This window comes from Chryseobacterium shigense, from assembly GCF_900156575.1.
GTDB lineage: Bacteria > Bacteroidota > Bacteroidia > Flavobacteriales > Weeksellaceae > Chryseobacterium > Chryseobacterium shigense.
The window spans coordinates 345,256-575,941 of sequence record NZ_FTNY01000003.1 but is presented as its reverse complement, the minus strand read 5'-3'; the positions used below and the strand labels follow the sequence as shown (position 1 = coordinate 575,941).

The following is a 230,686-nucleotide window of genomic DNA, read 5'->3' as shown; positions in this document are numbered from 1 at the left end:
TGTTGCAATAATGTTTGTTCTAACTCTCTTGAACCAGAATAATGCCGGAACAATCAAGTTACAAGTGATCAGTGCCCAGAATGCCCACCAGTAAGGTCCTACTGCAGCACCCGGAGAAAGGTAAGTAAAGTCTTCGAATCTTGATCCGGAATACCATCCGATGAAATATTCAGTAGCATAAGCCACAGTTACCATACCACCAGTAAGAACGATTACGATGTTCATAATTTCAATATGATACATTGTGATGTATTCTTCTAAGTGACACACTTTTCTAGCAATCAACAATAGCGTCTGTACCATCGCGAATCCTGAGAAGATCGCACCGGCTACGAAGTAAGGAGGGTAGATTGTAGAGTGCCATCCTTTAATAACCGACGTTGCGAAGTCAAATGATACCGTGGTGTGTACCGAGAATACAAGTGGAGTCGCTAAACCTGCAAGAACCAAAGAAAGTTCTTCGAATCTCTGCCAGTGTTTTGCTTTACCACCCCATCCAAATGCTAGGAATGTATAAATTTTCTTAGTCCAAGGCGTTTTAGCTCTATCTCTGATCATTGCAAAGTCAGGGATTAGTCCCATGAACCAGAATACAGTTGATACTGAGAAATACGTAGAGATCGCAAATACGTCCCAAAGTAGAGGAGAGTTAAAGTTCCCCCAAAGAGAACCGAACTGGTTAGGTAATGGGAATACCCAGTAACCTACCCAAACTCTACCCATGTGGATTACAGGGAAGATCGCTGCCTGTACTACCGCAAAGATCGTCATCGCCTCTGCAGATCTGTTTACAGACATTCTCCAACGCTGTCTAAATAATAATAATACTGCGGAGATTAGGGTCCCGGCGTGACCGATACCTACCCACCATACGAAGTTGGTAATATCCCAACCCCAGTTAATAGTTCTGTTAAGCCCCCATGCTCCAATACCTGTCCCGATAGTATAAGCGATACACCCGAATCCATAGATGAAAAGAACTAGGGCTGCATATAGTGAAATCCACCATAGTTTACCTGCTCTTTCTTCGATAGGTCGTGCGATATCTTCCGTAATATCGTGATAAGTTTTGTGACCAATAATTAGAGGTTCCCTTATCGGAGCTTCGTAATGTCCTGACATTTTTTACCTATTTATTATTTAAACTTTATTTTTCTACTCTGTTTCTTACTTTAGTGTGATAGAACACGTTTGGTTTTGTGCCGATCTCTTCAAGTAAATAATATCTTCTGTTGCTAGAATATAATTCTCTCACTTCAGAATCTTTGTCATTCATATCTCCGAACGTCATTGCTCCGGTAGAACAAGCGCCAGCACAAGCAACAGAATCCTTAAATTCATTGTCAGTTACTTTTCTGTTTTCCTTCTTAGCATTTAAGATGGTTGCCTGAGTCTTTTGGATACACAATGAACATTTCTCCATTACCCCTCTTGTTCTTACAACAACATCAGGGTTAAGTACCATTCTTCCTAAATCGTTATTTTGATTGAAATCAAATTTATCATTTAAGTTATACGTGAACCAGTTGAAACGTCTTACTTTGTACGGACAGTTGTTTGCACAATATCTGGTACCGATACATCTGTTGTAAGCCATGTGATTCTGACCTTGCTTACCGTGTGAAGTAGCCGCTACCGGACATACAGTTTCACAAGGAGCGTGGTTACAGTGCTGACACATTACCGGCTGGAAGATCACATCCGGATTGTCTGCAGGGTGGTTTAATGCCCCTCCGTCTCCGAATGCTGTACCATACAATTCCGGTACTGCCATTCCTTCTTTCAATCCTTCGTATACTTCTACTTTCTGTCTTGAAGAATAGTAACGGTCAATTCTTAACCAGTACATATCTCTTGACATTCTGATCTCTTCTTTACCTACAACAGGAACGTTGTTTTCTGCCTGACAAGCAATGATACATGCTCCACAACCAGTACAAGAGTTCAAGTCGATTGATAAATTGAAGTGAGGTCCGTCCGTATCATCGAAAGCATCCCAAAGGTCAATCTTTCTTGCAGGAAGAGCTCCACTGATCGTATGATATTCCAAAGGCTTATTCCATCCTTTATGTTCGTCATCGAAAGCTACGTTGATAAATTCTGCCAAAGGAACTTCCTTCGCGATTTCGTAACGTCCCATTAATGTATTCTGAAGCTGGATCCCTGCAAATTCGTGATCTTCTCCTGTTTTTTCGATTTTAACACCTGAAACTGTCAGGTTTGAACCGTCAAATAATGGATAAGCGTTTACTCCTGTATCAGCAGTAGCTCCGGAATCTTTTTTACCGTATCCAAGCGCAAGACCTACAGATCCTTCTGCTTGTCCCGGTTGAACGAATACAGGAACGTCTTTTATTGTTACTCCGTTTACAGTAAGGTTTACGATAGAACCATCCAGCTGCATTCTTGCATTAAGATCATTATCAATCGCGAACTTTTCTGCATCTTTAGGAGAAATTGTCAAGTAGTTATCCCAAGACATTCTTGTGATAGGATCAGGTAATTCCTGAAGCCAAGGGTTGTTGGCCTGAGTACCGTCACCCATTGAAGGCTTGGTGTACAATACTAATTCTAATTCAGAAGCTTTGAAGTTTCCTAATTCAGCAATAGCCTGAGCAGCATTTCCTCCTGAATAAGATAATGCAGTAGCATTATTGGAAGTCGTGATACCGTTGTATAAAGCTTTGTTGAATGAAGTAGCCCCTAAGATAGAAGCAGCGCTTCCTTTCAGATAGTCATAGTAATTGTTGGCAGCATTGTTTTTCCCGTTTTTCCAAACCAATAGAGATTCTTCAATCTGTCTTGATTTATAGATCTTCTGGATCGTAGGCTGCATTAATGAATAAACTCCAGTCTGAGGTTCAATATCTCCCCAAGATTCTAACCAGTTCGCTACCGGGATTACAGCTTTCGCTGCTTTGTACATTTCATTTTTCTTATCCGCTACAGCTACTACACAAGCAACTTTAGCTAAAGATTTTTTGAAATCTTCTCCTTTTGGATGAGAGTAGATAGGGTCTACGTTGTTGGCGATCAATACACCAACCTGACCTGCATTTACCCAACCAAGGAATTCCTGGTATCTTGCTTTGTCAAATTCTTTCAGGAAGTTTGCTTTACCTGTGAAAGCAACTGAACCTAATTTTTGGTTGATTAAGTGAGCTAAGACCTGTGCACCTTTAGAACCGTCCGCTAAAACAACAGCTTTGCTGCCTTTCGCTTTAAGTTCAGTTGCAATTTCAGTAGCCGTCTTATCTGAAGTACCACCCCCTACGATTGCATTGTAAACTTCAACTAGAGTTTTGTTTACTGCACTTGGCTTTAATCTGTATCTTGAGTCAGCGTTAGCACCGGTCAATGACATGTTTGATTCCACCTGAATGTGTCTCAACATGTTGGGTCCTGGCTTTCTTGCTGCTGCGAAAGAGGTTTCTAAACTTGCTCCGTTGTAATCTCCTAAGAAATCAGCCTGGAAAGAAACTACCAATTCTGAACCTTTAAGGTCATATACCGGTAATGCTCTTTGTCCGAATACTTCCTGAGCAGCGTCCAAAGTCGCAGAGTGAGGATAAGCGTCGTAAGTTACCAGTTCAGCGGTAGGATATTTAGCTTTGAATTCAGCAAACAACTTTTTGAAAGTAGGGGAAGGGAAAGAGTGTGACAAAAGCACGATCTTTTTACCTGCTGCACTTGCATCTGCCAGACCTTTAAGGATAAAACTGTCTACTTTATCGAAAGTTTCGTCTTTACCATCCAGTTTAGGCTGCTTTACTTTATCGTTATCATAAAGAGAAAGTACACTCGCCTGAGCTCTTGCATTAGTTGTTCCTAAATCTCCTGCTGCCGGGTTTGGATCTATTTTGATCGGTCTTCCTTCACGGGTCTTTACTAAAACACTGGCGAAGTCGAATCCGTCAAAATAGGTTGAAGCGTAATAATTCGGAACCCCTGGAATAATGTCATGCGGTTTTACCACATAAGGAATCGTTTTGATTACCGGTGCTTCACAGGCAGCCAATGTTACGGCTGCTGTAGAGAATCCTAATATTTTTAAGAAATCTCTTCTTGAAGTACTGGATCCGTTCTGTTCAGCATCTCCAAGGAAATCTTCTACCGGAATTTCTTCCTGAAACTCTTTCTGAGCCAGCTTATTGTTCAAAGCTGGGTCTTTAAGTTCATGAATACTTCTAAATTGTATTTTGTTTGAAGCCATTTATACTTCTAATTTTTTAGTTATTAATAATGACATTTACCACACTCAAGACCTCCAATCGCATCTACAGTGATCTTACCGCCATCCTGAGGATATTGTTTTTTCAACTTGTCATGTAGATTCTTGAAGTATTCTTTATTATAACCGTTGTTCATATCAACCTCAGTCGTTCTGTGACACTCGATACACCATCCCATGGTGAAGTCGTTAGCCATTTGAACAACATTCATTGTATCAATTTTTCCGTGACAAGCTTTACATACAACATCAATTTTGTTGTTTGGATTCTTTTTGTTGAAAGAATTGATGATCGCTTGTTCACCTGCTACTACGTGCTGAGAGTGGTTAAAGTACACGAAGTCTGGCATGTTGTGGATTCTGGTCCATTCAACCGGTTGTGTTTTTCCAGTGTACTGCTGTTTTGCAGGATCCCAGCCAGTAGCTGCATAGATCTTCTGGATCTCCCCGTCGTAGAATGCTTTATCTTTTCCTGGCTCCATGTAATGGTCTGCGTTGTATTCAGAAATCGTTCTGTGACAGTTCATACAAACGTTCATAGATGGGATTTCAGATACTTTACCATACTTGGCACTTGAGTGACATAGCTGACAGTCAATTTTTTGTTCTCCAGCGTGGATTTTGTGAGAGAAGTAGATAGGCTGTTCAGGCTTGTAACCCTTGTACACCCCGATCCACATGATCCAGTTCCAAACTCCGTAAGCGGCCAGAAGGGCAAGAATACCCAATGCTGCTTTACCTACGTAGTGGTACTTCTCATAAATCTCGCTGAAAGACTTAATTCTTGTTTCATTAAGTCCTGCCAAGTCTTCGGACTGACCTAATTTAACCAATTGTCTCAGTTTAATCAGGATCCAAACCAATAGAGCTGCAATGGCAAGAAGCGAAATAATAACTACACTTGCTGTAGTATTATTAGCTGGAGCCGCAGCACCGTCTGTTGCTGTAGCCGTCCCTGCTGCCGGCTTCTTCTCTTCCGGAGCCGGAGGATTAGTTGTGAATGCTAAAATGTCGTCTATATCCTTATCTGTAAGATTTGGAAAGACCTGCATTTCAGTCTTATTAAATTTTTCGAAAATCTCATTGGCGTATTTATCCCCAGAAGCTCTTAGAGCTTTATTGTCTTTGATCCACTTGTGAAGCCAATCCTTGTCTACACCACCCTCTGTCTTTACACGTTCTACAACACCCTTAAGAGGGGGTCCTACAACTTGTTTGTCCAGCGCGTGGCATGCAGTACAATTCGCTTTGAAAAGTTTCTCTCCGTTTTTAGGATCGCCGTCTTGCCCGTAAATTGAAGCACTTGTCGATAGCAATAAGCCTATTGCGATCAACGTTTGTTTATAATGCTTTCTCCAACTAATCATTTAAATTATCTTATGTTAGTAAAATATTGAACCAATCAATTCCGCAAAAATAATATTTTTAACAGGAATTTAACGGTATATGGAAAAGGGAAAATATCATTTACGTTTAATTTGTATTGATTCTAAATAGTGTTGTTTGGTATAATTTTTTAATTTTAATAGATTTGCAGAAACAAGTTTAAATGAGAAATTTAATCAAAATATTTTCAATACTCTCTTTATTTGGGTTTTATAGTGTTGAAGCCCAACAGGTTGTTAAAAAGGATACTCTGTCAGGAACAGAGCTAATCATGACGATGGACTCCAAAGTAAACGCTGCTTTGGGAGCTATTGAAGATAAATGTTCGAGAACTGTGGGAGGATCTTCAGCATCTTCGGTAAGAGAAAATAATACAGATAGCGGAATTGTTACCACTTCCAAGCCTCCAAAGATCTATGTTCCGAGCAGAGAACTGAGCAATGCTGAGATTTGTAGAAAAAATCCGAGAATTCTAGGGTTTAAAATTCAGATCACAACGGTAAAAAGTAACGAAGAAGCGAATGAGGTGAAATCCTATTTCAGAAAAAGATTCCCGAACCTTAAGGTAGAAACGGATGCTTCTTTAAGACCTAACTATAAAATTTTGGCAGGAAGCTACTTCACCAAACAAAGTGCAGCATCAGATCTTTCAAAAATAAGAGAATACTTTAAATCTGCAGTTGCGGTACAGTACAGGATATTCTGTTCTGAAGCCAGATAAAAATCATAAGGATATAAACAAAAAGCTGAGAATTTTCTCAGCTTTTTTTATTGGTAGTAGGTTTCTAAAAACCGGAAAAAATCTGCCATTCTGAAAGCATTATTAGCCAGTAGGAAAACAAACAATACAATCATTGTCATGGTTAAAAATGATAGAATTTTTGGGTGTGATTTATAGGCGAAAAAAAGCCATCCCAGAAGCAGCGGATAAACAAAAACGAAGTGTCCTCCATAGATGTATGAAGTGTGAAGCCCAAACCGCATAATGCAGTGAATCACAATGTCCACAAGAAATGAAACAGCAAGAATCTGAACGAGTTTATTTTTGAAATTCTTTACATAACTCCACAAAATAAGTGCTAATAATACAGCGATAAAAGCGTAGCAAAATGATGAAGAATAAGGTTCCATCAGAAGACCTTTGAAGTCAAATCCTTTCATGTTGTGTTTGTCTGTTGTCATGAAACTCGGGAATAAAACGCTGCCTCCAAAAAAGTAAGAAAGCATCATATCCCAATCCGGAATAGATTCTACGTTGGAGAACTTTTCATACTGCTGGTTGGTTTTTGAGAGAATGTTTTCATATTTAAAATCAATTCTCAACAAATAAAGAAATACAAAAGATGCGGTGGTGAGGAGTACGCGAAACGCGGCATTTCCAAATTTTTTCCAGTTTCTGAAGAGATCTTTTTCAAATAAAACAGGAATAAAAACCTTCACAAGGTTGGTAATGGTGAGGCCACCGATGGTAATTCCTGCAAGTGTAAGTGCTGATCCGGAAATTTTTCCATTTTTTTTTAGTTTTGTGGCTGCGTAATGATTGTAAATGCTGAGCAAAAGCAGCGTGTAGGTGAAGTTTTCGGGCGTAAAAGAAAGAATGATGCTTGTAGAAAAAAGACCGAAAAACAGGATCATCAATACACTGAATTGTAGAGGAAGTCCAATAATATTCTTTAGATATTTGAAAATCTGAACCATACACAGGCTTATGGCTGTATTGCTAAGCCAGGCAAGGGTAAGCCGAAAAGTTTCGTCCATTTTCCCACCTGAAATCAGTAACGAAAATTCTCGTATCCAATTAAAAAAGTAATAAGCCAGGGGATGTCTCTCAAAGCTTCCTCCGGTCATCACAATAGCTTTGTTGTCAAAACTGAAATAGGCATCCCACGGAATTCTGCTGTCAAAGATGATTCTGTAGTGAATCGCAATATAAGATCCCAGAATACCATAGCAGATTAGAAAGAATAGAAATACAGCCAGTTCGGTGTTGGTTGAGGGAAATACCTGCTTCAGGAGGTTGATGAGTTTTGTTTTAATGAAAGACACGGGGCAATTTTTTGCAAAAATAAAATAAAAAAGCTCACCATTTCCGATGAGCTTTGATGATTGTAATATTGTTATTACTGTTTGATGACTTTTTCCGTGGTGGATGTACCATCATTAAATTCTGCTTTAACAATATAGGTCCCTTTGGGTAAAGAGAAAATGTCTGCTCTTTCAGACTCTGTTGTCGTTACATTTTTCCCTGCCATATCCATAACAGAAATCATTTTTACTTTTTTATCAGTTTTGATATTGATTTCTCCAGTTGTAGGATTAGGATATAAATTTGTTGTTTTTGCCTTTGAAGATGCTTCATTGGTAGCAAGTACGCCGGTAGCCGTCACTTTTACATCGTCCAGCATAAACATGTATTGGTCAGAAGACATATACTGGAATCCTATTCTTATAGTCTGCCCTGCATAAGCATTTAAATTAATGGTGACTTGTTGCCATGCAGCAAAAGGAGCTGTTGATGTTGCTGGTGATGAAACAATCGTGAAATTAGCGGCTGAAGTTGGATTGCCACTTCCTGTATATACTCCTACTTTATAACTTTCAGTGAAAACTGGTGATAAAGCTTTTACCCAGAAAGTCAAAATGTTGGCGCTGGTCCCTAAAGTTAGAGCAGGAGTGATTAGCCAATCATTGTTGGCCGTTGCTCCTCCAGTAGTAGATGGTACCCCTGCCCATGATACAGCACATTTTTGTCCTGCATGCGGGCTGAAATTTCTGATTTCTTCATCTGCAGCGGTTGAAGTTGCATTATTGGTTGCATTGCTCGCGCTAAGATTAAAAATCTGAAAAGCCATAGGCAGTCCTCTATTGGTCCAGTTCGCAGTCCAGGATGGAGAGGTTGCTCCTCCAATTACAGGACCTCCACCTGTATACGTATTCAGGCCGTCTAAATCTAAAGTGAGCCAGTTTCCAAAGCCTGTAATAGCAAAATTAGTATAAGACTCAAAGCCTTCATCTAATAATACCGTCTGTGCATTTGATGCTGTAATCCCAAGTAATATACTTAGAGAAAAGAGAGCTTTCTTCATAATAATATTTTTTTTCTAAAAGTAGTGAAAAAATAGTATTATGATGTAAGAAATGCATTTAAATTATATATTTAATGTTTTTTATCTATTAAGAACTGCATGAAAGCGTAGAGCATCCGGTTGTGTCATCATACGCTGCTGGACGCTTTACGGAGAATTCGGGATATAATTCCAGATAAGGATTTTCTAAAGCCTTTGTGAGTTTTTCAAACATTTCTGTTTTTCCGATATTAATTTCTTCTATACACTCATAAAGAAGATAATTCCGTAAGGTAAACTTTGGATTTGCAGATCTCATCAGTTCTGATGATTCTTCCTTTGAAATGGTATTCGATAAAAGCCGGGCTTCATATTTCCTGGTGAAGTCCTCCAGTTTTTTCACTCTCTGATCGGTTAAAATCACATACGATACACGCTCAAATAGAGACTTGATGTCACTTTGCGTATTTAGTTTTTCAAGCTGATTAAAAAACAGAGTATAGTCCATCTGAAGTTCCTGCATCAGTCCCTGCCAGTTGGTGAAAAAATCTTCATCGCTTTCCCGCAGTCTGTCAAATCCGAATTTTCTGCAAAGCATTTTATCGTGAGCTTCCCAAAAATAAGTTCCGTACTGATTTAAAGTATCTTCTAAAAATTTTTCATCTTTGATTAACGGATGAAAGGCGTTTGCAAGTTGCCATAGATTCCATTGAGAGATTTGCCCCTGTTTTCCAAAAGCATACCTTCTCCCTGGGAGATCAGTCGTGTTAGGGGTGAAATTCAAATCGTATTCATCCATCATTGAATAAGGACCGTAATCTATCGTTAATCCTAAAACAGACATATTATCGGTATTCATAACACCATGTACAAATCCTACTCTGAACCATTCTGTCATCAGATTGGCGGTTCTGGTGCATATGTTTTCAAAGAACTGTTTGTATTTATCGATCCCATCTGCAGTAATCTCCGGGTAGTAATTTTTAATAGTGAAGTCAGCCAGATCCTGCAGGGTTTTATATTCTTGTTGTGCAGACATCAGTTCAAAATGTCCAAAACGCAGAAAGCTTTCGGCGGTTCTGATGACCACTGCGCCTTTTTCAAGCTGTGGATTTCCGTTGTACATCATATCTCTTACTACGTCTTCCCCGGTGAAAGCAAGGCTCAGAGCTCTTGTTGTAGGAACTCCAAGATGAAACATCGCTTCACTCATCAGGTACTCACGTACTGAAGATCTCAATACTGCTCGCCCGTCTGCATGCCTTGAGTAGGGTGTTGCACCGGAGCCTTTCCATTGAATTTCTGTTTTCTTTCCGTCTTTATTGATGATTTCTCCTGCAAGTATTGCTCTTCCGTCTCCAAGCTGTCCTGCCCAATTTCCAAACTGATGGCCAGCGTAAGCGGTAGCGTAGGTCTTTACATTTTCAGGAAGGTTATTTCCTACGAGAAAATCCAGATCTTTTTCTTCATACTGCCCAAGTCCTGTTTCTTCTGCAAGATCTGCGTTAAAAGCAATGCGTTCCGGTGCATTGAAGCCGGCTGGCTTTACTGTTGAAAATAAAACCTTTGGGGTGTTTCTCTGCATTGGATTGTCGGAAAGGTCCCCTGGAAATATATCGGTGAAAGGTTGTTTAATCTGTTCAATATTCATAGATCAAAGGTATTAATTATAAAAGAAAAGACCTTCCAAATTATTGAAAGGTCTTGTGTATTTCTAAAAGAGAATTTATTTATTGAAATCTACCTCATCGGCTGAATGAAGATTGTCATTGATATTTTCTTCTTTTTTGTCTGTATTGTTTTTAGGGGTGGGATCTGCGGCCCGTGGATTCTTGATCTCATCCATGGTCTGAAGTCCTCCGTCGTCTCCATAGCCTTCACCTAATCCTTTTAAATTGGAACATCCGTCTTTCCAGTCAGATGGTCTGGTGAATTTGTCATCAGGGGTAATTCCCAGCGATTTATCAGCCCATACTTTCTTCATGAAGATAGCCCAGATCGGTAATGCCATTTTCGCACCCTGACCTTCACCAGTTCCTAAGAAGTGGGTGGCTCTGTCTTCCCAGCCTACCCAGGCTCCTGTGGCCAGCTTTGGCGTGATTCCCATAAACCAACCGTCAGAGTTGTTCTGTGTAGTTCCTGTTTTGGCTGCAATTTCCACGCCTTTAGAGATTCCTCTTCTTCCAAGTTCTCCGGAAGCCGTACCGTATTGTGCAACACCCTTCATCAATTCAATCATGGTGTAGGCGTACATTGGGTTCATTACTTCTTTCGGTTCTACATTAACTTCTTTGATCACCCTTCCGTTGGCATCTTCAATTCTCCAGATCATTTCCGGTTTATTGTAGTTTCCATAGTTGGCGAATGTACTGTAAGCCCCTAACATTTCATAAATGGTAATGTCGGATGAACCTAAAGCAATGGTATTGTTTCTAGGAATATCTTCTGTTACGCCAAGGTCTCTTGCTGTTTGTATAACGGCATCTACACCGGTCATTTCAATAAGTCTGGCTGCAATCGGGTTTTGAGAGTGCGCTAAACCGTCTTTCAACGTAAGCATTCCTCCTCTTCCCGGAACATGCCATCCTTTGTGATCGTAGGTTGCGTTAGAAACAGTAGAACATGGGGTCATACCCAGTTTCATAATCGCTGTAGCATATACGAAAGGTTTGAATGTAGATCCTACCTGTCTTTTCCCTTGTTTGATGTGGTCATACTGGAAGTGCTGCCAGTCTATACCACCAACCCAGGCCTTGATCTCTCCACTTCCCGGAACCATTGACATTAAGCCTGCCTGTGCTATTTTCTTATGCCATCTGATAGAATCCCATGGAGACATTTCCACTTCTTCTTCTCCGTTCCATGTGAATCGTGATGTTTTGGTAGGTTTTTTAAACTCCATAATGATGGAATCTTCAGGCATGCCATCCGCTTTTAATAGCTTATAACGTCCGGTTCTCCTTACAGCCTGCATCATTACATCTTTGATCTGCTTGTCATTAAGATAGTAGAAAGGCCAGTTTTTTCTTCCTCGCTGTTCCGCATCAAATCTCTTCTGAACATCAGTAAGGTGTTCTCTGATGGCCTCCTCCGCATATTTTTGCATTTTGGAATCCAGGGTAACGTATATTTTTAATCCGTCTTTGTACAGGTTAAGCTTCTTACCGGTTTCCTTTTCATAGCCTTCAAGGTATCTGTCGATTTCTTTTCTTAGATAGAACTTATAGTAAGCAGAATATCCGTCTGTAATATTTTTAATAGGATGAAAGTCTACTGATATAGGAGTGCTGATGGCTTTTTCATACGTAGCCTGATCAATATATCCTGTTTTCTGCATCTGATCCAATACAACATTTCTTCTTTCCTTTGCTTTTTCAGGATATCTGTAAGGGTTATTTTTTCTTGGATTTTCCAGCATGGCTACAAAAGTAGCTGCTTCAGGAAGGGTAAGCTCCGAAGTTTTCTTGTTGAAATAAACTTTGGAAGCCATTTCTACGCCGTTTGCATTGAAAAGAAAATCAAACTTGTTAAAATACAGGGTGATGATCTCTTCTTTGGTATATCTTTTTTCAAGACTTACGGCAACAACCCATTCTTTCAGTTTCTGAAATGCTCTTTCAATTTTATTCTGAGAGGCAGATCCTGTGAAAAGAAGCTTCGCCAGCTGTTGAGTAATGGTAGAACCTCCACCTCGTCCACCTCCATAGACTACAGCTCTTGCAATAGACTGAAGGTCAATGCCTGAGTGTTCTTTGAATCGCTCATCTTCTTTAGCCTGAAGGGCATAGATAAGATAGGGAGGAAGATCTTTATAGACGATAGGCTGTGTTTTTTCTTTTTCAAACCTGCCTAAAGTAACACCGTCTGATGAAATAATTTCAGAAGCGACATAGATATCCGGATTTTCAAGTTCTTTCACATCCGGCATTTCTCCAAGAAAGCCTTGGGAAACAGCGAAGAAAAGTCCTGAAATACCTAAAACGACTGCAATGAGTCCAATCCAAATAAATTTAACCCATCTTTTCCAAGAGGTATCTTTCTTTTTTTTGGGAGGAAGCGGGAAGGTTTTTCCCTTGTTTCCTGCGTTTTGTCTGTTGTCTTCCATTGATGGTTACGGTTTAGCCGTTTCTAGTTTTACTCCAACGTCTTCAATTCCGGGAAGGTTATCATTTCTCATCGCCTGAATCAGGCTGATTTCATATTTCCCTTTTTCCGGAAATTTATAGTTCAGTTTATACTGAAATAATGCTTCCTTCGTGTCACCAAAACCTGTACCAAGCCATTCTCCGTTTGGTTTTGCCAGGACATAATTCAGGGTGTCTGTTTCCTTCTTTTTGTTCTGTAGGTTGGTGAAGTTTACGATAAATCTTATATTACTATAAGGATAACTGTTGTTATTTCTTACGACAAATATAATATTTTTAGGATTCTGCGGATCTGAAACTTCAAGATTAAATTTTTGCTCGCTTTTCTTACTCCACTTGTTGTTAACAGAGTTCATGATGACGTTTTCTCCCGAGGAAGAATGACAGCTAAAGAAAAGGATGAGAGGTAATAATCCTAAAATTTTACGCATTTTTATCTTTTTTTGGAGGATATTTCTTTTTAAAATTTTTCTTGTTCGGGTTTTGCTGTTTTATTTCCGGATCAGAAGGGGGGACGGTTTTTTCCGCTTGTGCTTTTGGCTGCGGTTTCGTCTGTGGTTTCTGTTGTTGTCTTGGCTGATTTCCGGAATGAGCATTCGCGTTAGGGTTTTCTGGTCTTTCGGATTTCTCAGTCCTTTCCGGTCTGCCTTTTCTTGGTCCTTGTCCCTGCTGTGCCTGTGCCTGCCCTCCGTTGTTAGGTCTGTTTTGGTTTTTATTCCTGTTGTTGTTCCCTCTGTTCTTCTTTTCAAACCTGTCCATATTGTTTTCCTGGATCAGGTCGATGGTTTGTACAGGGGTGTCAGGCTGCTTCAGATCTTCTAGCGGAAGAATTTTTTCACCTCTTTTATTCTTGGCGATGAGTTTCTTAACAAGGTCGATATCAAAATCATACCATGCCATAGAGCTATCCACATAAGCAAACCACATTTTCTTTTTGAAAACGTCGATCTTGATACAGAAGGCTCTTCCTTTTTCCGTGTCCAATGTTGTAGAAGAAGAAGGGAAGTGGCTGAGTGCGTCAAGGTAGCTGTCTAATTCATAATTAAGACAACACTTCAGTTTACCACATTGTCCTGCCAGCTTCTGCGGGTTGATGCTTAGCTGTTGGTATCTCGCTACATTGGTATTGACAGATCTGAAATCGGTAAGCCATGTGGAACAACAAAGTTCTCTTCCGCATGATCCTATACCTCCAACTTTTGCAGCTTCCTGTCTGAATCCAATCTGCTTCATGTCGATCTTAGTTCTGAAAGCACCGGCGTATTCTTTGATCAGTTGTCTGAAATCCACTCGGTTGTCAGCAGTATAATAGAACGTTATTTTTGAAGAATCTCCCTGATACTCTACATCGGTGACCTTCATTTCAAGTCCTATTCTGTGTGCTATTTTTCTTGCTTCAAGCTTTACGCCATCCTCTTTCTTTCTCGCTTCCTGCCAGACTTCAAGGTCTTTCTGGTTAGCTTGTCTGTATATTTTAAGTATCGATTCTTCAGGAAATTTTTTCTTTTTCATCTGAATCTTTACTAATTCTCCGGTAAGGCTTACAACACCTACATCGTGTCCCGGGCTTGATTCTACTGTTACTACGCTACCTATATGTAAAGGAATATTATTTACATTTTTATAAAACGATTTTCTATCATTTTTAAATCTAACTTCTACAAAATCGCACCTATTCGATGAGGGATTGTTTATGTTAGAAAGCCAATCGAAAACACTTAATTTATAACTATTACCACAGGTATTTACACTTTCACATCCATTCGCGGTTTTTTTTGGTCCGCAAGAATGGGCAGAATCGCCGGATGTTTTGCATCCACAACTCATATATAACTATTTTTTATAATCTTGCAAATTTATGTAAATTTATCTTTATGCAATTCTAAAATACTTAAATATTCAATATAGCCATTGTTTAAGATTAAACGTGAAAAATATAAGCTGTGATAAAAGTTGATAAGTTGCTACAGTAGATGGGTTTAGGTGGATATATTTTTAAAGTGTTATTTTAAACATAATTTTCTTTTCGTATATTGTTTAAAATATTAAGAAATATTAACAGGTGTATTCAAATTAATTTTATATTTGGGTTATATAATAACAGTCTATGAAAAAAATATTAGTATCAACTGCTTTATTGGCGGGTGTTTTATCTTATGCGGGAGGCTTCAGGGTATCTCTGCAGGGAGTAAAACAATTGGCAATGGCGCATACTAGTGCTCATGCCGAAGATGCAAGTGTGGCATTCTTTAACCCAGCGGGTATGTCATTCATTCCTTCTAAACTGAGTATAGTAGCAGGAGGGTTTGGTGCAAGTAATAAAGTTACTTTTCAAAACTTGAATACTTTACAGAGTACAGAAACAGATAATCCTATCGGTACTCCGTTATATGCTGCGGTTGCGTACAAACCAATAGAGAACCTGTCTGTTGGTTTCAGTTTTACAACACCTTTCGGAAGTACAATCCAGTGGCCTAGTGACTGGGAGGGAAAAGAGATGGTGCAGAAACTGGAGCTGAAGAGCTTCTATTTCCAGCCTATGGTTTCTGTGAAATTGGCGCCTTGGGTATCATTCGGGGCAAGCTATATTTACGCAAAAGGCAAAGTGAACTGGGATAAAGCAGTAACACAGTTTGGGGGTGAACTTAATATTAAAGACGAAAAAGCAAGCGGTAGCGGTTATGGATTTGGTTTCTATTTCAGACCTGATCCAAAATTGGACGTGAGTATTGCTTACCGCTCTCCTGTAGACATGAAGGCTAAGAAAGGAACGGCTACATTCCAGTTCCCGTCTGCCTCTATTTACCCTTTACTGGGACTTGATCCAAGTACGGGACAGGATAAATTTACAGCAACACTTCCATTAGTTGAAGAATATACGATTGGTTTAACCTACAAAGTGACCCCAAAATGGTTGATTTCAGCTGACTTCAACTATCACGGATGGGAAAGATACAGCAAGTTGACTTTAGACTTTGCGAATGCTCCTGTTGGAAATCAGCCAGATCCTACCGTATTGGTTGCTCCTAAAAACTTTAAAAACTCAAAAACTTTCAGATTAGGGACTCAATATGCATTCACAGATATGATTTTCGGACGTCTGGGAGCTTATTATGACGAATCTCCTTACTCTGACGACCACTTTATAGCAGAAACACCTTCTTTTAATACCTACGTGATTACCGGAGGGGTAGGCTTTAAACTAAAGCAGTTTGGAGTGGATGTCGCAGGTGGATATGCGCTTCCTCAGGCCAGAGAGGTGCGAAATGCTGCTCTTGGCTTTAACGGACAGGCGAAAGCTCAGGCATTTTACTTTGGTTTAGGTTTATCGTACAACCCATTTTAATTGAAAGACTATGAAAAAAATTATAATATCAACACTTGCCGTTTCTGCCCTTCTTTTTACAACAAGTTGTGAAAATGACTTCGATACTGATGTAAAAGATATTCAGGTGACTAAAGGAAATGCTGATTTTAGCAAATATGTCTCTTTAGGAAATTCCCTGACTTCAGGATATAGAGACGGTGCCCTTTATATGGATGGGCAAAATGAATCTTATCCTTCTATGATTGCACAACAGATGAAATTAGTGGGAGGTGGAGACTTTAAACAACCTTTAATGCCTGATAATAATGGAGGTCTTCTTTTGGCAACTCCGCTGGGTACATTGCAGATAGCAAATACTAAACTTTATATCAGTTCTTTTATAGATGGTTCACCAGATTTAAAATATGCAAACGCTAATGTTGCGACGACTTTAACGAATACGGTGTTAACAGGTCCTTTTAACAATATGGGAGTTCCAGGTGCGAAAGTAGCCCATTTATTAGCCGATAACTACGGAAATGTTCAGGGTGTAGCCGCAAAAACAGCAAACCCTTATTTCGTAAGATTTGCTTCTGAGCCAACTACGTCCGTTATAAAAGATTTTAAAAAACAAAATCCGACGTTCTTCTCTCTTTGGATAGGAAATAATGATGCCCTTTTATATGCGCTGGCTGGGGCAGACAGCTCTGTTGAGACTTTAACGCCTCCGGCTCAGTTTACACAATATTATAATGCCTTGGTGAATGAAATTGCAAGTACCAATGCCAAAGGTGTAATTGCAAATATTCCAAGTGTAACCTCTATTCCTGCATTGACAACAATCCCGATTAATCCTTTAACGGCAGCTGTACTAGGAAGTGGAAATGCAACAGCTGGAAATGCAACAATTGATGCATTGAATGCACAGATTTACGGTCCTTTAAATCAAATTTTGACTGCTTTAGGAGCGGGTGACAGAATTAAGCCCCTTTCCAAAACCGCTGCTAATCCTCTTCTTATCAAGGATGAGAGCTTAGCACCGCTGGGAGTACAGATTACTGCTGCCGCTACTGCTTCAGGAAATCCTACTTTGATGGCGTTGGCTTCTTATCTTGGTGCCACTTACGGACAGGCAAGACAGGCAAAGACAGGAGATCTTGTTCCTTTAACGACTAAAGCTGCTATAGGTACATTGCAGGCGGTTCCTGCAGGAGTTCCTGCAAGCCTTGGAGCAAGAGGAATCGCTTATCCGTTTGCAGATAATTATATATTGACAAGCACTGAAGTAACGGAAATTAATACTGCCATTGATGCTTATAACGTCACTATTAAGGCGGCAGCAACCGCTAAAGGTTATGCTTTTGTTGACGCGAATAAGAAAATGACAGAGCTTGGAACTCAGTCAGGAATTTCTTTTGATGGCGTAAAATATACCGCTAAATTTGTTACAGGGGGAGCATTCTCTTTAGATGGGGTACATCTTACAGGAAGGGGATATGCCGTTATTGCCAATGAATTTATTAAATCAATCAATGATACTTATAAATCTTCCCTGCCACAGGTAGATCCTAATAAATATTCAGGAATAAAATTCCCGTAATAATACAGGAAAATAAAAACTTAGAAACCACAAGAGTAATTCTTGTGGTTTTTTTTTAAATTTGCAAAATCTTTAAAAAGTAAAAATGGCCGATCAGTTAAGTTATCTATTTTGTACAAGAACCAGTAAGGACTTGGCAGAAAACATTGCCCAACATTATGGGAAAGAGTTAGGAAAAATCAACTTTCAGGAGTTCAGCGACGGGGAATTCGAACCCGTTTTGGATGAATCTGTAAGAGGAGGAAGAGTTTTCCTAATCGGATCTACCTTCCCGCCAGCAGACAATCTTCTAGAACTTCTATTGATGATTGATGCAGCGAAAAGAGCTTCCGCAAAGAGTATTACTGTCGTGATTCCTTATTTCGGACTTGCAAGACAGGACAGAAAGGATAAGCCTAGAGCCCCGATAGGAGCAAAACTGGTTGCTAATCTTTTGACGGCAGCAGGAGCCACAAGAATCATGACCATGGATCTTCATGCAGATCAGATCCAGGGATTCTTTGAAATTCCGGTAGATCACCTTTATGCTTCCAGTATTTTTGTGGATTATATCAGAGCTTTAAATCTGGATAATCTTACCATTGCTTCTCCGGATATGGGAGGTGCAAAAAGAGCAAAGAACTATGCTGGTCATCTGGGTGCTGAAGTGGTTATTGCTTATAAAGAAAGAAAAAAAGCAAATGTTGTAGAAGAAATGTTCCTTATTGGTGATGTGGAAGGGAAGAATGTGATCCTTATTGATGATATGATCGATACAGCGGGTACACTTTGTAAGGCAGCAGATATTTTGATGGAAAAAGGAGCAAAATCTGTTAGAGCGATGGCTACTCACGGAGTCCTTTCCGGAAAAGCTTACGATAATATTGAGAACTCCAAATTGCTGGAAGTTATTGTAACTGACTCAATACCTGTTAAAAATAATTTGTCAACTAAAATAAAAGTGCTATCTTGCGCCCCATTATTTGCGGATGTTATGACGATGGTACACGAGCATCAATCAATTAGCAGTAAGTTTATTATTTAATTGATTTTTAGCAACTTGCAAATTTAAACTGAACAATTTTTTAAATTTTTTATAAATGAAATCTATTACAATTCAAGGTACAAAAAGAGAAAGCGTGGGCAAAAAGTCTACAAAAGCTTTACGTGATGCTGAATTAGTTCCTTGTGTTGTTTATGGAGGTGAAGCTCCTTTAAACTTCTCTGCTGAAGAGAAAGCTTTTAAAGGTTTAGTATACACTCCTGAAGCACACACGGTATCTATTGAACTAAACGGAGAAACAATTCCAGCAGTTCTTCAGGATATTCAGTTCCACCCGATTACGGACAAAATTTTACACGTAGACTTCTACCAATTATCTGACGATAAGCCAGTAGTGATGGAAGTTCCGGTAAGACTTACAGGACGTTCTAAAGGTGTTGTGGCTGGTGGTGTTTTACGTCAGTCTTTCAGAAAATTGAAAGTGAAAGCAATTCCTGCGAACTTGCCAGACGAGATCGTTGTAGACGTTACTTCATTGAAAATTGGTAACAAACTTTATGTAGGAGGAATCAAAACTGAAGGATTCTCTTTCGTGCACCCGGACAATGCAGTGGTAGTAGCTGTTAAGATGTCTAGAAATGCAATGAAAGGTGGTGCAGTAGCAGAAGATGATGAGGACGAAGAAGTTGCAACTGAAGAAGGAGCAGCTCCAGCAGAAGAAACTGCAGCAGAATAATATTTTCTTATTCAACAAACAATATAAAACCTGTCAATCTATTGGCAGGTTTTTTTATTGGTACCATATGATAATATTTTTCCTTCCATCGTCTCTATCGATTCTTTCTATTCTTTCTATCACCTGATAAGTATCACCCGGCAAGCTGATACGTCCGTTCAGAAAAAAAGACGTAAATTTGAAGTGTTCTAAATAAGAGCAATCTAATTTAAAATTTTAATAAATGTTTGATATTCAGGAAATAAGAAGTCAGTTTACGATATTAAACCGGGAAGTGAATGGTAAGCCTTTGGTTTACTTGGATAATGCAGCAACATCTCAGAAACCGGATTCTGTTTTAAAGATCTGGAATGATTACTATACAGAACTTAATGCCAATGTTCACAGAGGAATTCACACCTTAAGTCAGCTGGCTACTGAAGAAATGGAACTTTCAAGAAGGAAGATTCAGAAATTCATTAATGCGGAACACGACTTTGAAGTCATTTTTACAAAAGGAACTACAGAAGGACTGAACCTTATCGCGTATATTTTAACACAGAAGCTTAAAAAAGACGATGAGATCATCATTTCCTATCTGGAACATCACTCCAATATCGTTCCATGGCAATTGCTTTGCGAAAGAACAGGAGCGAAACTCAGGGTGATCCCGATTGATGAAAATGGTATTCTTCAGCTGGATTATCTGGATGAATTTTTGAGTGAAAAAACAAAAGTAGTTTCTGTGAATCAGGTTTCCAATGCATTGGGAATTGTGAATCCTATTGAGGAAATTATCGCTAAAACAAGAAAAAATTCAAATGCCTATATCGTCATCGATGGGGCACAGTCTGCTCCTCACTTTGAGATCGATGTACAGCAGATGGACTGTGATTTCTTTGTCTTTTCAGGGCATAAGATGTATGCTCCGATGGGAACCGGAATCCTTTACGGAAAACAGGAGATCCTCGAAGAGTTGCCCCCATTCCATGGAGGAGGAGAGATGATTGCAACTTGTTCTTTTGATGGAACTACTTATGCAGGGCTTCCTTTTAAATATGAAGCGGGAACACCCAATGTGGGAGGGAATATTGCTTTAGGTGCTGCTGTCGATTTTATCGAAAAAACAGGCAGACAAAATATTCAGAATCATGAAAATGCCTTACTGGAATATGCTCAAAGACAGCTTTTGGAGCTGGAAAATATAAAGATTTACGGTGAAAAAGCCAAAAGAACGGGGGTTGTATCCTTTAATCTGGAAGGAGTAGGGATTTCTTCTGATGTAGGGATGATCCTGGATAAAATGGGTATTGCCGTAAGAACCGGACATCACTGTACACAGCCTATCATGGATTTCTTTAATATAGCTGGAACCGTAAGAGCAAGTTTTGCTGTTTACAATACATTTGAAGAAATTGACAAACTTGTAGAAGGCGTAAAGAAAGCTCAGAAAATGCTGGGATAAAAAATAAAAAAAGCAGTTAATCAACTGCTTTTTTTATCAACTATTCCTCGGGAACACAATAGCATCTCCCCTGAATAATAACTTGAACGTATCCGATGGCACATTCAAGACAGATTTCACCACCTGCGGTGATCTTTTTCATTTTTTCTTTGTCTAATTTTTTCATATTCAATGATTTAAAGTGTTGATGGTTATTGTAAAGATAATTAAAAATAACACTCCATAATAAACAAGTCTCCCAAATTATGGGAGATTTTTTTATATAGACCCAGTGGTTAGAGGAGCTGTAAGTAATAGACTTTGCCAATCTTTGAGATAGGGATTTTTATATCTGCTTATTTGGGTTCTTGAAGTAATTTTGTCTGGTCTAAATTTAACTTCATGGAATTAATAGAAAAATTGAACTGGAGATTTGCTACCAAAGCAATGAACGGTCAGAAAGTACCACAGGAAAAAGTGGATAAAATATTGGAAGCAGCAAGACTGGCGCCTACCTCCAGCGGGCTTCAACCTTTTGAAATCATCGTGATCACCAATCAGGAGGTAAAAGAGCAAATCAAACCTCACGCATGGAATCAGCCTCAAATCACAGATTGTTCGCATCTTTTAGTATTTGCTGCCTGGGATAATTATACTGAAGAAAGAATCAACAGTATGTTTGACCTTACGAACGAGATCAGAGGCTTTAAAAATGAAGGATGGGAAAACTACAGACAAATGCTGTTAGGAACATATCCTCAGAGATCTGCTGAAGAAAACTTTACCCACGCTGCCAAACAGGCTTATATTTCATTTGGTGCAGCCATTATTGCAGCTGCTTTTGAAGAAGTGGATTCTACCCCAATGGAAGGCTTTTCGCCTGATGCCGTAGATGAAGTTTTAAATTTAAAAGAAAAAGGACTGAAGAGTGTATTGCTTCTGCCTATCGGGTATAGAAATGCAGAATCAGACTGGTTGGTGAATCTTACGAAAGTGAGAAAATCTAAAGAAGATTTTATTACCGAAGTCAATTAATGACTCAATTATTTTCTTATAAAAAATCCCTTTCAATTGTTTTGAAAGGGATTTTATTTTTTGACTAATTACTTAATCATATTTCTGTCTAAACCTATGAGGTTTGAATTTGTATCTGTTTGTTTCAAAGAAATTCTCAGATTTCCAAAACTTATGTGATCTTCTTATTCACAAAGCATGTAAACTTCAAATAACTTAAGTGTTAAAAACTTTTCTGCACTTTTACGGTTAGAAAACTAGTTATTCGGTTTCCAGTCCACAACAGCTCTGATGAACGCTTCTGCATTTTCAACCGGAATATTAGGTAAAATTCCGTGTCCCAGATTAGCAATGTATCGGTCTTTTCCAAAACGGTTGATCATCTCAGTCACCATCTTCTTGATCGTTTCCGGAGTAGAATGCAGTCTCGCAGGGTCAAAATTTCCCTGAAGCGTCATCGTGTGGTTCGTTAATGTTCTGGCTAGTTCCGGCTTAATGGTCCAGTCAACACCCAAAGCAGAAACCTTAGACATTGTCATATCTTCAAGAGCAAACCAGCATCCTTTTCCAAATACCACAACGTGCGTAAGAGGACTCAATGCTTCAACGATCTGATTGATATACTGCCATGAGAATTCCTGATAATCTGCAGGAGAAAGCATTCCTCCCCAGGAATCAAATACCTGAACAGCAGAAACGCCTTTTTCAACTTTTCTTTTCAAATAGGCAATCGTCGTATCCGTGATCTTCTGTAGCAGTAAATGAGCCGCTTCAGGCTGCTGGAAACAGAATGATTTGGCGATATCAAAAGCCTTGCTCCCTTTTCCTTCCACACAGTAGCACAGAATCGTCCATGGAGAACCTGCAAAGCCAATCAATGGAATTTCGTTATCTAATTTTAGAAGAGTAAGTTCAATCGCGTCAAAAACGTATCCTAATGTGTCATTTACATCAGGAACTTCAATATTCTGAACCTGTTCCGCTGTTCTGATAGGATTGTCTAGCCATGGGCCAACGGATTCTTTCATTTTAAAATCAATTCCCATAGCCTGTGGAACTACCAAAATGTCAGAAAACAGGATCGCAGCATCCAGAGGAAATCTTTTGATGGGTTGTATTGTGATTTCAGCAGCAAGCTCAGGCGTCTGACATCTCGTAAAGAAGTCATATTTGTCCCTGAGGGCAATGAATTCAGGCAGATATCTTCCGGCCTGTCTCATCATCCATACTGGCGGTCTTTCTACAGTTTCCCCGCGGAGTGCTTTTAAATATAAGTCGTTTTTAATCATAATTTATTTAAACTAATACGGCCGTTCCCGGCACTCATTATTTTTATCAGCCAAACTTGCAGCTGCTCAAAGTTCTTTTTTTATCAGCCCAAAAATAGAGGCCAGATTATTTTCTTCCGAGGTAAAGATTTTTCCTTTCGTGTATTTTCTCAGTTCACTGGAGGTCGTTTCTCCGATGGAAAAAATCTTCATACCTTCTAAAGAATTGAGTTTTGCAAAACTACGAACTCCGCTTGGACTAAAAAAAACTGCAGCATGATATTTTTCAGGTACTGAAGGGTAGATTTCTTCCGTGTTGTAAATGATGATCTTTTTGTAACGGATATTCTGCAGAGGAAGATCCTTGTGCAGGACATCAATGGCAAGGTTGCCGCAAAAGTGAAGAAATTGTTCGTGCTGGCAGTTTCCGATGATAAATCTCGAGAGTGTATCGGCATTTTTCAGGACTTTAAATGTTCCGAAACCGTATTTTCTCAGCTCACGTTTCGTTTTTTCACCAACACAGTATATTTTATTGTAATTTTTCGCTGTAAAATCCTCGTTTGGTTTAAACTGATTTTTAAAAAATGATCGCACTCCATTGATGCTGGTAAAAATCAATGAATAGTTTTTTAAGTCAAAGGCCGCTGTTTGTACAGGCTCAGTTCTAATCACCTCAATGCATTGAGCCGAAATATCCGATCCTAATTCTTTGGATAATAATGGGGCATCTATGGTTTTGGTAAATAGAATTTTCATTAAGGTTGATCTTTTAAATGTAAATCGGTCACTAGCAATCTTACTTTTTTCATGAAATCTTTGCCCGGATCCTCTTTTGCTGTAAAATAATCAGGGTCTGTTTCCTTCCAAAGTTTTGAACCTCTAAATATACCATATTCTGAGTGACCTATAAGATATTCTATACTGTATTTTTTAGTTAAGTATCTAATTAGTTGAGCGTTTGCTGATACTTGTTTTTCTGTGAGCGGCTGACTTTTGCTTCCGATATTTTCAATTCCGATGGCGCAATAATTGAGTCCAATGGTGTGTCTCGCAAACCTGTTGGGCTCCATCAGCTGGTAAATTGTACCATCTCTGTCGACAATAAACTGTGAAGAAACATTCAGTGTGCTTTGCTTTTTTAACACATTTCTGGCAGATTCCAGGTAAGTTTTATTGAAATATTTATAGTTGGTTTCAACCGTTCCGCCCGCTGTATAATGCAGGACAATCATTTTAGGTGAAATGGTTGCCGAACTCTGAACGATATTATAATGACTCTTAAGATATTCCAGACTTAAGCGAACTCTTTCCGGAGAATAGTCAATAGGTTGATTGATGATTTTAAATTCATTCGTCTGAGCTTTCGTACAGAATGCGATCAATACAAAAAGCACATAAATAAGGTTTTTCATAAATAGGAGCTTATTTCTGGTATTGATAATGTCCTGTAATAGTGTATTTAAAAAGAACGTCTTCCATCACCTGTCCGCCACCTATGTTATGGACAATCAAAAAACGCTTTCCGTCAGTAGATTTTTTATTGACAACAATGCCAATATGGGTCAGGTTTCCAGGTAAAAGCCAGGTAACGATATCGCCCGGAATATACAATGCAGGATTGGTTTCAATGGATTTTGCTTTTCCGAATGTAGAAAAGAAAACTGCAAGATTCGGTACCCTGCGGTGATCGATGTTGGGGTCCGGTTTTTTTAATCCCCAGATTTTTGGATATTTTGAGAAATTTTTGGACATATCCTCGTGCACTTCCTTCTGGAGATCAATGCCCAGTTTTCTATATGCCCGTATAACGACGTCTGTGCAGACTCCTTTATCTGCCGGGACATCACCATTGGGGTATTTCAGTACAAAATAAGTTGGATCATAGGTGATGGAACCATCTATTAATCCCAGAGCTGAATCAGATAGCTGAAGAGCAAATTTATTCTGTGCATTTGCGGTAAACACACAGAATGTGAGTAATAATAAAAACAGAAACTTTCTCATTGTTTGTACGTAAGATATAAAAGTACAAATATGCTTAAAAGTTCTTAATAAGAATTTTTAATTTCAGCCATCAGCTCTTTTCCTCCATTTTCAAGGACGATCTTAGCGAATTTTTCTCCAAAATTCTCAGTTTCATTATATTCAAAACTTTCGTCAGTTGCAATGCAGTTTTTGCCATCCAGAGAGCAGAGAGCCGCTTTGAAACGAACCTGGTTTTCAATGATCTCTGCAAAAGCTCCGATAGGTGCAGTACATCCACCTTCCAGTGTGCTCAGGAAATTTCTTTCGATCTCTACACAGATCTGCGTTTTTTTATGGTTGATTTGTCTTAAAATCTCATTGATCTCAGTTTTGTCAGAATGTCCTGCGACAGCGATCACTCCTTGGGAAGCAGCCGGGATCATTAATGGAAGCATCTCGTAATCGATATCCATTTTCATTCTCTTGATTCCTGCCAGAGATAAAATAGTAGCATCAAAATCTCCATCCTCCAGTTTTTGAAGACGTGTCTGGATGTTTCCACGGATATCTGAAAACTCAGCGTGAGGATAATTTTTCAGCCAGAATGCTCTTCTTCTCAAGCTGCTGGTCGCCAGTTTAAGCTCGTGGAACTCTTTATTTCGTGCGGATTCTTTTCTGATCAGAACATCCTGTGGAAAATCTCTTTCCAGATACGTGATGATCTCAATATCTTGTGGAAGCTGTGTGGGTACATCTTTTAAAGAATGCACGGCGATATCAATTTCGTCATTCAAGAGGGCGACATCAAGGTCTCTTGTGAAAACCCCGGTGATTCCTAAAGAATAAAGCGGTTGATTGAGGTTCTTATCGCCCGAAGATACGATAGGAATGATTTCCGTTAAATAATTGCGGTTTTGAAGGTTCCTTGCAACCTCTCTTGCCTGCCAAAGTGCAAGTGCGGAATTTCTTGTTCCGATCCTAATGCTTTTCATTGAATTCGTTGTTTGGTTGTTCAACTAATATTTCGTGCATTAATTTACTAATTTCTTCGGCTTTTAAAGGGTTGTCGATGATAAATTTTGCAAAACGGTTGGTGATTTTCTGGATCATTTTGTCAGAAAGCTCCATGTCCGTGATGTTTATGTATTTATTTTTTCTGTAAAATTGATGCATTTCATTGCGTTCCATATTCTTCAGAACAGCTTTAAAATGGTGAATATTCGGTGCCAGCTTTCTCTTTTTCTCCCATTCCAGAAATTCTTTCATCAGTTCTTTGATGATTTTTTCAGCTTTCGGGATCTCTTTTTCCCGTTGCTGGATCGTTTCCTGAATCTGTTTGGAGAGCTCATCTACATCAATCAGCGTTACATTTTCATTTTCCGTTACATTTTTTTCAACGTTGTGCGGAATGGAAAGATCGATGACAAGTGTTTCTTTTCCATTCGGGAAATGAGACTTGTTGATGATAGGATGTTTTGCTCCCGTTGCCACAATGAGGATGTCGGTATTTCTTAACTCCTGATCAACATCAGCATAGTCAACGTGAGGGATATTGTATTTTTCGGAAATTTTCTCAGCCTTCTCCTGAGTTCTGTTGGCAATTTTGATTTTAGGCTGATAAACATGTTTAACCAGATTCTCAACAGTATTCTGTCCGATCTCACCTACGCCCAAAAGAAGAATGTTCTTTTCCGTAATTTTTTTCTGATTGTTTAAAATATAATGGACGGCTGCATATGACACAGACGCGGCGCCGGTAGAAATTCCGGTTTCATTTTTAATTCTTTTTGAGATCTGAATCGCAGCATTGATTGCTCTTTCCAGATACGGGTTGGAATTTTGTCTTTCTTTTTTAAATCGGCTGTATGCTTTCTTGATCTGCCCGATGATTTCAAAATCCCCGATGATCTGACTCTCCAGCCCGGCTGCTACTCTGAACAGATGGATAAGGGCCTCTTCTTTGGTAAGGATATTGGCAAACTGAAGAAAATCTGTCAGATGTACACCTATCGTTTTACAATATTCTTCCGCTATCAGAAGATAATTCGGTGAAGTGGTGTAGATCTCGGTCCTGTTACAGGTGGAAACCACAAAGGCATCCCCCAGATCCACATGGTGAATTCTGGTGACAAAGTTTTTGATATTCTCATCAAAGAATGCAAATTTGCCCCTCGTTTCTGCATCTGCTTTTTCGTAGCTGATGGAAAGTACTGCAAAATTGGACGTTTGATGGATGTTGGAATATTGTAACATAATCGGTGCAAATTTACGGTTTTTTTAATTAACCAGCCTCTGATAATGTATATGATAATTATCGTGAAAAACTATGGTGGAAAGACGGAAAGCAGAGAAGGTGGCGGGAACGGAAAAGTCGTGTGAAGGCTGTTTTTCTTCATGGAAATATTTTGAGGTCAGGATTTTATAGAATTTTAACATATTCGTTTGTTTAATTTGGTTTTGGAATGCTGTGGTCTGCTTTTTTTCTTCAATTGTGCCGTAAATTTTAGTTGAAATCACGCTCTATAAATGATTAAATCAAAAGTTAATAAACAATTGTGAATTTTAATAAAATTTTAACCAAATTATATGCAGGTTAAATTTCTTTAGTAGTGTTAAATTCATATCTTTGTAAACTTAAAATCAGAAGGAAAATATGAGTTTATTCGATATGTTTACGCAAGAAATTGCGATAGACCTTGGTACTGCCAACACCCTAATCATCCATAATAATAAAATTGTTATAGATCAACCTTCAATTGTTGCAATTGAACGTTCTACGGGTAGACCGATTGCGGTCGGTGAGCAGGCTAAGCATATGCAGGGTAAAACTCATGAGGATATCAAAACAATCCGTCCACTGAAAGATGGGGTGATTGCAGATTTCCATGCTTCTGAACATATGATTAAAGAATTTATCAAAAAGATTCCCGGAATCAAAGGTAGATTCATACAGCCGGCATTGAGAATTGTCATCTGTATTCCTTCTGGCATTACTGAAGTTGAGAAAAGAGCCGTTAGAGACTCTGCTCAGAAAGTGAATGCGAAAGAAGTACGATTGATCTATGAGCCAATGGCCGCAGCAATAGGAGTTGGAATTGATGTACAGAAACCTGAGGGGAATATGATCATTGATATAGGAGGTGGTACTACAGAGATTGCTGTTGTTGCTTTAGGAGGTATTGTTTGTGACAAATCTGTGAAAATTGCAGGGGATGTGTTTACCAATGATATCGCTTATTACCTTAGAACTCACCATAATCTTTACATCGGAGAGAGGACGGCTGAGAGAATCAAAATTGAAGTTGGTTCTGCAGTGGAAGATCTTGATGTAGATATTGAAGATATCCCGGTACAGGGTAGAGACCTTATTACAGGGAAGCCAAAAGAAATCATGGTAGGCTACAAAGAAATCGCGCGTGCCTTAGACAAATCCATCATCAGAATTGAAGATGCTGTCATGGAGACGCTTTCTCTTACGCCACCGGAACTGGCTGCTGATATTTATAAAACAGGTATCTATCTTGCTGGAGGAGGTGCTTTATTGAGAGGTCTTGCAGACAGATTGCACAAAAAGACTGGTCTTCCTGTATTTGTAGCAGAAGATCCGTTGAGAGCTGTTGTTCGCGGAACCGGTATTGCCCTTAAGAATATGGATAAATTCAATTTCTTAATTAAATAATTTTAACCTTTTACGACTCTATATCTGAATGGGATTTTTGCTGAGACTATTTTCGAAGAACGCCCTCTTTGTCTTCTTTATATTCCTGCAGATTGTTGCTCTGGTTCTGATATTCTCTAAAAACGCCATGCAGAAATCATGGGTAGCTGGCCAGTCGGCTGCGCTGAATTCATGGATTTCGGGGTATATTGACGAAGGAGTTTCATATCTGAAACTGAAACAGATCAACGAAGATCTTGTGGCTCAGAATAAATCGCTGATGATTCAGCTTTATGGAAAGGAAGGGGCGAAAAATCCTGTGTTCAAAAAAGTTCATGATACTTTAGGCGGTGGGCAGATCTACACTTTTGTAGATGGCGAAATCGTGTTTAACAGTATCAACAGAAGAAATAATTACTTTACAATCAACCGTGGCCGCAGAGATGGGGTTTTTCCTCAGATGGGCGTAATGGCTCCTAAAGGAATTGCGGGAATTGTAATCAACTCTACAGACAGCTATGCTTTGGTTCAGTCTGTTTTGAGTGTCAATAAAATCAGAATCAACGCTTCGTTGAAAAACTCCGGATATTTTGGAACTTTAACCTGGAACGGTGACAATTCCAGAGTGATGCACCTTGCGGACATTCCTAAATATGTGGCTTTAAAAGTAGGGGATACCGTTGTTACAGATGGTAAATCCGCTATTTTCCCTAAGGGAGTAATGATAGGAACTATCGCAGGATATTCTGTAGACAACAAGACTGGTTTCTGGGATATTTCAGTAGAACTGAGTGAAAAAATGGGTGCGCTGAGCAAGGTATTTGTAGTGAAAAACCTTAAAAAAGCAGAAGTACAGAGAATTCAGGATACATTGCAGACCGTAATAAAAAAAGAAAATGATTAGCAGGACTTTATTTACCGATATATTGATCATGATCTTCCTGGTTGCATTACAGATTTTTGTACTCAACAAGATCATTCTTTTCGGAAAGTACACACCGGTTCTTTATCCGGTTTTTGTCATGTTTTATCCTTTCTTCAGAAATAAATATCAGTTTTTAGCTTTAAGCTTTTTAATCGGACTTTCTGTAGATGCGTTCCTCTTTTCATGGGGAATCAATGCATTTGCGACTACCCTTATTGCGTATTTCAGAACATTGATTTTCAGGACTTCCACAGATACTTCCACAGACTTCTTTTCTTTTCAGTCCTTACAATGGGCGCAGTTTTTGCTCTTCCTGTTTTCAAGTATCTTCCTGCACCAGCTTTTAGTGCAGTACATCGAATTTTTTAAATTTAGCCGTTTTTTCGAAATATTACTTAATGTAGTGATCACAAGTATAATTTCCTTTATATTTATCGTTGTTTACGCATTAATATTTAAAATCAAACAAAAAGTTTGAACACACGTTATTTAAAAATCTTTTCCATACTCGTTGTCATCGCCATTATTTTTGTGGCGAGGCTTGCTTATTTACAGCTACTTACAGACCGTTATGCCTTAAATGCGGCGAATACTTCTATTAAAACTGAATACGTTATTCCGCAGAGAGGTGTGGTTTTTGACAGAAACGGAAAGATCCTCGTAGGAAATCAGCCTGCGTACGAAATTTCTTTTACGCAAGCTTTAATGAAACCGGATTTTGATACTTTAGGATTTTGTAACCTGATGCAGATCAGCAAAGGCGATTTTATCAAAAGAATCGAGATCATCAAGAAAGAGAAGTATTATTCAAAGCTTACGCCGATGACCTTTTTTAAGGACCTCAGCAGAGAAGATATTGCCAGAGTACAGGAAATTATCTTCAAATATCCGGCATTCAGTATTGTATCCAGACCTCAGCGTCAATATGAAGTGGGAACTTCCGGAAACCTTCTGGGGTATACCAGTGAAGTGAATGAAAGAGAAATAAAAAAAGATTCCGCCTACTATCTTCCGGGAGATTTTATCGGTAAAACAGGGGTAGAAAAATCATATGAAAAAGAACTTCGTGGAATCAAAGGGATCAAGTATATCCAAAAGGATATCAGGCTGCGGAATATAGGATCTTATAAAAACGGAACTTTAGATAAAGATGTTGTTACCGGAAAAGATATTACTTTAACGATTGACTACGATCTTCAGAGGATGGCAGAAGAAATGCTGGTAGGTAAACATGGGGCTATCGTTGCCATTGACCCTAATAATGGTGAAATTCTAACCATGGCAACGGGTCCGGACATCGATCCTAATTTATTCACAGGACCTTATAAATCCAAGAATCTTTATGCACTGTCTAAAGATACCTTATACGAAAACAAACCTACTTTCGACAGGTCTGTTCAGGCGGCTTATCCTCCAGGATCTACTTTCAAGTTGCTCACCGCTCTTGCAGGAATGCAGATGGGTGTTATGGATCAAAATACTGTTTTCCCATGTGGCGGCGGATTTTTCTACAGAGGTTTGAGAATTAAAGGACATGGAGGTGCGGATCCTCTTATTCCTTCCATTCAGGTGTCCAGTAACTGTTATTTTTCTCACGCATTTATTGCGATCATGAATAAATATCCAGGAGACCCTTCGAGAGGAGTGGATGAATGGAAAAAAATCATGAGTAGTTTTGGCGTAGGAGAGTACCTTAATAATGATATTGCCGTAGGCTCACCGGGTAGAATTCCTACCGGGAAATTCTATGAAAAGAGAAGTGGAAAAAAAGACTGGACAGGTGACTATACCATGAACGGTTCTATTTTCAATGGAATGGGTCAGGGAGATGTACTGGTGACGCCACTTCAGCTCGCGAATTATGTGGCAGCCATTGCCAACAAAGGCTGGTTTTACACCCCTCATATCGTTAAATCTATTGATGGGAAACCTAATCCGGACAAAAGATTTAAAACAAAACATAAAACCCTTGTAGATCCCAAGCACTTTGAGCCTGTACTGAAAGGGATGGAAGCGGTGGTATTAAGAGGTACGGCAAGAAGTTTGAAATCCAATGACTTTACCCAGCTTGCGAAAACAGGTACGGCACAGGTGCCTCAGGGAAAAGATAACTCAATCTTCGTGTTAATTGCTCCTGCAGATAAGCCAAGAATAGTGGTTGCTGCTGTAATGGAACATGCAGGATTTGGAGCAACATGGGCGGGACCTGCCTGTACGGTAATCGCTGAAAAGTACATCACCGGAGATCTGAAAAGAGAAAATCTTTATAAAAAGATGACCAGTGCCAGCTTTATGCCTGAGTACAAAAGACAGTGGGTGGCAGATCTTAAACGGAAAGGTTTATACAAAGATCCTAAGGAAGATTCTGTTAAGTTAAAAAGAAAGCAGGACAGTCTGAACTTTATCAAAGAACAGAAAATAAAACTGCAGAAAAAAATAGAAGAAGAAACAAAAAACAACACTAAAAAGGTAAAGCAATGAAGTGGGCAGAAGGGATAGATAAACTTGGTCTTGGGCTGTATTTTGCGCTTTGTATCTTTGCAATCGCCAATATTTACAGTGTGGACCAGAAATTAGGAGAAAAGCAATTGGTTTTTTTCTGTATCTCTTTATTTGTGGGCTTGGTTATTTTTGTGGGAAGAAGTAAGTTCTTTGAAAACATGGCGGGGATTATTTATATCGGTGGTGTTTTACTTTTGATCGGTCTTTTTCCTTTTGGAAAAGAGATTCTGGGTCAGAAAAACTGGTATAAATTTGGAAGTTTCACCATGCAGCCGGTTGAGTTTGCCAAGATCGGAACTGCATTAATGTTGGCCAATTATGTCTCCGGACCGGATTTTAATCTGAAAGTAAAGAAATCGCTCTGGACCGTTTTAGCGATCATCGGAATTCCGGCGGCTGTTGTTCTGGCGATTCCCGATGTAGGGTCTATGCTTGTATTTATTGCGTTTTTTATTGCATTATATAGAGAAGGACTGAGCGGACTATTGTTTGGGGTGGGATTTATCTTTGCAGGCGTTTTTCTGATTGCTCTGGCTATTCCTCCTGTTTATGTAGCCGCCGCCGTCGTTGTCATTGCCGGTGTTTTGATCGCCATGAATTATCATAGAATGTCCTGGGACGTGATTTCTATTTCAGGAATTGCAGGATCCATTATTTTATTGTGTGGTTTGGCTTTCGGTTCACCTTATATTTTAGAAAAACTTCCAAAACACCAGAGAGAAAGAATTGAGGTTCTTTATAAGGGAGAAAAAGCATTCAGAGATACCTCCGGGTACAACTTATTATATTCCAAAACAGCGATAGGGTCCGGTGGTGTTTTAGGCAAAGGATACCGTGAAGGATCAGTAACACAAGGGAAATTCGTTCCCGAACAGGAGACTGACTACATCTTCTGTACAGTAGGCGAAGAATGGGGCTTTGTAGGAAGCGCAGTTCTCGTTTTATGCTATATGGTCTATATCGGACGGATCTATTACCTCGCTGAACAACAGAAATCCACCTTTAACAGGGTATTTGGGTATTGTTTTGCTTCTATTCTAATGCTGCATTTTACCATCAATTTAGGAATGGTAATGGGGCTTTTCCCGACCGTAGGTATTCCGCTTCCGTATTTCAGTTATGGAGGAAGCTCATTGCTAGCCTTTTCTATGATGACTTTTATTTTCTTCAAACTTAATTATTCGGATAAGAACAGCTTGGTGTAAACTTTGGAAGATTAGGTTTTTTGCTTCTTCTCATACAAAAAGCTTCCGTACCATCAGAAGAGTACAATAAGTAACATAAGAATATTGGTAAATATGAAACAGGCCTACATTTCAGATCAGGATTTTCAAAACATCAGTTGTACCGATCAGCCTTTTGAAAAAGGAGAGTACGAAAACTGCACTTTCAGAAATTGCAACTTTGAATATGCAGATCTTTCCGGTTTCAGTTTTACAGACTGTGAGTTTATCGGGTGTAATCTGAGTATGGCAAAACTCATTAAAACCGCTTTTCGCGCTGTTCATTTCAAAGAATGCAAAATGCTAGGATTGCAGTTTAATGAATGCAATGGTTTCGGCCTTTCATTTACTTTTGATGAATGTGCCCTCAATAATTCTGTGTTCTACAATACATCCGTTAAAAAGACCGTATTTAAAAATTCAAGATTAATTGAAACTGATTTTGCTGAATCTGATCTCTCCCAATCAGTATTGAAGAACTGTGACCTTTCCGGAGCAATTTTCGATCGTACAAACCTTGAAAAAGCAGATCTGAGAACTTCCTTCAACTATTCCATAGATCCTTCCGTAAATCGCCTTAAAAAGGCTAAATTTTCACTTTCTGAAGTGCATGGACTGCTGGATAAGCTGGATATTGAAATTGATAGGAATTAGAAGGTGGAATTTGTAAGCCACGCTAACTTCTTTGATTATGGAAATTTTTAACTAAGTAATTCAATATACACGGTCTTTAATCTGCTATTCTGCTTCAAGGTTCCGAGATAAGGGTTTGCCCGAAACTTATTAATCCAGCCACCAAGACATCTTAACTACCACATTAGTTGTTAAGATCTCTATCACAGATTTTACGTACCCACCATTCCCCTTCTCTGAAGAGGTGGATTTTTGCAAAGCAAAAAGACGGGGTAGTAAAAACACTCTTCCTCAAAACCTCACCAGCCAAAAAATAAAAAAACCACCAGAAATCTGATGGCTTCATTATTTAAATCAATTATTTAAAATTAAAAACTTGTCGCTGCGGATGGAGTAGAAGATGCTAAATTGTTATAAGCGTCTCCGTTCTCGTTGATCACTCTTTTGGCAAACCTGAATTTTGGTCCCCAGTAAGAATCATTCAGCGAAGAGATCATTACCCCTTTAGAAGTGGCTGCGTGGATGAATTTGATTTCACCTTCTTCAGTTACACTTTCTACGATACCTACGTGAGAGATTCTTCTTCCATGAGAAAAGAAGATTAAGTCTCCTTTCTGAAGCTCTCCTTTTTCAATGCTTTCACCTTCCTGAGCCTGAGATGCTGCTACTCTTGGTAAGCTAAGCCCTGCTGCTGCTCCGAATACGGAAAGAACGAAAGCTGAACAATCAATACCTCTTCTGGTCATTCCTCCGTATCTGTATGGAGTTCCAAGGTATGTTTCAGCTTCTGTAAGGATATTATCGATCGTTTTATTGTATTTGACTGCCTTTGCAATCTCAGAATTCTTGATGGATTTTTTTGCGTTAGCTATAGATGCCGCCTTTTCAGCTAGAAAAGAATCAATAAGTCTTTGCTTATCCTGCTCCATTTTCTTGTTGTCAAGAGAAGCTAGTTTGGCATCTGTTTTGTATTCTTTAGCATAAGTTGCTGGTTGTGAAACTACATAATTTGTAGCGCATGACTGAACTGAAACTGTAGACACTAAAGCAACTAAATAAAACAAAACTCTTTTCTTCATATATATTTGATTATCCGTGTTAAAAGGAATATTTATTTTCAAAAGCATTACAAAAGTAGAGATTCCGAGCAAAAGACCCCTGATATGATTATTGTCAGGTTCTTTATTTAACACATTTTAACATATTATTTAAGTATGTTAAAGAAAAACAAACCGCAACCGCCTATTTTTGGCGAGTCTGCGGTTTTTTTTATTATGATTCTTTAACATAATAAATCGCAGCTCCTCTATTAATCGTATCTCAAGATTCAAAACTCTACTTTTCAGTGCTGTTAATAAATCAAAAAAAACTCCCCGGAAAAACCGGGGAGCTTAACTAATATGGAACTTTACAGATGTTATTTTGTAAATAACATTTCTCTATATTTAGTCATTGGCCAAAGCTCATCATCCACCATCATTTCAAGATCATCAGAAGCTTCTCTGATCACATCAAATAAAGGGATTACTTTGCTGCAGTAAGTTTCTGCCTGCTTCTGACTATTAGATACAGCTTTCGCTGCTTCTCTTGCTTTAATAAGATCTTCAACGCCAAGTTTAATCTTAGAAACGTTCTCAGAAATATTAGTGATTAAGCTCATTTGCTCTTTCGCCAATGTTTTGAATTCTTTGTCCGGGAATATTTCTTTTAGACCTTTTACGTTCTCGATCAATCGGTTTTGATAATTTAAAGCAGAAGGAATGATGTGGTTTCTTGCGATATCACTTAAAACTCTTGCTTCAATATCAATAACTGTAGAATATTTTTCTAATTTGATTTCGTTTCTGGCTTCAACCTCTCTGTGAGTAAACACTCCGATTTCTTCATAAAGAGCAACGAATTTTTTATCCATTTCCTGCTTAAGAGCTTCCGGAGTTGTTTTTAAGTTATTCAAACCTCTCTTTTTAGCTTCTTTTGCCCAGTCATCAGAATATCCGTCCCCTTCAAACATAATGCTCTTGCACTGCTTGATGTACTCTCTCAATACATTGAAGATCGCTTCGTCTTTTTTCAGTCCTGTTTCGATAAGAGCATCAACTTCTTTTTTGAAATCGATTAATTGTTTTGCAGCAATTGTGTTCATTACGGTCATAGACTCTGCACAGTTAGCAGAAGATCCTACCGCTCTGATCTCAAATTTATTTCCTGTAAATGCAAATGGAGAAGTTCTGTTTCTATCTGTATTATCTAATAGAATTTCCGGAATCTTTCCAACAACGTTAAGTTTTAAATCTGTTTTTTCGTCCGGAGAAAGTTTCCCTTCCGTTACCTTTTCCAGTTCTTCTAATACTCTGAACAACTGGCTTCCGATGAATACGGAAATAATCGCCGGTGGAGCTTCATTGGCACCTAGTCTGTGGTCGTTACTTGCAGAAGCGATACTTGCTCTTAAAAGATCAGCATATTCGTAAACTGCTTTAATGGTATTAACGAAGAATGTTAAGAACTGTAAGTTTTTCTTAGGGTTTTTTCCCGGGCTTAATAAGTTTTCGCCTGTGTCAGTCGCTAAAGACCAGTTGTTGTGCTTTCCACTTCCGTTTACTCCTGCGAATGGTTTTTCATGGAATAAAATATGAAAATGGTGTTTGTGAGCAATTCTTGCCATGATGTCCATCAACAAAGAGTTGTGGTCTACGGCAACGTTTACCTCTTCAAACATTGGGGCAAGCTCAAATTGGTTAGGCGCTACCTCGTTATGTCTTGTTGTTACAGGGATTCCCAGTTTCATACATTCGATCTCCAGCTCTTTCATGAAGTTCATTACTCTTGTAGGAATAGAACCGAAATAGTGGTCGTCCAATTGCTGTCCTTTAGCAGGAGAATGTCCTAATAAGGTCTTTCCTGTTAAAACAAGGTCCGGACGGGATTGGTATAATGCGGAATCAACTAAGAAATATTCTTGCTCCCAGCCTAAAGTAGGCGTTACTTTTGTTACATTTTTATCAAAATACTGCATTACATTAGTTGCAGCTTCGTCTACAGCATTCAAGGCTCTTAAAAGAGGGGCTTTATAATCTAAAGTTTCGCCTGTATAAGAAATGAAGATAGAAGGGATACATAAAGTAGTTCCCATGATGAAAGCAGGAGAAGTAGGATCCCATGCGGTATAACCTCTTGCTTCAAAAGTATTTCTGATTCCTCCGTTCGGGAAAGAAGAAGCATCGGGCTCCTGCTGGATCAATAAGTTTCCGCTGAATCTTTCGATTGCTCTTCCTCCTTCTATAGGAGTAAAGAAAGAGTCATGCTTTTCTGCAGTAGTTCCTGTTAAAGGTTGAAACCAGTGCGTGTAGTGAGTCGCTCCTTTGCTCATTGCCCAGTCTTTCATAGCTACTGCTACCTGGTCTGCAATGTGTCTTTGGATCTTTGTTCCTTTTTTGATAGCATCCATAATAGATTGGAATGCTTCCTTTGTCAAATATTCTCTCATGGTCTCTTCTGAGAAAACATTCTGGCAGAATAATTCTGACAGTTTTCCGGGAACTTCAACAGAGTTATCTTTTCTGAAGTCCTTAAACGGTAAAGTTTCTAACGCTTTGAATCTTAAAGTTGACATAGTAAGGTTGATTTTTACAGGGCAAATTTACAAAAAAAATGAATTGAAAACACTTTACCCCTGTTTTTTTTAGGGGGTGTTGTGAAATTTTATTAAATCAAACGATGGTTTAACTTTTTATATAGGGGTTCTGCAGGAGCGAATTGTAATATTTAGCCCTTTAGTAGCATCATAATACGTTTTATGATGCACATTTTATATTTTTTTAATATACGAATTTAAACTGCTTGTTAAAAGATACTTAAAATAGAATGCGCAAAGATTTTGTATATTTGTGTGAAATTTATTTTATGACAAATTCTAGAGCTAGAGAAACAACGGAAGCAATTGAAAGATTGTATATTTCTATGAGACACCTCTTTTATAGAGGTTTTTTTAAACCTGCCGGTGTTTCTGGGGAAAGTATCAGAAGTTTGTTAAAGACTATCAATCCAGAGATTTATGGTACCATGAATATTCCTAATAAATTGGAATTAGATGGTTTGATGTACGTTTTAGACAGACTTCCGGAAGGAATTGAAGAATGTGCTTTTATTCATCTTACATCAGATGAAGGTTTTGATAAAGGAAGTTTCGAACCTATTGTCCCTAAAAAGAGAAGAAGAAACTGTTACCGGATAGACGAGCACCAAATGAATATTGAAGTTCTTTTGGGCCGTTCTGAAATTTATGATATTCTTACCCACCTTACCTTCTTATTTATAGAAGCAGACAAAGTGAGAAATCTGGCGTTCATTCAGGATGAAAACTGGAAACCTACACGTGCCTTCAAAATTATTGAAGAAGTAGTAAAAGGGGAGAAGAAATTCAGCAGAAAAGAAAAAGAGGTGGCTCTTATTCATTTATCTTCTTTAATAGGAAGAACTTTTGAAGAGACCTTGAATGCTTATAATTCTTTTGGGGATGATCAGAATCCTGACCGCCTGTTTAAAATCATCTACAACTTAGGAAAAGTAAGTCTGGAAGATGCCAAACAGACGAGAGAAAGAGAAATCCATTTCAGTGCTATATTAAAGGAAAGAGTAGGACACCACTACTTCGGTGAAAAATGGGCCAACAAAGTGAAAGAGGTTTTATTTGAAAACAACCTTCATATGCGTCCGCTTCACATCATTTCTGCCAACATGCACTCAGTGAAAAATATGCTGTACGGAAATGATGCCTTAAAGAAAAAAGACAACAAAGAAGTAGACTACAAACTTTACGGAGAGATTTCTGATAAAAAAGAACTTCGGGACAAGGTTTCAAAATATGCTTTGGAAGAAGGACTGATCTATATTAATGATAAGAGCGGGAGTAATATCGATGTTCAGATTATTGATTTAAGCAAAACAGACCTGAAAAATACACCTTTCAACGGAATCAAATATGGCGGAGACGATGTGATCATGGTTTTTGACTATGCTTTCGGAGAACAGGCTTTTGAGGTAATGGACGAATTGCTGAGACCTTTTGAAAATAAAGGGGAGGTTTACATGATGAAAGTGAAATCTGTTTCTATCATGGGTAAAGCCGGAATTCTGGCAGGAGGAAAAGGAGATATTATGATCCCTACTTCTCATATTTTTGAAGGAACAGCCGATAACTATCCTTTTGAAAATGCTTTGAAACTTGATGATTTTAAAGATGACGAACTGAAAGCATTTGAAGGCCCGATGATTACCGTATTGGGAACATCGCTTCAGAACAGAGACATCTTATCGTACTTTATGAACACTTCATGGAAAGCCATCGGTCTTGAAATGGAAGGAGCGCATTATCAGAAGGCCATTCAGGTAGCGTCTAAGATCAGACATCATATTGCACCGGATCTGTTTGTATGTTATGCTTATTATGCTTCAGATAATCCATTGGAAACGGGAAGTACCCTGTCTTCAGGAGGTTTAGGGCTTACCGGAGTAAAACCTACCTATCTGATCACTTTAAGAATCCTTGAAAAGATCTTACAAAGCGGAAAAAAAGAAATTCCGGCTAAAAAATAATTTGATTTTAAATCATAACCTCAACCTCAGGTGTATTTTACATTTGAGGTTTTTTGTTTTCAAACACGAATGTCACGAATTGATTTGTGTTTAAATTTGTGCTTTTATTAGTGTAATTTGTGTTTAAAAAAAATCTACGCAAGTAAACTTAACCATCAGAATAAAACCTCATCTAAATCCATAACAGATCAAAAAGCCCTAAAATACCTCCATATTTGAGGGTTTTGCATAATTTACCTACCTTTAAAAAAAATAAATTTTAAATGAGAAAATCGGCTGCAATCATTTTTGCGTTTATCATTTCACAATTTCAGGCTCAGCAGGGAGCTTATTATCAGCAGGCTGCGAAGTACAAGATGGATATTGATGTTAATGCTGAAAAATTTACTTACCAGGGAAACCAGAGTTTAGAATATACCAACAACTCCCCTGATGAGCTCAATGTGGTGTATTTTCACCTGTACTGGAATGCTTTTAAGCCTAATTCAATGATGGATCAGAGGGTTGCCGGCCAGGGGAAAAACGGAGATTCCAGACTGCAGAAAGACGGAATTTCAAGATTGGCCTCTATTCCAAAAGATCAGGAAGGAGCGCAAAATATCCACTGGATCAGGCAAAACGGAAAAGATCTGAAATTTGAGATCCAGGAAACCATTATGAAGGTATATCTGGCAGAACCTATCAGGCCCAATTCCACCACTACCTTTACAATGGATTGGGATGCTGTCATCCCTGAGCAGATCAGAAGAAGCGGAAGAAATAACAGGGAAGGAGTTGATATGACCATGACCCAGTGGTATCCGAAAATTGCAGAGTACGATTATGATGGCTGGGCAACCTTTGATTATATCGGAAGAGAATTCCATGCACCGTTTTCAGATTTTGACGTTACCATCAAGATCAATAAAGATTATGTCATCGGAGCAGGAGGGGTTCTTGAAAACCCGGCAGAAGTAAAAGGATATGATGCCGCTGCAAAAATAAAAGCAGATAAAAATAAAAAAGCAATCTGGAAATGGAAAGCCAATAACATCCTGGACTTCGCATGGAGTGCAGACCGGGATTATATCATTAAGAGTTTTGATGTTCCGGAAGGACCGAAAGTATTTCTGGTGTATCAACAGAACGACAGAACTAAAGTTTGGGAAGAGGCACAGCCTTACGTCACCAAATATTTCCAGCTGATGAATGCGCACTTCGGGAAATATGGATATCCTACCTACGCATTTATCCAAGGAGGTGATGGAGGAATGGAATACGGAATGTGTACCATGATCCTGGGAGAAGCTAAAGATATGAAAGGCCTGATGGGATTAATGGCTCACGAAGGCGCACACTCCTGGTACCAACAGATGCTGGCAACCAATGAATCGGTACGCCCGTGGATGGATGAAGGATTTACAAGCTATGCAGAAGGTTATGTGATGTATCAGCTATTTCCGGAAGAACTTCCGAATCCTTTTGCCAATACGGTGAATGCCTACAGAAATTTTATTAAAAAAGGGATTGAAGAACCCGCGGTATGGCTGGGTGATCACCATGACAACGGAACAGCATATACCTACGCCTCTTACGTAAAAGGAGAATTGTACCTGGTAGAGCTTGGTTACATTATGGGTGAACAGAAACTTGCCGAAACCTTGCAACAATATTACGATCAGTGGCATATGAAGCATCCTACTGACAGAGATTTCCTTCATATTGCCCAAAAAGTATCAGGAATGGATCTGAAATGGTTTCATAACTATTGGATCAACACCACGAAAACTATTGATTACGGAATCAAGGACGTGAAGTACGATGCGAAATCGACTACGATTACTTTGGTGAATAACGGGCAGGTTCCTATGCCAATAGATTTCAGCATATTGACTGCAGATAAAAAAGTCGTTACCTACCAGATTCCTTTAAACATGACGCATACCTGGAAGGAGAAAGATATCTACGGAGACTTTAAGACCATGCCTTACTGGCCATGGACACAAAAAGAATATACGTTGACCATTCCTTATACAAAAGCTCAGCTTTCTGTTTTAGGAATAGATTTCAGCCAGAGATTGGCAGATGTTAATATGGCGGATAATATTGTGGAAATAAAACAATAGATGTTTGGCTTTGAGTGAGTTATGAGTTGTAAATTATGAGTTGTAAGTTATGTAACCCGAATATTGGAGTTGGAGATTTTCACATTTCACTTGCGAAGCAAAATTGGCCATAGACATTTATTAATTTTTAGCCTTGATCTAATAAAAAACAATCCCGCAGAATTTTTCCGCGGGATTTTTATTTATATTAAAATTTTCTACGTTTTCAGGTCTGAAATCTCATATCTTCAAAAGATTCACGATTCCCTTGCGAAGCAAAATTCACCATTGACGATCTGATATCTCCTGTCTGAAATCTGAAATCTACCACCCTTATTTTATTCCAAACTGTTGTACCATCCAATGATTAGGATGATTTTTAACAAGGTCATTTTTTAAGGCCTCATCTTTTGTGTTGAGGTAGCGGTATACTTTTAAAGGAACTGAATCCGGATATTCTTTTAATCCCTGATCCAATACTAGTTTAGCTTCGTTTTTCTTTCCGGCTGCGTCCAGTGATTCGGCTTTGTAGATATAGATGATGGCGGGTACTTTTCCATAAACCTCTCTGGTTTCATTTTCCAATATGTTCATGGTTTCGATCTGGAATTCGGTATCCGGTGCCTTTCCCGCCATTGAAGTTCTGCTGATATGCTGCTGATACATCAGAAAAAGCATGAGAATATGAAGGTTTTTTGTATTAGGATCTGAGGCCATTTTCTCAATTCGCTGAACCATCTCGGGGGTCATTTCGTCATTCTCTGCCTGAAGGTTTTTATTGTAAAACTCATCCAGCACTTCATACACTGCTCGGTCGTTCTTGTCAATCTTGGCCTGTTCTTTTATTTTCTGGAATAGGTCTTTTACCTGGGCACCACTTTGCGCAAAAGTACTAAGACTAATACAAAAGAAAAATGCTAAGATCAGTTTTTTCATAGAAAATCAGTTTTAAATATTTTCAGTTTTAAAGGTAATTAATTGTTTCCAATTTTCTAAATCTTCGGTCCGGTTTTTACTGAGTGGGGGTAGAGAAATAGTATAATCATTGAAAAACAAACAATAAGTAATCTTAATAATATCAGCATAATCATTTTTTTGTGGTTTTAAACTGGTGACGTAATGATGAAATTATTTTATAAAGCGGCCTATGCTTCATTTAAATAATTTTTTTTGGGGGGAATGGCTGGGATTTAATTGATAAGTCTTATTATCAATGCTTTACTAAATTTTATCAAAACAAAGACCCAGGTAGCGCCATGAATTGGGCTAAATAATAGGGATATTGCTTATTTTTGAGGATAAAGCCTTATTTTTACACCTGTTTTTTAACCCAGAATAGCTTAAAAAATCAAATGAATTCAATTGTAATCAACGTAGGGAACAGCAATATCAGATTCGGACTTTTCAATGGAGACAACTGTGATATTTCATGGGTGATCAATACCAAGCCATACAGGACGGTAGACGAACTGTATGTACAGATGCTGATGCTGTATCAGACCTATAAAATAGAACCGGAAGAGATTACCAGAGTGATTATCGGATCGGTAGTCCCTCAGCTCACTAAAGTGATCAGTTCAGCCATCAAAAAGATCCATAAAATTTCACCGGTGATTGTCGATAGGTCTACACCTTCGGGAGTTCAGGCGAAATCTAAGCAGATGGGAACCGATATCTATGCCAACCTTGTAGCTGCCCACAATCTGTATCCCAATCAGAAAAAAATCGTTATTGATTTTGGGACCGCCCTTACAGCAAGCTGTGTTACGGAAACCGGAGAAACATTAGGGGTGATCATAGCACCAGGAATTGTAACCTCCCTGAATTCACTCATCAGCCAGACGGCACAACTTCCAGACATTGAACTGAAAAAACCTAAAACAGTCCTTGGATTAGATACCGTTACCTGTATGCAAAGCGGTATGGTCTATGGATTTCTGGGAATGGTAGAAGGTTTTATAGACCGAATCAACGATGAGGTGAATGATGACTGTTTTGTAGTTGCTACCGGTGGCGTTTCCCATGTGTATAAGCCGTTGACTGAAAAAATTCATGTGATGGACAGGCTGCATACGCTGAAAGGACTTTACTTCTTGGGAAAAGATTTACAGCCCTAATGATAAGTCTCAGACTGAACCTGAATTTCAGGTAATCAGGTTTGTTAATACATTTATATTGTATAAAAAACAGGTTATGAAAAAATTAGAAGAATTTCCGAGCATAGAAACAGAGAGGCTGATTCTTTCCCAGTTGAAGGAAGAGGATGTTCCTATGATAAAAGTATACCTGCAGGAAAAAATTTTTTCAGACCTTACTTCCAATATACCTTATCCATATATGCTGGAACATGCAGAATTCTGGGTGAAAATCTCAAAAGAAGCCTTTGAAAGCAATACAGGATATACTTTTGCAGTCCGAAACAAAGAAAAACAAATTATAGGAGCTATCGGGCTTCACGACAGAGATGATGACAAAGCTGAACTGGGCTACTGGATAGGAAAACCTTTCTGGAACAAAGGATACATCACAGAAGCGGCCAATGCTCTGATCGATTTTGGATTCCGCGAACTGGAGATCAATAAAATCTACGCGACCTATTTTCTTCACAATCCTGCATCCGGAAGAATCATGGAAAAAGCCGGAATGAAAGAAGAGGCATTGCTGAAACAGCACCTAAAAAAGGATGATGAATACTTTGATGTGATGATGTATTCCGTGTTTAAAAATAAATAATGATTTAACCTTTCGTGGAATGCGCTATCAAATCTGCAAATACTTCCATGAAAACAATCTACATTCTCTTTGCTCTAAGCATAAGCAATTTTCTTTTTTCGCAAACCAAACTGATCGCTTTCAAAAGCCACAGCGGGAATTCTGCAGATTTCAATACCGCCGTTTCTGAAGATCTTTTCGACGCCAATGCGTCAAATCTTGGTATCGTTCCAAAACGATACGTAAGAGATGCCAGACTGGACTCTGTGATCATTGTTAATGATAACGAAAGTGTTTTGGTGACCAGCTCTGCACAAAAAAGGGTGCCGGACGGAGTCAAAAGAGTGTGGGAACCGGGAAGAGAGATTGTCCGGAATCATGCGCTTTTCTCAAAGAAAAATATTGATAGCGTAAAACAAGTACTAAAGAGGGATTATTACTTCGTTAATGATATGGACAGTGTGGTATTCGTAGAATATGACAAAGAAAATAAATCCTACAGACAAATTAAACCTGCTGTATCAAAACCACAAAAAGAGAAATCAGAAAAAACACCGAGAGGTCTTCTATTGGGCATATTAATGCTTTCCGGTGCGTCAGGATTTTATAGCTGGAAAAAAAATAAGAAGAATAATGAGAAGTAGCTTTCTGCTGTGTGCAGGCATTTTCTTTTTGCTTTTTATGTTTTTTTTTCCATTGGAGTTTCTAGGAGAGTTTCAGTACAAAACGTCCTTGTTCTTGTGGGGAGATTTTACGGCATGGATTACAGAAAATCTTTTTAAAACAAAGCATTCAAGAACAGATTTCTCTTCCGATAGCATCTCTATGGTTGTTTTGAGCATTATTTTACTGCTTATATCGATCATAGCTGCTCTGATAATAAAACAAAAATACCATAAAAAAATCCTTTATTATTCCAGGGAAATCACCATTTTATATCTGGCTGTGGTTCTGATGAAATACGGGTTTGATAAAATTTTTAAAGCCCAATTCTATCTTCCCGAGCCTAATATTCTGTACTCGCGCTTTGGAAATCTGGATAAAGATATTCTGTTTTGGAGTACGATGGGAACTTCCAGGTTGTATTCTGTATCTGCCGGAATTTTAGAGCTTCTGGCTGCACTCCTGATTCTTTTCCATAAAACCCGTACAGCCGGGCTGTTAGTCTCGATCGGTATCCTGATTAATATTTTTCTCATTAATATCGGATTTGATATTTCGGTTAAACTCTTTTCTCTGATCCTGTTTTTTATGGCCGTTTTTGCATTAAAAGATGACTGGAAGCCGGTCTTCCGTTTTTTGATTTTAAAAAAGGAACCCAAGTTTGAAGACAGAAGAGAAGCTGAATCAAAGTTTCACCCTGTCTGGATCTTTTTCAAGACTGCTTTTGTAGGACTTTCAATGGCAGTGATCCTTTTTCCATTGATGAATTCAGGGAATTTTAATGATGATAAAGCAGACCGGCCCTTCCTGCATGGTGCTTTTAAAAATTTAGATACAGATTCGGATATTCAATATATTTTCTTTCACCGCAACAGCTATATTATTCTGATGGACAAGAGTGAAAAGATGGTGGATTTTCATTATACACAGAGTTCAAAGAATCAGCTTATTCTTGAAGATTATGCAAACAAAAAGACGGAGGTAGATTATGTTTATCAAAAAAAAGACAGCCTTCTTACACTCAATTTTGGAAAGTATATGGTCAGGACGAAAGAATTGAACTGGCGAAAGATGAATGCTTTAAAACCCCTTTTCCATGTGACTATAGAAGATATGGAATAGATTTCAGACATCAGATTTAAGATTGTCAATGGTGAATTTTGCTACGCAAGTGAAATGTGAAAATCTTCAACTCCAATACCCGGGTTACATAACTCATAACTCATAACTTCCCATACCCCGTAACTAAGCCCCAATTATCTTTTGCTTTTAAAGAATTCCTTAACGATGGTTGAACACTCATGTTCCATTACTCCGCTTACAATTTCTGTTTTTGGGTGTAGAGAAAGATGCTTGTTGATAAACCCCCTCTGCTCATCTCTGGCGCCAATCACTACTTTGGAGATTTGTGACCACGAAAGCGCTCCTGAGCACATCACACATGGCTCCATTGTGACATAAAGCGTACAATTGATCAGATATTTGCCTCCAAGAAAATTGGCGGCTGAGGTGATGGCTTGCATTTCTGCATGGGCCGTCACATCGTTCAGGGTTTCGGTAAGGTTGTGAGCTCTTGCAATGACGCGATTATTGGAAACAACCACACATCCGATGGGAACCTCATCTTTTTCCAATGCAGTTTCTGCTTCCTGCAGCGCCATTTTCATATAGTATTCGTCAGTAAACATTTAGTCTTCGATAGTTAAGGTTAAAGGAAGTGTCAGCTGGTGTCTTACCGTTTCTCCTTTGATAATGGCGGGTAAAAATTTCTCCGAAATGGAATACAAGGCGATTTCAGCCTGCCTGTTAAAGGTGAAATTATTTCCCTGGGCATGTACATTGCTGATACTGCCGTCTTTCTCCACAATAAAATCGACATCCGTTTTTACCGTTTTTACTTCACTGTAGACGCCGTCTGTATAAAAAAGATTGGCAATTTCCTGTCTCAGCGTATTAAATCCACCGGGATAATCCGCTGATTTTTCAAAAACAACAGGCTTGTTAGTTTTGATTTCTGATAGGGCTTTTGGACTTTTCAGCGATTGCAGGTCTTCCATGTTTCTTACTTTTAACAAAGCTGCTATCATGGATACGTTTTCAATGCTGTCCATCTTTTTCATAAAAAGAGTAAAATCAACCTTTATACCGGCCTTTCTGAAAGAGTCTGATTCCAGATCGAATTTCTTTTTAAATTCTGTGCTCAACATGCTCCGATGCTGGTTGTAATAGTTTTTTACAAGCCTGAATTCTTCCTTCTGCTGGGATAAGCAAAAGCAAGAAATGAGACAGAACAGGGATAAAAATAAAGCTTTCAAAAGAGTATATTTATGTAAATATAATCAAAAAAAATGAGCTTTTACATGTAAAATCAGCTTTCCAGATAGCGGTTCAGAGACTCCTGGAGATGAGTGCGGATATCATCAACTAAACATTTAGGTTCCAGAACAGTGACTTCTTTTCCGTAAGAGAGAATCTCCTGCATAAAGTCATAGGTAGGGTGTAAGAAGAACTCAAAATAGATCTCTTCAGGAGTTTCTTTCGTTTCTTTCTGAGACTGGTGCAGCGGAAAACTTCGGATGTATTCGCCCTGATGTCTGCTGCATTTCATGACAATATTCTGTGGTTTCTGCTCCGCCAGATTCATAACGCCGAAAGCATTTTTGAAATGTTCCCTGAAATTGTAATTATACTTTTCACGGAATTTGTTGTCGCTCACATCCAGATAATTGACTCTGTCCAAACCAAATGATTTCAGCACCTTGTCTTTGGTGTCAATCGCGATGAGGTACCATCGGTCTTTGGATTCCTTTAATGCCAGAGGATGCACTTTTCGCGAAGTCATTATTTTGTTTTTGTAGTTGTAGTGCTCAAAGCTTACGACTCTCTTGTTACGGATCGCGAAGAAAAGATCATAGAAGTGCTCGATCCCAGTGGGTTTTCTGCTTTCAAAAAAGATAAAATCTGAAAAATCCGGATGAAGATTTAATGCGTTGCTTACCTGAAAAGATTCCAGTAATTTCTGATTGTATTCATCTACTTCCATGATGGGGCGGCTTTCAATATAATAACGGTTGTCACCCTTCTTTTTGTTGTGAATGGAAAGATTAAAAAGATCGGAAATCTCCCGAATATCCCTCTGCAGCGTACGGATCGAATAGCTCTTGATCCCGGCATCCTGAAATTCGAAAGAGTTAAGAAGATAGTCCTCCAGCTGGGAATAGGTAGCCGGAGAACTTTCTAATCTTTTGATAATTAAGGCATATCTTGTCAGATAAAAATCTTTTTTCATTCGTCTATAATTTATGCGGCAGCAAAGCTGCGTTTCATGGTAAAATTTTATAAGACAAATATATAGGCTTAATGCGACAAAACGTGTCGTGTTTTATTTTTTATATTTTTTTAAAAGAAAAAATAAGCCACAGTTTTCTGTGGCTTACTAATTACTGGTCAAAATATTCTTTTCCTTTTCTGTCTACCCAACCTTTTTTACCATCCGGTGTTTCAAATCTGGCGAAATTTCCAATGTAGGGCTCTAATTTTTTGTACTTTGGTTCCATACCAATGTTTGGATAATAGGTATACAAACCGTTTTTTTCTAAATTAAGGTAATTTTGATATGAAATAATTTTTTTATATTCAAAAGGGAGTATCATTTTTCTTTCTTTAAAATCCCAAACTCCATACTTGCTCCCTTGTTTTGAAATTATATATTGTATTTTTAAAGGATTAAATAAAATCTCTTCACTATATCCATAATCAATAATTTTGTCATTAGAGTGACCTTTTCTCTTCTGAGTATATTCGATTTCTAATTTTTTGGCATTGTTTAAAAAAACAGCATCTTTTCCATTAATGCTATATTTTATATGTATAAGTTCATCTTCAGGATTACTTAAGATATTATTGAATTCTTCTTTAATTGCCCCTTTTTCAATTATATAAGTTTTGCTACCATGATCATCTCTGCTTTCTTTGTATGATTCGGTTGATTCTTTTTTTGGGATCAATTTAGAATAATCATTAAGTATGCCATTCCATGTGTAACTCTTCATGCTTCCATCTTTTAGAATAATCTGTAAAATGTCAAACTCTTCGGAATAAGAAGTAGCTACAAAGTCTGTATTTTTATACAGTAAAGACAAGTTCTGATCATAAATGTTTTTTTCATTTGCCTTACTTGTTACAATTAAAATATTAGTTAAAATCATATCATATACGGGAGGCAATACGATTTTATTTTGATGTTTTAAACCAATTTTTCCATCTTGTTCAAACTTCTCCAAAAGTTCTTGAGCACAAAACAAATTGAGTGCGAATAGACTTAATAAAAAAATAACATTTTTCATTCTTTATTTATTATTTGACTAATATAATTATTATTTGTTGACTCTTCTAGCATTTTTTTCCACTGCCATTGATAAAACGATTTGTATTTAAAATTTCTATTAAAGTTTGGCTTCCCATCTTCTGGAGTACTGGTGTCTTGGGGCGTAGCATATTGTCTATAATCCATTATATTTTCTAAAGTTTCACTCTGTTCTTTTGTTATATCAATATAAGGTATTTTTTTTGCAATTTGATTTGCGTAATCTCTTATATCTTTTTGCACCTTTTTTTTTGTGTTTTCTACATCGAAATCAGGTAAAGATATACTTTCAAGCTCGATTACTGACGTTTTTTTGTCCGTTATCAATTCTGATTTTTCATTTAGATAAGAACTTTCTCCGATAATATTCACTAGAAATCTTTTTTCAAAAAATTCAATTCCAACAAGAGATTTTTCGGATGATTCAATAATAGATTGTATAACACGATATTTGCTATCCAGTGGGAAGTATTTTCTTAATTCAGCTTTTACATTATTTAATTCATCTAATTCAGCTTTTTTCCGATCAGTTAATGTATTTAAATTGTTGATATCCTTTTTTATATCGTCTTCGAAAGTATGAGGTAAGCCAAGAGAATGCCCTATTTCATGCACAACCAATGCAAGTCCATCTTGATCTTTTATTGCGCTATTAAATATATGTGTAACTCCCGAGCTCCGATAAGAATATGCCTGAGTTTTAGCATCTTCGTTTTTGCCACCTTCAATGGATGTATTAATGAATACATAAATGATGTTATTTTGATCAAGATGTACAATTTTATTTTGTAAATACTCAGATTTATATTCTAAATATTCTTTATATAAATTATCTTTTACTTTATTCCAGGCAATGGTTGCAGTATGATCCTCATGAAATTTCTTTGCTTTTCTTAAATTAGATTCTTTATCATACTTAAAATCTTTCTTGAATGCAATAAGTATTTTTTTTATACAATCATGCATTTTTTCAATATTTTCCCTAATCTTAATTGAATTATAAAATAAAGCAGAGTACTTATTTTCAATTAGATCATTATATAGTATTGCATTTCTTTGGCTAGCTTCAGTATAATTAATGAACAATTTTTTCCCTTTCATTTTCACTACATCATCTTTCGTAAAATCACTTTCTACGAATTGTACTACATGGGTATTTTTTGCAAGCTTTCCTCTAATATAGGCTTGATTAAATGCTTGATTATTAAAAAATTCAATTAATTTCGGAATAAAATCAAAATCTTTGTGCTCTTTCTCTTCAACTTTGGTAGATGCTTGTGAGCCAAAAGTAACAAGAACAGGTTGTATCGTTGTCTCATATACTTTTGAATTAGCTTTTGCAATTAATCTACCTACAGTTTTACCATCGTATTTTGCCTCAATACTTATATCCTTTTCGAAAGGCTTTAGACATTCTATTCTTATTTTATAATATTTTTTATCATTAATAGTTTGAGTATTTTCTTTTATTACTTTTAATTTGTCAGTTTCCCGTGTAAAAGATTTACTATCTTCATTCCATTCTTTACAATGATATTCTAATAGTTCAGGAACATCGTTATTATTTAGGGTTTTGACATATAGAAGGAAAGTGCTTTTTTGTTTATTTATTGTAGGAGGCCAAATGCTTAGATATGCGCAGGTATAACCTGTATGTTGTTTACTTTCAATTGGTTTTCCTTCTTTGTCTTTATAATAAATTATACTTCCAGTGGGGCAATGATCTGCATTATATTTATCAAAACCAAATTGTCCAGTATACGCAGAATCTTCTAAACCTAATTTATCATCAACATTCGTTGTTGAACGACAAAAATATACATCGCCTTCAAGTTTAAAATTAGAATTTTTTCGCCTATCAGTCTTATAAACATCCACATCAGCCACTCCAATGCTTGCCAGATTTCTAATATCTATATTTTTCATTTTGAGTTTTTTAAGATTAAATTTAAAAAAAACAGCGGTGATATTTCACACCGCTATTAAGGTTATCTATTATCCCACGATTGTTGTAGGTAACGTTGTAGGATCAGTACTATGTGATAACTGTGCATCCTTGTCCAACCTGAAACTCGTCTTAGTCTCCAGTTCCGAAGGATTCTCACAATTGTTCGGATCGGTTTCCGGGAAGATTGGAAGAGGTTCCTCAACCGGTAATCCTGTAGACTTATCCTGAAGAATAGTAAGCGTAGTTGGCACTTTGGTAATCCAGTATTTGCCCTGTGCTACTCCTGTAGGCTGTCTCATTTCATCCACGATACTCATGTACATTGGGTCTCCGATGACCGGAACAGCACCGCCATTCCAGATAATTCCTGTTTCCATGAAGAACTGTACAGCATTTTCAAAGCCTGGTTTTACGGTAACGATAATTCTTGCCATACCTGCCTGTAAGAAGCTTCTGAACAATGGGTCCATGCTCTCACTCAGGTAAAATTCCTGCCAGCTCTTACGGTTGGCCCAGTAGTAAGGATAGAAGGTATAATCCATAATTTCCCATTCGAAGGCCTGTTCCATAAACTTGGCAAGGGCGGTATATCTATCCAGATTGTCACTCAGATATACCTGGAAGTTATCCATTGTTGTTTTTTCCGCAGCTCCGTTTGTTGTTTCGAGTCCTAATGTATTGGTATTAAGATAATCCTGTAGCAGGTAGGCAATACAGTTGTGCTTTAAGACATCATGCTCCATAAAACGGTAGAACTTATCCTGTCTTTCTTTAAGCTGTGCCTCTTTTTCTTTCTGCTCTGCATCTAATCTTGTCTGCTCTTCCTGGAATTTTGTATAAGCATCTTCATACGCTTTGATGATCGCATTGAAGCTCTCTGTTTTCCATTTGCTGATGAATTCATCACTCAGTTCGCAGTTGATTGTTGCTTTAACGGTATAATGTCTGATATTATGTCCTTTCACCTGGAAACTTACATTACCGGTTATATTGAAACCGGAAGAGGCTCTGTCAAAAATAATATCCCCACGATCATTATGCCCCACGAAATCACCATTAAAATTGGAACAGTATACTTCCGCATAACGGGATCCCTGTAATCCACCGCCTCTGTTTCGGCCTGCCTCACAATGGAAGCTTGCATTTTTCCCGGCATAGTTATCAGGAATTGTAAACTGGGTATAATCTACTCCAAAATCGTCATTGGTTTGAGGAACACTTGCTGCAGTATGGATCACCTGTTTAGTGGGTGCCGGGAAAGCATCCAGCTGTACTCCGTAAATCTGTGCCCAATGCTGTATCTGCTCAATATTTGCAGATTTAGGATCCGGCATATACCATGGTTCAGGAGCTTTTCTTGGGTCTACAGGAGCGGTAAGCACTTGGGCTTTGGCAACGGTAAGCGCCAGACGGTGTAATCTTGAAGGCTCAGGAACCATAAATTCAAACATCGTACGTTTACCATAGTTATAGATCTGATTCTTCATTTTCTTATCGATCCATCTGTAAACTCCTGTGATGTGCTGTGGTGGTTGATTGGTTGTAAGAGCTTTTCCTCTGTTGTCAAATTCATGCACATTGGTTTCCGTATATTCTTTGATGATTTTCTGTACCCTTTCTTCTGAAATTTTAGTAAGAACTCTTTCCATAGCTCTTTCCGTAATTTCCTGAGACTTCATCACGGCCTGTCTTGTACTGTCATGCTGTGCTGTATTATTGGCATAGTCTGCACCGATTTCAAATTTCATAGCATTGTCATTCCCATAGCTGAATCTTGTATAGGCAGAAATACTTTGCTGCTTTTCCACTTCTTTGGCTACTTCCGTCTGCATATCTGTTCTGGATGTTTTTGAAGTATCGGAAATTTTCTCGGTTTCCTGAGATTTGGAAGTTGTATCCGTAATTTCAGAATAATCTCTTGAAACAGAAGATTTATGTCTTAGTTCGCTGGCCATAACGTTCTCAATATTGGAAACTTCTCCAGGAACATAGGCGTGAACACTTTGTACAACTTTCAGATAATCTGCCACTCCAAGTCTTTTGATTCCGAAATTTTTACGTTTCTGGATCGTTACCGGTTCAGGTTCACCCGGATTTTCAATGGCGGCACGTTTCAGGGTAAGCATTCCTGTAAGACTTAGATCCTCCTTGATGTATTGCTCGCTAATATCTCCATAGGCAAAGCTTCCGTTATCAAAAATGATTTCAATTCTGAAGGTAAAAGTGTTTCGTAGCTTATTCACTAAACATGTCGGTAAAGTGATTTTATTATCTACGACCTGGATATTGCTGTAGTTTTCTTCAAAAGATCCGGCAAGGTCTGTAGTGGCAATGACCTTGGCATTGGCAACACTCCATGAAATATCTTCAACCTCAAAAGAAAAATTAACGAAGCCTCCTGTACCTGACATTCTGAAAGAATTGTGCGCATAGAGACTATAGGCCATTGGGTTTCTGGCTGTACTCTGATTCACCGGAATAGAAGCTCCTCCCACGTTCACATACTGCTGCTGCTGAAGAGGGCTGTTCAGTAATGCGGTCTCCATGGATGACGAAATATTGTTTTGTACCACGATCAAGGCATCGGAATAGCTTTGTATTTCATCATCAATGATAATTGTCTGATTTCCGATTTTCATGGTATCTGCTGAAAGAATCTGAAGACTTTCGGTATCTGCCATTTTAGATACTTCTCCCGCATTGAATTCTCCAAAAAGATCAACAAAAAGGTCAAAGGATTCAGGAGACAGTTTTGCTTTTAGATCTTCCAGATCGATTTCATTTCTGAAAGAAAATTCAAAAGAGGGAACTTCATATTCCTTTAAGCTGTCATATAGACGTTTTTTCTCTTCTTCTGGAGTTTCCGGAGTGATTTTGCTTTCCACTTCAGCCAGTTTTCTATCATAGATTTCCATACGTTCTCTATTTTCATCCACATACCTTGAATAAGCTTCCTGGTATGATTGATGACGGGACTTATGATATTTTTTCTGAATTTTTTCCAGTTCGGTATTCAGTTTAGTCAAAGCGTCTCTTCTGTGAATTGCTTTGTTTACAACCAGTGAGGCTCTTGCTTCGGCTTCTAATCTTTGGATGGTTTTTGCGCCCAGAACAGGTTTGGTTTCACCTGCCGTGGCTCTTGCTGAACCAGCTGAAACCGTTTCTGAATTGTCCTCTGAAAATAGAGATTTTGGTAATATAACCTGACTATTTAATGCTTTTTCCAGTGGTTTTTCGCCATTGACCTTAATGATTTCCGGATCAGCAAGATCCTGATTGTTGGCAAAACCAAGCTGGATGGCCATCAGAATATGGCTGATCGCTTCTTTAATGTAGAAGTCTCCCTGAGTAACGATCTGATAAATAAAGTTATTCCAAAGAAGAGTAAACGTTTTAATTCCCTCAGGATTAAGATTTTTGTTGGTGTCAATAAGACTTTTGTAATAATCTGTCACGTAAGTCCAGTCATTACTTTCTAATGTTTCTCTTTTAGAAAGTTTTCGTCCTACTATAAGGAGATCTTTAAATATTCCTTCTTCAATTTTCTTTTCGGTTTCAAATCCTGCATTATTAAATCCGCTGGCTGCTCTCTTCATTTCTCCAAACTTGGATGTTTTGGCGGGCCTTCCGGCAACGGCAGTGTCAAAAATACCGGTTGCCCCTTTGGGTCTGTGGATAAATCCCAGGTTTTTATCTTTAGTTTCCGTTAATTGAGGGTTTCTTAAACTAACGAATCTGAAAAGCGTCTGTGACGCATTGTTTGTTGTGTTCATGTTATTTGTTTCTTTGTAATTAATGATACCTTCTCCTATTAAGGATCCTCCTACAGTAAATGCGGTTTTTATTGGTGTATTATTTGTTGCCATTTTAATATTTTGTTTTAATAATTTATTTTTTTGTGTATTCAAGGGTAAGGGTAAATGAGTCAATGGCAGAGTAGTCATAGTCAGGATCACCCATAAGTTCAATGGTCGCCAGCTTTCTTTCTATAGTGATGTAAGCTTTGGTTCGCCATTGGTTCCCTGCGAATGTAGCATCTATTGCATGCCATTCTGTAAACATTTCGTTGGAGATAATGGTGTCAAGATCCGGAAATTCAGTTTTGAACTCAACCAGACCTGTTCTTGGAATCTGAGTGAAAACTACAGTTTTTTTATAAACAGGTTTACCATTGATCCAGGTTCCACCAGTTAATTCTTCTTTGGTGGAGTAGGAATGCTGTTTGTCCGCGTATTTTTTTTGAATAAAAGATTTGTCCTGATACATATCTCCATAATAGTAATCACCTGTCATTCCTGAAGATCCAGGATCTGTTCCGGTAAAGTCTATACCAGAAATAGTTACATTACTGCCGAAATTAGGCTTATTGTTTATTTGGATCTGACCATCATCAAAGAAAGAAATATATGATCCCTGTACAGCTCCTTTGATCTCTCTGTTTCCATTTGTGTTGTCAAGAACCAGATCACCCGTTATAGGCTGACCTGTAACGGTGCCTGTTACTGGTATGAAACCTGAAACATCAACCATTCCGGAGAGTTTATCCCAACCAGGAATGTAGGTGTTATTCAAATTGTCAACCCAAACATAGTTTTCACCTGTATCCAGTAAATTCCATACATCACCTACTGTTTGGCCTGTTGTTGGTAAAGTCCCGAAATTGGCAACGGAACCCATTACATGATAAGTTCTGCTCAGTAGTGAATTAATTTGAGATTGGTTATAGTAATTATTGAATATCCAGCCGCGCTGAACGTAATCGTTATTACTTGCCGGGGTATATAATTTTGCTGCTGTTATTCCTGATGTGGGAGTGATAGTGATATCGTCAGCATTTGTTGCTGGTGATCCAATTTGGAGATATCCAGCATTCATTCTTACCCAACGATCTAAAAAATCACCTGTGATTAAAGCTCTATTTAATTGACCTTGCTGGAAGCTTGCAAAACTTCCCTCAGCAGTATTTGAATATCCTGTTAATGTTTGGTTACCATGAATAATTAATTTATTACCGATTGCTCCGTCATTCATTCCTGCTCCGGTACCAATAAGAACGTTATTATTACCTGTAACTCCCGAGCCGGATGAAACACCAATCATAATGTTTTTATCACCCAAATTGGATTGATTATTGGCTTTCCAGCCTATCAATGTATTAAGGTTTCCAGTCGTATTAAAATAACCGGCGCCCATTCCAACAAATGTATTTTTATAACCGGTTGTAGTTCTGTTTCCGGCTTCATTACCGAGCATTGTATTAGAGTTGCCTGTCGTACAGTTAGTTCCCGAGGCCCAGCCAAAATAAGTATTATACAGGCCTGTGGTTAGTTTTTGTCCTGCGCTTACTCCAACAGCGGTATTGTATGCACCCGTAGTAGTTGCTTCCAATGCATATGAACCGATACCAACATTTGACTGACCTGTCGTTACTGCTGATAAAGTATTATATCCAATAGCAACTGTATAATAAGATGAATTATTATTACTGTGATTTCCAAAATAATGAGAGTAGGATGTATTATTAAACCCCAATTCAGCAGCTCTTCCCTGACCTGTATTAAATATAATGGGTTTTGTGGTTGTATTGCCTCGGTCAATAACATTTTGCAATGTATCGTTACCTGCGAAAGAAGGCTTATCTGTTAAATCATTATAACTTCCTGAAATGGCAATTTTTTTTAAGACTACTTTATCCTGGCCTTCCTGGGCCAATGTCACACTTCCGTCTGCATTGGTCGTAGGAATGATACTGAATTCTGAAAGATTAATTTGAAATACAGATCCATCATTCTGAGTGATTGTAATCACATTTTGAGAAGCATTGTAGTCTGCATTTTCAACGTGGATGTCATTGGTTATCAGACTGCTTAAATCTACTGATTTGCTTTGTTGAATGCCATTCTCGGCCGTATAAAATACCGTTAAAATATTTCCGTTTAATTCAGGATTCTGAATGGAGGTCTGTGTTTCTATTTTATCTTTCCAAAGCTGAGCATTTTGTGTGCTTAAGTTAGACGCATTAACATCTGCTTTTTTATCAAAATCATAATCTATATTTTGTAAAGGAAGCTTTTCGTCTTTGTGCCAGTAAGAGTTCTGCCATTCCCAGAATTCTTCCTGTACCGGGATATCCCCGTTTTCGAAGTATTGTTTTAGTTCTTGTTTTGTTTTCATTTTGTTGTATTTTTTTACATATCGCTGACTAAAGTTCCGCCAATAACTCTTGTTTTGGGATCAAATGAATCAGGATAATATTGAGTATTTCTGTCCAGTCTTATGCTAGATAAATCGGGATTATAATTAAAGGCATTTGGGCCAATCTGTAAAACCCCTGGCGGAATATATAATGCGCTAATTCTGTTAGAATTAAAGGCAGAATCTTTAATTTCTTTGACGCTGTCAGGAATTACTACTAAGGTAAGCTGATTAGATGCAAAGGCACGCTCACTAATAATTGACACATTTTCCGGAATGGTTAATGTTTTTAAAGCATTGCTGCTGAAAGCATCCACTCCGATAGTGAGCAAGCTGCTGGCAAGGGTTAATTCGGATATACCTATTCCAACTGCAAACCTATCGGGAATGTGCAATGTTCCGGGCTTTATGAATATCCTTCTGACCTGTAAATGAGCCAGAGAGGCATTTCCTCCTTCAGTGATCTCTGCATAAAAGTCATTGAAACGCGGAAAGCCGTTTTCCAAACCCGCAATTTTGGTCATTTCTATTTTCTCATCTTTATGCCAGTAAGAGTCCTGCCATTCCCAGAAATGTTCTTGTGTAGGTTGATCTCCATTTTCAAAGTAGAGTTTTAATTCTTGTTTTGTTTTCATATTGATGTTATAAGTCTACATAGCGCATTATTACTGCTGTTGCCGGAATTCCGGCATTGCTTAAGTCCAATCCGTTGGATGCAGATACCGTCGTAAGAGATGGAATATTAAATGCATTTTGTCCTACGGATTTAACAGATTTAGGAATGTATAGTTCAGTTAAATTTTTACTTCCGGAAAGCTGAAATGAAAAATCTTCAATCGTTTCTACACCATTTTCCAGTATTAATTCTGTAAGATTATTGGCAGTACCGGCGAAAGCATTTGCTTCAATAACTTTACATGATCCTGGAATTCTTAGAGTTCCTGTGAGATATTGACCGGCAAAAGCACCGGACCTTATCCTTGCCAAGGATTTAGGAAACTGAACTTTTGTGATCCGGTTTTGTGAGGTTAAGGCAAATCTAAAACCTCCGATAATTTTTATCCCTTCCGGAAAAATGATAATATTGTCAGTACCGGTAATTTCTGTGTTGTCATTTGGTGAATGGGTAAACTCTTGATAGGTAACTAAATCCAATGAATTGTTGCTTAACTTTTCATCTTTGTGCCAGTAAGAGTCCTGCCATTCCCAGAAATGTTCTTGTGTAGGCTGGTCTCCGTTCTCGAATTTGAGCCTTAATTCTTGTTTTGTCTTCATAATAAAAACAGTGTGATTTTGTTTGTGTTAATTAATAGTTATAAGGTGAAGGCCGAGTTTTTACAACACTCCTTCCGTTTTCATCTTAAATTTTAGGGGGTATATTTTCATATTTGTTCATTTTTATAGATTTTCAGACATAGTTCTGGCTGTCCGGCATTTTGTGAATGATGGATTCAAAGGTGTTTTTGAATGATTAGGGGATGATGTCTGGTGTCTTGATTGGTGTTTCAAAGATAATTCCGGACAGCGTCAGAACTCGTCGTGTTAGAATGTATTTAGTATATATTTTCTTCAGGAATACCATTTTCGAAATCTTCCCTGAAAAAGTTTTCAATGTCGTTGAGATAGTTCTCATAGTCCATCTCTGCATGTTCGATATCGCTCCATTCAATAGTATAGAGATCTTCATCGAAAAGAATATCTGGATTGTGATCTGGTGTTTCCATGTTTGGTGTTGTAGAATTTGGGTTATGTTTTAAACATATTTCTGGCTGTCCAGCATTGATCAATGTTGAATTCAAAGGCTTTTTAAAATTTTAATGATTGTTTTTTTGTGTCTTTGTTTATACTTCAAAAGTAGTGACGGAAGGCGACAAAACTTGACGTGTTTTAAAAACTTTTTGATCTTTTTTAAATATTATCTTTTAAGCTTATATCGAGTCATTATAAGGTTGAAAGCTTATATTTTATTTCTGATTAGTTTTTGCACAATTTGATTGAGTGTTTCCCTGTTATCATCAATATAACTCAATCCTGCCTGGATCAGATTTTCGATATTTGATCTTCTGACATTGTCCATGCCGGGAGATGCATTTTTTAATGATGGATTCAGACGGTAATAATTTTTCTGATTTCTCTGCCCCAAAGTCTGGAACATCTGCGAAAGTTGATAATCTACCGTTTCCGCATTGGCAGACATCAGAATATCAATAATGGGATTTACCCAGCCGATCTTTCCTGATTTTTGAAGTTTTCTAAAAGAGTAAGGTCTCGCCTCAATACCCGTTCCGATAGAAACAAAAATCATATCGTTGACGCCGGGATGATTGGCTTTCTGATGATTCTTCAATACTTCCGCAAAAGGAATTTTTCTCGCCTCAGCATAAGCACAGAGAGCAGGATTATTGGCAAACATACCGCCGTCTATCAGGCTAAAGATCTGCCCATACATCGATTTGATCTGTACCGGACTGAAGTAAGTAGGCGCTGCCGAAGTTGCTCTGCAAATATCTTTGACATAAAAATTATCTGTGCTCAGGTGGGCTTCCCAGGAATTGAAAAGCTTCGCTCTTCTGTTTTCAATATCATAACTGGTTATTAAGCATGGTTTTATAAATTCTTTAAGTTCTAAGTGTCCAAAAAAGTCATTCAAATTTTTTTCAAGTGATTCCTGAGAAATTTTTTCATTAAGCAGGCCAAACGGATTGACCAGTTTTTCCCAGAAAGAAACCTGGAAGATGTCGCCGCCCCTTTCAGCATATAATTCTAATCCTTTCTGGATAGAATATTTAGCTTTTCGGTGTTCATCGGGACATAGAATAATAGAAGCGATCAGTCCTCCTGTACTGCTTCCGGCTACCAGATCAAAATAATCACCGAGTTTAGCGCCCGGATTATCATGATACTGAAGCTGTTCCTCTATGTAGCGGAGAATAATGCAGGTGATAATACCTCTTATTCCGCCCCCGTCCAAAGAAAGAATGGTTGTCTTTTTCATGTGATGTTTTGTTGGTTTTTAAAAGAAAATCTAAGGTCCTGAGACAACTAAAACCAACATTCCGGCCTTGAATACGGATGCTGGTTTTAGTATTGAGATCTCAGTTAACTAACATTTTTCTATAAAACAAAGGTAGGACGGGGAAGCGACAGAACTCGTCGTATTATAATTATTTTCAAATAGAAGGGAATTAAAATAGAATATAATTCTGCTTATCCCTGGGCATCTTGGACAACGTTCGCCAGCTCGTTTTCACAAGTCCTTTTTGAGTCTGAATATTCTTTTTTTCAAAATGGGGAAGGTCTTTAAACGTTTTCCAGTTTCCGCCCCAATCCCAGCCATGTCTTGCAAAAATCTTGACACATTCATACCAGTCCGCTACTTTATCGTTGTCCCAGTCTTTTACGGTATCCCAACTTGCGGTTTTTCCATCAATCATCAGGCAGATGTCAACAGCAAGACCATAATTATGAATACTTTGCCCGGCTTTAGCATTCGTGACTTTTTTTCCTGAAGTGATTCTTCCGATGGCATAGAGTTTTTCCTGTTCTTCAAAAGATCTCAGCCCCTGTGTAATTCTGATTTTTGCTCTGCCGGTGAGGGCTTCATCACATTCTTTCACGATCTGCTTTACTTCATCTCTTACAGAAGGGTGAAGCTTGTCTATTCTTTGTATTGTTACTTTATCCATGATTTATTGTTATAACACAAAAGTATACGTTAGTGGCGACGAAACTTGACGTATTTAATTTAAATTTTAAATATTAATAATGTTTTTAGCGAATGTATTGCAGTTTTTACTATTGAATAGAATGGTTTAATCAGGGGATGAAATATGATTGATTATTTGATAGATCAGGCGATAAGCACGCGATTTATGGATGGATTTTTTTTTGAGATTATTTCAAGTTAAGTTCATATAGGATCAGAAAAATTGGTGCAAGAAAAGACAATTGACTGTATATTTGTAAAAAACTTGCTCATTCATATTGAAAAATTAAATGAGAAACTGATAAAAAACACAATATTTCAATGCATACTATTTTACCTTTTTTTCTGGCAATGATAGCGGCTATCGTATTGCTGAATATGTGGGCTACCAAGCTGAAAATTGCTTATCCGATCCTATTGGTTGTATTTGGTTTACTCGTAAGCTTTGTACCGGGACTTCCTATTGTAAAAGTAGATCCGGATCTTATTTTCTTTATATTTTTACCACCCCTTCTCTTTGAAGCTTCCTGGGCTATTTCTTTCAAGGAGATGAGAAGATGGTGGCGTATTATAGGCAGTTTCGCTTTTTTGGTTGTCTTTTTTACAGCGCTGTCCGTGGCTGTGGCGGCTAATTATTTTATTCCTGGTTTTACGATAGCCTTAGGCTTTTTGCTGGGAGGAATTGTCTCTCCGCCCGATGCTGTGAGCACAGGGGCTATCATGAAATTTGTAAAGATCCCGAAAACCACTTCTGCGATTCTGGAAGGAGAAAGTTTATTGAATGATGCCTCTTCCCTTATTATTTTCCGTTTCGCACTCATAGCAGTGGGGACAGGGCAATTTGTTTGGCAGGAAGCTTCACTGAGCTTTTTATGGATGGTTATCGGAGGTGCGGGAATAGGTCTGTTGCTGGGGTGGATATTTGTGCAGGCACACAAACGTTTGCCTACAGATGCCTCATCGGATATCGCGCTTACTCTCATAGAGCCATATATAATGTACTGGGTTGCAGAACAGTTCCACAGTTCCGGAGTGCTTGCAGTCGTATGCGGAGGTTTGTTTATGTCAACAAGACGTTTGATTTTTCTCAATAGTGCGAGCAGAATAAAAGGACATAGTGTGTGGGAAAGTTTTGTATTTATTCTGAACGGTATTGTCTTCTTACTCATCGGACTTGAACTTCCTGAAATTGTGGGTGGGCTTCGTTCCGAAGGAATTCCACTAGCTACTGCTATTAAATATGGAATATTGGTGACTATTGTTCTTATATTGGCAAGGATCATAAGTTCATATGCTGCGATGCTCGCGACCTATATCTTTCGGCCAAGTGTGGCTCCAAGAGCGTCTACGAGAAGAAGAAGTTTGCTGATGCCCCTTTTTCTGGGTTGGACGGGGATGCGTGGTGTGGTATCATTGGCTGCAGCGCTTGCTATTCCTATTACGCTTCAAAATGGAGTACCATTTCCCAACAGAAATCTGATCCTGTTTATCACATTTGTTGTCATTTTGCTGACCTTACTGGTTCAGGGGCTTACTCTACCTTATATCATCAATAAAGGACATGCATTTCGTGATTTTATGAATGAAGAGGAAGAAGAGGCAACAAGGCTGAAAATAAAACACGAACTGAAACAGCATGTTTATCAATTCCTTAAAGCAAAGCATGAAAACGAACTTCAGGGTCATGCGGGAATAGAAAGAATGCTGAAACATTGGGAGGAAAAAACAAAAGCCAATGAAGACGCCTGGATGAATGAAAAAAATAAAATTATTTTTGTTGAAATGCTGGAAGTCCAGAGGCAATATCTTGCAGAGCTCAATAAAGATGTGACGATTAATGAAGACGTGATCCGACAGCAATTGTATCAAATCGATCTGGAAGAAGAACGATTGAAAATGATATGATTACTTTAAATAAAATTTAGGTTTAAAAATTTAGGTTAAACATATTTTAAAAATTAAAAAATACCGATTTTTTACAACTCATCTCCGAAATTTATTAAAATTCCGAATTTTGATACTGTTTTAAATAGGCTTAAATGTTACATTATCAGCTTTTTACGTGTATTGTGTTTTTTTTGACCTTGTATAGGTGATCCATTTGAATCTATCTTTGGCTAAGAATTTCAGATTCTAAAAATCACAAATTACATGAGAAAGTTAGACACATTGATGAAAACCGTAGGGGTTGGAGGATGTTTTTTGATGACCTCTATCAATGCCCAAGTTGGTATTAATACGTCAAATCCCCAAGCGATCCTACATGTAGACGGAGCCAAAGATAATTCCGTCTTCGGAATTCCAACCGCTGCTCAGACCGCTAATGATGTAGTGTTCACCGCCAATGGAGAAATCGGAATAGGAACACTGAACCCGGCTGTAAAAATAGACGTACGCTCTGTCAATAATACAGACAATTCTATCGGAATAGGTGAAACTACCCAGACCGCATCTGCGGCAGGTTCCGGAGCGATGAGGTACAATCCTTTGAATGGCGGAAAAATGCAGTATTCAGACGGAGTTGTTTGGCAGGACCTTATTTCTTCTCCTACAAAAGCCATTGTAGTCGCCAACATTCAGGCGGCAAATTTTGCAGTTAAAGTTCCTTATCAGATTTCTACCGGAATTTCAGGATGGACAGAGATTTCTGATCCTACGGGCAACTTTACACCAGGAACAGGAATATTCACAGCGCCCAGAACTGGCGTTTACTTGGTTTCTTTTACTTATGACTTTGTAAGAATTTCTTTGGTTTCAGGATATTTTTCTGAAGCAAGATACGTTGTGAATGGAAGCAGCGTCGTTAAAAAATGCGTAAAATCTTTTTCAAATACCTCAAAACAGGCACAGGTTGCGGGTTCATGCGTTGCCGGAGTTCAACTGAATAAAGGAGATATTTTTCAACCCCACATTTATCAGTCTGTTTATAATGGAAGCTTAAGCCTCAGGACAGATACTACACCCGCAAGCAATGAGTACGGTTTTGTAAATCTTTCCATTGTAGAACAATAACCCATTTGATATGAAAAAAAAATTAACAATTGCTTTAATAATGGGCGGAGGTCTGTTGATTAAGTCACAGGTAGGAATTAATATGGCAAAACCTGAAGCCATCCTTCATGTAGATGGCCAGAAAAACACAATACCGGCAGTTTCTTCCAGTTATGATGATGATGTGGCCATAACTTCTTCAGGAAATATGGGAGCCGGAACAAAATTACCCAAAACAAGGCTTGATATAAGATCTGATGAGCATCTGAATGCTTTGGGGATTGGTGGAACATCGCAGACAGCTTCTGCTGCAAAAGCAGGCGCGTTGAGATACAATTCCGGAACACAGGATTTAAGTTATTCTAATGGGACTGTCTGGACCGCACTGGCACACAAAGCGCCCAATGACTTCGTAGATGCTGAGAATTCTTCAGCACAGAGCTTCACCAGTGGAACGCAGGCTGTTGTTACGAACTGGACAAAAAAAACGGACGTTAATGGAAATTTTAATGCCACAACAGGAACTTTTGTCGCATCGAAAACGGGCGTATATATCGTCGCTTTTACATTTTCACTGGCTTCAGGCACAATTGCCAACGATTCCCGCTATGAAACCCTGATCCAGACCAATTCTACCTCTTCAGCGACAAATAAGGTATTCAAATGTGTAGGAAGTTATCCCGGTACCAATGGACTTTCCAGTCGTGTTGCAGGAAACTGCTCAGGAATTTTTAACCTGATCCAGGGAGATCAAATTACAGTAAATCTTAACCAGGCTTTAGGAACAGCAAAAACACTGGATACAGATGCTTCAATGACTTCTTTAAGTATTTTCGGATTATAAAAACAAGAATGATGAAAAATAAATATGGACTTATTATTTTAGCAGTAAGTTTCAACCTTGCATTTTCTCAGGTTGGAATCAATACCCCAAACCCAAGAGGAATTCTTCATACCGACGGTCAAAAAGACAATCCCGCAACAGGAGCTTCATTTACTCCCGCCCAGCAGATCAATGACGTGGTGATTACCGGTGCCGGGAGAATAGGAGTGGGAACTCACGATCCCGCTGTAAAAGTAGATGCCAGAAATTCCGGAAACGGAGCGGTAGGTTTTGGAACTTCATTACTCACAGCGGTAGCAGCTGACGAAGGAGCAGTTCGCTATAATACCGGCATGGAATACTCTAATGGAAATGAATGGCTTCCTCTGTTAACAGCCCAGCCAGCCACCAATAAAGTCATTGTTATCGCTGCCAAAACAGACAATACGGTAAAGCTGGTGAGTCCTTCAGCATTGGTAACCACAGCACTGCAAAACCGCGTAAGTAATTATTTGGTTGGATGGACAAAAGCTTTCGAAAGCAATTCAGGAAGTACATTTAATGCTTCAATCGGAATCTTCACAGCACCTCGAAATGGAGTATATGTGGCTTCTTTTACAACAGACCTGGCTCCTTTAGCCATCAATTATACGGCAGATCCTTTAAATCCGATTCAGATAGAAGCGATCTGGCAACTGTATGATAATACAACAGGAGTTCTTGCAACCAATATTGTCAACACTGTAAAATGTGTCAATACCATGTCTTCAAACAGCAACGGTAATATAGATGCCGGGAGCAACTGTACGGCTTCTTTTTATATGACCTCCGGACAGCGTTTAATGCCATACATCTGGTTCAATCTGAATGGTCTAAATACAGCTAGCTTTTCCCTGAATAATAGCGGAGGGTACAATAATCTGACGATAGTGGAGCAATAGATACTTGATTTTCAGTCTCCTTTTTTCAGCTTCAAGCCAGCTCATCTAATCCTCTTATCCGAGCTCAGAATTGTTAGGAAATTTCCCCAAGTGCCTTGATGAAAGCAGAAGGATGCATTCCTGTAATTTTTTTAAATTCAAGAGAGAAAGCGCTGTGGGAAGAATAGCCTGTGATTTCTGCGAGATGATTAATTTTGTATTTCCGGTATTGGGGTTCATTTTTTAATTGATCTACGATATAGTTGATCCTCAGATGATTAATATATTGGTTGAAATTGAAATTTTTGTGCTTCCTGATTACTGCAGAGAGATACTTTGTATTCACATTTAGCGTGTTGGATAAATTATAGCGTGATATATTCTTATGATTAAAATCTAGGTTCTCTTCAAAAGTCTTTAAACCTTTTAAAATGTGTTCCTCTGCTTCAGGAGAAATTTTAATATCAGCCGGAACACTGTTTCCTGAAGGATCCTCAGTTTCCTGCGGGTCTTCTTCATAGGCAACCGGAGTGATTCCTTGCTGGTAAATCTGAGCTACAGTTTTTTTATGTTTTTTTCTTAAGCTGATAATGTTAAAAATAACCAATCCCAACACCAAAAGCAGAATAAGACAAGTGGCAATCAAACCTTTTGAAAGACTATAGCTCTTGGTGAGCTGCTCGTCAAAATTTTCCTTTTTTTGGTTAAGGGTTTTATTGACTGCCATTTTCTGATTATAGGAAATACTGTCTTTCAGTTCAAGGTTTTCCAGTTTATATTTCTGAACATTTGTGCGATCACCCAATTTCTTGTAAGCTTCTTCAAGATTTTTGGTAATTTCTATTTTCTTTTCATTAAAACCATATTGATCAGCAATTTTTAAAGATTTCTGATAATAAAAAACAGCACTGTCTGGCTTATTCTGCTGAGAAAAGGAGAATCCAATGTCATGAAGGATATTGGATTTTAGATAATGATTATCATTCCCAACGAGTGCAAGTGCCTTCACAAAAAAAGCCTTGGCTTTATCAAATTTCTTTACTTCAGATAGGCTATAACCCAGATTGGTATACGCAGAAATAAGAAGTTCATTCCGCCTTGGAATATTGTTGATCTGCCGAAATTCGCGCACTGCATTTTTAGAATAAGATTCTTTCTGTTGGTATTCATTCTGATTGAAAAGAATTAAAAAAGAATTGTAGATCATTCCTTTCAGCTCATGTCCTTCATCGGTATTTTCATTTTTTATTTCAGATAACCCTTTGTTAAGGCTTTCTGAAGCTTCTTTTAAAAGTCCCAGTTTCGCATACTGGGTTCCCTGCATTCTGAAGGCCAGCGCTTTTCCCGGTGCATAATTATTATCCGTAGAAATTTTCAATGCTTTCTCTGCAAGGTCAAGCGTACCTTTAGCGTCTGATTTCAGATAGCGGTTGAATGATTTGAGATAGTAGGCTTTTGCTAAATAATTCGGTTGATTATTTCTCCGCGCAGAGTCTATCATAATATTCAAAACGATTTCTGAACTATCCGGGTTTTTGGAAGACAGAGACCGTGCATATTTGTACTGACCCTCAAAATCATAATTTTGGGAGAATAGGAGGCTTGACAAGATAAGGAAGAGAAAGAATATAATTTTTTTCTCCATTTGTGTGTTTTGTATTTATTTTTTTTCGTATTTCCAATTTCTGGCTTTTCCGTCGGCGATCCATTCCAAAGCCTGTTCCATTCTTTTGTCTCTGGTGGCTTCAGTTTTAGCTTCGGTGATCCAGTTGATGTACTCTTTCCTGAAAGATGGTGATCCTTTTCCAAAAATCTGTAGAGCTTTTTTATTCCCGTTCAAAGCGGTTTGAAAATATTCCGGAATCTCAGTTTCTGTCTTTGCCGGTGGTGCTTTTTTCATGGTAACACCCATATTGATAAGTTCCATTGCTTCCTTAATCGCTTTTTTAAGCATAATTTTGGGAGGAAGATCTTCAGTTTTTGTAATCTTTCCTAAGCTAAACATGGAATTCTTTTCAATACCACTGGTGATTTCCTGCATGGTCTTCATTTCCTTTTCCAGCCAGAACCCGAAGGTACAGTGCTGTTTGAAAGAAGCCATCGCACAGAGAATTTTCCCTTTGTACATAAAGTGAGGAAAACTCCACTTCATGGTTTCTTCCGCATCCGGGCAAAATTCATGAACAATGTCGCGGATATAATGTAAAACAGGCTGGGCAAAGTCCTGTGATTTCTCAATGTAGGTGTCTATTTTCGGGCTGTGTTTTTCCATAGATCTTTACTGGAATAATTGAACGCACTCGTTAACAAGAAATTTTACCTGATCCGGCCTTCCTCGGTCATTTTTAGGGTTATTACTATAACTTCCGGTTCTTACAATCACCATTTGGTACTCCGGAACCATAATGATGTACTGCCCCTGTAATCCCAGGAAATAATAATGCTTAATAGGATTGTCATGATTGATCCAAAGTCCCATTCCGTAGATTTCTTTGGATTTTTCAGTAGGGGTTCTCATCTGCTCGATAAAATCAGGATTGAGAATTTGATGGTCTCCCACTTTTCCGTCATCTAAAAATAACTGTCCCAGTTTCGCATAATCTCTGGCATTGGAATGAATACAGCAATACGTTTTCTCCATTCCATGATGATCGGTGCTCCATGACGCATTCTGTTCCATTCCCATTGGGATCCAGAATTTTTCAGATAAATAGCTTGCTAACGTTTGGTTTAAAGCTTTTTTTAAAGCAAATCCCAGCAGCTGTGTAGATCCGCTCTGGTATTCATACCGGGTGCCGGGTTCTTCTTTAAATCTTCTGGAAAATACTGCTTTTACCAGATTCCTGCCGTAATAGGCTTTGGCATTCGGAAGAAAAGGATTGTTATAATCTTCATCCCAGTCAAGCCCCGCTTCCATTTGGGCCAGATTTTTAAGGGTAACCTCACTTCCGAATTGTTTTTCCTTGAATTCAGAATAAAAATCAGAGAGCTTCTCATCTATATTTTTAATGATGCCTTCCTCCAGAGCTTTTCCCAAAAGCATGACCGTAACAGCTTTAGCCATGGAAAAAGAATTGGTTTGTGAAAGCTGACTATAGCCGTCCCAATACTGTTCATGCAGAATTTTTCCGTTTTTAATAACGACAAAAGCTGCAGTTTTGGAATGTTTTAAATCTTCAGTCACATTTTCAGGAAGCGCCTTCTTGTTGTAGTCGGGATCTTCCGTCCACAGTTCCGGTTCTTCGGTGGCGATGAGGTTTCCGGGAAAGAGCTTACCGTCGTCGATATATGCACTTGATTTTCCCTTGAGATAGGTTTTGGAAATCCCGCTGAATAAATAATCGTATCCCAAAAGATAAACTGCGGCAACCCCTACGGCTGCTCCGCCTATTACATATTTTAATGCCTTCATATGATCATGAGTATCAGACTCAAACAAATTTAAAATAATTTTGAGAAGAAAATGAAAATAGAACCGTAAATAAACTATTTTTGTGATTATTGATGAAAAATATGACCAGAAAACTTATTGTATTCGTGTTTTTCATTTTTTCAGTGATGGGAGCCGCCCAGACCTATAAAATGATCGACACCGCAGACTATTTGCAGAGAAAAGAATTTTTAAAAAGTTTTGCCGGAAATAACGAAATTTTTATAAAAAAATTAAGAGCACAGTATTCCGGGAAAACAGGTTCGGAACTGTCTAAAATCTATAAGGAATTCGGAACCGATTTTGAAAAACAGGTAAAAAACAAAGATTTTATTTTTGCCTCTGAATTTGAAACAGAAATAAAAACACTCATCCAACGCCTGAGAAAAAACAATCCCGGTATCCCTCAGGATCTGAAAATTTTAGTAGCAAGAGATAATACACCCAATGCATACTGCCTTGCAGACGGAACTTTTGTGATCAATATGGGATTATACAACTGGTTTAATAGTGAAGATCAGATTGCTGCAGTAATTACCCACGAATTAGGGCATAAAATCGATGAACACTCTCTTAAAACATTTTTAAGCATTATCGAACAGAATCAGCTGGATAAAATGGCTGTACAGAATCTGAAGGAAACGACAGACAGCCGCAGCCAGACCCTGAATAAGAAAGCTTTCGATATCCTTAAAAACCGTGCCTATAAAAAAGGAGTGGAAAGAAGACGACAGGAAATGCAGGCCGATTCATTGGGGTATGTGATTTTTAAAAACAGTGATTTCAGGAAAAATGAATACGTCAATGCGCTTCAGCGGCTTCAGGATTTTGATACCATCTCGCCCCGCGAACTGAAGATGGAAACCTATAAAAAGCTTTTTGACCTTCCCAAACAGGCCTTCAATGAAAAGTGGATGAAAAAAGAAGATTTCTCCCTGTATAATTATAATTTTTACAAAGAAAAACTGGATAAAGATTCCCTTGCCTCACATCCTGAAATGTCAAGAAGAATTGAAAAACTGAAAAAAGTATTTCCGGAACTTAAAACATCAGGAGAATCTGAAAAACCATCCGAGACGTTTGCAAGCTTAAGGAAAACGGCCAGAATGGAGATCCTTCCCAATTATTTTCATTCCGAAGATTACGGACTGGGAATTTATGCCTCAATGCAGTTTTTGCAGGATGGAGAAGAGGAAAAGTATTATAAAGGATGGCTGGGCAAATGCTTTTCAAAAATATATGAAGCCCGGAAAAATTATAATCTAAACCGCTATCTCGATAGAATAGAGCCTAAAAATCAAAGTGAAAGTTATCAGCAGTTCCTGAATTTTATGTGGAACCTGAGCCTGGATGACATCAAAAATATTGCGGATTTTTACCAAAGCAGCTACCCGATAAAAGAATCCTGATCAGCCGACAGGCGTCAGGATTCTTCTTTTTTTAATAGTTCAGTTTTTCTAAACGGATCTTATTGAATTTTTCTTTTTCGTTGTACTCGCGGAGAAGAATATAGCCTTCTTTTCCAACGTATGGTGTTACAGCATAATTATCTTTTTCAGAGATAGGAATGATTTCCTGCCTGAACTTCCCGTCAATGATCGTATTGATGAAAAGATTCCATTTTTTCTGTCTCGTCACTTCATCCTTCTGATAATCACGATAGAAGAAAACCACATCTTTTCCTCCGTTGAGGTATTGCGAGAAAAGATAATCACTGTTGACCCATTTCGTTTTTTCTTTCTCAAACACCTTAACATTTTTAATCTTGAAATCTTTATCCGTATACACATACACAAGGTCCGTAGTCTTTGGGGCGTTGTATTGACCGGCAGGCTTGTACTTTTCAGAAAGAATTCCCACACTGCCGTCATTCATAAAGTACATATCTTTGGTTTGCAGCATATAACCGCTTTCTACCATACCATTGGCATTGATCTTGGGAAGAAAGGCCGCGAAATCCGGTTTGAAATTAATTTCTTTGGTATCTACCGTAAAATCAGATTTGTTCACCATCATTCTTGCATAGCCTACAAAATCATATTTGGCGAAATTTCTTCCCAGCAGAACAATTTTATCATCAAAGGTTTTATCATTGTCAAGGCTGCTGTCATAGCCCGAAGAAAAACTGTCAATGAGATCAATTGTTGTGTCAGAAAGCCCTGTGATGGGTTTATTGGCGGCTTCTTTCCCGGTTTTCATGTCGATCACAACCAGGCTGAAAGATTTTTTATCGTCATCGGCTTTTTTCATGATGCAGTACATGTATTTCTCATCTTTTTCCAGAACAGAAAGGGTGGAGAAAACTTTTTTGGAACCATCAGTGTTGTATTTATAGCGCCAAAGCTCCTTTTTTTGATCATCAAATTTGATGAGGCTGTTGTTGTTCACATATTTTCCGTAGTCTTTGTATTCCACGGCAAAATAGCCCCCTTCCTTTACTTCTCCTACGGCCGAAACATAGTTGTAGCCCTTTTCCTTTTTCTCTTCGCGGTTTTCTTTACGCTGAGCTTTCCAGTTTTTAGGCTCATTAATTTCCTTGAATGTACCGTCCTCCAGATAATCGTAATATACTTTTCTTTTGATGGTATTGGTTTTCGGATCAATCACCATAGAAACCGGAGTAAAGATTTCTCTTGTTTTGACCAGAGAATAATCCATCATCGAAGGTCGTAAGATGATCTGCCTCTTAAAATCAACATAACCCCGGTAAGAGGCCGCTGTAATATCTCCTTCAAACTCTTTGTTGGCAACCGGATTAAGGTTTTTATCCAGAATGACATATTCGAATTTTTTTGTCCTGTCACCGGTTTTCCCATAAGAATAAAGAGACACATAGCCGTAAAGATTATCTTTATCATCAAACAGGGCATTCATTCCCACATGATCGCCTGCAGCAAGTGCAGTAAGGTCTTGTGTCTGGGAATAAGATAAGGTTTGGAACAGTCCGAAGATCAGAAAATAGATTTTTTTCATCATTATAATTTTGCCAAAAATAATAAATTAAGGAATACGTATGAAAAGTTTCGTTTTCTTTATTAAAATTTCATGCAAATCGGGATAAATGAGTAGTCTCATTTAATGAATATGGTCTTATACCTATCAAAAAATAATTCGGATCACCTGAAACAGGGGTGCGTTTAAAAATATTCTGCAGCGCTGATGATTCGGATGTTTATGTGGCCAGTAATAAATAAAAAAAGCCCCAAATAATGGGGCTTTAGTCTATAGTTTAGAAAGTAAATTTCTGAAGTTCGTTTTCTCGTCGATGATCCTTCTTAAGTCAGAAACAGGAACTCTTTCCTGCTGCATGGTATCTCGGTCTCTTATTGTTACCGTATGATCCGTTAGAGAGTCGTGGTCGATGGTGATACAGTAAGGGGTACCGATGGCATCCTGTCTTCTGTATCGTTTTCCGATCGCATCCTTTTCTTCGTAGAATAAGTTGAAATCATATTTCAGGTCATTGAAAATATTTTCTGCATATTCAGCAAGACCATCTTTTTTCATTAACGGAAGAATAGCTGCTTTTACTGGTGCCAATGCCGGTGGTAAAGATAGAACGGTTCTTTCTGAACCATCTTCCAGTACTTCGTCTTTAAGACAGTGTGAGAAAATGGAAAGGAATAATCTGTCCAGACCTACTGACGTTTCCACGACATACGGGACATAGTTTTCATTTCTTTCAGGATCGAAGAACTGAAGTTTTCTTCCTGAATGCTTTTCATGAGCTTTTAAATCGAAATCGGTTCTGGAGTGAATTCCTTCCAGCTCTTTGAAACCGAATGGGAAATTAAATTCAATATCAGCTGCAGCATTTGCATAGTGAGCCAATTTCTCATGGTCATGGAATCTGTAGTTGTCATGCCCTAAACCTAAAGCAAGGTGCCAGTTCAGACGTTTTGTTTTCCACTGCTCGTAGAATTCAAGTTCAGTTCCCGGAGCCACAAAAAACTGCATTTCCATTTGTTCAAATTCACGCATTCTGAAGATAAACTGTCTTGCAACAATTTCATTTCTGAATGCCTTACCGATCTGTGCAATACCGAAAGGAAGTCTGTGACGTGAAGTTTTCTGTACATTCAGAAAGTTAACGAAGATCCCCTGAGCCGTTTCCGGTCTTAGATAAAGATCCATCGCGCTGTCTGCAGAAGCTCCCAATTTAGTTCCGAACATCAGATTGAACTGTCTTACTTCCGTCCAGTTTTTAGAACCCGTATCAGGATCAGCAATTTCAAGCTCTTCAATTAAAGATTTTACATCAGCAAGATCTTCGTTTTCCAGAGATTTTGCCAATCTTGAAAGAATAGTCTCTCTTTTTGCACGGTATTCCAGAATTTTTGAATTCGTTGCTACAAACTGAGCTTTGTCGAAAGAGTCACCGAATCTTTTCGCTGCCTTTTCAATTTCTTTATTTTCTTTCTCTTCAATTTTCAAACAGTAATCTTCCACTAAAACGTCTGCTCTGAAACGTTTTTTAGAATCTTTATTGTCAATCAATGGATCGTTGAAAGCGTCTACGTGACCCGATGCTTTCCATGTAGTAGGATGCATAAGGATCGCCGAGTCAATACCCACAATATTTTCGTTGAGCTGTACCATCGCTTTCCACCAATACTGTTTGATATTGTTTTTTAATTCGGCACCGTTCTGTCCATAATCATAAACAGCGGATAACCCGTCATAGATCTCACTGGATGGAAAAATAAAACCATATTCTTTAGCGTGAGAAATCACTTTCTTGAAAACATCTTCTTGCTTTGCCATAATTTTTTTTACGTCTGATGTGCAAAAATATGAATTTGGATTCCAAATTCATGAAATTCAATAAAAAAAGAGTGAATTGACAGAAAAAACAGATATTCATCTGAGTAATGTTACTCAAAATTCAACTTGCTGTTTCCTTCTTTATCATCTTAAAATGTAAGTTTAAATCATAAAAACTTTGAGTTAAAGACTCTCGCACATTGAAGAGATTACGCGAATTTTAGAAACTATAAGTAAGACCAATGCTGTTTCCGCTAAGGTCAAGTTTGTACGAAGTTGTTTTCGGTTCTTCTGTTCCGGCAGCTTGGTTTTGTGTATTGATGGCCTTCTTCATGTTTTTTCCTGAGCTTATAGCAAAAGGAATTCCTATTCCTATAGCTCCCAGACCGATTCCTACCAATCCCCAGCCACCTTTATCTTTTTTCTTGTAAGCAACCCCATTTTGATAGGTTGTTTTCGTTCGGAATATTTCTCTACCCAGTCCGAAACCTACAAAACTTCCGCCTATAGCTCCAAAAATTTGTGCCAATGTACCGTTAGTATTCGCTTTTTTCATGTAGCCTAAAGCTTCTGGATTGGTGAATACCTTTTTGTATTCCGAGAACTTGAATTTCTTATCTCCTTTGATGAAAAATTCATGGTTATTCTTCCCAAGTTTAAGAGAATCTGAAACCTGTGCAGAGGTCGAAATGAAGAAAAAAGCCATGAAAAAAGCCGAAAATAATAGTTTCATAAGGTAATTTTTTCCGCGAAAATAGAAAAATAAAACAGATAACCACAAAACATTATGCGATTTCAGGAGCCGGGAACCTGCTTTCGCTACTCGCTTTTTTTGGCTTTTGGCGCGGCGGCTCCGCCGCCGCGCCAAAAGCCAAAAAAAGCTCAAACAAGCCGCTCAATCAGAGCTAGATCGGTTGAAAATTTCTACTTTTGTCTCATGTTAGAAATTCTTTATCGCGACGAGCATCTTATCGCCATCAATAAACCCAGCGGCTTATTGGTTCATAAATCTTATTATGCAGGAGAGGCAGATACCTACGCTATTCAGGAGCTGAGAGATCAGATCGGTCAGTATGTGTATCCTGCGCATCGTTTAGACCGGAAAACTTCGGGAGTTTTGTTGTTCACTTTAGATAAAGATACATTGAGAGTCATGAACGATCAGTTTGCAACACGAAAGGTGGAGAAAAAATATTTGGCGATTCTTCGGGGTTGGGCAAAAGAAGAGGAAACGATTGATTATGATTTGATTAATGAGGATGAAATCCAGCAGAATGCTATTACCTATTATCATCGTTTGCAGACTTCGGAAATAGATTTACCATTTGGAAAACACCAGACTTCCAGGTACTGTCTGGTAGAAGCTATTCCGGAAACAGGCAGAATGCATCAGCTGAGAAAACATTTTAAGCATATTTTACATCCCATTTTAGGATGCCGTCCTTATGGTTGTAACAAACAGAATAAATTGTGGCTGGAGACTTTCGATATGAGTAAACTGATGCTGCATGCCCATCAATTGGTGTTTAATCATCCCATTACCAACGAAAGAATGACGCTGAATGCCACTATAAATGAGGAGTTTAAAAGAGTAGGAGATATTCTGAACTTCGATTTGAAAATGTATTCTTGATTTAAACCCAAATATTTTATCTGATAAAATTGCTGCGTAAGAAGGCAAAGTTTCAAAGAAATATCCATTTCAAGGAAGACAGTAGAACGTTATGGTAGTTTGTATATCTCGCTGATGTTGCAGATCTAGCAGACTGGTGGGTTTATAGATAGTGTTTATAAAACATTTTTTAATAATATATCATAGGTTAACCGACCATTAATTTTAAATTGAGTATTTTTGTAAAACTTTTTTTCAATGTACAAAAGTATCATCAGACCCATTCTCTTCAAATTTGATCCCGAAGAAGTTCATCATTTTACATTTTCAATGCTTAAGAATTTTGGATTTCTTACCAAACTTTTTTTCCCGAAACCTATTGAAGACAAACGTTTGGAAAGAGAAGTTTTCGGATTGAAATTTAAAAATCCTGTAGGACTGGCTGCCGGTTTTGATAAAAATGCCGTTTTGTTTAATGAGTTGGGAGATCTTGGTTTCGGATTTGTAGAAATCGGAACCGTCACTCCAAAAGCTCAGGCTGGAAATCCTAAGAAAAGACTGTTCCGCCTCATTGAAGATGGAGGAATTATCAATAGAATGGGCTTTAACAACGATGGTCTTGAAGCTGCGATAGAAAAACTGAAATCCAACAAGGGTAAAGTGATCATCGGAGGAAACATCGGAAAAAATACGAATACAACCCCTGAAAACTATACGCAGGATTATCTGGACTGTTTTGAAGGACTTCATTCCCATGTAGATTATTTTGTGCTGAATGTAAGCTGTCCGAATGTGGGAAGCCACGCTAAGCTGGAAGATGTAGACTATCTGCGCGAACTGATTACCGAGGTAAAGAAAATCAACCAGTCAAAACCTGTACGGAAGCCCATATTGCTGAAAATTGCTCCGGATCTTAATAATGCTCAGCTGGATGAAATTATCGAACTGATCGCAGAAACAAAAATTGATGGAGTGATTGTGTCTAATACCTCTGTGAATAGAGAAGGTCTGAAAACCTCTCCTGAAGTTTTAGAACAAATAGGAAATGGAGGGTTGAGTGGAAAACCGATCCGTGAAAGAAGTACAAAAATGATCCGATACCTTTCCGATAAAAGCAACAGAGCTTTCCCGATCATTGGAGTAGGAGGAATCCATAGCGCAAAGGATGCTATTGAGAAGCTGGATGCAGGAGCCAGTCTGGTACAGCTTTATACCGGATTTATTTATGAAGGCCCGGAATTGATTAATGAGATCAATAAAGAATTATTAAAAAGAGCCAGCAGGCTTCCAAGATAAAAAAATGAAAGAGAGTGTAAGGCTCTCTTTTTTTATTTAGACTTTACAACCGTTGCATTTTTAATGTCAACTGTAAAGGTATAAGCGGGGGAAGATGATGTTTTACTTACTTTAAATTGCAATGTTTTCCGGTCTTTAGATTTTGATTCTACCGTATCGTAAATGTTTTCAAGACAGCTTTCCGTGAGAAATTCTTCGTAATTTTTATAATTCCAGTCTTTGGTAAAATATAAAATTCTATAGCCTTTTTCGCCTTCACTGGCACCGCATCTTCCGCAGGCATTAAAGTTGGATGAATGTTCAAAATATAGTACAATGCGGTTCCCGTTTTCTCCGGAAGCGTAAGAAATCAATTGGTTTCCTCCATGTTTATTGATGAAATCAAAAGTATTGATCTTCTTGTTATCGGGTAAGGTAAGATAATTATTAAAACGGTAAATCATATCGCTGCCAGTAAACAACTGAGCAGATTGAACTTTTTTATTGAAATAGAAATTTCCTTTAATAGAATTTCCTTTGAGATCCCCCGGTTCAAAAATAATATATTCTTTAGGAACTAATTTTTCCGCGATTTCCGCAGTCTTTTCCACTTGTTGAGGGGAAGTAATCTGGTCTTTCAATAGTTTATCGCTTTGCTTCTGTTTATTTCCAAAATGATATAAAGACAATTTTCCGTAATCATAAATACCGGTCAGAGGTATTTTCTTCTGGTATTTATCGTAATAGTACCAGCCGTCTACAAAGTACTGATACAGACTACAGTCGGCAAGGCCAGCATAATAGAGTTGCATGGTAATAGGCATTCCCGCAATTTCACCTTTAAAAATCTGAGAAGAATCTGTTACTGTCTTTAATTCTACTTTCTGGCAGCAACAGAGCATAAAAAGGGGGATAAATAATGTGATTAATAGTTTTTTCATGGTTGGTGGTGAATAGTTTTTAAAGAAAGAAAGTGGCAATGGTGTAGATAATTAACCCTACCAGTCCTCCTACGAGTGTTCCGTTCACCCGGATAAACTGAAGATCTTTTCCTACTTCCAGTTCCATTTTTTCACTCAGCTCTTTGCCCTTCCAGTTTCCTACGGTAGAACTGATGAGGTTTCCAAACTGATGGGTATTTTTAAGAATATACTTATAAGCGGTCACTCTTACCCAGTGATCGATCTTATTCTGAAGATTTTCGTCTGTTTTTAAGTTTTGAGAAAACTCATTCAGGTTTTTAGTGAGGTAAACTTTTAAAGCAGAATGGTCCTCCTGAAGTTCTTTCATCAATGTTTTTTTGATAGAAATCCAGATGTCACTGGAATATTCATCCAGTTTATCATTTTTCAGAAGGCCGTTTTTGATGGTTTTAAATTCATCATCCCATTTCGGATCTTCTTTCAGGTCTGTAGAAAATTCATAGATCTTTTGGGTAATAAGGTTTCGGATTTCATGCTGCGGATCTTCCTCTATTTCTTTAAAAAAGTCGGCCAGTCCGCTGGCAATTTTAGTGGCAATCTTATTGTCAACAAAGGAGGGGATAAAAGAATAGCTGCCTTTTTCTACCCGCTCTTTGATCATTTCATCATTTTCGATGATATAGTCTTTGATCTGTTTGGAAAGATTGGTGACAATTCTCTGATGATCATTTTTTTCGAGGATATAATTGATGCCGTTTCCTACTACTTTATTAAGCTTGATATCATCGGTCATTTCAGACACTTTTTTGCTGATAAACTGGCTTACAGAAGTATCATCAAGTTTATTAAGGATATCCAGAACAATATCTGAAAGGTTTCTGATCAGAATGTCCTGACTCTTTTCCTTCGCGAGCCATTCTCCAACGAAGTTTGAAATTTTAATCTTTTGGATGTAGGGACGTATGTTCTGCGGAGAAAGAAAATTACTTACCACAAAACTGCCAAGATTGTCTCCCAGCCTCTGTTTGCTGTTTTCAATAAGGTTGGTATGGGGAATCGGAAGTCCAAGCGGATGCCGGAATAACGCCGTCACCGCGAACCAGTCTGCTAAAGCACCCACCATAGCTGCCTCGGAAAAAGCCCGGACATAACCTACCCAATGGGAATGATTAGACTTCTGAAGTAGGGTGGTGGCTATAAAGATAATGGCCATCAGAACAAATAATCCGGTGGCAAATGCTTTATATTTTCTCAGTTGTTTTCTTTTTGCTTCATCATTCATATTCTCAAATTTAGTAAATTTGGTTGTGAAGTCTGATATTTAATATCCAACCACAAAACTCATAAAAGACACAAATGCTTAAACTTTTGAAAATTAATATTTTACTATTAAAAAATTCAAAGTAGTAAGTTTTTAAACCAAGACGTTTTAAAGTTTCAAAAAGCTATGGTGACTTTTGTGGTTTAATTTTTTAAGCTTAATCTCAAAAATATTTAAAATTCATCCTATGGAAGATAAAGAAGCAAAAAACAATCCATACTACTCCAGAACCGACACTACAAAACTTGATATTTCCAATGAGGAGTGGAAAAAAATTCTGGCGCCCGACTTATATGCTATATCCAGAGAAGCAGCTACGGAAAGAGCGTTTACAGGAAAGTATAACGAATTCGATGAAATCGGAGATTATTATTGTGCGGTTTGTGGCAATCATTTATTCCGCTCCACAACAAAATTCTCCAGCAGTTGCGGATGGCCAAGTTTTTTTGAAGCCGATAAAGAAGGTGTCTATTACAAAAGAGATACTGCCTACGGAATGGAAAGGGTAGAAGTGCTTTGCAAAAGATGCGATTCTCATTTAGGACACGTTTTTGATGATGGTCCAAAGCCAACGGGATTGCGGTATTGTATGAATTCTGTGAGCCTGGAATTTGTTGGAGATTCGGAAAAATAAACCTCTTTAATTCACATAATCAAGACGTTAAAGTTTCTTAAATAGCGTTAAACTTTGTAGAGTTATAACAGTCTGACAGTTATGTTTTTATAATTTTGCCTCACTAATTTGGAATTTAATATTATTGAATGAGAGGAATTTATAGTGTATTAGGCCTTGTGTATATGGTCACGACTTCATTCTATCTTTCGCCGGGAAAGGCTGTAAAGAATGAGAATGTCAATACGACGAAAATTGAAAAAGTAGCAGACACGAAATCTGAGAAGACCGCTGGAAAAGCATCTTCATCAGAAGAATTGTACAAATCAATTCCCTTTGATCCTGAACATGAATTGAACTATGAGGTGTTCTCAAAAGCATTAACAGGATTTGAAAATTTAAAAAAAGCAGGATTGCTGAACCAGGATTCGCATTTATTGACTATTTGCGATTTTTCTATGTCTTCAAACACCAAAAGACTTTGGGTGATTGACACGAATGAGAAAAAGGTACTGTTCAATTCACTGGTAGCACACGGAAAAAATACAGGCGAAGAATTTGCTGCGAATTTTTCTAACACGGAAAGTTCGCTGCAGAGCAGTTTGGGATTTTATATCACGGATGCCACTTACCAGGGAGACAACGGATATTCTTTGAAATTGTTAGGAATGGACAAAGGTTTTAATGATGCAGCGTACAGAAGAGCCATCGTGATGCACGGAGCAGATTATGTAAGCGATGATTTTGCATCAGTGCACAAAAGAATCGGAAGAAGCTGGGGATGTCCCGCTGTACCGAGAGCATTGACACAGCCCATCATTAATACCATAAAAGGACGAAATTGCCTTTTCATTTATTATCCCGATCAGAAGTATCTCTCTTCCTCGGAATGGTTAAAAGCATAAAACACAAGCAGTCAGATTTGACTGCTTTTTTTATTTTTAAAATGTTAGTCTTCAGGTTGGGACGGAAATTCTATAGTAAATACACTCCCTTTTAATACAGCGGAATTTACCTCAAGCCGGCCCTGATGGATTTCTACAATTCTTTTTACAATGGAAAGTCCGATCCCGTTTCCTTTCTCATACTTTTTATTATTTCCGCGGTAGAAAAGATCGAAAATTCTTAGAAGATCTTCCTCAGAAATTCCAATTCCGTGATCGGTAAACCGGATTTTTATTTGGTGAGGTTGGGCTTCAATTTCTACGTGACAACTTTTATCTCCTGAATATTTACACGCATTTTCCATAAGATTTGAGAATGCAATCTGCAAAAGATAAGGGTTTCCATAAAAATCATAATTACTTTCATCTTTATCTCCCGCATGATCCATATAGTTGATCCCGATCTTATAATCACCATTTTTCTGAAGAAGGGCCAGTTTAGCGTCTGCAAGAATTTCATCCAGACGTAATTTTGCACGGCTTATCTGCGAAACATCATAACTCGCACGGGCAAAATCTAAAAGAGCCGAAGATAATTCTGATGCCTGATTGGCATCCTGTAAAGCATTGTCGATAGATAGCTTGTAATCATCCAGAGTGACGTTCAGTTCCTTGGCCAGTTCCAGCTCCGCAATCAAGGTAGAGAGTGGTGTTCTGAACTCATGGGAAATCGTAGTGACAAACTGTTTGTGATTATTAAAAGATTTTTCCAGTCTGTTGAAGGTGGAATTAAAAGTTTCCGTCAGTTCATAAATTTCATCTTTCGCCTTTGGAATATCCAGCCTTTTATTCAAATTGTGCTCCGAAATATCACGAATCTGGATAATAATGTCCTTCAATGGTTTTAAAGTATAGTAAGAAAAGAGGAAACCAATAATGAAAATGACGGCTATAGAAATAATATAAATGATGATAATATCCTTCCTGAACTCTGCAATATGGGCTTTTCCTGTAACGTCCACAGCACTTCCAATGATGTAATATTTTTCACCATTCGATTCAAATTTAATGATGATATACTGGCGGTCTCCCTGTTGCCAAAAAATTCTGTCCTTATTGGTTTTAATGATCAGATCCAGGTATTTTCCATTGCTTTTTGAAGGCGGAATATCTGTAAAGGTTAAGTCTTTATGACTGTTGTAAACACTGATGTCCGCTTCATTCAATAGCTTCTGATTGCGTTGGTGGAGTTCACGGATCTTTTCATCACTGATTTTAGCATCAAAAATAAATTCAGACCTCCAGATCACCTTGTATCCCAGGCGGTCATTAAACTCATCTTCCCTGTTTTTTTCCGATACAACATACAGGACGTAGGCAAACAAAAAAAGAATGCCTGCTGTAAGGATAGAATAAATAAGTGCTGTTCTCGTGGCTATCTTCATAATTGTGAAGTGAAAATGAATCCCAGACCCGGTTTGGTATGAATAAGTTTCTGATCAAAATCCTTATCAATTTTTTTCCGCAGGTAAGCAATATAGACATCGATATAGTTGGTTCCCGTATCAAAATGATTTCCCCAGACATTTTCTGCGATTTCTTCACGTGTCAGAATCCTTTCGGCGTTGCTCATCAGAAAAACCAGGAGTTTGAATTCTTTGGGAGTGAGAATGATCTCCTTGTCATTTCTGAACACCCGGTTGATATTTTTGTCAACCTTCAGATCATGATATTCCAGATGGGTGGAATACGCCTCCTTGCTTTTGCTTGATTTTCGTAGTAAAATAGCCTTTATCCTTACATAAAGTTCCCTTATTTCAAAAGGTTTCACCATATAATCATCTGCACCGGCGTCAAACCCTTCAATCTTCTCATCAATCGTTCCTAAAGCGGTGAGCATGATAATCGGAAGATCAGGATGCCTCTGTTTAATGATCCTGCTTAATTCTATCCCATTCATCCCGGGAAGCATAATATCCGTAATAGCCAGATCGAATGTAATTTTGTTTAGCAAAACAAGAGCATCTTCGGCATCTTCAGAAATATACACCTGGTATTCCTGGCTTTCCAGTCCCCGCTTTAAAAGACCTGAAACCCGTACGTTATCTTCAATAATTAGAACTTTCATTGGTGAAAATATTTAGAAAAGGGAGGCTTTGTTTTTAATGGAATATATTCTTTTAAAAGATGGATATTCATGGTTTCCTAAGCCTGTACAAAGGTATTCTATATTTTTATTTTAGAAGAAAAGATGAAGACTTTTAATAATTTTCTATAAGGTTTCTAATAGTTTTCTAATGACTTTCCCGGTTTTCCAGATCTAATTTTGTCCCGTTGAAATCAACAAAAAGCTAAGAATAGAAAAATATGAATACTAAATCTTTTAAAGCCGGAATTGCACTGTTTTCCCTCTTGGGAATCATGGGAAAATTGGAAGCCCAGAAAAAAAATGATTTTAACAATCCCGGACTGACCCATTATCTTAATGAGGAGCATACCCGCTATGTTTCATTCAGCGGATATGCAGAGCTATGGGCAAGATATACACAGCTCAACCCAGGAAGCCTTATCAATAATGAAGCAAAATCGGATGTTGCAGACCTTTCATTACGAAGAGTAAGGGTGAAAATGACTTATAAACCTACAGAAAAACTGATGTTTGTTTTACAGGGAGGAACGACCAATGTCAATGTGAATGCAAAAGGCAGTAATTATTTTGATTTACTGGATGCCTATGCTGAATATGCTTTCAATGATAAAATTGCTTTTGGTGCAGGACGTTCCACCTGGAGAGGACTGTCGAGATTCACAACAGGACCTCTGAATACTTTGCTGTATGATTTACCCGCTTATGCCACTTCCAATGCCGGAGCTACCGATTATACGGTGAGAGAGCTTGGAGCCTATGTTAAAGGCCAGTTAGGGAAATTTGATTACCGTTTAGTCGTGGCAGATCCTTACACGATGTCAACCAGTGATCCGAAACTAAATGTAGCTTCTTTCAGTAAAAATTCGCCGGGGAAAGATTTTTCAGGATATTTCAGATATGCATTTTTAGATAAAGAAAACATTTCAACTCCTTTTAATTCGGGGACGTATGGCGGCAAGAAAAATGTTCTGAGCCTTGGAGCGGGTTTCGATTATATTCATAAGGCCATGTGGCATCAGGATGTAGATAAAAACACCATCAATGATGACATGAAAAGCTTTGCCGTAGATTTATTTTATGATGCTCCCTTGAACAAAGAAAAGGGAACTTCCGTCAGTGCATACGGGATGGCGATGCACAATGATTACGGACCGAATTATGTTCGTTATGTAGGAACAAACAATCCTGCTACCTCTGTAGATGCTGCCCAGGCAAGCCTGAATGGGGCAGGAAATGCAATGCCCGTTATCGGAACCGGAAATACCTATTATATACAATTGGGAGGTACTCTTCCTTATTTAAATAAAGAAAAAAAGAATCTCCAGCTGCAGCCGGCAGTAGGAATGCAGCTTTCTGATTTGAAGGGTTTGCATGATAATGCAGTGATTTATGATGCCGGAATTTCTTTACTGATGAACGGGATGTCTTCCCGATTGACCTTTGATGCTCAGAACAGACCTGTTTTTACGGGCGACGCCCATAATAATGCGGTTGTATCTGACCGGCAGTGGCAATTTGTTTTGAAATATAGAATTGATTTTAACTAAAAAATAGAACAATGGAAAGAAGAAAATTTTTATTCCGTTCAGTACAGGCTTCGGCTTTACTGCTGATTTCCGGAAATATGTTCGCATCTGTTTTACCTATGTTTAACCCTGTAAAAAAGAAAAAAGTGTACTTCCATTATTTGTTATTCTGGCTGAGAAAAGATTTGTCTGAAGCTGAGGTCAAAGACTTTGAAAACTTTTTTGAAGGCCTTAAAAAATTACCCTATCAAAAGAATCTCCGATACGGAAAACCTGCCGCTTCCAGTCCGCGGAATGTCTTGGACAATACCTTCACCTATAATGCTTCCATGGAGTTTGATACACTCGAAGAACTGGAAGCTTACGGGCAACTGCCGGAGCATCTGGCTCTGGTTCAAAAATACAAACCTTTCTTTGAGAGAATGCTGGTTCATGATACGGTTTACAATTAAAAATAAAAGAATTAAATTGACAATGAAAAATTTCGTTAAAGGCATCAGCCTTATTTTAGCACTAAGCACTGTTGGATTTATGAATGGACAACACAAAAAGCACAAAAGCGTAAGCGTAAGCACTGAAGAGACCAGTGAGTTTATCCCGGCAGTAAGGCTGGTGAACAATCCTGATGGCTCGTGTACTTTCGAAAAAGGGAAAATCCCTACGTTGAAACATATGAATACCACGACTTTCTGGATGAGCAACAAGACCGAAGAGTGGGAGAAAAATGCGCATCCGGCACCCAGAAGGCAATATGTAATCACGCTAAAAGGGAATATTAAATTTAAAGTAACAGATGGTTCCACTTTTATCATTAAACCGGGAGTGATCCTTTTAGCTGAAGACCTTAAAGGAAAAGGACACAGCTGGGACATGGTGAAAAGCAAAGAGTGGGAGAGACTGTATATTCCGATTGCAGAAAATGCGGATGATTTTTTTGTCTCAGATAAGGATTCTGATTAATTATGAATAGAACATTCTATCGTTTTATATCAATCGTACATGTTGAAAGCAGTCCAAAAAGACTGCTTTTTTTGATCATTTTTGGTTTAGTCAATGATGGTTTTGTAGGCGACTAATCTAAATAGTAGTATTGGTCATGACTTACATTATTTAGTTTCTATTTCAATGATTTTTTCCCCATTTTTCCCTAAATAATGAGCAAGTAATTTATCGAAAACTTTATAACCGTTATCTGAAGTGGTGAAAATAAGAAGTCCCTGTTTGGTTTTTGGAAAAATAACGGTGAGACAGAATGATCCTTCGTCGGAACCACCATGTGACAAGGCATATTCTCCATTACCCAGGTCGTAAATGACAAAGCCTAATCCATAGTATTTGTTTTTCCTTGTTTGAACCTGTCTTTTCATCATCTGCAGATAAAGATCCTTGTGAAGATGTCCCCCATTAAGAATATCAGCGAGAAAGTTTCCATAATCTTCTACTGTTGTATGCAGATCATCAGCTGCATTTGCCAATTTATTTTCCTCTGTTTTATACGGTTTCCCATTTTTGTCATAGCCTGTGGCAAATCTGTTTTTATCTGTGTTTTCATCCCAAATATAATTGGTGTCATTCATTTTTAGAGGTTGAAAGATCAGTTCTCTTGCTAATTGTTCCAGTGGTTTTTTGAATTTGTTTTCCATGGCTTTTCTCAAATACTCAAAACCTTCTCCAGAATATTGAAATTTTGTTCCCGGATCAAAATCAAAACTTAATTTTTTGTTTTCTTTCATGAATCTCCAGTTGGGAAAGCCTGTTTGATGACTTAATATTATTCTTGTTGTCAACTGTTTGTTCCTTGGATCATTGGCTATATCAGGATCAGTCCAATATGTATAAACCGGTTCATCAAGATCCCATTTTCCCGTACTCACCAGATGTAATGCTACCATTGCCGTAATTGGTTTGGTGAGGGATGCTACATTGAAAATCGTATTGTAAGGGACTGAGATATCGTCTTTAATTTTTCCGAATACTTTAATCTGTTTTAATGTGCCGCCTTCTATAATGCCGAGCCCAAGAATGGGGATTTTAAGTTCGTGGAGCCATTTTTCAATTTCTTTATCACGATCAAAAATTGAATCTGTAAGGTAAGGGCTATTTACTTTTTCTGCCTGAGCATTGGTATTCGTGGAAAACAGAAGGAGAAATAATAGGGTAAAATAAAAGAGTTTTGTCATTGTCTTATTTTTTTTGACAAAGATTAACTTTCTTATTTTTAGCACAAAAAATAGAACCTGACAAAAACCCGACAATCATCCGACAAGGTTATAAGAGGCTGAAATTCAGTTTGTAAAAAAGTTCTTTGTTTCTGTCTATTTCAGCTGAGTTTCTAAGGATAATAAATATATTGGACAGAAAAATCAAGATGATGATGATAATCGTAAGTGCAGGTCCGGGTTTTAAGAAGATGCCCAATAGAAATGTGACAGGTGCCAGTATGGTCCAAATGATCTGAACCGATATTATTTGTTTTACTAAGGCGTTTTTCTGTTTTAGTTTAAACATCAGAAACAGAGGAACCAAAATATTTAATGGCGGTAGAAACATACAAGGGATAGAAGAAAGATTGATCACTTTTATTAAAGAATAATTCGCTGGAATTTGATCTTCTTTAATTTCAGGATCTTTTGTCTCGATTTCTACGTTTTGAAACTCGCTTTCGGTAGTTTCTAAAGCTTTGGCCAAAACCCGAAGCGTATGACCTTTTGGTTGAGTTCCTGCTTCTATCCGCTGTATTGTCCTGACAGAAATACCAGAGCTCTCGGCCAACTCTTCCTGAGTCAGATTTTTTTTCTCTCTTATTTCTTTCAATTTGGACATGTTACTGTACGTATCGTATGAAATTATTTAAACTTTTTGAAAACTAAAGTCGCATTGTGCCCTCCGAATCCAAAGGCATTACTTAATGCGAAATTGATCTCCTTTTCTTTAGCTTCTCCAAAAACAATATTGACATCTTTAGGGATGTTTTCGTCTATACTGTGAAGGTTGATTGTTGGAGGAATAATTCCTTTTTCTATAGCCTTGATCGAAAGGATAGCTTCAGCAGCTCCGGCAGCTCCCAATAAATGCCCTGTCATAGATTTTGTAGCACTGATATCAAGATTCTTGCTTCCTCTGAATAGAGAACTGATGGCTTTTAATTCTACCAGATCTCCAAGTGGAGTAGAAGTAGCGTGAGGATTGAGATAATCAATATCTTCCATATTGGCTCCTGCTTCCTTCATCGCCAGCTGCATGGCTTTAATGGCACTCACTCCGTCCGGATGAGGGGCTGTCATGTGATAAGCGTCAGCAGTCATCGCAGCGCCCCCAAGTTCAGCATAAATTTTTGCACCCCTTGCTTTGGCATGCTCATACTCTTCAAGGACCAGAGCACCTGCACCTTCACCCATCACAAACCCATCTCTGTCTGCATCATAAGGACGGCTTGCGGTGGCAAAATCATCATTTCTCGTAGACATCGCTTTCATAATGGAGAAGCCACCTACAGAAGCCGGAGTGATCGCTGCTTCAGAACCCCCGCTGATAATGACCTTTGCTTTTCCAAGACGGATATAGTTGAAGGCATCCATTATTGCCGTATTCCCCGTTGCACACGCTGAAATTGTTGTATAATTGATTCCCTGAAGCCCAAACTTCATAGAAATCATTCCTGAAGCCATATTAGCAATAAATTTAGGAACAAAGAAAGGATTAAATCTCGGTGTCCCGTCGCCTTCTGCAAAATTCATGACTTCAGTTTCGAAGGTAAGCATCCCTCCCTGACCGGTACCCCAGATTACTCCGGTATCAAAGGGGTCCATTTTTTCCAGCTCCAGTCCGGAATCCTGAATAGCTTCAGCAGAAGTGTACATCGCATATTGTGAAAAAACATCACTTCTTTTTATTTCGTTGTGGGTCAGATGAACTTTCGGATCAAAGTTTTTCACTTCACAGGCGAAGTGTACTTTAAATTTTTCTGAATCAAAATGGGTAATTAAACCTGCTCCGCTGACACCGTTAATGCTATTTTGCCAAAAATCTTCGACATTGTTCCCCAAAGGCGTCACCGCGCCAAGTCCTGTAATGACAACTCTTTTCATATCTAGTTATTAATTTTGAATAGATTAGAGGTTCCCCTGGCAATGAGTCTTGTTTTGTCTGCGTTCCATATTTCGCATTGCGCATTGACAAACTGCCGCCCTCTTTTTATAATTTTCGTTTCGGCTACAATATTATCATTTTCTTTTGCAGTTGAAAAATAATCGATCACATTATTGATGGTGGTTATGAAAGAATTTTCGTTCAGGGAGAACATGGTGGCTCCGATGATGTCGTCAACGATGGCTGCGGTTACCCCGCCATGAAGATTTCCAATGGGATTCAGCCACTCTGGCCTTACGGTATATTGAAACTCCAAATGTCCTTCTTCTACAGAAAGAACAATAGGATTGAGCCATTTCATAAACGGTGATGGTGACTGGTCAAATTCCTTTCCGATGAATTGTTGCAGTTGTGCTAATCTGTCCATATTTTTCTGTTTTATTTTTCTAAAATCATCGTGACCCCCTGTCCGCGTGCTGCGCAGATGGAGATAAATCCTTTTCCGCTTCCTTTTTCGTGGAGCAGTTTGGCAAGCGTACCGATAATTCTCCCGCCTGTAGCAGCAAAGGGATGCGCTACGGCAAGGCTTCCGCCTTTTACATTCAGTTTGCTTCTGTCAATTTTTCCCAATGCTTTTTCCAGACCGAATTTTTTAGCCAGATCATCATTTTCCCAGATTTTGATGGTGGCCAGAACCTGAGCCGCAAATGCTTCGTGAATTTCGTAATAATCAAAATCTTCCAGACTCATTCCAGCCTTTCTAAGCATTCTGTCAGCAGCAAAAACGGGAGCCAGAAGCAGATTCTGCTTGTTTTCCACATATTCAATTCCTGCCACCTCTGAGAAAGTGACATAGGCTAAAATAGGAAGGCCATTGGCATTTGCCCATTCTTCGCTGCCCATTAAAAGGGCTGAAGCACCATCGGTAAAGGGGGTTGAATTTCCGGCAGTCAAGGTTCCGTTTTCTTTATCAAAAGCCGGTTTCAGCTGGGAAAGCTTTTCAATGCTGGTATCTCTGCGGAGATTATTGTCTTTATCAAGGCCAAAAGCAGGAATAATCATATCGTCGAAAAAACCTTCGTCGTAAGCTTTAGCCATATTCTGATGACTTTTTAAAGCCAGTTCATCCTGTTCTTCGCGGGAGATATTGTAATATTTGGCTGTGATTTCTGTATGTCCACCCATCACCAGACCTGTTTTCGGCTCCTGTCCTTTGTAAGCAATAGGCATCCAGTCTTTAAGTTTTGGAGTCAGCAGTTGTTTCAGTTTTCCAAACGCTGATTTTTCTTTGTTGGCTTTTAATAATGCTTTTCTTAATCTTGGTGCAGATTCAAATGGGATGTTACTCATAGCTTCAACACCACAGGCAATACCACTCTCAATTTGTCCCAGTGCAATTTTATTTCCAATATAAACGGCAGCTTCAATTCCTGTATCACAGGCTTGCTGAAGATCACATGCAGGCGTGGCGGGATCCAAAGCCGTATTCATCACAGATTCTCTGATGAGGTTGCTTTCGGAGATATGTTTGATCACAGCTCCTCCGGCTACTTCACCCAGAAGTTTTCCCTGTAAGCGGTATTTATTGATCAGTCCGTTGAGCGCAGCTTCCAGAAGTTCCTGATTATCCAGGTCCGCATAGGCTGTATTGATTCTTGCGAAAGGGATTCTGCTGTATCCTACGATAGCCACTTTTTTTGTTTCCATAGTGAAAAATTTATGAGGGAAGTATTTTTAATTCTTTATCGATCATGAATGCGATTCTGTCTAGGGCCATATGTAAATATTTTTCCTCTTCTGTTGTTTTGGACAGTAATATTCCGCCTTCAATCATCATGATAAACAGAGAACCATACTCATCCGCATCTATAGTTGGATGTATTTCTCCGTTTTGCTGACCGTCTGCAATAACATTTGCTATTTTTTTAATCCAAATTTCAAACGATCGGGTGACCTGTTTTTTCAGGCTGGGAAAAGTATCATCGGCTTCAGTGGCGGCATTCATCAAAGGACAGCCTCCGTTTTTAAATACCGCTTTCCAGTTTTTACGGTAAAAATTGACAAAAGCGTTGAGTTTATCAATGGTCGTTGGAAATTCTTCTCCTAAAGACCGGGCCATGTTTTTGGCTAGAAGGTTTGAATTGTATTTATATACTTCAAGAGCTACTTCATCCTTATTTTCGAAATTTCCGTAGATACTGCCTTTCGTTAAACCTGTTACCTCTGTGATATCAGACAAAGACGTAGACAAATAGCCCTTCGTATTAAATAAAGAAGCTGTTTTTTCAATGATAAACTGTTTGGTCTTTTCTGCTTTTGACATTTAAGTGTTTAATTTCAATACAAATATACAAAAATATACCGATTGGTATATTTTATTTTATAACTGTTTTTTTACCACCAAAGTTTTTGAACACTTTAGTTATTTTTAAGTTCAATACATCATGCATAAGAAGTCCACTTAAGCTTCTTTAAAAATCTTTGATTTTTTACTTATGTGGTCTAATTATTTTCAGGAGGTTAAAACTTTTAAAACTAAAGTGTTCTAAAGTGTTTAAATGACTTAAAAGTTTTTGTGGCTTTTGTGGTTAAAAATACACTAAGTTGTATGGAAATCAGAGATTTTCTATGAAGAATTAAACCATTAAGATTTTTTAATCAAATAAGACTAATTAAGAAAATCCTAATGGTTTAAATAAAGAAATTTGAATATTATTGAGCTAAAGTAGCATTCAAAGTAATTTCAAAGTTGAAAGCTGCGCTTACCGGGCATCCTTCTTCAGCGATTTTGGCAAATTTCTGGAATTCTTCTTCTGAAAGCCCCGGAACTTTTGCCGTTAAAGTCAGTTCAGATTTTGTGATCTTTCCTACGCTTGGGTCAAGAGTAATCACAGAAGTTGTTTTTAGCTCTTCAGGTGTAAAACCTGCCTGAGAAAGTTCTGCACTTAACTTCATCGTGAAACATCCTGCGTGCGCTGCGGCAAGTAATTCTTCAGGGTTCGTTCCCACTCCGTCAGCAAAACGGCTGTTGAAAGAATACTGGGTTTCGTTTAAAGTGGTGCTTTGAGTGGTTAAATGTCCTTTACCTTCTTTGATGTTACCGTTCCAAACGGCGGTTGCGTTACGTTTCATAATGTTTGCTTTTTGTTGTTTTTAATATATTGATTTTGATGATACAAAGATAGGGTGGTTGAAAGCCGGATTCAATAGATAAAATGACTTAAATATTGTACTTTTTTCCCGACGGGTAGTTTTTCTTGAAATTGGCAGGTGTGCTTCCGGTTTTATTGGTGAAAAGCCGGTTGAAATAAGCCGGATCCTCATAGCCAAGATCGTGCGCAATTTCTTTCACAGGTTTATCGGTGTAGAAAAGAAGTCTTTTCGCTTCCAGTAAAATTCTGTTGATGATCAGCTGGTTGGGAGATTCTATATTCAGGCTTTTAAACTTATGTGTTAATGTTTTCGGGGCCATATGAAGGAGTTCCGCATAGTCAGCCACATTGTGTTTCTCTCTGAAATGAATTTCAAGATATCTGCTGAAATCCCTGAAGATATCCAGTTCAGTGCCCGGAATTTTTACTGTATCATTATTAAGATGTTGTTTTTTCCAGTTTCTGGTAGCCCGGATGATGATCTGTTTCACATACGTTCTGATCATTTCCTCAGCAGAAGAATCTTTCCATTCGAGCTCATCTTTTATATGCTGGAATAAATTTTTAATATCGGAAATTTCAGCATCGGTCAGTTCTACAAAAGGAATTTCAAATACATTATGGAACAGGAGTCCGTCGCAGGCTACTTCTTTATCGTGGATTTGGATGCAATAGAAATCACGGTTATAGTACAGCAGAGTAGAGTCCTCTTTTCCTTTTTCTATGGAGAGATGCTGATTGGTGAGGAAGAACAGGGAAGGTTTTGAGACTTTGTAATGATTAAAATCTACAGTAAGCTCATAGCCTTCCGGAATGAAAAGGATTTTGATATCATATCTGAATTGAGTCCCATTGATCTTCTCCAGATTGTCCTGGGAGAATAGTTCGAGCCCGAGTTTCTTATAGTGATCTTCAAAAATAAGCTGCTGCATACAATGACTTTAGCCTAAAGATACAAAAAAGAAGGTTTTGCCCATGTTAATAAATACAATCGGTTTCTTATATGCGTGATTTTACAGGATCAATCCGACTTCTATTATTCATTATGGGTGTGATTTTTAATTTTTATTTAACTTTATTAATGAAAAGCGTAAAAAAAATAAAAATTATATATTAGTTGATTAGTTTTTTATCAATTTTGTAAAAAGTACGGTATTGAATGATAACTTTAACTTCTTCAAAGATTAAATGAGCAAGCTAGAAAATATTTTGAGAGAAATCACCCCGTTATCTCCCGAGGACAGTTTTCTTGTATTTGACAGGATAAAAGCATCCTTTGATTTCCCCTATCATTATCATCCGGAGATCGAGATCAATTTTATCAGCAAAGGAAAAGGATACCGCCGGATGATCGGGGACCACACCGGAGAGATCGGCGACATCGAACTGGTATTGGTAGGTCCCAATTTACCACACTGCTGGGCCAACCACAAGTGCAAAAACCGCAAGACCCATGAGATCACGGTACAGTTCAATCAGGATTTTTTTAACCAGTCGATGATGGATAAAAATATTCTGAAGCCCATCAGCAACCTGATGAAGGACTCGATTCGGGGAATTTTATTTTCTCAGGAAACCGCTGAAAAATTGAAAGACTCCTTTCTCAATTTATCAAAGATGAACAGCTTTGAATCTTTTATTGAGATCATGAAAATTCTTAATGAACTGGCCATTGCTGAAGATAAAACGCTTTTGTCCTCGTACAGCATAGAATCGGAAACCTTTGCAGATAATGATAAAATGAAGATTGTTCATGATTTTGTCCATAAGAATTTTGAAAATAAAATAACACTCCATGATGCTGCTTCGCTTATCAATATGAGCAGTGTAACTTTCAACAGATTCATTAAGAAAAGAACGGGTAAAACTTTTGTGAATTATCTGAACGAAATCAGAATTAGCTATGCTGCCCGGTGGTTGATGGAGAAAAATCTGACTGTTTTTGAGACCGCTTTTGAGGCTGGATTTAATAATATAGCTAATTTCAACAAAGTTTTCAAATCCATCAAAAAAACAACACCTACTGAATTTAAGGAACTTTTTAAAGGGGTGAAAAAAATTGAGTAACCTATTTTAAATTAACGAAATACATTGTATATACTTAAGATCCGGATACGTCTATCCGGATCTTTTTTTGATGCACGACAGATGCTTTTTAGTCAAAAAGTGTTAAAAAAATAGCAGGTAAATAATTCAAAAAGACAAAAGCCTCAAATGGGCGTACTGTGTTGCAAATCAGTGGATAAATTGATCGGTCAAAAAATACCTGAAAGAATAATATCGTTTTATGATAAAATAGCATTATATCTGATTGTGAACAAAATTTAGATTTGCTAATATGAATTAAATCTTAACAAAACTTTAATTATTTAATGCATATGGAACATAATGTTGAAGAAAAAAGAAGATTCATATTGTTTTATATAGTAAATAATATTTAAAGTGATGGAATTGATTCTCAAATAAACCTTAATAAAACTAAACCTTATGAGAAAAACTGTTATACCGGTTTTATTAGTTTTTTCTTTGTCTGCTTACGCACAGGAAACTAAAAAGGCAGATACTGCTAATACAACCAAAATCGAAGAGGTGGTTGTAACTTCTTTAGGAATAAAAAGGCAGGCCCGTTCTTTAACGTATTCAAGCCAGCAGATCGGGGGAGATGAACTTACAGCAGTGAAAACTCCCAATTTTTTAAATTCTATCAGTGGAAAAGTTTCCAACGTACAGATCAATAGAACTAACGGGGTGGGAAGTTCGGTTAGGGTTTTAATGAGAGGAAATAAATCTGCCAACAGCAGCCAGCCACTGTATGTAATAGATGGTATACCGATTATTAACGGAGTTGGAAAGGCTCCTGAGGCCAGCCAATATTCTACCATGCCTGATGCAGGAGATGTGTTAAGCTCCATCAATCCGGATGATATTGAAAGCATGAACTTCTTAAAAGGAGCTTCTGCTTCCGCTCTTTATGGCTCTATGGGAGGTAATGGGGTGATACTGATTACCACTAAAAAAGGAAAACTGGGTAGAAGTTCTATAAGCTATAATACCAGTCTGACAGTAGATCAGGCCTATAGTCTTCCCAAGCTGCAGCATAGCTATCTTTCTTATGATCCAGCAGTCTCCGGCCAAACGCCGGGTGTTTCCAATGAAAGCTGGGGAGCAAAAGGGGTTTCTAAGGATCACCTGAAAGATTTCCTCCAGAATGGAACGACATGGGTGAACAGCCTTTCTTTCCAGTCAGGAACTGAAAAATCAACGAATTATTTCTCGATAGGAAATACGACGAATAAAGGAATTGTTCCTTCTTCTTATTTCGATCAATACAATGTTTCTTTTAGAAATTCCAGCAAATATCTGAATGATAAGCTAACGTTGGATGCTAATTTTATTGGGTCATTGCAAAATAGTGTCAACAGACAGACTCCCGGTGTTTCTTTTTCACCTTTAGTCAGTTTATATTGGTTGCCAAGAGGCGTAGATTTTGATCAATATAATGATAGTAACTATTCTTATATCGACAAAACGAGACTATTACCTGCTCAAAACTGGTGGGCGATAGGACCGGATGGAAAATTCAACGGAAATCCTGCAACGCAAAACCCTTACTGGATATTAAACAGAAATAAAGTTACTGTTAATAACAAAAATACGTATAGTGCTTTATCGCTTGCCTATCAAATCAATCCTTGGTTATCTGCAAGGGTAAGAGGGAATTATAGCTGGAATGTGACGGATAGCCAGAGAGGCGTCTCTGCCTATTCAGATCCAAATCTTATAACGAGTAGCGGAATTAATGGAAGACTCCTTCAAAACAAATATGAAAACTCTTCTACTTATGGGGATGTCTTATTAGTAGGAAGTCCAAAGTTGAGCGAAGATATTTCGTTAGACTTTACGGTGGGTGGAAGTATCAATACTTCAAGAAATACAGTGACAGAAATTGATAATGCCTATTTGTCAGCTCCGAATTTATTTACAGTCAGTAATCTGCAATGGAATGTAGACAGGAGCGTAGGAGACGGGTTTCATCACATAAATTACAGCACTAAAAAACAAGTACAATCGGTTTTTGCAAGCGCATCTTTGGGCTACAAGAATATGGTTTATGTAGATATGACCTTTAGAAATGATTGGGATTCTACATTAGCATTTACAGGAACTAGTGGGTACGATTATGAATCTGTAGGGCTTAATGCTGTATTATCCTCCATCTTTAAACTGCCTGAAACCATTAGCTTTTGGAAAATCAGAGGATCTTATGCTACCGTAGGATTAGGATTGCCTGCCAATTTAACAACTGCTACAATTCCATATAATACGGCTTATGGATATACTGTAGATGCGGGGCAAATTTTATACCCTAAATATTCACTCGTGACAGACCCTGCTTTCAGTGAATTGTTTGTAAAACCGGAACTCAATAAGACTTTTGAAGTGGGGACTGAATTAAGATTGTTCAAAAACCGTTTAAATTTTGATATCACCTACTATAATTCAAAAGCCACGAACCAGCTTCTGCCAGTTACGATCTCCTCTAATTTAGGAGGTTTGCCATCCGGTTCCTATTATGTAAACGCTGGAAAAATACAAAATACAGGTTTTGAATCTTCTCTGTCCTATAAAATATTTGATTCAGGAAAATTCGGCTGGACAGCTAATTTAAATGGGTCTACCAACAAAAACAAAATTGTAGAATTATTTCCAGACAGATTAAAAGTTCCGGAAAATCTACCTCTTGCACTTACTGGTGGTGGTGCTTATACGAAACTTAAAGTAGGCGGATCTTTCGGAGACATCTATGGGATCAAATTCCTGAGAGATGACCAGGGAAGAATTCTGGTGGATGCTGATGGAAAACCTTTGGCAGAAAAAAACATTGATTATTTAGGGAATCCGAATCCTAAATTTATGTTAGGATTTAACAACTCTTTTAATATTGGAAAATTAGGGATTTCTTTTCTGATTGATGGGAAGTTTGGAGGTAAAGTACTGTCGCTTACAGAAAAAGCAAATGATATGCTTGGGGTGAGCCAGGCGAGTGCTGCTGCCAGAGATGCTGGCGGAGTATCGATCCCGAATGCTGTATATGCGCCAGGAACTCCGAATGCAGGAGCTGCATATACCGGACTAACCGATGCTAAAGTTTATTATAAAGCTGTAGGAGCCAACCAGGAAGGAGCAGGGATTGATGAAGCCTATATATACAGTGCAACTACTGTAAGACTGCGCCAAGCGTCTATCGCATATACTTTTGATATTAACTCCAGCTATCTGAGAAATGCAACCGTAAGTATTGTGGGAACAAATCTGTTTTTCTTTTATAAAAAAGCACCGTTTGATCCTGAACAGGTTTCAGGAAACACACCTGGCGGTGTAGGAGTGGATTCTTTTGGGATACCAATTACCAGATCGATCGGATTATCATTAAAAGCTAACTTCTAAATATACCATACTGAAATGAAAATAAATAATTTTAAAACTTATATACTTGGAGTAGCGGTGTTTTTTTCTGCCTCCAGCTGCACCGGAGACTTTGAAGACTTTAATCAGCAAAAAGTAGGGGGTCCGGAAAATTTTTATGCAGATTTTAAAGCAATTGTAGATCCAATGAAATCAATGCAAAGAGGTTTTCAGGCAGATTATCAGTTAGCGACCAATCTTAATGCAGATATGTATAGCGGAATGTTCAGTACAGCATCACAATTTAATGGGGGGACAAATAATCTTACCTATTTAATGATGGATGGATGGAACAATAGAATCATTGCGAGACAGCAGGATACTTTTAATAATTCTATTATTATTGATAATGCCGCGAAAAACAATTATCCGGGAATAGATTTCACCGCAACTTTTGCCGTGAAAAAAATATTGAAAATTCTTACAGCATCAAGAGTTTCAGATCGTCACGGACCCGTAGTGTACAGCAAATATGACACCCCTAATGCAAACGGTATTACAGATTTCGATTCTCAGCAGGACGCTTACAATAATTTTATTCATGACCTTACCGTTGCCATTGCTGATTTGCAAAAAGTACAAAATACATCCGCTACACAGAACGTAGAAGATAAAAGTGTGGTGAAAAAATCAGATTTGATTTATGGTGGAGATATAGCTAAATGGGCAAAACTGGCCAATTCTCTTAAGCTGAGGTTTGCGTTACGTATGAGCTATGCTGATCCCGCAAAGTCAAGACAGTATGCTGAAGAAGCGCTCGCCTCATCCGCAGGATTGATAGCAGACAATGCAGACAATGCTTTGATCAGTGTTGGGCAGCACGAATTAAGTTTTATTATCTATTCGTGGGGTGACTGCTCTATAGGGGCACCCATCATGGCTTATATGAATGGTTTCAAAGATCCCAGACTTCCTGCGTATGCCAATCCGGCAACTGATCCGGCAACCTATATCAATGGTAAACCTCAATATATAGGGATACGTCAAGGGATTAATTTAATCAATGGACAACCTACTTATGGCGGTTATTCTCAACCGGCAGCAAGAGCGGCCAGCGGTGATTATTTTTCCGGCGTAAACGGAAAGTTCAAATTGTTTACGGCTGCTGAAACCTGGTTTTTAAAAGCTGAGGCAGCCTTGAGGGGGTATTCAGGGGCAGGCGATATACAAGCCAATTATCAGGCAGGTGTCAGCCAATCTTTTGGAGAATGGGGTAAAAGTGCTGACGCAGCTACTTATCTTGCCGATGGTGTTTCTACAGAAGCTCCTTATATTGATCCAAAAAATGCAGAGAATAATGTACTGGCTGGAAATTCACAATTAAGTACAATTACAATTGCCTGGAACAGCGGTGATTCTAACGAAAAGAAACTGGAAAGAATTATCACTCAAAAATGGCTGGCTCTTTATCCCGATGGTCCTGAAGCATGGACAGAACAGAGAAGAACAGGGTATCCGGTTTTATTCAAAGTCAGAAAAAATGATAGTGGCGGATTAATCAATACAGATCAGATGATCAGAAGAGTTCCGTTCACCAATGATACCAAAAACTCAACTTTTAATTACGCACAGGCCGTTCAGCAATTAGGCGGTCCTGATAACGGAGGTACCAAACTGTGGTGGGATAAAAAGTAATAATTTTAAGCAGATCAAAAATAAAGATAGAGAGGCCATCTCAAAAGTTAGATTTAATTTGGTTTTTTTCATTCCGGAAGGAGAAATTTCTTAAAACGTTTGTTTCAGAATTCTTCAATTTTAGTTTCGTTTCAATCCGGAATGACCCCTTTTGAGAGGTCCTCTTTTCTTTACTATTTTAATTTGAATATGGGAAACAATAAATCTGAAACTCGCTCAGTAAAGCCGATCTTCTGGATCTCCACATTATATTTTGCAATGGGAATACCCTTTGTGACCATTAATGCGGTTTCCGGAATTATGTATAAGGATATGGGTGTTTCAGATTCCAAGATTACATTCTGGACGGCACTTATTATGTTTTCCTGGACCTTAAAACCTCTCTGGAGCCCTTTTCTGGAGATTTATAAGACTAAAAAGTTCTTTGTTGTTGCCACTCAGTTTGCTATCGGAATTCTGTTTGCTTTGGTTGCCTTAACGCTTCCTTTGCCGGATTTTTTCAAATACAGCATTGCTCTTTTTGCGGTGGTTGCATTTTGTGGCGCCACGCATGACATTGCTGCAGACGGAACCTATATCAATTTTTTAACGAACAAAGAACAGGCAAAATACATTGGCTGGCAGGGAGCTTTTTATAATTTGGCCAAAATCATAAGCAGCGGAGTTCTGGTTTATTTTGCCGGCGTTTTAGAAAAAACAAAAGGAGTTGTCAATGCCTGGATGATCATCATGGGGATTTATGGCCTTCTGTTTTTTTTGCTGGCTATTTATCATTACGCTGTTTTACCGAAAGAAAATAAACAGGAAAAAGAAACCAGAAAAGCTGGAAACGTTCGTAAAGAGCTGTTGGAAGTGATCATTTCTTTCTTCAAAAAGAAAAACATCATATGGGCCGTCCTCTTCATTATCCTCTACCGTTTTGCGGAAGGATTTGCGATCAAAATTGCCCCTTTATTTTTCAAAGCTCCTAGAACTTCAGGCGGACTGGGATTGTCTACTTCAGAGATTGGACTTATTTATGGGACCTACGGTTCAGCGGCATTTATTTTAGGATCTGTACTGGCCGGTTATTTCATTGCTGCCAGAGGACTGAAAAGATCGCTGATATGGCTCTGTTCAGCCTTTAATATTCCATTTATAGTCTATGCATTACTGGCCTATTTCCAGCCGACAGAACTGCTTCCGGTAGGAATTGCCGTGGTGGTGGAATATTTTGGTTACGGATTCGGTTTTGTGGGGCTGATGCTTTACATAATGCAGCAGATCGCACCGGGTGAACATAAAACGGCTCATTATGCTTTTGCAACCGGGATTATGAATCTTGGGGTAATGATTCCCGGAATGTTCAGCGGAATGATCAGTGACTGGATAGGATATAAAATGTTCTTTATCTGGGTACTCATCGCTACCATACCCGCTTTTGTCGTGACATTACTCGTTCCGTTTTCTTATCCTGATCAGCCGAAAGAACACTAAATCATTCATTAAACATATTAAATAAAAGTAAAAATACTTTATGACATTTCAACCAGCAAAGATCCCTTGGCAGGATCGTCCGGAAGACAGCCGGGATATCATGTGGCGTTACTCTGCAAATCCGATTATCAACAGATATGCAATCCCTACGTCCAACAGCATTTTTAACAGTGCGGTGGTTCCTTTTGAAGATGGGTTCGCGGGAGTTTTCCGTTGCGATAATAAAGCCGTGCAGATGAATATTTTTGCAGGTTTCAGTAAGGATGGGATCAATTGGGAGATCAATCATGATCCTATTGATATGAAAGCCGGAAATACTGAAATGATAGAATCTGACTATAAATATGACCCCCGTGTTGCCTTTATAGAAGACCGCTACTGGATCACATGGTGTAACGGATATCATGGGCCGACGATCGGAATAGCCTATACTTTTGATTTTAAAGAATTCTTTCAGTGCGAAAATGCATTCCTTCCTTTCAACAGAAACGGAGTTCTTTTCCCTGAAAAAATAGACGGCAAATATGCCATGCTGAGCAGACCGAGTGATAACGGACATACGCCTTTCGGGGATATCTACATCAGCTACAGTCCGGATATGAAATACTGGGGCGAGCACCGTTGCGTAATGAAGGTTGCACCTTTTGAAGACAGTGCGTGGCAGTGCACAAAGATAGGAGCAGGGCCTGTTCCTATTAAAACGGATGAAGGATGGCTGCTTTTCTATCACGGAGTGATCAATACCTGCAGAGGGTTCCGCTATTCTATGGGAGCATCGCTGCTGGACCTTGAAGATCCGTCGAAAGTACTGTACAGAACGAAACCTTATTTACTGGCCCCGGCAGAACTGTATGAACTTACGGGAGATATTCCCAATGTGGTGTTCCCATGTGCTGCCCTTTCGGAAGGAGATAAGGTAACCGTATATTATGGAGCAGCGGATACCGTTGTGGCCATTGCGTTTGGATATATTTCTGAAATTATTGACTTTATGAAAAAGAATTCGCTGTAGGCTGATTCAAAATACAAAAATATGCTGATCAACTTTATTTTCCTGCTTGTTGAAATCATTGCTTCGGTTTTTATATTGTTGAATAAACTCTTATATTGAGAAATTTTTAAGATTTTCCTATTATGATTATGAAAAAAGAACTATTTATAGTTTTATCAATGATCCTGTTTTCTCATGTTGGAAACGCCCAGCAGCGGAAGGATGATGTCCTTTCATGGGTAGATCCTTTCATAGGAACAGGAGGGCACGGCCATACCTTTCCGGGAGCAACTACGCCTTTTGGAATGATCCAGCTCAGCCCGGATCAGAATACCAAAAGTGGCGACTGGGATTGGTGTTCAGGATATCATTACAGCAGTAAAACCATTATGGGATTCAGTCATAATCATCTCAGCGGAACAGGCTGGGCAGATCTTGGAGATATTTTAGTAATGCCAACCGTCGGGAAAATAAAGATGCTTCCGGGTTCGGAAGACCAACCGGAAAGTGGCTACCGTTCTACATTCAGCCACGAAAGAGAAACAGCATCACCAGGATATTATTCCGTGATGTTGGACAGCTATGGAATTAAAGCCGAGCTGACCGCTTCTCCGAGAGTGGGTTTCCATAAATATACCTTCCCAAAGAGTGAAGAATCCAATGTCATCATTGATCCTACCAATAAAATCTTCGGGAATATTTACCATACTCTTGTAAGTGTAGAAGGAAACAATAAAATCAAAGGATACTGCTACAGCAACGGCTGGGGCGGAAAACGTTTTGCGTATTTCGTGATGGAATTTTCAAAACCGTTTAAATCCTATGGAACTTATTCTGAAGGAAAATTAAAAGAGAACGAAAAAATTGCTCTAGCTAAAGATGCCAAAGCTTTTGTGAGATTTTCAACAGAAGAGAATGAAAGCATTGAAGTAAAAGTTTCTCTATCTCCCGTAAGTACGGAAGGTGCTCAGGAAAACTTTGATGCCGAAGCTAAGAATGTAAATTTTGCACAGGCTAAAGAAAAAGCTCAGAATACCTGGAGAGATCTTATCAACAGATTCCAGGTGACAGGTGGTACGGATGACCAGAGAAAAATATTCTATACCGGAGTGTATCACACATTCATTGCGCCTAATCTGTATATGGATACCAATGGAGATTATGTCGCTGCTCAGGAAAACATGAATACCAAATGGTTTACAAACTACAGTACGTATTCCTACTGGGACGGTTTCAGAGCAACACACCCTTTGTTGACCATCATGGATCAGAAACATACAAAAGAATTTGCCAACTCTCTGATCAGCAGATACACAGACCGTAAAGACCACATGCCTATCTGGGAATTGTGTGGATACGATAACTTCTGTATGCTTGGTTACCACAGTGTGTCGGTGATCTGGGACGCGATTTCCAAAGGGGTGCCGGGAATTGATCAGGAGAAAGCATTTGCTGCGATGAAAGATGCTTCTTTAACAGACAAAATGAGCAGCAGCGATGGCGGAGGAGGCCTTAATGATTATATTAAATTAGGCTACACCCCATCAGAAAACGGAGCTTCAGTTTCTGCAACGCTGGAATATGCGTATGACGACTGGTGCATTCAGCAGCTTGCTGAAAAATTAGGTAAAAAAGAAGAGGCGGAAGTGTATAAGAAACGTTCTATGAGCTTCCTTAACACCTTCAACAAAGAAAATAAACATTTCTGGCCAAGACAGAAAAACGGAGAATTCCTTCCTGATTTTACGCTCAACGACTGGAAAAAACTTCAGCCGCACTGGGTGTCCGGAAATATATGGGCTTACGATTTCTTCGTTCCTCATCAGATCGATGAAATGATGAATTTATACGGAGGAAAAAAAGGATTTGAAGAAAAACTGGATAAAACCTTTACCGAAGAACTTAAAATGATCGGTGAGCAGCATGTAGATATTTCAGGATTCATCGGTTCTCTGGGATTCGGTGACGAACCGGGGCATCATGTTCCTTACCTGTACAACTACGCAGGAGCTCCTTACAAAACCCAGAAAATGATCAAATTCATTCGCGATAATATGTACGCAGCAAAACCAGACGGCATTGTCAATAATGAAGACTGCGGCCAGATGTCTGCATGGTATATTTTCTCTTCATTAGGATTCTATCCGGTGACTCCCGGAAAACCTGTATACGCCATTGGTGCGCCACAGTTTCCGAAAGTAGCCTTAAAACTGGAAAATGGAAAAACCTTCACAGTCATTGCAGAGAAGATCTCGGATAAAAATATCTATGTTCAGAAAATGTTCCTGAACGGGAAAGAATTCAAAAGCTGGGAAATCAATCACAGCGATATTATGAATGGTGGCGAACTGAAATTTGTAATGGGAAGCAAGCCTGTAAAATAGATCAAAAAAATAACGAAATATAAAAGTATAATGGAAAGGAGAAAATTTATAAAGACAAGTGCACTGGCAGGAGCAGGATTGATGTTTACTCAAAATGTTTTCGCAAAAACATTGAGCGTAGAAAATTTCCCTGTAGTCCGCGTTCCGAAAGATAAAAGACATTTTACGAGTGAAGCGGTAGAAAGTGCAATTGAGGCTTTTAAAAAGAAAGTGAAGAATAAAGAGCTGTCATGGCTTTTTGAAAACTGCTTTCCCAATACTTTAGATACCACCGTTTTTTATAAAGAAATTAATGGAACTCCGGACACTTATGTGATCACGGGAGATATAGATGCTATGTGGCTTCGGGACAGTTCTGCACAGGTTTTCCCATACCTGCAGTTCTCAAAGAAAGATGAAAAACTTCACAAACTGATCTCCGGAGTGATTCACAAACAGACAGAATTCATCCTGAAGGATCCTTATGCCAATGCTTTTTATAACGATAACAATAAAATAAGCAAGTGGAAAGAATACGATCATACCGATATGAAACCCGGCACCCACGAAAGAAAATGGGAGATCGATTCACTGTGCTATCCAATCCGTCTGGCTTACCACTTCTGGAAAACGACGGGAGATACGACACCTTTTGATAACAATTGGCTTCAGGGAATTAAACTGACTTTACAGACTTTCATAGAGCAGCAGAGAAAAACCGGTTTAGGTCCATATCAATTTGAGCGTACGACAGCCTGGGCTACAGATGGAATTCCGATGGGAGGTTACGGTTATCCGACAAAGCCTGTAGGATTGATCAATTCTATGTTCCGTCCGAGTGATGATGCTACCATCTATGCTTTCCTTATTCCTTCCAATTTATTTGCAGTCGTGAGTTTACGCCAGGCAGCAGAAATGGTTTCGCAGATCAAAAATGAAAAAGCGCTGGCTCAGCAGCTGAACAGTCTGGCTGATGAGGTAGACGCGGCCATCAAGAAATACGGAATCTACAATCACCCTCAATATGGAAAGATTTATGCTTTTGAAACCAATGGATTCGGGAGTTATAATTTAATGGATGATGCCAATTGTCCAAGCCTTTTAGGCCTTCCTTATCTGGGCGCTGTAAAAGCTGATGATCCGGTTTATATAAATACCAGAAATTACGTTTGGTCAGAAGACAATCCTTTCTTTTTCAAAGGAAAACTGGCAGAAGGAATCGGTGGACCGCACATCGGTCTTGATATGATCTGGCCAATGAGCATCATTATGAAAGCCCTTACTACGAAAGACAGAAAGGAAATCAAATGGTGTATAGATACTTTACGGAAAACCCATGGAGGAACAGGCTTTATGCATGAGTCCTTCCATAAAGACAATGATAAAAAGTTCACCAGAGAATGGTTTGCATGGGCCAATACATTATTTGGAGAACTGTTATGGAAAACCTTTAACGAGAACCAGGATTTACTGACTTAGACTCGATATTTGCAGAAGGCGGCAGCACGCCCTTTATTCCCGTTTTTTTAGTTGCAGTGTTTTACAAAGAATTCATTGAGGGAAAACCTTATGACATTCTCAGGCATTAACTGATCATTTTCTTCTTTTTTGGAAGGGAATGAATAGATATAAATACATCAAAATAACTTAAAAAAAACATTATGAAAAAAGCCATTACTACTTTGATCCTCATGATCATCCATGCGATGCCTGTGCTCCATGCACAGCAGCTTAATCCTACGGGAATATGCTATGTAGAGGTGAATAACAATAACATCCTGAATGCCGGAGCCTATAAGCTGCAGACATCAGGGAATTATCTGTTTAATGTCGTCAATATTTTCGCTGCCAATATTAATTATGATGCTGCCCGCGGAAGGGCCTATCTGAGCAATAATAACAACGTGACCAAGGTACTCACCAATGCCAACACGTATATAAAACCGCTTCAGGATAAAGGCATGAAAGTGGTTTTAACGATTCTTGGAAATCACCAGGGAGCAGGGTTTTGTAATTTTCCAACCCGTGAAGCAGCGCGTGATTTTGCACAGCAGCTCGCCCATACGGTAAATGCTTACGGTCTGGACGGAATTGATTTTGATGATGAATATTCAGATTACGGACAAAACGGAACAGGCCAGCCCAATGACAGCTCTTTTGTGATGCTTGTCCAGGAATTGAGAGCACTGCTTCCGGATAAAATCATTTCCTTCTATTATTATGGTCCTGCAGCTTCAAGACTTTCCTGGAACGGATTGAGAGTCGGTGATTATATCAATTACAGTTGGAATGCCTCATATGGAACTTTTTCTGCACCCAATGTTCCTCCTCTTACGAAAGCACAGATTTCTCCTGCAGCCGTCTGGATGGGAAATACTTCCAATTCTACAACGACAAGCTTAGCCAGCCAAACCAAAACCGGTGGCTACGGACTTTTCCTTTGGTATGACCTTCACGGAACCAATGAAACAGCACAGCTTTCTGCCGGAACACAAACTTTATACGGACAGCAGACAGTTTTAAGCACTCCTTTGCAGTCATGGACGGCTGGAGCCAATTGTGATGCCCCAATCGGATTATTCACCAGCAACCTTACCGGAACAGGTGCAAAACTGAACTGGTCAGCGATAGGAACCAATACCTATGATGTAGATTATAAATTATCTTCAGCTACCACATGGACAAACGCGGCAACAGCGATTTCTGCTACTTCTGTCAACATATCCGGATTGACAGCCAATTCAGAGTATGACTGGAGAATCAGAACGAACTGCAGCGTGAAAAGTACTTATATTTTCGCTCCGAGATTCAAAAGTGTAGGCGGGACAATTCCGTCAGGATCAACCTCTCTTTTATTGGATGGTACCAGTGAATCCGGCTCGGCAGGAAGTATGAATTTAAACGGTTCGGCATTATCTTTTGAAGGCTGGATTAAACCGTCGTCTTTCAAATCAGCAGCTCCTTACATTTCTTCTGTAATGGGAACAGAGGTGAGCGACAGCAATTCAGCATTTTTAAGACTTGGAGATGCCAGTCTTGCCAACAACAAGCTTCAGTTTGTGGTAAGTATCAATAATGTTCAGCAAAAACTGGCTTCAGTTACAGCATTAAATACCAATACCTGGTATCACGTTGCAGCAACGTATGACGGTTCTGCTATGAAGATTTATATCAATGGCGTTCTTGATGCTACCAAATCCCAAACCGGAAATGTTGCTTCAAACGGAGCTTTCAATGTGGGATATTTATACAATACATCCAGAAATTTCAATGGTAAAGTAGATGAGGTCAGAGTTTGGAAAAGAGCATTAACTCAGACAGAGATCAGTCAGAATATGTGTAATGTAACACTGCCGGCTTCCGCTCTTGCTGCGTACTGGAAATTTAATGAAGGGAGCGGTTCATCAGTTCAGGACAGTTCGGGAAACGGATTGGCATTAACGCTGACAGGTGTGGATGCTTCCAACTGGGCAACAGATATTCCATGTCCGGCAGGAACTCAGAAGGTTTCAGCAAGTGCTAAAAATCAAAAGATAAGTGCAGAGCTGGTGTCAGCTAAAAAACAGATCAGATTATACCCAAATCCTGTGAGTGCGTCATCACCGCTTACGGTTTCTGTTCCTGAAGAATATAGCAGAGGAAAATTATCGGTTTATAATTTTAATGGAGGTGTTGTAGAAACTAAAATACTGCAGGCCGGAGATCACCCGTATGATCTGTCGAAGCTTTCGATGGGGAATTATATCATTCAGTTTGAATCTCAGGACGGTAGTTTGAAACAGACAGAAAAATTAATTATAAAATAAAAAAACAGTCATTGGGCTTCGGCCCGATGATTTTATCAGCCATTAAAACTTATAGACTATGAAAAAAAAATCCATTTTTACTGCCCTGATCGCACTGGTCATTCAAGCGGCATCCGGACTTCACGCACAGCAGCTCAATCCTTTGGGTGTATGCTATGTGGAAGTGAATAACAGCAATATGCTGAATGCCGGATCTTATACATTACAGAACACGAACAGACAGCTTTTTGACGTTGCCATTATTTTTGCAGCCAACATCAACTATGATGTTTCGAAAAGCAGAGCTTATATCTCGAGCAATAACAACGTAACTAAGGTCTTGAATGACGTCAATACTTACGTAAGACCTTTACAGCAAAAAGGAATTAAAGTGTTATTGGATATCTTAGGAAACCATCAGGGAGCAGGTATTTCCAATTTCCCGAATCGTGAAGCGGCCCGTGATTTTGCACAACAGATTGCTCACACGGTCTACACTTACGGTTTAGATGGAGTAGATCTGGATGATGAATATGCAGGCTATGGAAATAACGGAACAGGGCAGCCGAACAACAGTTCTTTTGTCATGCTTCTGCAGGAACTCAAATTAGCCATGCCGGATAAGCTGATCACGTTTTATTATATTGGTCCAGCGATATCAAGACAAAGTTACAATGGCGATGCAGCCGGAAATTATATCAATTACGCCTGGAATCCGTATTATGGGACGTATAGCGCTCCTTCAGTACCGCCGCTTACCAATTCCAAGCTTTCCGCTGCGGCTACCTGGATTCAGAACAGCAATCCACAGTCAACATCTCCCGCTACACTTACAACGCTTGCTACCAACACCATAAATGATGGGTACGGAGTATTTATGTGGTATGATCTTAATGCAGCCAACAATGCCAGCTACCTGAGTACCGGATCTAATATTCTGTACAGTGAAAATACTTTGCTTAGCGGTCAATTGTATTCCTGGACTCAGGGTGATGCCTGCGATCCGCCTTTAGGACTAGAAGTAACGAATACTACAGGAACTTCAGCGAAATTAAACTGGACGGGTAATGCTTCCCAGACCTACAATATTGATTACAAACCAGCCAGTTCAACCACTTGGGTGAATGCCGCGACCAATTTGTCCGGAAACAATACCATCATCAGCAACCTTACCCTGAATACTGAATATGACTGGAGAATACAGTCGAACTGTTCGGCAACCATAAAAAGTACGTATCTCTTTGCTCCCCGTTTTAATTCAGGAAGCACATGCGGAACGCCGTCAGGCATGAAATCCGAAAGCTACCTGGGAACTACGACTAAATTATCCTGGGATGCCGTAGGAACTGCTACTGCTTACAATGTACAGTATAAAACATCTGCAGCAACGACCTGGACTGATGTTCCTAATGTTGCTACTAATTCATATACCCTTCCGGCTTTAACCGAAAATACAAGCTATGTCTGGAAAGTACAGGCTGTATGTGGAGGAATAACGACCAGCACATATTCCGGTGAATCTACATTTAACAGTGGATTTGCTCCTGTACAGAGCCCTGGCGCCAGATCACTTTCGTTCAATGGAAGCACCAATTATCTGAATGCGGGACAGTTTAACCTTAGCGGAAATGCAGTGACCTTTGAAGGATGGGTGAAAGTAAATGCATTCAAACCCAACTTTCCTTATATCTCATCCGTAATGGGGATTGAAGTAGGGGACAGTAATTCTGCAATGCTGAGGTTTGGTGATGGAAATTTGGCCAATAACAAACTGCAATTTATATTAAGCTTTGGAACTTCTCAGATAAAACTGAACTCTGTGAGCACATTTAACGCCAATACATGGTATCATATCGCGGCGACTTATGATGGTTCGGCAATGAAAATGTATATCAATGGAGTTCTGGATGCAAGTGTTGCCGCAACAGGTAATTTCACGGCAAACGGTATTCTTTATCTGGCCAGAAATTATGAGAACGGAAGAACCCTTAATGGATTTTTAGACGAATTCAGAGTGTGGAAAAGAGCATTAACTCCAACGGAAATTATTGCCAGCAATTGTAATGTTTCCGCCAGTACAACAGGACTTGAAGCCAACTGGAAAATGAATGAAGGCAGTGGAAATGGCGCACTGGATACTACGCCCAATACGCACTTTGCGACCCTCATTGGAATGTCTAATACTAACTGGAGAACTGACGTAGCTTGTACTGCGGCATTATCTACACAAGAAGTTAATTCTGAAAAGAACAATATCAGCTATGCGTATCCAAATCCTGTTAAAAAAGGAAATGACATCCATTTTACCATCAAAGACAAATCTGCCAGTGAAATCACGTTATATGATAGGGCAGGAAAATTAATAGTCAGCAAAAAAATAGATAAAAATGATATGGTGATCAGCAGTCAGAATTTATCTGCGGGAACCTATATCTATACCATACAGTCAAAAGACAGCAAGACACCATCTTCCGGAAAAGTGATTGTAGAATAAAAAATTAATCCTCATCAGGCGTATAAAAAGTAAAAATAAATTAGGGGATTTTTAGGCAGACAGAAAGCCAATCGGCTTTCTTGTCTGTCTGTTTTAATAGAAAAAAGAGTATTGATAAGTAATATTCGGGATAAGAATAAAGAATAAAGAGCAAAGGTGTCAGACATTAGATAGAAGTAAGAAAGTTGAGATGATAAGACTGAAAAAGACGGGCGGGAATTATATTAACCATGTCAAGGTTCAAAACCTTGACATGGTTAATAACTACTCAGATTATTTAATAATATAGAGTTTTAGATCTTAGCACAGCAGTCTGATATCTGACATCTGAAATCTAATATCTGACAAAAGAAAAAAAATATCATAGTATAATGCAAAATATAGTAGGAATAGACATTGGCGGTTCGCATATTACCATGGCGCAGGTGGATCCGGAGAAGCGCGAAATCATCAGTGCTACATATGTGAGAGAACACGTGGATTCTTTCGGTCCGAAGGAAACTATTTTTTCTGCCTGGATCTCTGCCATTGAAAAAGTGACCCATGATTTGGTTAAAAGTGAGCTTCTCATCGGTATAGCGATGCCCGGTCCTTTTGATTATGAAAACGGGATTTCGCTGATGCAGCAGGGGAAATTTATCGATATGTATCAGGTTAATATTAAACAGGAACTGATTGAAAGGCTTGCCATTTCACCCGATCAGATGTATTTTGTGAATGATGCCGGAGCTTTTCTTGAAGGAGAGGTTTTCGGAGGCTGCGTACGGGATTACCGTAAAGTTTTTGGAGTTACCTTGGGAACAGGTTTGGGAACGGCTTTTTATGATGGAGAAGCCTCAGATGAAGATTTGTGGGATTCACCTTTCAAAGATTCTATCTGTGAAGATTACCTTGCCACACGTTGGTTCGTGAATCATTATAAAGCTTTAACCGGTGGAGAAATATCAGGAACGAAAGACCTGCTGGACCAGCCGGAAGACCGACAGACAAAAATATTTGATGATTATGCAGATTCTTTTGCAGACTTCATTGTACAGTATGTCAGAAACTACAATCCTGAAGTTTTGGTCATAGGCGGGAATATTGCAAAAGTCTATCCTTACTTTAAAGAGAGGTTAAATCAACATCTGGAAGAGCATAAAATCAATCTTCCTATTAAAATTTCCGCTATTTTTGAAGATGCGGCCATTCTGGGTGCTGCGGGTTATGCTTTGAAGAAAAGCAACAGATAAATTAACAAAACGATATCATGAAGTCTTTATTTTCAACTTTTTTTATTGTCCTCAATATCTTTGCGCTGGGCCAGGGAATATCGCCTGCGGATTATGTTAATCCTTTAATGGGAACCCAATCCAAGCCATCGCTGTCCAACGGGAATACCTATCCAGCCATAGGACTTCCATGGGGAATGAACCTATGGACGCCACAGACCGGAAAAATGGGTGACGGATGGGCGTATACCTACGATGCAGATAAGATCAAAGGATTTAAGCAGACCCACCAGCCATCTCCATGGATGAATGATTACGGTGCTTTTGCCATCATGCCTGGAGTCGGTAAACTGAAATTTAAGGAAGAAGAACGGGCAAGCTGGTTCAGTCATAAAGCCGAGAACGCAAAACCTTACAGCTACAGTGTTTATCTGGCAGATATCAATGTAACGACAGAGCTTACCCCAACGGAAAGAGCTGCTTTTTTCAAATTTGATTTTCCTAAAACAGACAGTGCCTATGTGGTGATTGATGCTTTAAACAAAGGATCCTATATTAAAATTCTACCGAAAGAACGAAAAATTTTGGGCTACACTACAAAGTACTCCAGAGGAAAATATAATAACTTCAAGAACTATTTTGTCATCCAGTTTGATAAAGATTTTGATTTAACAACGACCTGGAAAGACAGCGTTTTTGTGAAAAACCAGTTGGAAATTACAAGCGATCACGCCGGGGCCATTGTTGGATTTAAACTCAAAAATAAAGAAAGCGTTTATGCAAGAACAGCTTCTTCGTTCATCAGCTTCGAGCAGGCAGAACTCAATCTGAAAAGAGAAATCGCAGGCAGAAATTTTGAACAGGTAAAAGCAGATGCTAAAAATATCTGGAATAAAACCTTGGGCAGAATAGAAGTGAAAGGCGGAACAGATCAGCAGATGAGAACGTTTTATTCCTCTCTGTACAGAACATTGTTTTTCCCTCAGAAATTATACGAAATAGATGCCGAAAACAAAGTAAAACACTGGAGTCCTTACAACGGAAAAATTCTCGATGGGAAAATGTTTGCAGGAACAGGGTTCTGGGATACTTTCAGAGCTTTGTATCCTTTCCTGAATCTGGTGTATCCAAGCATCAATGTAGAAATGCAGGAAGGTTTGGCCAATACATTCAAGGAAGGAGGATTTCTTCCGGAGTGGAGCAGTCCGGGATATTCTGACATCATGATCGGGAATAACTCAGCTTCGGTGGTGGCAGATGCCTACATCAAAGGACTTCGCGGATATGACGTGGAAACCCTTTGGCGGGCCGTAAAACATGGAGCCAATAACGAAGGTCCGATTGACGCTGTCGGCCGAAGAGGAGTAGACTATTACAATACTTTAGGTTACGTTCCTTACGATGTAAAGATTAATGAAAATGCGGCCAGAACGCTGGAATATGCATATGATGATTTTGCTATTTATCAGTTAGGAAAAGCATTGGGAAAACCCGCTTCAGAAATTGATATTTATAAAAAAAGAGCAGATAACTATAAAAATGTATTTGATCCGGAAACAGGTCTGATGCGTGGTAAAAATAAAGACGGAAAATTCCAGTCACCATTCAATCCGTTTAAATGGGGCGATGCCTTTACAGAAGGAAACAGCTGGCATTATACCTGGTCGGTTTTCCAGGATATTGACGGTTTGTCAAAATTAATGGGAGGAAAAAAGAAATTCGAAGCCAAACTGGATGAGGTATTTTCCCTTCCGCCAGTCTTTGACGACAGTTATTATGGAAGCGTCATCCACGAAATCCGCGAAATGCAGATCATGAATATGGGACAGTATGCCCACGGAAACCAACCGATCCAGCATATGATTTATTTGTACAACTATGCCGGAGCGCCGTACAAAACGCAATATTGGACAAGACAGGTATTGGATAAGCTTTATTTTGCAACACCGGACGGGTATTGCGGGGATGAGGATAACGGACAGACTTCCGCTTGGTACGTATTCTCAGCCTTAGGATTTTATCCGGTAACACCAGCTACAGATCAGTATGTTTTGGGAGCGCCGCTTTTCAAAGAAGCAGTGATTCACCTGGAAAATGGCAAGAAAATTGAAATAAAAGCACCTGCTAACAATGCTGAAAATCTATACGTTAAATCGTTAAACGTAAATCTTCGGTCTTATTCAAAAAACTGGCTCAGTCACAAAGAACTGATGAACGGAGCCGTACTGGAATTCCAGATGGACAGCAAGCCAAACAAAGAAAGAGGCTCGCAGGAAAAGGACTTTCCATACTCTATGTCGAAGGAATAATGATCAACAAACTTTATATTTGAAAATAATTTTAGAACAGGAATACATTATGAATGCAGAGAAAACAGAAATATTTGACAAAGTAACAAAAATGCTGGAAACCCAGGGTTTCACTATTGCGGCAAAAGATGATACAAGACCATGGGGTGGCTTTTTCGTGATCGATGAAAATCAGGCTCAGGATTTTGCCAATCAGTATTTTGATGGAATCGATGTAGAAAGCCTGAAAATAGGCGGAAAACTGAGCCCTAAAATCCTTTTGGTGGCCCCAAATGCCCGTCTAAGCTGGCAGTACCATCACCGCAGAGCTGAAATCTGGCAGGTAGTGGAAGGTACCGTTGGAATTAAAACAAGCAATACCGATGAAGAAGGCGAGTTGAAAGAATACCATCCAGCAGATCAGATCAAACTTCAGCAAGGTGAAAGACACAGACTGATAGGACTTGACGGTTGGGGTGTTGTTGCTGAAATATGGCAGCATACCGATGCTTCCCACCCTTCAGATGAAGAAGATATTGTAAGGGTACAGGATGATTTCGGAAGATAATGATCTGCAAAAATAAAAAAGGCTGTTTTTGAAAACAGCCTTCTTTGTCAAATAACCAATAAACCAAGTTAACCTCTTTATAAATTTGTGTTTTTGTGTTTTTTTTGTGTTCAAGAGGTTCTTGAGGTTATCGTCGCAGCGATTTTATTTCATCATTTTGTTTTTTGTAAAATTTCCCATTTGGAATACATCATGAGCATTCTTATTTGGTTAATTTTACTGGTGCAAAGGAACAACATTCTAAAAATAAAATTTCCATAAACAACCTCGATATATATCGGTGAATCACAGATATTTATCGATAGAAATAACAGCGTTAATTTTTTTTGACCTGAGTTCTGGGAACTTGCTTCAGGAAAGTTTATTCAGGGTACATTATCTCATAAAAAAGAGACTGTTTTTGGACAGCCTCCAGTTGATGAGATTCATCAAATTAACTTGTTGATTCTGGGTGTGATAGATCAACTTTGCGTTAAAAAAAACACTATTTTAAGATGGTTTGATTAAAAGGTCACATCCAGGCCTACATAAAAATTAGCCTTCATAATAGGCGCATACACCATCCCGCCATCAAAATAATTTCCAAAAGGATTTCTGAAATCAACAATGGCATTTTTCTGATAGTAAGACGTAAGATTTTCACCGCCTACATATGCTCGGAGCTTTTTATTGAAATTTCTTGAGATCTGCGCATTAAGCACCGCATAAGAATCAGAATATACAGGAAGCTGGAATTCAGTTGGGTTGGTTGAGGTGTCAGGAAGTCTTTGTTTTCCAACCCAATTCAACGTTGTGTCAAAACTCCAGAATCCTCCTTTATCACTTTTATTGGTTGCATACGCAAGATTCACAAAACCTCTGTGCTTGGCCATGAAAGGAATTTCTCTTTTGCCATCGATATAATCTGCCTGAACATCATAATATTTATAAGCCAATCGCACATCAAAATTCTTAAAAGGGGTAAAATCCCACTGCGTCTGGAAAGAGTTCGCAAAAGATTTTCCTTCCAAATTATAGAAGGTCAGCTGCTGTGGAGAACGGTCAAGATCCACAAGCACCTGATCCTGGAAATCTGTTCTGAAAAAATCGGCAACAATAGAAGATTTTCTTCCGAAAAGCTTGAATTCCTGCTGTAAACTGGCTCCGTAGTTCCATGCAATTTCAGGTCTTAATCCGTAAATGTTTCCACCGTTCTGAAGAATCTGAATGCTTCTGTTCGAGGCAAAATACTGTTGGTTTTCCGCAAAAACATTAGCCGTTCTGAATCCTCTGCCCGCAGAAAGTCTTACAATCGTCTGAGGGGTAAAATCATATTTAAAATTAACTCTCGGAGTGAACTGGGTTCCTGCAAGGTTATGAAAATCGGCTCTGGCTCCTGCTACTAAAGTATATTTTAATCCTGTTAAAGTATACTCTGCGAAAATTCCGGGAACGATTTCATTTCTCTTCATGTCATCCTTTAAATACGTTTCCTCGTAGCCGTCATACAAAAAGCTGGCTCCGGCTTTATACTTGTGATTCGTATTCCCGATGATGCTTTCAAAGATTAAATTGGAATAATAGGTATGCTGTTTCCCGGCGTAATTTCTCATTCCGAAAAAACTATCCTGCTGATGATAAACATACTGGTTCATCCATCCTAAACTCTGGTAAGGCTTTCCTTTAAATACATATCCCGTTTTATTCCAAACCTGGAATCTTGAAATATCAATGCCGACACCATAAGCGCCTTGTTTGTCCTGACCCAACTTTTTGTCAAAGCCCATCTGTCCGGCTGTTCTCTCATCTCTCAGGAAATTGATCCCGAAATGAGATCCGAATCCCGATTTTTCAAGGTCATTGTAATTAAGGAGATACGCTGCATTAATCTGCGTTCCTTTCGGTCTGTCCAGGAAAGTATCGTGATTCATATCCGTATCTCCGAAAGTTCCGTTTCCATGCAGTAAAAAGGTCTGAGACCATTTTTCATTGATAGAAGAGACACTCGTGATATTGGCTTCCGCTCTTCCGTTGAAATCAGCGAAAATATTTAATGAAGTTTCAGGTTCTTTGGCATTTTTCAAAAGCTCAGTATTGATCTGCCCTGTGATGCTTTCGTAGCCGTTGGTTACCGTACTTCCACCTTTTGTCAACTGAATACTTTCAATCCATCTTCCGGGAATGAAATTCAGTCCGTACGCAGATGCAAGACCTCTGATCTCCGGTAAAAGCTCCTTCGTTAAACTGGTGTATTTCTGATCCAGGCCCAGCATTTTCAGCTGTTTGGTTCCTGTAACGGCATTACTGAAGGAAACGTCTACTGTGGCGTTGGTTTCAAAACTTTCTGACAGGTTACAGCAAGCTGCTTTCAGCAATTCCTTTTTATCAATATTAAAAACAAGACCTGCTTCTTTTTTGCTTAACGCTGTCGCTGCTTTTGAGCCTGTAATCAATACTCCTTCAATACTTTTTTCGGAAGGTTCGTGGATTTCGGGAGAGGCAGATGCCTGATGATCTTTATGCTCTTCCGCTGTGGTTCCCTCTTCAAAATGAACATTTGGATTCGCTTCCCCGAAAGGGATATCCCTGTCATACAGACAACATCCCGGAAGATTTTTGTAAACCGCGTCCGTTGTTTTGTATTTTTCATTGTCATGGCCTGCATCGGCAATAGCTTTCAGGACCTTGTCTGATGAGGTTTTTGAAGGGTTAAACTTTAAGGTGAGCGTTTGCTTTTCTGCGCTCCACTCTGCGGAATCTGCACCAGCGATTTTGGCTGCTTTTTCGATTCTCGCTTTACATGAAGCACAGTTTCCTTTCACATAAAACTCATTTTCTTTTTTAGCATGATGCTGATGCGCTTCAGCAGGAGGAGATTGAAGGTCTCTTTGATAATGACAACATCCCGGAAGCCCATTATAAGTAGCTTCAGAAGATTTGAATTTTTCATTGTCGTGACCGGCATCGGCTACTTTTTTTAGAATTTCGTCTGTAGAAACCTTACCATCTGTTTCAAGGGTTAAAGTCTGCAGATCGATAGAATAAACCGCATTTTTAGCACCTGCTTTTTTAGCAGAAGTTTCTATTCTGGTCTGGCACATTTCGCAGTTTCCTTTGACTTTGAACTGGCTTTTTGATAGGTTTTGTGCTGATATGAAGTGTACAGACAGGATCATTAGACCAAGAATGACCTTGGAAATATATAATTTCATTTGTTTAAAAGTTTTGATTAATTATAAACGGTCCATTAAAATGCTTAACGGACTCACTGTTTGAGAATTAACCTATCTTGGGCGGTTGCCAGATCTCTTTTAAACGGTCTGATAAATGAGGTGGTGAATATTGAAACTGAGGATTCTTACTGGCTTTGTAGTAAGACAGTTCAAAATGTAAATTTTTTGAAAAAGGAGTTTCTATATAAGTATAGCATGCAACGCACGTTGAGCAGCAATCGTCACTGCATGAAGACTTTGTTTTGCCGTGTTGGCTGTTTTTTTCTGTTTTATTTTTACAGCAGTCGCTTTTTTCAGTCTTGTTTTGGCAACAAGTATCTTTCATGGATTGAGAGTAGAAGCTGCCTTTAGGAACTAAAAAAATTCCTAGACAAAAAATAACTGCAAGAATGTGAAACAGCTTCATCTCTGCAAAAATACAAAAATTATGACAAAGGATCACCAACTTTTAAAGCACAGTTGTGCCAAGGTTCTCCGTGTGCGGGATTCAGTTTAGGTTTTGGACCCGTTGGAGCTGGTGCGGTTACCGGACCGGGAACGTTTTGTGCACTTTGAACGGGTTGTGTTGCCGGTACAGCTGTAGCCGCCGGTGCAGGGGCTGGTTTGCTGTTTAAGGGCTGACCTACCGGAATATCACATCGGTGACCTGGTTGTCCGTGTGGAGGATTCATACCGGGAGCTGTTTTCACTTGCTTTCCATTGGTATCGATCGCTACTTTTCCAGGCGACATAGAGTTAGGATCTATTTTAATGGCATTGTTGGCATTGACTGCCACATTTTGGGGAGCTGCCTGTCCTGGTGCAGGGCTTCCATTCAGAGGTTGTCCTACCGGGATATCGCATCTGTGGCCTGGCTGTCCGTGCGGAGGATTCATTGCTCCTGCGGGGGCCGCTACGGCGGTAAGATTAGGCTTAGATTGAATGCCAGCTTGTTCCATCAGAGAAGCTTTCGGAGCTGAGTTGACTGCCACATTAGGCTGCTGAACGCCTGCTTCTTCTTTTAAATAAGTAGCTTTTTCGTCTTTATTGCATGAAACGGCTAACAAGGAAATGGCGATAACGCCTAAGAATGTATTTTTCATATCCAATCGGTATGAAACAAAATTAGCAAAACATTTTTAATTGTTTTGCTAATTTTATATTTATAATATAGTTTTAGAACTAATTTTTAACTAAAAGTCTAAATCCTTCTCCGTGAACATTGATAATTTCCAATCCTTCGTCATCTTTTAACAGCTTACGAAGTTTCGCAATATACACGTCCATACTTCTTGCGGTAAAGTAATTCTCCTTTTTCCAGATCTTTCTTAAAGCAAGATCTCTCGGCATGAAATCATTTCTGTGAATGCAAAGAAGTTTTAATAATTCATTTTCTTTTGGAGAAAGTTTATATTCCTTATCGCCTACTTTCAACTGTCTCAGCATAGAGTCGAAGAAAATATTACTGATCTTGAACTGCTCCTGCTCTTCATTCTCCAAAGTAGAGCTTCTCTGCAGGATCGCTTTGATCTTGTATAAAAGAAGTTCTGTATCAAACGGCTTGGTAATATAGTCATCCGCTCCCAGTTGGTAACCTTTAAGGATGTCTTCTCTCATATTTCTTGCCGTAAGGAATATAATTGGTGTGTTTTTATCGATTTTTTTTACGTCCTCAGCTAATGAAAACCCATCTTTCTTAGGCATCATTACATCGAAAATACAGATGTCAAATTCATTTTCTGTAAATTCTTTCAAGCCCTGTTCTCCATCTGTAGCAAGGTTGACTTCAAAATTATTGATGGTCAAATAATCCTTCAGCACCGCCCCGAAACTCTGATCGTCTTCTACTAATAATATTCTGTTGCTCATGATTTTAATAATTAAAATTAATGATTAAAAATTAAGAATGAACGTTCTCACTCTATCTTCTATATTTTGTTATTGGTTTTTATATTTTATAATCGATCAATGTAATCTGATCATTGATCTCTTTTCACTTATCATTTAGCTCATCGGCAGTTTGATCGTAAACGTACTTCCTTTGTCTTTGTGGGAATCTACGATGATCTGTCCTTTGTGTAGTTCTGCAATTTTCTTCACGTAAGAAAGTCCCAGCCCCTGTCCTTTTACATTGTGGATGTTCCCGGTCTCTTCCCTGAAGAATTTTTCAAATATTTTGGTCTTATTCTCGGTTTCCATTCCCATTCCTTTGTCTGAGATTTCGATGACATACCAGTTTCCTTCATTTCTTGTTTTCACATGAATCTCAGGCGCATCAGGAGAGTATTTGTTGGCATTATCCAATAAATTCACCAGCATATTTGAGATATGGAATTCATCTATTTTGAATGTATAATTCGTTGCATTGAATTCCTGCGTAAGCGAACCGTTTCTCTGTTTTACAATCAGATTAAAAGATTCTGTGGTTCTTTTGATCAGTTCACGTACGTTAGTTTCCTTTAAGAACAGCTCTACCTCGTTTCTTTCAAGCTTGGACATATTCAGTACGTTTTCCACCTGCTTTTTCATCCTTAAGTTTTCCTGCTTGATGAGTTCCGAGTAGTATTTAACCTTCTCGGGGTTGGTGGCAATTTTATCATTGGCTAAAGAATCTGTTGCAACGGAAATGGTGGCCAGTGGCGTTTTAAACTCGTGAGACATGTTGTTGATGAAATCTGTCTTTACTTCCGCCAGTTTTTTCTGCCTCATCATGTAATTAATGGAAATAATATAAATTCCCAGAATGGTCAATAAAGACAGGAAGGTTCCTAAGAGCATCGGCCAGTTGTTCATAGCAAGAGAATACTCTTTTTTAGGAAACACCAAAGCCAGACTGTATAAAGTCCGGTTTTTCACATCCGTAAAGAGAGGGTAGCTGTAGGTATTGTTATCTTTTTTCTCTTTGTATGCTTTATTGACGACCCCTGTGAGTTTGTTATTCTTGTCGATGACTCCATACCCGAATTTCGCCGTAATTCCTTTTATTTTCAACTCCCTTGCGATCACAGAATCAAGAATAGTGGCATCCACTCTTTTAGCAATAGGAAGATTGGTGCTGAGTACCTTTACAAATTCTTTTACAGCATAATCACCATTTTCAATATCGTTGTTAATTTCTGTGGTAAGGAGTTCGCGGTTTGTTGTGTCTTTTTTTACTTTGTAAGCCGCATTGTCAGTATATAAAGTCGTCAGCTTGATAGAGTCCCCTTTCGGAGAGATGGGAAGCTGGGTTTTTGAGATAATATTTTTGGAATAGATGATCTGGCGTTGGGTACCCGAATCTTCTACCTGTTGAATCGTTGTTAAGGAAGGTTGATCCTTATTGGCAAGAATACTGCTTCTCAGATTTTTATAATTTTGGTTCAGGTATTTATCTGCCTCAATTTCTTCAATATTTTTTGCAGTATTTTCTAAAGCAGAATATACTTTATTCGAAAATTCCTGCTCCAGGGCACCGTAATAACCTTTCAGCCAATAAAATTGGAGCGTAACAAAGACAATCAGTGAGATCGTCATAAACACTGAAATTATTGGGATGAATTTGTTATTCATTACTTGTTTTTATATGTTGTAAAAAAATGAATGTTAAAATTAATTATTTTAAGACTTGATAAACAAAAAACGAGCCAAAAAATTGTTTAATTTCTCTTAAAAGGGAGTTTTTTAACATTTATTTATGAATTATAAATTACTTGTCCTATGGAAAGTCCTGTGAACTGATAAAATAGCTAGCTTTGTTAAAAATAACTGCTATGGAATCTACCATCATTTTTAACAAAGATTTTGATTTGAACAGTGTCTATGTCATGAAAATTTATGACGCTGATGTTTCAAAAGTGTGGAATTATTTTACCCAATCCGAATTGTTGGATCAGTGGTGGGCTCCAAAACCCTGGAAATGTGAGACTGTGCAACAGGATTTTATAGAGGATGGAATCTGGCATTATGCAATGGCAGGACCGGATGGTGAAAGAATGTACGGACAGGTAAAATACGGTGAAATCACTGAGCACAGAAGCTTTGACGGAACTGATGCCTTCTGCGATGAAAAAGGGAACATCAATGAAGATTTTGCACAATCGAAATGGCTGTTTGGGTTTACTGGTGTAGAGGAAGGAACAAAAGTGACCATCAATATTCATTTTCCTTCACCGGAAGCCATGAAACAACAACTGGAAATGGGTTTTGAGGAGGGCTTTAAGATGGGGCTGACTCAGCTGGAGGATATTCTCAAGGAGTCATAGAAAAAATTTGAAAAGGCTATCATTATCTGCCTATTATTCCTTGTAAAAGAAAAGACGGGCGAAGAGCCCGTCTTTATCAAATTTTATGTTGTGTGCATCAAATCAGTTCTTCTTCCTGAAAATACTGTATAATCGCTTTTTTCATCAGCAGAGACTGCTCATTGGGTCTTAGCTCCGGGAGAGCCTCCAGGGTGTCATACTGTGGCCAGCCGTCTTCATAATGGGTAAACTTATAATACCCGAATGGTTCCAATAGCCTGCATACCGCAATGTGGATCAAATTGACCTTGTCTTCTTTGGTGTATTTTTGCTGGCCGCTTCCAAGCTCCTGCAGTCCGATCAGAAACAAAAGGGTCTCAATCGGAGGATTTTTTTCAGTATCAAAATTGTCTATAAAGAACTGTTCTATTTTTTGCCAGTATTCAGATTCGTTCATAATTGTTGTCATTTACTTTCTTTAGCTTTTTTTGCATCTTCTTCTCTTGCCTTTTCAAGAAGCTGTTGCCGTTTTTCTTCTTGTTTTTCTTTAAAAATTTCTCGCTTTTCTGCCTTTCTGATTTTATCATTTTGTATTAGATAATAAATGATGGCTATGGCAAGGAACGTTAGCAATAACATGATTTTGTTTTTAAAGTTGAAAAAAAATTAAAGTTATTTTCTGTCAATCATTAAAAGAAATGCGTATTCAAGCGCGTCTTCCTTCAATGATTCAAACCTTCCGCTTGCTCCACCGTGGCCTGAGCTCATATCTGTTTTAAATAATAGAAGATGGTCATCCGTTTTTAATTCTCTCAATTTTGCAGTCCATTTTGCCGGTTCCCAATATTGTACCTGCGAATCGTGAAGACCTGTCGTGATCAGCATGTGCGGATAATCCTTCGCTTCAACATTATCGTAAGGCGAATATTCCTTCATGTACTGATAATATTCTTTGTCATTTGGATTTCCCCATTCATCATATTCCCCTGTTGTTAGTGGAATCGTTTCATCGAGCATTGTAGTCACTACATCTACAAAGGGAACCTGCGCAACAATTCCGTTAAAAAGCTTAGGTTCATAATTCACAACGGCTCCTACCAAAAGTCCCCCGGCACTTCCTCCCATGGCGTACATATGTTGGGATGAAGTATAGTTTTCCTGAATCAAATGCTTTCCTGCATCGATGAAATCGAAGAATGTATTTTTTTTGAACAGCATTTTCCCATCTTCATACCATTCTCTTCCCAGATATTCTCCCCCACGAATATGAGCGATAGCGTAAATAAACCCTCTGTCTAAGATCGAAAGTCTGACATTGGAAAAACTTGCATCTACCGTATGTCCGTAACTTCCGTATCCATATAAAAGCAATGGGGTATCTGCAGATTTTTGGGTGTCTTTATGATAAACCAGCGAGATAGGAATTCTTGTTTCTCCATCTCTGGATGCTGCCCAGATTCTTTCTGAAATATAATTTTCAGGAATAAATTTCCCGCCAAGAACTTCCTGTTGTTTCAGAAGCTGAGTGGTTTTCTCCTTTAGATTGTATTCATACGTTGAACTTGGTTGAGTCAGTGAAGTATAGCCATAACGGAGAACTTCAGTGTCAAATTCCATATTGATCCCGATATAAGCCGTATAGGTAGGATCAGAAAAAGGAAGATAATAAGATTCTTTAGTTTTCTCGTCAATAATTTTGATCTGCAATAATCCTTCTTCTCTCTCTTCAAGAACCAGATAGTCTCTGAAAATCTCAAAACCTTCCAAAAGAACTTCAGCACGGTGGGGAATAACGTCTACCCAGTTTTCCATTCCGCAGTTATTGATTTTAGTTTTTACAATCTTGAAATTGATAGCGTCGTCTGCATTGGTAATAATGTAAAATTCATCTTCATAATGTTCTACCGAATATTCAAGATCGTCTATTCTTGGCTGGATAATCTTCCATTCTGCAAAAACATTGTCAGAAGGAATGAACCGGTGTTCGTCAGAAATTGTACTGGAGCTTGCAATGAAAATATATTCCATCGACTTTGTCTTGAAAACATTCACATCAAAAGTGTCATCCTCTTCATGGAAGATCAAAATGTCTTCTGAAGAATCTGTACCCAGCCTATGTCTGTACACCTGAAAAGCACGTAAACTTTCATCTTTTCTGATGTAGAAAACATGTTCGTTGTCATTCGCCCACACCGCTTTTCCAGTAGTATTAAGAATCTGGTCTGAGAAAATTTCTCCTGTAATGAGATTTTTGAAATTGATGGTATAAATCCTGCGGCTTACATTGTCTGATGAAAAGGACACCAGCTCATTATTAGGAGAAACGGCAACACTTCCTACTTCAAAATAAGTTTCGCCTTCAGCTAATATATTAACATCAACAATAATTTCTTCCTCGTTGTCCAGGCTTTTGTGCTTTCTGCAAAAGATAGGATATTCTTTTCCTTCTTCGTAGCGTACAATATACCAGTATCCGTTAAAGAAATAAGGGAGAGACTCGTCGTCTTTTTTGTAGCGGGCTTTCATTTCTTCGAAAAGTTCTTCCTGAAAAGCTTCTGTTTCTTTCATCATCAGCTCTTCGTAAGCATTTTCCTCTTCAAGGTATTTAATGACTTCAGGGTTTTCCCTTTCGTTAAGCCAGAAGTAGTTATCTGTTCTTCTGTCGCCGTGTATTTCTAGTATTTTTTCTATTTTTTTTGCCTGTGGAGCTTTCATCCGAATATTTTAAGTTTTTATTGAGGCGGATGGAACGTACTTATATCTATTCTCTTTTCTGAGAATCGTTTTTATAGGGACGTTTCATTCAATATTAATTTTCGTTCAAATTTAGTTAAAAAAAAGCCATCTTTCCTGATCGAAAAGACGGCTGTTTGTATCTTAAGTAGTAAAGGCTATTTGTGAAGCGCTTTAATGTATTTTTCAAGGGCCATCGTCATGGACGGAGTTTCCTTTGTAGGAGCCATAAGATCTACCTTTAAGCCTGCTTCTTCCGCAGCTGCCATCGTCGTGTTTCCGAAAACACCAATCTTGGTTTCCTCCTGTTTGAAATCCGGGAAGTTCTGCTGCAAAGATTTAATTCCTTGCGGGCTGAAAAAGATCAGCATGTCGTAATCTTTAGCGTTGATATCGGTCAGATCACTGCATACCGTTCTGTACATGATCGCTCTTGTCCAGTCGACATTGGAAGCCTCCATCGTTTTCACGATATCCGGACTCAAGACGTCTGAAGAAGGCAGAAGATACTTTTCAGCAGGGAATTTTTTAAATAGAGGCAGAAGATCTGCGAAGTTTTTCTCCCCAAAACTTATTTTTCTCTTTCTGTAAACAATATGTTTCTGAAGATAGTTGGCAATTGCCTCAGACTGACAGATATATCTCATCGTATCCGGTACTGAAAAACGCAGCTCTTCGGCAAGTCTGAAATAATGGTCTATCGCATTTTTGCTGGTGAAAATAATCCCAGTAAACTGCGTCAGATCAATCTTCTGTGTTCTTAGTTCTTTGTTGTCAGCTCCTTCGACGTGGATGAAAGGACGGAAATCAATCTTTATTTTTTCCTTCTTTGCTATATCCAGATATGGAGAAGACTCACTAGGCGCTGGTTGAGAAACCAATATAGACTTTATTCTCATCATTGACTTTTATTAAAAAAATAACAACTTCCAAAGCAACAATAAAGGTGCGATTTGGAGGGTGCAAATATACAAAAATTTATAATACCATTTTTCGGGAAGTATGTTGTTTTTGTGAAACAAATAGAAGAAAATTTTGAAAACCGCGACGAATACAAAGAAGCAGAAGTAATAGAAAAATATTTTATTTCTGTCCACGGGGAAATAATAGTGGGTAATACACAAAATTATTAGTAAAAATGAAAAGATGAAGTAGAATTTTGTGGAGGTAAAATAAAAAATTGACCATTTTTTGCCATCTCCTATGCTTTGGTAAAATAAAAACCCTAATGCAGATTTTGATACATAAAAAAATACTACCGCCAGAAATGTATATCCGAATTTATTAAGCTGATAACCCATAAGCTGAAGATCCGCAATATATTTCGGAACAATAGGAATGTATTGTGAAAGCAGCACAGACAACGTAAGGGCTGTTACACAGGAGGTAATGATCCAACTTGGCAGGTTATTGCTCGCGTCAAAATATTTTTGAAGCAGGAAATCTTTCAGGCTTGCATCTCTTTCGATGATATTCATCATGAAAACATATAAGAATAGGCATCCTATTAATATGAAAATTACCCAGTCATTGTTCTCAGGTATTCTTACGTGGTTGATAAAATTTTGTGATAACAGCAAACGAATATTTTTTGCAAAATTATAGATTATTTTGTATAAAATAAAAAGGTTAAATAAACTATCTTTGCAAACTGAAATGAAAAAACTCGTCATCATCCCTACTTATAACGAAAAGGAAAATATTGAAAATATTATTTCCGCGGTTTTTGCATTGGAAGATGACTTTCATGTTTTGGTAGTGGATGACTCTTCTCCTGACGGCACGGCAGAGATCGTCAGGGGCCTGCAAAAGACATTCCCTCATCATTTGCATATATCGGTAAGACATGTGAAAGATGGTTTGGGAAAGGCATATATTCATGGATTTAGATGGGCTATTGAAAATCAATATGACTATATTTTTGAAATGGATGCCGATTTTTCACACAATCCGAATGATCTGCCAAAACTCTTTGAAGCCTGTCTGAATGCAGATATGGCCATAGGATCACGGTATTCAAAAGGAGTAAATGTAGTAAACTGGCCAATGGGCAGAGTGTTACTTTCCTATTTTGCTTCTAAATATGTAAGATTTATTTTAGGCCTGCCTATTCATGACACGACAGCAGGTTTTGTCTGTTTCTCCAGAAAAGTACTTGAAGAAATAGGATTAAATAATGTTAAATTAAAAGGATATGGCTTCCAGATCGAGATGAAGTTCAGAGCTTTTAAAAAAGGTTTTAAAATTGTAGAAGTTCCTATTATATTTACAAACAGAATTTTAGGAGAAAGTAAAATGAATGGAGGAATCATTCATGAAGCGGTATTCGGAGTTTTAAATTTAAAGTGGAAATCAATAATCAACAGATTATGAAAAAGCTGGTCTTCCTTTTCGTAATGCTTTGCATGTTCTCATGTGGCGACTATATCGACAAACCTAAAAATTTGATCGGGCCGGAGGCTATGGCTGAAATTCTTGCTGATCTTACTATTACGGATCAGGCGGTCGTTCTCTATCAGAACAGAAATTTAGAGGCTGGAACGAGATTTGTTCTTAAGGCTCACCATGTAAAATCTGAAGATTTTATCAACAGCTTTCAGTATTATGTCATCAAAGACAAGATGAAAGATATTGCAGAAGACGCACAAAAAATTGTATTAAAAAAAGATCCGAAAGCAGAGAAATACGTCCAGGATAAGTTGAAAAATACTGGAAGTACTCCTGTTCTAGACAAATAATGATGAAGCAGAAGGGTTCTGTGAAGCAGCAGAATCGTTAATAGCGGAGAATAAAAAGAATATACGAATGAAATTTTTTAATATAGAAAAAACCTCTGAAGGAAAAGCAAGAGCGGGGGAGATCACCACAGATCATGGGAAGATCCAGACGCCTATCTTTATGCCTGTGGGAACGGTAGCAAGTGTAAAAACCGTTCACCAGAGAGAATTAAAAGAAGACATTAAAGCCCAAATTATTTTGGGAAATACCTATCACCTGTATCTTCGTCCTACCATGGACATTATGCAGGCAGCAGGAGGATTGCATCAGTTTATGAACTGGGACCTTCCCATCCTTACCGATTCAGGAGGCTTTCAGGTATTTTCACTGTCCAAAAGCAGAAAAATGTCTGAAGAAGGAGTAAAGTTCAAATCTCATATCGACGGTAGTTATCATATGTTTACTCCGGAAAAATCTATGGAAATCCAAAGACAAATCGGAGCAGATATTTTTATGGCTTTTGATGAGTGTACTCCTTATCCTTGTGAATACAATCAAGCTAAAACATCCATGGAGCTTACGCACAGATGGTTAAAAAGATGTATCGACTGGACAGAAGAAAATAAAGAAATTTACGGTCACAAACAAAGACTTTTCCCAATCGTTCAGGGTTCTACCTATTCAGATCTCAGAAAAATTTCAGCTGAAGTCATTGCAGAGGCGGGCGCAGAAGGAAATGCTATCGGTGGACTTTCTGTGGGAGAGCCGGAAGAGGAGATGTACAGAATCACCGATGAAGTGACGGATATTCTTCCAAAAGATAAACCACGATACCTGATGGGAGTGGGAACACCTTGGAATATTCTGGAATCTATCGGTTTAGGGATCGATATGATGGACTGTGTAATGCCTACCAGAAATGCAAGAAATGCCATGCTTTTCACATGGCAGGGGGTGATGAATATGAAAAATGAAAAATGGAAGAATGACTTTTCTCCTCTGGATGAATTTGGAACAAGTTTCGTAGACAGAGAATATTCCAAAGCATATGTGCGCCATTTATTTGTATCCAAGGAATACCTGGCCAAACAGATTGCGTCCATTCATAACCTTGCTTTTTATTTAGATTTGGTGAAAGTAGCCCGAGAACATATTGTAGCAGGAGATTTCTATGAATGGAAAAGATCTGTGGTACCGGTTCTTAGACAGAGACTTTAAAATATAAAGATCATGATCAAAATTATAGATAGATATATCATTAAAAAATATCTTGGAACCTTCAGTTTCATGCTGATATTGCTTTCTATAGTTGTACTTGTGATCGATGTTCAGCAGAAAATCCCAAGAATTGAAAATGCAAAGGCACTTGATCCGAAGTTGGATCTGATGTATTTTCTGATCCATTTCTATCCGTTCTGGATCATCAATCTTGTGGTGACATTTTTGGCTATTTTGGTCTTTATTTCCGTGATTTATTTCACATCCAGAATGGCAAATAACACAGAAATTGTTGCGGTAATCAGTAGTGGAGCTAGTTTTCACAGATTTGCCAAGCCTTATCTGTATACCTCTATTTTAATTGCCCTGATATCCCTGACGGTCAATCATATGGTGCTTCCGTGGGCCAATATCAAAAAGAATCAGCTGGAAGCCTATACCTATAACGCGGCCAATAAAGAAAAGATTCTGGGTACAGGTCCTGCATCTGCCCAGTTTAGTAAAACAGAATACATCTTCGTCAATTCCTGGAATAAAAGAGAAACCAGAGGTTCAGGCTTTGTCTATCAGAAATTTGATAAAAACAGAAAGATGATGTACGAGCTGAAAGCATCTGAAGTGTATTGGGATAAAGCTAAAAAACAGTTTACGCTTACCAATTATCTGGAAAAGACGATCAATAAAGACAACACAGAAAAACTGGGAAGCGGAGTGGAAATGAGGAAAAGTTATGGGCATTCTCCTGAAGAGCTGTTCCCGAACGAACTTCTTGGACAAAATAAAACCACGCCGGAACTTATAAAATTTATTGACAGGGAAAAAGAAAAAGGAAACAGTAACCTGAATTCTTATCTTAATGAATTTCATCAGAGAACTTCAATGCCTGTTGCCATCATTATTCTGACCTTCCTTGCGCTTTCTCTGGCTTCTCAGAAGAAAAGAGGGGGTCTTGGAGTCAATCTTGCCATAGGAATTTCCCTTGCCTTTGTTTTCGTATTCTCTTTTGAAGCATTGAAAGTGGTGTCTGAGAACAAAAGTCTGTCACCAGCCGTAGCCATGTGGCTGCCTAATATGGTTTTCTTCCCGCTTACCTTATATCTGTACCTTAAAAGAGCCAATCAGTAGAGGAGCTTGATCTCTTTATGGTAGAAAGGCTTTAAGCCGTCTTTTTCAAGTTCTATCCAGAGTTCTCCTTTTTCGTCAGCATTTCTGATAATGCCATTTTGTCTCTCTTTTCCAATTTCAAAGACGGATATTTCATTCTTCCGGAACAAATGAAGGTTAAACTGATCAATAATGTCTTGCTCAGACGGAATATTTTTAAGTTTTTCAGACAGATACCGGTGAAGATTAAATACAAAATTTTCAAGATCAAAAACCTTTCCTGTCTGGGTCAGAAGTGATCCTGCATGGGATATTTCGTCAAATTTATCCTGAAGGACATTGAAGCCTGCCCCGATGATGAAATAATTATTCTGATTAATTTTTTTCTTTTCAATTAAAATCCCAACGATTTTTTTATTTTTAAGGATCATATCATTCGGCCATTTGATTTTTACACCAGCATCAGTCAAATTGGCCAGATAGTCCCTGATTACAACTGCGGTATAGTAATTGAATATAAAATCTGTGAGCAGAATGTTTTGAGTCTTGACCGCTAAAGTGTAAGCTACGTTTTTTCCGGCAGCAGCTGCCCACGTATTTCCGTATTGTCCGCGGCCTTTAGTTTGATTGAATGTAGAGACCCCAATAAAATCTGAATTTTCATAAAGTAAAAACTTTGAAACTTCGTCATTAGTAGAAGAGCACTCTTTTAAATAAAATAATTGATCCATTTAAGAAAACTTTAAGACTTTAAAGGGCTAAAAATAAGGCTAAAGTAAAAGAAAAACAATAAATTTGCAGATTATAGATATTTTAATGAATAAAACAGCAGAAAAGCAGGCACTAATAGATAAAATTGTTGAAGCCATCCAGGATGTAAAGGGGGAAGATATTATGATTTTCGATCTTTCGAAGATTGAAAACTCTGTAGCGGAAACTTTTATAATTTGTAGCGGAAACTCAAATACTCAGGTTTCTGCATTAGCAGGAAGTGTGGAGAAAAAGGTAAGAAACGATCTTAAAGATAGGCCTTGGCATGTAGAAGGTACCGAAAACTCAATGTGGGTTTTGGTAGATTACGTAACGGTGGTGGTGCATATTTTCCAAAAAGAAGTACGGGAGTACTATGATATTGAAGAACTTTGGGGAGATGCAGCTATTACCAAAATTGAAAATTAATTTTAAATTTTAAAAAGTATAAATGAACAATAAAGGATTCAACTGGTTTTTTCCAATTGCAATCGTGGCTCTTTTGTTATTTTTCGGTTCCAATTTTTTAGGAGGCGACAGTGCAAAATCTATTGATGAGGATGCTTTCTTCAGGGAAATGCAGGCAGGAAAGGTCCAAAACGTTATAATATACAAAGATACAGAGAAAGCTGATGTTTTCCTGACAAAAGCAGCTAAGACAGCGATGGTCAGTAAAACGGCCAATCCAAGCAACCCTCTTTCTGCGTTCGAAATGGCTCCAAAAGCAGATTTTTCTGTGAAATATGGAGATCTTCAGCTTTTCCTTCAAAAATTTGATCAGATAAAAGCTACCGATGCGAATATCAAGACCACCAAAGACTACGGGGCAGGTAAAAACCCGTTCATGGATATCTTGGTTTCAGCATTGATATGGATCGCGATCTTAGGACTTTTCTACTTCCTTCTTTTCAGAAAGATGGGCGGTGGCGGAGGACCTGGCGGACAGATTTTCTCAATCGGAAAATCAAAAGCCAAGCTTTTTGACGAAAAAGAAAGAATTCAGGTGACATTTAAAGATGTTGCAGGTCTTGAAGGTGCTAAAGAAGAGGTACAGGAAGTGGTAGATTTCCTTAAAAATTCTGAAAAATATACCAAACTGGGAGGTAAGATTCCTAAAGGGGTCCTCTTGGTAGGCCCTCCGGGAACTGGTAAAACGTTATTGGCTAAAGCTGTTGCAGGGGAAGCTAAAGTACCGTTCTTCTCCCTTTCAGGTTCAGATTTCGTAGAAATGTTCGTTGGAGTAGGTGCTTCAAGAGTTAGAGACCTTTTTGCTCAGGCAAAAGCTAAATCTCCTGCGATTATCTTTATTGATGAGATAGATGCTATCGGACGTGCCAGAGGAAAGAATAACTTCTCCGGTGGAAACGACGAAAGAGAAAATACATTGAACCAGCTTCTTACAGAAATGGATGGTTTCGGAACAGATGTAAACGTCATTGTAATGGCTGCTACCAACAGAGCTGATATCTTGGATAAAGCTTTAATGAGAGCCGGACGTTTTGACCGTTCCATTTATGTAGACCTTCCGGAATTGCATGAAAGAAGAGAGATTTTTGATGTTCACTTGCTGAAAATCAAATTAGACGATACAGTGGACAGAGACTTCTTAGCGAAACAAACTCCTGGATTCAGTGGGGCTGATATCGCTAACGTTTGTAACGAAGCAGCATTGATTGCAGCTAGAAACAGCCATACTTCAGTAACCAAACAGGATTTCCTTGATGCGGTAGACAGAATCATCGGAGGTCTTGAAAAGAAAAATATGGCCATCAAACCTTCTGAAAAAAGAAGAGTTGCTTATCATGAAGCAGGTCACGCTACGATCTCATGGTTGGTAGAACATGCAGCACCACTTTTAAAAGTGACGATCGTTCCAAGAGGACGTTCTTTAGGAGCAGCATGGTACCTTCCGGAAGAAAGACAGTTGACCACTACAGAACAGATGCTGGATGAATTGTGTGCAACTTTAGGAGGTAGAGCCGCAGAGCAGGTTATCTTTAACAATATTTCAACCGGAGCATTATCTGATCTTGAATCAGTAACGAAGAGAGCGCAGGCTATGGTTACTGTTTACGGTCTGAGCCCTACTATTGGTAATATTTCTTATTATGACAGCTCAGGCCAGTCTGAATATAATTTCGGAAAGCCATACTCAGAGGCAACCGCTAATAAGATTGATGTTGAGATTAAGTCAATTATCGAAAATCAATACGAGAGAGCAGTTCAGATTCTTACTGAAAATAAAGATAAACTTGATGCTTTAGCCAATAAGCTTCTGGAAAAAGAAGTGATATTCCGTGAAGATCTTGAAGATATATTTGGTAAAAGAGCCTGGGATCCTGAGTTAACAGAAAGACCTGTGACCAGTACGATCTCTACGGCAAAAGAACCGGATGAGCAGATCCTTATTAAAGACAAGGAAGAAGAAAGTGAAATTCAGGCTCCCGAAAGCCCGACTCAACTTTAAAATACTTCCAAAATAGAATAAAAAAAACCTGACAGTCTTAGAATTGTCAGGTTTTTTCATATTTAAAGGCACATTTTTAGAATCTATTGTAATTTATTTTCTATTTTTGTATAACGTGACTAAAAATAGATTAAATTGAATTTATTCAAAAGGATTGTAAGCAAACTTACCAACCAGCCTCAGGAAGAAGAAAAACAGAGCCTGGAAAAACTCGGGGACTCGCTGAAAAATGCGGATCTTGACTATAAGTTTGCGCAATTGTTTACGCATTCAGGAGGATTTTTCAATTATTGTGCAGATGAAGCAGAGGCTCTGCAGACCTTAAATCAAATTGTCAAAATAGAAGGAATTGGTAATATTTTCTGCTGGGATAAAGAGCTTCAGAGCTTTTTGAATGTAGTGAAAGTACCTTATACTTCAGAAATGGAGCATTCCAGTGATGCTGCCTTTATTACCTGTGAATATCTTATTGCCTATGATGGAAGAATTATGCTTTCGCATAACAATATTCTGCATTATCATTCCTCAAGGCTACCGGATAAAATCATTATCATGGCCAATGTTTCACAGATTGTGAACAACCTTAACGATGCAATGGGAAAAATAAAAAGAAACGGGAATATCAAAAATCTTACTTCCATAAGTGGAGGCCAGTCAAGTTTGGATTCTTCTTCTCATACGAATACAAAGCTGTTTTTATTGCTGCTTGAAGATTAAGCATCAACTTATAAATTTTACATTTTGGACAAAAACCTTATTCAAAGAACCATTTCCGGACTTGTTTACGTTGCCGTTATCATTCTTTGCACCACACCGCTGGGTTCCCAGCTGATCAACAAAATTCATCCGGACCTTATCAGGCAGGAATATCTTTACTTCTCGCTGATAAGCCTTTTGTTACTTGTAGGGACCTGGGAGTGCATTAAGATCATGAAGTTCGGGAAAGGGTATGAAAAATGGATCGTGCTCCCATTGGTAATTTTTATTTTTTATGTTTTCTCCAAAAGATATTTCCACCACGACTTCTTCTTCGACTTCAGACTGAATGAAATACTCGCTATTTCTCTGATCGCTATTGCTGTGGTTACTTTATTCAAATATCCCAACGAATTATATTACGACAGCGGAAAGCTAATATTTACCGTTATTTACGTTGCGTTGCCTTTCAGCTTTGCCTTAGGTTTACCTAAATTTTCGAGTTTTGAAGGAACGTTCTCTTTGGAAGTTCTTTTCCTGTTTATCCTGATCTGGAGCAGTGACACTTTTGCTTATCTTACCGGCAAGTTTTTCGGGAAACATAAAATGGCTCCTAAAATCTCTCCAAAGAAGACCTGGGAAGGGTATGCAGGGGGAGTTGCCTTGACACTGGTTTTATCCTACTTTGTAGAGCACTATCAGCCTGAACTCCGTGGGAACTGGATGATCGTAGGATTTCTGGTAGCAGCATTTGCTCCGTTGGGAGATCTTGTGGAAAGCCAGCTGAAAAGAAATTTCGGGGTAAAAGACAGCGGAAACATCATTCCGGGGCATGGAGGAGTACTTGATAGGCTGGACAGTTTTTTAATTTGCGTTCCTGTCGTATATTTGTACTTTATTTTAGAAAAATTTATTTAATCTCATGAAACTACATAAGGAGTCAAAAGGAACGATTACCGTAGCAACGATACTGTTTATCATCATCAGTGTGCTGGCTATTTATTTTCTTAAAATGTGGTCGTTACTGATCATTATGCCATTATTGGTTATTTACAGTTTAGTGTTTTGGTTCTTCAGGGTTCCTTTACGTGATATTTTGGAACACAGAGAAAACGTTATTGCTCCTGTAGACGGGAAAGTAGTAATGATCAAGGAAGTGGATGAAACTGAATTTCTGAAAGGAAAAGCCATTCAGGTTTCGATCTTCATGTCACCTCTGAATGTTCACATCTGCAGATATCCGGTTTCCGGAGATGTGATCTATAAAAAATATCATCCGGGTAAATATCTGGTGGCATGGCATGAGAAATCATCTACTGAAAACGAGAGAACCACTGTAGCGATTAAAACCCCTACCAATCATGAAGTGGTATTCAGACAGATTGCAGGATATGTAGCCAGAAGGATTGTTTTCTATTGTAATGAAGGTGATCAGGCAAAAGCGGGCCATGAGTTTGGATTTATTAAATTTGGCTCGAGAATGGACGTTTTCCTGCCGTTGGATACAGAAATCATCTGTAAGATCGGGGACATTACAAAAGGAGGTCTGGATGTGATCGCAAGAATGAAAGATTAATTCAGAATATAATCGAAATAAGCAAAGGAGAAATTCATTTTTCTCCTTTTTTTGTTTAAAAAAATTCAAAAAAGAACTATTTTTATCATTGTCGGATAATGGTAAACAGGAGGTATGTTTTTATTATTGTATTCGAAGCATAGTAATTTTTTTAATTAATACGATGACCTTATAGTTGACATAATTTTTTTTTGTAAATATGCTGAAAAATTATACGAATTTATTAGACCGTAGACCGGCTTAATATCTTATCAAAAAAAACACACCTCTTCACGATCCTCATCCGCAAAGGATAGCAGACAAATTCCCATGTTCTGCCCCTTCTGTTTAATCTGATGTACATTAATATGAGTCAGAAGATCCCGATTGTACAAAAAGCAACCTGGGCATTATCTTAAAAAAACATAAAACAGGATACGATGATTTTTAAATTTTTCTTTAAAATAATAGGTGATGAGGCAGAAAAAATGCACGATAAGGACGAACGCAATTATCTGAACCTTATCAATAAATATCTTCTCTTTCTTTTTCTATTATTCTTATTTTACTCGGTATTTATCGTGATCTTTTTCGGGGACGCGTTAATCTCAACATTTCTCACTATTATTACTCTTTTCTGGCTATACCTCATGGCGGTTAAAGGAAAGACCAACCGCTTCAAAAGTGCACTTAAATCAAGTGTTATCTTTGTTTTTGTGCTGTTAATATTTATTGTAAGTTTTTTTCACATCTATACGTATAAGAATGCCGGGGTGGAATATTTTTATTTTTCTCTTCTCTTTGCGATTCCTTTCTTTTTCAATTATAAAGAAGATTTTTATTTAATTCTTTTTCTGGCTTTGGTAATCAGCATCAACTTTGTAGCCTGTTTATATTTTGATTTCGATTTTATACCTAAAAGCAAATTTTTCCGGCAGGAAGACTTTACGACTGTGAGACTTCTCAACATATTGTTTTCCATTATATCATTTGTGATTGATATTTCATTTGTCACCCAGAAAGATGATCTGATTTACGGACTTATTGAAGATACCAGAGTGAAGGATTCTACCATAGAGGATCTTCAGAAAACCAATACTGAACTCCTCAAGCAACAGATGCTCATCAATGATCTTACAGAGGAAAACATTAGCGAAATCTATCATCTTGCTGAAACCAATTCTCCGCTGTTTTTTGACAAATTTCAGTTTTTTTTTCCACATTTTATTCCGGCAATAGTAGCCAATAATCCCAATCTTATCGATTCAGAACTGTACCTCTGTGCCCTGATGAAAATTGATTTTGATACTAAAAAAATAGCCCAGTGTACAAAGAGCAGTATAAGAGCCGTTGAAAGTAAAAAATACAGAATCCGGAAGAAGCTAAATATTCCTTCTGATACAAATATTAACAGTTTCATCCTTAGAATCTAAATATTTACGCAAGTGCGTAGTATTACGTATAAGGACGTACATTAATTTTCTGATGTTGTTGCTATTTTTGCGATTGTATGAATTTAAAAGAAATACATATCGGAAGTTTAGTGAAAGCAAAAGTAGAAGAGCTCAGGATACCTGCTGAAAGAATCATGAACTTTTTAAACTGTTCCGAAAATGAAATAGATGCTATGTATGAGCTTGAATACATGGATACCCACTATTTACTGCGGTGGAGCAAACTTCTGCGCTATGATTTTTTCAGAATTTACACGGGTCATCTTATTTTGTACGCACCTCCATCCAAAACCAACAACACCGTTAAAATAAAGAATTCTCAGCTTGAATTCAGGAAAAGTATTTACACCGAGGAAGTTAAAGAGTTTATTATCGATAAGATTATTACCCGTCAAATGACGGTCTCCGAAGTGATCATAAGATATAAGATTCCTAAAACAACCCTGTATAAATGGATTAAGAAAGTATAGATATGCCGGATTTCAAACTGATTTATACCGATATCATCAATGAAAAATTTCCTGATAAAATAAATAATCCTGTCATTCGGAGTAAGCTGAATACTCTGCATACGGCAGTTGATGTTTTAAAATTTAATATACTCGTCTTTGGCCAGCCGGAAAATACCGTTTTGTCTAAAAGCCAAAGACTCCGTTCCTACGATGAACGATCAATTCGTGACATTCTTGAATACCAGAGAAAAAACAGGCTGACCAATACGGAAACGGGCAGCCATTTCAAGATAAGTAGAAATACCATTGCAAGATGGAAGTGTTTTTTCAAGTTATAATTTTTTTTGCGGGCTTTTTTTGACATCCTTTCTTCATTTTGAAGCTGGGAAATAGATTGTGGGATATTTCCGGTTTTTTAGGCTGTATTTTTTTTAAAGTGCTGATATATTGTGAGTTTTACTACGCGCGCGTAGTATTGCGTAGTGTTTTTTTAGGGAGAAAATAGTTTTGTATGGTAATTTTGCGGTGACTAAAAAGTCATGATAAAACATAACAAAAACATAATTATTTCGAAAATGATGAAAACAAATTCTACAACGTCAAAACTCAAAGTTTTGCTTCTGGCTCTGCTTTTAGTTTTTGGACAATTCTATTCTCAGACTAATAATGGTGCAGTAGGGATCAATACTTCTTCACCCAATGCCAATTCTGTTTTAGATGTGGTCTCAGGAGGTAACAATAAAGGAGTGCTCATTCCTCGCCTCACTGAAAGCCAGAGAGACGCCATCGTTATTAATAAGCCTAAGGACGATGGTCTTACCATTTACAATACTACAGAAGACTGCTTTAACTACTGGAGTTTTGCTGACGATGAATGGAAAAGTGTCTGCGGACAGTTGGGAAAAGCATTGTTCACCGTTGACTGTTCCAATACCAAAGCGATGGGAACTTATGTCAAAGGAAGGGAATTAACCACTTCAAACTACCTGAGTATGGCTGTCAATGTAACTAAAGCTGGAAATTATACCATCTCCGGGACGACTCCAAACGGCTATAGCTTCTATGGAACAGGCACTTTTCTCAATACAGGAGTACAAACCATTCAAATTGCAGGACAGGGAACTCCTCTGAATATTCAGACCGATGATGTGTCACTGACGGCTAACGGAACTGATGTGACCTGTACACCTGCAGTCTCTATAAATGTTCTCAGCCCTGCCGGGACCTATACCATGAGCTGTGGAAGTGCTACCGTTAATGGCGTATACAAAGTAGGAACAGCCCTTAATTCTTCCAACACGATTACATTGCCGGTCAATGTGTCTACACTGGGAAGTTATACCATTACGACCAATACTGTAGATGGAATTTCATTCAGAGGTTCAGGAACATTTACTGCGACAGGAAGCCAGAATGTTACTTTAAGTGGAACAGGAACACCATCGTCTACAACAGTAAAAACAATCACCATCACTTCTGACAGCCAGGGAGGCGTGTCGACAACATGTAACGTAAACGTTATTGTGGTGATTCCCAAGAAGACCGTTCTTCACATAGGTCTGGAAACAGCGTACGGATACAGTGCCTTTACAGGACCTTCAAGAAGTCTGATGGATTCTCCTACCAATTTTGGAACTGCCGCTTCAAGCATCGTAAAATATGAAGGTTTTACCCATATATCTTTAGGAAACTCTCCATCTTCAGCAGCACTTCAGGCAGCTCTGAACAATAAGCCGGATATAGTGATCATCGGATATAGTTATACACCGAATGCTACCGACGCCGGATATATTGCATCATACCTGAATAAAAAAGGGATCGTCATTGCTTTGACTGATGATACAGGAACTGCACAGAACTTATTCAGAGGAATATTTTCAGATCCTACCATTTCATCGTCTTATGGAGGAGGGGCAGGATCGGTATATGCTCTTGTCAACACAGATGATCCGGTTTTAAATGGTCCTTTTGGAGATGTAAGAGGGAAGAATTGGGGGGAGGATGCTTCTACTACTGTCAATATTTCAGGTCTTACAAGCGGATTTATCCCTTACAGTTATGCGCAGCCTATTAACAGCACTACGGCAAGAACAGGGATTTCCGGATTGAGAAGTAGCAGCCTTAACTTTGTATGGTTTGGAGACGGAGGTTTCTTAAGTAATGAAAATGCAAATGGAAATCCTTATTCAAGCAACACCATCGAGCCTTTCGTAGCCCCAAGTTCAGGAGGATATTTTCCGGTGCAGAAAGCAGCATACGGATATGCCGGAAACGGGTATGCTACAGGAGGAATGCAGGTACAGAATTCTATACTATTTGCGAATACAATTGCGTGGGCCGTTAAACAGGCAGAATTCAGCGGAATTAACACCCAATAATGGAAAATAGTTTTTAAAGATGACTGCGGCATGGTAAATAACATGCCGCAGTTTTATTTTATATACTTCTTTACTTCTTCTGTAAGGTTTATGATAAGGTCTACGGGGAGATCTTCTTCCATGTCGATCAAAAGTATTTTAAACTTCTTTCTCCCGTCCTGGATCAGCAAAGGATGCTCAAGCCTGTCTCCATGATAAAAACTTACATAATGCTGTTTGTACTTTTTGCTGTAATAGAGGTAACACAACATTTTCTTTTTATACTTAAAGAAAGGGAGTCCGAAACTTAATGTTTCAGTAATGTGCTTCGTATCAGATTCCAGAATCTTTTGGCGTAAAAACAAAAGAGTACTTCTTTCAGGCTCGTCGATTCTGTAGAAGTACTCTTGTATAGGATTCATTGAATTGAATTTAATTCATCAAATGATTAGTCAAAGTTCTGAAGTTCCACGAGTTTGTGGTACATTCCTTTTTTAGCGATCAGGTCGTGGTGTGTTCCTTGTTCCACTACAATTCCTTTCTCCATGACCACAATCCAGTCTGCTTTCTGTATGGTTGACAATCTGTGGGCAATAACAAGAGATGTTCTGTTTTCCATCATTTTATCCAAAGCATCCTGAACAAATCTTTCAGACTCGGTATCCAGGGCAGAAGTAGCTTCATCCAGGATCATAACCGGCGGATTTTTCAATACGGCTCTGGCGATAGAAACTCTCTGCTTCTGACCTCCGGAAAGTTTATTTCCGTCATCACCAATATTAGAGTCATAACCATCGGGAAGACTGGAAATGAAAGAATCAGCGTTGGCAATTTTTGATGCTTCCACCACTTCTTCTTTGGTTGCCTCAGGCTTACCCATCAGGATATTATTATACACAGAATCATTGAATAAAACAGATTCCTGCGTTACCATTCCCAGAAGCTGGCGGTATTCTTTCAGTTTTAAATGTTTGATATCTACGCCATCGATTAAAATTTGTCCCTCATTCACATCATAGAACCTTGCTAAAAGGTTGGCGATAGTGGTTTTTCCACTTCCACTCTGTCCTACAAGAGCGATGGTCTTTCCTTTCGGAATGATCAGTGAGAAATTTTTAAGGATAACATTGTCTTTATCATAATAGAATCCAATGTTTTTGAATTCAATCTGGTTTTTCAATGTAGAGATAGAAACCGGCTCTGCAATTTCTTCTACTTTTAAATCATAGTCAAGAACTTCCGCTACTCTTTCTAAACTTGCCATACCTCCCTGAATAGAAGAGATGGCACTGGAAAGTTTTTTAGCAGGATCAAGAATCTGGAAAAACATCCCGATGAAAACAAGGAAAGCCTGTGGTTTCATGGTCTGATCTTCTAGGATTTGTGTTCCGGCATACCAGGTGATGATAAGGATCGTGATAGAACCAAGGAATTCGCTCATAGGAGAGGCTAATTCTCTTTTTCTGCTCATATCTATCGCAAAATTCTGCCAGTTGGTGGTTGTTTCGTTAAACCTGTTTTTAAGAATCTTATCTGCATTAAAGATCTTGATCACTTTAGACGATTTTAAAGTTTCGTCTACCAGTGAAAAAAGATTTCCAAGTTCAGCCTGAGCATAATGAGCTTGTTTTTTCAAGCTTTTGCCCGTCCATGAGATCAGCAATCCCATAACAGGAAAAACGACCAGTGAAAAAAGGGTTAGCTGAGGAGATAATAAAAATAAGGCGATCAATGAAGAAATAATCATGAACGGAGCATTGATAATATCTACCAATACCCCCATAATTCCTCCTTCTACACCTCCGATGTCATTGGAAATTCTGGACATCATATCTCCCTTTCTCTGTTCCGTAAAAAAAGAAACCGGAAGCTGAAGAAATTTATTGTACATCGCAGTACGCAGATCTTTGGTAATCCCCACACGGTAATTCACCAATAAAAAAGACCCGATATACCTGAAAATATTTCGTAATAAAAATGAAACCCCTGTGATAGCACATAGTACGGCAAGCACCTGAACGGCACCGTGCTGATCAATTTGTATCTGTACAAAATAGTACGCCTTATCTTTTATATAATTAAAATAGGTGCCAAGCTCCCCGTTCCATATCGGCTCTCTTCCCTGTTTTTCAATAGTCCCGAACATCAGCCCCAAAATAGGCAGCATGGTTCCTACAGACAGGATATTGAGTAGGGAGTAGAGTATGTTGAAAAACATACTTCCAAAAAGATATTTTTGGTGCGGTTTCGCGAAATAAAGTATTCTTTGTAATGGTTTCATTCAATGAAAAATTGGATAGCAAAATTACGTAAAATTAAAGGAATAGACGTTCTTAATCCTGTTTTACTTTAATTAATATGTTCCAATTTGAATGGTTTTGTTACAAATGCCTGTTTGGTTTTTTAGAGTTAAAAATAGGATACGGATGAAAAAAACCGCCATTTCGGCGGTTTTTTATGATGACAATGATTTAAAATTTTACTTTGTCATTGTATTTCGGAGCAAAATTCTGAGGATTTAATTTTTCAAGAGTTTTTCCAACATTATTGATGATTCCCGTTAAATTATCAAAATCCACAACACTTACATCATCACTTTCATTATGGTAATGAGAGGCTTTTGTCATATCAACGGTAGAAAATGAGTGAGCGATGATCTTTTTCTTCACAAAACTTACATTATCTGATCTGTAAAATAATTTTTGTGCTGCATAAGGATCAGGATTTATCTTTAGACCATTCGCTGCATATTTATTGAAAAGTTCATCAAAATCAGAAAACTCATCACCGGTCATAAAAAGGGCATTCTTTCCGAACTGAGATTCTGTCGCTACCATTTCGAAATTGAAAAGTGCCGTCATATTATGATATACCTTATCTAAACTGGCATCTGTAGAAATAGCCCTTGAACCAAGCATTCCTTTTTCTTCCCCATTGAAAGCCATGAAAACCATGGAGAATTCCGGTTTTTTATTTTTGAAATAATCAGCAATACCTGCTAAAGTGGCAATTCCACTTGCATCATCATCTGCGCCGTTGTAAATATTGTCTCCGGTTTTGTCACTCATCCCAATATGGTCGAAGTGTCCCGAGAATCCAAGATATTTATCCGTTTTTCCTTTTTTGATGCCACATACATTATAAACCTTTTTACCTTCATATTCAAAAGGAATCAGGTAAGAGTTTCCTGTGCAGTATTCAAGATTGTTTTCCTTAAATAACTTTGCGATGTATTCGGCTGCTTTGTCATTTTCAGGGGTTCCAATTTCACGGCCTTTCATTTCGTCTGAAGCCAGGGTTGAAAGGATTGTCTTTACTCTGTCCTTTGAAACTTCCTGTGCAAAAGTACATACAGAAAAGAACGATAAGGCAAGGTAGGTTAGTTTTTTCATTTTTTTAATTTAGTAAGATCAGTCGTACTCTTAACGGAAATGTTGCATGATATGGTATAAATTAATCAGACGAGCTTGCATTTGATTAAGTATAATTAATAAAATCCTATGTTTTTGGGCGAAGCGAAACCTGATAGTCTTAAAACCTGATTCAAACTTAATGTTTAAAATCACTGAGTTTACAAACCCATAAATTGTCAGAGTATGAGATAAAAAAAACAGCTCCTTTCGGAACTGTTCTCACTCAAAAAATCGTTGTAAGGCTATCGAAGTCGGTCTACAGATTTTACGAGCCTCTCATCTCTGCGGATCAATACGTTTGCTATAAGCAGACAAATGACCGCGATCAATGGGAAAACCGGCTCAATACCCTTCTCAGGAATCTGAATTCCTCCGGATAAGTTTAGTAACCAGTACGCCAATACACCAATCAACAAAACGTTTATAATGATGCTGAACGTATTCAGCAAAATTTGTCTTTTTCTGTTTTTAAAGCTGAAAATACTTAATGCACCTGCCAAAACAAGGGCAATACAGCTTATATCTATCACCGGAATATTGCCAAAAACGTCAACATCCTGTCCTGTAACGAAAAGGGAAACTGCGGCTAAAACGGCCAGCAGGGTCCATATAGTCTGTATTCTCTGTAACATTGATTATTAAATACCTGGCAAAAATAACATAAATTTTGCACAATTCAAAAATTAGTGTAGATTTGCATTATACATATGTACTTGAAAACAAAAGTCACCGGACTTACTTTTCTTACTCACAATTAATTACATTTTTACATTAAGTATGTTTAACATAGAAACGTTAAGGTCAAAATCCGTAACGGAACTGACTAAAATCTTAAAAGATTTAGGCGTTAAAGTTGCTAGAAATAGCAATGATAATGATAAGATCTTTGCCGTTCTTGACTTTCAGGCTTCTAACCCTAAAGTTGCAAAAGATTATTTCAACGCCACAGAAACCAGCATGGATACTGAAGAAAAACCGGCAGATAAACCTGCTAAGGCTCCTGTAAAAAAAGCAGCGCCTAAAAGACAACCTGCCAAGCCGAAAGCAGAAGTAACAGCACCGGCAGAAGCGAAACCCCAGGCTGAAGAAACAAAAGTAGAGGAAAAGGTACCAGTTGCTGAAGAAATAAAGCCGGAAGAACCCAAAACTGAAACAGTTTCCGTTCCTGAAGAAAACAACTCAGCCCAGGCTAAGAAAAAAAGAAAAAGAGTGGTTGCCAACACCGGCAATACGGAAACTCCACAAGAAAGAGCTGAAGCTCCTAAAAATGCAGAACCTCAGGAATCTGCTCCATCAGAAGAAAAGCCTGCTACTTCCCAACCTCAGGCCAGATCCCAACAAAAAGGACACAACAATCCGCAAAACAGCGGAAACCAAAATAAGAACCCTAATCAGCATCAAAACCCAAACCAGGGTCAGAGCCAAAATCCTAATCAACACCAGAATCAGAACCCCAATCAAAATCAGCACAGACAACATGCTGACCGAAATGAGGAACATCATTCTGAGCACAGAAAAGAATTCAGTTTTGACGGGATGGTAAGCATTGAAGGGGTTTTAGAAATCCTTCCGGACAACTACGGATTCCTTCGTTCATCCGATTTCAGCTATATCTCTTCTCCGGATGACGTATATGTGTCTACAGCGCAGATCAGAAATTTCGGTCTGAAAACCGGAGATACCGTTAAAGGAATTGTAAGACTTCCGAAAGAAGGTGAAAAATATTTTTCATTACTGAAACCTACAGAAGTCAACGGACGTGATCTTGCGTTCATCAAAGACCGTGTGGCCTTTGAATATTTAACGCCGCTTTTCCCTGAAGAGAAATTTAATCTTACCGGAAACGGATCTACGCTTTCCACAAGAATTGTAGATCTTTTCGCACCAATCGGGAAAGGACAGAGAGCCATGATCGTTGCTCAGCCTAAAACAGGTAAAACGATGTTGCTTAAAGATATTGCCAACTCTATTGCGGCCAATCATCCTGAAGTATATATGATGGTCCTTCTGATCGACGAACGTCCTGAAGAAGTTACCGATATGGAAAGAAGTGTAAATGCTGAAGTTATTGCGTCTACATTTGATGAAGCGGCAGATAAGCACGTAAAAGTAGCGAACCTTGTTTTGGCAAAAGCCCAGAGAATGGTAGAATGCGGACATGATGTAGTGATCCTTCTGGATTCTATTACAAGATTGGCCAGAGCATACAACACCGTTACTCCGGCATCAGGAAAAGTTCTTTCCGGTGGGGTAGATGCCAATGCGCTTCACAAGCCGAAAAGATTTTTCGGGGCGGCCAGAAAGATTGAAGGAGGTGGGTCATTAACTATCATTGCTACAGCACTTATCGATACAGGTTCTAAAATGGACGAAGTGATCTTTGAGGAATTCAAAGGAACGGGTAACATGGAACTTCAATTGGATAGAAAAATTGCCAACAGAAGAATCTATCCTGCGATTGATCTTGTATCTTCAAGCACACGTAGAGATGATCTTCTTTTAGATGAAGTGACTTCTCAGAGAATGTGGATCTTCAGAAAATATCTTTCTGAAATGAATCCTGTGGAAGCGATGGAATTTGTCAATAAAAACATCAGAGGAACTTTAAATAATGAAGAATTCCTGATGTCTATGAATAAATAGATTAATTTAATTGTTAATAAAAAGCACGGTGATCTGATCACCGTGCTTTTTTTATGGTTGGAGTATTAAAGTCTTTGTGCTGCATTGTGATAGTGTTAAGTATGATCAGATTATATTCTTTTTTTCCAAATTGACTTTCAGAAGTGTTTTATACTGTGATAGCTATCTTCTTCCCGGTCCCATCGTTTCTCTGTGGAAATTTAATTCATTCTAAATCAGGATATCAATGTTAAAGATTTATTAAAGTAATCCCCAATATTTGATATTAGCTTAAATATTGGTTAAATTTGGGTATAACATTAAAAATAAAATTATGTCATTTGAATTACCAAAATTAGGATATGCATATGATGCATTAGAGCCGACGATCGATGCAAAAACTATGGAAATCCATTATACAAAACATCACCAGGCTTATATTGACAATTTAAATAAAGCAATCGAAGGAACTGAACTTGCTGGAAAAACCATCGAAGAGATCTGCCAGACAGGAACTGATAAACCAGCAGTAAGAAATAATGGGGGAGGACACTTCAACCACTCTTTATTCTGGGAAATTTTAACTCCGGGAGGAAGCAATGAGCCTGTAGGGAATGTAAAAGCTGCTATCGAAGCTTACGGTGGTCTTGAAAAATTCAAAACTGATTTTTCTGATGTGGCTAAAACAAGATTCGGTTCAGGATGGGCATGGTTGGTTAAAAATGCAGACGGATCTGTATCTGTTTCTTCTACACCCAATCAGGATAACCCATTAATGCCTGTTGCAGACGTTAAAGGAACTCCGGTTCTAGGATTAGATGTTTGGGAGCATGCTTACTATTTAAACTACCAAAACAGAAGACCTGATTATGTTTCAGCTTTCTTTAGCGTAGTTAACTGGGATAAAGTAGAGGAATTATTCAACAAATAATTTTCAGCGATTATAAAAGTAAAAGGTTCAGAAGAAATTCTGAACCTTTTTTTTATGGATTTTAAAGTGTATAATAAGTTTTCATAACATAAAGAAAATACCTTTACAATCGAATGATTATCCTGCTATCTTCACTCTTCCGGTCGTTTGTCAGGTTATCTCGTAGCATCACTTGGAGAAAGTCCGTTCATTTTCAGCCCATATTTCCAGCTTACGTAAGCAAAAACCTGGTAGAGCTTGTATTCAAATTGAATCCCATAGTTTTCTCTGGGGTTGTAATCTATTCCTGATTCTATAATATTCCTGTACTTTCCTGAATTATAATAAGAATTCCATTCAGTGACCAGAAATGTGTTTTTTGTTTTCAGATAGGATTCCGAGTACTGGCTCACGGGCTTGGCTACAGCATTTAGAAAATAATCAAACTGGGTATCCATCACGGTGAGCTCCCATTCGCCATCATCATTTTTAGACGGCTTCATTTCTGACTTTTCTTCATCTTTCGCAGGCGTGTTTTGAGAAAAACAGCTGAAAGGAAGAAATGCGAAGATGAGTATAACGACGATATTTTTCATGATAAAACATTGATATAAAAAATAAGCACTCAAAATGAGTGCCTAAGTTGATTTTTTATGGTTCTTTCTGAAGAATAACAAATGCCGGAAAGTGGTCACTGTATCCTCCTGTAAACTGGTCTCCGTTCCAGGATCTGAAAGGATAGCCTTTGTAATTTCCTTCCTTGTTGACCAGATAGGCGGGAGCAAATATTTCTGCTTTATATACTGAGTATTCTTTAGTAACCTGATCAGATACAAGATTTTTAGAAACAATGATCTGGTCAAACAGGTTAGGTGCATCCTGGTACGCTAATGAAGCGATACCTTTCTTATATAAAGGATACATTAAATTAAGATAAGGGGTCGTTTCGCTTAAGTCTTTAGGGCTTGCCACCGCTTTTAAATGATTTTTTAAACTAGAACTTACGGGATCATCATTGAAGTCACCCATGGCAAAAAGTTTTGTGGAAGGATCTGCTGTTCTGATACTGTCCATTTGCTGTTTCAATAACGCTGCAGCGGCATTTCTTTTGGGTAATGAAACGGCTTCACCTCCTCTTCTTGAAGGCCAGTGGTTCATAAAGAATGCTACTTTTTCATTATCAAGGAAGCCTGTTACGACAAGGATATCTCTGGTGTACTCTCTTTTTCCGTCGTCACCGAAAACTTTCAGTTCTTTCTTTAAAGAGTTGGTTACCGTAAATCTTCTTTTCTGATAGATCAGAGCTACATCAATACCCCTATAATCATAAGAATTATAATGAACAATTCCGTAATCATATTTGGCGAGTGCGGGCTGTTTGATAAGATCTTCGATCACCTGTCTGTTTTCTACTTCGATAAGCCCTACTACTGCAGGAGCTGTTTTGGTATATTGTGTCCCAAGTTCAGCAATTACTTTAGCTTCGTTGGCAAGTTTGGCTTTATAAATTTTAGTATTGTAATTTTTGCCGCTTTTTGGGGTGAATTCTTCAGAACCACTTTGGTATCTCACTGCTTTTTTTCCCTTTAAAGCGCCGTCGCTCCATTGTCCATCATACTTTTCTGCTTCTAAAAACTGGATAGAATCAATCGGGATGCTTCTGTGAAAAGCCGGATTACGGATGTCTTTAGTGCCATCAATATAATCTGCAGAACGTATAGTGTCCCAAAGGTTTTCCACATTCAAAAAACCAACAGCAGCCACTTTTCGCAGTTTCCCCTGTTGTGCAAAAGCCATGATCGAAAAAACGATGGCCATAAAACTCATAAATCTCTTCATCCTCTAGAGTATTAAAATTATTTAAACGACAAATTTACTTTTTTTTAATTCAACCCATTTTAAATATTTGTAAATTTAAAACAATATAAAATAATTCTCTTATATAATGAATCATAAAAGGTTGCAATGTTAAGAAAAAATAATGTTAAAAAAGTTGGAAATTCTAAATTTTGACTAAATTTGTGCCCCCAACTTTTAAACTGTTGAAAACTAATAAGAAAAGTATTAAAAAAAATAAATATACTCATGATTAAAAAACTATCATTAGTCTCTTTGTTTACTTTACTTCCAGCTTCATTCTATTTTGCGCAGACCACTGTATTTGCGTATCTTAAGGATGCTGATGGAAAGCCTGTTGAAAGGGCAGAAGTAGATCTTAAAGGGAGTGAAAATGATGTAACGGCTGATAAAATTGGATACTTCCAGTTTGTAGATCTGCAGCCGGGCCATTATCAAATTATGATTACGAAACCAAACTTCGAAACGAAAGTGATGGAGTTTGACGTAGCGGATGAGAAAAGAAAGGATCTGGGAATTGTTACCCTGTATTCTAATCTTACAAGCGCAGATCAAGGTTTAGCGATTATAGACAACGATGATGATGACAGCAACAGCAGTGGACAAGCTTCTACGGTAGGATTGCTACAATCATCAATGGATGTATTCAGCAGAATTGCTGCGTTTGATTTAGGATTTTACTGGTTCCGCCCGAGAGGGATCGACGGAAGAACCGGGGAGTCTATGCTGAACGGTGTTTCTATGGTGAAATCTGATAATGGTAATGTTGACTTCAGCAACTGGGGTGGACTCAACGAGATCACGAGGTATCCGGAAATCGCAGCCAACCACTCTCCATCTGAATATGCTTTTGGTGGAAACAGCTCTGTGGTTTACAAGAACACGAAAGCAAGTGAGTATAGAAAAGGATTCCAGTTTACACAATCCTTAACCAACAGAAACTACAGAAACAGAACATCTTTACGATATACCTCAGGAATGAGTAAAAAAGGATGGGCATTTACTGTAATGGGAGCAAGAAGATGGGCGGAAGAAGGAATTCAGGAAGGAACTTTCTATGATGCCTACGGAGCTTACCTGGGTATTGAAAAGAAATTCAGCGACAGCCACACCATTACGTTTAATGCGATTGGTGCACCATACAGAAGATCTACAGCCAGTCCAAGTACTCAGGAAGTCTATGACTACAGAGGAGTGCATTACAACTCTTACTGGGGATGGCAGGATGGAGAAAAGAGAAGCGAAAGAGTTCGAAGAGGATTCCAGCCGCTTTTCCAGGTTCAGGATTTCTGGAAAATCAATAAAAATTCCAGCCTTTGGACGACTGCATCTTACCAGTTTGGAAAAGATAAAGGTTCACGTTTAGACTGGAACGGGGTGACCAATCCTTCGCCTACGTATTACAGAAACTTACCAAGTTATTCGATCAACAGTATTATTTATAATGCTACCAACAATACTCAATCTGATCCATTACAGTATGCAACCCTAATAGATGCTTACAATACAAGTTTGGCAAGCTGGCAGAATGGAGATCCTAATGTTACTCAGATCAACTGGGGGCAGATCTATGCCAACAACCAAAAGAACGATGCAGCAGATCAGGCTGAAATGGCCCGTCTGTACGGAATATCCGGAAAGCGTTCTAAAATATATCTGGTAGATGATGTAAGCGACGATAAAATTTTCAACGCTGGTACACACTATACGTACAATTTTAATGACCGTACGAAGTTTATCATGAACGTATCTTATCAGAATTATAAATCTGAGCTGTACCGTGAAATGAAAGATCTTTTAGGAGGTGATTATGCCATCGGTGTGGATCCATTTAAAGAATCGGCTAAGCCAGGTTCTACAGGATTATACAATACGTTGGATCCTAACGTTCAGTTGAGAGTGGGAGACCGTATGACTTACAATTACATCCTGAGAAGACAGGAGGCAAAAGTAAATCCGGGACTGAAATTCTCTACAGGTAATTTCGATGTATTTGTTTCTGCTATGGCGGGATATTCTTCTTCAAACAGAGAAGGCCTTTTCAAACATTATTTATATGAGAATTCTTACGGGAAAAGTAAAGATTACAATTTCTGGAACTTCGGTTTGAAAGGACAGGTTGTTTACCGTATCAACGGGCGTAACTTCCTAGTGTATAACGGAGCAATGTACAATCAGGCACCATTCCTGGAAGATTTATTTATCAATCCTAGAATTAATGCACTTGTTAATCCTAACATCAGAAGTACGGTATATACTGCCAATGATTTAAGTTATGTGATCAATACTCCTTTCCTTAAATTAAGAGCATCCGGATATCTTGTTGATACCCAAAATGAAACGAATGTTCAGCGATTCTTTGCAGACGGAATTCAGCTGAGCAGCACGAATCCTGACGGATCTGTTTCTCAGGTACAGAGTGCTTTCGTTACTCAGGTAATGTCCAATGTTGAGAAAAGAAATATGGGGGTTGAACTAGGGGTTGACCTGAAAGTTCTACCTACTTTATCTTTACAGGGACTTGCAAGTTTAGGAGAGTATACGTACAGAAATAATCCTGAAGTATATCTGGTGTCAGATGCGTCAGGAAGTAGCGTGACCTCTTTCGGAAAAGCTTATCTGAAGGATTACAAACAAGGAGGAACTCCTCAGCGTGCTTTCTCTTTAGGGTTCCGTTACAACAACCCGAAATACTGGTGGGTAGGTGCCAACTGGAATTATTTTGATAACAATTATCTGGATCCGGCTCCGGCTTTAAGAACGAATAACTTTATTCAGAACCCATATTCAAGTACACCTTACATAGGTCTTACCGATGGTCAAGTACGTGATATGCTGAAGCCAGTACAACTTCCTTCTGCATTTTTCTTAAATGCTAATGCAGGGAAATCATTCATGATTGGAAAGTATTACATATTATTGACTGCTTCTGTGAATAACATCTTAAACAACAAGAGATTCATCACAGGAGGCTTTGAGCAAACGAGAGAAACGAAAGCGAAAGATTTTGCTTCGGATTATTACAGCGCTACACCTTCTTTCGGACCGAAATACTGGTACACTCAGGGACGTTCGTACTTTGTTAACTTACAATTCAGATTCTAATAAAAAATAAAAAAATAACAATGAATAATTTCACTAACTTTTTCAAAACGACATTCGTAGCAGTAGGTGTACTGTCTGCAGTGTCTTCTTGTGTAAAGAATGATGATTGGGAAACTCCCCCGATCGCCTGTTCAAATAAATTCGAAGCGCCTACCATTTCCATGGCAGATTTCGCAGCTCAGGCTCCTGCTACAGGGTATAAACTAATTACTACAGATCAGATCTTCGACGGATATATTGTTTCTTCCGATGCTCAGGGAAACTTCTACAAAACCATTTCTTTCCAGGATAAAACGGTAAATCCTACAGTAGGTCTTCAGATCGAAGTGGACAAAGCAAGTAACTTTGCAGATTATCCTGTAGGAGCACACATCAGAATTAATGCTAAAGGATTGCGTTTAGGACTTGACAGAGGTTCTATTAAGCTTGGTTCTGAAGATCCAAACTTTGCGATCGGTAGAATTCCTCAGGCTCTTGTTGGAAGATATGTTTCAGGAGTTTGTGGTGGAAACGGTTTGGATATCCAGACTCTTGTTCCTACAAAACTTAATTCATTAAATGATGCGAAACAGGCTAATTTGATCAATACTTTAGTAACGGTATCTGATGTGCAGTTCGGTATTGGTGAGATCTTCCCGATTCAGAAAAAATATCTTGATTATGATGCCGGAAACCAGGGATTGGATACGGATAGAAATATTGAAGATAAATTGGGAGGTTCTGCCGTGATCAGAAATTCAGGATTCTTCAAAAGTGGAGGTGAGCTTGTACCCAAAGGAAACGGGACAGTTACTTTCGTAGTGAGCAGATACAATACTACATGGCAGATGTTGATCAGAAGCTTAGCTGATATCAACTTTACAGGGACAAGAGTAGATGCAACGCCGCCAAAAGGAGGCACTGAGATCGCTTATTCCGGTTCATTCCTTGAAAACTTTGAAAGTTATTCACTGACGCCTACCAACCTTGAAGTGTATCCTAAATATGTAAATGACGCCGTATTAGGAAACAGATACTGGCAGTTAAAAACTTTCACCAATAATAAATATATCCAGTTGGGAGCTAATTCAGGTTCTGGAAATTATTTAACGTATTTTGCCGTACCTGTTGACTTTACAGCAGCTAATACAGTGAAATTTGACGTAAACGTTGGATTCTGGAATGGTAATGCTTTAAAAGTATATTACACAACCAACTATACTCCGCTTGGAGATATTACAACGGCCACTAAAACAGATATCACGTCTGCATTTACAATTCCACAGGCCCCAGCTGTTAATTACGGGACATTAACTCCTGCAGGGACTTACACGCTGCCTGCCGGATTAACGGGGAATGGATTTATCTTATTTGAGTATACGGGAGCATCTACAGGTGTTACGACGACAATTCAGTTAGATAATATTCAGGTTCAATAATCAACATCTGATATTTTAAATACAGGCCGTCTTTTAGGAGACGGCCTTTTTTGTTTTAATTGATAAACCTAAAATGGGTGGTGATTGCGATATATTGTAAATCAGAGATTTCAAACTTGAAAGGATTATTTTCATGGTTTTTAAATATGAAGCTATTCACTTCTGAGATTCATTTTTACCTCATATTCAATATCACTTTTGTCATATTTGAAAGGGATGTTGGGTAAAGACCATCCCACATCATAATAATCGTAATTTTTATGGACATGATATTTTTCCAAAGAATCTGTAATGTCAAATTTATCTAATATTAAATAGCCGTTCCTGATATCTGTAGAATCATATACCACAAGATATTTTCTCCCGTTAATAAATTCTCCATTCTGATGCCCTTTTCTAATGGTACCTCCGCCGTATCTGAATGTGTAATCATTACCTTTTGCATATCTCCTGTCCCCATAATCATCGGAAGTAATCTCTCCTACAGTATATTTAGAGTTTTTAAGAATTACTTCTGTAGGTTGCCTTATTGCTTTATATTTAAGAAAATAGGCGATCCAGCCGATTGAACAAATTATGATTACTGGCATTAGAAATTTTCTGTTCATGACATAGTTACTTTATTAACAGCGGATAAAATAAGTAATTTAATTGAAAATGGGACCAAAAAAAACCACCGCGTCCGCAGTGGTTTATTTATTTTTAAATTCTTCCAATTAGAAAGCAACCTCGTTTACTTCTTTTCCTCTCTGGAAGTTCATTACTTTCTGGCTTCCTTTATAAGCAATACTAACAATGTTGATCTGCTTAGGAAAAGCACTTAAGAGGATCGTATTCTTAATTTTCAGGGCACTGATGTCCGACACGCCGCCGGTCTCAAAATACACCCATACTGTTTCTCCGCTTACCTGACTTCCGGTGAAGGTTATAGTTTTTGGAGAGCCATTGATATACACATCAAAATTATTGTTCACATATTTTTTAACCTCTGCTTCAAATCCTGCTGTATTAGGATTGATTTTAATAGCATCAGAAATATGGTTGGTATTCATTTTTGTGGTAAACTTCAATGTTTTACTTCCATCTATATAATCCACTTTTGTCATTGAAGAGAAAAAGTCTACATACATAAAACTCATTAACACAAAAAATGTTAAAATTCCGGATATATATAAAAGTTTTTTCATCTTAATTAATAGATTTACAATCATACTTGCTAATTATAGGTCACAAATAATATGCCAATTAAAAATTTACATTCACAGAATATTTATCATAGAATGCTTTGATGTGGGCTACCGCTTCATCAGCGGTGTCTACCACTCTGTATAAATCAAGATCACCTTCGGCAATCATACCTTCTTTTAAAAGGGTTGCTTTGAACCATTCCAGCAATCCTCCCCAGAATTCACTGCCTACAAGAACGATCGGAAACTTACCGATCTTATTGGTCTGGATCAGCGTCATCGCCTCGGTAAGCTCGTCTAATGTACCGAAACCTCCCGGCATTACAACGAAACCTTGAGAATATTTTACAAACATTACTTTTCTGACAAAAAAGTAATCAAAGTTCATAGAATAAGACTTATTAATGTAAGGGTTGAAATGCTGTTCAAAAGGCAGATCAATATTAAGTCCGATGGATCTTCCCTGAGCATTAAAAGCGCCTTTATTTCCTGCTTCCATGATCCCCGGTCCGCCTCCGGTAATGATTCCGAAGCCCAGTTTGGTGATCTTTTCAGCGATTTCAACGGCCATTTCATAATATTTGCTTTCAGGCTTCAGCCTTGCAGAACCGAATATAGAAACACATGGCCCGATTTTAGCCAGCTTTTCATAGCCATCTACAAATTCAGCCATAACTTTGAAAACCATCCAGCTGTCCTTGGTGATCGTTTCATCCCAGGTTTTCTGTCTGAGACTGTTGTGAAGTTTGGTTTCGTTGACATCAAGTGCAGGATTTACTAAGCTTTCATCCCTGGTTCCATCCATTTCCATTGCAAAAATTATTTAAAATGTTTTTCGGCTTCTATTACGGATTCTGGTCTTCCTACATCAATCAAAATGCTGTCGTGCACAAATCCGTGGATATGTTCAGTCTGCATCAGATCCAGATATTCTTCCATAACAGAAAATTTGCCGGTTCTTTTTATTTTTTCAAAGATAGCAGGGTTGATACAGTGAACGCCACTGAAAGCAAGTGCTTTAAATCCTTTATTGAATTCCGCGAGTCTCTGTTCTCCCGATTGTACATTAAGCCATCCCCGTAATACCAAATCGTCGTTGAAAAGCAATTTTCTTGAGCTATCTCTGTCGGAAACCGCTAAAGTAGCAAAATCTTTTATCTTTTTGTGGTATTCAACAAGAGCACTGATATTGATCTCCGTTAAAATATCAGCGTTCATGATCAGAAAATCTTCCCCGTGATCGAGGAACTTTCTAGCAAAAATCAAGCCGCCACCGGTTTCCAGCAGTTCACTGGTCTCGTCAGAGATTTCAATGTTGCATCCGAAATTACTGTTTTTATTCAAAAATTCAACAATCTGATTTCCAAAATGATGGATATTGATCACAAAATCTTTTATTCCGAAGCTTTTAAGATAATTGATATTCCTTTCCAAAAGCGGGACACCATTTACCTGCGCCAATGCTTTTGGGTGATGATCCGTAAAAGGTTTCAGCCTTGTGCCTTTTCCGGCAGCGAAAATTAAAGCTTTCATAGAGTATAAATAATGAATGATAAGTAATGAGTAATTTCAGGGGTGATGAACAAATAAAATAGTACTTATTGCTCATTACCCATTACTCACGTTCAGTTGGTGCTGTTCGTCGTGGTGAAGACTTATTTCTATGCCTTCAGGATATTTTTCTTTAATAAATTCAGCGATCTTGATAGCAGAATAGACGGATCTGTGTTGTCCTCCTGTACATCCAAAACTGATCTGCAAATCTTCAAAACCTCTTTCCAGATAGTTGTCTATATTAATGGAGATAATGGATTTTACCAGTTCCAGAAATTTAGGCATCTCTGTTTTGGTTTCAAGATATTTCTGAACGCCGATGTCATTTCCAGTCTGGATTTTATATTCTTCAATTCTTCCGGGATTTAAAATTCCTCTGCAATCAAAGGTGAAGCCTCCGCCATTTCCTGAATTGTCTTTAGGGATTCCTCCTTTTTTGTATGAAAAACTGTGGATGTCGATGTGTAGCATTGTTGTATATTTTATTTGAACCATTTAAGGTTTTATTTTTTTAATAGTAAGCCTTCAACTCCGCTCAGGCTGATATTGTTAATATGAGGTTGTTAATGATTCAAAATCGCATTAATTTTTAATTTTGATTCTTCTGTAGCCAGCTGTTCTATCACTTTTTTAAGTTCCGGATAATTGTTCATCTGTTCCCATGATGATGCAAACTGCGTGATATTTTGAACTCCTTTTTCCAGACTTGATATGAAATGTTGTTTCCTTTGGATTAATCCTCTGAAGCCGTAAGCTCCAAGTACCTGCAGGAATCGCATCATCTGGATTGGTTTTACCGAATTTTTTAGTTGAATTTTAACTTCTTCATTATCAAATTGTCCGATGTAATAATCAAGCATTTCGTTTTTGAAATCTTCCGGAAAATCAGCCTTAGCCTGATAGAGAAAGGAGATCACGTCATACATCAGTGGTCCTTCCATAGCAGACTGGTAGTCGATGAACGAAACTTTACTTTCTTCATTGACCATAATATTTCTGGCCTGGAAATCACGGATCATCATTCCTTTCGGACTGAGACTTTCAATGAGTGCAGCGATTTGTTTAAACTCTTTCAGCAATGCAGATTTACGATATTCCAGTTCCAGAACATCGGCTACGAAATTTTTAAAATAATACAAATCGTGAATGACGGGAAGTTCATCATACTTTTCGTATTCAAAAGTTTTTGAGAAATCAATTTTTCCCTGAGTCCCGATCTGAAGCTTAAAAAGTTTTACCAGAGTTTGTTTTACCAAGGTTCGTACATGATCGGAAAGCCCTTCTTCTGCAATAATTTCGGAAAGGGTGTGTTCACCAAGAAATTCCTGTATATAAACTTTTCTGTCGTCTGAAACAGCAAAAATAGCAGGAGTATTGAGCCCTAATTCAGAAAATACTTTAGAATAATAGAGGAAACTTTCGTTTTCAGGGATGTTTTCATTGCTGGTGACAATATATTTTTTGGTACCGGATTTGGCAAGAAAATTCACCCTTGCAGATCCGCTTTGAGCCAGTGTAATAAACTCGGAAGATGGGCTGCCCAGATACTTTTCAAAAAATTGTTTTGTGTTTTCGGAAGTCATAATATGGAAACAAATATACTAATTTAATGGGAGTTTGAGAGTATGAGGGTGCTGGAGTTTGAGAGGGTTGAAAAGTTATAAGTTATAAATTATGAGTTATTTGGAGTGGGTCCCGGAGTTGGGGGGCTTTCGCATTTTACTTGCGCAGCAAAATTCAGTATTCACATCCCTCAATCATAACCTAAAAATCTGGAATCACACGTCTGATATCTGGCATCTGAAATCTTAAACCAAACATTTCTTAGCTTACATTTCAGTCTAATTTTTATCTTTGTAGTATGCTAAAGGATTTTAAACCAGTTTTAAACATTTTGCTCAGGTTCATTGTCATTTATCTGGTATTGCTTTTTGCGTATCAGTTTTACCTGAATGCAGGTAAGGCAGATGGGCTGGATCCTTTTTCGAGAATGATTGCTGGTCAGGTGGCATCCATTCAGAAGGTTTCAGGATTTCCTACCTTGCTGTATGATGATGTGAAAAATGAGCAGGTGTGGTTTTATGTAAAGAAAAATTATGTAACGAGGATGGTGGAAGGATGTAATGCTATTTCAGTAATGATCCTCTTTATCTCATTTGTATTTGCTTTTTATAAAGGCTCTAAAACGTTTGTGTTTGTGCTGGCCGGACTTGTAATACTTTATCTTATGAATCTTCTCAGAATTGTAGGGTTGAACGTGGTGATGTCAGATTATAAAGAATATGGAAAAATGTTTCATGACTTTATTTTTCCGGCAGTGATTTATGGAACAGTGGTGGTTCTTTGGTTGGTATGGATTAAATTCTTTGCTTTAAAAAATGAAAATTCTTAACGGGCTTCTCGTCATTGCAGGAATCTGCGGTCTTATAGGGATACGGGTGCTTGAAGATAGTATCTTTTATGATCCATTTCTGGCGTATTTTCACGAAGCTAATAAAAATATTGAATTTCCTCCGTTTGAATGGGGGAGATTAATCATTGGACATCTTTTTAGATTTGTTCTTAACCTTATTTTTTCGTGCCTGATCATTCAGTGTCTTTTTAAAAATAGACAGTGGACTGTACAGGGAGCATTGCTGATTACGATCATTTTTGTCATTACTTTCCCCATTTATCTTTACTGTATCTCTGACAGATTTGACATTGGTTATCTTTTTTCCTTTTATATGAGAAGGTTTGTGATCCAGCCGCTGGCGTTACTTTTAATTGTTCCTATGTTTTATTATCGAAAGCAGTTAATGAGAGATAGGTCCATCAACCAGTAGTCAATCAGCCTATCTCTTGAGCAACTAATCAATGGTGTGTTTCTCTACACTTGTTACATTTTCCGGGGTCCATTGTACGCGTTTAACAAAGTCTTTTTCACGGACAGGGCAGTCTTTGATCTGACAAACTGGACATGATATGGTCTTGCAGTCATCCATATGGAAATTAAATTCTATGCTTCTTTTGATATTTTTAGCCAAGATGATAATCATTTTTTCCATTTCATCATGAGCTTCACGAAGACTGTAATACCAGGGCAGGGTGATATGGGCGTCAATATGGAGATTGGCTCCAAACTGCTGGATCTTCATATTATGAACATCTATCCATTCTATTCTTCTGTTTTCTTCCAGTACTTTGATAATTTGGTTCAGAAGGTCCGGATCCTGCTCATCCATAATTCCACTTAAAGACTTTCGAACGATCTTATAGCCCACATAGATAATATAAAAACCGAAAATAAGAGCCACTACCGAATCCAGCCAATAAATCTTTGTAAAGTAGACCACAATTAAACTGAGGACTACACCAAATGTTGTTACGGTATCAGATTGTAAATGTTTTCCAGAAGAAATTAATACCAATGAGTTTTCAGCTTTTCCTCTTTTGATGGAAATATAACCCAGGAAATAGTTGACTACAGCTGTTGCAGCAATGATCCATATTCCCAGGTCAAGCTTGGCCAGTGTTTTTCCTACGACTAAACTGTTGATGCCTTCGTAGATGATCATGATGCCCGCAATGGCTATCAAGGCGCCTTCAATGCCGGATGTTACAAATTCTACTTTTCCGTGGCCGTAAGGGTGGTCTTCGTCCTTAGGTTTTGCTGCCAGATGAAGGGAGTAGAGTCCCATGAATGCACTGATGACATTCACGACACTTTCCATAGCATCAGAAAATACAGCATCGGAATTGGTAAGCTTCCAGGCAATGATCTTCCCTATGAATAAGATGACCCCGAAAACGGCAATAAGTTTTTGAAATCCTATTTTGTCTTTGCTGCTGATGGTTTTTTTATTTTCCATAGTTTGATAAAAAAAAGAATCTCAATTTTGAGACTCTTTTTTATTTTGTTAGTTTAAACTAAGTTGTTGGCTGATAAGTATTCTGCAATCTGTACCGCGTTGGTTGCTGCTCCTTTTCGCAGATTGTCTGCTACGATCCAGAGGTTCAGCGTTTTGGGCTGGGAGAGATCCCGTCTTATCCTGCCGACGAAAACGTCGTCTTTACCTTCTGAGTACAGCGGCATTGGATATTCGTTGTTTTTAACATTGTCCATAACGACTACACCCGGTGTTTCAGATAAAATCTTTCTTACTTCATCAAGGTCAAATTCATTTTCAAATTCAATATTCACACTTTCTGAGTGTCCTCCCTGCACAGGAACTCTCACTGCAGTTGCGGTAAGATTGAAGGTGTCATCACCTAAAATTTTCTTAGGTTCTTTCATTAATTTGATCTCTTCCTTCGTATAATCATCATCACTGAACACGTCACAGTGAGGGAGAGCATTTTTGAAGATCTGATAAGGGTACACTTTGGCCACGCTGTCATCTCCGCTGATTTCAGCATTGAGCTGATCTACAGCAGCTTTTCCTGTTCCTGTTACAGACTGGTACGTAGAAACGACCACTCTTTTCAGATCATATTTTTTATTCAATGGTCCCAAAACCATTACGAGTTGAATCGTAGAGCAGTTCGGATTGGCAATAATCTTGTCTTCCTTGGTCAAAACATGGGCGTTGATTTCAGGAACCACCAGTTTTTTGGTAGGATCCATTCTCCAGGCAGAAGAATTGTCAATGACCGTGGTGCCTGCTTCTGCAAACAGAGGGGCAAATTCAAGAGAAGTATCTCCTCCGGCAGAAAAAATAGCAATATCCGGTTTGGCAGCTATAGCGTCTTTCATGCTTACAATCGTAAATTCTTCCTGTTTATACTTCACCTTCTTTCCTACAGATCTTTCGGATGCTACCGGAATTAATTCTGTTACAGGGAAGTTTCTCTCCTCCAAAACTTTAAGCATAACTTGTCCAACCATTCCTGTTGAACCGACTACAGCTACTTTCATTGATTTAATTAAAAATTTAAGGTTAAACTATTACAAAAGTATCAACGCATCATTGACTCCTTTGTATTTTATTTTTTAAGCCCCAAAGACTCTCATCCAAGGGAACGCGAATGCAAATAAACCTACTGCAATAAGACCCATGATCACAATTGCCAGTGAAATGGTGTCATTAGATTTTACTTTCTTATTAATGATGGTCATTAATACGGCTGCGATCAGCATAGAAAATGGGTGCTCTACAAATGTCTGTCTGCTGTAAGCATCTTTCATTAATGTTCCTGCTGCTATTGCCGCTTTAAAGCCCGGAGAGGTGAACAGTAAACATACGCCCAATAAAAACTGAACGTGAAAGAAAATCATCGTAAAGAGGGTAATCTTCTTTAAAAATTTGTTCACTTTACCACTGAAGCCAAACATTGTAGCTAAAAGGGCAATAATAAATAATGAGGTCAAAAGAAGTTCAAGATACCCGAATCCTTTGTGTGCATTAAGCAAAATCTTGTAAAAATCCATATTCAATTTTTTCTATTTTTCTAAGTACAAATATAACAAAAATCCCGGCTAAAAGCCGGGATAGATATTTATAAAATCTAATATAATGATCTTATTAGAAGTTGAATGACAATGTTGCTGCCCATGTTCTTCCGAATCCGAAGAATACCTGGTTAGATGTATCCAATCCTTTGTAGAAGTTTTTTGGATTATTCATATAGGCATCATACTTTTGTTGTGCAGTTGTAGTTACCCCTCCTGTAGTACTTGTTGCAAAATCAGATAATTGCTTGATCTGAGTACTTGTGTTAGATTCTGCGATATAAGTTGTGTCGAACAAGTTATAAACGTTTCCTCTGATTGTAAAGTACTGTTGCTTGTTATTTAGATTAATTCTGTAAGAAATACCAAGGTCAAATAAGTTGTAGTTTGGAAGTTTTAAAGTTCCTCTTTCTGCAGTAGACTTCACACTGAAGTTATAAGCATCTAAACTAGCATACAAGTTGCTTGTGCTTCTCCATGTTGTATCAAAGCTAAGATTTGTAACAGGTCTAATGGTAAATCCTAATGCTGCAGTCATTTGAGCAGCTTCTCCTACTTTGGCTTTATCTAGATACAATTGAGTTTCATTGCTAGACGTTCCAGGGAAGTTAAATGGTAGATTAGTAGTATCTTCAAATAGAGTTGCTGTAGCATTTCCTCTATAATACCAATCTCCGTAAGAGAACATACCGAAGGCTGAGAAGAATTTATTTAAGGTATAGTTGGCATCTACTTCCACTCCCATGTGTACTTCATTCAGTCCAGTGATTTCAGCATAGAAAGTTTTGTTTGTAGCAACATCTCTCAAGCTTGATCTTCTAAGGTATCTGTCATCCCAGGTTGTTCTATATAGGTTAACATTAGCATTGAATTGAGCTGTTCTGAATCCATATCCTAGTTCTGCACCAAATATCTTTTCATTGGTAAGATCTGGAGAAACAACATTTTCATTACTTCTGTAAACTGCATTGAAGAAAGGTTGCTTTTCGTAATAACCTACATTTCCGAAAATATTATGTTTTTCATCGATGTTATAGTTAATACCAGCTTTAACATTATATCCAAATAGGTTTTTAAATCCTGTTTTGGTATTCATGATTTCACCTCTTTTGGAAGTGGTAACTCCATCGATGATAAAGTTATCAATTCTCTGGAAACCTTGGTTCGAAACGGAACCTTGAAGAAACGCTGAAATTTTATCGTTTGTATATTCAAATTGTCCGAATGCTCCATACCAAAGTACTTCACCATCATTACTATAACCGATTCTGTTATTTAAATCGTCAATTTTTCCTCCAAATGGGTTCCATGAAGCTTCTGGCTTAGAAACAGCCGTCACCAAATTAGGTGGGATGTTTTTATTGGCTTTGTCAAGGTATCCACTTCCTCCTAATAGATCAGTTACTACCTGATAGTGATATCCATAATAGTATCTTGCATCAATCCCGGTCGTGAACTTCATGTTGTCATTAATCTTGTGATTAAAGCTAGAAATTAATCCAAACCAGTTATGTGAATTGATTGAAGCATTTCTGATCAATATCCCTTTGTCAGGTGTTGATGCCTGGTTAGCTGCAAAAACATTATCAAAATTATATAAACCAGTAGTTGCGTCTCTAAAGCTAGCTAGGTTTTTTCCATTGGCAGTACCTGTGGTGTTTGTTCCTCCACCTCTACCAAAAGAGCCATACAATACTGTATTAAGTTTTGAGTTTTCGCTCATGGTCCAGTCCCAGTTTAATGACATTACTGGCTTGTGGTAGTAGTTTACTCTTGCAGAGTATTCTTCACCTTTAAGGTATCCCCAATCAGAATTATATCTTCTGTTTGGTGTACCATCCTGATCAGGATTGAATCCAATATAGTTTGCAATTGAAATTGCAAATGATCTTTGGTTGTGCCATTGTGGAGCTCCAGTGATGGTAAACTGGAAGTCATGATTACCTCCTGGTTTTTTATATCCTACAGCAAAATAATAGTTGTATCCTTCAAACTTAGTTCCATCTGCATACATAGAACCTGCAGTTCTACTCATTAAGAATGAAGAAGACCATCCTTTAGCAGATTTTCCTGTATTGTATGCAAAAAGAGTCTTTAAATAATCATCATTTCCTAAACCTAAAGAAACGATCCCTCCTTGCTTTTTATCAGCAGCTCTGGTGATGATATTGACGGTACCTCCTACAGAAGCAATAGCTAATTTTGATGAACCAAGACCTCTCTGAACCTGCATTGCAGAAGTAACGTCAGATAGTCCAGCCCAGTTTGACCAGTAAACAGATCCTCCTTCCATATCGTTTACAGGCATACCATTTACCATTACAGCAATGTTATTTTGGCTGAATCCTCTAATGTTTAATTTAGAGTCTCCAAAACCTCCACCACCTTTAGTAGCATAAACAGACGGAGTTGTGTTTAGGATTTCAGGAAATTCCTGATTTCCTAATCTTTCAACAATTTGTGCTTCTTTAATTGTTGAAACAGCTACCGGTGTTTTTCTATCTTTGGCGATATCGGCAACACCAGTTAATACAACTTGTTCAATGTCATTGGATTTAGTTTTCACTGTATCCTGAACCTGTTGAGCATAATAGACGCTGGCTGTAGATAATGTAATAACTGCAGATAGCATCGATTTGTTGATTAATTTCATAATCGTTAGTAATAGTTAGATTTAATTTTCTGCAAAATTCGCGAAATAAAATTTAACTAATATTAACTGTATGTTAATTTTTACTTAATCTTAATAAGTGTTAAGTTGTTGATAATTAATGTTATATATTAAAATTGAATTTTAATATGAAAAAAATCATATTATTGAGTTTTTAATAAACGCAGGGTGTTTTTATTAAAAATACAACGCTATTTCACGGCTTTGAGACTCAAATCTATATTTTCAGCCGAATGGGTAAGGGCTCCCGCAGAGATATACGTTACGCCTGTTGAAGCGATTTCTTTTAACATTTCACGGGTAATTCCGCCTGAAGCTTCAGACTCACATGAACCGTTGATCATGTCTACAGCCTGCTTCATCATCGTAACATTCATGTTGTCAAGCATGATTCTGTCTACTTTTGCTTTAATGGCTTCTTTCACTTCTTCAAGATTTCTTGTTTCAACCTCGATTTTTAATTTTTTCTTATTGCTTTTAACATAGTCTTTCGCCATTTTCACTGCATGAGTAATACTTCCGTTATAGTCGATGTGGTTGTCTTTTAACATGATCATATCATAAAGACCATATCTGTGATTGGTACCACCGCCTATTGCTACGGCCCATTTTTCGCATATTCTGAAATTCGGGGTTGTTTTTCTGGTGTCCAAAAGTTTTGTTTTAGTTCCTACTAATCTGGAATCCCAATCATGAGTAAGGGTAGCAATTCCGCTCATTCTCTGCATGCAGTTCAGAATAAGTCTTTCTGTAGAAAGAATAGACCGGGCGTTTCCGGTTACGATTAAAGCAATGTCTCCTACCTTGGCAGAATCTCCGTCTTTTATAAATACTTCAACTTTTAAATCTTTGTCAAAGGTCTTGAAAATAATTTCTGCCAGCTCAACACCTGCCAAGATACAATCCTGCTTTACCAGAAGTTGGGCACTTTGCTCCAAATCCTTTGGAATGGTGGAGAGGGTAGAGTGGTCTCCATCCTGAATATCTTCTTCTAAAGCGTTTTTTATAAACGTTTTTAATGCTTTATCGGTAACGTAGCTTGGTCTTTTCATTATTATTGCTTTTAGGCTAAATCTTTATTATAAAATGCACCCTTATTTTCCGTCATCTCCATAGATTGGATGATAATGAGATGGGCAACCGTTGTCAGGTTCCTTAATTCGGATAATTGCGGTGAGAGAATAGAGTAGTGGTAAATCTCATCAACAGCTGCTGCAATTTCCTGATGTTTTTGAAGAGCCATTGTAAGGCGTTTATTACTTCTCACAATGCCTACCAGATCGCTCATCATTTCCTGAAGCTGTTTTCTGAGGTAACTTACGATAACCATTTCATCCATGATTTTCATGCCATCTTCATTCCATTCCGGAACAGCTTTCAGATCGTCAAAATTAAAATTGTTTTCTTTAAGTAGAGCTACGGTCTTTATTGCGGCATTATGTCCGAAAACCAGACCTTCCAGTAAAGAGTTGGAAGCGAGTCTGTTAGCGCCATGAAGTCCTGAATTGGTGCATTCTCCTACAGCAAAAAGATTTCTTATAGAAGATTGTCCGTCACGATCTACCTCGATACCTCCCATCAGATAATGGCAGGCGGGTACCACGGGTATTAATTGAGTAAAAGGATCAATACCTTCTTCTCTGCATTTTTTATAAATATTCGGAAAATGTTCAAGAAATTTTTCGTGGTCCATGTCCCGGCAGTCAAGACCGGCATATTCATCTCCGGAGATCTTCATTTCATTGTCGATGGCTCTGGCCACAATATCTCTGGAGGCTAATTCTTCACGCTCATCATATTTGTGCATGAATTTTTCACCTTTCCTGGTTCTTAATTTAGCACCGTCTCCTCTTACGGCTTCAGAAATAAGGAAAAGCATTCCGTTAATCTTACTGTATAATGCTGTGGGATGAAACTGATAATATTGCATGTTGGAAACCTTACCTTTTGCACGAGCAACAAAAGCGATTCCATCTCCGGTAGCAATGGTGGGATTGGTGGTGTTCTTATAAACATGTCCAGCGCCTCCCGTAGCTGCCAATGTTATTTTTGAAGTGATCTTTTTGATCTTTTTTGACTTTTCGTCAAGGATATAGGCTCCGTAGCAGTTGATATCACTTTGGCTTACTTCTTTTCCCGGAACATGATGCTGGGTGATAATGTCAATAACATAATGATGATCCAGAATCTCAATATTTGGACTGTTTTTCGCAGTTTCCAGCAAAGCTCTCTCAATCTCAAATCCTGTAATATCTTTGTGGTGAACAATTCTGTTTTCAGTATGTCCGCCTTCTCTTCCCAATGCAAACTGTCCGTTTTTCATGTCGAAATTCGCTCCCCATTCCACAATCTCATTGAATCTTGCAGGAGCTTCTCTTACGACCATTTCTACAACATCACGTTTGTTTTCGCCATCTCCGGCACGCATGGTATCTTCGATGTGTTTCTCGAAATTATCGTTTTTAAAGTCGGTGACTACGGCCAGTCCGCCTTGTGCATATTTAGTATTGCTTTCGTCTTCGTCAGATTTTGTTACGATGATGATCTTGGCATCAGGAAACTGTTCAGAAACTTTAATGGCATAGGAAAGTCCCGAGATGCCGGAACCAATTACTAATACATCCGCTTTTATCATATGCTTGCTTTAGGTACAATCGTTTAATATTAAATAAATTTAAACAATTTTTCGTTTGGTTTTCTTACTTTTTTCATGTGCTGAAAATGATCTTCCTCAGAACGGTAGCCTAAAGCGAGGGTGACGGTTACTTTTTCTGTCTCAGGATTGATGTTAAGGATCTCTTCTATCAGGTCCTGCCGGAAGCCTTCCATAGGGCACGAATCTATGTTTTCAATAGCAGCAGCATACATCAGGTTGGCCAGAACTATATAGGATTGCTTTTCTGCCCAGTTGAAAATTTCATCCTGTGTTTTTTGAATAATATGTTGATTGATACTTTTTCGGAACAGGTCAAGTTTTTCAACAGGAGTTTCCCTTACCTCGGAAATATGATTAAAATAACCGTGAATATAGCTTTCATCAATCGTTTTCTTTGAAATAATGACGATAAGGTGAGAGCAGGTAGAGATCTGGGATGGATTATAGAAAGCTGGAATTAATTTCTGTTTCATCTCCTCACTTTCAACGACTAATACTTTGTACGGTTGAAGCCCAAGAGAACTTGCGGACAATTTCCCTGATTCAAGAATATTGTACAAGGTATCCTGAGGAATGATCTCATGATTAAATTTTTTCACAGAATATCTTCTGCTTAAAGCTTCCAAATAATTCATAGGACAAATTTAAGAATTGAATACGAATAAAGCGGCTTTAAAATGAAATATATACCTCTAGAAATGACAAAAAAAGAGTCACTCCAAATTTGGAGTGACCCCGGGGTATTTAAAAATAATCAATTTAAATTTATTCTCTGTTTTTTACCATAATCCAACCTGAGAATTTGATTGGCGTATTCTTGCTGTTGTTCTCATTCCATGTGATGGAATACCAGTAGTTTCCGGTAGGAACTTTCTTACTTCCGTTGGTCGTTCCGTCCCATGTATATCTGTTGGATTTATCAGCCTGGAAAAGTTTATAACCATATCTATCAAAGATTCCGATCTGTAGATTTCTTTTGTTTGAAAGGGCAGAATAATCAATGGCATCATTCACCCCGTCTCCGTTCGGAGTGATCACATTGATCAGATTCGGAACCGTAATGCTGACCTCGATAGGTTCGCAGTCATAGTTATCTTTGACGAAGATCTTGGTTTCACCTCTGGCAACATTGGTGAATATGTTGGAATCCTGCCAGTGTATATTATCCATTGAATATTGGTAAGGCGGAGTTCCTCCGTTGACAAAAACAGTGACCGTACTTGCTGAAATATCAATAGTTGTAACCACTGGCTGCTCAGAAGCATATACTTTGACTGTCTGTAATGCGGTACAATCTCCGGTTTTTAGTTTTACCCAGTAAGTTCCTACTCCTACATTGGTTATAGTCTGTGTAGTGGCACCTGTACTCCATAAATATGAATTGAATCCAGGTCCGGCATCTAAGGTCGTTTTATCCTCAATACAGATAATTTTGTCCTTTAGTACGTTTGATAAGACCGGGGCTAAAACGGTTAATGTTACTTTAGCAATAGCGTAGCATCCTTGTGCGTTGAATACTTTGATATAGATTACTCCTGAGGGTGCTGTATAGGTTAGGAAATTTAAGATTTCATTGGTTCCGCTTACGGCGTCTGCAAGAGATGGATAGTATTTTTTCGTTGCGCCAGTTACCGTTGTTACGGTAGCATTACTCAAATTGAATGTTCCTAGTGAATGATTGGTTTCAAGGAAACATGATCTTAAAGAAGCATCAGTTACAATGACAACCGGGTTAAGATTCAGGGTAACCTTTGCCGTACTTAGGCATCCCTGCGGGGTCGTTACTTTTGCAAATAGTATTGCTGCTCCTGAGGCGTATGCAGTAGGATTCGGAATTTGGTTGATTCCTGCATTAAGTTCGTACATTGTATTGTAGAACTGCATCGTAGATCCGGGAACCGTTGTTAAGGCTGCTGTAGTGAGGTCAAATGTAGCGGTCCCTGCATTATTGTTGTTACATCCTGTAAGGGTAGCATCAGTTGCTGCGAACGGTGTTGGATTTAGTTGTATAACTCCGTCTCCATTGTCGCATAGGGTTGAGCTTGGATCTTTAATGACGACTTTAATGGTTGTGTTGCCTGAGTATGGGAAACTGCTCGGATTGGTAATAGGAGTCGAGCTTCCTAAAACATAGTAAGTGAACAGGTAATTCGCAGGATTATTGACAAATTGCGCATTAAATGACGTAAGATCTACAGTTCCTGTTCCTGTTGCAGGGTTTGTACATACAAATGGAGTGACCGTAGCGTTCAGGATGGGTACTTTATCTACAAAAACTTTGACATTCTTGATAGAGTGCCTTGCGCTGGCGCCTCCTGTAGCTGCTGAAAAACCGAAGTAGCCTTGTGACATTCCTATTGCTGCTCCTGAAGGGGCAAACGACTGGTCTACTATAAGGACACCATCCAGTTTGATTTTTATAATCCAGTTTGTCGGATTGGTAAGATCCGTTTCACCGTTTACTTCTACATGCTTATAGACTGGTCCTACGAAAGGTTGGGTTGCTATAAGATCGGGAGAATGGAATGTGCTGCCAGGAGTATTGTTGTATTCAATATTATTTCCTGCCGTATCATTGGTTCCATAAAGCAGGTGTATTTTGCTCATCTGCCCTTCTGTGCTGTTGTTGAAGATATCAAATCCTACCATAAGTCCCGACGCATTTCCCGGAATTCCAAGACCGCCTCCCGATACGAATCCGGTAGGGGGATTGACAAGGTACCAGAATGTGAAACCATCTCCTCTTCCGAACTGTGTAGTTCCGTTTCCGTCGATCCTGAAATCAAATTCCACCTTCCATTTGTCACAATAGCTTAAGGTGATCGGAGTAGCCAGTTTTATAGCGCCGTATAAGCTGGTGTTATCTGTGGTAAGGCGAATAAAGTCGTTGTCAACAGCTGCATTTGAAACAAGGTCCCAACCTGTGGTGTTAACAGGATTTCCTGTAAGCTGATATGTTTGTGAAAACAGTTGTCCAGAAAAGCCTAATAGAATGGTTAAATAATAAATGAGTAGTTTTCTTTTCATGTGAAGCGATGGGTTTGAGGTTACTGTTATAAATGTATTTATTTTGTTTGGGAGTATATAATGAATAATTGTCAATTGTTTGGTTTAAATTGTCAATTTCAAATTAATTTTAATCAATAGATGAAATAATTAAAATAATATTATCTTTTTGTTATTCTTGGGGCGAACTAGTGTTTTTCCTGTGATTGTGTATATCAAAAAAATCACTCTAAAAAAGAGTGATTTTTTTATATAGAGGGTTATTCCCTGTTTTTTACCAATATCCATCCTGAATATTTTGTAGCCGTATTGTTTTTGTCATTCTCATTCCATGAGATAGAATACCAATAAGTTCCTGTAAGAATTTTTTTACCTGAAGCTGTTCCGTCCCATTTGAAGTTTCTCATTTTGTTCGCTTCATAAAGCTTGTTCCCATACCTGTCATATACTATAAACACAAGATTTTTCTTGTAGGCCAGTGCAGAATAATCGATATAGTCATTCACGTTATCACCATTGGGGGTGATTGCATTAATCAGATTCGGAACGGTGATCTGTACCTCAACGGGCATACAGTTGTAAAAGTCTTTAACGAAAACCTGAGCTTCGCCTCTGTGAAGTCCCGTAAACGTATTGGAATCCTGCCAGTCAGTACCGTTTAAAGAATATTTATAGGGCGGAGTTCCTCCCGATACATTGACGGTTACTGTTGTATTATTGATGTCGATACTTGTAATGACAGGATTGGCTGAAGCGATAACCTTTACGGTCTGCATTGTAATACAATCTCCTGTCTTTAATTTTACCCAATAAAGACCTACTCCAACTCCCTGAATAGATGAGGTGGTAGCTCCGGTGCTCCATTCATAGCTGTTAAAACCAGGACCAGCATCCAGATCTGTTCTGCCGTCAATGCATATTATTTTGTCCTTTAAAACAGTAGAAATTACAGGGGGTAATACCACAAGATTGACTTTTGCAAGAGCAAAACATGCAGTGGCATCTGTTACTTTTACATATACTGAAGTGCTTACAGACATATACTGAGTCGGATTTACAATTTCATTGGTTCCGGCCAGAGCATCTGCGACAGAGGTGTAATATTTTTTAGAGAAACCGCTTGTCAGTGTTGTTACATTAGCGGAAGTCAGATCAAACAGGGCATTCGTGATATTGTTTTGAAGAAAACAAGAACGAAGTGTGGCTTCTTTCACGGGAGTGTCCGGGTAGAATGCTAAAGTGATTTTTGCAGTACCGGTACATCCCAATGGAGTAGTTACTTTTACATAAACGGTTCCTGCTGCGGAAGTGTAGGTTCCCGGATTTTGTATTTCATTGGTGCCTGAATTGAGATCATTCAGGGTTCTGTAGTATTTTTTGACAACACTAAGTCCGCCTGCTACATCCGCCGCATTGAGGTTGAATAATCCAGTTCCTGCCTTATTGTTGTTACAAGCGGTTAAAGTTTTATCAGTAAGCAAAAGAGGGGCGAGTACCAATAGTATCTTGCCGTCCGGGTTATCACATAAGATCCCTGCATTATCCTTGACAACCACAGTCACTGTGGTATTTGCGTTGAATTGGTAGTTGGTGGGATTCGTAATAGGCGTTGAGCCCTGTAGATAGGTGAAAGTATAATTCGAAGGATTACTTACAAATTGTGAATTAAACGAGGTTAAATTTACAGACCCGAATCCTGTAGTGGGATTAGGACAGAAAGATTGTGTCGCTGTACTTTGTAAAATAGGAACTTTATCGGTGTAAATTTTTACGTTTTTAATAGAATGTCTAGATCTTGCCCCGCCTGTAGACGCAGAAAATCCGAAGTATCCAACAGTCATGGCTGCTGCCGTACCTGCCGGAGCGAAAGACTGATTGCATATTAAGGTGCCGTCAATTGTTATTTTTACAATCCAGTTAGTGGGAATGGCCGGATCTACCTGAGCGGTTACTTCAACATGCTTATAGTTGGTTCCCTGAAATGGAAGTGTGGTATTAAGATCCGGTGAGTGAAAAGAGCTTCCGGCGGTATTAAAGAATTCTACATTGTTCGTGTCACTGGTATTCGCGACTTGTCCGTACGCAACATGCACTTTACTCATCGTTGCAGTAGTGGTATTGTTGTACGTGTCAAATCCTACGATAAAACCAACTGCATTTTGGGAAACTCCGAGACCGGAACCTAAGACACTTGCTACCGGTGGATTCGCCAGGTACCAAAATGCGATGCCATCTCCGTTTGAAGTTTGGTTAGAGTCCATTCTGAAATCAAATTCAACTCTCCATTTATCACAGTATTTTAAGTTGATGGGATCGTTCAGTCTTATAGATCCTGATTGATTGTTGGTATCCGGTGTAAGCTGAACAAAATCACCGTTGACCTGAGTGGGGGCAACCATTGTCCATCCGGTAGTGGTTACCGGATTACCCGTTAGCTGATACGTTTGGGAAAGGAGTCCTCCTGATAAAAAAAGCAGCAGAAGAGAAATATAAGACAGTAAAAATTTATTCATGTAATTGGGATTACTTTTAATTAGATACTGTAAATATATTAAATCCCAATTAATTAATATGTGTTTAATGTTAATTTTACCGAAAATGATAGTGAATTTTCAATGAATGATACAATATGCGGGTGAATATTGAATAGTGTGGAGTTGTGTTTAGATTCATTAAAAAAGAGAATTGGTTTCCAAACCTTCAAAATAGGTGTCGATTTCAAGATCGGAGGAAGCCGCAGCAGCAACGGCAAGTTTGTCGCAAAGCTCATTTTCAAAATGACCTGCGTGGCCTTTTATCCAGTGCATTTTTGGGGTATGCTTATTGTACATTTCAATGAATCTTTTCCACAGATCTGGATTTTTTACATTTTTCCATCCTCTTTTGATCCATCCTGCGATCCAGTTTTGATTTACTGCATCAGCTACGTATTTGCTGTCTGTATAAATATGAATGTCATTCTCCGAAGACTTTAGTTTTTCCATTGCGGAAATTACAGCCAGGAGCTCCATTCTGTTATTGGTGGTTTTCCTGAAACCTTTGGAAAATGTTTTCTGATAATTCTTTTCAGGAACACGCATGAGAATTCCATAGCCTCCTTTTCCGGGATTTCCGCTGCATGCACCGTCGGTATATATTTCTATTCTCAAAAGTTTAGGGAGGTATAAATTAGTAGTCTATTTAAAATAAATTGAAAGAATACTAAACTGTTATTTAATTTAAAATGCTATAAAATTTTAAAACGGGAAATCATCATCGTCATCAAAATCATTCATTGATGATCCTGAAAGTTTCGAGCTGTCCGGAAGATCAAATGCAGCACCCGGCTGAATAGTTGTCTTGATCTTGTCAAATCCACTAGGTTCATTAGATCCGAAATTAGAAGGATAACCTCCTAAACCTCCATCAAAAGCGGCTTCAATATCTCCAAATCTTGCAAAATGTTTTAGGAATGATAATCTTACATCAGCGGTTGCCCCATTCCTGTGTTTTGCTATGATCAGCTCGGCCTGGTTTTCCGTTGGGGTTTCTGCACCCTCTTCATCGTTATCCCATACTGCAATTTTATAATACTCCGGTCTGAAAATAAAGGATACAATATCCGCATCCTGCTCAATCGCTCCGGATTCCCTAAGATCAGAAAGCTGAGGTCTTTTTCCCGGACGGGCTTCCACACTTCTCGATAGCTGTGAAAGGGCTATAACCGGTACATTAAGTTCTTTTGCAATGGCTTTTAATGAACGGGAGATCATGGAAATTTCCTGTTCACGGTTGCCGACTCCTTTTCCTCCGCCTCCTGCGGTCATCAGCTGAAGGTAGTCGACCATGATCAGTCTTACTCCGTGCTGCATCACCAGTCTTCTGCATTTTGCACGGAAGTCGAATATAGAAAGAGAAGGGGTCTCATCAATAAAAAGCGGTGCGTTTTCCAGTTCAGATACATTGGAGAAAAGTCTTTGCCATTCTTCGTCATCCAAAGTTCCTTTTCTCAGTTTCTCAGAAGAAATTTTCGTTTCAGAAGCAATCATCCTGGTGATAAGCTGTACGGATGCCATCTCCAGAGAGAAGAGCACCATGGGAATCTTGTGGTCTACTGCAATATTTCGTGCCATGGACAGAAGGAAAGCGGTCTTTCCCATTGCCGGACGGGCTGCGATAATAATAAGGTCGGAATTTTGCCAGCCTCCTGTTTCTTTATCAATATCTCTAAATCCTGAAGGTACTCCGGAAAGTCCCTCTTTATCTTTTAAAGATTTAATCGTTTCAATAGCCTGCTTTACCAATGAATTAGCCGTGTCAAAACCTTTTTTAATCGTCCCGTTGGTGATTTCAAAAAAGGATTGTTCTGCTTTATCCAAAAGTTCGAATACATCAGTAGATTCCTTGTATGAAGAATCAATAACGTTGGCTGAAACATTGATCAGACTTCTTAAGATATATTTTTCAAGAATAACACGGACATGATATTCAATATGGGCAGATGAACTTACTCCCATTGTAAGATCAATGATATAATGATCTCCTCCGGCCTGGCTTAGTTTATCTTCTTTTTTCAACTCCTGAATGATCGTCATAAGATCCACAGGATGGTTGCCTTCATAAAGTTTTAAAATCGTGGAGAAAATAACCTGGTGTCTAGGGTCGTAAAATACTTCCGGAGTCAGAAGGTCAATAGAGTGATCCAGTCCCTTTTTGTCAATCAAAAAAGTTCCTATAACCAGTCTTTCAAAATCTACAGCATTGGGTGGCATTTTTCCATCCGCAATAGATAGCTCTCTTGCAAAGTTTCCGTGCGTTAGGGATGATAATGTTTCTTTCTGCGCCATGATGCAAAGATAGTTTATTTAAAAAAAATAATAACTAACAAGTTATCAGCAATCCTCCGGACGTATTATAAACAGAACCAAAAAGGTGTTGATAAAATTTGGGGATCAAAAATAGAAAATTTTCAATAAGTAGCATTCATTCATTTGAAAATGATTGCTGTTTTTTGGATTATTATGTTTATTAGAGATGATTTGTTGAATGAAGTGGAAAATAATACATAAAAAAAGACTGTCATTTGCGACAGTCTTTTTTTATGATATTTAGAATAACTTATTCTTTATTTTTCACCAATATCCATCCTGAATATTTAGTTTCGGTACCGTTCTTATCGTTTTCGTTCCATGAGATCGTATACCAGTAAGTGCCGGTAGGGATTTTCTTGCCGGAAGCTGTTCCGTCCCATTTGTAATCTCTCATTTTATTCGCCTCATAAAGTTTGTTTCCGTATCTGTCATAAACTATAAATATAAGGTTTTTCTTGTAAGCGAGCGCAGAGTAGTCAATCTCGTCATTCACTTTATCTCCGTTCGGAGTAATTGCGTTGATCAGATTTGGAACCGTAACGGTAATCTGGATAGGATTACAGTTGAAAGAATCTTTCAAGAATATCTTGTTCTCTCCTCTAGGAAGTCCGCTGAACGAGTTCGTTGCCTGCCATGTAACCCCATCAGTTGAATACATATATGGAGGAGTTCCGCCTGATGCATTCACTGTAATGGTATTGTTGCTGATCTCTACACTGGCAATTACCGGTTGTGTGGACGCAAAAATGGTTACAGTCTGAAGTGTAAAGCATTTTCCTGTTTTCAGTTTTACCCAGTAAACCCCTATTCCTGCATTACTGATCGATTGCGTCGTAGCTCCCGTGCTCCATTCATATCCGTCAAATCCAGGTCCTGCATCAAGGGTCGTTTTTTCTTCCGCACAAATCGTTTTGTCTTTCAGGACAGCAGATTTTACCGGAGGGAGAACTTTGAGTGTTATCTTAGAAATAGCATAACACTGATTAGCATTAGTAACCCTTACATAAACTTCGGTGCTTGCGGTAAGATAAGCATCAGGTGCTGCAATTGAGTTGGTTTCAGCTGTCGCGTCAGTTAATGTCTTATAGAATTTTTTGGTTTGCCCTGCAATAGCTCCTACATCAGCTAGTGTCAGATCAAATTTTGCCCGCAGGATATCGTTTTCGATATAACATTCCTGTATCAAAGCATCTTTTAAAGTAACTACCGGATGGAAGGATAAGGTAATATTTCCTATAGCAGTACATCCGAATGCAGAAATTACTTTTGCATATACTATTTTTTGAGCTGAAATATAGCTGGTTGGATTCGTGATCTCATTGGTGTCAGCATTTAAATCAGCAAGGGTTGGATAGTATTTTTTTGTACCTCCGGTAAATACATCTGCTGTAGTCAGATCAAATTTTCCAGTTCCTTCTCCATTATTATTACACGCAAAAATTGTAGCGTTTTTAGCGGTTATGCTTGCGTCTTTGAACTTGAACTTACCACTGATGAAACATTTGTTAATAACACTGTCTGGATTATCAGGATCCAGATATCTGATTCTGTAGTAATAGGTGGTTGTTCCGTTTACTGTAGCTATGTTAAGAGGATTATCCCCGGTAACAACATCATTGGTATTGTTATGATAGGTAACTTTGAAGTTAGGATTGTTTCCATTAACGATACCTGCAGTAAGTGTATTGAAATTGAACTGTGAAGGAAGCCCGCATACCATAACGTCGCTTGGTTGAGTAGCATCAGCATTTGGAATTCCAGGTGGCAGAAAAGGATTCGGTGCCAGAACAGGATCGTTGAAGGCTGAACTTAAACTTGCAGTCCCTCCCCAGATTAATTTAAATCCATCCGGAGAACTTCTAAAATTGTCTACAACCAGATAGTACGTTTCTCCGGCTTGTACTTGCATATAAGGGCTCCATTCAAATGCATTCCCTGCGTTTCCGTTGGTGTTGGGAGGTGGAGGTGGAGGCAAGGTTAAAGTAAGACCAGTATTTCCTGTTGGAGTACTACCGTTATAGTTACATCTTAGTGGTGTTACAAAAACGTTACCGGTATTTAAAGAGGTACATCCATTGGTCGTTGGACCATATACTGCAAAATCGTAATCATCGGAATTAACATTTGGATCAATAACGAAGGTTAATGTTCCTGCTGTTGCAACGGTAAAAGTATACCATACCGAGTAATTTTCATTTCTGCCCAGACATCCATTTGTCGATAGATTTTCAACGATATCTCCATGTCCGGACGGAGTATAGGAGATTTCGGAGTTTCCGCAGAGTGGAATGGCCGAGACACAATCGGACTGTGCATAAAACACCTGTGCTATAAATAAAATTAAAAGAAGTAATGTTTTTTTCATGTTTAAAATGATTTTTGTGAAACAAGATTTAAGTAAAATAAAGTTATCAGCATTTATGTTGAAAAAAACCGCCCCGTAGAGCGGTTTTGTATTTTTAACAAGAAATTATTCTCTGTTTTTTACCATTACCCATCCTGAGAATTTGAATGGCGTATTCTTTTTATCATTTTCATTCCAGGTTACAGAGTACCAGTAGGTTCCTGTAGGGATCTTTTTCCCAGCTACTGTTCCGTCCCACTTATATCCGTTAGATTTGTCGGCCTGGTGGATTTTAGTTCCATACCTATCAAAAATACTGAATATAAGCCCATTTTTACCGGATAATGCTGAATAGTCTATGAAGTCATTAACGCCATCTCCGTTTGGAGTAATGACATTGATAAGATTAGGTACTACCACTGTGATCTCAATAGGGTCACAGTCATAAGCATCTTTTACATAGATCTTGTGGTCTCCTCTTGAAACGTTAGTGAATACATTGGAATCCTGCCAGTTGACATTATCCATAGAATACTTGTATTCCGGAGCTCCTGCAATAACATTCACTGTTATCGTTGTATTTGATATATCAATGCTTGAAACGACAGGCTGCTCAGAAGCGTATACTTTTACAGTCTGTAATGTAATACAGTCACCCGTCTTCAATTTAACCCAGTAAGTTCCCACAGCTACATTGTTGATGACCTGTGTAGTTGCTCCGGTGCTCCACTCATACCCATTGAATCCAGGACCTGCATCCAGAGTTGTTTTATCTTCTATACAGATGATTTTATCATGTAAAACATTAGAGTAAACAGGCGAAAGAACGGTCAGTGTCACCTTTGCAATATTATAACATCCCTGTGCATTGATCACTTTTACATAGATCACTCCGCTTGGTGCTGTATAGGTTAGGAAATTTAAAATTTCATTCGTTCCGTTTACGGCATCTGTCTGAGAAGGATAATATTTTTTAGTAGCTCCAAGTTGAGTTGTTACCGTAGCATTACTTAGATTAAAGGTACCCAGTGAATGATTGGTTTCAAGAAAACATGTTCTTAAAGAAGCGTCAGTTACTGATACCAATGGGTGGAATTTCAGAGTAATTTCTGCCGTTGCGGTACATCCGAATTCGCTTGTTGCTTTTACAAATATCTTTCCTTCTGCTGATACAAACTGGTATATAGTAGGGCTTGTAATTTCATTAGTTCCAGCGTTAAGGTCGAACATTGTAGGATAATACTTCAACACGTGGTTCGGTAAGGCTCCGATGGTAGCAGTGGTAAGGTCAAACATTGCTGTTCCGGAGTTATTATTGCTACAGCTGGTAAGGGTCGCATTGGTTAAGGTAAAACTACCATTCCTGAATTTGAATTTTCCCGTAATAAAACAGCCATTCATTGGATTGGTTGGATTGACGGGATCCTGATATACCACTCTGTAATAATAAACGGTTGCAAAGTTAACAACCTCTGAAGTCACAGGATTTCCTCCCGTAATCGCATCATTGGTGTTTTTATGATAGGTTACCTTGAAATTGGCGCTGTTACCATTGATAACTCCTGCATTCAGAGAGAGGAAGTTGAATGGTGTAGCCAATGAGCATACGGTTACCTCGTTCGGGTCAGCAGGGTTAGCCGCCGGAAGTCCCGGGGTAATGAATGGAAACGGAGCAAGAGCCGGGTCATTGAATGCAGAACTCAAACTTGCAGTACCTGTCCATGTTAGAGAAAATCCATCAGGTGAACTTCTGTAGTTATCCACAACAAGGTAATACGTTTCGCCAGCTTGTACCACCATGTGTGGGCTCCATTCTGCCTGGTTTCCTGCACTTCCATTCGTGTTGGGCGGTGGCGGTGGCGGTATTGTTAGCAGTAAACCTGTATTTCCCTGAGAAGAACCTGTACCGTTGAAATTACATCTTACAGGCGTTACAAAAACGTTACTGTTGTTCAGAGAAGTACAGCCGTTGGTGGTAGGTCCATAAACTGCAAAGTCATAATCATCGGTATCAATTGTGGGATTAATAACAAATGCCAGCGTTCCTGAAGTGGCTGCCGTAAAGGAGTACCACACTGAAAAGTGTTCGTTTTCGGTGTCACTCAGACAAGAGTTGGCACCAATGCCTTCCAGTATATTTCCTGGTCCGGAAGGGGTATAAGAAATATCCGAGTTTCCGCAGATAGATATTGCACTAATACAATCTGATTGGGCATATAAAATGCGTGAGCAGATGATTAGAAAAATGAGTAATGCTTTTTTCATAAAGGGGGATTTAAAAAAGACAAATATAAAAAATTATTAAAGTTAATTTAAAGATTTTGTGATATATTTAATAGAATAGCCATATTATTGTTTAATAATTCATTTTTCTCAGCTTGGGATTGGTACTTGCTACCAGAATAGCTACCAGTACCGTCATGCTTCCCCCAAAGACTACAGAACGCACTACGCCTAATAACTTTGCCATTAAACCACTTTCAAACTGTCCCATTTCATTGCTGGACATAATGAATATAGAATTTACACTCAGTACACGGCCTCTGATATGGTCCGGAGTCTTAAGCTGAACAATAGTTCCTCTGATGACAACTGAGATTCCGTCAAGCATTCCGCTCATGACAAGGAATATAAAAGAAAGCCAATACAGCTTGGATAGTCCGAAACCAATAATGCATAACCCAAATCCGGCAACGACCACCAAAAGTATTTTTCCCTGGTTTTTCCTTAAAGGAACAATCGCTAAAAGGGTGATAATACACATAGATCCTATATCAGAAGCGGCATTCAAAAGTCCGAAACCTTCTGCTCCTGCATCCAGAATGTCTGTGGCAAACACCGGAATCATCGCTACAGCTCCTCCAAACAGAACGGCAAACATATCAAGGCATAACGCCCCTAAAATTTCTTTGGTCTTGAATATATAGGAAATACCTTCTCGCATACTCTCCACAACATTTACTTCTTCTTTTTTATATTCTGAATGCTGTTGTTTCAGTTGCCAGAAAAATAAAGAAGCGATAAATATTAACGAAATAATAACGATTAAAGTATATTTTACTCCAAAATAACCAATAAGAAGTCCGCCTGCAGCATGTCCGCATACCGATGATATCAGAAATGTAGCCTGATTCAGAGTGACTGCATTGGGCAGGTTTTCCTTCTTTACGATTTTAGGAATCATGGATGGGACAATCGGGCCTATGAAAGCTCGCGCAATTCCAGTAAAAAATATAACCCCATATATAAAATAAGTGATTTCATGTCCGTTAAAATGCATTTCTACATTAAAAAAGGCCGGGATAAGCAGAAGGCCAATCAGAAAAACATAGGCGTAGTTACAAATCAGCAGCAATCGCTTTTTTTCATTCATGTCAATAACATGTCCGGCATATAAAGCACAGCTAACAGCAGGAATGACTTCTGATAGTCCTATGAGTCCTATTGAAAACGGATCTTTTGTTAATTGATATACCCACCATCCTAATAAAGTAGCAAGCATTCTGAAGGCTAAGACAATAAAAAATCTTCCCGTAAGAAGATTCCTGAATTCAACATTTTGCAATGTTTTTAACGGTGTAAAGGAAATCATGCACAAAAATAGCCCTAAATATTTATTTAAGGCTGTTTTATATAGCGATTTTTAAATGATAAATCAAATAGGGTCTGAAAGATAAAATCTATTTAGTCTGCTCTCAGAGAACTGATCACGATGGCTGCAACACCAGCTGCTCCAATTACCGTAGCGCCAGCTGTTACCCGTGCTCTGGATCTGTCCTTTACAGCAGAAACATTGGATTTCGGAATGATCACTTCTGTGCTGTCTTTTTTGCCGGCAGTTCCTATAAGGTTATCACCATCGATGTTTCGGAATAGCATTTTCTTTTTTGGAGAACCATCTTTCATGGTAACAACATACGTTTTTCCAGCTTGAAGATTAGAATAATTATTTTTTGAAATATCGTCACTGTACTTTGTGGTAGCGCAGGATGAAATCACAAATAAAGAGGTTAGTAAAGATGATTTTAAAAGTACAGATGCTTTCATTATTATTTTTTATTTTTTCAAATTTATAATTTTTTTCGAATATATGTTTTTGGAATTGAAAAAATATCTCTAAAGTTTGTAAATTTCTAATAGATCTGCAATTTTTCTGTCATTGGCCAGTCTTGGTGTTTTATTCTGTCCGCCCAGTTTACCCTGAGATTTTGCATACTCGTGGAAAGCGTTCTTTTTCAGTGGCGTAATATGAAGTGGCTGAAGAATATTTCCGGTAATCAGATCCTCATAATACGTATTTCTTTTGCGGAGCTGGCTATCCAGTTCATTTCTAAACAACTCCAGGTTTTCAGGTTCTTTTTCAAATTCAATCAGCCATTCTTGGTATGGAAGGCCTTCGGCAGGATTCACCTGCGGAGCGAGATGGAACTCCATAATCTGGGCCGGATATTTTTCCAGCGTAGCTTTCATTGCTTCCTCTACTTCAAAGGCGATCACGTGTTCTCCAAAAGCAGATGTGAAATGTTTGGTCCTTCCGCTCACCAGAATCCTGTATGGATCTTTACTGATAAACCGTACAACATCCCCGATAGAATACGCCCACAAACCTGAGTTGGTAGTTAGGATCAATGCATAATCTTTATGAAGTTCTACATCTTTCAGCGTTAATCTTCGGGTTTCGGGTTTGCCATATTCTTCCAATGGAATGAATTCATAAAAAATTCCATGATTGGTTAAAAGAAGAAGGCCCTCTTGGGTATAGTCATCCTGAAAAGCAAAAAAACCTTCCGATGCAGGAAACGTCTGGATGATATCTACTTTTCCACCAAGCAGATCTTCCATTTTATCACGATAAGGCTCATAATTAACACCCCCCGTCACCAAAAGCTGTAGATTAGGAAAAAGTTGCTTAATCTTTTTTCCATGTTTTTCGGTAAGTTTTTCAAAATACATTATCAGCCATGGCGGAATTCCTGAGATCAGGGTCATGTTTTCGTGTTCAGTTTCTTCAATGATTTTATCTACTTTGGCTTCCCAGTCCTCCATGATATTCGTATTCCAGCTTGGAAGCCTGTTTTTTTGAAGGTAGGCCGGAATGTGGTGAGCTACAATGCCGGAAAGCCTTCCGGTTTTTATTCCGAAAACTTCTTCCATTTCAGGGCTGCCCTGCAGGAAAATCATTTTTCCGTTCACGAAGTCTGCATTGTTTTTCTGTGCAATATAATGGAATAGCGCACTCTGTGCCCCTGCGATCTGAAAAGGCATCCCTTCCTTAGAGATAGGAATGTATTTGGAACCTGAAGTCGTTCCCGAAGTTTTGGCAAAATATTCAGGAGTATCGGTCCAGAGGATATTGGCTTGTCCTTTTTTTACTCTTTCGATATAGGGCTTTAAATCTTCATAGTCGGCAACCGGAACTTTTTCCTGAAATTCCCGGATGGAATGGATATTCTCAAAATCATGCTCCCTTCCGAAAAGGGTTTTCCGAGCCGTCTGTACAAGAGACAGCAACAGAGCTTCCTGATTTTTCTCTGAGTTTTTTTTGAATTCTCCGGTTTTCTGGACATGATTTTTTGCCCAGACCAGTGCCGCGTTTTTCTTGAAGAAATTTAACATGCCTCAAATTTATAAATAAGTAGAGAATATGGAATCATTTTGATTCAGATATGCCACAAAAAAAACCGGTGAATGAGTTTCACCGGTTCTTCGAAATTTGATTATGAAAATAACAACTATATGTTAAAGTTTACTTGTTGGCTTTGTACCTTTTGTCTGGAGTGCCGTCTTTTTTAAGGTTTTTGTTTTCTTTATACCTTTTGTCAGGCGTTCCGTCCTTTTTCATTTTAGCGGCCGGCTGAGCAGTTTTCGCTGCAGGAGCTTTTACCACTTTTGTAGTTGGATGCGCGGCTGTGGCGGTTGCCGGAGCAGTCTGTTGTGCGGTTGCAAATCCTAGTCCTAGTGCCAGAGACATTGCTGTTAATAATTTTTTCATGAGGGTGTATTGTTTATTTTTTCTTAAGTAAAGGTATACAAAAAACGGGCTGAAAAACGGGTATTTACAACCTTAACTAAAGTTTATTACTGCTTAAAAAAAACTTAAAGTCAAAGGGCCAAAAATCAAAGAAGCCTGCTTTCTTCATGAAAGCAGGCTTGATATAAATATGAATGATAGATTTAACGTGTACAGTTGGCCGTCCATGTCTTGCCATCTTTTATATATAAAATTTTCAAGTCATTGTTGTCAATTCTAATATAAGAGGTAGCAGTCCCGCCAACCATGACAAGAGTATGGTCTCCTGATTGTTGAAATTCAACTCCGTTAAGATCCGGAATGCCGTTTGAGAAGGCGAAATTATATTTCGTACCACTGGCAATTTTTGTTACAAATACACTCCCGTTATCAGTACTGTTGTTTGTAGATCCATCATTATAAGAGATGCTTCCCTTATAAGTTCCCGCGAAGAAATCATTGTTTACAGGATCATCGTCATTACTGCACGATGCAAAAGATAATGTGGCAACAACGACCAACATCAATACGCCTAAGATTCTAATTGCTTTTTTCATAATATTATTTCTTTTAAATTTCGATAAGATGACATTCCCAAACATTATGCCACATGGGAAATCCTTATTTTTTTTAACTTTTAATTAGAAAACATTGTAAAAAAATTAAGATTTGGGTATGTATTTAGTATTTTAATTAAGCTTAAGAAGATATCGGGGATTCCACTAAAGAAAAAAATATCCTTACCTTTGTTCTGTATAAACGGTTTCGGATCACTCCCGAAATCGCTTTTGTCGTTTATGCCATTACTATTTATGCAGCTAAAACCTATTCACGAAAAATTTCTTCCCGACCTTCTCCAAAAAGAATTTGGAAAAGAAATCTTTACCCAGTTAGAAAACAGCCAGCATATTTCCGTAAAGGGAAGTGCAGGTTCTTCGGTTTCTATTTTTGTTGCCGAACTTTTTTTGACCCGTAAGAAAACCGTTCTTTATCTGGTAGATGATAAAGAAGATGCTTTGTATGCTAATACCGAAATAGAAGATCTGATCGGAAAAGAGAAGGTCCTGTATTTTCCTGCAACCCATATGGAACCTTATCAGGTAGAGAAAACGCAGAATGCTAATCTTGTTTTGAGAACAGAGGTTTTAAACAAGATCAATTCCGGAAAATCTCCAAAAGTTATCGTTGCTTACGCAGGTGCTCTTTCTGAAAAGGTTTTAAAAAAAGAAGATTTTAAAGCGATCTCTCATCACATAAAAGTTGGAGATCAGCTGGATTTTGATTTTGTGGATGAACTGCTGACTCATTACAACTTCCAGCAAACTGATTTTGTTTCTGAACCCGGAGAGTTTTCTGTCCGAGGAGGTATTGTGGATGTATTTTCCTATTCCTACGAAAAACCATACCGGATCACGTTCTTTGGAAATGAAGTGGAAAGCATTAAGACCTTTGATATCGAAACCCAGCTTTCAGTAGGAAAGGTGAAAGATTTTCAGTTGGTCTCCAATATGAATTTTTCCGTGACTGCAACCAGAGTTTCGCTGCTACAGTTATTGTCTGATGACAGTTTTATCATTGCAAGGAACGGTGCTGTCGGGATGCAGAAGATTCGAACGTTTTACGAAAAATCGCTGGAGAAGTATGAAACTTTAAGCAAGGATATTGCCCACAGAAAACCTCAGGAACTTTTTATCTCAGACCAGGAGTTTCTGTTTGATTTCAAAAAGTTTAAAACAATTGATTTTGCAGGTACTTCCATTGATGGGCTCAAAGAAATCACTGAAATAAAAGTAGAGCAACTTCCTCAGCCCTCTTTTCATAAGAATTTTGAATTGCTGATCGAAGATCTGGAAGGGAAGCAGAATGAAGGTTTTGATACCTGGATTTCTTTTTCAACAGAAAAGCAAAGAGAAAGGCTGGAGTCTATATTTGAAGAACTGGAACATGAGCTTCCTTTTAAAAGTTTCAGATCCGAACTGCATGAAGGTTTTGTAGATAACGGACATAAACTTTTGGTCTATACTGACCACCAGATCTTTGACCGTTATCAGAGATACAAAGCGAAAAATACTTTTGCAAAATCTGAGCAGCTTACCCTCAAAGATCTGATGTCTCTTAAAATCGGAGACTATATTGCCCATATTGATCATGGGATCGGAAAATTCATGGGACTTGTCAAAGTGAATAATGACGGGAAAATTCAGGAATGTTTTAAATTAACCTATAAAAACGGAGACTTACTCTACGTAAGCATTCATTCACTTCATAAAATTTCTAAATTCAATGGTCCGGACGGTAAAGAAGTTGTCCTGAGTAAATTGGGTTCTCCAGCCTGGAAATCATTGAAACAGAAAACAAAAGCAAAAGTAAAACAGATTGCTTTTGACCTTATCCGTTTGTATGCTGAAAGAAAAACAGCAAAGGGATTTTCTTTTACTCCGGATTCTTATCTGCAGAATGAGCTGGAAGCCAGTTTTATTTATGAAGATACTCCGGATCAGGAAAAAGCAACCATCGATGTGAAAAAGGATATGGAAGCAGATACCGTAATGGACAGGTTGGTTTGCGGAGATGTAGGTTTCGGTAAGACCGAAGTTGCCATCCGTGCGGCATTTAAAGCGGCAACAGACGGAAAACAGGTTGCCGTGCTTGTTCCTACTACTATTTTGGCGTTCCAGCATTTCAGAAGTTTCCGGGAAAGACTGAAAGATTTTCCTGTGAATGTCTCTTATGTCAACAGATTCAGGACCGCTAAGCAGAAAGCCGAGGCTTTAGATGGTCTTAAAAGTGGAAAAGTAGATATTATTATTGGAACCCACCAACTGGTGAGCAGCTCAGTTAAGTTTAAAGATTTAGGATTGCTGATCATTGATGAGGAGCATAAATTCGGAGTTTCGGTAAAAGATAAACTGAAGACATTGAAAAATAATGTCGATACCCTTACATTAACTGCCACTCCGATCCCGAGGACCCTTCAGTTTTCTCTGATGGCGGCAAGAGATCTTTCAGTGATCAAAACTCCACCGCCCAACAGGCAGCCTGTAGATACCCAGTTAATAGGATTCAGTGAAGAAATACTCAGAGATGCTGTTTCGTATGAGCTTCAGAGAGACGGGCAGGTTTATTTTATCAACAACAGGGTAGAGAATCTTAAAGATATTGCCGGGCTTATTCAAAGGCTGGTTCCTGATGCAAGAGTCATTACAGGGCATGGGCAGATGGAAGGGAAGCAGCTGGAAAAGAATGTACTTGATTTTATGGAAGGGAAGTATGATGTGCTGGTTGCTACCACCATTGTTGAAAGTGGAGTAGATGTTCCTAATGCCAATACCATCTTTATCAATGATGCACACCGATTTGGAATGGCAGATCTTCACCAGATGAGAGGAAGGGTAGGGCGTAGCAATAGAAAGGCATTTTGTTATCTTATTACACCTCCCTATGATATGATGACTTCCGACGCCAGAAAACGACTGGAAGCTATTGAGCAGTTTTCAGATCTTGGAAGTGGTTTTCAGATTGCTATGAAAGATTTGGAAATAAGGGGTGCCGGAGATCTTCTGGGAGCAGAACAAAGTGGTTTTATTAATGAAATGGGCTTTGAGACGTATCAGAAACTGATGCAGGAAGCCTTGGAAGAGTTGAAAGACGATGCAGACTTCGAAAACCTTTTTGATAATGAAGAAGACAGACAGAAGCTTTTCAAATCTGTAAAAGATGTCAATATTGATACGGATCTGGAACTGATGTTGCCGGATTTCTATATCTCCAATACGGAGGAAAGACTACTTCTGTATCAGAAAATTGCGGAAATCAACAATGAGAAAGATCTCCATCAATTTGAGCTGGAGCTGATCGATCGTTTTGGTGCTTTACCTGAAGAAGCTATTAATTTGTTAAAAAGTGTTGCGCTGAAATGGCTGGCATCCGACATAGGATTTGAGAAAATCGTGATGAAGAATGGGGTCTTTCTGGGTTATTTCCCGGCCAATCCTCAGGATAAGTTTTATCAGACAGACAGATTCAGGCATATCATCAGTTATTTGACCCAAAACCCGGCCGAAGCGCAGCTTAAAGAAAAGGTTGGTAAAGAAGGAAACCTTCTGATGATGAGAAAAGAAAAAGTGAAAAATGTGGATGAGGTGAATGTACTGTTGAAGACCATTATCGGGCATCATTAAATGAAGCGCGATTTAAAATTTTAATAAAAAATAAAAAAAAGATCTGGGAATTTAAGTTTTCAGGTCTTTTTTTATGAAATTTTTTTTAAAAAAATCAAAAAAAATGACTTTGTCATGGTGCTTTTACAGGGTTATAAAATCACGATATAATGAGAAAAAAAAACGCTGTATCTATTGTTGATATTGGGTTTGTGGAATGTTTTTCTTTGTAAATACATAAAAAGGGGAAGGTTTGTAGTAATAATTCTACTTTTTCGTACAATTAATTCTATAGCGTAATTGCTTTATTTCTATATGTTTACCGGGTAATAAAGGTTTTTTTATGATTTAAATTCATACCTTTGCCGCCCATATTATGAAAAGAATTATCTATTGTTGCGCGGCTGGGCTTTTATCGCTTTGCATGAATGCGCAAGTGGGAATTGGGACTGCTTCTCCCAAATCTAATCTCGATGTCAACGGGAAAACCACGTTAAGAAAAGAACTTAGAGTAGGCGGTACATCTTCTCAGGCAGGAATTGCCGGATTGAACGGCCAGGTTTTGGTTTCACAGGGAGAAGGGCAGCCTCCTGTCTGGAAATCATTGAATGTTTCCTTTATGGAAGAAGGGCAGTACAAGTTGATCAACTCATACCTTTCCTCGGATCAGGCAGGTACTACAGCACTTTCAAGCACTGCTTCGGCAGATAATGTTTATATGAACAATGTAGGAGATGATATTACCGATACTTCAAAAGGAAAGTGGTCAAAAATTGATGGATTACAAAATAATTTTATCATCAAAAACGGCAAAAACAGACTTACTTACCAGTTTCAGACGGGGATAGAAATGAAGGCTCCTGATGCCACTGTTTCAGAATCGATTACCTTTACCTGTGGTGTTTTCCGAAACGGAAAATTGGTAGCGGTACGTCCGGATAAGGTAGTTTCAAACAACAATACGGAGAAATCGGGTATTCAGGATTATATTTTTACCCTTAACTATACAGAGCAGAATGTGCCTATTGGTACACAGAAGCTTGAGGTAGCTTGCCGAAAAATCAATACATCCAATACAAATTCACAGTTTACAATAGGACGTAACGTATCTGATACCAATACGGTTTCCAATGCATTTACGCTGGAATCTATTTTAAAAATCGATGTTATTGAATATGTAACTTATAAAAGCAATTAATTGATGAAAAATATTATATCCATCCTATTTTTTATAACAGGGCTGTCTCTTTCTGCTCAGATAGGAATCAATACGGATTCGCCAAAAGCAAAACTAGACGTGAATGGTGATATCAATTTGAGAAATAAAATCGTTGTTTTGAATGCTACAGACAATAGTCTTTCTCAGGGGAATAACGACCAGATTCTAGTTTCTCAGGGAGAAGGTTATGCTCCAATCTGGAAGTCACTGCGTATTCCTGAATATGAGCCCAACAAATTCTACCTGATATTCAATAACTCTTTCTCAGACAGAGTCGGCGTGAAATTTACCAATACAGAACAGTCAAGTATTACTGCCAAAAATACAGCTTTTACTAAAGGTGCTGATATTTCCAGCCTTCCTGGATTTAAAAAAATTGCAGGCCTGTCACAGCCTATCAGTGTCTTCAGTACAGAAAGTAAAACTTATTTTCAGTTTGAGACCGTAGTACAGGCTAATCTCCCTGCCAACGGAACACCGGATATTTCTATCGATTATGCCTGTGGTATCTTTGTGGATGACAAGTTGGTGAATCTCAGACAGAGAAACTTAAAAGCGAGTAGTGCAACTAGCACTTTTATCACCCATAATCAGATTGGGATAGTTACTAATCTTTCTAAGGGAACGCACACGGTTAGCGTTGGCTGTTCGAGGCTAGGATCCTACAGAACGGGAACCGATGTTGTGCTGGCTATAGGGATTAATGCAGATACAAATATTAACAGTTTTATTACCCAGTCTTCTCTGAAAGTCGATGTATATGAGGTTCCTCAGGTGTTTAATACAATTATAAACTAATCTAGGCATGAAAAAAATTATTATTATAAAATCTTTGCTGTTTGCTGTATTAGCCAATGCACAGGTGGGGGTAAATACAGCCAATCCTGGTACAATGCTGGATGTAAACGGTGATTTGAATGTAAGAAAAGAAATCAGGACCGGAGGAACGAATCTTTTGAAAGGATCAGCCGGATCAGCCGGAACTATTCTTCATAACAATTCGGAAATGAATGCCAATGACTGGAAGAGTATAAAAATTGCTGATGGACAAGGGAGTATGTCTGTGTTTTCACTGAATACAGTTGCGGACCAAACAGGAGCCACTTTTTCCTCTCCTAACGGGGCTACAACTCCCTATACGGAAGGAACAGCCATTAACAATACCTGGACCGTTCTTCCTGGAACAGTGGATACTTTTTCTATTACCAATGCTGTCAATAAAGTGGTGTTTACTTTTCAGACTACAGCCCAGAAAACAGGAAATACGAATGCTTCTTCAGGTTTTGCCTGCGGGATTTTTGTAGATAACAGCCTTAGAGCGGTGAGAACGGATGTTTTAATAGGTTCGGAAGGAAGTTATAAAATCTTTAATCTGAATGCAACCCTTACAAATCTTAACCCTAAAAATAATTATAATGTCTCTGTAGCCTGCACAAAAAGAAACCTGAATTCAGGGACTTTAGGAATAGGAACAGCGGTCAATGTCAACTTTCTGAATAATCAGATGTCCCAGTCTGTTTTGACGACATCGGTACTTCAGCCTTATTAAATTTAGCAATAGATGATCATTATCAACCTAAAAGCATTATGTTTTTAGGTTTTTTTTATGAAAAGGTAAACATTGTTGTGGATTTGTTGAATAAGTGAATGTTTTCGTCAAAAAAATAAATTATATTTGTAAACTCACTAAAATATTTTTTCATGGGAAAAAACTATCTTTTTAAAGTCATTGCCGGAGTGTTTTTCGGACTTCTGGTTTCATGTGACAATTCTTCATCAGATCAATTTGAACCAAGCGCCAATAATGGCGGAAATAACGGGAATACAACCACTCCTCCAGCCAGAGTTCTGGAAAAAATTACATTAAATAATAATGTCCAGGAAGAATATACAGTCAATGGAACTGTTTTTCAGAAAGGAATGTTGAGAGACGGGGTGACCAATAATTATTATACAGGTACGGCGACGTACATTAATAATAAAATTGGAAAAATAAAATTTGTTGGAAGTTTAACAGGCAGTATGGCTTATGATTTCAGCGTAAGTGAAGACAGCAAAGGAAATGTGTACAGTGCCACTTGTACTGCTACAGCGGCTGCTGCCATAGATTCGTTTGTAAGTGATTATACATTTACTTATGACGGAACGGGTAAAAAGCTTGTCAAAATTCTCGAAAAAAGAAAAGTATCCGGAAATACGGCATACAGCTTATTTACTGAAAGTACTTTTACCTATAATGGAGATAATATTTTTAAAGCGGAATGTACTCGTGGTAATCTTACGGGAACAGGTGCTCCTAATATGACTACAGCTAAGTTGACTGTTTACAGCTTTCAGAATTATGATTCTAAGGTTAACCCGTTCTCTACGCTTCCGAAAACATTTTTCACAGCCTGGAGCTTAATCCGTCCTGAAAATTTCTACAGAATATCTCCCAATAATCCTACGTCTGTATTTGTAATGCCTCCAAGTCCTGCATCTGGAGTGAATACACCGATGACTTATGTGTATGATGCATATAACTTTCCGGTTTCCGATAAGGATCAGGTGCTTAAATATGCATACAGAACTTTATAAGCCTCAATTGATTATCGGTTTTACTAGAATATAAATAAAAACATAACTTTTGTTCAAAAAAAAGTTATATTTGTCAAAAAATAAACAATTACCTGGAAATGAAACAAATTTTCTACTTTATTTTATTAATAGCAGGGTTTTCTTCAATACATTCCTGCAAGGATATGTTAGACGAAAACGGGGATCCTTTATTGGATCTTAATGGTACAGGAGGATTAAACGGTCCAAGAGCATTATACAGAGAAATCACAGATAAAGATACATTGGCAGAATATCACTACAGTGGGCTTTTGGTGACAAAAGTAATCACAGATAGTGCTTCAATCACGGATATTGCTTACAGCGGTAACAAAGTAAGTCAAATTACCTTCCGTGGATTTTTAGACCTTGACGGAAATGGAAAACTGGATAAAGACAGTGTTTCTTACAGCCAGTTATTTACCTATGGTCCAAACGACAGGTTGGAAACCATTTCTGAAAACCGTTCGGTCTTCAGAAGACCTGCCCCTGTTCCCCCTGCAACGAATCCTGGACCTCAGACACTTTTAAGAAAAACAAAGGCGCTTTATAACCTGAAATATAACGGCTCTACGGCTAAGCTGGATTCTATCATTATGAAAAACGGTCCGGATGTTTCTGGAACACCGTTTGCGTTTATCAGTTATTCCAAAACAGGATATACTTATTTAGGGGACAACGTATCCAGAGTCGTGAGAAATTACGGACCTATGGCTGGTGGGGCATTTGGAAGACCTACCACGAGATTGGCATATGATTTTACAAATTACGACACTCAGATAAGTCCGTTTACATTACTTCCGGGAGTATATAAAATTTCAAGACTTCTATCTACCGAGATTAATGATAGAGAAAGTCACCTGCTATCTCCGAATAATCCTAAAAAATTGTCTGTAACAGATCTTATCCCACCTATTCCATCTCCTGTAAGCAGAACAACAAATTATAACTACGATCCTCAGACGTATATGACGAAAGGATTCGGTGTTAACTACATTTATAAGCCTTTCTAAAAAGAATCTTTAAAATATACAGGCCCAATCTTACAAAGATTGGGCTTTTTTATTTTTATCTCTTAATTTTGCAAAAAATTTCTGAATGAAATATTTAATTGTAGGTCTTGGAAACAAAGGCCCTGAATATGAAAATACACGTCATAATATAGGATTTAAAGTAGCTGATAAAATAGCGGAAACATTGGAAGCTTCATTTAATACGACCAATTTCGGCTGGATGGCAGAAGGAAAATACAAAGGAAGAAAAGTTTTTGTCCTGAAACCGGATACCTATATGAACCTTTCCGGAAGTGCGGTTAAGTTCTGGATGCAGAAAGAGAATATTCCACTGGAAAATATCCTGATCATCACAGATGACCTTGCCCTTCCATTTGGAACCCTGAGAATGAAAATGAAAGGTTCAGATGCCGGTCACAACGGACTGAAAAGTATCAATGAAATGCTGAAGACCCAGAACTATGCTAGACTTCGTTTTGGAATCTCTGCGGATTTCTCAGAAGGACGTCAGGTAGATTATGTACTGGGAACATGGAATGCGGAAGAAACTGAAAAGCTGGGAGAGCGAATTGAGAAATTTTCCAAAGCAAGCCTTTCTTTTGTTTTTGCAGGAATTGGCAATACGATGTCTGCATTTAACGGGAAGTAATTTAAGGATAAAATAGCCTCCGGTCTGGTATTGATTGCAGGTCTGAATCAGTTTCCGTTACCTTTTTTAAACCTAATCAGGAAGCTTATATTTTCATCTAAAAAAACGAAGACCACCGATATCTCGATGGTCTTTGCTGTATACTTCAAAAATCAATTTCCAATCTAACTATAACTTGATTTTTTATGTAGTTGTAATAAAAGCGGGCAAATTTTTATGTCTTATAACCAGGTAACAACTCCGGTTTCCACATTGTAATTCGCTCCAACTATTTTAATCTTACCTTCGTCTTCAAGCTTTTTTAGCGTTGAACTTTGGGTACGGATATCTTCAATTGCACTTTTTACGTTTTGCTGATTCAATCTTTCCAAAAGCGCATCATTTTTTGATGAACGTTCTTCACCTTCTTCAATGATTTCATTGATAATCGGGTCAAAGTGATTAATCAGATGGTTTAGATTATCCATCCCCATTCCCTGGATTTGTGCTGCGTCCAGGCCGCCTTTCAATGCACCGCATTTAGTGTGTCCTAAAACAACCACCAGTTTGGAACCGGCAACGTTACAGCCAAATTCCATTGAACCTAAAATATCTTGATTTACAAAATTACCAGCAATTCTGATACTGAAAACATCTCCTAATCCCTGATCGAAGATAAGTTCTGCAGAAGTACGACTGTCTATACAGCTTAAAACAACGGCAAAAGGCCATTGACCTTCACGTGTTGCATTGACCTGTTCTAAAAGATCTCTGTTAGCCTTTAGATTATTGACAAATCTTTGGTTTCCGTCTTTTAAAAAAGTTAATGCTTTTTCAGGAGTGATGGTAGATTGAGTTTCGTGTGTATGTGCTTTCATATGATTGATTTATTCTTTTAAATTAAAATGATGATAATGAGCTTACATAGCTCTTCTGTGGGTGATGAGGATATGGGAATCTTCATCTCTTTCATAGTCTTTATAGGAGGTTTTGAAGCCTATCAGTTCTACATTGATATCTTCTTCTTTTGCCCTGATATTAGCGAAATCCTGGATCATCTCCAATACATCTGTCGCAATATAGGAAGTTCCTCTCGCATCAATGGTTACGGTAGAATTAGACTTGATGTTTTTTAGTGTCTTTTTGATCGCTGCCTTATTTAAGAAAGAAACTTCCTCGGCAAGCTTAATGTTGATTCCATCTGCGTCATCCAGTTTTTCTCTGCTCAGATAATACGCTCGCTTCATATTTCCCTGAAGAATATAAAACACGGAAATAGCCAAACCAATACCCACTCCTTTGAGTAGATCGGTTGCTACTACAGCTACCACTGTCGCAACAAACGGGATGAACTGGAATTTTCCCAAATGCCAGAAATGTTTAAATGTGGCAGGTTTTGCCAGTTTATATCCCACCAGGATCAGTACCGCAGCAAGCGTGGCAAGTGGTATGAGGTTCAGTATAAAAGGAATCGTAAGGACACATACCAGTAAAAGTAAACCATGGATCATGGCAGACGATTTTGAGGTGGCCCCAGCGTTCGCATTCGCAGAACTTCTCACTACTACTGAAGTCATAGGCAGTCCTCCGATAAATGAACTGATCAGGTTTCCGATTCCCTGTGCTTTAAGTTCAAGGTTGGTATCTGTAATTCTTCTCTGCTTGTCAAGTCTGTCTGAAGCTTCGATACAAAGAAGAGTTTCAATAGAAGCTACAATGGCAATCGTTGCTCCTACTATCCATACCTTAGGATTGGTAAATCCTCCAAAATCAGGCATCGTAACAAGATTTTTGAAGTCATCCAATGACTTGGGAACAGGTAGTGAAACCAAATGCTGTGTGCCGATTGCCAATGAACTTCCGGATAGTTTGAATAATTCATTAAGGAGTATTCCTGCCACTACAGCTACCAGTGCTCCAGGAAGCATTTTCATTCTTTTTAAAACCGGAATTCTATCCCATGCAATAAGAATACCCACCGAAACCAGTGTGACCACAATGGCTCCTGTATGGATCGCTCCTAATAATTCTGTAAAATATCCAAAATTAAGACCGTTGTCAAATATAGATTCATGCCCTTCGTAATCCTTATCGAATCCCATCGCATGAGGTATCTGTTTTAAAATAATAATGATACCGATAGCAGCAAGCATTCCCTCAATGACATTGTTCGGGAAATAATTGGATATACTTCCTGCTCTTATAAATCCTAGAATTAACTGGATAAGTCCTGCAATGATTCCTGCACAAAGGAAAAGCTCGAAAGCTCCAAGATCTGTAATGGCTGTTAAAACAATGGCGGTAAGCCCTGCAGCCGGACCTGAAACGGATATATTTGAATTGCTGAGAAACCCAACGACTAATCCTCCTACAATACCGGAGATTACGCCTGACAAGGGTGGTGCCCCGGATGCTAAAGCGATTCCCAGACATAACGGAAGCGCTACTAAGAATACAACGAGTCCTGAAGGGAAATTCTCCTTGATTCCTCCTATGAATGATGTTTTTTTCATAATGTTTTGAAAATACTATAACCGGCTGATCTATCATGAGATAGTCAGTTATAAAAGATTGGAAATTTAAATTTGAAGCACACGTACCCGATATCAGTTGTTGATATGAATACTATTAAAAAAATCTAACTATACTTAAAAATTAAGCTTCCGGAGGCGGAGAAAATATGGTGAGTAGGGGAGATAAATGAAAAGAATCATCTATCAGCTCAAAAGACACGCCCTGCAGATCAGGTTCAGAAAACTTCACGTAATCGAATACGTCTAAAGGTTTCGGAAGGGTCTTTTCGTAAACAATAAAAGATGACGGGTGAGAATGAGGCTCCTCTTCATTGAGTATGACATTGGTCCTTACCAGATCCCAACCAGCAACCGCAGCAATGCCAGGCAGTGCTGTGAAGTTGAGAAAGAAAGTCAATACAATAATACTCCAGAATTTCATCTTACATTCATTTTAGAAAAACTATTTTGTTTTTCTGCTCATTACCCAGTCGGAACTTGTAAGGTTGTAGATCTTTTGGATGTCTTTCAGAATTTTTTCGAAATCGATCTCCAAATCAATGATCTTACCGGTTCTCAGGTCAAATACCCAGCCGTGTACAATAGGATGTTCATCAATGATGTATCTTTCCTGTACGCAAGCCATTTTGATGACGTTGATGCACTGCTCCTGAACATTAAGCTCAACAAGTCTGTCATAACGTTTTGATTCATCTGTGATAGAATCTAATTCAGCCTGGTGCAATCTGTAAACGTCGCGGATGTTTCTTAACCATGGATTTAATAGTCCCAGGTCTTGAGGGGTCATCGCTGCTTTTACACCGCCACAGTTGTAATGTCCGCATACGATAATGTGTTTTACTTTAAGATGTTCTACAGCATATTGAATGACCGCTGTGGAACTCATATCTAAAGTGTTGACTACATTAGCAATGTTTCTGTGAACAAAAACTTCTCCCGGTTTAGCCCCCATGATCTCTTCCGCTGTAGCCCTGCTGTCTGAACATCCGATGTACAGATAGTCAGGATTCTGAGTTTTTGAAAGCTCATGGAAGAATTCCGGATCTTGTGAGATTTTAGACTCTACCCATTTTCTGTTGTTTTCGAAAATAACTTCGTACGATTGTGACATAATTTTAAAAAGGTTTATAATTATTTATTTCGTTTAAATTATTTTCAAATTCAATAGATTAAATCAATAATCATGCAAAAATATAATTTTTGCTGAAAATGCAATCAGTTTTAACAATATTTAATATTAAAATATGCTTAAAATCATGTTTAAAGTAAGTGATAGATGCAGTTTCCTAATTAATTCACCCAAAAAATTGATAATCCAAACTTATTAAAGCAATATAAAATTACAAACTATAAATGATAAAATTAAAATTAAAGAGTAAAATATTATTAATTCATTAAAAAAACCGCCTCAAAACTGAGGCGGTTCAAATTTTACGGGGTTTAAGAATTATTCTTTAATAATTTTCACCAGCATTTCAGAGTTGTTAATTCTCATTAAATAGGCGCCTGATATTAAAGATGAAAGATCCGTTTTTTCATTTTCAAACTTGCCGGATTTTATCAGTTGTCCGGACATGTTGTAAATCTGATAGTAATATTCCTTGGCATCTGCCGGTTTTATGTAAAGAACACTTTTTACCGGATTCGGGAATACTGTAAACTTATCTTTTGCAACAATGTCTTCAATTTTTGTTTTCGCAAAAGTTTGAGACGCTTTTTTTAGAGCATCTTTAGGAACAGCCACTGCATTAGGGTCATATCTTCCGATCTCATTGCCATTCCCGTCATATTGAATTTTGGCACAACGGCATGACATGGCTGCCTGCGGATAATGAGGATAGCCGGTCTGTAAATTAAACTCTCCTGAAGAGGCAATATCAAAAATCATCCCGATGCCTGCTCCTGAGTAAACATCAGACGGAGAAGCGGTCCATATTCCGGATTGATTAAACCTCAATCGGCTTGTTCCGTCAGCTGTTATCAGTGTAAGATCTTTTCCTCCCTGAAAACCTCTTATTCCATTATTCGCAAAGTTGCCTATTGTGAATCTGCTGTTATTAAAAACAAACCCGAATCTTGTGGCAGGGTAGTTGGAAATTGAGGATATACTTCCCGGATAAAACTGGTTGGCGGGAGAATAGGCATCTCTTTTTGCCATATATACAGCTGAAGGTGCTAATCCATACTTCGTGGAAGTTTGATAACCATTGTAGTACCATGGATTATTTCCGTGTGAGAATGACCAATAATTATAGAAATTAGATAATTGAGGCATGGTAGAGTATACCGCGGCAGAAAAAGTATCCGGAACTCTCCAGCCTTCAGGACAAGGATCAAAAGGCGATTTTACGGAACCATGTCCCCATCTGTCTGTAAACTGTCCGGTTTCATCTGAAACCCAGTCTCTTACTTTTTTAAATTGATTGGTTTCCGAAGAAGGGTTTTGGTATAAGTAATACAGCGGGTTATTGACTGAATACTGCACTATTTTTTTAATCTTGTCCTTTTTAGAATCTGTGGAAGATAAAACCGAAGAATAGTCTACGGTATATTCCTTAGAATAATTGGCTTTATAAGAAGTGTCATCTATAATGGCAGAATAAGGAATTACCCCATTACTGATCGCTCCGTTTTGTACCCGAATGGTATATTTAGCCAGACCTGCATATTGTGTTAAAGTAATCCCTGTCACAAAGTTATAGTTCCCTCCGGGATTAAAGAAAACCGGCAGAGGATCTTTTCTTCCCCATTGGAAATGCAGTCCTCCACTTTTGCTGATCTGTGGAACAAAACTATAGTTGTAAGTTGCTCCGGCTACGGGTTCATCTGGAAAACGCATCAATGCTCCTAAATCTCTGTCCATGAAAGTAGTTTTCAGTGGAGCACCTATACTTTTCACAGGATTAATAAATGCAGTATTGGCAACATTCATGACTCCTCCATTTGCCAGAGTTTCCGTTTCATAATCTAATGATGATACTGCTGTTTCCGGAGACCAGATGTGCCAGCTCCAGATAACGGGATCCTGCATTTTACCATTGATCCATTGCCCTGAATCACCTAAATGGAAAGCGACAACACCGTTACCGGATTGGTTTTGATTTAAAGTAACTTTTAATTTGGCAGTTTCTTTCGTTCCGTCAATTATTTCTATGTTCTGGATCAAATTGGTATTGGTAGTCCATACCACAGATGCGGATTTCATATTTCCTGAAGGAAATTCGCCTGTTGTACTCAGATGCAGCTTGTGCATTGCATATGCTTTGCTTAAAGGAATTTCAATAATACGGTCTTTTTCAGCCTCTGCTACATTCAGAGTACTGTTCGTATATTCCACATAACTGTTAGGTTTTTTTGTCCATTCTTTTAAGGTCGCAAGGGTATACTCTTCCGATGGGGTACTGATGAATTCGGTAGCGAACACAGCAGGCATATAAGCGTTGTTAGGATCTTTAATACATCGTATTCCTGAGGTTTCGTGCGTGTTGCCATCATGAGATGTAGAGGCCATTCTATACCATCCGAAGTAAGGGGGTTCTTTGATATTTGCGGGATCTGAGATATATGATAAACCTCTAGGTCCGTACCATGGTGCTGCTCCCGATCCGCTGGAGAAAGTTGAAGATCCTAAAGATCCGTCCGATGAGCCATCCTGGTATAAAAGACTAGGTTTTACAAGCCCTGAAGCAGAAGCTGCCGCCACACCGGTGATGGTCACATTGTTAGGATAATATTCATAGTTTCCGTTAATAGGAATCAGTCCGAAATCGCGTCCGGAAACTCCTTTAAAATCAAATCCTATTCCCGGATAGATCTTGATTCCGTTAAACCTGGTTGATGAGGTTCCTGGATTGGACGTGAAACTGTCTTCATCGCCTGATCCTCCCAATCTTCCCCAAGGAGATGAGCTGTTCGCAGTACCTATAGTAGCATAGTAGGAAGGTACTCTCCAGTTGCAAGGGCATGGATCATATGGTGATTTCAGAGCATAACGCATACTTTCTTTGGCAATAAGCGTATCGCTGGAGTTATTGTTGCTCACTTTACCACCACGGGTGTCACCCCAAAGGTCCCATGAAACATTTAATGAAGAATTTGACGTATCAAAAACCTTATATTTCTTTTTAGAGAACCAGGTGGTGCGTCGCTGTAGGTACCAGGAATTGTTATCATTCTGTACAAACATATCTTCATCATTATTGTTAACCGTTTCCCCTTTTTTCTTTATATACAGTGGCGGAATAATAAGATTGATCGGGTTTTTTACAGAATACCTGATATTTCCATTCGGAGTATCGGATCCTGTATTTTCCTGAGCAGAATACAAACTGCCTCTGAATTTCACAGGCATTTTTGATGACCCTGCAGGTAGCGTAACGGCTCCTTCATTTCTGATCTTTCCTACTTCTCCGGTAATTTCATACATGGTCCCGTCTTTATATACTAAAGCAGGAAAAGGATCTTTTCTTCCCCATTGGTACTGTAGTCCCTGAGATTTATGCCAGTTATTTCCCAGAAACCCTGCATTGGTTGCCCCCAGGTTTCTGTCCATCCATTTCCAGTCTGTAACGGGATGTCCATCCTTATCTTTTTCGAAACCAAGATGGTAATCGCTTCCGTTCGTAGGATCATCAGTTACCCAGACATGCCATGTCCAATATATTTCATTATTTACTTTGTAGGAAACTGATGCGTTTCCGGTCAGTAATTTATTGATCATCACTTTGATCCTGGCATTTTCTCCGGAGCCTTCAAGTGATACGGATTTTACAAGACCAGCTTCATCTTCCCAATACAATCCCGCAGCTTCTGGTCCGGCAGGAATCCCTGTGTAGTTTTCATTGTCATCTTTCATGAATTCCCCGCCGCTTTTCCACATGGCATGGGCTTTCTTTACGGGGATGTATAAACCGTCAATGCTGTTGCCGTTGTTATCTTTCCCTGTGAAAATATAACTGTTGGGAGCTTTGGTCCAGTCCGCATGATCTGATTCAGCGCCCGGATTGATAGTATAACAGGCAACGGGACAATCTTCCGTGGCAGGATTTCCGAAAAGCCCTACATATTTTATAAATTTATTGATTTCGGTTTCTATATCGATCAAAGGTCTTGATGGACCATTCCAGCTATTGATCACTTTTCTGTTTCGGATAGCACCAACACCATATAATGAAGCCTGAGAAGTATTGCTTAACGAAAAGTTTTCGGAACCAGGCCCTCTTTGTTTGTTATTAAGTGGAGGATAACCAAAATCATTGGTCGTATTATAATTACTTGTAGCCGTAAGAGAAACGTATTGTCCGTTACCCTTGTAGACCCTTAATCCGGTGACTTTACTGATAACTATGACTACGGGTTGCTGATTGGTAAATACATCACCCAGCTTTTCATTGATATAATTGTAGAGATTATAGTATCTGTTTAAAAGAGCATTAGAATTTGTAAAGTCTAAATATCCTCTGCCCCAAGGTTCTCCGCCCTCTTCAGGAGGCAGAAACCAGTTGCTGAAATTGATGAAAAAGCTTTCATTTGAAAATTTTCCGGCAAACATATAGACCGGGTCATGATAGGAAAATTCAAAGGGACTGGTATCACTATCCTGGTAGATAAATTTCTGCGAACTGGCTATCGTAGAAAGACTATTGGGATTGGTGATATTGATGATCGGTGAATTTGCATTGGAATTATCCAGAGTTGCATTACCCTGAAAAGACAAAACAATATTGTCCAATTTTTTTGTCAGATGCTGAGAAGTTACCCTGTCTTTTACTCCTGAAACGGATCCATTTGAATTGTATACAACGGTTCCGTCTTTTTTGGGCGTAAATAAAAGAGTATACTGGTTTTCATCCAAATCGCAGTTTCCATAGGTGTAATTTGCCTTTTTATAGTGTTTGACTGTTTTTTCCCATGTGATAGACTGCCAGTTGGTAATGCTGGCGTCTGAACTGAGTTCAACCTTTACAGAATGAGTACTCGAAGTCGATTCAGGTAGCTCAAAATTAGCCGTAAGATCTTCGTTGTATTCATAATTGCCTGCAAAGGTTTTACACCATACAGATACCCAGTTGTTTTGAGCATCTTTGTACTTGATGGTAACCTTTACATCTCCAGCGGTATTAGGTTTTTGAAAGTTACCTTTCATAGTAACTAATCCCTTCTCATTCACATTTTGTGAAATAACGATAACAGGATCCAGATCATAAACACTTGGAGGCAAGGGTGTTCTGTGATCCCACTCAGTAATTGTCTCATGGGGCTTGGCGACGAGAATCGTTCTCGAAAAAGCATGAGACGATGCAATGCAAAAGACTGCAGCAAAAATCTTTAGTGTCGATTTTTTTTTCATACGTATAAAATTAAAAGTGTTTTTTTTCGAAATAGAAAAGATGTAGCCTGTATAAGATCTCAGTAAATCATAGCAATATAGTTTCAATGATGACTATTAGGATTTTTATCCCAACTTGATCATTGATCCGGATTTTTGCAATAAATACAAAATGTACAGTTTCTTATTTGAGGCTATATCTTAGATTTAAAATGGATTCCTGAGGATATCAATCAGGGGAGTGCTGCAAGATGAGGCAGTATAGAAAACTACATCATGTTTAGAGTGCGAGTTTTTTTTCATGTGTTGTGTTTTTAAAGTTTTTAGTTGTGTTTTTTAGAAATATTAAAATTTAAGACAAAACTTGGTGTGTAAAATTTCTTTAACAAAAATGGATAAAATAATTTTCCCCCACAATAGAAAAATTGAATTTTTTAATAAAAAAAATTTTGTAGATATTGATTGTTTAGACTTTGTTGTTGATGTACGCCTCTGTGGCTCTTTCTGTTGGAGAAATGGTTCCGGGATTTCCAAGGACTACGGAGTCGGAAGGAACATCAAAATTAACATATGAATTGGGCGCAATTAGAACATTGTTTCCAACTGTAATTCCTCCTACAATCACGGCATTGGCACCGATCCATACTTCATCACCAATAGTTGGGAAACCTTTCAGCTTGCCCCGGTTTTGCTGACCAATAGTTACGCCTTGTGCAATGTTACAGTTCTTCCCGATTTTAGCATTAGGGTTGATGACCAGGCTTCCCCAGTGCCCAAGATAAAACCCTTCTCCAATCTCGGTTTCAGGGTAGATCTGGTAGCCATATTTTATCTGATAATGTCTGAGCATCAATTTCCAGAATATGCCTAAGACAGGTTTTCCTGTATACTGCTGAGTTTTTCTCAGAATATAAATAAAATGCAGATTTGGATTGATACATTTTTTCCAGATCTCAAATGAAGAGAGCCATTTTCCACTTTCTCTGTAAAAATCTTTTTGTATAACTGTATAACCCATTCTTAAACTATTTATAATTGATCAATGATTTCCTGCAACTTCGCGACAGATTTCTGCAATACAAAAGGCAGATCAGCCGCAGCAATTTCTTTTTCGTAATGGTTTGCCAGTTCCTGATTGGTCAGAAATTTTTTCATTCCATTATAGATTCCATCCTCTGAATTGGCTGTGATTATCCCTAATTTTCCATCCTGTAAAAGGTCTTTTATCCCGGAAACATCTGTAGATACAACCGGCTTATTTAAGATTAATGCTTCTGCAATAATGGTAGGAAAACCTTCATGCCGGGAAGACATCACATAAAAATCAGCTTTTTTAAGATAGGGATAAGGATTGCTTCTGAAGCCTACCATTTTTACCGTTTCCTGAAGTCCAAGCAGATTGAGTTTCGCCTGGATGTTTTCGTAATCAAAACCATCCCCAATGATAATGATCTGATGCTTCAGACCCTCATCCATAAGTTTCTTATGGACATCCAATAACCGGTCATAGCCTTTCTGTGGATAGACCGTACCAATAGTAATGAAAGTGGGAATCTGACTGGAAAACGGGTAATCGCTGATTTCAGTATTCGCCTTATTCAAGGTGTCGGCTTTGTCAATAGGATTGAATATTTTAATAACCGATTGCTTTTCTTTGTCATTTCTGGCAACCTTCTGCATTTCTTCCTTGAGCTTGTTGGAAATAACCAAAATTCGGTCAAACCTGAAAAGCTGTCTGATCACATCAGGCGTGTATTCTTTCAGATTAAAAATATCATTCTGTATCCATATGATTTTTTTTGAATCCTTTTGAGGACTGGAAAGCAATTCCCGGTACATCCCATGGATAGCTGCTATTTCTACATCATATTTTTTATTTTTGAGAATAAAACGATAAAGCAGAAATGGGAATAACAAAAACATTTTCTGATAAAGCACTCTGAATGCTTTCACGGGAATCTCGTGAGGCTTGTTGGTCGTGATCATTTCACCCTTAATGAGGTAGTGTAAATTGACCCATGATGGGACCTCTTTTATGTACATACCCGTGTAAAGGTTGATCAGGAGGTCTACTTCATATTTGTCCTCGGGAAGATTTTTGAGAAAGTTGATGAGCACTTTTTCTGCACCGCCATGACGTAGGGAACCAATTCGGATCAATATTTTTTTCTTCAAAATAATAAGTATTATTTATTTAGTCTTTTTTTTAGTTTTAGCAGCAATTGATACTGTCGGGTTTTAAGTAACAAAAATAAAACTTTCCGGTAATAGCCGGAATAGATAAAGTGACTTTTATCAATAGATAATTTTACCTTATTCAGGGATAGGTAGGAATCTTCTTTATTCAGATTTTTCCCGATGATTCCCTGGTCTATACAGGCTTCAATAATATCCCAGTCTACCTGATAAATGTAATTTTTTATTTTTTTCCCTTCTTGTTCCTTATAAAAAGCAATAAAGTTCTTCAGGGCAGAATGTAGTATGAATAAAGAATCGAAGGAATGCTTTGTTCTGCTTAAAGAATTTTCTGTAAATTCATAATGATAAAGTGCGGCATCAATAATTTTTATAGCGGTAATTTGTTTGATATATTCCAAAAAAAACATCAGATCTTCACCATAGCTGACTTTATTGTTAAAGATAATGTTATTCTTTATGATGACCTCTTTGTCAAAAAATTTCCCACATGGGCCTCCGAAATATAACAGATTATTCCGGATAAACAATTCTGTAAAATCTTTTTGTATGTCATAAGTTGCATAATGTAAATTTCTGGGGGTTTCTCTGATGACATTCTGAACCAGTAAGACATCAGAGGATAGATATTGATCAATAAAAACCTGGAGATAGTTTTTTTCAACCCAATCATCAGAATCTATAAAACAGATTACCTGTCCTTGTGCATAAGAAATGCCCGTATTTCTAGTGTCGCTTACCCCACTGTTTGTAACTTTATCAATAACCCGGATTCTTTTATCCCTTTCAGCAAAAGTAGTCATGATCTCCAATGAATCATCACCAGAACCATCATTGATCAGAAGTAATTCAAACTCTCTGTAAGTCTGTCCTAAAATGGAATCAACACACTGATGCAAGGAGGCAGCAGCATTGTATACAGGAACAATGATAGAGAGGTATATACTACGGTTTATAGTATTTTTTTCCATTGCTGTATTATTTTTTCTTTTTTCCATTGGTGAGATTCAGCATATGAGGATTGTATAAGACGATCCAATAATGTTTCATCCTTGATCAGAATTTCAAGTTTTTCAGCAAACATTTCCGTATCATACAAAGGTATCAAAAACCCATTATTTTCGTTAATGATATCAGAGGGGCCAAACTCACAGTCATAGGCAACAATAGCATTGCTGCAAAACATGGCTTCTACAAGGGCTAAACCAAATGCCTCACTTAGAGAAGTAAATGCAAAAATTTTAGATTTCCTCAAGAGTTGGGATATTTCATGGGGACTCTTTATTCCGAGTAGTAAAATGTTATTTTCTAAATTATTCTCCTTAATATAAAGTGCAATAGCGTTTCTTTCCGGTCCATCTCCGATGATTTGTAATTTCCAGTCTGATGGTTTCCTGGTTCTATGAAATATTTTCACCAGTTCAACAGCATTTTTTGTCTTATCCAGCCTGCCCACAAAACTTATAATATTCTCTTTCTGATCAACTGTAATAGCCTTTTGTTCCTCAAAAATATCATCGATGACATTAGGAATAAAAAAAGTTTTATTAAGTTTCTCATAATATTTTACAGAAAGCTTATTTATACAGATAATACTCTTAAGCTTTTTATAGTTCTTTCTTAATAATTTGTCATATAGCACCCCCCCAACACGAAATGAAGAATGTTCCCAGGCAATCGTTTTTTGACTGATGTTTTTTTCCGTCGAAAGCATTGTAGACAGTTTATACCAGCAAGAAACAATGGTTTCATAGTGATGATGATTTTCTCTTATCCATTTTTTCAAAACGATATAGGAACCTAAATCATAGAAATAAGAATGGATATTGTATATTTTTGGAATGAATTTGTATTTCTTATTGATGTGGGTAGCAAATTTTGAGTATTTATTTGCGAAAGAATCTATATAATACTTGGTGATTGCTGTGTTTACAGGATAGAAATCTGCGTGGGTGTCCATTAAGAAAAGAATATCTACATCATATCCATTTTCGGCCAGTTCTGAAGTCAAATTTGTTAATACTTTAGCCACCCCTCCAATTTGTATATTTTGATAATATACAAATAGAATTTTTTTTCGGTTCATTGTGTTTTTTTGTGTTTTTATTTTATTCTTCGGGCCTTTTTAAATTTATAGGGAAGATTGGCCTTAATATATTCATCCAGTTTTTTCCTGTCTTTTTCCAGCTCTCGGGGATATGCCGGGCTGCTCTTTAAAACAATATCACCGTAATCCTCTATGGTACAAAGAAACTGTGCCGGATTGCCAATGAAAACCGTATTATCAGGCATCGATTGTGATAAAACGGAGTTGGCTCCCAAAATACAGTTATTTCCGATCTGTACATCGTGAGTGATCACACAGTTAATACCGATGGTGCTGTTATTCCCAATCTTGATTCTTCCCAGAATTCTGGCATCTTCATAGCCCGGAAGTTTTCTCAGAAGAGAGGTCGTTCCACCATGATTTACAAATCTTACCCCTGCTGCAATATTTACATCATTACCTATTTCAATGAGGTACGGTTCCGTTCCAAAATAAATTTTGTCCGGCATATTAAAGTTTTTTCCGACTTTCATTCCCTGATATTTAGCCACTTCAAGACTCGCCTTATTGATAAAGCTGTGACAGAAGGAATATATTTTCAATACGATTCTAAATATGAAGATCATTATTGTAAATTTGTTTTTTACTTTTGCAAAGAAAAAGAATTTATATGATAAAAGTTTCCAAAATAGAATATTATTTACCTGAAAAGGTTCTTACTAATGAGCACCTTGAGAAAGAATTTCCTGAATGGAGCTCAGATAGAATTCATGAAAAAGTGGGCATCAGGCAGCGTCATATTTCTTCAGATAGCGAGACGGTATTGGAGCTTGCTGTAAAGTCTTCGGAAAAACTTTTTGAGAATTATGACAGGAATAAAGTAGATTTTATCCTTTTCTGTACCCAAAGTCCCGATTATTTTCTGCCGACTACTGCCTGCATCCTTCAGGACAGGCTGGGACTTCGAAGAAATATTGGTGCTATAGATTTTAACTTGGGATGTTCCGGATTTGTTTATGGACTGGCTTTTGCTAAAGGATTAATCACAGCCGGTATTGCGAAAAGTATTTTATTGATTACTTCAGAAACATATACAAAGCATATCAATCCAAAAGATAAGGCGAACAGAAGTATTTTTGGAGATGCATCAGCATCAGTAATTGTAGAAAAAGATGAAAATGCTAAAGATTATCATTTCTGTCTGGGTACAGATGGAAGTGGTGCCGAAAATCTTATAGTAAAGAAAGGAGCTTTTAAAACTGATTTTGAGCTTAATTCGGAAAATAATTTTGAACCGGAAAATCTTTATATGAACGGACCCGAGATTTTTAATTTTACAATTGATAATGTTCCGGGGCTGGTAAAGGAAACTTTGGAAACCAATGGTCTGACAATGGATGATATAGATCATTTTGTTTTTCACCAGGCCAATTCCTTTATGCTGAACTATTTAAGGAAAAAAACCAAAATACCGGCAGAAAAATTTTATATTGACATGGAGTATACCGGAAATACAGTGTCTGCAACCATTCCTATCGCTCTGAAAAATATGCTTGATAAAGGAATGCTTAAAGAAGGAGACCGCGTATTGATTGCCGGTTTTGGCGTAGGATATTCATGGGGTGCAACGGTACTTGAAATTTAAAGAATAACATAAATATTAAAATAAAGAATATGAAGACATCCGTTTTTTTAGAGAAATTACAGGAAGAATTAGAAGAAGACGAAACACTTACACTTGAAACGAACCTGAAGCAACTGGAAAGCTATGATTCTATCAGTCTGCTTTCCGTGATTGCATTTGTTGATGAAAATTTCGATAAGAAAATTGATACAAAGCATTTTAAGGATATAGAAACCGTTTCTGATCTGGTGAATATTATTGGTAAAGAAAATTTTGAAGATTAATGAATCCGTTTTCGTTAAAAGATAAAATAATTCTAATTACAGGCGCTTCTTCCGGGATCGGAAGAAGCTGTTCTGTAGAATGCAGCAAAAGCGGGGCAGGCCTTATTCTTATCGCAAGAAACGAAGAAGAATTGCAGAAAACAGTATCTATGCTGGCTCCGGATACCAAAGTAGAAACAATTATTGCAGATATTACAAATGCTGAAAACCTTGAAGGACTGATCGCGGAAAAAGTAGCTGTTTTAGGAAAGGTTTCGGGATTTGTCCATTGTGCAGGCATAGAAAAAACACTTCCATTGAAGAAACATACCCCTCAACTGTATACAGATATCTTCGCCGTGAATGTGATTTCGGGTTTTGAGATCGCTAAAATCCTATCCCTGAAAAAATATAAAAACGAAATTTCTAGTTTTGTCTTTATTTCCTCAGTGGCAGGCATGGTAGGAGAGATCGGAAAGGCGGCTTACTCTGCAAGCAAAGGGGCTGTCGTTTCAGGAGCACGTTCTCTTGCCATGGAATTGTCAAGAAGCGGAGTCAGGGTCAACAGTGTGAGCCCGGCAATGGTAAATACCCCGATATTGGAAAAAATGTTTGAAAATATTGGTGAAGATGCTGCTGAAGAAATCCTTAAAAAACATCCATTGGGAATAGGGCAGCCTGAAGACGTGGCCAATGCATGTATCTTCTTACTTTCGGACGCCTCAAAATGGATTACGGGATCAAATCTTGTGGTAGACGGAGGATATTCCGCCCATTAATTTTTTTGATAAAGATCTTCAAGAATACCTTCCACCGTATCAAATATTTTCTGATTATCAAATTGATCCTCTATGCTTTCCAGATTTTTTCTGATCGTAGAAATAAGCTCCGGATTGGTAAGAAAAGTTTTCATAGCAGAATACATTTCATCCGTTTCATAATTGATGAGGTATCCGGTTTCCTGATCTCTGATCATTACACCTACATCTCCGGTATTGGTTGCTATAATGGGCTTTTGAAGGATCAGTGCTTCGGCAATTACCAGGGGCCACGCCTCTGATTCTGAAGGCAAAATAAAATAATCCGCATTTTTTACATAGGGATAGGGATTCATTCTGTTACCAAGCAAAATAAAGGTCTTTTGAACATTGTGTTTAGCGATCTGATCGGTGAGATTTTTCATCTCTTCTCCACTGCCGACCACTACAATACTGTGATGAAAACCTTCATCGATCAATCTTTTGTGAGCATCAATCAGTTTGTGGTATCCTTTTCTGCTGTGAAGGCGCCCTACAGAAACAAAAATCGGTCCTTCCGGAAGGGATTCTATCTTCTCTTCTGCTTTTTGCTTAATCTCATCGATAGGAATAGCATTGATCACCACGCTTTCCTTGGGGTATTTTAGATCCGGGTAATGGATGTGCATCAGGTCTTTGATCTTTTGCGAACAGTAGATCATATGGTCAAACTCCGGAAAGTTCTTAAGAATATCGGAAACCAGGGGTTGCAGAGAGAATACATTAATCTCAGAATGAAACCATCCCACTTTCTTGGATTCTCGGTTGCTTGAGTTGATGACGGATGAAAATGCTGAATAGGTAGGGGCAATCTCGATGTCAAATTTTTTATTTCCTAAAATACGGTCGGATCGTTTATGATTTTTCAAAGTACGGGAAAGCGTTAATCTTCTGCGGACCAACTGTAGCTTATGAATAAGGGGATTTTTAGAAAAATCTTCCCTGCCCTCTGTGAAATATACCTTTTTTACATGTTTCGGAAATTCATTTCTAAGTTCTCCCTGATTCAGATTCAGACATACAGTAATATCAAATTTTTCAGGATCAAGATTATGGAGAATACTGAGAATCACTTTTTCTACCCCTCCCATTTCCATAGAGCGGTGTCTGAAAAGTACATTAATTTTATTTTTCTTCATGATTAGCTAAAGACTTGTTGGACAAAGATTTTCAGCTTTTTCTTAAGCCTGAAAATGATTGAACTTTGATATTCGAGTAAACTATAAATTTCGGTAGAATTGTTGTATTCATTCGGAACCGCTTTACCATTGATCGTTTTAAGGTTTCGGCGCTTCATCGCATTGAAAATTACCTTTGCGAAATACTCACGGGATTTTGGCCTGTTTTCATTTTGAGAAATGCCGCCTGCATGGGTTCGGTAAAGGTAGTGAGCTTCATTGATAAAATGAACCTTTCCTTTTTCGTACATTTTTAAATACAGATCCTGATCTTCAGCAATTCTCATGACCGTATCCATCTTTTCGGTCTGGTTGTAAACGTCCTTTCTGAAACTTACGAAATGAACAATGTGAACAGGACAGTTGAAAAAGTAAGGATCACTATTGGGAACCCTCATTGTAAGTTTGGGAATCTCTATGGGAATAAGATTTTCATCACATTTTACAAATTTGGAGTAAGTAAGGACTACATCATGGTTCTTTTTAAAAATAGTAATACTTGAAAGTAATGCATTGGGTGAGATGGCATCATCAGGATCTACAAAACCACAAATATCACCTTCTCCAAGCTCGATAAGCTTGTTTTTTGTAACCCCTACACCGCTGTTTTGGGCATTCTCATATATTTTGAATCGAGAATCGTTTCCAACTATTTTTTGTATAACCTCTAAAGAATTATCGGTAGAACAGTCGTCCAGTATGATAGCTTCCCAATTGTCATATGTTTGTGCAATAATGGAATCGTAACAGGTTTTGAAAAATTTGCCATTATTGTAATTAGCTATCAGGATAGAAAACTTCATTGGACATATAAGTGTTTTTTGAATTAATAAATTTTTTACAAAGATAAAAATTAAACATTACGGAAAAATAATTATTTTTGTGGACTAAACTTTAACACAGTGAGTGAAATAAAAAGAGTTCTCAAAACATTTATGGGGTATTTGAAAAGACCCGATCTCTATCCGGAACTTGGACGGAAAATCATTAAAAATACAGTCAACAGAGGCAATGCGTTTAAAGGAAAGGATAAAACCAATTCCTGGGCTGCAGAACGATCTGTTTCCCAAAAGGAAGCTGTTTATCAGTTGTTTGGCCTTGAAATGCACGCTTTCAGTACTACCTATGCGGGTATTTTAAAAACCGCGGCACAGAGAGAAAAAGAATGTCCTGTAAAAATGGGCGGCCCCGGAGCTCTTGAGCTGATTTATTATGCCTGTGAATTTACCCATGCAAAACATGTGGTGGAAACGGGGGTAGCTTATGGATGGTCATCGTTGGCTTCTCTTTTGTCTCTGGAGAAAAGAGATGGAGTACTGTACAGTTCAGATATGCCCTATTTGGCACAGGACGGTGATCAGTATGTTGGGTATGTAGTGCCTGATGATCTCAAAAAAAACTGGAAGCTATTCCGTTTTGCAGATAAAGAATCACTTCCGAAAATTTTTGCTGAAAATTCTGCTTTTGATGTTCTTCATTATGATTCAGATAAAAGCTATAATGGAAGGATGTGGGCTTATGAAGTATTGTATAAACACCTCAGAAAAGGTGGAGTCTTTATCAGTGATGACATTGGCGATAATTCTGCCTATCAGGACTTTTGTGAAAAAAATAATATTGAAACCACGGTAGTAGAGTATGAAGGGAAATATATTGGAGTTTTCATAAAGTAATTTTTACACGTATTACATTAAAGAAAACTTTATGCTCTTTAATTCTATTGCTTTCCTCATTTTTCTGCCTGTAATTTTTATTTTATACTGGTGTATATGTCATAAAAATTATAAATTCCAGAATATGCTTTTACTGGCAGCCAGTTTTTATTTCTATGGCTGTTGGGATTGGCGTTTTCTGTTTCTTCTGGTGTTTTCCATATTGCTGGATTACTTTTCTGGGATTCAGATTGAAAATAGTAAAACAAAAAAGCAGGCCACATTCTGGCTTGTCTTAAGTATTACGATCAATCTGGGTTTCTTAGGATTCTTTAAATACTATAATTTCTTCATTGAAAACTTTGCTGAATTATTGAAAACATTTGGTTTTGGGGTCAATATGTGGATTCTAAAGGTGATTTTACCAGTTGGTATTTCCTTTTATACCTTCCATGGATTGTCATATGTTATAGATGTTTACAAAAAGAGGATCCCAGCGGAAAGAAATTATGTAGATTATGCTGTTTTTGTAAGCTACTTTCCATTATTGGTAGCAGGGCCTATTGAAAGAGCAACACACCTTCTTCCGCAGATTCAGCGAAAAAGATCTTTTGATTATGAAAAGGCAAAAGATGGAGTAGCACAGATTCTTTGGGGATTTTTTAAGAAAATGGTCATTGCTGATAATTGTGCCCCCATTGTCAATGAAATATTTAATAATTACCATACGGAAAGTGCCAGTAATCTTGTCTTGGGAGCGGTTCTTTTTGCTTTCCAGATTTATGGTGATTTTTCAGGATATTCTGATATTGCATTAGGAACCTCCAGATTATTTGGTATTGAACTTTTAAAAAACTTTTCATACCCGTACTTTTCGAGAGATATTGCAGAATTCTGGAGAAGATGGCATATTTCCCTTTCATCCTGGTTCAGAGACTATTTGTATATACCTTTAGGAGGAAGTAAGGGAGGATTGTGGATGAAAATCAGGAATACTTTTATCATCTTCTTGGTCAGTGGTTTCTGGCATGGGGCCAACTGGACTTTCATCATCTGGGGTGGACTAAACGCTTTGTTTTTCCTTCCCTTACTCATTGCTGAAAAAAACAGGCATAACCTGGAAGTAGTCGCGATGGGGAAAATTATTCCCTCATTCAGAGAGGTTTTTAGTATTCTGATGACTTTTACATTAACATGTTTTGCGTGGATTTTTTTCCGTGCAGCAAGTGTTTCTGATGCTATCGGGTATATTAAAGGAATTTTCAGTCAAAGTTTATTCTCCTTTCCCACTGCGTTCAGTCCGGTTTTATTCGGACTTATTTTCTTTATGCTTGGAATGGAATGGGCGAATAAAACTCAGGATTATGGTCTGAAAATTCAAGATAGAAAACCAATGATTCAGGCTGTTATTTATATTGTAGTAGCTTACCTGGTCTTGAATTTTGCCAATTTCGGGAGTAATGAATTTATATATTTTCAGTTTTAAATGAAAAGATTTCTTTCCATATTATCTTTATTTATAGCCATAATGTTTATCATTGGCCTGATAAAGCTTGCCTTAAGTCCCAACAGTAACTATTCTTATCCCTTTTTAAATGCCAAATTGGAATATTTAAAAAAGCATCCTGAATACAATCTTTATTTCATTGGAAGCTCGAAAATCAATAATCAAATTGACTGTAAATTGCTTGATACCAATATTAAAGGTTTAAAATCATATAATCTGGGGGCAAATGCCAGTTTCAATTTAGAAAATTTCCAAACGCTGGCCTATATACTTGAAAATCCATCTTTTAAACCGAAATATATCGTTCTTGAACTTCAGGATAAAATAAATATTACCAAGCTCAACCTGAAAACAGAAAGAAGCTTTGGTGCTTTTAACTATGAAAATACAATTTTTGCAAGTCAGTTTCAACGGGCTAATGGCAATGATAAACAGATTGTTTTGGCTTGGGCTTCATGGGTACTCAATGTTTTTCATTTTAATAAGTATAGTGATGAAAAGGCTGTTCAGACCAATTACAATCGTTTTGTTTATGAAGATCAGGGTTTTTCGCCACTGGAATACAGTGTCGTTCCAAGAACTAAAGAGAATCAGTTAAAAAGGGCCATTAAAGATAGGCTTGCCGGATATCATGCAGACCATGAAAAGCATCCTTTAAACAAGGCTTTGGTTGAAAAAATAAATGAAATCGCCGGAAAATGTAAAAAAAGAAATATTCAGCTTGTCATGTTTATTCCGGGACCGGCAGAACCAGATGCAAAAAAACTTGAGGTATATCAAGATAAATTCAGTGTTCCTGTCATCAGTCTTGTAGATCCGGATGAATATCCTGAATTTTATCTTTATGAAAACCGATGGGATTATGGACATTTGAATGAAAAAGGGTCTAAAATTCTTTCAAATAAGTTAGTTCCTTTTCTAAGAAATGTTTTGGAGAAGGATGCAGAGAAGTAAAAGTGCATATCAGGAGATTTACAACTCCTTGATTGCTTTAGTCACAATGAAATAAATGCTGTTTGAACAGTTTTCATGAATGAAGATAAGTCAGATTACCTTTACCCGATTTCTTGCAGCGATAGCCATCGTTATTTCTCATTTTAATAAAGATATGTTTGTCTATAAGACAGATTATATATCAAGCATATTTTTAAAAGCCAATGTAGGAGTGAGTTATTTCTTCATCCTTTCAGGCTTTATTATGATTGTGGCTTATCATAAAAAAGAAAAGATCGCCTATTTCGACTATTATAAAAACAGATTGGCAAGGATCTATCCGCTCTATGTTGTGGGGCTGCTGCTCTACCTTGTGACAAGATTTTCGAACTTCAGTATAGATAAGATGTTTCTGTATCTTTTGGGCTTACAGAGCTGGATTCCCGGCAAGGCAATGATCTTAAATTTTCCGGGATGGTCTATTTCTGTAGAATTTTTATTTTACATGATGTTTCCACTGCTTTATAATTATTTTTATTCTAAAAAAAATAAAAGCATCTGGGTGGCAGCTATTGTTCTATGGGGCATTACACAAGTATTTTCCCATCTTTACGAAGCGTCACCATCTTACAAAGGACCCCATACAGAAAGTCATGAGTTTTTATATTATTTTCCGCTGATGCATGTGAGCGAATTTCTCGTGGGAAATCTTGCCGGATTATTTTTTGTAAATAATTTTAAACAGAAAAATTATGATATTCCCGTAGTACTGGTCTTTACAGCGATTATGCTTGCCCTGATTTTCATTCCCCTTTTTTATCACAACGGGCTGATGGCATTGCTTTTTATTCCGCTTATTATTTTAATTTCCCGTAATAATGGTGTGGTAACAAAACTTTTTTCATTAAAGCCTTTGGAATATCTGGGTGAGGCGAGTTATGCAGTATATATTACCCATATTCCCATTCTTTATATCCTGAGAGAATTTTTGAAGTGGCAAAAGTACCAACTTGATATCAACAGTATATTCTGGATTTATCTGGTTTTCCTGATCCTTACTTCCATCCTGTTTTACCAATTTGTTGAAAAACCACTCAGAGATTATCTTAAAAAACTAAATATCAGATAAAATCTTTATTTTTGTACCCATAAACACAAAGGAAAAAACAATGAAAAACGTTCTCAATACAGCAACTGCATACCATTACAGCATAGATGCAGAACTTTCAAAGGTCAGCGAAAAAGACACCAGTAAGCAGACTCCATTGATGGACGGTACATTAAGGTTTTAATAAAATAAAAAAATTTATGTACAAAACGTTTTCGGAACTGAAAAAAGATCTCCGACGAGATATTTCCCAACTGAAAAAGATCAAGGTAGCATTACTAGGTGATACCGCTACACAGTTTCTCAATATTGCTTTGAAGGGAACTGCCATCAATGAAGGCTTTGAATTTGAAATGTTCGAGGCTGATTTTGGCCAGATTTCCAGACAGATTCTGGACCCTTCCTCAGAATATTATGAGTTTAATGCAGATTATACAATTATCTTTGAATCAGCTCATAAATTACTCAATCAATATTATAAATCTTACGACACCCAAGCTGCCTTTGCCGAAAATAAGATCTCATCTATAGAGGATCTTTACCGGACGATACAAAACCGGACGAAAAGCAGGGTGATCTATTGTAATTTTCCAGCGATTAACAATCAGATTTTTGGAAACTTTTCCAATAAAGTAGAGTCTTCCTTCGTTTTTCAGCTGAATAAACTTAATTATCTGTTGTCCGCACAAATTGGCATTGATAATGATAATTTCTTTATTGCAGATTTGAATTCTGTTCAGAATAAATGGGGAAGAGACTTTATGTTTTCACCCAGCATTTACGTAAATACCGAAATGGTGCTTTCACTGGATGCACTGCCCATTGTTGCCCATCACATCGCCAGCATTATTTTCTCTTTGGAGGGGAAATTTAAAAAATGTCTGATCCTTGATCTTGACAATACGACCTGGGGCGGTATCATTGGTGATGATGGACTCGAAAAAATCCAGATCGGAAGCCTTGGAATCGGAAAAGCATTCACAGAGTTTCAATACTGGATCAAAGCCCTTCAGAAAAGAGGTGTGATTCTGGCCGTCTGCAGTAAAAATGACGAAGATAAAGCCAGAGAACCTTTTGAAAAACATCCGGATATGGTCCTTAAACTGGACGATATCGCGGTTTTTGTGGCCAACTGGGATAATAAAGCAGATAATATCAGAAAAATTCAGAGTCTGTTAAATATTGGTTTTGATTCTATGGTTTTCTTGGATGACAACCCGTTTGAAAGGAATATTGTACGTGAAAATCTTCCTGAAGTATGCGTTCCCGAATTACCGGAAGACCCGGCTGAATATCTGGAATATCTATATGGATTGAATCTTTTTGAAACAGCAAGTTTTTCAGAGAACGATGCCGAAAGGACCAAACAGTACCAGGTAGAGGCACAGCGTGCAGTGGATCTGGACAGTTTTACCAATGTGGAAGATTTCCTGAAAAGTATGGGAATGATCTCTGAGGTAAAATCTTTTGACAGCTTTTCAAAACCCAGAGTTTCTCAGCTGACCCAGCGCTCCAATCAGTTTAACCTGAGGACGGTAAGGTACACCGAGCAGGACATCGATCATCTGATTCATTCGGAAGACCATTACACTTTTTCGTTTACACTGGAAGATAAATATGGAGATAACGGACTGATCTGCGTGATCGTTCTTGAAAAGAAAACCCAGGAAACACTTTTTATTGATACCTGGCTGATGAGCTGCCGTGTTCTGAAAAGGGGAATGGAGGATTTTACCCTGAATACCATCGTAGAAGCCGCAAAAAAGAATGGCTATAAATATGTGGTCGGAGAATATCTTCCAACCGCCAAAAATCAAATGGTCAAAGATCATTATCAGAGACTTGGGTTTGCTGAAGACCACCAAAAATGGGTTCTGAATGTAGATAACTACCAATCTAAACCAGTATATATCAACAATAAATAATAAAATTATACCTAAAAATATTATGAACAAAGATGAAATTTTAGCAAAACTGACGGGAATTTTCCATGATGAACTGGATAACGATGCGATCGTATTAAATTTTGAAACTACTGCTGAAGATATAGAAGAATGGGATTCTCTTTCTCATATCCAGCTGATTGTGGCTGTGGAAAAAGCTTTTAAAGTACGTTTTACATCCTCGGAAATTCAAAGCTGGAATAATGTAGGGGAAATGATAGACTGTATACTCTCCAAATAATGATCCTTCAGGAAAACCAGACTTTTAACCATCAGTTTAAAGTTGATGACCGGATCTACAGTGGCTTTATCTCTGTTTTTGATGATCGTAATGCTTTGCATACCGATGAGGAATTTGCAAAGAATAAAGGCTTTCAGTCTAAAGTAATGCATGGCAATATTCTGAATGGTTTCCTTTCTTACTTTATTGGCGAATTGCTTCCTACAGAAGATGTAATGATCCTTTCACAGAGCATCAATTTCAAAAATCCGGTGTATCTGGATGATGTCTTGCATTTTGAAGCGATACTGACAGATCAGTCGGAAGCTGTACGGGTGAATACCTTTGCCTTTAAATTCATCAATGCTGCGCTTAAAACAGTTGCTTCAGGTAAAATACAAATTAAAGAATTCTAGTGAAAAAAGTTGTTTTGACCGGAGGTTCGTCCGGAATTGGTAAAGAGATCAATATTTTCCTTTTGGAAAAAGGGTATGAAGTATTATTTACCTACTGCCATTCGGAAGGCTCTGCAAAAGAAATAGAAAATAAGTTTCCGAATGCAAAAGCATTTCATATCGATTTTACTTCCGGAGAACAAATGACCGGTTTTCTGGCTGAAATTGAAACTTTTGATCCGGATATTGTGATCAATAATTATTATAGCGGAAGTTTTATAGATACCTATTTCCATAAAACAGATGCTGAAAAAATCCTTGAAGATTTCAAGAACAATGTGATGCCCGCTCTGCAAGTCACCCAGAAATCTATCCAGATTTTCAGAAAAAAGAAACTGGGAAGAATTATCAATATTCTCTCTTCATCCATGGTTTCCCCTGCGATGGGAACATCGGTATATAATTCCAATAAGGCCTATCTGCTTCAGATGAGTAAAAGCTGGGCGGTTGAAAATGTGAAATTTGGGATTACCTGTAATTCTGTTTCTCCATCTTTTATCCCAACAGATTTTCATAAGGATATGGATGACAGAATGAAGGAAATGATTGTTGCCGGTTATCCGCTGAAAGATAAACTTGAAGGGGGAGATGTGGCCAATATTATAGAACTCTGTATCAAGGGTGGAAAACATTTTAACGGAAACCATCTCTTTGTGGATGCTTCCCATTATTAATAAGATTTTAAACAAAGATTAATGCAGTTTACCTCTATTGCTTTTTTCCTATTTTTCACCGCTGTTTTCGGACTGTACTGGCTGGTATGCCAAAAGAATCTGAAATTGCAGAATTTTTTGCTGCTGGCTTCCAGCTATATTTTTTATGGATTTTGGGACTGGAGGTTTCTGGCGCTTCTGGTTGGAAGTTCTATGATTACTTATTATTTAGGACCCAAAATCAGTGAAAGCACCGGGAAGACCAAGAAAATTTATCTTAATACAGGTTTGGTTCTTGCTATAGGAACTCTGTTTTATTTTAAATATTTTGGCTTTTTTATTGATTCATTTGCTGACCTTTTTAATATTCAAAATAAGCTGACTCTCAGTATTATTTTACCACTGGGAATCAGTTTTTATACTTTCAGAATGGTGAGTTATTTTCTTGATATTAAGAATAATAAACTAAAACCTGAAACAGATGCTTTGGCGCTTTTCAATTATATTGCTTTCTTTCCAAGTATGACTTCCGGACCTATTGATAAAGGTGGACTTTTGCTTCCCCAGCTAAAAAAGGAAAGGACTTTTACAGCAGAAGAGGGAGCTGATGCAGCAAGGCAGATTCTTTATGGAGCATTTAAAAAACTGGTTGTTGCCAATAGTATTACTCCAATTACACAAGGTATTTTTCAAAATTATGAAGCGCATTCAGGAAGTACGGTGGCCTTCGGTGCCATTTTGTTTCTGTTTGAGCTGTATGCTGATTTTTCAGGATATTCGGATATGGCAATAGGGTTTGCAAGGCTTCTGGGCTTTAGGATTACCAAAAACTTTGCTTTTCCGCTCTTTGCGCAGAATATTGCAGAGTATTGGAGAAAGTGGCATATATCGCTTACTTCATGGCTTACGGAATATGTTTTTACACCTTTGGTGATTCAGTTCAGGGATTACGGAAAAAGAGGTCTCATCGCAGCGATTATTCTTAATTTTATACTGATCGGGGCGTGGCATGGACCCAGATTTACTTTTGTTCTGTTTGGACTGCTTCACGGGCTTTATTATATTCCTTTGATTGTGAAGGATAAGCTTAATAAAAAGAAAAAAATAGCAGGAACCTTTCCGACTCTTACAGAGTTGGGGAATATAGTACTGACAATGGTAATGGTGTGTTTTGCACTGGTTCTTTTTGCTGCACCCGATCTGAAAGCGGCTTTAGGGATGTATGGAAAGATTTTCAGTATTTCACTTTTTTCTGTTCCTCAGTTTATTAAGATTAAAATACTGGGATTAATTGGGATTCTGATTCTGATTGATTGGATGAATAAAGATCATGAACATGGGCTCGATGTCAAAAGATTAAACCCTTTGGCGAGAAGAGGTCTCTATGTTTTTCTTATTTTCCTGATCATGTATTACGGAGTGTTTTCAAACGGAAGTTATATCTACGAACAGTTTTAATATGAGAAAGTTTTTATTTAAAATATCGTTCTATATCATTGGGATAGCAGCAGTGTTGCTATTACTGGGGTCTTATGCGGATGGCAACACCGACGATAATTATATGCATTTTGCCGTTGAAAAACCGCAGAATATTATTTTGGGAGATTCAAGAAGTGTTCAGGGCATTGTACCGGATGTTTTGAAAACTAAACTCTCTGTCCCTTTTGACAATTTTTCCCTGAATATCGTACAATCACCTTACGGACCGATTTATTTTAAAGCTTTAAAAAGAAAACTGGACCCGGATACCAAAAATGGAATTTTTATCCTGACCGTGAACCCATGGAACCTATCACTCAACAATATTGTAAAGAAATCAGAGGATTTTCCTGAAGAGAACTCTCCGTTTAAGAATATGTATTTTTATAATATGTCTCCCAACTACGAGTATCTGATTAAAAATTTAGACAAAAGCTGGTTCAGAATATACCTTGACAGAGAAGAAGTAGGAAGATCCAATACCTTTCTTCATAAAGACGGTTGGATGGAAGTGCAAATAGACATGAACAAAGATTCCGTAGCAGCCAGAACCGCTGAAAAAACAGAGTATTACAGAGCTATGTTGGAGAATTATACGCTGTCTCAGGAACGGATAAAAGCGCTTACTGATATCATCGATTATCTGCAACCCAAAGGGAAAATTTATCTGGTCCGCATACCAACCTCTAAAAATATCATCACCCTCGAAAACAAAAGATTCCCGGAATTTAACGGATTGATGAGAGATCTGGCCAGGAAGAAGCATATTAGGTTCTATGATTTCTCCAACCGTCCCGATGATTATGTCTATACCGACGGGAATCATATGTTCAGGGAATCCGGGAAAGTTCTTACTTCACAAATTGCAGACTCTATTAAAACGAGCCTGAAAAAATCAGAATAAACGATCTCTGAAATTAATATTATAAAGTCCTGAGCGGATGCTTTTGTAATCTGTCACCAGATATTTCAGGATCATCCCCCATTTTTTCATTAGCGGGGCATTGGCGATCTGAAAGCTTCGGTACATCCTGCTGATGTGCTGTTTTACATGGTCAGGTATTTTTTTCTCATCATCAGCCCATCGGTCAACTTCTTTCCATAAAAGGATACGGGTACTTGCAGGATTGATTTTTTTTGAATCTACCATCGTGATACGGTTGTTTTCATGTACACCTCTGATGGCCACGGCCTCATCCAGAATTCCGGGATAGAGATCGAGATAGAAAGAAAGGCGAAAAAGAAATTCGGTATCCTGATGAAGCCTTAAATTGGTTCGGAATAAGAGGTCCATTTTTTTCATTAGTGATTCTTTACGGATGGTAAGAGCATCAATGCTGAAAAGGCCAAAACTTCCTAACATATGAATCTGTCCGAGAAAAACATCTTTTGGACTGTGCCGTTCATAAACGGTCATCAGCTTGTCTTCAAATAGGGGATAATACTGCTTTTTAGCTTTTTCAGAATAATAATGGGTGCCAAGAGCTCCGTAAACACCCTCCACTTCAGGTTTTTTGAAAAGTTCTTTTTCCGCATCAAACCGGTTGGGAAGGAAATAATCATCTGCATCCAGAAAAGCGATGAAATCTCCGCTAGATTTTTCTATCCCCAGATTTCTGCTAGGTCCGGCTCCGTGGTTGCCTTTATCCGGATGCTGATAAAGCTGTACTTTTTCATACCTTTCGGCAAGTTGTACGCAAACCTGAAGGGCATTGTCCGGAGATTTGTCTTCTACCAGAATCACTTCATGCACTTCATCAAATTGCAGGGCAGATTCTACGGCCTGAGAAACAAATTCTTCAGCATTGTAAACGGGAATAATTACTGAGATTTTCATTTTTAATTAAAATTTTCGACGACAAAGATAATATTCTATAAAGCTTTATAGCTGCTTTACTTTCAAATAGTTAAAAATATATTTTAGGTTAAGAAATCAAGGAATGTTTGAAGTTAATATTATACAATCCTGACCTTATACTTCTGTAATCCATGAACAAAAATTTGATAACCATTTTCCACTTTTTCAGCTTAGGCGCTTTGGCTATTTGAAAACTGCGGTGCATTCTTTTGATATGAATTTTAGCTTTTTCCGGAATCTGGTCTTCTGTCTGCACCCATTGGTCTATTTCGTTCCACAATAAAGCCCTTGAGATAGCCGGATCTATGACATGAGTATCTACTTTAGTGATCCTGTTATCCTCGTGTACGCCTCTCATTGCAATAGCTTTGTTAATGCTTCCAGGATAAAGATCAAGATAGTAGGATAGACGCAGGAGGAACTCGGTATCTTCGTGAAGCCTCAAATGAGGCTTAAACCATACTTTCATCTTCTTGATTAAGGATGCTCTCCGGATTGTCAGTGTATCAATACTGAAGAGCCCAAAGGTTCCCCGCATATGGATCAGTCCAAAAAAAATATCTTTTGGATGGTGTTTTTTATAAATGGTGGTGAGTCTATCTGCGAATACCCGGTAATATTGCTCTTTAGCTTTTTCAGAATAATAGTCCACCCCCAGAGCTCCATAGACGCCTTCTACCTCCGGGTTTTTAAAAAACTCTTTTTCTACGGTAAAGCGGTTCGGAAGAAAGTAGTCATCAGCATCTAAAAATGCTAAAAAATCACCGGTTGCTTTCTCCATCCCTAAATTTCTGCTGGGACCGGCACCATGATTACCTTTGTCGGGATGCTGGTGTAATTGTACTCTTTCATATTTTTCGGAGAGTTGCTCACATATTTGCAAAGCGTTATCCGGGGATTTATCCTCTATCAGGATAATTTCATAAACTTCATCGAACTGAAGTGCTGACTCTACGGCATGAGAAACAAATTTCTCTGCATTGTATACAGGAATGATTACTGAAATTTTCATCTTCATTTTTGGAACAATTAAAATAATTTTTGTGTTTTTATAATAGGCTACTTTCGCTCCTATTTAATTTTTTTTTTCACTACAAAATAAGACAAAAAATTCTGGAACTTCAATGCGAATCGTCTTTTTTATCGTTAAAAAGCAATACGGGATAGGCAATGGTCTTAAATTCTCTGAAATTTATACACCAACGAGGGATATAATTGGGTTGATTTTCAGAATTGTATATAAGTGAATCTGTATTTTGTTTTTAGAATTTTCGGATCTTTAATAATGGCAGCCAATAGGGCTGCTGTTTTGGAAAAACCTTTTTTTCCAGAAAGCTCAAAAGCTTTTTTTTGCAAAGAAATATGTCGTTTTGCATCCGGATCTATTCTATTTTTCCTGGACCATTTGTATATGGAATTCCAAAAAAGAAATTGTCTTTGGTTATATTGAGGAGAATACTTGATGATTTTGGTGATCCTGTTATCATCATGTATACCTCTTATTGCAACAGGTTTATCGATAATCCCTGATTTTAAATAACAATGATGAGCCAGTTTAATAATCAGATCCGAGTCCTGATGGACGCGCAATTCCTCGTTAAATTTCAGCCTGTTTTTTTCAAGAGCTGATTTTCTTACAGTCAGAGCATCCAAAGTAAAAAATGTACCAAATTTTTTGGGAGTCTGGCCTAATAATCCTTTAAAAACCTCCTGGCCTTCCGCCGGATAATTGACCGTCAGTAAATATTCGTCATTGATATTTAATAAAAAGTCTTCTTTGCCTTTTTCAGTCAGGAACTCTGTACCAATTGCATTAAAAACGCCTTCAATTTTCGGATCTTTAAAAAGCTCTCTTTCTGCATCAAATCTGTTGGGAAGAAAATAATCATCAGCATCCAGAAACGCAATGAAATCACAACAGGATTTTTCAATTCCGAGATTTCTGCTGGCTCCGGCACCATGATTACCTTTGCCAGGATGCTGGAAAAGCTTTACTTTATTATATTTGAGCGCTAGTTCGCGGCATATCACCAGTGCGTTATCCGGAGATTGGTCCTCTATGAGAATTACTTCTTCCACCTCATGAAATTGCAGAGCAGATTCTACCGCTTTGGAAACATACTTTTCTGCATTATATACAGGAATGATGACAGATATTTTCATTGTTATCTATTGTAATAAGTGAAGCGGTATTTCGTTTTTGCTATTTCCGGGTTTTTCAATAGTTCTAAAAAGAGACACCCATATTTTATCAGTCCGTTTTTTAAAGAGAGATCAAATGATTTATAAATTAAATAGATTCTTTTTTTATATTCAGGAGCAATAGGGTTTGAGGCAGCCCACTTATACATCGATTTCCATAAAAGAAATTGCCTCTGGTTATATTGTGGAGTATATTTTATGATTTTTGTAATTCTGTTATCATCATGAATTCCTCTTATTGCAATAGCCTCATCTATACTACCTGTTTTGAGATAGCAATGATACGCCAGCCTCATGATCAGTTCTGTGTCCTGATGAACACGGAGCGCTTCATTAAAACGGATGTTGTTACGGTCCAGAGAAAGCTTTCTTACCGTAAGTGAATTAAGATGAAATGAGGTGCCGAAAACTTCCGGAGTTAAACTTAAAAGTCCTCTGAAGACTTCTTCTCCTTCCGCCGGATAATTAACTGTACTTAGAGAAACTTCTTTAAATTTAGACTGAAATTCCTGTTTTCCTTTTTCTGTTAAATATTCTGTACCGATAGCACCAAAAACACCTTCTATATCAGGATCGGAGAAGAGCCTTTTTTCAGCGTCAAATCTATTCGGAAGATAATAATCGTCAGCATCCAGAAAGGCAATAAAATCCGAAGTGGCATGGTCAATCCCTAAGTTTCTTGAGGCGCCTGCACCCCGGTTTTCTCCATTGGGATGCTGAAATAATTTTACTTTAGGAATTTCGGATATCAGTCTTTTGCAGATCTCTAAAGAATGATCAGTAGATCTGTCTTCAGCCAGAATAATTTCTTTTACCTCGTCAAAGAGGGCAGCGGAATGAACTGCCTTTTCCAAGAACTCAGCAGCATTATAAACGGGTATGATCACAGAGATTTCAATCATAGTACAGATTGGTTATTATCCGCCCAAAGAGCAAGCTGAAGAAGGTTCCAATGCTTTTCATCTTTTTTCAGAAACTGCTGGGTTGCTTTATAATCAATGAAATTAAACACTTTATGGTTGGAGTTGCTAAGCAGGTCATTGGAAAGGTTCATCAGATTTTCTTCTGCAAACCAATTCTTCACGCCTAAGCCAAATCCTTGTTTGTGACGTTTTCTGATGGTTTCCGTCCAGTAAGATCCCATAGCTTCACGGAGTATGATCTTATCATTTTTTTCATCCAGTTTCAGCTGATCCGGAAGCTGGATACAAAATTCTGCGAAATCGAGATCAAGAAACGGGGTCCTTACTTCCAATGAATTGGCCATAGCCATTCTATCTGATTTTACCATCATATTCGCCGGAACATAGTTTTCCAGATCTATTCTCATGATGTCATTTAAGGAATCAGGGTCTGGTGTAAAACTGTAGTCCTGCAAATACTGGGCTGTAACTCCAAGAATATCACGCTCTTTTTTATTAAAAGCATTTCTCACCTCGTTCAGATGGAAATCCATGATAGATGAGTACTGTAGATTTTTCTGAGTTAAATAAGACGTTGTTTTCAGTTTCTGATAAAGTTGTAAACCAAACTGGGCAACAATATTTTTATAACTGAAATGATTTTTCAGTTTATTTTCCACGGTATAAAAATGATATCCGCCAAAAAGTTCATCGCCTACATCGCCGGAGAGTACTACGGTCAGATTTTCTTTAGCATACTTACAGATTTCGTAATGTGGGATAAACGATGCGTCGGCAAAAGGTTCATCAAAAAAGGGAGAAATCTTCAGCAATGATGAGACAAGATCTTCTTTTTTTTCGTGAACTTCTATATGATGGGTGTTGTATTTATCTGCAATTTCTTTGGCATATTTCAGCTCATTATCTTTGTGATCGTATCCGAAGCTGATCGTGGTCTGATGAGGAAGAAATTCGTCAACCATCGCCACCACTGAAGAAGAATCCAGGCCTCCGCTTAAAAAGCTTCCTACTTCTACATCTGCAATAAGTTGCTTTTTTACTGCATTTTTCAGCAGGTAAACAAACTCTTCTTTAGCATCGGAGAGGCTTATTGTCCGGTCTTTCGCTGGTATAGAGTAATATCTGGAAACTGTAATTTTTCCATCTTTCCAAATCAGTTGATGGGCAGGTGGAAGGGTGAAGATATTGCTGTAAATACTTTGGTAGGTGCTTACATATCCGTATTGCAGATAATGGGAGAGGGCTTCTGAACTTACTTTAGGCTGGATTAATCCTGATGCTACAATTGCTTTTATTTCGGAAGCAAAAATAAATTCATTATTGTTTCCTAAAGCATAGTAAAATGGTTTTTCCCCAAACCGGTCTCTGGCACAGAACAGCTGTTGCTGCTGGTCATCCCAGACTGCAAAGGCAAACATGCCCGGAAGATCATGGATGAGGTTTTCCTTTTTCCGTTGATACATCGCCAGTATAACTTCTGTATCAGAGCCGCCGCGATAAGGATATTCTGCATATTTTTTTTTGATATCCTGGTATCCGTAGATTTCACCATTAAGGACAATGCACTCATTTTTTGTATTTGAGAACATGGGTTGTTTGCCATTTTCAGACAGATCTATAATCGAAAGCCTCCGATGGCCCAGTGCTGCATTATCATAAAATTCATAATGGGAAGAGTCCGGACCGCGGTGTTTCAGAGAATCCGTCATTTTTTGGATCTCATCCTGATAATTTCTGGCATTGCTGCTAATGATTCCCGCTATTCCACACATAATATTTTATTTTTCATCATTTATTTTTCGTTTATGCTTACGCTAATTTACGACAGATTGAGAAATACCGGACCTTTCTGAATGACCTGATTTCTGAATCCCCTTAATTTTGTGCTGTCAGAAGATATTTTTTTATATTTTTCCAGTAGTTTTTTATAATGGCTGAGATTTCCCTTCAGAAGATTTTTAAGGATTCCCAGTTGCAGATGTTTTTTTTCCAGCTGAAGACCGTTGGGTAAATTGGGGTTCATAGCGTTGATTTCAATGCGAACATCTTCATACTTTGTAAAATCTATTTTATGAAGAAGCTGTACCCCATCATGTACCACTTTGCTTGCCGGAACGAGTATGATTTTCTTTTTGTGAAAATGAATACGGTTAACATACTCATCATCTTCACCATAATGGAAAAAATAGGGATTGAATCCTCCTACAGATTCTACTGTTTTCCGAGGGAGAAGCCAATGGGCTGCATTGATGAAATGAATCTCATACCATGGTTTAAGGGTTTGAAAATACAGATCTGAAATCATTCTGGTCTTTTCGTAATTTTTGGCGATATACTGGTCAAGAAAAATGTCGAGATACTTTTCTGACCCATCTATATGCATCGGGCTTATGATTCCAATTTCCTCCTGGTTGGGATAGATCTGGTAGACTTCCAGCATTTTTTCTATGCTATCCTCGTATAACCATGCGTCCTGATTCATCAGATAAAAAAAATCGGCCCCGTTTTTATAGGCGCTCTCAATGCCTATATTATTGGCTTTTCCAAAACCAAGATTGATGTCAGATTGAATAAGTTCTACTTCCGGAAAGTGAGTTTTTATATACTCCTGTGTTCCATCCAGAGATCCGTTATCAATCACAATACATTTCACAGAAACCGATGATTTCCTTAAACTTGTAAAGCAACGTTCTGCCCATTTCATGGCATTGTATGTGACGATTATGATATGGATCTCAGGCATTTCATTTTCTATTTTAACAGATCTTTATTTGAATTTAATTTTATCTCTCAGTTTCATGGTCGGAATCTCAAAGTATTTATAGAGGAGTAATGCTCCGAGAATGGATGCTACCCAATAAAATACATTCTTCAGTACCATGAACTCTATGCCGCTTCCTGCAAAAAATGAAGAAAATATATTGTCTATCAATAATTTTTTTATCAATGAAAAATGAATCAGATACAGGGAATAAGAAATAAGACTTATATACGTCACTGCGGTGGCTATTTTTCCATATTTTTTTAAAGAATACTGACTCAGCAAAGGTAAGAGACACAGTACTGCCATACAAAAAAGCGGATAAAAAAGATTAACATAATAAAAGCTTTCTATATTCGGATACAGGTATGATAATACCTTCCATGCAAGCATCAGTACAATTCCGGTAACGAAAAACTTATATTTATTTTTTGTCCAGAAATGATGATAATAAAAACTTAGATAAGCGCCAATTACGCCATACATTAAATTGTCCATCCTCATGATGACCACGCGTCTGTAGTCTACCATCTCAGGAAGGTGACCACTGCTGTACATATAATATCTCAGAAATGTGGAGAATAGCAATAAAGCAACGGAAACAAGGATAAGCGATCTCTTAAAATTGATTTTAAAAAAATTCACAGAGAAAAAAAGTAATAATGGAATACTCAGGTAAAACCATTCTTCCACACTCAGGCTCCAGGACTCTCCAAAGAAAGAATCATTGGCATGGGTAAGATTCTGACTGAAGAACAGGAAAGGAATAATAGCCCTGAGCGGAAATCCTGTAATAAATACCTTACTCAGCACTCCCAGAATCAGTACAAAAAGATAGTAGCTGGGCAGGGTCCTGAACCATCTCCTGATCCAGAAGGTAAAAAGTTCAGACCTGCTGAAACCATTTTTCTCAACGGATTTGATAATAATATTTCCTATCAGAAAACCACTGAGAACGAAGAATATACAAACTCCGTCAAAGTAGAAAAGGTCAAAAAACGTATATACCGTATCAGGAAGTAAAGAGGCGCTATGGCTGAAGACTACAAATAATATGGCCAGCATCCTCAGGATATCAAGCCCAAATATCCGGTTGTGGCCAATGTCCAATTTAAAAAAGTTTTTAATCTGCATAAATAATAAAATTACGGCTTGACTATTAATTATCTATAAAAACGTGTTTAAAAGTATCCATAACGGGATGCGGCAGGAATTTTTGAAATAATTCTTCTGCGGATAAAGTCAGATCACTGTCTAAAATAATATCTCTAAGTTCCTTTTCATTACCATAATAATAAGCTTTGTCACCAAGATGGCTGATGTGGGCTTTTTCAGGAGGATTGGCAAAAGCGATGACCGGCTTTCCTTTAATCGCAAACTCTGCCACAGTGATTCCAAAAGTTTCTCCTCTTTCACGGGCATGAAGAAGGGCGCTGCAGGTATTGATGAATTTTTGTTTCATCATGACATCTGAACTTGGTGGCAGAAAAATAATATTTGATGGAGCCGCCTTCCACCATTTTTTTTTGACAAATGCATCCACCCCCATAAAAATGAAATAAATATCTTTATATCTGGAGGCTATTTTTTCTATGGTCTGCTGCGCAAAAATAATGTTGAAACTGGCATTACCGCCATAATATCCGTATACTTTTGCGTTGGAAGGAATATTAAGCTCTTTTCGGAGATCCTGATCTGTTTCTGCTTCAAAATTGACCATATGGGGGACAAAAGGATATTTTGAACCGGTCATTTCCTGGCTCAGCCATTCAGAAACATAGGCATAGACATCTCCATGAGGTTCAAAATGTTTAAAAACGCTGTGGATCACCGTTTTACATTCGCTGGTTTCTATATGGTCGATATCACCGTTTTTAATCGCATAAAAAAGATCGATATTATTTTTGCTGACGAGATCATCTACTTCTTTAAAATCTGAATAACCAAACACATTAAAGCGTTTGGTGAATTTTTCAATACCCAACGGATGGTTGGTCTTTGAATTTTTATCATACACGATCAATGATTCGTTCCCCAGATATCTTTCATTGAAATCTGCATAATCATATAATGCGATGGAAGTCCCTCTGTAATTGAGTTCATTCTCATGGAAAAGAATTTTCATTCTGTGCTATTTATTTAAATTTATTTTTCAATTTACTAAGTATTTTCCGAATTATATTTTTCTTCGGATACTTGGTAAGATCATTGTGTTTGAAAAGACCTTCGCCTTGTGCTATTTTAAAATTCTGCTTCACCCACCAGGACGCGATATTTCTTTCAAGGGATGCCGTTTCTCCGGAGAATGGAATGATTTTGCCTAGCAGAAAATCTTTTCGCACGAGGTAAGGGTTGTTGGTCCAGTTTGCCCAGCGAGATGTCGTGATGAAATATTCACCCTGCTTTTGTATTTTGTCCGGGAATTCTGTGGCCGGATCCAGCCAGTGCAGGGATTCCAGAAGGTGCGGGGAAGTGCATTCATGCCAGTCGTCATAGTAATCAAGCTCATGGCCTTTATGTCTGATTGAGATGAGAGGATATCCCGGATTCTTTCTGCTTCGGTATCGTATGACATCAAATCCCTGATCGAGAAATTCAATGCCATCCTTAAGCTGTGAAAGGGTTGTTTTTTGATCTTCAATAAGTTGCCAGTCGTGTTCCAGAAAAAGGATATTTGCAGAAGAAGCCTTTTCGGCCAATAATTTCATTCCTTTACCAATCCCGATATTTTCTTCCAGTCCAATATACCTTATTCCATATTTTTCTGCTGTGTTTTTATCCTGCTCACTGACTTCCTGAAAGAGGATGACAATATCATCGGTCATCTCAAGAAGACCATGTTTTTTATAGGATTTCAGTGTGTTTTTGAGGGTTTCACCAGTTTTCCAGGAGAGGATACAGATGGTTATGGGTAATTTTTCCATAGAGATACGTTAAAGATTGAGGAAAGGATGCTTGCCTGTCATGGACGTTTTTCTGGCCGCTTCGATCTCTTTAAATTTTTTTGAAAAATACTTATATTGCTCCAGATAAAACTTCGATTCGTTGATATTTCCTTTTGCACTTAATTTTAAAATATAAGAAAGAATTGCTGTTTTTTCCCTTTTGACATTATAATCATAATTAGGGTCAAGATACTTTGTTTCTCTCTGCATTCTCATCGAAAGCCTCGTATTTGCTATTAATTCAGCTTTATCTTTGGGCGGTTTTTTATGAAAAGACTGTACCGCATCATGCACTACTTTACTTTTTGTACACACCATTATTTTTAATCCGAAGTAGGTGATTCTGTTTACATACTCATAATCTTCTGCACCGTAAAAAAAATAAGGATTAAATCCTCCCACTTTTTCAATGGTATTTTTGGGAATAAACCAATGGGCCGCATTGACGAAGCTTATTTCATAAAACGGTTTTGCATCTCCAAAATAGACATCGGAAAACATTCTGTTGTTTCTTACATCTTTGGCAAGATAATTCTCAAAATGGATGTCAAATTTTTTTTCACTTCCATCCAAATGCATAGGACTCAAGATTCCTATTTTATCTTTATCCGGAGTATTGTGGTACACATCAAGCATATTTTGAAAACTGTCCGGAAAAATCCAGGCGTCCTGATTCATAAGGTAAAAAAAATCAGCTCCTTCTTTATACGCTTTTTCTATTCCTAAATTATTGGCCTTTCCAAAACCCAAATTTTCAGAGGATTGTACCAGATCGATTTCAGGGAAATGTTTTATAATATAGTCCAAGGTTCCGTCTGTAGATCCGTTGTCTATGACCGTGCATTGTAAAGGAACGGAAGAATGCCTTAAACTGGTAAAACATTTTTCAGCCCATTTCATAGCATTGTATGTAACGATAATAACGTGAATATTAGACATTTTAATTTTAAATATACTTTTGGGTTAAAGTTTCCAGATAATCCTGGGAATTGATGCCGAAGAAAAACGTTTCTATATCTTGATCAAAATCTACTTTGTAAAAATCTCCTTCATCCGCTTCAGAGAACAGGGCTTTTTTATCGACCTTTTTTTCTATAGCATTAATGATCTCTTTCAGATTATAGTAATACGGATACGCCAGATTAATGGTTTTATTTTCCACCTGCATACAGTGGGAACCTAAAAATTTAGAGATATCTTCAATATCTAAGAGAAGCCTTCTGGCTTTAAGATGGAGGGTGAATTCGTCATCATTCCTGATCCGCGTGGAAAGAAAATTAAAAAGGGTATTAGGATTACCTCCGTTTCCCACAATATTACCTATCCTTAGAATAAGAAAATGATCTGAATAATGTTTTATATAATCTTCAACTGCTTTCTTATGCAGAACGTAAGGGCTGTCCTGTTTGGATTGGTCATGGACGCTTAA

At 38.1% G+C, this 230,686-nt stretch carries 197 protein-coding genes (2 of these 197 running past the window's edge); 84 read left to right on the top strand and 113 right to left on the bottom strand.

Annotated elements, in window-relative coordinates; genetic code table 11:
• The 3 genes in view from nrfD to BW964_RS12075 are tightly spaced (at most 25 nt apart) and all read right to left on the bottom strand, a layout consistent with a single transcriptional unit that may run on beyond the window.
• Nucleotides 1–1,122 carry the 5' portion of an NrfD/PsrC family molybdoenzyme membrane anchor subunit gene (nrfD, locus tag BW964_RS12085; protein WP_073336711.1) on the bottom strand. 276 nt of this gene lie to the left of the window's left edge, so 1,122 of the gene's 1,398 nt are visible here — the first part of the coding sequence; its start codon is at nucleotides 1,120–1,122; the stop codon falls past the left edge of the window.
• 25 nt (nucleotides 1,123–1,147) lie between these two features.
• Nucleotides 1,148–4,213 (bottom strand): TAT-variant-translocated molybdopterin oxidoreductase, encoded by a 3,066-nt coding sequence (locus BW964_RS12080; protein ID WP_076507490.1) that lies wholly within the window; start codon nucleotides 4,211–4,213, stop codon nucleotides 1,148–1,150.
• Nucleotides 4,214–4,236: 23 nt separating this feature from the next.
• Nucleotides 4,237–5,598, bottom strand: coding sequence for a c-type cytochrome (locus BW964_RS12075; protein WP_076507489.1), 1,362 nt, complete (start codon nucleotides 5,596–5,598; stop codon nucleotides 4,237–4,239).
• Between the two features lie 182 nt (nucleotides 5,599–5,780).
• Between BW964_RS12075 and BW964_RS12070 the strand changes: the two genes are divergently transcribed.
• Nucleotides 5,781–6,338 (top strand): sporulation protein, encoded by a 558-nt coding sequence (locus tag BW964_RS12070; protein WP_076507487.1) that lies wholly within the window; start codon nucleotides 5,781–5,783, stop codon nucleotides 6,336–6,338.
• A gap of 47 nt (nucleotides 6,339–6,385) precedes the next feature.
• Here the strand turns inward: BW964_RS12070 and BW964_RS12065 are convergent, their stop codons facing one another.
• The 6 genes from BW964_RS12065 to BW964_RS12040 all read right to left on the bottom strand — a co-directional run bounded on the left by BW964_RS12065 (nucleotide 6,386) and on the right by BW964_RS12040 (nucleotide 14,654).
• Complete coding sequence (locus BW964_RS12065; protein ID WP_228432004.1) at nucleotides 6,386–7,663, bottom strand: DUF6080 domain-containing protein; 1,278 nt, start codon at nucleotides 7,661–7,663, stop codon at nucleotides 6,386–6,388.
• Between the two features lie 74 nt (nucleotides 7,664–7,737).
• Nucleotides 7,738–8,703, bottom strand: a complete 966-nt coding sequence (locus tag BW964_RS12060) for a T9SS-dependent choice-of-anchor J family protein (RefSeq protein WP_076507486.1) — start codon at nucleotides 8,701–8,703, stop codon at nucleotides 7,738–7,740.
• Nucleotides 8,704–8,791: 88 nt separating this feature from the next.
• Entirely contained in the window at nucleotides 8,792–10,333 is a 1,542-nt protein-coding gene (locus BW964_RS12055) for a protein adenylyltransferase SelO (protein ID WP_076507484.1), read from the bottom strand.
• 75 nt (nucleotides 10,334–10,408) lie between these two features.
• Nucleotides 10,409–12,787, bottom strand: a complete 2,379-nt coding sequence (locus BW964_RS12050) for a transglycosylase domain-containing protein (RefSeq protein WP_076507482.1) — start codon at nucleotides 12,785–12,787, stop codon at nucleotides 10,409–10,411.
• Nucleotides 12,788–12,793: 6 nt separating this feature from the next.
• The gene (locus BW964_RS12045) at nucleotides 12,794–13,258 is read right to left on the bottom strand and encodes a gliding motility lipoprotein GldH (protein WP_076507481.1); all 465 of its coding nucleotides are present in this window, start codon (nucleotides 13,256–13,258) and stop codon (nucleotides 12,794–12,796) included.
• Complete coding sequence (locus BW964_RS12040) at nucleotides 13,251–14,654, bottom strand: PSP1 domain-containing protein (protein ID WP_076507479.1); 1,404 nt, start codon at nucleotides 14,652–14,654, stop codon at nucleotides 13,251–13,253. The genes BW964_RS12045 and BW964_RS12040 overlap by 8 nt, the downstream gene beginning before the upstream one ends.
• A gap of 280 nt (nucleotides 14,655–14,934) precedes the next feature.
• On the opposite strand from BW964_RS12040, the gene BW964_RS12035 reads away from it, so the two are divergent.
• From BW964_RS12035 to BW964_RS12015, 5 genes are all read left to right on the top strand, one after another.
• Complete coding sequence (locus BW964_RS12035; protein ID WP_076507478.1) at nucleotides 14,935–16,173, top strand: OmpP1/FadL family transporter; 1,239 nt, start codon at nucleotides 14,935–14,937, stop codon at nucleotides 16,171–16,173.
• 10 nt (nucleotides 16,174–16,183) lie between these two features.
• Nucleotides 16,184–17,734: an SGNH/GDSL hydrolase family protein gene (locus BW964_RS12030; protein WP_076507476.1), complete on the top strand. Its 1,551-nt coding sequence runs from the start codon at nucleotides 16,184–16,186 to the stop codon at nucleotides 17,732–17,734.
• An 85-nt stretch (nucleotides 17,735–17,819) separates the two neighbouring features.
• Nucleotides 17,820–18,758, top strand: a complete 939-nt coding sequence (locus tag BW964_RS12025) for a ribose-phosphate pyrophosphokinase (protein ID WP_076507475.1) — start codon at nucleotides 17,820–17,822, stop codon at nucleotides 18,756–18,758.
• A gap of 55 nt (nucleotides 18,759–18,813) precedes the next feature.
• Nucleotides 18,814–19,452: a 50S ribosomal protein L25/general stress protein Ctc gene (locus tag BW964_RS12020; RefSeq protein ID WP_076507473.1), complete on the top strand. Its 639-nt coding sequence runs from the start codon at nucleotides 18,814–18,816 to the stop codon at nucleotides 19,450–19,452.
• A gap of 223 nt (nucleotides 19,453–19,675) precedes the next feature.
• The gene (locus BW964_RS12015) at nucleotides 19,676–20,896 is read left to right on the top strand and encodes an aminotransferase class V-fold PLP-dependent enzyme (protein ID WP_076507472.1); all 1,221 of its coding nucleotides are present in this window, start codon (nucleotides 19,676–19,678) and stop codon (nucleotides 20,894–20,896) included.
• Nucleotides 20,897–20,936: 40 nt separating this feature from the next.
• Here BW964_RS12015 and BW964_RS12010 read toward each other — a convergent pair whose 3' ends face one another.
• Complete coding sequence (locus BW964_RS12010; protein WP_076507470.1) at nucleotides 20,937–21,062, bottom strand: GNAT family acetyltransferase; 126 nt, start codon at nucleotides 21,060–21,062, stop codon at nucleotides 20,937–20,939.
• 215 nt (nucleotides 21,063–21,277) lie between these two features.
• Between BW964_RS12010 and BW964_RS12005 the strand changes: the two genes are divergently transcribed.
• Nucleotides 21,278–21,910, top strand: a complete 633-nt coding sequence (locus BW964_RS12005; RefSeq protein ID WP_076507468.1) for an NAD(P)H-dependent oxidoreductase — start codon at nucleotides 21,278–21,280, stop codon at nucleotides 21,908–21,910.
• Nucleotides 21,911–22,146: 236 nt separating this feature from the next.
• On the opposite strand, the gene hemE is transcribed toward BW964_RS12005, so the two are convergent.
• From hemE to BW964_RS22555, 7 genes are all read right to left on the bottom strand, one after another.
• On the bottom strand, nucleotides 22,147–23,178 hold the full coding sequence (gene hemE, locus BW964_RS12000) for a uroporphyrinogen decarboxylase (RefSeq protein ID WP_076507466.1): 1,032 nt from the start codon (nucleotides 23,176–23,178) through the stop codon (nucleotides 22,147–22,149).
• A 66-nt stretch (nucleotides 23,179–23,244) separates the two neighbouring features.
• Nucleotides 23,245–23,916 (bottom strand): uroporphyrinogen-III synthase, encoded by a 672-nt coding sequence (locus tag BW964_RS11995; RefSeq protein ID WP_076507464.1) that lies wholly within the window; start codon nucleotides 23,914–23,916, stop codon nucleotides 23,245–23,247.
• Complete coding sequence (locus BW964_RS11990; protein ID WP_076507462.1) at nucleotides 23,916–24,572, bottom strand: peptidoglycan recognition protein family protein; 657 nt, start codon at nucleotides 24,570–24,572, stop codon at nucleotides 23,916–23,918. Before BW964_RS11990 ends, BW964_RS11995 begins: the two co-directional genes overlap by 1 nt.
• Nucleotides 24,573–24,582: 10 nt before the next feature.
• Nucleotides 24,583–25,164 (bottom strand): DUF1287 domain-containing protein, encoded by a 582-nt coding sequence (locus BW964_RS11985; protein ID WP_076507461.1) that lies wholly within the window; start codon nucleotides 25,162–25,164, stop codon nucleotides 24,583–24,585.
• Between the two features lie 44 nt (nucleotides 25,165–25,208).
• Nucleotides 25,209–26,117 carry a hydroxymethylbilane synthase gene (gene hemC, locus BW964_RS11980; protein WP_076507459.1) on the bottom strand — a complete coding sequence of 303 codons (909 nt, stop codon included), beginning with the start codon at nucleotides 26,115–26,117 and terminating at the stop codon, nucleotides 25,209–25,211.
• A complete protein-coding gene (hemA, locus tag BW964_RS11975; protein ID WP_076507458.1) occupies nucleotides 26,104–27,378 on the bottom strand; it encodes a glutamyl-tRNA reductase in 1,275 nt (424 codons plus the stop codon). The genes hemC and hemA overlap by 14 nt, the downstream gene beginning before the upstream one ends.
• Nucleotides 27,379–27,402: 24 nt before the next feature.
• The gene (locus BW964_RS22555) at nucleotides 27,403–27,561 is read right to left on the bottom strand and encodes a hypothetical protein (protein ID WP_165789183.1); all 159 of its coding nucleotides are present in this window, start codon (nucleotides 27,559–27,561) and stop codon (nucleotides 27,403–27,405) included.
• 217 nt (nucleotides 27,562–27,778) lie between these two features.
• Here BW964_RS22555 and BW964_RS11965 point away from each other — a divergent pair, with 217 nt between their 5' ends.
• From BW964_RS11965 to BW964_RS11940, 6 genes are all read left to right on the top strand, one after another.
• On the top strand, nucleotides 27,779–28,804 hold the full coding sequence (locus tag BW964_RS11965; RefSeq protein ID WP_034700899.1) for a rod shape-determining protein: 1,026 nt from the start codon (nucleotides 27,779–27,781) through the stop codon (nucleotides 28,802–28,804).
• Between the two features lie 28 nt (nucleotides 28,805–28,832).
• Entirely contained in the window at nucleotides 28,833–29,687 is an 855-nt protein-coding gene (gene mreC, locus BW964_RS11960) for a rod shape-determining protein MreC (protein ID WP_073330738.1), read from the top strand.
• Nucleotides 29,680–30,186 carry a hypothetical protein gene (locus BW964_RS11955; RefSeq protein ID WP_047450943.1) on the top strand — a complete coding sequence of 169 codons (507 nt, stop codon included), beginning with the start codon at nucleotides 29,680–29,682 and terminating at the stop codon, nucleotides 30,184–30,186. Before mreC ends, BW964_RS11955 begins: the two co-directional genes overlap by 8 nt.
• Entirely contained in the window at nucleotides 30,183–32,189 is a 2,007-nt protein-coding gene (locus BW964_RS11950) for a penicillin-binding transpeptidase domain-containing protein (protein WP_076507455.1), read from the top strand. The genes BW964_RS11955 and BW964_RS11950 overlap by 4 nt, the downstream gene beginning before the upstream one ends.
• Complete coding sequence (rodA, locus tag BW964_RS11945) at nucleotides 32,186–33,415, top strand: rod shape-determining protein RodA (protein WP_076507453.1); 1,230 nt, start codon at nucleotides 32,186–32,188, stop codon at nucleotides 33,413–33,415. Before BW964_RS11950 ends, rodA begins: the two co-directional genes overlap by 4 nt.
• A gap of 93 nt (nucleotides 33,416–33,508) precedes the next feature.
• Nucleotides 33,509–34,087 carry a pentapeptide repeat-containing protein gene (locus BW964_RS11940; protein ID WP_076507451.1) on the top strand — a complete coding sequence of 193 codons (579 nt, stop codon included), beginning with the start codon at nucleotides 33,509–33,511 and terminating at the stop codon, nucleotides 34,085–34,087.
• A 347-nt stretch (nucleotides 34,088–34,434) separates the two neighbouring features.
• Here the strand turns inward: BW964_RS11940 and BW964_RS11935 are convergent, their stop codons facing one another.
• Both BW964_RS11935 and BW964_RS11930 read right to left on the bottom strand, forming a co-directional pair.
• Nucleotides 34,435–35,145, bottom strand: coding sequence for a C40 family peptidase (locus BW964_RS11935; protein WP_076507926.1), 711 nt, complete (start codon nucleotides 35,143–35,145; stop codon nucleotides 34,435–34,437).
• 338 nt (nucleotides 35,146–35,483) lie between these two features.
• Nucleotides 35,484–37,679, bottom strand: coding sequence for a glutamine synthetase III family protein (locus BW964_RS11930; protein ID WP_073330725.1), 2,196 nt, complete (start codon nucleotides 37,677–37,679; stop codon nucleotides 35,484–35,486).
• A gap of 290 nt (nucleotides 37,680–37,969) precedes the next feature.
• Between BW964_RS11930 and BW964_RS11925 the strand changes: the two genes are divergently transcribed.
• The gene (locus tag BW964_RS11925) at nucleotides 37,970–39,661 is read left to right on the top strand and encodes a DUF6909 family protein (RefSeq protein ID WP_076507450.1); all 1,692 of its coding nucleotides are present in this window, start codon (nucleotides 37,970–37,972) and stop codon (nucleotides 39,659–39,661) included.
• A 263-nt stretch (nucleotides 39,662–39,924) separates the two neighbouring features.
• Nucleotides 39,925–41,766: a M1 family metallopeptidase gene (locus BW964_RS11920; RefSeq protein ID WP_076507448.1), complete on the top strand. Its 1,842-nt coding sequence runs from the start codon at nucleotides 39,925–39,927 to the stop codon at nucleotides 41,764–41,766.
• Between the two features lie 312 nt (nucleotides 41,767–42,078).
• Here BW964_RS11920 and BW964_RS11915 read toward each other — a convergent pair whose 3' ends face one another.
• Nucleotides 42,079–42,681 carry a hypothetical protein gene (locus tag BW964_RS11915; RefSeq protein ID WP_076507447.1) on the bottom strand — a complete coding sequence of 201 codons (603 nt, stop codon included), beginning with the start codon at nucleotides 42,679–42,681 and terminating at the stop codon, nucleotides 42,079–42,081.
• 416 nt (nucleotides 42,682–43,097) lie between these two features.
• On the opposite strand from BW964_RS11915, the gene BW964_RS11910 reads away from it, so the two are divergent.
• The 4 genes from BW964_RS11910 (at nucleotide 43,098) to BW964_RS11895 (ending at nucleotide 46,242) form a co-directional block, all read left to right on the top strand.
• Nucleotides 43,098–43,862, top strand: a complete 765-nt coding sequence (locus BW964_RS11910; RefSeq protein ID WP_076507445.1) for a type III pantothenate kinase — start codon at nucleotides 43,098–43,100, stop codon at nucleotides 43,860–43,862.
• Between the two features lie 76 nt (nucleotides 43,863–43,938).
• On the top strand, nucleotides 43,939–44,478 hold the full coding sequence (locus BW964_RS11905) for a GNAT family N-acetyltransferase (RefSeq protein WP_076507444.1): 540 nt from the start codon (nucleotides 43,939–43,941) through the stop codon (nucleotides 44,476–44,478).
• Between the two features lie 47 nt (nucleotides 44,479–44,525).
• Complete coding sequence (locus BW964_RS11900) at nucleotides 44,526–45,101, top strand: hypothetical protein (RefSeq protein WP_076507442.1); 576 nt, start codon at nucleotides 44,526–44,528, stop codon at nucleotides 45,099–45,101.
• Nucleotides 45,091–46,242, top strand: a complete 1,152-nt coding sequence (locus BW964_RS11895; protein ID WP_076507441.1) for a hypothetical protein — start codon at nucleotides 45,091–45,093, stop codon at nucleotides 46,240–46,242. The genes BW964_RS11900 and BW964_RS11895 overlap by 11 nt, the downstream gene beginning before the upstream one ends.
• Before the next feature lie 134 nt (nucleotides 46,243–46,376).
• On the opposite strand, the gene BW964_RS11890 is transcribed toward BW964_RS11895, so the two are convergent.
• From BW964_RS11890 to BW964_RS11835, 12 genes are all read right to left on the bottom strand, one after another.
• Entirely contained in the window at nucleotides 46,377–46,808 is a 432-nt protein-coding gene (locus BW964_RS11890; protein WP_076507439.1) for a nucleoside deaminase, read from the bottom strand.
• Nucleotides 46,809–47,327 (bottom strand): hypothetical protein, encoded by a 519-nt coding sequence (locus BW964_RS11885; RefSeq protein ID WP_076507438.1) that lies wholly within the window; start codon nucleotides 47,325–47,327, stop codon nucleotides 46,809–46,811. It abuts the gene before it with no gap.
• Nucleotides 47,328–47,488: 161 nt separating this feature from the next.
• Nucleotides 47,489–48,409, bottom strand: a complete 921-nt coding sequence (locus BW964_RS11880) for a helix-turn-helix transcriptional regulator (RefSeq protein ID WP_076507436.1) — start codon at nucleotides 48,407–48,409, stop codon at nucleotides 47,489–47,491.
• Nucleotides 48,410–48,560: 151 nt separating this feature from the next.
• Nucleotides 48,561–49,466 carry a hypothetical protein gene (locus BW964_RS11875; protein ID WP_076507435.1) on the bottom strand — a complete coding sequence of 302 codons (906 nt, stop codon included), beginning with the start codon at nucleotides 49,464–49,466 and terminating at the stop codon, nucleotides 48,561–48,563.
• Nucleotides 49,463–51,412 carry a zinc metalloprotease gene (locus tag BW964_RS11870; RefSeq protein ID WP_076507433.1) on the bottom strand — a complete coding sequence of 650 codons (1,950 nt, stop codon included), beginning with the start codon at nucleotides 51,410–51,412 and terminating at the stop codon, nucleotides 49,463–49,465. Before BW964_RS11870 ends, BW964_RS11875 begins: the two co-directional genes overlap by 4 nt.
• Nucleotides 51,413–51,481: 69 nt before the next feature.
• On the bottom strand, nucleotides 51,482–55,300 hold the full coding sequence (locus tag BW964_RS22355) for a hypothetical protein (protein ID WP_123911948.1): 3,819 nt from the start codon (nucleotides 55,298–55,300) through the stop codon (nucleotides 51,482–51,484).
• Between the two features lie 22 nt (nucleotides 55,301–55,322).
• On the bottom strand, nucleotides 55,323–57,608 hold the full coding sequence (locus BW964_RS11860; RefSeq protein ID WP_076507430.1) for an autotransporter outer membrane beta-barrel domain-containing protein: 2,286 nt from the start codon (nucleotides 57,606–57,608) through the stop codon (nucleotides 55,323–55,325).
• A gap of 14 nt (nucleotides 57,609–57,622) precedes the next feature.
• Nucleotides 57,623–58,264 carry a leucine-rich repeat domain-containing protein gene (locus tag BW964_RS11855; RefSeq protein ID WP_076507428.1) on the bottom strand — a complete coding sequence of 214 codons (642 nt, stop codon included), beginning with the start codon at nucleotides 58,262–58,264 and terminating at the stop codon, nucleotides 57,623–57,625.
• A gap of 7 nt (nucleotides 58,265–58,271) precedes the next feature.
• Nucleotides 58,272–58,904, bottom strand: coding sequence for a leucine-rich repeat domain-containing protein (locus BW964_RS11850; RefSeq protein ID WP_076507427.1), 633 nt, complete (start codon nucleotides 58,902–58,904; stop codon nucleotides 58,272–58,274).
• A 278-nt stretch (nucleotides 58,905–59,182) separates the two neighbouring features.
• Nucleotides 59,183–59,353 carry a hypothetical protein gene (locus tag BW964_RS22550; RefSeq protein ID WP_165789182.1) on the bottom strand — a complete coding sequence of 57 codons (171 nt, stop codon included), beginning with the start codon at nucleotides 59,351–59,353 and terminating at the stop codon, nucleotides 59,183–59,185.
• 233 nt (nucleotides 59,354–59,586) lie between these two features.
• Nucleotides 59,587–60,624: a patatin-like phospholipase family protein gene (locus tag BW964_RS11840; protein WP_076507424.1), complete on the bottom strand. Its 1,038-nt coding sequence runs from the start codon at nucleotides 60,622–60,624 to the stop codon at nucleotides 59,587–59,589.
• Nucleotides 60,625–60,814: 190 nt separating this feature from the next.
• On the bottom strand, nucleotides 60,815–61,315 hold the full coding sequence (locus BW964_RS11835; protein ID WP_076507422.1) for a M15 family metallopeptidase: 501 nt from the start codon (nucleotides 61,313–61,315) through the stop codon (nucleotides 60,815–60,817).
• Between the two features lie 341 nt (nucleotides 61,316–61,656).
• Here BW964_RS11835 and BW964_RS11830 point away from each other — a divergent pair, with 341 nt between their 5' ends.
• The 4 genes from BW964_RS11830 to BW964_RS11815 all read left to right on the top strand — a co-directional run bounded on the left by BW964_RS11830 (nucleotide 61,657) and on the right by BW964_RS11815 (nucleotide 66,090).
• Nucleotides 61,657–63,240 carry a Na+/H+ antiporter gene (locus tag BW964_RS11830; protein ID WP_076507421.1) on the top strand — a complete coding sequence of 528 codons (1,584 nt, stop codon included), beginning with the start codon at nucleotides 61,657–61,659 and terminating at the stop codon, nucleotides 63,238–63,240.
• Nucleotides 63,241–63,486: 246 nt separating this feature from the next.
• Nucleotides 63,487–64,347: a complement C1q domain-containing protein gene (locus tag BW964_RS11825; protein WP_076507419.1), complete on the top strand. Its 861-nt coding sequence runs from the start codon at nucleotides 63,487–63,489 to the stop codon at nucleotides 64,345–64,347.
• Between the two features lie 10 nt (nucleotides 64,348–64,357).
• Nucleotides 64,358–65,170, top strand: a complete 813-nt coding sequence (locus BW964_RS11820) for a hypothetical protein (RefSeq protein WP_076507417.1) — start codon at nucleotides 64,358–64,360, stop codon at nucleotides 65,168–65,170.
• Between the two features lie 11 nt (nucleotides 65,171–65,181).
• Nucleotides 65,182–66,090, top strand: coding sequence for a hypothetical protein (locus tag BW964_RS11815; protein ID WP_123911947.1), 909 nt, complete (start codon nucleotides 65,182–65,184; stop codon nucleotides 66,088–66,090).
• 73 nt (nucleotides 66,091–66,163) lie between these two features.
• On the opposite strand, the gene BW964_RS11810 is transcribed toward BW964_RS11815, so the two are convergent.
• The 3 genes from BW964_RS11810 to BW964_RS11800 are packed head-to-tail and all read right to left on the bottom strand — an operon-like array spanning nucleotide 66,164 to nucleotide 69,481.
• Entirely contained in the window at nucleotides 66,164–67,714 is a 1,551-nt protein-coding gene (locus BW964_RS11810; protein ID WP_084175832.1) for a tetratricopeptide repeat protein, read from the bottom strand.
• Between the two features lie 15 nt (nucleotides 67,715–67,729).
• A complete protein-coding gene (locus tag BW964_RS11805) occupies nucleotides 67,730–68,341 on the bottom strand; it encodes a YdeI/OmpD-associated family protein (protein ID WP_076507413.1) in 612 nt (203 codons plus the stop codon).
• 6 nt (nucleotides 68,342–68,347) lie between these two features.
• Nucleotides 68,348–69,481, bottom strand: a complete 1,134-nt coding sequence (locus BW964_RS11800; RefSeq protein WP_076507411.1) for a serine hydrolase domain-containing protein — start codon at nucleotides 69,479–69,481, stop codon at nucleotides 68,348–68,350.
• 101 nt (nucleotides 69,482–69,582) lie between these two features.
• On the opposite strand from BW964_RS11800, the gene BW964_RS11795 reads away from it, so the two are divergent.
• Nucleotides 69,583–70,908, top strand: a complete 1,326-nt coding sequence (locus BW964_RS11795) for a M48 family metalloprotease (protein WP_228432002.1) — start codon at nucleotides 69,583–69,585, stop codon at nucleotides 70,906–70,908.
• A gap of 31 nt (nucleotides 70,909–70,939) precedes the next feature.
• On the opposite strand, the gene BW964_RS11790 is transcribed toward BW964_RS11795, so the two are convergent.
• The 3 genes from BW964_RS11790 to BW964_RS11780 form a co-directional block, all read right to left on the bottom strand.
• Entirely contained in the window at nucleotides 70,940–72,472 is a 1,533-nt protein-coding gene (locus BW964_RS11790; protein ID WP_076507924.1) for a hypothetical protein, read from the bottom strand.
• A gap of 249 nt (nucleotides 72,473–72,721) precedes the next feature.
• The gene (locus tag BW964_RS11785; RefSeq protein ID WP_076507407.1) at nucleotides 72,722–74,263 is read right to left on the bottom strand and encodes a glycine--tRNA ligase; all 1,542 of its coding nucleotides are present in this window, start codon (nucleotides 74,261–74,263) and stop codon (nucleotides 72,722–72,724) included.
• Between the two features lie 220 nt (nucleotides 74,264–74,483).
• A complete protein-coding gene (locus BW964_RS11780) occupies nucleotides 74,484–74,996 on the bottom strand; it encodes a hypothetical protein (RefSeq protein WP_076507406.1) in 513 nt (170 codons plus the stop codon).
• A 204-nt stretch (nucleotides 74,997–75,200) separates the two neighbouring features.
• On the opposite strand from BW964_RS11780, the gene BW964_RS11775 reads away from it, so the two are divergent.
• Both BW964_RS11775 and BW964_RS11770 read left to right on the top strand, forming a co-directional pair.
• On the top strand, nucleotides 75,201–75,896 hold the full coding sequence (locus tag BW964_RS11775) for a pseudouridine synthase (protein WP_076507404.1): 696 nt from the start codon (nucleotides 75,201–75,203) through the stop codon (nucleotides 75,894–75,896).
• A gap of 237 nt (nucleotides 75,897–76,133) precedes the next feature.
• Nucleotides 76,134–77,171, top strand: a complete 1,038-nt coding sequence (locus BW964_RS11770; RefSeq protein ID WP_076507402.1) for a quinone-dependent dihydroorotate dehydrogenase — start codon at nucleotides 76,134–76,136, stop codon at nucleotides 77,169–77,171.
• A gap of 32 nt (nucleotides 77,172–77,203) precedes the next feature.
• On the opposite strand, the gene BW964_RS11765 is transcribed toward BW964_RS11770, so the two are convergent.
• Both BW964_RS11765 and BW964_RS11760 read right to left on the bottom strand, forming a co-directional pair.
• Nucleotides 77,204–78,091, bottom strand: coding sequence for a hypothetical protein (locus tag BW964_RS11765; RefSeq protein WP_104669442.1), 888 nt, complete (start codon nucleotides 78,089–78,091; stop codon nucleotides 77,204–77,206).
• Between the two features lie 19 nt (nucleotides 78,092–78,110).
• Nucleotides 78,111–79,355: a DUF445 domain-containing protein gene (locus BW964_RS11760; protein WP_076507399.1), complete on the bottom strand. Its 1,245-nt coding sequence runs from the start codon at nucleotides 79,353–79,355 to the stop codon at nucleotides 78,111–78,113.
• A gap of 226 nt (nucleotides 79,356–79,581) precedes the next feature.
• Between BW964_RS11760 and msrB the strand changes: the two genes are divergently transcribed.
• A complete protein-coding gene (gene msrB, locus BW964_RS11755) occupies nucleotides 79,582–80,028 on the top strand; it encodes a peptide-methionine (R)-S-oxide reductase MsrB (protein WP_084175829.1) in 447 nt (148 codons plus the stop codon).
• Nucleotides 80,029–80,156: 128 nt separating this feature from the next.
• Nucleotides 80,157–80,912, top strand: a complete 756-nt coding sequence (locus BW964_RS11750) for a murein L,D-transpeptidase catalytic domain family protein (protein WP_076507395.1) — start codon at nucleotides 80,157–80,159, stop codon at nucleotides 80,910–80,912.
• A gap of 44 nt (nucleotides 80,913–80,956) precedes the next feature.
• Here the strand turns inward: BW964_RS11750 and BW964_RS11745 are convergent, their stop codons facing one another.
• Both BW964_RS11745 and BW964_RS11740 read right to left on the bottom strand, forming a co-directional pair.
• Entirely contained in the window at nucleotides 80,957–82,336 is a 1,380-nt protein-coding gene (locus tag BW964_RS11745) for a HAMP domain-containing sensor histidine kinase (protein ID WP_076507393.1), read from the bottom strand.
• Nucleotides 82,333–83,019, bottom strand: coding sequence for a response regulator transcription factor (locus BW964_RS11740; RefSeq protein ID WP_076507392.1), 687 nt, complete (start codon nucleotides 83,017–83,019; stop codon nucleotides 82,333–82,335). The genes BW964_RS11745 and BW964_RS11740 overlap by 4 nt, the downstream gene beginning before the upstream one ends.
• Before the next feature lie 239 nt (nucleotides 83,020–83,258).
• Here BW964_RS11740 and BW964_RS11735 point away from each other — a divergent pair, with 239 nt between their 5' ends.
• The 3 genes from BW964_RS11735 to BW964_RS11725 are packed head-to-tail and all read left to right on the top strand — an operon-like array spanning nucleotide 83,259 to nucleotide 85,526.
• The gene (locus tag BW964_RS11735) at nucleotides 83,259–84,587 is read left to right on the top strand and encodes a hypothetical protein (RefSeq protein ID WP_076507390.1); all 1,329 of its coding nucleotides are present in this window, start codon (nucleotides 83,259–83,261) and stop codon (nucleotides 84,585–84,587) included.
• Nucleotides 84,588–84,598: 11 nt separating this feature from the next.
• Entirely contained in the window at nucleotides 84,599–85,018 is a 420-nt protein-coding gene (locus tag BW964_RS11730) for a Dabb family protein (RefSeq protein WP_076507388.1), read from the top strand.
• A gap of 22 nt (nucleotides 85,019–85,040) precedes the next feature.
• A complete protein-coding gene (locus tag BW964_RS11725; RefSeq protein WP_076507922.1) occupies nucleotides 85,041–85,526 on the top strand; it encodes a cupin domain-containing protein in 486 nt (161 codons plus the stop codon).
• Nucleotides 85,527–85,672: 146 nt separating this feature from the next.
• Here the strand turns inward: BW964_RS11725 and BW964_RS11720 are convergent, their stop codons facing one another.
• The 8 genes from BW964_RS11720 to BW964_RS11685 all read right to left on the bottom strand — a co-directional run bounded on the left by BW964_RS11720 (nucleotide 85,673) and on the right by BW964_RS11685 (nucleotide 92,739).
• The gene (locus tag BW964_RS11720; protein WP_076507387.1) at nucleotides 85,673–86,746 is read right to left on the bottom strand and encodes a serine hydrolase domain-containing protein; all 1,074 of its coding nucleotides are present in this window, start codon (nucleotides 86,744–86,746) and stop codon (nucleotides 85,673–85,675) included.
• Nucleotides 86,747–86,834: 88 nt separating this feature from the next.
• Entirely contained in the window at nucleotides 86,835–87,389 is a 555-nt protein-coding gene (locus BW964_RS11715) for a helix-turn-helix domain-containing protein (RefSeq protein ID WP_076507385.1), read from the bottom strand.
• Nucleotides 87,390–87,412: 23 nt separating this feature from the next.
• Nucleotides 87,413–88,654, bottom strand: a complete 1,242-nt coding sequence (fabF, locus tag BW964_RS11710) for a beta-ketoacyl-ACP synthase II (RefSeq protein ID WP_076507383.1) — start codon at nucleotides 88,652–88,654, stop codon at nucleotides 87,413–87,415.
• 2 nt (nucleotides 88,655–88,656) lie between these two features.
• A complete protein-coding gene (locus BW964_RS11705; protein WP_072924627.1) occupies nucleotides 88,657–89,082 on the bottom strand; it encodes a PaaI family thioesterase in 426 nt (141 codons plus the stop codon).
• Between the two features lie 11 nt (nucleotides 89,083–89,093).
• Nucleotides 89,094–90,362 (bottom strand): acetyl-CoA C-acetyltransferase, encoded by a 1,269-nt coding sequence (locus BW964_RS11700; protein WP_076507381.1) that lies wholly within the window; start codon nucleotides 90,360–90,362, stop codon nucleotides 89,094–89,096.
• A gap of 10 nt (nucleotides 90,363–90,372) precedes the next feature.
• Nucleotides 90,373–90,978, bottom strand: coding sequence for a TetR/AcrR family transcriptional regulator (locus tag BW964_RS11695; RefSeq protein WP_076507379.1), 606 nt, complete (start codon nucleotides 90,976–90,978; stop codon nucleotides 90,373–90,375).
• A gap of 389 nt (nucleotides 90,979–91,367) precedes the next feature.
• Nucleotides 91,368–91,787, bottom strand: a complete 420-nt coding sequence (locus tag BW964_RS11690) for an OsmC family protein (RefSeq protein ID WP_076507377.1) — start codon at nucleotides 91,785–91,787, stop codon at nucleotides 91,368–91,370.
• Between the two features lie 88 nt (nucleotides 91,788–91,875).
• Nucleotides 91,876–92,739, bottom strand: a complete 864-nt coding sequence (locus BW964_RS11685) for a helix-turn-helix domain-containing protein (protein WP_076507375.1) — start codon at nucleotides 92,737–92,739, stop codon at nucleotides 91,876–91,878.
• Nucleotides 92,740–92,995: 256 nt separating this feature from the next.
• Here BW964_RS11685 and BW964_RS11680 point away from each other — a divergent pair, with 256 nt between their 5' ends.
• From BW964_RS11680 to BW964_RS11625, 12 genes are all read left to right on the top strand, one after another.
• Complete coding sequence (locus tag BW964_RS11680) at nucleotides 92,996–93,874, top strand: AraC family transcriptional regulator (RefSeq protein WP_076507374.1); 879 nt, start codon at nucleotides 92,996–92,998, stop codon at nucleotides 93,872–93,874.
• 420 nt (nucleotides 93,875–94,294) lie between these two features.
• Complete coding sequence (locus tag BW964_RS11675) at nucleotides 94,295–97,255, top strand: SusC/RagA family TonB-linked outer membrane protein (RefSeq protein ID WP_084175825.1); 2,961 nt, start codon at nucleotides 94,295–94,297, stop codon at nucleotides 97,253–97,255.
• Between the two features lie 15 nt (nucleotides 97,256–97,270).
• The gene (locus tag BW964_RS11670; RefSeq protein WP_076507372.1) at nucleotides 97,271–98,908 is read left to right on the top strand and encodes a SusD/RagB family nutrient-binding outer membrane lipoprotein; all 1,638 of its coding nucleotides are present in this window, start codon (nucleotides 97,271–97,273) and stop codon (nucleotides 98,906–98,908) included.
• Nucleotides 98,909–99,097: 189 nt separating this feature from the next.
• Nucleotides 99,098–100,384: an MFS transporter gene (locus tag BW964_RS11665; RefSeq protein WP_076507371.1), complete on the top strand. Its 1,287-nt coding sequence runs from the start codon at nucleotides 99,098–99,100 to the stop codon at nucleotides 100,382–100,384.
• A gap of 40 nt (nucleotides 100,385–100,424) precedes the next feature.
• On the top strand, nucleotides 100,425–101,396 hold the full coding sequence (locus BW964_RS11660) for a glycoside hydrolase family 130 protein (RefSeq protein WP_034724069.1): 972 nt from the start codon (nucleotides 100,425–100,427) through the stop codon (nucleotides 101,394–101,396).
• A 128-nt stretch (nucleotides 101,397–101,524) separates the two neighbouring features.
• Complete coding sequence (locus BW964_RS11655; RefSeq protein WP_076507919.1) at nucleotides 101,525–103,759, top strand: GH92 family glycosyl hydrolase; 2,235 nt, start codon at nucleotides 101,525–101,527, stop codon at nucleotides 103,757–103,759.
• 30 nt (nucleotides 103,760–103,789) lie between these two features.
• Nucleotides 103,790–105,217 (top strand): glycoside hydrolase family 125 protein, encoded by a 1,428-nt coding sequence (locus BW964_RS11650; RefSeq protein ID WP_076507369.1) that lies wholly within the window; start codon nucleotides 103,790–103,792, stop codon nucleotides 105,215–105,217.
• A gap of 182 nt (nucleotides 105,218–105,399) precedes the next feature.
• On the top strand, nucleotides 105,400–107,544 hold the full coding sequence (locus BW964_RS11645) for an endo-beta-N-acetylglucosaminidase H (protein ID WP_084175822.1): 2,145 nt from the start codon (nucleotides 105,400–105,402) through the stop codon (nucleotides 107,542–107,544).
• A 58-nt stretch (nucleotides 107,545–107,602) separates the two neighbouring features.
• Entirely contained in the window at nucleotides 107,603–110,017 is a 2,415-nt protein-coding gene (locus BW964_RS11640; protein ID WP_076507366.1) for an endo-beta-N-acetylglucosaminidase H, read from the top strand.
• A gap of 371 nt (nucleotides 110,018–110,388) precedes the next feature.
• The gene (locus tag BW964_RS11635) at nucleotides 110,389–111,249 is read left to right on the top strand and encodes an ROK family protein (RefSeq protein WP_076507364.1); all 861 of its coding nucleotides are present in this window, start codon (nucleotides 110,389–110,391) and stop codon (nucleotides 111,247–111,249) included.
• Between the two features lie 17 nt (nucleotides 111,250–111,266).
• Entirely contained in the window at nucleotides 111,267–113,537 is a 2,271-nt protein-coding gene (locus BW964_RS11630) for a GH92 family glycosyl hydrolase (protein WP_076507362.1), read from the top strand.
• A 19-nt stretch (nucleotides 113,538–113,556) separates the two neighbouring features.
• Nucleotides 113,557–114,084, top strand: coding sequence for a cupin domain-containing protein (locus BW964_RS11625; RefSeq protein ID WP_228432000.1), 528 nt, complete (start codon nucleotides 113,557–113,559; stop codon nucleotides 114,082–114,084).
• A 503-nt stretch (nucleotides 114,085–114,587) separates the two neighbouring features.
• On the opposite strand, the gene BW964_RS11620 is transcribed toward BW964_RS11625, so the two are convergent.
• The 4 genes from BW964_RS11620 to BW964_RS11600 all read right to left on the bottom strand — a co-directional run bounded on the left by BW964_RS11620 (nucleotide 114,588) and on the right by BW964_RS11600 (nucleotide 120,827).
• On the bottom strand, nucleotides 114,588–117,275 hold the full coding sequence (locus BW964_RS11620) for a TonB-dependent receptor domain-containing protein (RefSeq protein WP_076507360.1): 2,688 nt from the start codon (nucleotides 117,273–117,275) through the stop codon (nucleotides 114,588–114,590).
• A 446-nt stretch (nucleotides 117,276–117,721) separates the two neighbouring features.
• Nucleotides 117,722–118,378, bottom strand: a complete 657-nt coding sequence (locus tag BW964_RS11610) for a hypothetical protein (RefSeq protein WP_076507357.1) — start codon at nucleotides 118,376–118,378, stop codon at nucleotides 117,722–117,724.
• Nucleotides 118,379–118,457: 79 nt separating this feature from the next.
• Entirely contained in the window at nucleotides 118,458–119,144 is a 687-nt protein-coding gene (locus BW964_RS11605) for a response regulator transcription factor (RefSeq protein WP_034700772.1), read from the bottom strand.
• A 135-nt stretch (nucleotides 119,145–119,279) separates the two neighbouring features.
• Entirely contained in the window at nucleotides 119,280–120,827 is a 1,548-nt protein-coding gene (locus tag BW964_RS11600) for a sensor histidine kinase (RefSeq protein WP_076507355.1), read from the bottom strand.
• Nucleotides 120,828–121,027: 200 nt separating this feature from the next.
• On the opposite strand from BW964_RS11600, the gene BW964_RS11595 reads away from it, so the two are divergent.
• Nucleotides 121,028–121,519: an SRPBCC family protein gene (locus BW964_RS11595; RefSeq protein ID WP_076507354.1), complete on the top strand. Its 492-nt coding sequence runs from the start codon at nucleotides 121,028–121,030 to the stop codon at nucleotides 121,517–121,519.
• Between the two features lie 97 nt (nucleotides 121,520–121,616).
• Here BW964_RS11595 and BW964_RS11590 read toward each other — a convergent pair whose 3' ends face one another.
• From BW964_RS11590 to BW964_RS11575, 5 genes are all read right to left on the bottom strand, one after another.
• Entirely contained in the window at nucleotides 121,617–121,967 is a 351-nt protein-coding gene (locus BW964_RS11590) for a hypothetical protein (RefSeq protein ID WP_394333901.1), read from the bottom strand.
• Nucleotides 121,964–122,137 (bottom strand): hypothetical protein, encoded by a 174-nt coding sequence (locus BW964_RS22545; protein WP_165789181.1) that lies wholly within the window; start codon nucleotides 122,135–122,137, stop codon nucleotides 121,964–121,966. The genes BW964_RS11590 and BW964_RS22545 overlap by 4 nt, the downstream gene beginning before the upstream one ends.
• Before the next feature lie 33 nt (nucleotides 122,138–122,170).
• Nucleotides 122,171–124,213, bottom strand: a complete 2,043-nt coding sequence (locus BW964_RS11585; protein ID WP_076507351.1) for a S9 family peptidase — start codon at nucleotides 124,211–124,213, stop codon at nucleotides 122,171–122,173.
• 176 nt (nucleotides 124,214–124,389) lie between these two features.
• Entirely contained in the window at nucleotides 124,390–125,130 is a 741-nt protein-coding gene (locus BW964_RS11580) for a uroporphyrinogen-III synthase (protein WP_076507349.1), read from the bottom strand.
• 12 nt (nucleotides 125,131–125,142) lie between these two features.
• Nucleotides 125,143–125,811, bottom strand: coding sequence for a DUF4271 domain-containing protein (locus tag BW964_RS11575; RefSeq protein WP_104669441.1), 669 nt, complete (start codon nucleotides 125,809–125,811; stop codon nucleotides 125,143–125,145).
• A gap of 76 nt (nucleotides 125,812–125,887) precedes the next feature.
• On the opposite strand from BW964_RS11575, the gene BW964_RS11570 reads away from it, so the two are divergent.
• The 4 genes from BW964_RS11570 (at nucleotide 125,888) to BW964_RS11555 (ending at nucleotide 129,292) form a co-directional block, all read left to right on the top strand.
• Complete coding sequence (locus BW964_RS11570) at nucleotides 125,888–126,604, top strand: polyprenol monophosphomannose synthase (RefSeq protein ID WP_076507348.1); 717 nt, start codon at nucleotides 125,888–125,890, stop codon at nucleotides 126,602–126,604.
• Complete coding sequence (locus BW964_RS11565) at nucleotides 126,601–126,969, top strand: DUF4296 domain-containing protein (protein ID WP_076507346.1); 369 nt, start codon at nucleotides 126,601–126,603, stop codon at nucleotides 126,967–126,969. Before BW964_RS11570 ends, BW964_RS11565 begins: the two co-directional genes overlap by 4 nt.
• A 67-nt stretch (nucleotides 126,970–127,036) precedes the next feature.
• Nucleotides 127,037–128,167, top strand: coding sequence for a tRNA guanosine(34) transglycosylase Tgt (gene tgt / locus BW964_RS11560; protein WP_076507344.1), 1,131 nt, complete (start codon nucleotides 127,037–127,039; stop codon nucleotides 128,165–128,167).
• A gap of 15 nt (nucleotides 128,168–128,182) precedes the next feature.
• A complete protein-coding gene (locus BW964_RS11555) occupies nucleotides 128,183–129,292 on the top strand; it encodes an LptF/LptG family permease (protein WP_076507915.1) in 1,110 nt (369 codons plus the stop codon).
• Here the strand turns inward: BW964_RS11555 and BW964_RS11550 are convergent.
• Entirely contained in the window at nucleotides 129,286–130,002 is a 717-nt protein-coding gene (locus BW964_RS11550; RefSeq protein WP_076507342.1) for a biotin--[acetyl-CoA-carboxylase] ligase, read from the bottom strand. The genes BW964_RS11555 and BW964_RS11550 overlap by 7 nt on opposite strands.
• 85 nt (nucleotides 130,003–130,087) lie before the next feature.
• Here BW964_RS11550 and rsfS point away from each other — a divergent pair, with 85 nt between their 5' ends.
• The 9 genes from rsfS (at nucleotide 130,088) to BW964_RS11505 (ending at nucleotide 139,023) form a co-directional block, all read left to right on the top strand.
• On the top strand, nucleotides 130,088–130,450 hold the full coding sequence (gene rsfS, locus BW964_RS11545) for a ribosome silencing factor (RefSeq protein ID WP_034700760.1): 363 nt from the start codon (nucleotides 130,088–130,090) through the stop codon (nucleotides 130,448–130,450).
• A gap of 22 nt (nucleotides 130,451–130,472) precedes the next feature.
• Nucleotides 130,473–132,488 carry an ATP-dependent zinc metalloprotease FtsH gene (gene ftsH, locus BW964_RS11540; RefSeq protein WP_076507341.1) on the top strand — a complete coding sequence of 672 codons (2,016 nt, stop codon included), beginning with the start codon at nucleotides 130,473–130,475 and terminating at the stop codon, nucleotides 132,486–132,488.
• Between the two features lie 135 nt (nucleotides 132,489–132,623).
• Nucleotides 132,624–133,205: an LUD domain-containing protein gene (locus BW964_RS11535; protein ID WP_076507339.1), complete on the top strand. Its 582-nt coding sequence runs from the start codon at nucleotides 132,624–132,626 to the stop codon at nucleotides 133,203–133,205.
• A gap of 24 nt (nucleotides 133,206–133,229) precedes the next feature.
• A complete protein-coding gene (locus BW964_RS11530) occupies nucleotides 133,230–134,102 on the top strand; it encodes a phosphatidate cytidylyltransferase (RefSeq protein WP_076507337.1) in 873 nt (290 codons plus the stop codon).
• A gap of 4 nt (nucleotides 134,103–134,106) precedes the next feature.
• Nucleotides 134,107–134,760 carry a phosphatidylserine decarboxylase family protein gene (locus BW964_RS11525; protein ID WP_076507336.1) on the top strand — a complete coding sequence of 218 codons (654 nt, stop codon included), beginning with the start codon at nucleotides 134,107–134,109 and terminating at the stop codon, nucleotides 134,758–134,760.
• Nucleotides 134,761–135,179: 419 nt separating this feature from the next.
• A complete protein-coding gene (locus tag BW964_RS11520; protein WP_076507334.1) occupies nucleotides 135,180–136,172 on the top strand; it encodes a helix-turn-helix transcriptional regulator in 993 nt (330 codons plus the stop codon).
• A gap of 77 nt (nucleotides 136,173–136,249) precedes the next feature.
• Nucleotides 136,250–136,663, top strand: a complete 414-nt coding sequence (locus BW964_RS11515; RefSeq protein ID WP_076507333.1) for a transposase — start codon at nucleotides 136,250–136,252, stop codon at nucleotides 136,661–136,663.
• A gap of 2 nt (nucleotides 136,664–136,665) precedes the next feature.
• Nucleotides 136,666–136,983 carry a transposase gene (locus BW964_RS11510; RefSeq protein WP_076507331.1) on the top strand — a complete coding sequence of 106 codons (318 nt, stop codon included), beginning with the start codon at nucleotides 136,666–136,668 and terminating at the stop codon, nucleotides 136,981–136,983.
• A gap of 237 nt (nucleotides 136,984–137,220) precedes the next feature.
• Nucleotides 137,221–139,023, top strand: coding sequence for a hypothetical protein (locus BW964_RS11505; RefSeq protein ID WP_123911946.1), 1,803 nt, complete (start codon nucleotides 137,221–137,223; stop codon nucleotides 139,021–139,023).
• Between the two features lie 53 nt (nucleotides 139,024–139,076).
• Here BW964_RS11505 and BW964_RS11500 read toward each other — a convergent pair whose 3' ends face one another.
• From BW964_RS11500 to BW964_RS11485, 4 genes are all read right to left on the bottom strand, one after another.
• The gene (locus BW964_RS11500; protein ID WP_076507328.1) at nucleotides 139,077–139,424 is read right to left on the bottom strand and encodes a DUF1801 domain-containing protein; all 348 of its coding nucleotides are present in this window, start codon (nucleotides 139,422–139,424) and stop codon (nucleotides 139,077–139,079) included.
• Between the two features lie 26 nt (nucleotides 139,425–139,450).
• Nucleotides 139,451–141,283 carry an ABC transporter ATP-binding protein gene (locus tag BW964_RS11495; protein WP_076507326.1) on the bottom strand — a complete coding sequence of 611 codons (1,833 nt, stop codon included), beginning with the start codon at nucleotides 141,281–141,283 and terminating at the stop codon, nucleotides 139,451–139,453.
• Between the two features lie 190 nt (nucleotides 141,284–141,473).
• Nucleotides 141,474–142,394 (bottom strand): M28 family peptidase, encoded by a 921-nt coding sequence (locus BW964_RS11490; RefSeq protein ID WP_076507325.1) that lies wholly within the window; start codon nucleotides 142,392–142,394, stop codon nucleotides 141,474–141,476.
• 263 nt (nucleotides 142,395–142,657) lie between these two features.
• Nucleotides 142,658–143,047 carry a DUF4293 domain-containing protein gene (locus BW964_RS11485; protein ID WP_073171317.1) on the bottom strand — a complete coding sequence of 130 codons (390 nt, stop codon included), beginning with the start codon at nucleotides 143,045–143,047 and terminating at the stop codon, nucleotides 142,658–142,660.
• A gap of 145 nt (nucleotides 143,048–143,192) precedes the next feature.
• On the opposite strand from BW964_RS11485, the gene rho reads away from it, so the two are divergent.
• The gene (gene rho / locus BW964_RS11480) at nucleotides 143,193–145,058 is read left to right on the top strand and encodes a transcription termination factor Rho (RefSeq protein ID WP_076507323.1); all 1,866 of its coding nucleotides are present in this window, start codon (nucleotides 143,193–143,195) and stop codon (nucleotides 145,056–145,058) included.
• Nucleotides 145,059–145,371: 313 nt separating this feature from the next.
• Nucleotides 145,372–145,968: a superoxide dismutase gene (locus BW964_RS11475; protein ID WP_076507321.1), complete on the top strand. Its 597-nt coding sequence runs from the start codon at nucleotides 145,372–145,374 to the stop codon at nucleotides 145,966–145,968.
• Between the two features lie 155 nt (nucleotides 145,969–146,123).
• Here BW964_RS11475 and BW964_RS11470 read toward each other — a convergent pair whose 3' ends face one another.
• Both BW964_RS11470 and BW964_RS11465 read right to left on the bottom strand, forming a co-directional pair.
• Entirely contained in the window at nucleotides 146,124–146,543 is a 420-nt protein-coding gene (locus BW964_RS11470; protein WP_076507319.1) for a DUF6146 family protein, read from the bottom strand.
• Between the two features lie 55 nt (nucleotides 146,544–146,598).
• The gene (locus BW964_RS11465; protein ID WP_076507317.1) at nucleotides 146,599–147,786 is read right to left on the bottom strand and encodes an endonuclease/exonuclease/phosphatase family protein; all 1,188 of its coding nucleotides are present in this window, start codon (nucleotides 147,784–147,786) and stop codon (nucleotides 146,599–146,601) included.
• Between the two features lie 246 nt (nucleotides 147,787–148,032).
• Here BW964_RS11465 and BW964_RS11460 point away from each other — a divergent pair, with 246 nt between their 5' ends.
• Together BW964_RS11460 and BW964_RS11455 are read left to right on the top strand one after the other, a co-directional pair.
• On the top strand, nucleotides 148,033–150,909 hold the full coding sequence (locus BW964_RS11460) for a carboxypeptidase-like regulatory domain-containing protein (protein WP_076507315.1): 2,877 nt from the start codon (nucleotides 148,033–148,035) through the stop codon (nucleotides 150,907–150,909).
• Nucleotides 150,910–150,929: 20 nt separating this feature from the next.
• On the top strand, nucleotides 150,930–152,327 hold the full coding sequence (locus BW964_RS11455) for a M949_1556 family lipoprotein (protein ID WP_076507313.1): 1,398 nt from the start codon (nucleotides 150,930–150,932) through the stop codon (nucleotides 152,325–152,327).
• Nucleotides 152,328–152,479: 152 nt separating this feature from the next.
• On the opposite strand, the gene BW964_RS11450 is transcribed toward BW964_RS11455, so the two are convergent.
• The 6 genes from BW964_RS11450 to BW964_RS11425 form a co-directional block, all read right to left on the bottom strand.
• Nucleotides 152,480–152,917, bottom strand: coding sequence for a hypothetical protein (locus tag BW964_RS11450; protein WP_123911945.1), 438 nt, complete (start codon nucleotides 152,915–152,917; stop codon nucleotides 152,480–152,482).
• Between the two features lie 126 nt (nucleotides 152,918–153,043).
• The gene (locus tag BW964_RS11445) at nucleotides 153,044–153,514 is read right to left on the bottom strand and encodes a DUF6702 family protein (protein WP_228431998.1); all 471 of its coding nucleotides are present in this window, start codon (nucleotides 153,512–153,514) and stop codon (nucleotides 153,044–153,046) included.
• A gap of 58 nt (nucleotides 153,515–153,572) precedes the next feature.
• Nucleotides 153,573–154,325: an LOG family protein gene (locus tag BW964_RS11440; protein ID WP_084175816.1), complete on the bottom strand. Its 753-nt coding sequence runs from the start codon at nucleotides 154,323–154,325 to the stop codon at nucleotides 153,573–153,575.
• An 8-nt stretch (nucleotides 154,326–154,333) separates the two neighbouring features.
• Nucleotides 154,334–155,047: a nucleotidyltransferase family protein gene (locus BW964_RS11435; RefSeq protein ID WP_076507307.1), complete on the bottom strand. Its 714-nt coding sequence runs from the start codon at nucleotides 155,045–155,047 to the stop codon at nucleotides 154,334–154,336.
• Nucleotides 155,048–155,122: 75 nt separating this feature from the next.
• On the bottom strand, nucleotides 155,123–155,539 hold the full coding sequence (locus BW964_RS11430; protein ID WP_104669447.1) for a RapZ C-terminal domain-containing protein: 417 nt from the start codon (nucleotides 155,537–155,539) through the stop codon (nucleotides 155,123–155,125).
• 92 nt (nucleotides 155,540–155,631) lie between these two features.
• The gene (locus tag BW964_RS11425) at nucleotides 155,632–156,651 is read right to left on the bottom strand and encodes an aminoglycoside phosphotransferase family protein (protein WP_076507303.1); all 1,020 of its coding nucleotides are present in this window, start codon (nucleotides 156,649–156,651) and stop codon (nucleotides 155,632–155,634) included.
• Between the two features lie 278 nt (nucleotides 156,652–156,929).
• On the opposite strand from BW964_RS11425, the gene xrtF reads away from it, so the two are divergent.
• Nucleotides 156,930–157,460, top strand: coding sequence for an exosortase family protein XrtF (xrtF, locus tag BW964_RS11420; protein WP_076507301.1), 531 nt, complete (start codon nucleotides 156,930–156,932; stop codon nucleotides 157,458–157,460).
• Nucleotides 157,447–157,893 (top strand): exosortase F system-associated membrane protein, encoded by a 447-nt coding sequence (locus BW964_RS11415; RefSeq protein ID WP_076507299.1) that lies wholly within the window; start codon nucleotides 157,447–157,449, stop codon nucleotides 157,891–157,893. The genes xrtF and BW964_RS11415 overlap by 14 nt, the downstream gene beginning before the upstream one ends.
• A gap of 24 nt (nucleotides 157,894–157,917) precedes the next feature.
• Here the strand turns inward: BW964_RS11415 and BW964_RS11410 are convergent, their stop codons facing one another.
• The 18 genes from BW964_RS11410 to BW964_RS11325 all read right to left on the bottom strand — a co-directional run bounded on the left by BW964_RS11410 (nucleotide 157,918) and on the right by BW964_RS11325 (nucleotide 182,593).
• Nucleotides 157,918–158,919, bottom strand: coding sequence for a cation diffusion facilitator family transporter (locus tag BW964_RS11410; protein WP_076507297.1), 1,002 nt, complete (start codon nucleotides 158,917–158,919; stop codon nucleotides 157,918–157,920).
• Nucleotides 158,920–158,972: 53 nt separating this feature from the next.
• Nucleotides 158,973–159,965: an aspartate-semialdehyde dehydrogenase gene (locus BW964_RS11405; RefSeq protein ID WP_076507295.1), complete on the bottom strand. Its 993-nt coding sequence runs from the start codon at nucleotides 159,963–159,965 to the stop codon at nucleotides 158,973–158,975.
• Between the two features lie 75 nt (nucleotides 159,966–160,040).
• On the bottom strand, nucleotides 160,041–160,478 hold the full coding sequence (locus tag BW964_RS11400) for a hypothetical protein (protein WP_076507293.1): 438 nt from the start codon (nucleotides 160,476–160,478) through the stop codon (nucleotides 160,041–160,043).
• Between the two features lie 94 nt (nucleotides 160,479–160,572).
• Complete coding sequence (locus tag BW964_RS11395) at nucleotides 160,573–163,152, bottom strand: TonB-dependent receptor (RefSeq protein WP_076507291.1); 2,580 nt, start codon at nucleotides 163,150–163,152, stop codon at nucleotides 160,573–160,575.
• 209 nt (nucleotides 163,153–163,361) lie between these two features.
• Nucleotides 163,362–164,222 (bottom strand): carboxylating nicotinate-nucleotide diphosphorylase, encoded by an 861-nt coding sequence (gene nadC, locus BW964_RS11390; protein WP_076507289.1) that lies wholly within the window; start codon nucleotides 164,220–164,222, stop codon nucleotides 163,362–163,364.
• 11 nt (nucleotides 164,223–164,233) lie between these two features.
• Nucleotides 164,234–165,805: an L-aspartate oxidase gene (gene nadB, locus BW964_RS11385; protein ID WP_076507287.1), complete on the bottom strand. Its 1,572-nt coding sequence runs from the start codon at nucleotides 165,803–165,805 to the stop codon at nucleotides 164,234–164,236.
• A 29-nt stretch (nucleotides 165,806–165,834) separates the two neighbouring features.
• Entirely contained in the window at nucleotides 165,835–166,461 is a 627-nt protein-coding gene (locus BW964_RS11380; RefSeq protein WP_076507285.1) for an NAD(P)H-dependent oxidoreductase, read from the bottom strand.
• Nucleotides 166,462–166,591: 130 nt separating this feature from the next.
• Nucleotides 166,592–168,853, bottom strand: a complete 2,262-nt coding sequence (locus BW964_RS11375; RefSeq protein ID WP_076507283.1) for a T9SS type B sorting domain-containing protein — start codon at nucleotides 168,851–168,853, stop codon at nucleotides 166,592–166,594.
• 239 nt (nucleotides 168,854–169,092) lie between these two features.
• The gene (locus BW964_RS11370) at nucleotides 169,093–171,345 is read right to left on the bottom strand and encodes a T9SS type B sorting domain-containing protein (protein ID WP_076507281.1); all 2,253 of its coding nucleotides are present in this window, start codon (nucleotides 171,343–171,345) and stop codon (nucleotides 169,093–169,095) included.
• A gap of 159 nt (nucleotides 171,346–171,504) precedes the next feature.
• The gene (rnhA, locus tag BW964_RS11365; RefSeq protein ID WP_076507279.1) at nucleotides 171,505–171,981 is read right to left on the bottom strand and encodes a ribonuclease HI; all 477 of its coding nucleotides are present in this window, start codon (nucleotides 171,979–171,981) and stop codon (nucleotides 171,505–171,507) included.
• An 87-nt stretch (nucleotides 171,982–172,068) separates the two neighbouring features.
• On the bottom strand, nucleotides 172,069–173,658 hold the full coding sequence (gene dnaB, locus BW964_RS11360; RefSeq protein ID WP_073330452.1) for a replicative DNA helicase: 1,590 nt from the start codon (nucleotides 173,656–173,658) through the stop codon (nucleotides 172,069–172,071).
• 271 nt (nucleotides 173,659–173,929) lie between these two features.
• The gene (locus BW964_RS11355; protein WP_076507277.1) at nucleotides 173,930–176,047 is read right to left on the bottom strand and encodes a T9SS type B sorting domain-containing protein; all 2,118 of its coding nucleotides are present in this window, start codon (nucleotides 176,045–176,047) and stop codon (nucleotides 173,930–173,932) included.
• 105 nt (nucleotides 176,048–176,152) lie between these two features.
• Nucleotides 176,153–178,291, bottom strand: coding sequence for a T9SS type B sorting domain-containing protein (locus tag BW964_RS11350; protein ID WP_076507275.1), 2,139 nt, complete (start codon nucleotides 178,289–178,291; stop codon nucleotides 176,153–176,155).
• 91 nt (nucleotides 178,292–178,382) lie between these two features.
• Nucleotides 178,383–179,618: an MFS transporter gene (locus BW964_RS11345; protein WP_076507273.1), complete on the bottom strand. Its 1,236-nt coding sequence runs from the start codon at nucleotides 179,616–179,618 to the stop codon at nucleotides 178,383–178,385.
• 92 nt (nucleotides 179,619–179,710) lie between these two features.
• The gene (locus BW964_RS11340; RefSeq protein ID WP_076507271.1) at nucleotides 179,711–180,073 is read right to left on the bottom strand and encodes a hypothetical protein; all 363 of its coding nucleotides are present in this window, start codon (nucleotides 180,071–180,073) and stop codon (nucleotides 179,711–179,713) included.
• A gap of 69 nt (nucleotides 180,074–180,142) precedes the next feature.
• On the bottom strand, nucleotides 180,143–181,642 hold the full coding sequence (locus BW964_RS11335; RefSeq protein ID WP_076507269.1) for a GH3 auxin-responsive promoter family protein: 1,500 nt from the start codon (nucleotides 181,640–181,642) through the stop codon (nucleotides 180,143–180,145).
• Nucleotides 181,643–181,772: 130 nt separating this feature from the next.
• The gene (locus BW964_RS11330) at nucleotides 181,773–182,018 is read right to left on the bottom strand and encodes a hypothetical protein (RefSeq protein ID WP_076507266.1); all 246 of its coding nucleotides are present in this window, start codon (nucleotides 182,016–182,018) and stop codon (nucleotides 181,773–181,775) included.
• A gap of 182 nt (nucleotides 182,019–182,200) precedes the next feature.
• Entirely contained in the window at nucleotides 182,201–182,593 is a 393-nt protein-coding gene (locus BW964_RS11325) for a hypothetical protein (protein WP_076507264.1), read from the bottom strand.
• A gap of 255 nt (nucleotides 182,594–182,848) precedes the next feature.
• Between BW964_RS11325 and mfd the strand changes: the two genes are divergently transcribed.
• The 7 genes from mfd (at nucleotide 182,849) to pth (ending at nucleotide 191,672) form a co-directional block, all read left to right on the top strand.
• Entirely contained in the window at nucleotides 182,849–186,217 is a 3,369-nt protein-coding gene (mfd, locus tag BW964_RS11320) for a transcription-repair coupling factor (RefSeq protein ID WP_076507262.1), read from the top strand.
• Between the two features lie 355 nt (nucleotides 186,218–186,572).
• Entirely contained in the window at nucleotides 186,573–187,394 is an 822-nt protein-coding gene (locus BW964_RS11315; RefSeq protein WP_076507260.1) for a hypothetical protein, read from the top strand.
• Nucleotides 187,395–187,397: 3 nt separating this feature from the next.
• Nucleotides 187,398–188,213, top strand: a complete 816-nt coding sequence (locus BW964_RS11310; protein WP_076507258.1) for a hypothetical protein — start codon at nucleotides 187,398–187,400, stop codon at nucleotides 188,211–188,213.
• A gap of 7 nt (nucleotides 188,214–188,220) precedes the next feature.
• The gene (locus tag BW964_RS11305; protein ID WP_076507256.1) at nucleotides 188,221–188,964 is read left to right on the top strand and encodes a hypothetical protein; all 744 of its coding nucleotides are present in this window, start codon (nucleotides 188,221–188,223) and stop codon (nucleotides 188,962–188,964) included.
• 152 nt (nucleotides 188,965–189,116) lie between these two features.
• Nucleotides 189,117–189,992: a hypothetical protein gene (locus BW964_RS11300; RefSeq protein ID WP_076507254.1), complete on the top strand. Its 876-nt coding sequence runs from the start codon at nucleotides 189,117–189,119 to the stop codon at nucleotides 189,990–189,992.
• A gap of 98 nt (nucleotides 189,993–190,090) precedes the next feature.
• Nucleotides 190,091–191,023 (top strand): hypothetical protein, encoded by a 933-nt coding sequence (locus tag BW964_RS11295; protein WP_076507252.1) that lies wholly within the window; start codon nucleotides 190,091–190,093, stop codon nucleotides 191,021–191,023.
• A gap of 85 nt (nucleotides 191,024–191,108) precedes the next feature.
• Nucleotides 191,109–191,672, top strand: coding sequence for an aminoacyl-tRNA hydrolase (pth, locus tag BW964_RS11290; RefSeq protein WP_076507250.1), 564 nt, complete (start codon nucleotides 191,109–191,111; stop codon nucleotides 191,670–191,672).
• A gap of 221 nt (nucleotides 191,673–191,893) precedes the next feature.
• Here the strand turns inward: pth and BW964_RS11285 are convergent, their stop codons facing one another.
• The 10 genes from BW964_RS11285 to BW964_RS11240 all read right to left on the bottom strand — a co-directional run bounded on the left by BW964_RS11285 (nucleotide 191,894) and on the right by BW964_RS11240 (nucleotide 205,382).
• Nucleotides 191,894–192,529, bottom strand: a complete 636-nt coding sequence (locus tag BW964_RS11285) for a carbonic anhydrase (protein ID WP_076507248.1) — start codon at nucleotides 192,527–192,529, stop codon at nucleotides 191,894–191,896.
• 42 nt (nucleotides 192,530–192,571) lie between these two features.
• Nucleotides 192,572–194,164, bottom strand: coding sequence for a SulP family inorganic anion transporter (locus tag BW964_RS11280; RefSeq protein WP_076507246.1), 1,593 nt, complete (start codon nucleotides 194,162–194,164; stop codon nucleotides 192,572–192,574).
• A gap of 142 nt (nucleotides 194,165–194,306) precedes the next feature.
• On the bottom strand, nucleotides 194,307–194,606 hold the full coding sequence (locus BW964_RS11275; protein ID WP_076507244.1) for a hypothetical protein: 300 nt from the start codon (nucleotides 194,604–194,606) through the stop codon (nucleotides 194,307–194,309).
• A gap of 21 nt (nucleotides 194,607–194,627) precedes the next feature.
• The gene (locus BW964_RS11270; RefSeq protein ID WP_076507242.1) at nucleotides 194,628–195,296 is read right to left on the bottom strand and encodes a carbonic anhydrase; all 669 of its coding nucleotides are present in this window, start codon (nucleotides 195,294–195,296) and stop codon (nucleotides 194,628–194,630) included.
• Between the two features lie 336 nt (nucleotides 195,297–195,632).
• Entirely contained in the window at nucleotides 195,633–200,534 is a 4,902-nt protein-coding gene (locus BW964_RS11265) for a T9SS type A sorting domain-containing protein (protein ID WP_076507240.1), read from the bottom strand.
• 445 nt (nucleotides 200,535–200,979) lie between these two features.
• Nucleotides 200,980–201,531 carry a serine acetyltransferase gene (locus BW964_RS11260; protein ID WP_076507238.1) on the bottom strand — a complete coding sequence of 184 codons (552 nt, stop codon included), beginning with the start codon at nucleotides 201,529–201,531 and terminating at the stop codon, nucleotides 200,980–200,982.
• 11 nt (nucleotides 201,532–201,542) lie between these two features.
• A complete protein-coding gene (locus BW964_RS11255) occupies nucleotides 201,543–202,691 on the bottom strand; it encodes a glycosyltransferase (RefSeq protein WP_076507237.1) in 1,149 nt (382 codons plus the stop codon).
• 8 nt (nucleotides 202,692–202,699) lie between these two features.
• A complete protein-coding gene (locus BW964_RS11250; protein ID WP_165789180.1) occupies nucleotides 202,700–203,680 on the bottom strand; it encodes a glycosyltransferase family 2 protein in 981 nt (326 codons plus the stop codon).
• Entirely contained in the window at nucleotides 203,662–204,795 is a 1,134-nt protein-coding gene (locus BW964_RS11245; RefSeq protein ID WP_076507233.1) for a glycosyltransferase, read from the bottom strand. Before BW964_RS11245 ends, BW964_RS11250 begins: the two co-directional genes overlap by 19 nt.
• A gap of 17 nt (nucleotides 204,796–204,812) precedes the next feature.
• Nucleotides 204,813–205,382, bottom strand: a complete 570-nt coding sequence (locus BW964_RS11240) for an acyltransferase (RefSeq protein WP_076507232.1) — start codon at nucleotides 205,380–205,382, stop codon at nucleotides 204,813–204,815.
• A 44-nt stretch (nucleotides 205,383–205,426) separates the two neighbouring features.
• Between BW964_RS11240 and BW964_RS11235 the strand changes: the two genes are divergently transcribed.
• The 3 genes from BW964_RS11235 to BW964_RS11225 are packed head-to-tail and all read left to right on the top strand — an operon-like array spanning nucleotide 205,427 to nucleotide 207,422.
• Nucleotides 205,427–206,401, top strand: coding sequence for a 3-oxoacyl-ACP synthase III family protein (locus BW964_RS11235; protein ID WP_076507230.1), 975 nt, complete (start codon nucleotides 205,427–205,429; stop codon nucleotides 206,399–206,401).
• A 29-nt stretch (nucleotides 206,402–206,430) separates the two neighbouring features.
• Entirely contained in the window at nucleotides 206,431–206,664 is a 234-nt protein-coding gene (locus tag BW964_RS11230) for a phosphopantetheine-binding protein (protein ID WP_076507228.1), read from the top strand.
• Nucleotides 206,664–207,422: an SDR family NAD(P)-dependent oxidoreductase gene (locus tag BW964_RS11225; protein WP_076507226.1), complete on the top strand. Its 759-nt coding sequence runs from the start codon at nucleotides 206,664–206,666 to the stop codon at nucleotides 207,420–207,422. The genes BW964_RS11230 and BW964_RS11225 overlap by 1 nt, the downstream gene beginning before the upstream one ends.
• Here BW964_RS11225 and BW964_RS11220 read toward each other — a convergent pair.
• Both BW964_RS11220 and BW964_RS11215 read right to left on the bottom strand, forming a co-directional pair.
• Nucleotides 207,419–208,579, bottom strand: a complete 1,161-nt coding sequence (locus BW964_RS11220) for a glycosyltransferase (protein WP_076507224.1) — start codon at nucleotides 208,577–208,579, stop codon at nucleotides 207,419–207,421. The two genes, BW964_RS11225 and BW964_RS11220, sit on opposite strands and share 4 nt — an antisense overlap.
• Nucleotides 208,580–208,581: 2 nt before the next feature.
• Entirely contained in the window at nucleotides 208,582–209,421 is an 840-nt protein-coding gene (locus tag BW964_RS11215; protein ID WP_076507222.1) for a glycosyltransferase family 2 protein, read from the bottom strand.
• Between the two features lie 99 nt (nucleotides 209,422–209,520).
• Here BW964_RS11215 and BW964_RS11210 point away from each other — a divergent pair, with 99 nt between their 5' ends.
• From BW964_RS11210 to BW964_RS11165, 11 genes are all read left to right on the top strand, one after another.
• Nucleotides 209,521–210,291 carry a class I SAM-dependent methyltransferase gene (locus tag BW964_RS11210; protein WP_076507219.1) on the top strand — a complete coding sequence of 257 codons (771 nt, stop codon included), beginning with the start codon at nucleotides 209,521–209,523 and terminating at the stop codon, nucleotides 210,289–210,291.
• Between the two features lie 31 nt (nucleotides 210,292–210,322).
• Complete coding sequence (locus BW964_RS11205; RefSeq protein ID WP_076507218.1) at nucleotides 210,323–211,756, top strand: MBOAT family O-acyltransferase; 1,434 nt, start codon at nucleotides 210,323–210,325, stop codon at nucleotides 211,754–211,756.
• Nucleotides 211,757–212,731: a hypothetical protein gene (locus BW964_RS11200; RefSeq protein WP_076507216.1), complete on the top strand. Its 975-nt coding sequence runs from the start codon at nucleotides 211,757–211,759 to the stop codon at nucleotides 212,729–212,731.
• 79 nt (nucleotides 212,732–212,810) lie between these two features.
• Nucleotides 212,811–213,839, top strand: a complete 1,029-nt coding sequence (locus BW964_RS11195; RefSeq protein ID WP_076507213.1) for an acyltransferase family protein — start codon at nucleotides 212,811–212,813, stop codon at nucleotides 213,837–213,839.
• Between the two features lie 40 nt (nucleotides 213,840–213,879).
• Nucleotides 213,880–214,002, top strand: a complete 123-nt coding sequence (locus BW964_RS22835; RefSeq protein WP_262484541.1) for a hypothetical protein — start codon at nucleotides 213,880–213,882, stop codon at nucleotides 214,000–214,002.
• 16 nt (nucleotides 214,003–214,018) lie between these two features.
• A complete protein-coding gene (locus tag BW964_RS11190; protein WP_076507211.1) occupies nucleotides 214,019–215,743 on the top strand; it encodes an HAD-IIIC family phosphatase in 1,725 nt (574 codons plus the stop codon).
• Nucleotides 215,744–215,765: 22 nt separating this feature from the next.
• The gene (locus tag BW964_RS11185) at nucleotides 215,766–216,002 is read left to right on the top strand and encodes an acyl carrier protein (RefSeq protein ID WP_076507209.1); all 237 of its coding nucleotides are present in this window, start codon (nucleotides 215,766–215,768) and stop codon (nucleotides 216,000–216,002) included.
• Nucleotides 216,002–216,397: a MaoC/PaaZ C-terminal domain-containing protein gene (locus BW964_RS11180; RefSeq protein WP_076507207.1), complete on the top strand. Its 396-nt coding sequence runs from the start codon at nucleotides 216,002–216,004 to the stop codon at nucleotides 216,395–216,397. Before BW964_RS11185 ends, BW964_RS11180 begins: the two co-directional genes overlap by 1 nt.
• Nucleotides 216,397–217,110 carry an SDR family oxidoreductase gene (locus BW964_RS11175; protein ID WP_076507205.1) on the top strand — a complete coding sequence of 238 codons (714 nt, stop codon included), beginning with the start codon at nucleotides 216,397–216,399 and terminating at the stop codon, nucleotides 217,108–217,110. The genes BW964_RS11180 and BW964_RS11175 overlap by 1 nt, the downstream gene beginning before the upstream one ends.
• Nucleotides 217,111–217,131: 21 nt before the next feature.
• A complete protein-coding gene (locus BW964_RS11170; protein WP_076507204.1) occupies nucleotides 217,132–218,547 on the top strand; it encodes an MBOAT family O-acyltransferase in 1,416 nt (471 codons plus the stop codon).
• A 1-nt stretch (nucleotide 218,548) separates the two neighbouring features.
• On the top strand, nucleotides 218,549–219,472 hold the full coding sequence (locus BW964_RS11165) for a hypothetical protein (protein WP_228431996.1): 924 nt from the start codon (nucleotides 218,549–218,551) through the stop codon (nucleotides 219,470–219,472).
• Here the strand turns inward: BW964_RS11165 and BW964_RS11160 are convergent.
• The 11 genes from BW964_RS11160 to BW964_RS11110 all read right to left on the bottom strand — a co-directional run.
• Complete coding sequence (locus BW964_RS11160) at nucleotides 219,464–220,405, bottom strand: glycosyltransferase family 2 protein (RefSeq protein WP_076507202.1); 942 nt, start codon at nucleotides 220,403–220,405, stop codon at nucleotides 219,464–219,466. The two genes, BW964_RS11165 and BW964_RS11160, sit on opposite strands and share 9 nt — an antisense overlap.
• Before the next feature lie 88 nt (nucleotides 220,406–220,493).
• The gene (locus BW964_RS11155; RefSeq protein WP_076507910.1) at nucleotides 220,494–221,438 is read right to left on the bottom strand and encodes a glycosyltransferase family 2 protein; all 945 of its coding nucleotides are present in this window, start codon (nucleotides 221,436–221,438) and stop codon (nucleotides 220,494–220,496) included.
• Between the two features lie 215 nt (nucleotides 221,439–221,653).
• Nucleotides 221,654–222,589, bottom strand: coding sequence for a glycosyltransferase family 2 protein (locus BW964_RS11150; protein ID WP_076507200.1), 936 nt, complete (start codon nucleotides 222,587–222,589; stop codon nucleotides 221,654–221,656).
• Between the two features lie 2 nt (nucleotides 222,590–222,591).
• Nucleotides 222,592–223,530, bottom strand: a complete 939-nt coding sequence (locus BW964_RS11145) for a glycosyltransferase family 2 protein (protein ID WP_076507198.1) — start codon at nucleotides 223,528–223,530, stop codon at nucleotides 222,592–222,594.
• Nucleotides 223,527–225,323 (bottom strand): asparagine synthase (glutamine-hydrolyzing), encoded by a 1,797-nt coding sequence (asnB, locus tag BW964_RS11140; protein WP_076507196.1) that lies wholly within the window; start codon nucleotides 225,321–225,323, stop codon nucleotides 223,527–223,529. Before asnB ends, BW964_RS11145 begins: the two co-directional genes overlap by 4 nt.
• 47 nt (nucleotides 225,324–225,370) lie before the next feature.
• Nucleotides 225,371–226,294 carry a glycosyltransferase family 2 protein gene (locus BW964_RS11135; RefSeq protein WP_076507194.1) on the bottom strand — a complete coding sequence of 308 codons (924 nt, stop codon included), beginning with the start codon at nucleotides 226,292–226,294 and terminating at the stop codon, nucleotides 225,371–225,373.
• Nucleotides 226,295–226,318: 24 nt separating this feature from the next.
• On the bottom strand, nucleotides 226,319–227,446 hold the full coding sequence (locus BW964_RS11130) for an acyltransferase family protein (RefSeq protein WP_076507192.1): 1,128 nt from the start codon (nucleotides 227,444–227,446) through the stop codon (nucleotides 226,319–226,321).
• 25 nt (nucleotides 227,447–227,471) lie between these two features.
• Nucleotides 227,472–228,437, bottom strand: coding sequence for a glycosyltransferase (locus BW964_RS11125; protein WP_076507191.1), 966 nt, complete (start codon nucleotides 228,435–228,437; stop codon nucleotides 227,472–227,474).
• A gap of 10 nt (nucleotides 228,438–228,447) precedes the next feature.
• The gene (locus BW964_RS11120; protein WP_076507189.1) at nucleotides 228,448–229,236 is read right to left on the bottom strand and encodes a glycosyltransferase family 2 protein; all 789 of its coding nucleotides are present in this window, start codon (nucleotides 229,234–229,236) and stop codon (nucleotides 228,448–228,450) included.
• Between the two features lie 9 nt (nucleotides 229,237–229,245).
• Nucleotides 229,246–230,196 (bottom strand): glycosyltransferase family 2 protein, encoded by a 951-nt coding sequence (locus tag BW964_RS11115; RefSeq protein ID WP_076507186.1) that lies wholly within the window; start codon nucleotides 230,194–230,196, stop codon nucleotides 229,246–229,248.
• Nucleotides 230,197–230,203: 7 nt separating this feature from the next.
• Nucleotides 230,204–230,686: the 3' portion of an NAD-dependent epimerase/dehydratase family protein gene (locus tag BW964_RS11110; protein ID WP_076507184.1), read on the bottom strand. The gene runs 186 nt beyond the window's last position; 483 of the gene's 669 nt are visible here — the last part of the coding sequence; its start codon lies beyond the right edge, outside the window — the gene reads right to left on this strand; it ends in the stop codon at nucleotides 230,204–230,206.

Coding starts and splice junctions, on each gene's coding strand:
- BW964_RS12005 (WP_076507468.1), top strand. CDS start 21,278: ATGGAATTAATAGAAAAATTGAACTGGAGATTTGCTACCAAAGCAATG.
- BW964_RS11985 (WP_076507461.1), bottom strand. CDS start 25,164: ATGAGAAAGTTTCTGTTTTTATTATTACTCACATTCTGTGTGTTTACC.
- BW964_RS11895 (WP_076507441.1), top strand. CDS start 45,091: ATGAGAAGTAGCTTTCTGCTGTGTGCAGGCATTTTCTTTTTGCTTTTT.
- BW964_RS11525 (WP_076507336.1), top strand. CDS start 134,107: ATGAAACTACATAAGGAGTCAAAAGGAACGATTACCGTAGCAACGATA.
- BW964_RS11935 (WP_076507926.1), bottom strand. CDS start 35,145: ATGAAGAAAAGAGTTTTGTTTTATTTAGTTGCTTTAGTGTCTACAGTT.
- BW964_RS11250 (WP_165789180.1), bottom strand. CDS start 203,680: ATGGAAAAAAATACTATAAACCGTAGTATATACCTCTCTATCATTGTT.
- BW964_RS11915 (WP_076507447.1), bottom strand. CDS start 42,681: ATGAAAAAACTGATCTTAGCATTTTTCTTTTGTATTAGTCTTAGTACT.
- BW964_RS11780 (WP_076507406.1), bottom strand. CDS start 74,996: ATGAAACTATTATTTTCGGCTTTTTTCATGGCTTTTTTCTTCATTTCG.
- BW964_RS11190 (WP_076507211.1), top strand. CDS start 214,019: ATGTACAAAACGTTTTCGGAACTGAAAAAAGATCTCCGACGAGATATT.
- BW964_RS11660 (WP_034724069.1), top strand. CDS start 100,425: ATGACATTTCAACCAGCAAAGATCCCTTGGCAGGATCGTCCGGAAGAC.
- BW964_RS12020 (WP_076507473.1), top strand. CDS start 18,814: ATGAAATCTATTACAATTCAAGGTACAAAAAGAGAAAGCGTGGGCAAA.
- mreC (WP_073330738.1), top strand. CDS start 28,833: ATGGGATTTTTGCTGAGACTATTTTCGAAGAACGCCCTCTTTGTCTTC.
- BW964_RS11170 (WP_076507204.1), top strand. CDS start 217,132: ATGCAGTTTACCTCTATTGCTTTTTTCCTATTTTTCACCGCTGTTTTC.
- BW964_RS11355 (WP_076507277.1), bottom strand. CDS start 176,047: ATGAAAAAAACATTACTTCTTTTAATTTTATTTATAGCACAGGTGTTT.
- BW964_RS11925 (WP_076507450.1), top strand. CDS start 37,970: ATGACAAATTCTAGAGCTAGAGAAACAACGGAAGCAATTGAAAGATTG.
- BW964_RS11340 (WP_076507271.1), bottom strand. CDS start 180,073: ATGAAAGCATCTGTACTTTTAAAATCATCTTTACTAACCTCTTTATTT.
- BW964_RS12010 (WP_076507470.1), bottom strand. CDS start 21,062: ATGAAAAAATTAGACAAAGAAAAAATGAAAAAGATCACCGCAGGTGGT.
- BW964_RS11650 (WP_076507369.1), top strand. CDS start 103,790: ATGGAAAGGAGAAAATTTATAAAGACAAGTGCACTGGCAGGAGCAGGA.
- rsfS (WP_034700760.1), top strand. CDS start 130,088: ATGAATAAAACAGCAGAAAAGCAGGCACTAATAGATAAAATTGTTGAA.
- BW964_RS11200 (WP_076507216.1), top strand. CDS start 211,757: ATGAAAAGATTTCTTTCCATATTATCTTTATTTATAGCCATAATGTTT.
- BW964_RS11520 (WP_076507334.1), top strand. CDS start 135,180: ATGATTTTTAAATTTTTCTTTAAAATAATAGGTGATGAGGCAGAAAAA.
- BW964_RS11145 (WP_076507198.1), bottom strand. CDS start 223,530: ATGATTGAAATCTCTGTGATCATACCCGTTTATAATGCTGCTGAGTTC.
- BW964_RS11870 (WP_076507433.1), bottom strand. CDS start 51,412: ATGAAAAATATAGATATTAGAAATCTGGCAAGCATTGGAGTGGCTGAT.
- BW964_RS11830 (WP_076507421.1), top strand. CDS start 61,657: ATGCATACTATTTTACCTTTTTTTCTGGCAATGATAGCGGCTATCGTA.
- BW964_RS11900 (WP_076507442.1), top strand. CDS start 44,526: ATGAAAACAATCTACATTCTCTTTGCTCTAAGCATAAGCAATTTTCTT.
- BW964_RS11515 (WP_076507333.1), top strand. CDS start 136,250: ATGAATTTAAAAGAAATACATATCGGAAGTTTAGTGAAAGCAAAAGTA.
- BW964_RS11700 (WP_076507381.1), bottom strand. CDS start 90,362: ATGGAAACAAAAAAAGTGGCTATCGTAGGATACAGCAGAATCCCTTTC.
- BW964_RS11920 (WP_076507448.1), top strand. CDS start 39,925: ATGAGAAAATCGGCTGCAATCATTTTTGCGTTTATCATTTCACAATTT.
- BW964_RS12015 (WP_076507472.1), top strand. CDS start 19,676: ATGTTTGATATTCAGGAAATAAGAAGTCAGTTTACGATATTAAACCGG.
- BW964_RS22550 (WP_165789182.1), bottom strand. CDS start 59,353: ATGGAAACACCAGATCACAATCCAGATATTCTTTTCGATGAAGATCTC.
- BW964_RS11215 (WP_076507222.1), bottom strand. CDS start 209,421: ATGAAGTTTTCTATCCTGATAGCTAATTACAATAATGGCAAATTTTTC.
- BW964_RS11965 (WP_034700899.1), top strand. CDS start 27,779: ATGAGTTTATTCGATATGTTTACGCAAGAAATTGCGATAGACCTTGGT.
- BW964_RS12030 (WP_076507476.1), top strand. CDS start 16,184: ATGAAAAAAATTATAATATCAACACTTGCCGTTTCTGCCCTTCTTTTT.
- BW964_RS11460 (WP_076507315.1), top strand. CDS start 148,033: ATGATTAAAAAACTATCATTAGTCTCTTTGTTTACTTTACTTCCAGCT.
- BW964_RS11380 (WP_076507285.1), bottom strand. CDS start 166,461: ATGAATTATTTGGAAGCTTTAAGCAGAAGATATTCTGTGAAAAAATTT.
- BW964_RS11735 (WP_076507390.1), top strand. CDS start 83,259: ATGAATACTAAATCTTTTAAAGCCGGAATTGCACTGTTTTCCCTCTTG.
- BW964_RS11280 (WP_076507246.1), bottom strand. CDS start 194,164: ATGAAAAAAACATCATTCATAGGAGGAATCAAGGAGAATTTCCCTTCA.
- BW964_RS11425 (WP_076507303.1), bottom strand. CDS start 156,651: ATGACTTCCGAAAACACAAAACAATTTTTTGAAAAGTATCTGGGCAGC.
- BW964_RS11415 (WP_076507299.1), top strand. CDS start 157,447: ATGAAAATTCTTAACGGGCTTCTCGTCATTGCAGGAATCTGCGGTCTT.
- BW964_RS11855 (WP_076507428.1), bottom strand. CDS start 58,264: ATGAAAACAAAACAAGAATTAAAACTCTACTTTGAAAATGGAGATCAA.
- fabF (WP_076507383.1), bottom strand. CDS start 88,654: ATGAAAAGAGTTGTCATTACAGGACTTGGCGCGGTGACGCCTTTGGGG.
- BW964_RS11785 (WP_076507407.1), bottom strand. CDS start 74,263: ATGGCAAAGCAAGAAGATGTTTTCAAGAAAGTGATTTCTCACGCTAAA.
- BW964_RS11315 (WP_076507260.1), top strand. CDS start 186,573: ATGAAAAGAATTATCTATTGTTGCGCGGCTGGGCTTTTATCGCTTTGC.
- BW964_RS11485 (WP_073171317.1), bottom strand. CDS start 143,047: ATGTTACAGAGAATACAGACTATATGGACCCTGCTGGCCGTTTTAGCC.
- BW964_RS11675 (WP_084175825.1), top strand. CDS start 94,295: ATGAGAAAAACTGTTATACCGGTTTTATTAGTTTTTTCTTTGTCTGCT.
- BW964_RS11490 (WP_076507325.1), bottom strand. CDS start 142,394: ATGAAAAAACTAACCTACCTTGCCTTATCGTTCTTTTCTGTATGTACT.
- BW964_RS12070 (WP_076507487.1), top strand. CDS start 5,781: ATGAGAAATTTAATCAAAATATTTTCAATACTCTCTTTATTTGGGTTT.
- hemA (WP_076507458.1), bottom strand. CDS start 27,378: ATGTTACAATATTCCAACATCCATCAAACGTCCAATTTTGCAGTACTT.
- BW964_RS11325 (WP_076507264.1), bottom strand. CDS start 182,593: ATGAAAAAAGCAATTAGAATCTTAGGCGTATTGATGTTGGTCGTTGTT.
- BW964_RS11750 (WP_076507395.1), top strand. CDS start 80,157: ATGAGAGGAATTTATAGTGTATTAGGCCTTGTGTATATGGTCACGACT.
- BW964_RS11580 (WP_076507349.1), bottom strand. CDS start 125,130: ATGAGAATAAAGTCTATATTGGTTTCTCAACCAGCGCCTAGTGAGTCT.
- BW964_RS12025 (WP_076507475.1), top strand. CDS start 17,820: ATGGCCGATCAGTTAAGTTATCTATTTTGTACAAGAACCAGTAAGGAC.
- BW964_RS11275 (WP_076507244.1), bottom strand. CDS start 194,606: ATGAAATTCTGGAGTATTATTGTATTGACTTTCTTTCTCAACTTCACA.
- BW964_RS11410 (WP_076507297.1), bottom strand. CDS start 158,919: ATGGAAAATAAAAAAACCATCAGCAGCAAAGACAAAATAGGATTTCAA.
- BW964_RS11230 (WP_076507228.1), top strand. CDS start 206,431: ATGAAGACATCCGTTTTTTTAGAGAAATTACAGGAAGAATTAGAAGAA.
- BW964_RS11640 (WP_076507366.1), top strand. CDS start 107,603: ATGAAAAAAAAATCCATTTTTACTGCCCTGATCGCACTGGTCATTCAA.
- BW964_RS11475 (WP_076507321.1), top strand. CDS start 145,372: ATGTCATTTGAATTACCAAAATTAGGATATGCATATGATGCATTAGAG.
- BW964_RS11455 (WP_076507313.1), top strand. CDS start 150,930: ATGAATAATTTCACTAACTTTTTCAAAACGACATTCGTAGCAGTAGGT.
- BW964_RS11825 (WP_076507419.1), top strand. CDS start 63,487: ATGAGAAAGTTAGACACATTGATGAAAACCGTAGGGGTTGGAGGATGT.
- BW964_RS11585 (WP_076507351.1), bottom strand. CDS start 124,213: ATGAAAGCTCCACAGGCAAAAAAAATAGAAAAAATACTAGAAATACAC.
- hemE (WP_076507466.1), bottom strand. CDS start 23,178: ATGATTAAAAACGACTTATATTTAAAAGCACTCCGCGGGGAAACTGTA.
- xrtF (WP_076507301.1), top strand. CDS start 156,930: ATGCTAAAGGATTTTAAACCAGTTTTAAACATTTTGCTCAGGTTCATT.
- BW964_RS11595 (WP_076507354.1), top strand. CDS start 121,028: ATGGAATCTACCATCATTTTTAACAAAGATTTTGATTTGAACAGTGTC.
- BW964_RS11880 (WP_076507436.1), bottom strand. CDS start 48,409: ATGAAAAAAGATTTTTATCTGACAAGATATGCCTTAATTATCAAAAGA.
- BW964_RS11505 (WP_123911946.1), top strand. CDS start 137,221: ATGATGAAAACAAATTCTACAACGTCAAAACTCAAAGTTTTGCTTCTG.
- BW964_RS12060 (WP_076507486.1), bottom strand. CDS start 8,703: ATGAAGAAAGCTCTCTTTTCTCTAAGTATATTACTTGGGATTACAGCA.
- BW964_RS11400 (WP_076507293.1), bottom strand. CDS start 160,478: ATGGATTTTTACAAGATTTTGCTTAATGCACACAAAGGATTCGGGTAT.
- tgt (WP_076507344.1), top strand. CDS start 127,037: ATGAAATTTTTTAATATAGAAAAAACCTCTGAAGGAAAAGCAAGAGCG.
- hemC (WP_076507459.1), bottom strand. CDS start 26,117: ATGAAAAGCATTAGGATCGGAACAAGAAATTCCGCACTTGCACTTTGG.
- BW964_RS11695 (WP_076507379.1), bottom strand. CDS start 90,978: ATGTCAAAAGCAGAAAAGACCAAACAGTTTATCATTGAAAAAACAGCT.
- BW964_RS11305 (WP_076507256.1), top strand. CDS start 188,221: ATGAAAAAAATTATTATTATAAAATCTTTGCTGTTTGCTGTATTAGCC.
- BW964_RS11720 (WP_076507387.1), bottom strand. CDS start 86,746: ATGACAAAACTCTTTTATTTTACCCTATTATTTCTCCTTCTGTTTTCC.
- BW964_RS11195 (WP_076507213.1), top strand. CDS start 212,811: ATGAAGATAAGTCAGATTACCTTTACCCGATTTCTTGCAGCGATAGCC.
- BW964_RS11330 (WP_076507266.1), bottom strand. CDS start 182,018: ATGAAAAAATTATTAACAGCAATGTCTCTGGCACTAGGACTAGGATTT.
- BW964_RS11445 (WP_228431998.1), bottom strand. CDS start 153,514: ATGAAAAAACTTTTATATATATCCGGAATTTTAACATTTTTTGTGTTA.
- BW964_RS11500 (WP_076507328.1), bottom strand. CDS start 139,424: ATGAATCCTATACAAGAGTACTTCTACAGAATCGACGAGCCTGAAAGA.
- BW964_RS11470 (WP_076507319.1), bottom strand. CDS start 146,543: ATGAAAAATATCGTCGTTATACTCATCTTCGCATTTCTTCCTTTCAGC.
- BW964_RS11760 (WP_076507399.1), bottom strand. CDS start 79,355: ATGAATGATGAAGCAAAAAGAAAACAACTGAGAAAATATAAAGCATTT.
- BW964_RS11350 (WP_076507275.1), bottom strand. CDS start 178,291: ATGAAAAAAGCATTACTCATTTTTCTAATCATCTGCTCACGCATTTTA.
- BW964_RS11685 (WP_076507375.1), bottom strand. CDS start 92,739: ATGCAGCAGCTTATTTTTGAAGATCACTATAAGAAACTCGGGCTCGAA.
- nadB (WP_076507287.1), bottom strand. CDS start 165,805: ATGATAAAAGCGGATGTATTAGTAATTGGTTCCGGCATCTCGGGACTT.
- BW964_RS11905 (WP_076507444.1), top strand. CDS start 43,939: ATGAAAAAATTAGAAGAATTTCCGAGCATAGAAACAGAGAGGCTGATT.
- BW964_RS11570 (WP_076507348.1), top strand. CDS start 125,888: ATGAAAAAACTCGTCATCATCCCTACTTATAACGAAAAGGAAAATATT.
- BW964_RS11630 (WP_076507362.1), top strand. CDS start 111,267: ATGAAGTCTTTATTTTCAACTTTTTTTATTGTCCTCAATATCTTTGCG.
- BW964_RS11620 (WP_076507360.1), bottom strand. CDS start 117,275: ATGAAATTATATATTTCCAAGGTCATTCTTGGTCTAATGATCCTGTCT.
- BW964_RS11550 (WP_076507342.1), bottom strand. CDS start 130,002: ATGGATCAATTATTTTATTTAAAAGAGTGCTCTTCTACTAATGACGAA.
- BW964_RS11655 (WP_076507919.1), top strand. CDS start 101,525: ATGAAAAAAGAACTATTTATAGTTTTATCAATGATCCTGTTTTCTCAT.
- BW964_RS11440 (WP_084175816.1), bottom strand. CDS start 154,325: ATGGAAATGGATGGAACCAGGGATGAAAGCTTAGTAAATCCTGCACTT.
- BW964_RS11765 (WP_104669442.1), bottom strand. CDS start 78,091: ATGAAAAAACTATTAATCACATTATTTATCCCCCTTTTTATGCTCTGT.
- BW964_RS22835 (WP_262484541.1), top strand. CDS start 213,880: ATGAAAAACGTTCTCAATACAGCAACTGCATACCATTACAGCATAGAT.
- ftsH (WP_076507341.1), top strand. CDS start 130,473: ATGAACAATAAAGGATTCAACTGGTTTTTTCCAATTGCAATCGTGGCT.
- BW964_RS11610 (WP_076507357.1), bottom strand. CDS start 118,378: ATGAAAAATACATTCTTAGGCGTTATCGCCATTTCCTTGTTAGCCGTT.
- BW964_RS11235 (WP_076507230.1), top strand. CDS start 205,427: ATGATAAAAGTTTCCAAAATAGAATATTATTTACCTGAAAAGGTTCTT.
- BW964_RS11930 (WP_073330725.1), bottom strand. CDS start 37,679: ATGTCAACTTTAAGATTCAAAGCGTTAGAAACTTTACCGTTTAAGGAC.
- BW964_RS11370 (WP_076507281.1), bottom strand. CDS start 171,345: ATGAATAAATTTTTACTGTCTTATATTTCTCTTCTGCTGCTTTTTTTA.
- BW964_RS11940 (WP_076507451.1), top strand. CDS start 33,509: ATGAAACAGGCCTACATTTCAGATCAGGATTTTCAAAACATCAGTTGT.
- BW964_RS11775 (WP_076507404.1), top strand. CDS start 75,201: ATGTTAGAAATTCTTTATCGCGACGAGCATCTTATCGCCATCAATAAA.
- mfd (WP_076507262.1), top strand. CDS start 182,849: ATGCAGCTAAAACCTATTCACGAAAAATTTCTTCCCGACCTTCTCCAA.
- BW964_RS11120 (WP_076507189.1), bottom strand. CDS start 229,236: ATGGAAAAATTACCCATAACCATCTGTATCCTCTCCTGGAAAACTGGT.
- BW964_RS11705 (WP_072924627.1), bottom strand. CDS start 89,082: ATGGACAGATTAGCACAACTGCAACAATTCATCGGAAAGGAATTTGAC.
- BW964_RS11820 (WP_076507417.1), top strand. CDS start 64,358: ATGAAAAAAAAATTAACAATTGCTTTAATAATGGGCGGAGGTCTGTTG.
- BW964_RS11805 (WP_076507413.1), bottom strand. CDS start 68,341: ATGGAAAAACACAGCCCGAAAATAGACACCTACATTGAGAAATCACAG.
- asnB (WP_076507196.1), bottom strand. CDS start 225,323: ATGTGTGGAATAGCGGGAATCATTAGCAGCAATGCCAGAAATTATCAG.
- BW964_RS11670 (WP_076507372.1), top strand. CDS start 97,271: ATGAAAATAAATAATTTTAAAACTTATATACTTGGAGTAGCGGTGTTT.
- BW964_RS11725 (WP_076507922.1), top strand. CDS start 85,041: ATGAAAAATTTCGTTAAAGGCATCAGCCTTATTTTAGCACTAAGCACT.
- BW964_RS11600 (WP_076507355.1), bottom strand. CDS start 120,827: ATGAATAACAAATTCATCCCAATAATTTCAGTGTTTATGACGATCTCA.
- BW964_RS11300 (WP_076507254.1), top strand. CDS start 189,117: ATGGGAAAAAACTATCTTTTTAAAGTCATTGCCGGAGTGTTTTTCGGA.
- BW964_RS11835 (WP_076507422.1), bottom strand. CDS start 61,315: ATGGATAAAGTAACAATACAAAGAATAGACAAGCTTCACCCTTCTGTA.
- BW964_RS11395 (WP_076507291.1), bottom strand. CDS start 163,152: ATGAAATTAATCAACAAATCGATGCTATCTGCAGTTATTACATTATCT.
- BW964_RS22355 (WP_123911948.1), bottom strand. CDS start 55,300: ATGGCAACAAATAATACACCAATAAAAACCGCATTTACTGTAGGAGGA.
- BW964_RS12045 (WP_076507481.1), bottom strand. CDS start 13,258: ATGCGTAAAATTTTAGGATTATTACCTCTCATCCTTTTCTTTAGCTGT.
- BW964_RS12050 (WP_076507482.1), bottom strand. CDS start 12,787: ATGGAAGACAACAGACAAAACGCAGGAAACAAGGGAAAAACCTTCCCG.
- BW964_RS11990 (WP_076507462.1), bottom strand. CDS start 24,572: ATGAAAAACCTTATTTATGTGCTTTTTGTATTGATCGCATTCTGTACG.
- BW964_RS11690 (WP_076507377.1), bottom strand. CDS start 91,787: ATGAAACGTAACGCAACCGCCGTTTGGAACGGTAACATCAAAGAAGGT.
- BW964_RS11125 (WP_076507191.1), bottom strand. CDS start 228,437: ATGAAAATTCTTTTCCATGAGAATGAACTCAATTACAGAGGGACTTCC.
- BW964_RS11790 (WP_076507924.1), bottom strand. CDS start 72,472: ATGAAAAAAATCTATTTTCTGATCTTCGGACTGTTCCAAACCTTATCT.
- BW964_RS12075 (WP_076507489.1), bottom strand. CDS start 5,598: ATGATTAGTTGGAGAAAGCATTATAAACAAACGTTGATCGCAATAGGC.
- BW964_RS11405 (WP_076507295.1), bottom strand. CDS start 159,965: ATGAAAGTAGCTGTAGTCGGTTCAACAGGAATGGTTGGACAAGTTATG.
- BW964_RS11680 (WP_076507374.1), top strand. CDS start 92,996: ATGAGCAAGCTAGAAAATATTTTGAGAGAAATCACCCCGTTATCTCCC.
- BW964_RS11220 (WP_076507224.1), bottom strand. CDS start 208,579: ATGAAGAAAAATAAAATTAATGTACTTTTCAGACACCGCTCTATGGAA.
- BW964_RS11605 (WP_034700772.1), bottom strand. CDS start 119,144: ATGAGCAACAGAATATTATTAGTAGAAGACGATCAGAGTTTCGGGGCG.
- pth (WP_076507250.1), top strand. CDS start 191,109: ATGAAATATTTAATTGTAGGTCTTGGAAACAAAGGCCCTGAATATGAA.
- BW964_RS11130 (WP_076507192.1), bottom strand. CDS start 227,446: ATGCAGATTAAAAACTTTTTTAAATTGGACATTGGCCACAACCGGATA.
- BW964_RS11345 (WP_076507273.1), bottom strand. CDS start 179,618: ATGATTTCCTTTACACCGTTAAAAACATTGCAAAATGTTGAATTCAGG.
- msrB (WP_084175829.1), top strand. CDS start 79,582: ATGGAAGATAAAGAAGCAAAAAACAATCCATACTACTCCAGAACCGAC.
- BW964_RS11860 (WP_076507430.1), bottom strand. CDS start 57,608: ATGAAAACAAAACAAGAACTAAAACAATACTTCGAAAACGGGGATATC.
- BW964_RS11740 (WP_076507392.1), bottom strand. CDS start 83,019: ATGAAAGTTCTAATTATTGAAGATAACGTACGGGTTTCAGGTCTTTTA.
- dnaB (WP_073330452.1), bottom strand. CDS start 173,658: ATGGCGCAGAAAGAAACATTATCATCCCTAACGCACGGAAACTTTGCA.
- BW964_RS11165 (WP_228431996.1), top strand. CDS start 218,549: ATGAGAAAGTTTTTATTTAAAATATCGTTCTATATCATTGGGATAGCA.
- BW964_RS11795 (WP_228432002.1), top strand. CDS start 69,583: ATGACCAGAAAACTTATTGTATTCGTGTTTTTCATTTTTTCAGTGATG.
- BW964_RS11850 (WP_076507427.1), bottom strand. CDS start 58,904: ATGAAGACAAAACAAGAATTAAGGCTCAAATTCGAGAACGGAGACCAG.
- BW964_RS11260 (WP_076507238.1), bottom strand. CDS start 201,531: ATGGGTTATACAGTTATACAAAAAGATTTTTACAGAGAAAGTGGAAAA.
- BW964_RS11645 (WP_084175822.1), top strand. CDS start 105,400: ATGAAAAAAGCCATTACTACTTTGATCCTCATGATCATCCATGCGATG.
- BW964_RS12055 (WP_076507484.1), bottom strand. CDS start 10,333: ATGAATATTGAACAGATTAAACAACCTTTCACCGATATATTTCCAGGG.
- BW964_RS11910 (WP_076507445.1), top strand. CDS start 43,098: ATGAATTCAATTGTAATCAACGTAGGGAACAGCAATATCAGATTCGGA.
- BW964_RS11135 (WP_076507194.1), bottom strand. CDS start 226,294: ATGCCTGAGATCCATATCATAATCGTCACATACAATGCCATGAAATGG.
- BW964_RS11335 (WP_076507269.1), bottom strand. CDS start 181,642: ATGTTAAATTTCTTCAAGAAAAACGCGGCACTGGTCTGGGCAAAAAAT.
- BW964_RS11240 (WP_076507232.1), bottom strand. CDS start 205,382: ATGATCTTCATATTTAGAATCGTATTGAAAATATATTCCTTCTGTCAC.
- BW964_RS11265 (WP_076507240.1), bottom strand. CDS start 200,534: ATGAAAAAAAAATCGACACTAAAGATTTTTGCTGCAGTCTTTTGCATT.
- BW964_RS11810 (WP_084175832.1), bottom strand. CDS start 67,714: ATGGAGAAAAAAATTATATTCTTTCTCTTCCTTATCTTGTCAAGCCTC.
- BW964_RS11435 (WP_076507307.1), bottom strand. CDS start 155,047: ATGAAAGCTTTAATTTTCGCTGCCGGAAAAGGCACAAGGCTGAAACCT.
- BW964_RS11510 (WP_076507331.1), top strand. CDS start 136,666: ATGCCGGATTTCAAACTGATTTATACCGATATCATCAATGAAAAATTT.
- BW964_RS12035 (WP_076507478.1), top strand. CDS start 14,935: ATGAAAAAAATATTAGTATCAACTGCTTTATTGGCGGGTGTTTTATCT.
- BW964_RS11800 (WP_076507411.1), bottom strand. CDS start 69,481: ATGAAGGCATTAAAATATGTAATAGGCGGAGCAGCCGTAGGGGTTGCC.
- BW964_RS11430 (WP_104669447.1), bottom strand. CDS start 155,539: ATGCTACACATCGACATCCACAGTTTTTCATACAAAAAAGGAGGAATC.
- BW964_RS11590 (WP_394333901.1), bottom strand. CDS start 121,967: ATGACAACAATTATGAACGAATCTGAATACTGGCAAAAAATAGAACAG.
- BW964_RS11245 (WP_076507233.1), bottom strand. CDS start 204,795: ATGAACCGAAAAAAAATTCTATTTGTATATTATCAAAATATACAAATT.
- BW964_RS11890 (WP_076507439.1), bottom strand. CDS start 46,808: ATGTTTACTGACGAATACTATATGAAAATGGCGCTGCAGGAAGCAGAA.
- BW964_RS12040 (WP_076507479.1), bottom strand. CDS start 14,654: ATGAGTTGTGGATGCAAAACATCCGGCGATTCTGCCCATTCTTGCGGA.
- BW964_RS11885 (WP_076507438.1), bottom strand. CDS start 47,327: ATGTTGAGCACAGAATTTAAAAAGAAATTCGATCTGGAATCAGACTCT.
- BW964_RS11375 (WP_076507283.1), bottom strand. CDS start 168,853: ATGAAAAGAAAACTACTCATTTATTATTTAACCATTCTATTAGGCTTT.
- BW964_RS11840 (WP_076507424.1), bottom strand. CDS start 60,624: ATGAAAAAGACAACCATTCTTTCTTTGGACGGGGGCGGAATAAGAGGT.
- BW964_RS11745 (WP_076507393.1), bottom strand. CDS start 82,336: ATGAAGATAGCCACGAGAACAGCACTTATTTATTCTATCCTTACAGCA.
- BW964_RS22555 (WP_165789183.1), bottom strand. CDS start 27,561: ATGTTAAAATTCTATAAAATCCTGACCTCAAAATATTTCCATGAAGAA.
- BW964_RS11160 (WP_076507202.1), bottom strand. CDS start 220,405: ATGAAAATCTCAGTAATTATTCCCGTTTACAATGCTGAAGAATTTGTT.
- BW964_RS11285 (WP_076507248.1), bottom strand. CDS start 192,529: ATGAAAGCACATACACACGAAACTCAATCTACCATCACTCCTGAAAAA.
- rho (WP_076507323.1), top strand. CDS start 143,193: ATGTTTAACATAGAAACGTTAAGGTCAAAATCCGTAACGGAACTGACT.
- BW964_RS11730 (WP_076507388.1), top strand. CDS start 84,599: ATGGAAAGAAGAAAATTTTTATTCCGTTCAGTACAGGCTTCGGCTTTA.
- BW964_RS11715 (WP_076507385.1), bottom strand. CDS start 87,389: ATGTCCAAATTGAAAGAAATAAGAGAGAAAAAAAATCTGACTCAGGAA.
- BW964_RS11310 (WP_076507258.1), top strand. CDS start 187,398: ATGAAAAATATTATATCCATCCTATTTTTTATAACAGGGCTGTCTCTT.
- BW964_RS11955 (WP_047450943.1), top strand. CDS start 29,680: ATGATTAGCAGGACTTTATTTACCGATATATTGATCATGATCTTCCTG.
- BW964_RS11495 (WP_076507326.1), bottom strand. CDS start 141,283: ATGAAACCATTACAAAGAATACTTTATTTCGCGAAACCGCACCAAAAA.
- BW964_RS11295 (WP_076507252.1), top strand. CDS start 190,091: ATGAAACAAATTTTCTACTTTATTTTATTAATAGCAGGGTTTTCTTCA.
- BW964_RS11225 (WP_076507226.1), top strand. CDS start 206,664: ATGAATCCGTTTTCGTTAAAAGATAAAATAATTCTAATTACAGGCGCT.
- BW964_RS22545 (WP_165789181.1), bottom strand. CDS start 122,137: ATGTTATTGCTAACGTTCCTTGCCATAGCCATCATTTATTATCTAATA.
- nadC (WP_076507289.1), bottom strand. CDS start 164,222: ATGAAAAGACCAAGCTACGTTACCGATAAAGCATTAAAAACGTTTATA.
- rodA (WP_076507453.1), top strand. CDS start 32,186: ATGAAGTGGGCAGAAGGGATAGATAAACTTGGTCTTGGGCTGTATTTT.
- BW964_RS12080 (WP_076507490.1), bottom strand. CDS start 4,213: ATGGCTTCAAACAAAATACAATTTAGAAGTATTCATGAACTTAAAGAC.
- BW964_RS11270 (WP_076507242.1), bottom strand. CDS start 195,296: ATGTCACAATCGTACGAAGTTATTTTCGAAAACAACAGAAAATGGGTA.
- BW964_RS11115 (WP_076507186.1), bottom strand. CDS start 230,196: ATGTCTAATATTCACGTTATTATCGTTACATACAATGCTATGAAATGG.
- BW964_RS11875 (WP_076507435.1), bottom strand. CDS start 49,466: ATGAAAAATGTTATTTTTTTATTAAGTCTATTCGCACTCAATTTGTTT.
- BW964_RS11185 (WP_076507209.1), top strand. CDS start 215,766: ATGAACAAAGATGAAATTTTAGCAAAACTGACGGGAATTTTCCATGAT.
- BW964_RS11995 (WP_076507464.1), bottom strand. CDS start 23,916: ATGAAAATTCTATTTACCAAAACCATAGATGCCCCATTATTATCCAAA.
- BW964_RS11665 (WP_076507371.1), top strand. CDS start 99,098: ATGGGAAACAATAAATCTGAAACTCGCTCAGTAAAGCCGATCTTCTGG.
- BW964_RS11180 (WP_076507207.1), top strand. CDS start 216,002: ATGATCCTTCAGGAAAACCAGACTTTTAACCATCAGTTTAAAGTTGAT.
- BW964_RS11565 (WP_076507346.1), top strand. CDS start 126,601: ATGAAAAAGCTGGTCTTCCTTTTCGTAATGCTTTGCATGTTCTCATGT.
- BW964_RS11770 (WP_076507402.1), top strand. CDS start 76,134: ATGTACAAAAGTATCATCAGACCCATTCTCTTCAAATTTGATCCCGAA.
- BW964_RS11815 (WP_123911947.1), top strand. CDS start 65,182: ATGAAAAATAAATATGGACTTATTATTTTAGCAGTAAGTTTCAACCTT.
- BW964_RS11150 (WP_076507200.1), bottom strand. CDS start 222,589: ATGAAAATATCTGTCATCATTCCTGTATATAATGCAGAAAAGTATGTT.
- BW964_RS11465 (WP_076507317.1), bottom strand. CDS start 147,786: ATGAAGAGATTTATGAGTTTTATGGCCATCGTTTTTTCGATCATGGCT.
- BW964_RS11450 (WP_123911945.1), bottom strand. CDS start 152,917: ATGCCAGTAATCATAATTTGTTCAATCGGCTGGATCGCCTATTTTCTT.
- BW964_RS11635 (WP_076507364.1), top strand. CDS start 110,389: ATGCAAAATATAGTAGGAATAGACATTGGCGGTTCGCATATTACCATG.
- BW964_RS11155 (WP_076507910.1), bottom strand. CDS start 221,438: ATGAAAATTTCAGTAATCATTCCTGTATACAATGCAGAGAAATTTGTT.
- BW964_RS11205 (WP_076507218.1), top strand. CDS start 210,323: ATGCTCTTTAATTCTATTGCTTTCCTCATTTTTCTGCCTGTAATTTTT.